Annotated in this window: 219 protein-coding genes, 5 tRNA genes, 1 pseudogene and 1 riboswitch (1 of these 226 cut by a window edge); of the genes and pseudogenes, 100 read left to right on the forward strand and 125 right to left on the reverse strand. The window is 60.0% G+C overall.

Features of this window, described 5'->3' with window-relative positions; genetic code table 11:
* Nucleotides 1-66: 66 nt before the first annotated feature.
* Nucleotides 67-975: a flagellin gene (locus FHT92_RS05590; RefSeq protein ID WP_183823083.1), complete on the reverse strand. Its 909-nt coding sequence runs from the start codon at nt 973-975 to the stop codon at nt 67-69.
* 405 nt (nt 976-1380) lie between these two features.
* On the opposite strand from FHT92_RS05590, the gene FHT92_RS05595 reads away from it, so the two are divergent.
* Nucleotides 1381-3300 (forward strand): glycosyl transferase, encoded by a 1920-nt coding sequence (locus FHT92_RS05595; RefSeq protein WP_183823085.1) that lies wholly within the window; start codon nt 1381-1383, stop codon nt 3298-3300.
* A gap of 102 nt (nt 3301-3402) precedes the next feature.
* Here the strand turns inward: FHT92_RS05595 and fliP are convergent, their stop codons facing one another.
* The 13 genes from fliP to flgF form a co-directional block, all read right to left on the reverse strand.
* On the reverse strand, nt 3403-4140 hold the full coding sequence (fliP, locus tag FHT92_RS05600) for a flagellar type III secretion system pore protein FliP (RefSeq protein WP_183748970.1): 738 nt from the start codon (nt 4138-4140) through the stop codon (nt 3403-3405).
* Nucleotides 4137-4640, reverse strand: coding sequence for a flagellar basal body-associated FliL family protein (locus FHT92_RS05605; RefSeq protein ID WP_183823087.1), 504 nt, complete (start codon nt 4638-4640; stop codon nt 4137-4139). Before FHT92_RS05605 ends, fliP begins: the two co-directional genes overlap by 4 nt.
* Before the next feature lie 12 nt (nt 4641-4652).
* Nucleotides 4653-5366, reverse strand: a complete 714-nt coding sequence (flgH, locus tag FHT92_RS05610; protein WP_183748968.1) for a flagellar basal body L-ring protein FlgH — start codon at nt 5364-5366, stop codon at nt 4653-4655.
* Nucleotides 5363-5902 (reverse strand): MotE family protein, encoded by a 540-nt coding sequence (locus tag FHT92_RS05615; RefSeq protein WP_183823089.1) that lies wholly within the window; start codon nt 5900-5902, stop codon nt 5363-5365. The genes flgH and FHT92_RS05615 overlap by 4 nt, the downstream gene beginning before the upstream one ends.
* Complete coding sequence (locus FHT92_RS05620) at nt 5899-7020, reverse strand: flagellar basal body P-ring protein FlgI (RefSeq protein WP_183748966.1); 1122 nt, start codon at nt 7018-7020, stop codon at nt 5899-5901. Before FHT92_RS05620 ends, FHT92_RS05615 begins: the two co-directional genes overlap by 4 nt.
* Nucleotides 7017-7499: a flagellar basal body P-ring formation chaperone FlgA gene (gene flgA, locus FHT92_RS05625; RefSeq protein ID WP_183748965.1), complete on the reverse strand. Its 483-nt coding sequence runs from the start codon at nt 7497-7499 to the stop codon at nt 7017-7019. The genes FHT92_RS05620 and flgA overlap by 4 nt, the downstream gene beginning before the upstream one ends.
* A 15-nt stretch (nt 7500-7514) precedes the next feature.
* A complete protein-coding gene (gene flgG, locus FHT92_RS05630) occupies nt 7515-8303 on the reverse strand; it encodes a flagellar basal-body rod protein FlgG (RefSeq protein WP_183748964.1) in 789 nt (262 codons plus the stop codon).
* Between the two features lie 19 nt (nt 8304-8322).
* A complete protein-coding gene (locus FHT92_RS05635) occupies nt 8323-8664 on the reverse strand; it encodes a flagellar hook-basal body complex protein FliE (RefSeq protein ID WP_183823090.1) in 342 nt (113 codons plus the stop codon).
* A complete protein-coding gene (gene flgC, locus FHT92_RS05640) occupies nt 8664-9083 on the reverse strand; it encodes a flagellar basal body rod protein FlgC (protein WP_183748962.1) in 420 nt (139 codons plus the stop codon). The genes FHT92_RS05635 and flgC overlap by 1 nt, the downstream gene beginning before the upstream one ends.
* Nucleotides 9084-9087: 4 nt before the next feature.
* Entirely contained in the window at nt 9088-9480 is a 393-nt protein-coding gene (gene flgB, locus FHT92_RS05645) for a flagellar basal body rod protein FlgB (protein ID WP_007816099.1), read from the reverse strand.
* A 169-nt stretch (nt 9481-9649) separates the two neighbouring features.
* Nucleotides 9650-10192: a flagellar protein gene (locus FHT92_RS05650; RefSeq protein WP_183748961.1), complete on the reverse strand. Its 543-nt coding sequence runs from the start codon at nt 10190-10192 to the stop codon at nt 9650-9652.
* 2 nt (nt 10193-10194) lie between these two features.
* Entirely contained in the window at nt 10195-11595 is a 1401-nt protein-coding gene (gene fliI, locus FHT92_RS05655; protein ID WP_183823092.1) for a flagellar protein export ATPase FliI, read from the reverse strand.
* 15 nt (nt 11596-11610) lie between these two features.
* Entirely contained in the window at nt 11611-12345 is a 735-nt protein-coding gene (flgF, locus tag FHT92_RS05660) for a flagellar basal-body rod protein FlgF (RefSeq protein ID WP_183748959.1), read from the reverse strand.
* 248 nt (nt 12346-12593) lie between these two features.
* Between flgF and motA the strand changes: the two genes are divergently transcribed.
* From motA to FHT92_RS05690, 6 genes are all read left to right on the forward strand, one after another.
* Nucleotides 12594-13466 carry a flagellar motor stator protein MotA gene (gene motA / locus FHT92_RS05665; RefSeq protein ID WP_183823094.1) on the forward strand — a complete coding sequence of 291 codons (873 nt, stop codon included), beginning with the start codon at nt 12594-12596 and terminating at the stop codon, nt 13464-13466.
* Complete coding sequence (locus tag FHT92_RS05670) at nt 13467-14414, forward strand: FliM/FliN family flagellar motor switch protein (protein ID WP_183823095.1); 948 nt, start codon at nt 13467-13469, stop codon at nt 14412-14414.
* Nucleotides 14415-14480: 66 nt separating this feature from the next.
* A complete protein-coding gene (gene fliN, locus FHT92_RS05675) occupies nt 14481-15104 on the forward strand; it encodes a flagellar motor switch protein FliN (RefSeq protein WP_183748956.1) in 624 nt (207 codons plus the stop codon).
* A gap of 28 nt (nt 15105-15132) precedes the next feature.
* Nucleotides 15133-16170: a flagellar motor switch protein FliG gene (gene fliG, locus FHT92_RS05680; RefSeq protein ID WP_183748955.1), complete on the forward strand. Its 1038-nt coding sequence runs from the start codon at nt 15133-15135 to the stop codon at nt 16168-16170.
* Nucleotides 16171-16301: 131 nt separating this feature from the next.
* Nucleotides 16302-17381 (forward strand): flagellar biosynthesis protein FlhB, encoded by a 1080-nt coding sequence (gene flhB / locus FHT92_RS05685; protein ID WP_183823096.1) that lies wholly within the window; start codon nt 16302-16304, stop codon nt 17379-17381.
* A gap of 5 nt (nt 17382-17386) precedes the next feature.
* Nucleotides 17387-17827 carry a hypothetical protein gene (locus FHT92_RS05690; protein WP_183748953.1) on the forward strand — a complete coding sequence of 147 codons (441 nt, stop codon included), beginning with the start codon at nt 17387-17389 and terminating at the stop codon, nt 17825-17827.
* Nucleotides 17828-17917: 90 nt separating this feature from the next.
* Here FHT92_RS05690 and visR read toward each other — a convergent pair whose 3' ends face one another.
* The 13 genes from visR to FHT92_RS05755 all read right to left on the reverse strand — a co-directional run bounded on the left by visR (nt 17918) and on the right by FHT92_RS05755 (nt 30250).
* Nucleotides 17918-18664 (reverse strand): transcriptional regulator VisR, encoded by a 747-nt coding sequence (gene visR / locus FHT92_RS05695; protein ID WP_183823097.1) that lies wholly within the window; start codon nt 18662-18664, stop codon nt 17918-17920.
* A gap of 8 nt (nt 18665-18672) precedes the next feature.
* Nucleotides 18673-19410: a transcriptional regulator VisN gene (gene visN / locus FHT92_RS05700; RefSeq protein ID WP_183823098.1), complete on the reverse strand. Its 738-nt coding sequence runs from the start codon at nt 19408-19410 to the stop codon at nt 18673-18675.
* A 593-nt stretch (nt 19411-20003) separates the two neighbouring features.
* Complete coding sequence (fliF, locus tag FHT92_RS05705) at nt 20004-21701, reverse strand: flagellar basal-body MS-ring/collar protein FliF (RefSeq protein WP_183748950.1); 1698 nt, start codon at nt 21699-21701, stop codon at nt 20004-20006.
* Between the two features lie 114 nt (nt 21702-21815).
* A complete protein-coding gene (locus FHT92_RS05710) occupies nt 21816-22205 on the reverse strand; it encodes a hypothetical protein (RefSeq protein ID WP_183748949.1) in 390 nt (129 codons plus the stop codon).
* 16 nt (nt 22206-22221) lie between these two features.
* Complete coding sequence (gene cheD / locus FHT92_RS05715; RefSeq protein ID WP_183823099.1) at nt 22222-22776, reverse strand: chemoreceptor glutamine deamidase CheD; 555 nt, start codon at nt 22774-22776, stop codon at nt 22222-22224.
* Complete coding sequence (locus tag FHT92_RS05720; protein WP_183748948.1) at nt 22773-23162, reverse strand: response regulator; 390 nt, start codon at nt 23160-23162, stop codon at nt 22773-22775. The genes cheD and FHT92_RS05720 overlap by 4 nt, the downstream gene beginning before the upstream one ends.
* Nucleotides 23162-24208, reverse strand: coding sequence for a protein-glutamate O-methylesterase CheB (gene cheB, locus FHT92_RS05725; RefSeq protein WP_183748947.1), 1047 nt, complete (start codon nt 24206-24208; stop codon nt 23162-23164). Before cheB ends, FHT92_RS05720 begins: the two co-directional genes overlap by 1 nt.
* Nucleotides 24205-25116, reverse strand: a complete 912-nt coding sequence (cheR, locus tag FHT92_RS05730; protein ID WP_183748946.1) for a protein-glutamate O-methyltransferase CheR — start codon at nt 25114-25116, stop codon at nt 24205-24207. The genes cheB and cheR overlap by 4 nt, the downstream gene beginning before the upstream one ends.
* Nucleotides 25113-25580, reverse strand: coding sequence for a chemotaxis protein CheW (locus FHT92_RS05735; RefSeq protein WP_183748945.1), 468 nt, complete (start codon nt 25578-25580; stop codon nt 25113-25115). Before FHT92_RS05735 ends, cheR begins: the two co-directional genes overlap by 4 nt.
* Before the next feature lie 6 nt (nt 25581-25586).
* Nucleotides 25587-27881, reverse strand: coding sequence for a chemotaxis protein CheA (locus FHT92_RS05740; RefSeq protein ID WP_183823100.1), 2295 nt, complete (start codon nt 27879-27881; stop codon nt 25587-25589).
* A gap of 18 nt (nt 27882-27899) precedes the next feature.
* Nucleotides 27900-28265, reverse strand: a complete 366-nt coding sequence (gene cheY1 / locus FHT92_RS05745) for a chemotaxis response regulator CheY1 (RefSeq protein WP_003570362.1) — start codon at nt 28263-28265, stop codon at nt 27900-27902.
* Nucleotides 28262-28558, reverse strand: coding sequence for an STAS domain-containing protein (locus FHT92_RS05750; RefSeq protein ID WP_183748943.1), 297 nt, complete (start codon nt 28556-28558; stop codon nt 28262-28264). Before FHT92_RS05750 ends, cheY1 begins: the two co-directional genes overlap by 4 nt.
* Before the next feature lie 63 nt (nt 28559-28621).
* The gene (locus FHT92_RS05755; protein WP_183823101.1) at nt 28622-30250 is read right to left on the reverse strand and encodes a globin-coupled sensor protein; all 1629 of its coding nucleotides are present in this window, start codon (nt 30248-30250) and stop codon (nt 28622-28624) included.
* 652 nt (nt 30251-30902) lie between these two features.
* Here FHT92_RS05755 and FHT92_RS05760 point away from each other — a divergent pair.
* Nucleotides 30903-32327 carry a glycosyltransferase family 39 protein gene (locus FHT92_RS05760; RefSeq protein WP_183823103.1) on the forward strand — a complete coding sequence of 475 codons (1425 nt, stop codon included), beginning with the start codon at nt 30903-30905 and terminating at the stop codon, nt 32325-32327.
* A 6-nt stretch (nt 32328-32333) separates the two neighbouring features.
* Here FHT92_RS05760 and FHT92_RS05765 read toward each other — a convergent pair whose 3' ends face one another.
* Entirely contained in the window at nt 32334-32594 is a 261-nt protein-coding gene (locus FHT92_RS05765; RefSeq protein ID WP_183748940.1) for a DNA-binding transcriptional regulator, read from the reverse strand.
* 78 nt (nt 32595-32672) lie between these two features.
* On the opposite strand from FHT92_RS05765, the gene ybaL reads away from it, so the two are divergent.
* The 4 genes from ybaL to FHT92_RS05785 all read left to right on the forward strand — a co-directional run bounded on the left by ybaL (nt 32673) and on the right by FHT92_RS05785 (nt 38385).
* A complete protein-coding gene (gene ybaL / locus FHT92_RS05770) occupies nt 32673-34496 on the forward strand; it encodes a YbaL family putative K(+) efflux transporter (RefSeq protein WP_183823105.1) in 1824 nt (607 codons plus the stop codon).
* A 13-nt stretch (nt 34497-34509) separates the two neighbouring features.
* Complete coding sequence (locus FHT92_RS05775; RefSeq protein WP_183823107.1) at nt 34510-34929, forward strand: hypothetical protein; 420 nt, start codon at nt 34510-34512, stop codon at nt 34927-34929.
* 93 nt (nt 34930-35022) lie between these two features.
* Nucleotides 35023-37572: a protein translocase subunit SecD gene (gene secD / locus FHT92_RS05780; RefSeq protein ID WP_183823108.1), complete on the forward strand. Its 2550-nt coding sequence runs from the start codon at nt 35023-35025 to the stop codon at nt 37570-37572.
* A 96-nt stretch (nt 37573-37668) separates the two neighbouring features.
* Nucleotides 37669-38385 (forward strand): ATP-binding protein, encoded by a 717-nt coding sequence (locus FHT92_RS05785; protein ID WP_183823111.1) that lies wholly within the window; start codon nt 37669-37671, stop codon nt 38383-38385.
* 10 nt (nt 38386-38395) lie between these two features.
* Here FHT92_RS05785 and FHT92_RS05790 read toward each other — a convergent pair whose 3' ends face one another.
* The 3 genes from FHT92_RS05790 to FHT92_RS05800 form a co-directional block, all read right to left on the reverse strand.
* Nucleotides 38396-38833 carry a response regulator gene (locus tag FHT92_RS05790; protein ID WP_183823113.1) on the reverse strand — a complete coding sequence of 146 codons (438 nt, stop codon included), beginning with the start codon at nt 38831-38833 and terminating at the stop codon, nt 38396-38398.
* A 31-nt stretch (nt 38834-38864) separates the two neighbouring features.
* Complete coding sequence (locus FHT92_RS05795; protein ID WP_183823115.1) at nt 38865-39569, reverse strand: helix-turn-helix domain-containing protein; 705 nt, start codon at nt 39567-39569, stop codon at nt 38865-38867.
* Nucleotides 39570-40022: 453 nt separating this feature from the next.
* On the reverse strand, nt 40023-40394 hold the full coding sequence (locus tag FHT92_RS05800) for a response regulator (protein ID WP_183823117.1): 372 nt from the start codon (nt 40392-40394) through the stop codon (nt 40023-40025).
* A 255-nt stretch (nt 40395-40649) separates the two neighbouring features.
* On the opposite strand from FHT92_RS05800, the gene FHT92_RS05805 reads away from it, so the two are divergent.
* From FHT92_RS05805 to FHT92_RS05820, 4 genes are read left to right on the forward strand one after another with little or no spacing between them, the layout of a single operon-like run.
* On the forward strand, nt 40650-42737 hold the full coding sequence (locus FHT92_RS05805; protein WP_409527144.1) for a sensor histidine kinase: 2088 nt from the start codon (nt 40650-40652) through the stop codon (nt 42735-42737).
* Nucleotides 42724-43149, forward strand: coding sequence for a response regulator (locus FHT92_RS05810; protein WP_183823838.1), 426 nt, complete (start codon nt 42724-42726; stop codon nt 43147-43149). Before FHT92_RS05805 ends, FHT92_RS05810 begins: the two co-directional genes overlap by 14 nt.
* A 3-nt stretch (nt 43150-43152) precedes the next feature.
* Nucleotides 43153-44748, forward strand: a complete 1596-nt coding sequence (locus FHT92_RS05815) for a response regulator (protein WP_183823119.1) — start codon at nt 43153-43155, stop codon at nt 44746-44748.
* Between the two features lie 25 nt (nt 44749-44773).
* Entirely contained in the window at nt 44774-46411 is a 1638-nt protein-coding gene (locus tag FHT92_RS05820; RefSeq protein ID WP_409527133.1) for a VOC family protein, read from the forward strand.
* A gap of 157 nt (nt 46412-46568) precedes the next feature.
* On the opposite strand, the gene FHT92_RS05825 is transcribed toward FHT92_RS05820, so the two are convergent.
* From FHT92_RS05825 to FHT92_RS05835, 3 genes are all read right to left on the reverse strand, one after another.
* The gene (locus FHT92_RS05825) at nt 46569-47465 is read right to left on the reverse strand and encodes a DMT family transporter (protein WP_183749151.1); all 897 of its coding nucleotides are present in this window, start codon (nt 47463-47465) and stop codon (nt 46569-46571) included.
* A gap of 116 nt (nt 47466-47581) precedes the next feature.
* Nucleotides 47582-49033, reverse strand: coding sequence for an FAD/NAD(P)-binding protein (locus tag FHT92_RS05830; protein WP_183823123.1), 1452 nt, complete (start codon nt 49031-49033; stop codon nt 47582-47584).
* Nucleotides 49034-49126: 93 nt separating this feature from the next.
* The gene (locus tag FHT92_RS05835; RefSeq protein WP_183823125.1) at nt 49127-49555 is read right to left on the reverse strand and encodes an OsmC family protein; all 429 of its coding nucleotides are present in this window, start codon (nt 49553-49555) and stop codon (nt 49127-49129) included.
* A gap of 154 nt (nt 49556-49709) precedes the next feature.
* Here FHT92_RS05835 and FHT92_RS05840 point away from each other — a divergent pair, with 154 nt between their 5' ends.
* From FHT92_RS05840 to ligD, 4 genes are read left to right on the forward strand one after another with little or no spacing between them, the layout of a single operon-like run.
* The gene (locus FHT92_RS05840; RefSeq protein WP_183823127.1) at nt 49710-49973 is read left to right on the forward strand and encodes a hypothetical protein; all 264 of its coding nucleotides are present in this window, start codon (nt 49710-49712) and stop codon (nt 49971-49973) included.
* Between the two features lie 32 nt (nt 49974-50005).
* A complete protein-coding gene (locus FHT92_RS05845; RefSeq protein WP_183823129.1) occupies nt 50006-50239 on the forward strand; it encodes a DUF2188 domain-containing protein in 234 nt (77 codons plus the stop codon).
* A gap of 12 nt (nt 50240-50251) precedes the next feature.
* Nucleotides 50252-51094, forward strand: a complete 843-nt coding sequence (locus FHT92_RS05850; RefSeq protein WP_183823131.1) for a Ku protein — start codon at nt 50252-50254, stop codon at nt 51092-51094.
* A gap of 2 nt (nt 51095-51096) precedes the next feature.
* Nucleotides 51097-53616 carry a DNA ligase D gene (gene ligD, locus FHT92_RS05855; RefSeq protein WP_183823133.1) on the forward strand — a complete coding sequence of 840 codons (2520 nt, stop codon included), beginning with the start codon at nt 51097-51099 and terminating at the stop codon, nt 53614-53616.
* 42 nt (nt 53617-53658) lie between these two features.
* On the opposite strand, the gene FHT92_RS05860 is transcribed toward ligD, so the two are convergent.
* The 11 genes from FHT92_RS05860 to FHT92_RS05910 all read right to left on the reverse strand — a co-directional run bounded on the left by FHT92_RS05860 (nt 53659) and on the right by FHT92_RS05910 (nt 60808).
* Nucleotides 53659-54465 (reverse strand): Ku protein, encoded by an 807-nt coding sequence (locus FHT92_RS05860; protein WP_183748924.1) that lies wholly within the window; start codon nt 54463-54465, stop codon nt 53659-53661.
* A 377-nt stretch (nt 54466-54842) separates the two neighbouring features.
* Nucleotides 54843-54918 (reverse strand) — tRNA-Phe (locus FHT92_RS05865).
* 176 nt (nt 54919-55094) lie between these two features.
* On the reverse strand, nt 55095-55307 hold the full coding sequence (yacG, locus tag FHT92_RS05870; protein WP_113298516.1) for a DNA gyrase inhibitor YacG: 213 nt from the start codon (nt 55305-55307) through the stop codon (nt 55095-55097).
* A 20-nt stretch (nt 55308-55327) separates the two neighbouring features.
* A complete protein-coding gene (locus FHT92_RS05875) occupies nt 55328-55948 on the reverse strand; it encodes a Maf-like protein (RefSeq protein WP_183748923.1) in 621 nt (206 codons plus the stop codon).
* Between the two features lie 58 nt (nt 55949-56006).
* Entirely contained in the window at nt 56007-56225 is a 219-nt protein-coding gene (gene infA / locus FHT92_RS05880) for a translation initiation factor IF-1 (protein ID WP_003545338.1), read from the reverse strand.
* 119 nt (nt 56226-56344) lie between these two features.
* Nucleotides 56345-56830 carry a low molecular weight phosphatase family protein gene (locus FHT92_RS05885; protein WP_183748922.1) on the reverse strand — a complete coding sequence of 162 codons (486 nt, stop codon included), beginning with the start codon at nt 56828-56830 and terminating at the stop codon, nt 56345-56347.
* A complete protein-coding gene (locus FHT92_RS05890) occupies nt 56827-57300 on the reverse strand; it encodes a UPF0262 family protein (protein ID WP_183748921.1) in 474 nt (157 codons plus the stop codon). Before FHT92_RS05890 ends, FHT92_RS05885 begins: the two co-directional genes overlap by 4 nt.
* A 4-nt stretch (nt 57301-57304) precedes the next feature.
* Nucleotides 57305-58603 carry a histidinol dehydrogenase gene (hisD, locus tag FHT92_RS05895; protein WP_183823135.1) on the reverse strand — a complete coding sequence of 433 codons (1299 nt, stop codon included), beginning with the start codon at nt 58601-58603 and terminating at the stop codon, nt 57305-57307.
* A gap of 35 nt (nt 58604-58638) precedes the next feature.
* Complete coding sequence (locus tag FHT92_RS05900) at nt 58639-59076, reverse strand: DUF2948 family protein (RefSeq protein WP_183823137.1); 438 nt, start codon at nt 59074-59076, stop codon at nt 58639-58641.
* Nucleotides 59077-59190: 114 nt separating this feature from the next.
* Nucleotides 59191-60483 carry a UDP-N-acetylglucosamine 1-carboxyvinyltransferase gene (gene murA / locus FHT92_RS05905; RefSeq protein ID WP_183748918.1) on the reverse strand — a complete coding sequence of 431 codons (1293 nt, stop codon included), beginning with the start codon at nt 60481-60483 and terminating at the stop codon, nt 59191-59193.
* Nucleotides 60484-60598: 115 nt separating this feature from the next.
* A complete protein-coding gene (locus tag FHT92_RS05910; RefSeq protein ID WP_183748917.1) occupies nt 60599-60808 on the reverse strand; it encodes a hypothetical protein in 210 nt (69 codons plus the stop codon).
* Between the two features lie 154 nt (nt 60809-60962).
* On the opposite strand from FHT92_RS05910, the gene FHT92_RS05915 reads away from it, so the two are divergent.
* The 4 genes from FHT92_RS05915 (at nt 60963) to FHT92_RS05930 (ending at nt 63846) form a co-directional block, all read left to right on the forward strand.
* Nucleotides 60963-61037, forward strand: a tRNA-Thr gene (locus FHT92_RS05915).
* A 188-nt stretch (nt 61038-61225) separates the two neighbouring features.
* Nucleotides 61226-61927 carry an Abi-alpha family protein gene (locus tag FHT92_RS05920; RefSeq protein WP_183823139.1) on the forward strand — a complete coding sequence of 234 codons (702 nt, stop codon included), beginning with the start codon at nt 61226-61228 and terminating at the stop codon, nt 61925-61927.
* Nucleotides 61928-62050: 123 nt separating this feature from the next.
* On the forward strand, nt 62051-63151 hold the full coding sequence (locus FHT92_RS05925; protein WP_183823141.1) for a hypothetical protein: 1101 nt from the start codon (nt 62051-62053) through the stop codon (nt 63149-63151).
* A gap of 452 nt (nt 63152-63603) precedes the next feature.
* Nucleotides 63604-63846 carry a DUF982 domain-containing protein gene (locus FHT92_RS05930; protein WP_183823143.1) on the forward strand — a complete coding sequence of 81 codons (243 nt, stop codon included), beginning with the start codon at nt 63604-63606 and terminating at the stop codon, nt 63844-63846.
* A 234-nt stretch (nt 63847-64080) separates the two neighbouring features.
* On the opposite strand, the gene FHT92_RS05935 is transcribed toward FHT92_RS05930, so the two are convergent.
* Together FHT92_RS05935 and FHT92_RS05940 are read right to left on the reverse strand one after the other, a co-directional pair.
* Entirely contained in the window at nt 64081-64344 is a 264-nt protein-coding gene (locus FHT92_RS05935) for a hypothetical protein (protein ID WP_183823145.1), read from the reverse strand.
* A gap of 85 nt (nt 64345-64429) precedes the next feature.
* A complete protein-coding gene (locus tag FHT92_RS05940; RefSeq protein WP_183823147.1) occupies nt 64430-64693 on the reverse strand; it encodes a BON domain-containing protein in 264 nt (87 codons plus the stop codon).
* A 167-nt stretch (nt 64694-64860) separates the two neighbouring features.
* Here FHT92_RS05940 and FHT92_RS05945 point away from each other — a divergent pair, with 167 nt between their 5' ends.
* Both FHT92_RS05945 and FHT92_RS05950 read left to right on the forward strand, forming a co-directional pair.
* Complete coding sequence (locus FHT92_RS05945) at nt 64861-65142, forward strand: hypothetical protein (RefSeq protein WP_183823149.1); 282 nt, start codon at nt 64861-64863, stop codon at nt 65140-65142.
* Between the two features lie 111 nt (nt 65143-65253).
* Nucleotides 65254-67314 carry an ATP-dependent helicase gene (locus tag FHT92_RS05950; protein WP_183823151.1) on the forward strand — a complete coding sequence of 687 codons (2061 nt, stop codon included), beginning with the start codon at nt 65254-65256 and terminating at the stop codon, nt 67312-67314.
* A 20-nt stretch (nt 67315-67334) separates the two neighbouring features.
* On the opposite strand, the gene FHT92_RS05955 is transcribed toward FHT92_RS05950, so the two are convergent.
* The 3 genes from FHT92_RS05955 to galE form a co-directional block, all read right to left on the reverse strand.
* The gene (locus FHT92_RS05955) at nt 67335-68396 is read right to left on the reverse strand and encodes an enoyl-CoA hydratase/isomerase family protein (RefSeq protein WP_183823153.1); all 1062 of its coding nucleotides are present in this window, start codon (nt 68394-68396) and stop codon (nt 67335-67337) included.
* A 338-nt stretch (nt 68397-68734) separates the two neighbouring features.
* Nucleotides 68735-70690 (reverse strand): bifunctional diguanylate cyclase/phosphodiesterase, encoded by a 1956-nt coding sequence (locus FHT92_RS05960; RefSeq protein WP_183823155.1) that lies wholly within the window; start codon nt 70688-70690, stop codon nt 68735-68737.
* 109 nt (nt 70691-70799) lie between these two features.
* Nucleotides 70800-71834, reverse strand: a complete 1035-nt coding sequence (gene galE / locus FHT92_RS05965; RefSeq protein WP_183823157.1) for a UDP-glucose 4-epimerase GalE — start codon at nt 71832-71834, stop codon at nt 70800-70802.
* A 466-nt stretch (nt 71835-72300) separates the two neighbouring features.
* Here galE and FHT92_RS05970 point away from each other — a divergent pair, with 466 nt between their 5' ends.
* Complete coding sequence (locus tag FHT92_RS05970; RefSeq protein WP_183823159.1) at nt 72301-72981, forward strand: Type 1 glutamine amidotransferase-like domain-containing protein; 681 nt, start codon at nt 72301-72303, stop codon at nt 72979-72981.
* Here FHT92_RS05970 and FHT92_RS05975 read toward each other — a convergent pair.
* Nucleotides 72978-74144: a pyridoxal phosphate-dependent aminotransferase gene (locus FHT92_RS05975; RefSeq protein WP_183748907.1), complete on the reverse strand. Its 1167-nt coding sequence runs from the start codon at nt 74142-74144 to the stop codon at nt 72978-72980. The genes FHT92_RS05970 and FHT92_RS05975 overlap by 4 nt on opposite strands.
* Nucleotides 74145-74263: 119 nt before the next feature.
* A complete protein-coding gene (gene mscL, locus FHT92_RS05980; RefSeq protein ID WP_183748906.1) occupies nt 74264-74701 on the reverse strand; it encodes a large conductance mechanosensitive channel protein MscL in 438 nt (145 codons plus the stop codon).
* A 219-nt stretch (nt 74702-74920) separates the two neighbouring features.
* Between mscL and FHT92_RS05985 the strand changes: the two genes are divergently transcribed.
* The gene (locus FHT92_RS05985) at nt 74921-78421 is read left to right on the forward strand and encodes a PAS domain-containing hybrid sensor histidine kinase/response regulator (protein ID WP_183823161.1); all 3501 of its coding nucleotides are present in this window, start codon (nt 74921-74923) and stop codon (nt 78419-78421) included.
* Nucleotides 78422-78424: 3 nt separating this feature from the next.
* Here the strand turns inward: FHT92_RS05985 and FHT92_RS05990 are convergent, their stop codons facing one another.
* Nucleotides 78425-78988: a TetR/AcrR family transcriptional regulator gene (locus FHT92_RS05990; protein ID WP_183823163.1), complete on the reverse strand. Its 564-nt coding sequence runs from the start codon at nt 78986-78988 to the stop codon at nt 78425-78427.
* Nucleotides 78989-79292: 304 nt separating this feature from the next.
* On the opposite strand from FHT92_RS05990, the gene FHT92_RS05995 reads away from it, so the two are divergent.
* The gene (locus FHT92_RS05995) at nt 79293-80480 is read left to right on the forward strand and encodes an MFS transporter (protein WP_183823165.1); all 1188 of its coding nucleotides are present in this window, start codon (nt 79293-79295) and stop codon (nt 80478-80480) included.
* 18 nt (nt 80481-80498) lie between these two features.
* On the opposite strand, the gene FHT92_RS06000 is transcribed toward FHT92_RS05995, so the two are convergent.
* The 4 genes from FHT92_RS06000 to FHT92_RS06015 form a co-directional block, all read right to left on the reverse strand.
* Nucleotides 80499-81521, reverse strand: a complete 1023-nt coding sequence (locus tag FHT92_RS06000) for an LLM class flavin-dependent oxidoreductase (RefSeq protein WP_183823166.1) — start codon at nt 81519-81521, stop codon at nt 80499-80501.
* Between the two features lie 382 nt (nt 81522-81903).
* The gene (locus FHT92_RS06005; RefSeq protein WP_183823168.1) at nt 81904-84117 is read right to left on the reverse strand and encodes a 3-hydroxyacyl-CoA dehydrogenase NAD-binding domain-containing protein; all 2214 of its coding nucleotides are present in this window, start codon (nt 84115-84117) and stop codon (nt 81904-81906) included.
* Between the two features lie 12 nt (nt 84118-84129).
* A complete protein-coding gene (locus FHT92_RS06010) occupies nt 84130-85338 on the reverse strand; it encodes an acetyl-CoA C-acetyltransferase (protein WP_183823170.1) in 1209 nt (402 codons plus the stop codon).
* 137 nt (nt 85339-85475) lie between these two features.
* Nucleotides 85476-87266, reverse strand: a complete 1791-nt coding sequence (locus FHT92_RS06015; RefSeq protein ID WP_183823172.1) for an acyl-CoA dehydrogenase C-terminal domain-containing protein — start codon at nt 87264-87266, stop codon at nt 85476-85478.
* A 205-nt stretch (nt 87267-87471) separates the two neighbouring features.
* Between FHT92_RS06015 and FHT92_RS06020 the strand changes: the two genes are divergently transcribed.
* The 8 genes from FHT92_RS06020 to FHT92_RS06055 all read left to right on the forward strand — a co-directional run bounded on the left by FHT92_RS06020 (nt 87472) and on the right by FHT92_RS06055 (nt 96631).
* Nucleotides 87472-87861, forward strand: coding sequence for a hypothetical protein (locus FHT92_RS06020; RefSeq protein WP_183823174.1), 390 nt, complete (start codon nt 87472-87474; stop codon nt 87859-87861).
* Nucleotides 87862-87938: 77 nt separating this feature from the next.
* The gene (locus FHT92_RS06025; protein ID WP_183823176.1) at nt 87939-88622 is read left to right on the forward strand and encodes a DNA-3-methyladenine glycosylase I; all 684 of its coding nucleotides are present in this window, start codon (nt 87939-87941) and stop codon (nt 88620-88622) included.
* A gap of 76 nt (nt 88623-88698) precedes the next feature.
* Nucleotides 88699-89400, forward strand: a complete 702-nt coding sequence (locus FHT92_RS06030; RefSeq protein ID WP_183823178.1) for an SDR family NAD(P)-dependent oxidoreductase — start codon at nt 88699-88701, stop codon at nt 89398-89400.
* A gap of 88 nt (nt 89401-89488) precedes the next feature.
* Nucleotides 89489-89854 carry a VOC family protein gene (locus FHT92_RS06035; RefSeq protein WP_183823180.1) on the forward strand — a complete coding sequence of 122 codons (366 nt, stop codon included), beginning with the start codon at nt 89489-89491 and terminating at the stop codon, nt 89852-89854.
* A gap of 284 nt (nt 89855-90138) precedes the next feature.
* A complete protein-coding gene (locus FHT92_RS06040; protein WP_183823182.1) occupies nt 90139-93891 on the forward strand; it encodes an SEL1-like repeat protein in 3753 nt (1250 codons plus the stop codon).
* 224 nt (nt 93892-94115) lie between these two features.
* The gene (locus tag FHT92_RS06045; RefSeq protein ID WP_183748893.1) at nt 94116-95039 is read left to right on the forward strand and encodes a sulfite exporter TauE/SafE family protein; all 924 of its coding nucleotides are present in this window, start codon (nt 94116-94118) and stop codon (nt 95037-95039) included.
* Nucleotides 95039-95842 carry a TIGR02186 family protein gene (locus tag FHT92_RS06050; RefSeq protein ID WP_183823184.1) on the forward strand — a complete coding sequence of 268 codons (804 nt, stop codon included), beginning with the start codon at nt 95039-95041 and terminating at the stop codon, nt 95840-95842. The genes FHT92_RS06045 and FHT92_RS06050 overlap by 1 nt, the downstream gene beginning before the upstream one ends.
* A gap of 228 nt (nt 95843-96070) precedes the next feature.
* Nucleotides 96071-96631 (forward strand): dihydrofolate reductase family protein, encoded by a 561-nt coding sequence (locus FHT92_RS06055; protein WP_183748892.1) that lies wholly within the window; start codon nt 96071-96073, stop codon nt 96629-96631.
* Here FHT92_RS06055 and FHT92_RS06060 read toward each other — a convergent pair whose 3' ends face one another.
* Nucleotides 96632-97213 carry a TetR/AcrR family transcriptional regulator gene (locus FHT92_RS06060; protein WP_183823186.1) on the reverse strand — a complete coding sequence of 194 codons (582 nt, stop codon included), beginning with the start codon at nt 97211-97213 and terminating at the stop codon, nt 96632-96634. It abuts the gene before it with no gap.
* An 86-nt stretch (nt 97214-97299) separates the two neighbouring features.
* Here FHT92_RS06060 and FHT92_RS06065 point away from each other — a divergent pair, with 86 nt between their 5' ends.
* Both FHT92_RS06065 and FHT92_RS06070 read left to right on the forward strand, forming a co-directional pair.
* A complete protein-coding gene (locus FHT92_RS06065; RefSeq protein WP_183823188.1) occupies nt 97300-98247 on the forward strand; it encodes an alpha/beta fold hydrolase in 948 nt (315 codons plus the stop codon).
* Between the two features lie 57 nt (nt 98248-98304).
* Nucleotides 98305-98886, forward strand: coding sequence for a transglycosylase SLT domain-containing protein (locus FHT92_RS06070; protein WP_183748889.1), 582 nt, complete (start codon nt 98305-98307; stop codon nt 98884-98886).
* Nucleotides 98887-98916: 30 nt separating this feature from the next.
* Here the strand turns inward: FHT92_RS06070 and pdeM are convergent, their stop codons facing one another.
* The gene (pdeM, locus tag FHT92_RS06075; protein WP_246715402.1) at nt 98917-99654 is read right to left on the reverse strand and encodes a ligase-associated DNA damage response endonuclease PdeM; all 738 of its coding nucleotides are present in this window, start codon (nt 99652-99654) and stop codon (nt 98917-98919) included.
* A 37-nt stretch (nt 99655-99691) separates the two neighbouring features.
* Entirely contained in the window at nt 99692-102202 is a 2511-nt protein-coding gene (locus FHT92_RS06080) for a ligase-associated DNA damage response DEXH box helicase (RefSeq protein ID WP_183823190.1), read from the reverse strand.
* A 96-nt stretch (nt 102203-102298) separates the two neighbouring features.
* On the opposite strand from FHT92_RS06080, the gene FHT92_RS06085 reads away from it, so the two are divergent.
* Together FHT92_RS06085 and FHT92_RS06090 are read left to right on the forward strand one after the other, a co-directional pair.
* Nucleotides 102299-102799 (forward strand): Rrf2 family transcriptional regulator, encoded by a 501-nt coding sequence (locus FHT92_RS06085; RefSeq protein WP_183823192.1) that lies wholly within the window; start codon nt 102299-102301, stop codon nt 102797-102799.
* A 46-nt stretch (nt 102800-102845) separates the two neighbouring features.
* Nucleotides 102846-103307, forward strand: coding sequence for a carboxymuconolactone decarboxylase family protein (locus FHT92_RS06090; protein WP_113322942.1), 462 nt, complete (start codon nt 102846-102848; stop codon nt 103305-103307).
* Nucleotides 103308-103375: 68 nt separating this feature from the next.
* Here the strand turns inward: FHT92_RS06090 and FHT92_RS06095 are convergent, their stop codons facing one another.
* From FHT92_RS06095 to FHT92_RS06105, 3 genes are all read right to left on the reverse strand, one after another.
* Nucleotides 103376-103543 (reverse strand): hypothetical protein, encoded by a 168-nt coding sequence (locus FHT92_RS06095; RefSeq protein WP_183823870.1) that lies wholly within the window; start codon nt 103541-103543, stop codon nt 103376-103378.
* 107 nt (nt 103544-103650) lie between these two features.
* Nucleotides 103651-104286 carry a YitT family protein gene (locus tag FHT92_RS06100; RefSeq protein ID WP_183823194.1) on the reverse strand — a complete coding sequence of 212 codons (636 nt, stop codon included), beginning with the start codon at nt 104284-104286 and terminating at the stop codon, nt 103651-103653.
* A gap of 193 nt (nt 104287-104479) precedes the next feature.
* Nucleotides 104480-105412, reverse strand: a complete 933-nt coding sequence (locus tag FHT92_RS06105; protein WP_183823196.1) for a class I SAM-dependent methyltransferase — start codon at nt 105410-105412, stop codon at nt 104480-104482.
* Nucleotides 105413-105552: 140 nt separating this feature from the next.
* On the opposite strand from FHT92_RS06105, the gene FHT92_RS06110 reads away from it, so the two are divergent.
* The 3 genes from FHT92_RS06110 to FHT92_RS06120 are packed head-to-tail and all read left to right on the forward strand — an operon-like array spanning nt 105553 to nt 107697.
* The gene (locus FHT92_RS06110) at nt 105553-105819 is read left to right on the forward strand and encodes a DUF6460 domain-containing protein (RefSeq protein ID WP_007821228.1); all 267 of its coding nucleotides are present in this window, start codon (nt 105553-105555) and stop codon (nt 105817-105819) included.
* A gap of 1 nt (nt 105820) precedes the next feature.
* On the forward strand, nt 105821-106318 hold the full coding sequence (locus tag FHT92_RS06115; protein WP_183823198.1) for a CAP domain-containing protein: 498 nt from the start codon (nt 105821-105823) through the stop codon (nt 106316-106318).
* A 32-nt stretch (nt 106319-106350) separates the two neighbouring features.
* Nucleotides 106351-107697: an MATE family efflux transporter gene (locus FHT92_RS06120; RefSeq protein ID WP_183823199.1), complete on the forward strand. Its 1347-nt coding sequence runs from the start codon at nt 106351-106353 to the stop codon at nt 107695-107697.
* On the opposite strand, the gene FHT92_RS06125 is transcribed toward FHT92_RS06120, so the two are convergent.
* Nucleotides 107673-108761, reverse strand: a complete 1089-nt coding sequence (locus tag FHT92_RS06125; protein ID WP_183823201.1) for a quinone-dependent dihydroorotate dehydrogenase — start codon at nt 108759-108761, stop codon at nt 107673-107675. The genes FHT92_RS06120 and FHT92_RS06125 overlap by 25 nt on opposite strands.
* Nucleotides 108758-109111 carry a DUF952 domain-containing protein gene (locus FHT92_RS06130; protein WP_183823203.1) on the reverse strand — a complete coding sequence of 118 codons (354 nt, stop codon included), beginning with the start codon at nt 109109-109111 and terminating at the stop codon, nt 108758-108760. Before FHT92_RS06130 ends, FHT92_RS06125 begins: the two co-directional genes overlap by 4 nt.
* A gap of 133 nt (nt 109112-109244) precedes the next feature.
* Between FHT92_RS06130 and FHT92_RS06135 the strand changes: the two genes are divergently transcribed.
* The 5 genes from FHT92_RS06135 (at nt 109245) to FHT92_RS06155 (ending at nt 112405) form a co-directional block, all read left to right on the forward strand.
* Nucleotides 109245-109643, forward strand: coding sequence for a hypothetical protein (locus FHT92_RS06135; RefSeq protein ID WP_183823205.1), 399 nt, complete (start codon nt 109245-109247; stop codon nt 109641-109643).
* An 88-nt stretch (nt 109644-109731) separates the two neighbouring features.
* Entirely contained in the window at nt 109732-110379 is a 648-nt protein-coding gene (locus tag FHT92_RS06140; RefSeq protein ID WP_183748879.1) for a response regulator transcription factor, read from the forward strand.
* A 114-nt stretch (nt 110380-110493) separates the two neighbouring features.
* Nucleotides 110494-111159, forward strand: a complete 666-nt coding sequence (locus FHT92_RS06145; RefSeq protein ID WP_183748878.1) for a helix-turn-helix transcriptional regulator — start codon at nt 110494-110496, stop codon at nt 111157-111159.
* Nucleotides 111160-111169: 10 nt separating this feature from the next.
* Complete coding sequence (locus FHT92_RS06150) at nt 111170-111943, forward strand: thermonuclease family protein (protein WP_183823207.1); 774 nt, start codon at nt 111170-111172, stop codon at nt 111941-111943.
* Between the two features lie 48 nt (nt 111944-111991).
* Nucleotides 111992-112405: a tellurite resistance TerB family protein gene (locus FHT92_RS06155; RefSeq protein ID WP_132652752.1), complete on the forward strand. Its 414-nt coding sequence runs from the start codon at nt 111992-111994 to the stop codon at nt 112403-112405.
* A gap of 62 nt (nt 112406-112467) precedes the next feature.
* Here FHT92_RS06155 and FHT92_RS06160 read toward each other — a convergent pair whose 3' ends face one another.
* Nucleotides 112468-113343, reverse strand: a complete 876-nt coding sequence (locus FHT92_RS06160) for a transporter substrate-binding domain-containing protein (RefSeq protein WP_183823209.1) — start codon at nt 113341-113343, stop codon at nt 112468-112470.
* Nucleotides 113344-113793: 450 nt separating this feature from the next.
* Between FHT92_RS06160 and FHT92_RS06165 the strand changes: the two genes are divergently transcribed.
* The gene (locus tag FHT92_RS06165; RefSeq protein ID WP_183823211.1) at nt 113794-115794 is read left to right on the forward strand and encodes a methyl-accepting chemotaxis protein; all 2001 of its coding nucleotides are present in this window, start codon (nt 113794-113796) and stop codon (nt 115792-115794) included.
* A gap of 64 nt (nt 115795-115858) precedes the next feature.
* Here FHT92_RS06165 and FHT92_RS06170 read toward each other — a convergent pair whose 3' ends face one another.
* The gene (locus FHT92_RS06170) at nt 115859-116242 is read right to left on the reverse strand and encodes a VOC family protein (protein ID WP_183823213.1); all 384 of its coding nucleotides are present in this window, start codon (nt 116240-116242) and stop codon (nt 115859-115861) included.
* A 360-nt stretch (nt 116243-116602) separates the two neighbouring features.
* Here FHT92_RS06170 and FHT92_RS06175 point away from each other — a divergent pair, with 360 nt between their 5' ends.
* Nucleotides 116603-116884 carry a hypothetical protein gene (locus tag FHT92_RS06175; RefSeq protein WP_183823215.1) on the forward strand — a complete coding sequence of 94 codons (282 nt, stop codon included), beginning with the start codon at nt 116603-116605 and terminating at the stop codon, nt 116882-116884.
* A 166-nt stretch (nt 116885-117050) separates the two neighbouring features.
* Here FHT92_RS06175 and FHT92_RS06180 read toward each other — a convergent pair whose 3' ends face one another.
* Entirely contained in the window at nt 117051-118139 is a 1089-nt protein-coding gene (locus FHT92_RS06180) for an ImmA/IrrE family metallo-endopeptidase (RefSeq protein WP_183823216.1), read from the reverse strand.
* Nucleotides 118140-118141: 2 nt separating this feature from the next.
* Nucleotides 118142-118765, reverse strand: a complete 624-nt coding sequence (locus FHT92_RS06185) for a hypothetical protein (protein ID WP_183823218.1) — start codon at nt 118763-118765, stop codon at nt 118142-118144.
* A 201-nt stretch (nt 118766-118966) separates the two neighbouring features.
* On the opposite strand from FHT92_RS06185, the gene FHT92_RS06190 reads away from it, so the two are divergent.
* Together FHT92_RS06190 and FHT92_RS06195 are read left to right on the forward strand one after the other, a co-directional pair.
* The gene (locus FHT92_RS06190) at nt 118967-119554 is read left to right on the forward strand and encodes a ComF family protein (protein ID WP_183823220.1); all 588 of its coding nucleotides are present in this window, start codon (nt 118967-118969) and stop codon (nt 119552-119554) included.
* A 2-nt stretch (nt 119555-119556) separates the two neighbouring features.
* The gene (locus tag FHT92_RS06195; protein ID WP_183823222.1) at nt 119557-120114 is read left to right on the forward strand and encodes a hypothetical protein; all 558 of its coding nucleotides are present in this window, start codon (nt 119557-119559) and stop codon (nt 120112-120114) included.
* A gap of 140 nt (nt 120115-120254) precedes the next feature.
* Here FHT92_RS06195 and FHT92_RS06200 read toward each other — a convergent pair.
* Both FHT92_RS06200 and FHT92_RS06205 read right to left on the reverse strand, forming a co-directional pair.
* Nucleotides 120255-120328: transfer RNA gene (locus FHT92_RS06200), tRNA-Gly, on the reverse strand.
* A 59-nt stretch (nt 120329-120387) separates the two neighbouring features.
* Nucleotides 120388-121482 (reverse strand): 2'-deoxycytidine 5'-triphosphate deaminase, encoded by a 1095-nt coding sequence (locus tag FHT92_RS06205; protein WP_183746469.1) that lies wholly within the window; start codon nt 121480-121482, stop codon nt 120388-120390.
* 73 nt (nt 121483-121555) lie between these two features.
* Nucleotides 121556-121634, forward strand: a riboswitch (SAM riboswitch).
* Between the two features lie 46 nt (nt 121635-121680).
* Here FHT92_RS06205 and FHT92_RS06210 point away from each other — a divergent pair.
* A complete protein-coding gene (locus FHT92_RS06210; protein ID WP_183746467.1) occupies nt 121681-122865 on the forward strand; it encodes an O-succinylhomoserine sulfhydrylase in 1185 nt (394 codons plus the stop codon).
* Between the two features lie 245 nt (nt 122866-123110).
* Nucleotides 123111-123503 (forward strand): Co2+/Mg2+ efflux protein ApaG, encoded by a 393-nt coding sequence (gene apaG, locus FHT92_RS06215; protein ID WP_183746465.1) that lies wholly within the window; start codon nt 123111-123113, stop codon nt 123501-123503.
* A gap of 8 nt (nt 123504-123511) precedes the next feature.
* On the opposite strand, the gene FHT92_RS06220 is transcribed toward apaG, so the two are convergent.
* The 3 genes from FHT92_RS06220 to FHT92_RS06230 all read right to left on the reverse strand — a co-directional run bounded on the left by FHT92_RS06220 (nt 123512) and on the right by FHT92_RS06230 (nt 126758).
* The gene (locus FHT92_RS06220) at nt 123512-124504 is read right to left on the reverse strand and encodes an Hsp33 family molecular chaperone (RefSeq protein WP_183823224.1); all 993 of its coding nucleotides are present in this window, start codon (nt 124502-124504) and stop codon (nt 123512-123514) included.
* Between the two features lie 91 nt (nt 124505-124595).
* Complete coding sequence (argF, locus tag FHT92_RS06225) at nt 124596-125513, reverse strand: ornithine carbamoyltransferase (protein WP_183746459.1); 918 nt, start codon at nt 125511-125513, stop codon at nt 124596-124598.
* A 45-nt stretch (nt 125514-125558) separates the two neighbouring features.
* Nucleotides 125559-126758, reverse strand: a complete 1200-nt coding sequence (locus FHT92_RS06230) for an aspartate aminotransferase family protein (RefSeq protein WP_183746456.1) — start codon at nt 126756-126758, stop codon at nt 125559-125561.
* A gap of 425 nt (nt 126759-127183) precedes the next feature.
* Between FHT92_RS06230 and FHT92_RS06235 the strand changes: the two genes are divergently transcribed.
* Nucleotides 127184-127714 (forward strand): GcrA family cell cycle regulator, encoded by a 531-nt coding sequence (locus FHT92_RS06235; protein ID WP_183823226.1) that lies wholly within the window; start codon nt 127184-127186, stop codon nt 127712-127714.
* A 298-nt stretch (nt 127715-128012) separates the two neighbouring features.
* Nucleotides 128013-128804, forward strand: coding sequence for a pyrroline-5-carboxylate reductase (locus FHT92_RS06240; RefSeq protein ID WP_183823227.1), 792 nt, complete (start codon nt 128013-128015; stop codon nt 128802-128804).
* Nucleotides 128805-129002: 198 nt separating this feature from the next.
* Here the strand turns inward: FHT92_RS06240 and phoB are convergent, their stop codons facing one another.
* The 7 genes from phoB to phoR all read right to left on the reverse strand — a co-directional run bounded on the left by phoB (nt 129003) and on the right by phoR (nt 136825).
* The gene (gene phoB / locus FHT92_RS06245) at nt 129003-129686 is read right to left on the reverse strand and encodes a phosphate regulon transcriptional regulator PhoB (protein WP_183746447.1); all 684 of its coding nucleotides are present in this window, start codon (nt 129684-129686) and stop codon (nt 129003-129005) included.
* Between the two features lie 130 nt (nt 129687-129816).
* A complete protein-coding gene (gene phoU, locus FHT92_RS06250) occupies nt 129817-130530 on the reverse strand; it encodes a phosphate signaling complex protein PhoU (protein ID WP_183746444.1) in 714 nt (237 codons plus the stop codon).
* 44 nt (nt 130531-130574) lie between these two features.
* Nucleotides 130575-131390 (reverse strand): phosphate ABC transporter ATP-binding protein PstB, encoded by an 816-nt coding sequence (pstB, locus tag FHT92_RS06255; RefSeq protein WP_183746441.1) that lies wholly within the window; start codon nt 131388-131390, stop codon nt 130575-130577.
* Nucleotides 131391-131404: 14 nt separating this feature from the next.
* Entirely contained in the window at nt 131405-132727 is a 1323-nt protein-coding gene (pstA, locus tag FHT92_RS06260) for a phosphate ABC transporter permease PstA (protein WP_183823229.1), read from the reverse strand.
* On the reverse strand, nt 132724-134205 hold the full coding sequence (gene pstC, locus FHT92_RS06265; RefSeq protein WP_183746435.1) for a phosphate ABC transporter permease subunit PstC: 1482 nt from the start codon (nt 134203-134205) through the stop codon (nt 132724-132726). Before pstC ends, pstA begins: the two co-directional genes overlap by 4 nt.
* A 163-nt stretch (nt 134206-134368) precedes the next feature.
* A complete protein-coding gene (locus tag FHT92_RS06270) occupies nt 134369-135403 on the reverse strand; it encodes a substrate-binding domain-containing protein (protein ID WP_183746432.1) in 1035 nt (344 codons plus the stop codon).
* 198 nt (nt 135404-135601) lie between these two features.
* The gene (gene phoR / locus FHT92_RS06275) at nt 135602-136825 is read right to left on the reverse strand and encodes a phosphate regulon sensor histidine kinase PhoR (RefSeq protein WP_183823840.1); all 1224 of its coding nucleotides are present in this window, start codon (nt 136823-136825) and stop codon (nt 135602-135604) included.
* 246 nt (nt 136826-137071) lie between these two features.
* Here phoR and ppk2 point away from each other — a divergent pair, with 246 nt between their 5' ends.
* A complete protein-coding gene (gene ppk2 / locus FHT92_RS06280) occupies nt 137072-137953 on the forward strand; it encodes a polyphosphate kinase 2 (RefSeq protein ID WP_183823232.1) in 882 nt (293 codons plus the stop codon).
* A 22-nt stretch (nt 137954-137975) separates the two neighbouring features.
* Here the strand turns inward: ppk2 and FHT92_RS06285 are convergent, their stop codons facing one another.
* Nucleotides 137976-139220: a hypothetical protein gene (locus FHT92_RS06285; RefSeq protein WP_183823234.1), complete on the reverse strand. Its 1245-nt coding sequence runs from the start codon at nt 139218-139220 to the stop codon at nt 137976-137978.
* Between the two features lie 397 nt (nt 139221-139617).
* On the opposite strand from FHT92_RS06285, the gene FHT92_RS06290 reads away from it, so the two are divergent.
* The 4 genes from FHT92_RS06290 to FHT92_RS06305 all read left to right on the forward strand — a co-directional run bounded on the left by FHT92_RS06290 (nt 139618) and on the right by FHT92_RS06305 (nt 141833).
* Nucleotides 139618-140577 (forward strand): nitronate monooxygenase family protein, encoded by a 960-nt coding sequence (locus FHT92_RS06290; protein WP_183823236.1) that lies wholly within the window; start codon nt 139618-139620, stop codon nt 140575-140577.
* Nucleotides 140578-140703: 126 nt separating this feature from the next.
* A tRNA-Thr gene (locus tag FHT92_RS06295) sits at nt 140704-140779 on the forward strand.
* A 143-nt stretch (nt 140780-140922) separates the two neighbouring features.
* The gene (locus FHT92_RS06300) at nt 140923-141291 is read left to right on the forward strand and encodes a hypothetical protein (protein WP_183823238.1); all 369 of its coding nucleotides are present in this window, start codon (nt 140923-140925) and stop codon (nt 141289-141291) included.
* Nucleotides 141288-141833 (forward strand): hypothetical protein, encoded by a 546-nt coding sequence (locus FHT92_RS06305; RefSeq protein ID WP_183823240.1) that lies wholly within the window; start codon nt 141288-141290, stop codon nt 141831-141833. Before FHT92_RS06300 ends, FHT92_RS06305 begins: the two co-directional genes overlap by 4 nt.
* A 1038-nt stretch (nt 141834-142871) precedes the next feature.
* Here FHT92_RS06305 and FHT92_RS06310 read toward each other — a convergent pair.
* From FHT92_RS06310 to FHT92_RS06325, 4 genes are all read right to left on the reverse strand, one after another.
* Nucleotides 142872-143585: a hypothetical protein gene (locus FHT92_RS06310; protein ID WP_183823242.1), complete on the reverse strand. Its 714-nt coding sequence runs from the start codon at nt 143583-143585 to the stop codon at nt 142872-142874.
* A 537-nt stretch (nt 143586-144122) separates the two neighbouring features.
* Nucleotides 144123-146570 carry a VapE domain-containing protein gene (locus FHT92_RS06315; RefSeq protein ID WP_183823244.1) on the reverse strand — a complete coding sequence of 816 codons (2448 nt, stop codon included), beginning with the start codon at nt 146568-146570 and terminating at the stop codon, nt 144123-144125.
* Between the two features lie 30 nt (nt 146571-146600).
* Nucleotides 146601-146834 (reverse strand): helix-turn-helix transcriptional regulator, encoded by a 234-nt coding sequence (locus tag FHT92_RS06320; protein ID WP_183823246.1) that lies wholly within the window; start codon nt 146832-146834, stop codon nt 146601-146603.
* Between the two features lie 173 nt (nt 146835-147007).
* Nucleotides 147008-149014 carry a putative bifunctional diguanylate cyclase/phosphodiesterase gene (locus FHT92_RS06325; protein ID WP_409527134.1) on the reverse strand — a complete coding sequence of 669 codons (2007 nt, stop codon included), beginning with the start codon at nt 149012-149014 and terminating at the stop codon, nt 147008-147010.
* 257 nt (nt 149015-149271) lie between these two features.
* Between FHT92_RS06325 and FHT92_RS29820 the strand changes: the two genes are divergently transcribed.
* Nucleotides 149272-150315: a class I SAM-dependent methyltransferase gene (locus FHT92_RS29820; protein WP_183823247.1), complete on the forward strand. Its 1044-nt coding sequence runs from the start codon at nt 149272-149274 to the stop codon at nt 150313-150315.
* A 72-nt stretch (nt 150316-150387) separates the two neighbouring features.
* Here the strand turns inward: FHT92_RS29820 and FHT92_RS06335 are convergent, their stop codons facing one another.
* Both FHT92_RS06335 and FHT92_RS06340 read right to left on the reverse strand, forming a co-directional pair.
* Nucleotides 150388-150891: a hypothetical protein gene (locus FHT92_RS06335; RefSeq protein WP_183746409.1), complete on the reverse strand. Its 504-nt coding sequence runs from the start codon at nt 150889-150891 to the stop codon at nt 150388-150390.
* A 69-nt stretch (nt 150892-150960) separates the two neighbouring features.
* Nucleotides 150961-151803 carry a glycosyl transferase gene (locus FHT92_RS06340; RefSeq protein ID WP_183823249.1) on the reverse strand — a complete coding sequence of 281 codons (843 nt, stop codon included), beginning with the start codon at nt 151801-151803 and terminating at the stop codon, nt 150961-150963.
* 366 nt (nt 151804-152169) lie between these two features.
* Here FHT92_RS06340 and FHT92_RS06345 point away from each other — a divergent pair, with 366 nt between their 5' ends.
* Complete coding sequence (locus tag FHT92_RS06345; protein ID WP_183823251.1) at nt 152170-153663, forward strand: MDR family MFS transporter; 1494 nt, start codon at nt 152170-152172, stop codon at nt 153661-153663.
* A 55-nt stretch (nt 153664-153718) separates the two neighbouring features.
* On the opposite strand, the gene FHT92_RS06350 is transcribed toward FHT92_RS06345, so the two are convergent.
* Nucleotides 153719-154618, reverse strand: coding sequence for a GntR family transcriptional regulator (locus tag FHT92_RS06350; protein WP_183746400.1), 900 nt, complete (start codon nt 154616-154618; stop codon nt 153719-153721).
* Nucleotides 154619-154869: 251 nt separating this feature from the next.
* Between FHT92_RS06350 and FHT92_RS06355 the strand changes: the two genes are divergently transcribed.
* The 7 genes from FHT92_RS06355 (at nt 154870) to FHT92_RS06385 (ending at nt 162829) form a co-directional block, all read left to right on the forward strand.
* Complete coding sequence (locus FHT92_RS06355) at nt 154870-156372, forward strand: UxaA family hydrolase (RefSeq protein ID WP_183823253.1); 1503 nt, start codon at nt 154870-154872, stop codon at nt 156370-156372.
* A gap of 40 nt (nt 156373-156412) precedes the next feature.
* Nucleotides 156413-157432, forward strand: a complete 1020-nt coding sequence (locus FHT92_RS06360; protein ID WP_183823255.1) for an aldo/keto reductase — start codon at nt 156413-156415, stop codon at nt 157430-157432.
* Between the two features lie 9 nt (nt 157433-157441).
* Nucleotides 157442-157888, forward strand: coding sequence for an RbsD/FucU family protein (locus FHT92_RS06365; RefSeq protein ID WP_183823257.1), 447 nt, complete (start codon nt 157442-157444; stop codon nt 157886-157888).
* 211 nt (nt 157889-158099) lie between these two features.
* Nucleotides 158100-159089 carry an ABC transporter substrate-binding protein gene (locus tag FHT92_RS06370; protein WP_183746388.1) on the forward strand — a complete coding sequence of 330 codons (990 nt, stop codon included), beginning with the start codon at nt 158100-158102 and terminating at the stop codon, nt 159087-159089.
* 99 nt (nt 159090-159188) lie between these two features.
* Entirely contained in the window at nt 159189-160742 is a 1554-nt protein-coding gene (locus FHT92_RS06375) for a sugar ABC transporter ATP-binding protein (protein WP_183823259.1), read from the forward strand.
* 27 nt (nt 160743-160769) lie between these two features.
* Nucleotides 160770-161744 (forward strand): ABC transporter permease, encoded by a 975-nt coding sequence (locus tag FHT92_RS06380; RefSeq protein WP_183746382.1) that lies wholly within the window; start codon nt 160770-160772, stop codon nt 161742-161744.
* Between the two features lie 65 nt (nt 161745-161809).
* Nucleotides 161810-162829: a zinc-binding alcohol dehydrogenase family protein gene (locus FHT92_RS06385; RefSeq protein ID WP_183823261.1), complete on the forward strand. Its 1020-nt coding sequence runs from the start codon at nt 161810-161812 to the stop codon at nt 162827-162829.
* Here the strand turns inward: FHT92_RS06385 and FHT92_RS06390 are convergent.
* Nucleotides 162826-163548, reverse strand: coding sequence for a copper homeostasis protein CutC (locus tag FHT92_RS06390; protein ID WP_183823263.1), 723 nt, complete (start codon nt 163546-163548; stop codon nt 162826-162828). The two genes, FHT92_RS06385 and FHT92_RS06390, sit on opposite strands and share 4 nt — an antisense overlap.
* Nucleotides 163549-163581: 33 nt before the next feature.
* Nucleotides 163582-164796: a LysR family transcriptional regulator gene (locus tag FHT92_RS06395; RefSeq protein ID WP_183823265.1), complete on the reverse strand. Its 1215-nt coding sequence runs from the start codon at nt 164794-164796 to the stop codon at nt 163582-163584.
* 40 nt (nt 164797-164836) lie between these two features.
* Here FHT92_RS06395 and FHT92_RS06400 point away from each other — a divergent pair, with 40 nt between their 5' ends.
* From FHT92_RS06400 to FHT92_RS06430, 7 genes are all read left to right on the forward strand, one after another.
* Nucleotides 164837-165028, forward strand: coding sequence for an acetyltransferase (locus tag FHT92_RS06400; RefSeq protein ID WP_183823267.1), 192 nt, complete (start codon nt 164837-164839; stop codon nt 165026-165028).
* 199 nt (nt 165029-165227) lie between these two features.
* Nucleotides 165228-166136: an ABC transporter substrate-binding protein gene (locus FHT92_RS06405; protein ID WP_183823269.1), complete on the forward strand. Its 909-nt coding sequence runs from the start codon at nt 165228-165230 to the stop codon at nt 166134-166136.
* A 57-nt stretch (nt 166137-166193) separates the two neighbouring features.
* A complete protein-coding gene (locus tag FHT92_RS06410) occupies nt 166194-167360 on the forward strand; it encodes an ABC transporter permease (RefSeq protein WP_183823271.1) in 1167 nt (388 codons plus the stop codon).
* On the forward strand, nt 167357-168301 hold the full coding sequence (locus FHT92_RS06415) for an ABC transporter ATP-binding protein (RefSeq protein WP_183823273.1): 945 nt from the start codon (nt 167357-167359) through the stop codon (nt 168299-168301). Before FHT92_RS06410 ends, FHT92_RS06415 begins: the two co-directional genes overlap by 4 nt.
* Nucleotides 168298-169047: an ABC transporter permease gene (locus FHT92_RS06420; protein ID WP_183823274.1), complete on the forward strand. Its 750-nt coding sequence runs from the start codon at nt 168298-168300 to the stop codon at nt 169045-169047. Before FHT92_RS06415 ends, FHT92_RS06420 begins: the two co-directional genes overlap by 4 nt.
* A 48-nt stretch (nt 169048-169095) precedes the next feature.
* On the forward strand, nt 169096-169491 hold the full coding sequence (locus FHT92_RS06425) for a VOC family protein (protein WP_183823276.1): 396 nt from the start codon (nt 169096-169098) through the stop codon (nt 169489-169491).
* Nucleotides 169492-169507: 16 nt separating this feature from the next.
* A complete protein-coding gene (locus FHT92_RS06430) occupies nt 169508-171958 on the forward strand; it encodes a glycoside hydrolase family 2 protein (RefSeq protein ID WP_183823278.1) in 2451 nt (816 codons plus the stop codon).
* A gap of 49 nt (nt 171959-172007) precedes the next feature.
* Here the strand turns inward: FHT92_RS06430 and FHT92_RS06435 are convergent, their stop codons facing one another.
* On the reverse strand, nt 172008-172400 hold the full coding sequence (locus FHT92_RS06435; protein ID WP_183823280.1) for a PRC-barrel domain-containing protein: 393 nt from the start codon (nt 172398-172400) through the stop codon (nt 172008-172010).
* Nucleotides 172401-172639: 239 nt separating this feature from the next.
* Between FHT92_RS06435 and FHT92_RS06440 the strand changes: the two genes are divergently transcribed.
* From FHT92_RS06440 to FHT92_RS06450, 3 genes are all read left to right on the forward strand, one after another.
* Entirely contained in the window at nt 172640-174340 is a 1701-nt protein-coding gene (locus FHT92_RS06440; RefSeq protein WP_183823282.1) for a long-chain fatty acid--CoA ligase, read from the forward strand.
* Between the two features lie 139 nt (nt 174341-174479).
* Nucleotides 174480-176105: a glucose-6-phosphate isomerase gene (gene pgi / locus FHT92_RS06445; RefSeq protein WP_183823284.1), complete on the forward strand. Its 1626-nt coding sequence runs from the start codon at nt 174480-174482 to the stop codon at nt 176103-176105.
* A 116-nt stretch (nt 176106-176221) separates the two neighbouring features.
* Complete coding sequence (locus FHT92_RS06450) at nt 176222-177025, forward strand: alpha/beta fold hydrolase (protein ID WP_183823286.1); 804 nt, start codon at nt 176222-176224, stop codon at nt 177023-177025.
* A gap of 2 nt (nt 177026-177027) precedes the next feature.
* On the opposite strand, the gene FHT92_RS06455 is transcribed toward FHT92_RS06450, so the two are convergent.
* The 3 genes from FHT92_RS06455 to FHT92_RS06465 all read right to left on the reverse strand — a co-directional run bounded on the left by FHT92_RS06455 (nt 177028) and on the right by FHT92_RS06465 (nt 179441).
* The gene (locus FHT92_RS06455) at nt 177028-177954 is read right to left on the reverse strand and encodes a carbohydrate kinase (RefSeq protein ID WP_183823288.1); all 927 of its coding nucleotides are present in this window, start codon (nt 177952-177954) and stop codon (nt 177028-177030) included.
* A gap of 62 nt (nt 177955-178016) precedes the next feature.
* Nucleotides 178017-178712, reverse strand: a complete 696-nt coding sequence (locus FHT92_RS06460) for an orotate phosphoribosyltransferase (protein ID WP_183823290.1) — start codon at nt 178710-178712, stop codon at nt 178017-178019.
* Nucleotides 178713-178787: 75 nt separating this feature from the next.
* A complete protein-coding gene (locus tag FHT92_RS06465) occupies nt 178788-179441 on the reverse strand; it encodes a TetR/AcrR family transcriptional regulator (RefSeq protein ID WP_183746338.1) in 654 nt (217 codons plus the stop codon).
* A gap of 100 nt (nt 179442-179541) precedes the next feature.
* Between FHT92_RS06465 and FHT92_RS06470 the strand changes: the two genes are divergently transcribed.
* On the forward strand, nt 179542-180024 hold the full coding sequence (locus FHT92_RS06470) for a DUF1772 domain-containing protein (protein ID WP_183823292.1): 483 nt from the start codon (nt 179542-179544) through the stop codon (nt 180022-180024).
* Nucleotides 180025-180123: 99 nt separating this feature from the next.
* Entirely contained in the window at nt 180124-180774 is a 651-nt protein-coding gene (locus FHT92_RS06475) for a glutathione S-transferase family protein (protein WP_183823294.1), read from the forward strand.
* 1 nt (nt 180775) lies between these two features.
* On the opposite strand, the gene FHT92_RS06480 is transcribed toward FHT92_RS06475, so the two are convergent.
* From FHT92_RS06480 to FHT92_RS06510, 7 genes are all read right to left on the reverse strand, one after another.
* Nucleotides 180776-181312, reverse strand: coding sequence for a glyoxalase superfamily protein (locus FHT92_RS06480; RefSeq protein WP_183823296.1), 537 nt, complete (start codon nt 181310-181312; stop codon nt 180776-180778).
* 185 nt (nt 181313-181497) lie between these two features.
* Entirely contained in the window at nt 181498-182676 is a 1179-nt protein-coding gene (locus FHT92_RS06485) for a GGDEF domain-containing protein (RefSeq protein ID WP_183823298.1), read from the reverse strand.
* Between the two features lie 185 nt (nt 182677-182861).
* Complete coding sequence (gene pyrC, locus FHT92_RS06490) at nt 182862-183902, reverse strand: dihydroorotase (RefSeq protein WP_183746327.1); 1041 nt, start codon at nt 183900-183902, stop codon at nt 182862-182864.
* Nucleotides 183903-183966: 64 nt separating this feature from the next.
* The gene (locus tag FHT92_RS06495; protein WP_183823300.1) at nt 183967-184599 is read right to left on the reverse strand and encodes a nucleoside triphosphate hydrolase; all 633 of its coding nucleotides are present in this window, start codon (nt 184597-184599) and stop codon (nt 183967-183969) included.
* Nucleotides 184596-185378 carry an ATP-binding cassette domain-containing protein gene (locus tag FHT92_RS06500; protein ID WP_183823302.1) on the reverse strand — a complete coding sequence of 261 codons (783 nt, stop codon included), beginning with the start codon at nt 185376-185378 and terminating at the stop codon, nt 184596-184598. Before FHT92_RS06500 ends, FHT92_RS06495 begins: the two co-directional genes overlap by 4 nt.
* Nucleotides 185379-185380: 2 nt before the next feature.
* Entirely contained in the window at nt 185381-186445 is a 1065-nt protein-coding gene (locus FHT92_RS06505) for an ABC transporter permease (RefSeq protein ID WP_183746321.1), read from the reverse strand.
* Between the two features lie 150 nt (nt 186446-186595).
* Nucleotides 186596-187615, reverse strand: coding sequence for a sugar ABC transporter substrate-binding protein (locus FHT92_RS06510; protein ID WP_183746318.1), 1020 nt, complete (start codon nt 187613-187615; stop codon nt 186596-186598).
* Nucleotides 187616-187825: 210 nt separating this feature from the next.
* Between FHT92_RS06510 and FHT92_RS06515 the strand changes: the two genes are divergently transcribed.
* Together FHT92_RS06515 and FHT92_RS06520 are read left to right on the forward strand one after the other, a co-directional pair.
* Entirely contained in the window at nt 187826-189073 is a 1248-nt protein-coding gene (locus FHT92_RS06515) for an ROK family transcriptional regulator (RefSeq protein ID WP_183746316.1), read from the forward strand.
* The gene (locus FHT92_RS06520; RefSeq protein WP_183746314.1) at nt 189057-189533 is read left to right on the forward strand and encodes an RbsD/FucU family protein; all 477 of its coding nucleotides are present in this window, start codon (nt 189057-189059) and stop codon (nt 189531-189533) included. Before FHT92_RS06515 ends, FHT92_RS06520 begins: the two co-directional genes overlap by 17 nt.
* Nucleotides 189534-189542: 9 nt before the next feature.
* Here FHT92_RS06520 and FHT92_RS06525 read toward each other — a convergent pair whose 3' ends face one another.
* The 10 genes from FHT92_RS06525 to FHT92_RS06570 form a co-directional block, all read right to left on the reverse strand.
* Nucleotides 189543-190580, reverse strand: coding sequence for a 4-hydroxyproline epimerase (locus tag FHT92_RS06525; protein WP_183823304.1), 1038 nt, complete (start codon nt 190578-190580; stop codon nt 189543-189545).
* A gap of 91 nt (nt 190581-190671) precedes the next feature.
* Nucleotides 190672-191922 (reverse strand): FAD-binding oxidoreductase, encoded by a 1251-nt coding sequence (locus tag FHT92_RS06530; RefSeq protein ID WP_183823306.1) that lies wholly within the window; start codon nt 191920-191922, stop codon nt 190672-190674.
* 77 nt (nt 191923-191999) lie between these two features.
* On the reverse strand, nt 192000-193274 hold the full coding sequence (locus tag FHT92_RS06535; protein ID WP_183746308.1) for an alpha/beta hydrolase: 1275 nt from the start codon (nt 193272-193274) through the stop codon (nt 192000-192002).
* Between the two features lie 516 nt (nt 193275-193790).
* Nucleotides 193791-194672 (reverse strand): aldo/keto reductase, encoded by an 882-nt coding sequence (locus FHT92_RS06540; protein ID WP_183746306.1) that lies wholly within the window; start codon nt 194670-194672, stop codon nt 193791-193793.
* A 290-nt stretch (nt 194673-194962) separates the two neighbouring features.
* On the reverse strand, nt 194963-195628 hold the full coding sequence (locus tag FHT92_RS06545) for a TetR family transcriptional regulator (protein ID WP_183823308.1): 666 nt from the start codon (nt 195626-195628) through the stop codon (nt 194963-194965).
* A 16-nt stretch (nt 195629-195644) separates the two neighbouring features.
* Complete coding sequence (locus FHT92_RS06550; RefSeq protein WP_183746302.1) at nt 195645-196304, reverse strand: class I SAM-dependent methyltransferase; 660 nt, start codon at nt 196302-196304, stop codon at nt 195645-195647.
* A 351-nt stretch (nt 196305-196655) separates the two neighbouring features.
* Entirely contained in the window at nt 196656-196931 is a 276-nt protein-coding gene (locus tag FHT92_RS06555) for a hypothetical protein (protein WP_183823310.1), read from the reverse strand.
* Nucleotides 196932-197086: 155 nt separating this feature from the next.
* The gene (locus tag FHT92_RS06560) at nt 197087-197458 is read right to left on the reverse strand and encodes a cell surface protein (RefSeq protein ID WP_183823312.1); all 372 of its coding nucleotides are present in this window, start codon (nt 197456-197458) and stop codon (nt 197087-197089) included.
* Nucleotides 197459-197659: 201 nt separating this feature from the next.
* On the reverse strand, nt 197660-197974 hold the full coding sequence (locus FHT92_RS06565) for a hypothetical protein (RefSeq protein ID WP_183823314.1): 315 nt from the start codon (nt 197972-197974) through the stop codon (nt 197660-197662).
* Nucleotides 197975-198206: 232 nt separating this feature from the next.
* Entirely contained in the window at nt 198207-198641 is a 435-nt protein-coding gene (locus tag FHT92_RS06570) for a MarR family transcriptional regulator (RefSeq protein ID WP_183823316.1), read from the reverse strand.
* 135 nt (nt 198642-198776) lie between these two features.
* Between FHT92_RS06570 and FHT92_RS06575 the strand changes: the two genes are divergently transcribed.
* Nucleotides 198777-200384 carry an FAD-dependent oxidoreductase gene (locus tag FHT92_RS06575; protein WP_183823318.1) on the forward strand — a complete coding sequence of 536 codons (1608 nt, stop codon included), beginning with the start codon at nt 198777-198779 and terminating at the stop codon, nt 200382-200384.
* A 240-nt stretch (nt 200385-200624) separates the two neighbouring features.
* On the opposite strand, the gene FHT92_RS06580 is transcribed toward FHT92_RS06575, so the two are convergent.
* The 3 genes from FHT92_RS06580 to FHT92_RS06590 form a co-directional block, all read right to left on the reverse strand.
* Nucleotides 200625-200701: transfer RNA gene (locus FHT92_RS06580), tRNA-Arg, on the reverse strand.
* 123 nt (nt 200702-200824) lie between these two features.
* Nucleotides 200825-202345: a HAMP domain-containing sensor histidine kinase gene (locus tag FHT92_RS06585; RefSeq protein ID WP_183823320.1), complete on the reverse strand. Its 1521-nt coding sequence runs from the start codon at nt 202343-202345 to the stop codon at nt 200825-200827.
* Nucleotides 202346-202498: 153 nt separating this feature from the next.
* A complete protein-coding gene (locus tag FHT92_RS06590; RefSeq protein WP_183823322.1) occupies nt 202499-204490 on the reverse strand; it encodes a methyl-accepting chemotaxis protein in 1992 nt (663 codons plus the stop codon).
* 451 nt (nt 204491-204941) lie between these two features.
* Here FHT92_RS06590 and rpmH point away from each other — a divergent pair, with 451 nt between their 5' ends.
* The 4 genes from rpmH (at nt 204942) to yihA (ending at nt 208074) form a co-directional block, all read left to right on the forward strand.
* Nucleotides 204942-205076, forward strand: coding sequence for a 50S ribosomal protein L34 (rpmH, locus tag FHT92_RS06595; RefSeq protein ID WP_016552555.1), 135 nt, complete (start codon nt 204942-204944; stop codon nt 205074-205076).
* Nucleotides 205077-205098: 22 nt separating this feature from the next.
* Complete coding sequence (gene rnpA / locus FHT92_RS06600; RefSeq protein ID WP_183746277.1) at nt 205099-205500, forward strand: ribonuclease P protein component; 402 nt, start codon at nt 205099-205101, stop codon at nt 205498-205500.
* Entirely contained in the window at nt 205500-207290 is a 1791-nt protein-coding gene (gene yidC / locus FHT92_RS06605; protein ID WP_183823324.1) for a membrane protein insertase YidC, read from the forward strand. Before rnpA ends, yidC begins: the two co-directional genes overlap by 1 nt.
* Before the next feature lie 130 nt (nt 207291-207420).
* Complete coding sequence (gene yihA / locus FHT92_RS06610; RefSeq protein WP_183746274.1) at nt 207421-208074, forward strand: ribosome biogenesis GTP-binding protein YihA/YsxC; 654 nt, start codon at nt 207421-207423, stop codon at nt 208072-208074.
* A gap of 83 nt (nt 208075-208157) precedes the next feature.
* Here the strand turns inward: yihA and FHT92_RS06615 are convergent, their stop codons facing one another.
* The gene (locus tag FHT92_RS06615; protein WP_183823326.1) at nt 208158-208877 is read right to left on the reverse strand and encodes an anti-sigma factor domain-containing protein; all 720 of its coding nucleotides are present in this window, start codon (nt 208875-208877) and stop codon (nt 208158-208160) included.
* Nucleotides 208874-209091: pseudogene (locus FHT92_RS29825) on the reverse strand (sigma factor-like helix-turn-helix DNA-binding protein); the annotation flags it as partial. The pseudogene FHT92_RS29825 and the gene FHT92_RS06615, both read right to left, overlap by 4 nt.
* Before the next feature lie 232 nt (nt 209092-209323).
* On the opposite strand from FHT92_RS29825, the gene argB reads away from it, so the two are divergent.
* Nucleotides 209324-210211, forward strand: coding sequence for an acetylglutamate kinase (argB, locus tag FHT92_RS06625; RefSeq protein ID WP_037100983.1), 888 nt, complete (start codon nt 209324-209326; stop codon nt 210209-210211).
* A gap of 29 nt (nt 210212-210240) precedes the next feature.
* Here argB and FHT92_RS06630 read toward each other — a convergent pair whose 3' ends face one another.
* On the reverse strand, nt 210241-211086 hold the full coding sequence (locus FHT92_RS06630) for an oxidoreductase (protein WP_183823328.1): 846 nt from the start codon (nt 211084-211086) through the stop codon (nt 210241-210243).
* 119 nt (nt 211087-211205) lie between these two features.
* On the opposite strand from FHT92_RS06630, the gene FHT92_RS06635 reads away from it, so the two are divergent.
* Entirely contained in the window at nt 211206-212123 is a 918-nt protein-coding gene (locus FHT92_RS06635; RefSeq protein WP_183823330.1) for a LysR family transcriptional regulator, read from the forward strand.
* On the opposite strand, the gene FHT92_RS06640 is transcribed toward FHT92_RS06635, so the two are convergent.
* Together FHT92_RS06640 and FHT92_RS06645 are read right to left on the reverse strand one after the other, a co-directional pair.
* On the reverse strand, nt 212108-212878 hold the full coding sequence (locus tag FHT92_RS06640) for an isocitrate lyase/phosphoenolpyruvate mutase family protein (protein WP_183823332.1): 771 nt from the start codon (nt 212876-212878) through the stop codon (nt 212108-212110). The genes FHT92_RS06635 and FHT92_RS06640 overlap by 16 nt on opposite strands.
* Nucleotides 212875-213945, reverse strand: coding sequence for a bifunctional transcriptional activator/DNA repair enzyme AdaA (locus FHT92_RS06645; RefSeq protein ID WP_183746264.1), 1071 nt, complete (start codon nt 213943-213945; stop codon nt 212875-212877). The genes FHT92_RS06640 and FHT92_RS06645 overlap by 4 nt, the downstream gene beginning before the upstream one ends.
* A 103-nt stretch (nt 213946-214048) precedes the next feature.
* On the opposite strand from FHT92_RS06645, the gene FHT92_RS06650 reads away from it, so the two are divergent.
* Nucleotides 214049-214756, forward strand: a complete 708-nt coding sequence (locus FHT92_RS06650; RefSeq protein WP_183823334.1) for a pyrimidine 5'-nucleotidase — start codon at nt 214049-214051, stop codon at nt 214754-214756.
* A gap of 102 nt (nt 214757-214858) precedes the next feature.
* Nucleotides 214859-215482 (forward strand): EF-hand domain-containing protein, encoded by a 624-nt coding sequence (locus FHT92_RS06655; RefSeq protein WP_183823844.1) that lies wholly within the window; start codon nt 214859-214861, stop codon nt 215480-215482.
* A gap of 102 nt (nt 215483-215584) precedes the next feature.
* Here the strand turns inward: FHT92_RS06655 and FHT92_RS06660 are convergent, their stop codons facing one another.
* Complete coding sequence (locus FHT92_RS06660; protein WP_183746259.1) at nt 215585-216451, reverse strand: LOG family protein; 867 nt, start codon at nt 216449-216451, stop codon at nt 215585-215587.
* Nucleotides 216452-216646: 195 nt separating this feature from the next.
* Between FHT92_RS06660 and dapD the strand changes: the two genes are divergently transcribed.
* From dapD to FHT92_RS06675, 3 genes are all read left to right on the forward strand, one after another.
* On the forward strand, nt 216647-217504 hold the full coding sequence (dapD, locus tag FHT92_RS06665) for a 2,3,4,5-tetrahydropyridine-2,6-dicarboxylate N-succinyltransferase (RefSeq protein WP_183823336.1): 858 nt from the start codon (nt 216647-216649) through the stop codon (nt 217502-217504).
* A gap of 103 nt (nt 217505-217607) precedes the next feature.
* Nucleotides 217608-218801: a succinyl-diaminopimelate desuccinylase gene (gene dapE, locus FHT92_RS06670; protein ID WP_183823338.1), complete on the forward strand. Its 1194-nt coding sequence runs from the start codon at nt 217608-217610 to the stop codon at nt 218799-218801.
* Nucleotides 218788-219384 carry a hypothetical protein gene (locus FHT92_RS06675; RefSeq protein ID WP_183746250.1) on the forward strand — a complete coding sequence of 199 codons (597 nt, stop codon included), beginning with the start codon at nt 218788-218790 and terminating at the stop codon, nt 219382-219384. Before dapE ends, FHT92_RS06675 begins: the two co-directional genes overlap by 14 nt.
* A 103-nt stretch (nt 219385-219487) precedes the next feature.
* Here FHT92_RS06675 and truA read toward each other — a convergent pair whose 3' ends face one another.
* The 4 genes from truA to FHT92_RS06695 form a co-directional block, all read right to left on the reverse strand.
* Nucleotides 219488-220294, reverse strand: coding sequence for a tRNA pseudouridine(38-40) synthase TruA (gene truA / locus FHT92_RS06680; RefSeq protein ID WP_183823340.1), 807 nt, complete (start codon nt 220292-220294; stop codon nt 219488-219490).
* Nucleotides 220294-221229, reverse strand: coding sequence for a methionyl-tRNA formyltransferase (gene fmt, locus FHT92_RS06685; RefSeq protein ID WP_183823342.1), 936 nt, complete (start codon nt 221227-221229; stop codon nt 220294-220296). Before fmt ends, truA begins: the two co-directional genes overlap by 1 nt.
* A 98-nt stretch (nt 221230-221327) precedes the next feature.
* Nucleotides 221328-221843 carry a peptide deformylase gene (def, locus tag FHT92_RS06690; RefSeq protein ID WP_183823344.1) on the reverse strand — a complete coding sequence of 172 codons (516 nt, stop codon included), beginning with the start codon at nt 221841-221843 and terminating at the stop codon, nt 221328-221330.
* Between the two features lie 97 nt (nt 221844-221940).
* A complete protein-coding gene (locus tag FHT92_RS06695; protein WP_183823345.1) occupies nt 221941-223440 on the reverse strand; it encodes a globin-coupled sensor protein in 1500 nt (499 codons plus the stop codon).
* A gap of 192 nt (nt 223441-223632) precedes the next feature.
* Here FHT92_RS06695 and FHT92_RS06700 point away from each other — a divergent pair, with 192 nt between their 5' ends.
* The 3 genes from FHT92_RS06700 to FHT92_RS06710 form a co-directional block, all read left to right on the forward strand.
* Nucleotides 223633-224856: a DNA recombination protein RmuC gene (locus tag FHT92_RS06700; protein WP_183823347.1), complete on the forward strand. Its 1224-nt coding sequence runs from the start codon at nt 223633-223635 to the stop codon at nt 224854-224856.
* Between the two features lie 43 nt (nt 224857-224899).
* Entirely contained in the window at nt 224900-225799 is a 900-nt protein-coding gene (locus tag FHT92_RS06705) for a ribokinase (RefSeq protein ID WP_183746236.1), read from the forward strand.
* 244 nt (nt 225800-226043) lie between these two features.
* Nucleotides 226044-228272: the 5' portion of a methyl-accepting chemotaxis protein gene (locus tag FHT92_RS06710; protein ID WP_183823349.1), read on the forward strand. Its footprint extends 108 nt past the window's final position; only the first 2229 of its 2337 coding nucleotides appear in the window; the start codon lies at nt 226044-226046; its stop codon lies beyond the right edge, outside the window.

The raw sequence follows: 228272 nt of genomic DNA on the forward strand, positions 1-228272 counted from the left end.
TATTAAAGCATTCGAGGCCGGGGATTACCCGGCCTCGACGTTTTTGGCGATGTTGCTGGACCGCTCTTAGCGGAAGAGCGACAGGATGTTCTGCGAAGAGGAGTTGGCGATCGAGAGAGACTGGATCGCGAGCTGCTGCTGCGTCTGCAGAGCAGAGAGCCTGGAGGACTCTTCTTCCATGTTGGCGTCGACGAGGCGGCCGATACCGGAGTCGAGCGAGTCGGACAGAGCGGAAACGAAATCGTCCTGCATCGTGATGCGGGTCGAGATCGAGCCGAGCTTTGCACCGGCAGAGGTCATGGCCTTCAGGGCGTTTTCAACAGTGGTCAGAGCCGTTGCGAGCTGACCCTGGGTAAAGTTGGTGATGTCCATGCCGTAGACAGAACCGGTCGCGCCGTAGGACGTACCGAGGATACCGGTGGAGGTTTCGATCTGACCACCGCTCATGCCGAACAGAACGTTGCCGATTGAGGTGTTGTTCAGAACGTAGTCGGTCATCTTGACGGAAACGCCGTTCGAGCCATCGCGAACGAAGGAGGAGACAACGCTCTTCGTGGTGCCGTTGGCACCAGCAACCCAGTTTTCCCCAGAGAAGGAAGCCGACTGGGCGACGCTGACCAGCTGGTCCTGCAGCTGGTCGATTTCTTCCTGGACCTTCGCCTTGTCGACGCCGTTTTCGGTCGCGGCAACGAGCTTAGCCTTGATTTCGCCGACGACGTCGATGGCGCTGTCCATGGCGGTGTAGGCAGTGTCAACCTTGGCGGCACCCAAGCCGAGAGCGTCGGAAACAGCGCCGAGAGCCTTGTTGTCCGAACGCATGGTCGTCGCAATCGACCAGTAAGCAGCGTTGTCGGCAGCCTTGCCGACGCGGTAACCCGTGGAAACGTGGTTCTGCGTGCTGTTGAGGCCCTGGTTGACGTTGCGAAGCGTCTGGAGAGCGGCCTGGGCGGAAGAGTTCGTGTTAATGCTCGTCATAAGTGTGTCCCCTAGAAAACTAGATACAAAAAAGGAGGACATACCGGACTATAAATACCGGCGATGACGGACCAGCTTCATGCCACTCGGTGCCTTTGTTTCTTGGCCCAAACCCGTCATGTCCAGGGCAATCTCGCAGCCAATACTTGCCAACTTCTTAAAAGCGGGGCTCCCGGCCAGGCCGCTTCAAGTGCATGGTTAACGTTGCTTGAATCAGTCTTCGAAGTCGCAGCTTTCCCGGAGAGCGGGCATTCGGCTGCACCGGTTTCAAGCAAGCTTCGAATGCCAATGTGGCAGAAGCCGGGATAGTATCGTCGGGCAACCCGCATTCTGCGGGAGGGCCTGATTGCGCGCGTCCCGTCGGTCACCATTTCATGCCGGAACATTTCCTCACGGAGTTAGGTTTTGAACAGCAAAGTTTCGTTCTCGGCGGCATCCCGGGATTATCAGGCGGGCCGCTATACACAGTCCCTCGCGACACTCAACCAGCTCATCGATACCCAGAAGGATGCCAAGACTTACGCTCTCCTGGCCAAGAACCTGCTGCAACTCGGCTTCAAATCCGACGCGGCCAAGGCTTTTGGCTTGGCGGCCGACTGCGCTCCCCAAGGCGCCTTCGAATTCCTGAAGACCGCCGCAAAGCTGCATCTGGAGGCCGGCAACGACGACGATGCCCTGCTTATCGCGATGCGCAATCTCGACAAGGCTCAGGAGGATGCGGAACTCGCATTCATTATCGCGACGATCTATGTACACCGGCAGCGGCGGGATCTGCTGCGCCCCTTCAAGAAGATCCTGTCCGAAAGCATGAACCCGGACCATATGCGGCTCGCCGCGCTGCTGCTCAGCGACGACCTCATGGACGAAACTAACCAGCAGCTCGCCCGCAACCTCTTCCGGCGCTTCCCGGGCAACCTCGCCTTCCGTTTTCTGTATCTCGTCTGCGTGCGCGAATTCAACGAATTCGACGAGGCGAACAAACATCAGGCGCCTATCGACGCCGCCCTTGCAAAGGGCGACGTCGATACGCTGAGGAAGGACAACCCGTTCTATCACCTGCATTGGTGCGGCAACGAGGATTTCAATCGCTATGCGACGATTGGCACGCAACCGCTGGACCCCGTGCGCGTGGGTTATCGACGCGGTCTGCCGCATACATGGTCCGACAAGATCCGCATCGGCTATATGTCCTCTGACTTGTGGGACGGTCACGCGACGATGAAGCTGCTGCAGCGGGTTCTCGAGCTTCATGATCGCAACCGGTTCGAAATTACGCTCTTCGATCACACTCAACCCGAGTTTTTGGAGAAGAACGTCGCCGATCGCAGCCGGTGGGGCAAGATCGTCAATATATATGGCCTGTCGGACGTAGCTGTCCTGAATACCGTTCGCGCAGAGAACATCGACATCATGGTCGACCTCAAGGGCCACACCTCGGGAAGCCGCGCCTCGTCCTTCAATCAGCCACTGGCGCCGATCCAGGTCGCCTGGCTTGGCTTCCCCGGCAGCACTGTCAATGTCGACCTCGACTACGTCATTGGCGACCATGCGGTGCTGCCTGACGTTGCCAAGCCCTTCTATCACGAGAAATTCCTGCGCATGCCGGAAAGCTACCAGCCGAACGATCCGGCAAACCGTCCGCGACCGCAGCCGGTCACACGCGAAGAGCTCGGGCTTCCGGAAGACGCCTTTATTTTCGCCTCATTCAACGGTAATCGAAAGATCACCTCGCAGGTCGTCGATAGCTGGTCCAGGATCCTCAAACGCGCGCCCGACAGCGTGCTCTGGCTGATGGCTAATACACCCCGCAACAAGGATAATCTGCTGGCGCGATTCCAAGCCAATGGTATCTCGGCAAAACGGATCATCTTCTGCCCGCGTGCCCCCTATGAACTGCATATCAGCCGCCAGCAAGCAGCCGACCTCGGCATCGATACGTTCCCGGTCAACGGTCACACGACCACCTCGGAACAGCTCTGGGGCGGACTGCCAGTGCTGACGGTTAAAGGTACCAACTTCGCTTCGCGCGTCAGCGAAAGCCTGCTCAGGGCAATCGACCTCCCGGATCTCGTCGCCAAAGATCTCCAGGCTTACGAAGATCTGGCCGTCGAGCTCGCGCTCAACCCCGAACGAGTTGCCGGCTACAAGAAACATCTGCAGGAGAAGCGTTACGTCGCGCCGCTCTTTGACGCCGAGCGCTTCTGCCATCACCTCGAACATGGCTACGAACTGATGGTCGCGCGCGCCAAGCAGGGCCTCGGCCCCGATCACATCGACGTTCCGGCGCTGCCGCCGCGCACCGAGCCCTTCGGTTCGAATGGCTAAGGCTGATCAGGCGCGTTCAGCAACATGAAACCCGCCGGAGCGATCCGGCGGGTTTCATGTTTGCAAGAGAAAGAAGTACGCGACGGCACCGCCTCTTCGCCATCAGCTGAAGGAGCGCACCAGACTGCCGACCAGAAGGTTCCAGCCGTCGATCAGCACGAAGAAGAGGATCTTGAACGGCAGCGAGATCGAGGTCGGCGGCAGCATCATCATACCCATGGCCATGGTGATCGTGGCAACAATCAGGTCGATGACGAGGAATGGCAGAACGATGAGGAAGCCGATTTCGAAGCCGCGCCGGATTTCCGAAATCATGAAGGCCGGGAGCAAGATGCGGTAATCGATGGGCTCGGTCGTCTGGATGTTCTGGCCGCGCTCGCGGGCCAAGTCGGCAAAAAGGGCCAAATCCTTATCGCGCGTATTGGCCGACATGAACGTGCGGAACGGCTCGGCAATTCGCTGGACCGCAGTCGCCTCGTCGATCTGGTTGGCAAGCAGCGGCTGAACGCCGTCCTGCCAGGCCCGGTCGAAGGTCGGCGACATGACATAGAAGGTCATGAACAGCGAGAGCGAGAGAAGGATCATGTTCGAGGGGGTCGAAGAGAGACCCATGCCGGAACGCAGGATCGAAAAGGCAATGATGAAGCGCGGGAAGCTCGTCACCATGATGAGGATGCCCGGTGCGACCGAAAGCACGGTCAAAAGGCCGAATGTCCTGATGATCCAGGCGGCGACGGAGCCGTCGACCGGGATGTTCAACAGGTCGGTCGGCAGCTGCTGGGCCACCGCCAGTTCCGGCACCGCCATCATGGCGGCAAGGAAGACTATGAGTCGAATCATTCGATGACAAAGGTCCTGAACATGACCTTCGATACGCGCCCTTGAGAGCGAAGGTCAACACGTTCCTGAATGTCATCCTTGAGATATTGAAAGCCGCGCGGCCCTTCGATCTGCTGAAGGGAAATGGTCCTGACATAAGCGAGGATATCCTGGTGAATATCCTCGGCGACCTTGACATCCGGCGGCCCGTTGAACATCAGCGCCACCTCGAGTCGGATCCAGTTTTCCGAGGGGTAAGCAAGGTTCGAGGTCACCGGGTCGAGCAGCACGATGTTGTTGGCTTCGTTCGCGATCTTCGGAAGACCGCCCTCGGCCTTCTTCTTTGCCTCGGCCTCTTTCGCCTGTTCGGCCTCCGCGGCGCTGCGGATAGCCGGGGACACCATGTTGCCGACAGCCCAGCCGCCGCCGGCACCGACGAGCGTCAGCACGGCAAGGCCGATAATCGTCATCACCATGCCGCCCGACTTCTTTTTGCCTTCGCCTGTTTCGTTGTCTGCCATCTTGGTTCAGCCTCAAAGCGGCGAGAAGAGATCGACGGCCTGCTGGCCGCGCGGCGGCTGCTGCACTTCCATCAAGCGGCCGCGGCCACCATAGGAAATGCGGGCTTCGGCGATCTTGTCGTAGGAGATCTGGTTGTCGGAATTGACATCCTGCGGACGCACGATGCCGGCGACGTTGAGGATACGCAGTTCCTGGTTCAGGCGAACTTCCTGTGAGCCGCTGATGACCAGGTTGCCGTTTTCGAGAATGCCTGTCACCACCGCGGCGACCAGAAGGTTGAGCTTGTCGGTGCGCTCGATCTTGCCTTTACCGTCGGTGCTCGTGTCAGAGCCGTAAGTCAGATCCGTCTTAGACTGCGGCGTCCAGCCGAAGACCTGCGCATTGACGTCCCAATTCATGCCGCTCGAATTTTTGCGGCTGCGGTTTGTCTCGTTGTCGAAAGAACCCTTGTCGTTGATCTGGATATCGACGGTCAGAATGTCGCCGACGTTGAGCGCACGCGCGTCCTTGAAGAGCGCGGCCTGCGAATCGCTCCACAGCGAATAGCCTTGGGCCACCGCGCGCGGCTGCTTCGGATAGAGCCCCATCTGCGGCGTCTGACCGTAGGCGAGACCGCTGCCGATCGGGCTCATGGCAGGCGCGCGGCCGATCTCGTTGACCGCCGTCGACTGGCAGCCTGCAAGGAGGGCGACGGCGGCGATCACAGCCGGTAAACGCTTATTCATGAAGGATCCTTCGAGGTATTGGGATCAGACGCACTTGCGATGATGCTGGCGATGCTGGCAGCCTTGGTGGAATCCATCTCGTTCAGGATCAGGCTGGACTGGCGCGGCCCGAGCCGCATGATGACGGCCGCGGCGAGTTCGGGCCTGACATCCTGAAGCTGCAGGGCGGCCGCGTCCGGCTTCATCTTCTTGTAGATATCCGTCAGACCGGCCTCGGCCTGCTTGAGGAAATCATCGCGCCGCTTCAGCCAGTCCTGGTATTCGGCCTTCCGCCTGTCCATTTCAGCAACGCGGCTGTCGATATCGGCGCGGAGCTTTTCGAGTTCCTGCTTTTGCAGGAGATAGCGCTGATCTCGCGCCGGATCGGCGATATTGGCGCAGAATTGCTTGACCTCGTCCGTCGAAGTGATGTCGCCTGCCGGCGCCACTTCCTGGGCGAAGGCGCCTGGAATGGACAGCAGCACGAGGCCTGCGGCCGGCAAGGCCAGCCGGCGCAACAGTTCGCTGATCGGGTTCTCGTTCGTGATCTTGCTCATTGCAGCACAAGCTCCGCTTGCAAGGCGCCTGCCGATTTGATGCCCTGGAGAATGGCGATGATGCCATCCGGTTTGACGCCGATATTATTGAGACCCGCAACGAGGGTGCGCAGGTCAGGACCGTCGATGATCGCAACGCGTCCACCTGTTTTCTGCGCCTGGATATCCGTCTGCGGCTGGACTGCGGTCTCACCGCGCGAGAAGGGCTCAGGCTGGATGATCTGCGGCGTTTCGGTTACCTGCACGGTCAATGTGCCGTAGCTGACGGCGACCGGTGAGACGCGGACATCCGAGCCGATGACGATCGTGCCGGTACGCTCGTTGATGACGACCTTGGCCGGAGTGTCGGTTTCGACCACGAGGTTTTCGATGTCCGCCATCAGGCGGGTAAGATCGGCCTCGCGCGGCTTTTCGATGATGACTTCCTGCGAATCCTTGGCTTCCGCCACCGGACCGCCGAAGCGCGCCTTGGCGTAGCCGTTGACGATATCGGCGATACGGATCGCCGTGGAGAAGTCCGGGTTGCGGAGTTGCAGGACGAGATTGACCGAATCCTTGAAGCGGGACGGCAGTTCGCGCTCGATGATGGCGCCACCGGGCACACGGCCGGCCGTCGTCACACCCTCAGTCACGGACGCGGCCTGTCCCTGAGCCTGAAAGCCGGTGACGACGGCGGCACCCTGGGCGACGGCATAGATCTGGCCGTCAGCGCCCGACAGCGAAGTCATAATGAGCGTGCCGCCGCGCAGCGAGGTCGCGTCACCGAGCGAGCTGACCGTGACATCGATTCGGCTGCCGGGGCTTGCGAAGGGCGGCAGGTTGGCGGTGACCATGACGGCTGCCGTGTTCTTGGCATTCGACTGGCTACCCTGCGTCGAGATGCCGAGGTTCTGCAGCATCGCGCGCATGGACTGCTCTGTGAAAGGCGAAGCACGGAAACCGTCACCTGTTCCCTGAAGGCCGACGATAAGGCCGTAGCCGATGAGCTGGTTGTCGCGACCGGCCTGAAGCGAGGCAATGTCCTTGATGCGGGACGTCAGCGCCCATGCAGGCGCGACATCGGTCAGGCTCATCGCCAGAACCGCAACCAGGCTCAGAATACGAAAGAAGAACTTCATTTTGCCCTCACATGGACCGTACCGTCGGCGAGCACGGTGCCGCTGACGATGACGCCGGAATCCATATTGCGTGCACGGATCATCTGGCCGGTCGCACCATCTTCGAGAGGCGAGCCGGCAGCGGAAATGGTCATCTGGCCAAGCTGGAAGACCAGGCGGATGTTGGAGCCGCGCGTGACCGTGTAAGGCTCACGCAGGGCGGAGACCGAAATCGTCCGACCCGGAAGGAGCGTGCGCTTGGAAACCAGCCCCTCGACCTGGGAGATCGACTTTGCATAGTCTCCGGCGAGGTTGGGATTGGTGACCTCGACTTCCTGAAGCTGAGCGCTAGAAATCGTGTCGCCGGGATAGATGATCGTCGTCGGGACGACGGCATAACCCATGCCGGCATCCGCTGCTGCCGGCATGACCATGCCGGCGATTGCGATCGTGGCCGCAGCCACCCATCCTTGGATGTATCCTGCCCGGCGAAACATCATGTTCGGCCTTCCCTCTTACTTCAGGTTCTTGCTGACGATGGATGCCATTTCATCAGCTGTCGTGATCACCTTGGAATTCATTTCATAAGCACGCTGGGCCGATATCAACTCGGTGATTTCCTTGACCGGATCGACGTTTGAGGATTCCAGGTAACCCTGCTTGAGGTAACCCATGTTGTCTTCGCCGGGATTGCCGACGACTGCATCGCCCGATGCCGGCGTTTCCTGGAAGAGGTTGTCGCCGATCGGCTGCAGGCCTGCCTCATTGACGAAGTCGGCGAGCGTAATTTGGCCGAGCGTCGTCGGATCGGTCTGGCCAGGCAGCTTGGCGGTGACTTCGCCGGAACGGCTGATCGTCAGTTCGGTCGAACCCTGCGGGATGGTGATCCCCGGGATGACTTCGTAACCGTCGATGGTGACGAGCTGGCCCTGGTCATTCTTGTTGAGCGCACCGGCGCGGCTATAGAGCGTCGTGCCATCGGTCGACTGGATCTGGAAGAAGCCCTTGCCGACGATCGCGACATCGAGGTCGTTACCGGTCTGGGTCAATTCACCCTGCAGATGCAGATTGCGCACGGCCGACGTCTGGACGCCGAGACCGATGTTGGCGCCTTCGGGAACGACAGCCTGGTTAGCGCGGTTGGCGACACCCTTTGCCCGTTCGGTCTGATAGAGAAGGTCGGTGAACTCGGCGCGGGCGCGCTTGAAACCGGTCGTATTGATATTCGCGATGTTGTTCGCGATGACTTCCAGGTTGGTCTGCTGGGCATCCATGCCCGTTGCTGCGATGGCGAGCGCTCTCATGTGTTCGTCCTCAAATCAATTACATCTGCATCTTAGTGACTTCGAGGAAGGCCGAGACGACCTTGTCGCGAATGGCGATTGCAGTCTGGAGCGTCTGCTCCGCCTGCAGCATGGAATCGACGACTTCGCGCGTGGAAGCCGTACCCTTGATGCCGGCAAAGGACATGTTCTCCGCGCCCTTCAGGCTGCTGACGGCTTGGGTAGCCATGTTGCCCATGACGGACGCAAAGCTCAGCCCGTTGGATGCACCCGCCGCAGCAGATGAAGGCGCGGTTGTGGAGGAGGCGGAATTTTCGCTATCGATGGCGCCGAGCGCGCGGGTCATCGAAAGATTGCTTACATTCTGTACGCTAGTGATCATTATTGTCCGCTCTTCAGGAGATCGATCGTCGAGGAAATAAGGTCGCGGGTCTGCTTGATCGTCTGCAGATTGGCGTCATACGAGCGGTTGGCTTCGCGCATGTCGGCCATCTCGATCAAGATGTTGACGTTCGGCATCTTGACGATGCCCTTCTCGTCCGCAGCCGGATTGCTCGGATCATATTCTTTCGTGAAATCGCCTTCATCGACGCCGATCTTCTTGACGTTGACCGTCTCGACACCGCTGGCGCGATCCAGTTGCTGACCGAAGGTGATGGTTTTACGGCGATAGGGTTCGGCACCGGGCGTGTCGCCGGTCGAGCGGGCGTTGGCGATGTTTTCCGAGACGATACGCAGGCGTGTCGACTGCGATTCGAGCCCGGAACCTGCGATTTTCATTGCTGCTGAAAGCGGATCCATGCGCCTACTTCCTTACCGTCATCAACATCATTCGATGAAAGGAACTGACCAGCGAGGTGTTCAGGTCGTACTGACGCTTGATCTCGCCCGATTTGGAGAGTTCTTCAGCCACACCGACGGTGTTGCCGGATTCCTGCACGCCGATTTCCTGATCGAGTGCTGCATCTTTCACATCGATGTCGCCGCTCGTGCTGAAATCATTGCCGCTCAAATGCATCGGATTGGTGCGCGCCATGGTGACGTCCGACTGGTCGAGCACGGCCTGAAAAGGCGTCACGTCCTTCGCACGGAACTTCGGCGTGTTTGCATTCGCGATGTTGCCGGCAACAACCTCCTGACGAATCGTCAGCCATTCCGCCTGCTTTGAAGCCAAGTCGAAAAGTTGAATCGGTTGCATGAGAACTCTCCGTTTTTACTACACCGAACCTAGGGCGGTAATCTTGCGTGGGACTTACGGTAAATGCGGGCTTCGCAAGCCATTCTTCGAGATTACTGGCAGACAGCGACCAACCGCCGCCCGGCCGTTGTCTCCGACGAGGCCTCACGGCGATTCGTCTTTTCCTGAACTAGTTGTTCTGGTAGATCTCACCCTTGGAAGTCACGATCACCCACTTGCCGTCGCGCTGTTCCAATGTCGCAAGGCGGCTTTCGTCCGGCAGGATCGAGCCGACTCGCACGACATACATGCCCGAGGGATCTTCAATGAGCGCCCGCCCGTTGGCCACGTGCAGCAGACGGAAAGAGCCCTTGCCAGGGAAGGGCTGATCCTCCATCGAGGCGTCGCCGTTGCGCTCCTTGCCGAGCTCGGAAACGGTTGCCGTCGTCATGTTGTCGATCGGTGGAACTTTCTTGTCTTCATCGTTCTTGTTGACCATGGCGAGAGGTGAAACGCTGAAGACGTTGCGCGCCGGCCAATTCGGCAATTCACGAGAGGCATTGCTATCGGCAACGCTAATGCCGAACTTGTCCGCGTTGAAGAAGACGTACCAAGGGAAGAAGGCGGAAGCGCCGGCAAGCGCCAGACCCAAGAAGGTCAACGCGCGATCGAGCAGCGCTCCCTTGTTGCGCTCTTTCAGAGCGGCGATCCGTTCGTCTTCGAAATCGGCCATGATCAGGCCCTCCTTTGGATGGGCGCGCTCGGAGTGGGTACGCCGGCGGCGGCCTTGAGAGCTCCGGCAAGATCCGCGAAGGCATCCAGCGATTCTCGGTCTCCCGGAGACTGTTTCAGGACGTCGTAGATGATCGGCACCTGCTTGACGGCCATGTCGAGATCGGGATCAGCACCCGGACGGTAGCCGCCGATAAGGCGCAGGTCGCGCGTTTCCTCAAAGCGGTGAATCAACACCTTCAGGCGCGAAACCAGTTTCTCCTGGTCCGGAGTCCAGGCTTTGCGGGCAAGGCGCGAGATGGATGCGAGCGGATCGATCGGCGGATAGCGCCCCTCTTCCGCCAGGCTTCGCTGCAGGACGATGTGGCCGTCCAGAATACCGCGCGTGGAGTCGGCGATCGGATCGTTATGATTGTCGCCATCGACGAGGATGGAAATGATCGCGGTGATGGTGCCGGCGCCTTCCGGACCGGGACCGGCGCGCTCCAGAAGACGCGGCAGATCGGTGAAGACGGACGCCGGATAGCCGCGAGCAATCGGCGGCTCGCCGGAAGCGGTCGCCACTTCGCGGATTGCGTGGGCAAAACGCGTAACACTGTCGACGATCAAGAGAACGTTTTCACCCTTGTCGCGAAAGTGCTCGGCGATCGTCACAGCCGTCAGCGGCGCCATCTTGCGCAGCATCGGGCTTTCGTCACTGGTGGCGACGACGGCAATCGCCTTCTTCATGTCGCTGCCGAGCGTATCCTCGATGAATTCGCGGACTTCGCGACCGCGTTCGCCGACCAGCGCGATAACCACCTTATCGAAGGCGTCGGCGCGGGCCAGCATTGACAGCAGCGTCGACTTGCCGACACCCGAGCCGGCAAAAATGCCGAGACGCTGGCCGAGGCAGAGCGGCGAGAAAATATCGATCGCGCGCACGCCGGTTTTGAATCCGCTCTCGACGCGCCGGCGCGTCATCGAAGGCGGCGCAGTGTTCGAGATCGAGCGGCGATCCAGGCCTTCGGCGATCGGACCGAGACCGTCGATCGGCTCGCAGAGGGAATTGATGGTGCGGCCGCACCAGCTGTCCGACGGAGAGATGCGGAATGCACCTTTGCGGATGACGATGTCATGGATGCCGATCGGCTCGCCCGGTTCGATCGGGCAGACGTAAACCAGATCCGGCTCCACCCTGACCACTTCGCCAAGATGGATACCTGTCGCCGATTTATGCGCCACAAACTCGCCAAGCCGCACATGCCGGGAAAGGCCGCGGACGGTATAGTGGCCGGCGGCGATGGTGTGCACGCGACCGCCATGGGTCACGGAGAATTCCGGCGACGCGTAGCGTTTTGCGAGATCGCCGAGATGTGTGAGCTTCGGCGAGAGCGCGTCCTCGGTCAACAGCGTGACGTTCATGCTTTGCACCTTGTCTTAGCGGCTGCCGCCCAGCGTCTGAACCGCTTCCTTGAACGAGTCTTCGCTGTCACGCATCAGCGACGATACGCTTTCGAAGGCACGATTCACCTCGATGAGCTGCGTCATCTCGTGCATTGCGTTGACGTTGGAATTTTCGAGATAGCCCTGCTCGACGCCGACATTAAAGCGGTCGACGACCGCGCGCGGCGGCTCGGTCGTCATGATGCCGCTGTTCTCGTAGCGCAGGTAGCCCTTGCTGATATCGGCTTCGAAGAGGCCGAGTGAACCGACTTGGCGGTCATTCTGATAGATGATGCCATCAGTGCCAACCTTAGGCTCGCCGCCGGCGGTGTTGAGGACGATCGGCGCACCGCCTGCATCGAGAACCGGATAGCCTCGGATGGAAACCAGCTCGCCGGTATCGCGCATCGTGAAGCGGCCGTCCCTCGTCAGAACGCGGCCGGCGGGCGTATCGAGAGAGAACCAGGCATCGCCCTTGACGGCAAAATCGAGCATGTTGCCGGTGTGCTGCAATTCGCCATTGGTGCCGTTCAGGTAGTCATTGCCCTGAGAGACGAAGGCAACCTTGGTGTTCGTCTTGTTCTGGTTGTTCGCCATCATTTCATCGAACTTTACCTCAGTGCCGCGAAAACCGGTCGTATTCACGTTGGCCATGTTGTCGGCGATCGTCGTCAGGCGCTTTTCGAGGGCCATTTGTGACGACAGGGAAACGTAAAGACCGGATTGCATATCGGTAAGCTCCACATTGGCGATAAACGGAACGAAACACCTGACACCTTTTCGTTTGGCCACGGGGTTCCGCTGAGCGGCATCTCAGACATGGGCGCATAGACCCACTCGTCACGTTCAATATGAAGGCAAATGCTTGCGCGAAGCTGGTAGCGCAAATGAGCGCGCAGAAGCCGCTTTCATCAGCCTCACGCAAGGCACAAACCCTATCCGTCGCAAAGAAAAGCAACGTTCAGATTGGGCTGACGATGAATATTATTATCGGATTTATAGTTGTCTGCGGCTGTATCGTCGGTAGCTTTATGGCGATGGGCGGCGAAGTCGATGCTCTTTTTCAGCCCTTCGAATTTCTGATCATCGGCGGCGCCGGCATCGGCAGCTTCATCATGGCGAACCCAATGAAGGTGGTGAAGGACTCCGGCAAGGCGCTCGGCGAGGCCTTCAAGCATTCCGTTCCCAAGGAGCGCAACTACCTCGATACGCTCGGCGTGCTCTATTCGCTGATGCGCGACCTGCGTACGAAATCGCGCAACGAAATCGAAGCACATATCGACAATCCGGCCGAATCAACGATCTTCCAGCAGGCTCCGACGGTTCTGAAGAACAAGGAACTGACGGCCTTCATCTGCGACTACGTGCGCCTGATCATCATCGGCAATGCCCGCTCCCACGAGATCGAGGCGCTGATGGACGAAGAAATCAACACCATTCTTCATGACAAGATGAAGCCTTACCACGCGATCCAGATCATGGGCGATTCGTTCCCCGCCATCGGCATCGTCGCGGCGGTTCTCGGCGTCATCAAGGCCATGGCGCATATCAACGACTCGCCGGAAGTGCTCGGCCACCTCATCGGTTCGGCACTCGTCGGCACGTTCCTCGGCATTCTGCTTTCCTACTGCGTCTGCTCGCCCCTAATCTCGCAAATCAAGGTCGTCCGCTCCAAGCAGCACCGCCTCTACGTCGTCGTCAAGCAGACCCTGCTTGCCTACATGAACGGCTCGGTGCCGCAGGTCGCCCTCGAATATGGACGCAAGACGATCTCGGCGTATGAACGCCCGTCGATCGACGCAGTGGAACAGGAAATGATGAACCCAGGTGGCGAAAACAAGGCAGCTTAAATGACTATGAGCAATGCTTCGCATGACAATCAGACAATGGATCCCGTCCTCCTTGCCAAACTGACCGGCGGCCTCGGCGACAGGGGCAGGGTTGCCAAGCTCTGCAGTTCCTTCGGCGATATCTACAGCGAATTCCTTCCCGACGTGCTGAAGAGCGAAACCGGCCTCGACGTAACGGTCGGCTATCTCGGCTGCGAGATCGGCTACAAGAATCATCTGATCGACGATCTCAGCACCAACATGACGCTGGTCGATGCGACGCTGCGCAATTGGTCTCAGAACATCACCATCGGCTGTGGCAACGGTTTCATCATCACCCTGATGGAACATCTGCTTGGCGCTGCCGCCGAGACGATCGAGGAGCCGGCCGACCGGCTTCTCTCCGTTATCGAACTCGACCTCGCCGGCATGGTATTCGACAAGATTTCCAAGGTGCTGCGTTCGGCCGTCAACGCGCCGGGCGGATTCGAGCCCAACTTGTCGGCTCCCTTCGCTCTCGAAGCACGCATCCGTCCGCCGGAAGATCGCCCGGATGAATTCGCGGCGGCCATCAACATGTCGATCACGCTTGCCGGCATCGTTTCCGAATTCAGCCTGATCGTCCCCCAGGCGGCGCTGCTCAAGACCAAGGTCTCAGCCCCGAAGCCGAAGAAGCAGCCAAGCAAGTCGCCGGAGTGGACGGAGCAGATCGGCGACCAGGTTCGCCGGTCGCAGGTGACCCTCGAAGCGAAGATCCGTCTGCAGGATCTGACGCTCAGGACGATTTCCAAACTGATGGCCGGCGACGTCATTCCTTTCCGCGACAGCGGCGACGTACGCGTCGAAGTTAGCGCCAACAGCCGAGAATTGTATGTGTGCGAATTCGGGCGTTCAGGCGAGAACTACATGGTGCGCGTGAAAGACACCATGAATTCGGATGACGAGCTGATCCGACATTTAATGAATTAATCGGTTCCCTCGCTTTCAGCGCCGGAAAGGCAGTTTGAGGCAAGTTTCAACTGGAATAGTGATTTCATGGCTACGAAGAAGACACAGCAGAATAGTGACCTCTCCCTGGACATGCCGGGCAATGAAGCCGATCTCGATCAGGCTATCGACGATCTGCGCGGCGTGCTGAAGAAAGATTCGGACAGCGACTTTCCCCAGTTCGGTGACGACCTGCAGAATGACGCTTTCGCGGCAGGAACGGACCTTTCGCCGTTCGGTGGCGATGTCGGCGAAACGGCCTTCGGCGACACCAATTTCGCGAGCAGCGATTTCGGGGGCGACGATTTCGGTGGAAATGCTGCGGGCATGGGTGGCGCAGGCACTCCCGGCCTTGGCGACGCAAGCTTCGGCGGCAACTCCTTCCAGTCTGCTCCCGCACCGCTCGGCAGCGCACTGAACTCGAACTTCGACCTGATCATGGACATTCCTATCGATGTCCAGATCGTCCTTGGAACGAGCCGCATGCAGGTTTCCGGCCTGATGAACCTCACAGAGGGTGCCACGATCGCACTCGACAAGAAAATCGGCGAGCCGGTCGAAATAATGGTGAACGGCCGCAAGATTGCACGCGGCGAGATTACGGTTCTTGATAACGATGACACGCGATTCGGTGTAAAACTGACAGAAGTTTTGAGCACGAAAAAAGCCTGATCCCTGTGCGGGACGGAGAGGTTAGACCATGATGGACTTTGACGATTTCGGCGGCGCACTTGCCGGGAAACCGTTGACCCAGGCTGAAAAGGCGGCGGCAGTTCTCCTCGCTATGGGGAAGGGGGTCGCCGGCCGACTGCTGAAATATTTTACGCAGGCCGAATTGCAGACCATTATCGCATCTGCCCAGGCGCTTCGCGCCATCCCGCCGGACGAACTTCTCCAGCTCGTCGGCGAATTCGAAGATCTCTTCACCGAAGGCGCCGGTCTGATGGACAACGCCAAGGCGATCGAAGCCATCCTCGAGGAAGGGCTGACGCCTGACGAGGTCGACAGCCTGCTCGGCCGCCGCACCGCCTTCCAGGCCTACGAGACTTCGATCTGGGATCGTCTCGCCGAGGCGGAACCTGCCTTCGTCGCCCAGTTCCTGCTGCGCGAACATCCTCAGACGGTTGCTTATATCCTGTCCATGATGCCTTCGTCCTTCGGCGCGAAGGTGCTGCTGCAGCTTCCCGACAACCGCCGCGCCGACATCATGAACCGCACGGTCAACATGAAGGGCGTCAGCCCCAAGGCCGCGCAGATCATCGAAAACCAGGTGATGACGCTGCTTGCCGAGGTCGACGCGGAACGCAATGCATCGGGCTCCGCCAAGGTCGCCGACCTGATGAACGAAATGGACAAGCCGCAGGTCGACACACTGCTCACCTCGCTCGAATCGATCAGCCGCGAAGCGGTCAACAAGGTTCGTCCGAAGATCTTCCTCTTCGAAGACCTCATGTTCATGCCGCAGCGCAGCCGCGTCATGCTGCTCAATGATATTTCGTCCGACGTTCTCACCGTCGCCCTACGTGGCGCGTCGGCCGAAATTCGCGAAGCGGTGCTTTCCTCCATCAGTCCGCGCCAACGCCGCATGATCGAATCGGATCTTCAGAGCGGCATGGCCGGGGTCAATCCGCGCGAGATCGCGATTGCGCGGCGCGCCGTCGCGCAGGAAGCGATTCGCCTGGCCAATGCCGGCCAGATCGAGCTCAAGGAAAAGGAAGGCGGCCCGGCTGCCGCTTGAGCCATCGCAGCTGTTGACAAAACCCCTCGCTCACAAGGCGGTGGTTGATCGACAGCACGCACAGGACTACCCTTCTGGCAAATGGGCCGCGCTGCAGTCGCGGCCCTTTTCTTTGACGGAGGGCCGCACACTTGGCCGATGACGACAAGGACAGCAAAACAGAAGCCCCTACCGCGAAAAAGCGGTCTGATGCTGCCGAAAAAGGTAATACCCCCCACTCGCGTGAAATCGCGATCTTCACGACGATTCTGGCGACCTTCATCTATCTCGTCTTCTTCCTTCCGAGCGCAACGTCGCACATGGCCGAAACCCTGCGTGACATCTTCGAGCAGCCAGATCAGTGGAAGATCGAGACAGGGCCGGACGTCATCTCGCTCTTTGCGAAGCTTGGCTGGGCCGTGGCTGCGCTTCTGGCCCCTGCCTTCATCATGTTCATGGTGTTCGGTATTGCCTCGTCCGTCTTTCAGAACCTACCGACGCCGGTTCTCGAACGCATCCGTCCGCAGGCCTCGCGTATTTCACCGATCAAGGGATGGTCGCGGCTCTTCAGCCTTCAGGGTCTCGTGGAATTCGGCAAATCGCTCTTCAAGGTCGTCGTCGTCGGAGTGATTCTTTTCTTCGTCCTCAGAAGCGAATATTTCGGCTCCATCGATGCGATGTTCTCCGATCCGCAAACGATCATGGTTCGCATGATGGCGGCGATGCGCAAGATCATCATCGTCATGCTGATCGCCACCGCGATCGTTGCGATCGCTGACGTCTTCTGGACGCGTCATCATTGGTTCACCGAACTGAAGATGACGAAGCACGAGGTGAAAGAGGAAAATAAGCAGTCGCAGGGCGACCCCTTCGTCAAGAGCAGGCAGCGCTCCGTCATGCGTGACCGCGCCCGCCGGCGTATGATCTCCGGTGTCCAGCGCGCCACCCTCGTCATCGCCAACCCGACCCACTATGCCGTGGCGCTGCGTTACGTACGCGAGGAGAACGATGCGCCTGTCGTCCTTGCCAAGGGCCAAGACCTTATTGCGCTGAAAATCAGAGAGATTGCCGAAGAAAACAACATCCCCGTGTTCGAGGATCCACCTCTCGCGCGCTCCATGTTTGCGCAAGTCTCGGTGGATAGTGTCATACCGTCAGTCTTCTATAAGGCCGTCGCGGAACTCATTCATCGGGTTTACGCCGCGGAGGCCAAGAACAAACGGGTAAGATAAGTCGAATGAAAAAATGCCCCTACTCTGCCCAGCGTGAGAAAATTCTTGCAGAAGCGATCAGCCCGGTCGCAACCGAGCTCAGGCTTCTGGACGCATCCGATCTCATTTCTCTGCTGCGTTTCGAGTATTACGGCAATCTCGCCGACCTCGTCGCTTCCGCAGCGGAACTGTTTTTTCATCCCGGCACTGTCAATTTCGGTTTGGGGGGAAATTATACGCTGGAATGGGGCGGCAAGCCCGAAGTTGTGCTCGATCTCGAAATCAAGCCGCGTGGTGTGACTGTTTATGCGCAGCTGACGCTGGCCGAAGACCATGCCGGCATCGAGATCAACCATATTTCCTTCCAGAACGCCTCCAGCGATCCGGACGCAAACACGGCTTTTCTGCAAAGGAGCCTGCATGACGCGCGCTACATCGTCGCAAAGCCGCAGGCGCTCGCCGGCTAAAGCGCACCAATCCAGACTTTGCGCGACATGATTTAAGGCATCATCCACCCGGCAGTATGGCCCGGCCCGCAGGCACCGGGCCTTTCTGTCTCAGCTGATGTAGCCGAGGCGGATTGCTTTTGCGATCGCCTGGATACGGTTGACGGAATCGAGCTTGATGGTCGCCGAGCCAAGATAGGCGTTCACCGTGTGGACGGACAGGCCGAGCTTGTCGGCGATTTCTTCACTGATACGGCCATCGCCGGCAAGCTGAAGGCAGGCGATCTCACGTTCGCTCAGTGCTTCGGCCGCCGCCGCCCGCCGCTCATCGAGCGACAGCAGGTCCATCATCACATTGCAGCACCGGCCGTGCAGCTCGATAATCGTATCGCTCAGGGGATCCAGATCGTCGCCGGTGAGGACCACGAAGCCGTTGCCGATAGCGCCGAGGCGCACGGGAAAGGCAAGACCGGAGAACGGCACCATGCCATCTTTCAGCCTCACCATGAAAGGTGAGAAGTCGGCAGGACCGGGAGCTGTACGATCATGGCTGCCGGCCCAGAACAACGGCAGCAGCGAGCGATCGATGTGGTCGAGCAAAGCCTCGCCATAGGCATCGATGAAGGCCTTGCCGAAGCCGGCATTCGCGGGAGCCCAATTCTCCAGTTCGCAGATCAGTCGCTGCTTTGCCGGCACGCCGGAGCCGCTGACGCGAAAGACGGCGAAGCCCTGTGCATCAGCAAGCTTCTGCATGGCAATCAAGCGTGGAAAAAGGTCAGACCGGCTGGAAATCCTGTTCACACGTACCATGCGCATCTGGTCCGTGCCGCTTATCGCCCTGCCTGGTTGATGCCCCATAATTCCCCTCAAACGAGATTGTTGCGAACGGCGAAGGCTATCGCCTCGGAACGCGTCTTCGTTGCAGTTTTCCGCATCACGCTGGTAATGTAGTTATTAATGGTATTTCTGGAGATGCCGAGGATCATTGCGATCTCGTCGCTTGTCTTGCCTTCCGCAATCCAGAAGAGACATTCCAGCTCCCGGTCGGTCAGTTCGAAATCGCGGTCGACCTTCGTGCCCCCGCACCGAAGGAAGCTTGCGAAATAGCCTGCAAGGAGGCCTACGTCTCGGAGACGCTCAGGCGAAAGAACGAAGCCTTCTCTGAACAGGAACATCAGCACCAGACGAGAGCGGCCGACATTCAAAGTCAGCGAGCAATATTGCCGGCTTGCTCCGTGCGGTAAATCGGCGCTCTCGGGCAGGAGCGCGAAGCCCGGCTGGAGCACCTGCATGCACTTCTCGAATTCGGTCGAGCGCGCATAACAGGCGACCAGGTCATTGGCGACCTCCTTCACCAGATCGAAGGGCCAATCGGACGAAACGATAAAGTCCAGACCACTTTCCTGGATGAGGTCGCAACGCGCCATCAGATAGTGCATGGCGCCAACGTACTCGGTCAACGCCCGCAAACCGGCCTGCAATTTGCCGGCTTCGGCGATGACGCGAAGGCGATCGATCAGTTCGTCGCGCGGCAAAAGATCCGGCACATTGGCGCCGACGAAGTTCGCCATCTGCTTATTCGCCTGAAATATGTCCATATCCATTGGCGGTGACCTGCGGCTGAGAAACTGTCGGTTCTCGCAAAGAAGTTCTGTTTTGTGAAAGGGATACAAATACATGCCGACACGAATCCCACTTCGAATCACTCAAGGGTAAGCCAACTACCGTAAATCACCATCTCCGACTTCTGGGGATTTACTTTTGCGACCTCCCATGCGGTGATTCGATCACCGCTCCACTCTCGCGACGATATACAAGCTAGGATGATTCTGGCATTGGCCGCAACGTTCCTCGCTCTATGCGCGAGTGATGCTAAGCGGAATTATCGGTCTGAATGACGCAATTATCACAGTTCCGGCTAAGCAAGTGCAGTACCCGGATGCCTCCGGCGAAAGCAAATTTCAAACGTATGAAAGCAACGTTTGTTATCAGACAAGAGACATGCTTGTTCGTCCGTCTTATATAAGACTTGTGCCCTATTCGAACGCTGTCGTCCCGTTGCCTGGTATCTCTGTATCCGCATTTTCTGCAGTCGAATAATCGGCTCCTTACGAGCGATTACTCGATTGCAGGTAATTTTTGCCGGGCTATGTATCCGCAGATGAGAAAGAAAAAGGCCGGTTTCCCGGCCTTTTCATCATGCTGCTTCGTCGATGGCCCATTTCCTGAGGATCTTCGCGGCACGCTCCTCGTTGATCTCCACCATGCGGGCGAGCTTGCGTTCCGGGCCTTCCTTGACGCGGCGGTTGAAGTTGCCGTCGTCGTCGCCGAGACTGAGCAGATCCTCTGTGCTGTCGAAACCGAAGTCGGAGCCGAAGCCATCCATGAGCGCCCCGCCTGCAGAAGCGCCAGCCGGTGCGAAGTCGGGCAGTTCCAGGCCAGCTGATTCCGGAGAGGCATCGCCGAAGACTGCGGCGGAGGATGAACCCGAGCCGTTGACAGTGCGGATGAGAGGACGCACGCCCAACCAGACCACCACGAAGGCGACCGCGACGAAGGCCAGCGAGTTGATGATGCCGGCAAGATTGCGGCTCAGCATGTCCATGACATGAACGCCGTTGTTGGCATCGTCGAGAAGCTGGTTCTCGAGGAAGTCCATTGCGGTGACGGTGACGACGTCGCCGCGGTTGGTATCGAGGCCGGCAGCCGAGGCGACGATATTCTTCATCTCTGCGAGATAGGCGTCGATCTTGGCCTGATCTGCCGGTTCGCCCACCATCTTGGCGATGCGGCCCTTGTTGACGACGACGGCGACCGAGAGCTTTTCGACCCGGTAGCTGTTGCGCGTCGTGGCCGTGGTCTTGCTGTTGATTTCGTAGTTGGTCTGCTCTTCGCGCTTGTCGGATTTGTCCTGCGACTGCGGACCGGTGGCGCCGCCAGCTTGAGGGGCTGCCTGCGGAATGTTTTGCTCGACTGTCGTCGCGTTGTCGGCCTGGTTCTGCTGCGACTGCTGGGCTTCCTTCGTGGAACGGACGGAGCGCTCGACCTTGGATTCCGGATCGTAGGTGGTTTCCTGGATCTGCTGGGCGTCGGTGTTCAGGTTGGCAGTCACGCTGGAACGGAAGTTGTCCATGCCGAGGAAGGGAGCGAGCGCCTTGTCGATGTTCGATTCGATTTCCTGCTGGACGTTCTGGACGATATTGAGCGAGCGGTTCAGCGTACCGTTGGCAGCGTCATCGCCGGAGGCGAGAAGCTGGCCGGCGGAATCGAGGATCGTCACGTCAGCGACATCAAGCCCCGGCACGGCCGAGGCGACGAGGTGGCGGATCGACGTGGCTGCATTTCGCCCCGTCGCGGCACTGGCGCGAATCATGACGGATGCCGTCGGCTTCTGTTCGGCCTTCCGGAAATTGCCGACCTCCGGCATGACGATGTGGACACGTGCGGCGGTGATGCCTGAGATCGATTGAATGGTGCGGGCGATTTCACCTTCGAGGGCGCGGACGCGGGTCACTTCCTGCATGAAGGAGGTGAGGCCGAGCGAACCGACGTTGTCGAACAGCTCGTAGCCGGCATTGGCGCTGTTGGGCAGGCCGCGCTCGGCAAGCAGCAGGCGCGCTTTGCCCGTCATGCCGGCCGGGACGGTGATGCTCGAACCGTCCGCTCCGACCTGAAAATCGACATTGCTTTCGGCAAGCGCCATGCTGATCTGGTTAAGATCGGTCGTCTCCAAGCCGACATACAGCGTTTCCTGAGCCGGTTTGTTGACAAAAATTGCGGCCGCCAGGATGATTGCGATGGAAGCGGCGCCGACCCCACCAAGGATCATCAAACGCGTCCGCCCAAGGGAACCAAAGTTCTTAAAGATCTGAACTAATTGATTTAACAGATTCATTCTGTTCTCGCACGATCCGTCAAAGACAAAGCAGGCTTATTGCCTCATTTGACGAATAGACGCCGAAACTTGTGCGAGCGTTTCGTTCAGCGCGTGCCGGAATGAATTGCGGTATCAGAAGAAATCGAAGTCTCCGGCGGCCTTGCTAAGCGGCTGGGAGTGGCCGTGACGGGTTCCGCCGCCGAGTGCTTTCTGCATTTCGGCAAGCTTGACGAGGCTCAGCGCGGTGGCGACATCGATCGACCAGCTCTGCGGAATTTCACCGGTGATGGTGTCGATGAACTCGGCCAGTCCGCGCGATTTCTGCACGGCGAGGTCGATGCCCTGCATCACCTTCATGCTATCAGGGGAATTCAGGATTTGCGGGCCTCCCAGTTCGATCAACTGGGGCTCGATCCGTTCCATCAGGTAGGCAACGTCGTGAAGCTCGGAGACAATGCGCATCAATATGTCGCTCAGCGCCTCTACCGGCGCCGGCGGCTCGATGATCGGTGTAAAAGTCATATGAAAATCCTCGCCACTAAAAGAATTCGATACTGGTCTCGGCGGGCTTCTGCGGAGCGGCGGGACGCTGCTCGAGAGCGACGGTTCTCTGGGTTTCGGCGCCGGTCAGGGGGTATTGCCGGGCACGGCCGGACACCGGCCAATATTCGATCTTTCGTCCATGCTCGCCGCCCGTGCTTGAACTGACCACCGGAATGCCTTCATCTCGAAGGAACTGCATGGCGAAGGCTGCGTTCTGCTCGCCGACATTCGAGAATGTCGAGATCGTCTTCGCTCCTCCGAAGATCTTGGCCTCCAGCCGGTCGCGCCGCGCGCCCTTTTTCAGAAGGCCGTTTATCAACAGTTCCATGAGATGCACGCCGTAGCGTGTGGCATCGCCGCCGGTCATCGGGGTGTTGCCTGTCCCCGGCAGCAGGAAGTGGTTCATGCCGCCGACACCTGCGACGGGATCTCTGAGGCAGGCTGCCACGCACGAGCCAAGGATGGTCGAAAGCACCGCATCCGGATCGCTCAAGACCTTGTATTCACCCTGAATGATGTGCACGCGGCGGGCCGCACTCTCAGTGATCATTTCAGGGCTCCAAACACAGCTTCGATGGCCGCTTTCATCTTTTCGATGGTGAAGGGCTTTGCCAGAACGTTGTTTGCACCAAGCTGCGCTGCCTTGGTCACCAGCGCACGGTCGCCCTGTGCGGTGAGGATGATGAAGGCTGCCTTCTTGGTGTTCGGATTGCTGCGGACGGCCTGCAGGAAGCCGATGCCATCCATCTTCGGCATGTTGAAGTCGGAGATCACAAGGTGGTGCGGCTGCTCCGACATGATCTTCATGCCCTGCTCGCCGTCACCCGCGGCGGTGATCTGCTTGAAGCCCAGCTGCGTCAGCGCGTCACTGAGCAGCAGACGGCTCGTAACCTGATCGTCAACGATCAGAACTTTAATTTTCTCCGCGATCGACATTATTCGGTCCCTTCCTTTCGGGCGGCTGTCATTTTCAATATTTCTTCGCCGATGGCAGCAAGCGGAAGCTGCTGTTCAACTGCGCCAAGTTCGTAGGCAACTCTTGGCATTCCGTAAACGACGCAGGTTTTTTCGTTCTGACCGAGCGTTCTGGCCCCTGCATGTCGCATTTTTAACAACCCGGCGGCTCCATCGCGCCCCATGCCGGTGAGGATCACGCCGACGGCATTGCGTCCGGCGAGCTCGGCAACAGAATCGAAGAGCACATCGACCGATGGACGATGGCCGTTGACGGGCCCTCGCTCGACCAGCCGGCAGCAGGGTGCCGACGTATTGGACACCTGCAGGTGACGCTCGCCGCCAGGCGCAAGATAGACCTTGCCGATCTCGAGACGGGCGCCGTCTGTCGCTTCTTCCACGACCGGCGCACAGAGGCGGTTCAACCGTTCGGAAAAGCTCTTGGTGAAGGTCGGCGGCATATGCTGGGTGATGACGGTCGGCGGGCAATTCGCCGGGAACTTCTGCAGCACGGCGATCAGCGCTTCCACGCCACCTGTCGAAGAACCGATCGCCACGATCTTACGTCCGACACGGAAATCGGCGACTGCGGGCGGCGTGATGGCGGCAGCCGCGGCCGGCTTGGCGAAATTCCGCTGCGTGCGGGCGGCGGCCTTTACCTTCTCGACGAGGTCGCCGAAGGGGCGTATCTCGCCCGGCTGCGGCTTGCCCACACAATCGAAGGCACCGATTTCAAGGGCTGCGAGCGTCGCTTCCGCACCGCGATGCGTCATGGTCGAGACCATGATGACGGGCATTGGTCGCAGGCGCATGATCTTTTCGAGGAAGTCGAGGCCGTTCATGTTCGGCATCTCGATGTCCAGCGTGACGACATCTGGGTTCAGCCGCTTAATCGCCTCGCGCGCCTCCAGAGCGTCGCCGGCCTGGCCTATGACGTTGACTTCGGGATCGGCACTCAGGACGGCCGCGATCAGCCCGCGCATGGTCGGCGAGTCGTCAACCACGAGAACTCTAGCCGGAGCGCTCATGCCTTCCTCCCGATACCCTTGGTCGTGTAGCGATAGGTGGTGATGCCGATATTGTCGAAGACGTGCTTGGCTTCGCCCGAGACACGCTCCGAGTGACCGATATAAAGATGACCGCCTTCCGGCAGCAACCCGGCAAACCGCTGCCAAATCTTCATCTGTGTCGGCTCATCGAAATAGATCACGACGTTACGACAGAAGATGACGTCGAACTTGCCCTTGAACGGCCATTGGGCCATCAGGTTCAGTTCGTTATAGGTAATGAGACGCTTCACGCGGTCATCGATCTGGAATTTACGGCGACCCTGCATCTCAACCTCTGTGAACCATTGCTTTCGCATGGCAGGCGAAACGGTTTCCAGCGCGCTTTCGTCATAGGCGCCGATCCGGGCGATGGCGAGAATCTTCGGGTCGATGTCGGTTGCGAGAATCTTGAAGTCGTAGTCGGCCACGTTCGGCATCAGCGACAGAACGGTCAGCGCGATCGAGTAGGGTTCCTGCCCATCCGAGGACGCAGCCGACCAGATCCGGACACGGCCACCTGCGCGCGCCCGGTTCAGGAGGTCGGGCAGTACGTGGTCACGCAAATGTTCGAAATGATGGTTTTCGCGGAAAAACCGCGTGAAGTTTGTCGTCAGGTGCGACAGCATCTCACGCCGGGCCGCAGCACCTGCCGGCGAAGCAACAAGCTCGCAATATTCTCGGAAACCTGAAAGGCCGAGATTGCGGATATGCTTCGACAAACGAGAGTAGACCAGCGAGGCCTTCGTCTCATTGAGATAGATTCCCGCATCAGCATAGATCATGGCCGCGATTTCCGAGAGATCGCGGCGCGTCAGCGGGTATTCCCCGCTGGCCAGAACCTCGTCGAAACCAGACTGCCTCTGATCTTTTACGCCAACTGCATTCATGCGGCTTCGCTTTCAGTGTCGGGAAACAGGGCTTCGAGTTCGATCAGGCAGATCATCCGCTTTTCGATGGAGAGAATGCCGCGGGCGAACTGACGCTGAAGGTCCGAAGATATCTCGGGTGTCGGCTGGATGTCATCGTCGGTGACCGTCAGAATGTCAGAAACAGCGTCGACCAGCAGGCCAACCACCTTGCGGCGGACCTGGGCGACGATGATGACGTGACGGGCGGTAGGATCGACCGGCTTCATGCCAAGTCGAGCCGACAGATCGATGATCGGCAGCACTGCACCACGCAGGTTGATGACGCCAATCATATAGGATGGCGAGTGCGGCATCGCGGTCGCCGGGGTCCAGCCCCGGATCTCGCGGACTGCCATGATGTTCACGCAGAATTCCTGATCGCCGATGCGAAACGCGATAAGCTCGTTTCCGCCCAGGGTCAGATTTTTTGCCGTGTACGACATTGTTCCTTACCCTACCGCCGCCAGAGACATTTCCGCCTTGAGGGACTGACCGCGCGAGGCGCCGACGACTGCGTCCACGTCCAGAATGAGGGCCACGCGGCCGTCACCGAGAATGGTTGCAGCGGCGATGCCCGGAACGTGAGTGTAGTTCGCCTCGAGGCTCTTAATGACGACCTGGCGCTGGCCCTGGATCGCGTCGACCATGAGCGCGCGCTGACCGCCGCCTTCGGATTCGACGAGAAGGGCGACACCCTCGACCGGATTGGCCTGGGTGGCGCGGAAGTTCAGGATGCGGCCGACATCGACCAGCGGGCAGAAGGAATTGCGGATCGAGATCAGTCGGTGGTTGGCGCCGAAGGAATGGATCGCGGCGGCTTCCGGCTGGAGGGTTTCGACGATGGCCGTCAGCGGCACAACCAGCGTCTGGCCGGCGACCGTGACCACCATGCCGTCGAGAACGGCGAGCGTCAGCGGCAGGCTCATTGTGAAGACCGAGCCTTGACCCGGCCTCGAGGTGATGTTGATACGGCCGCCGAGCGCCTGGATCGAGCGCTTGACGACGTCCATGCCGACACCACGGCCGGAGATATCGGAGATCTTGTCGGCCGTAGAGAAGCCCGGCAGGAAGATCAGGTTATCGATTTCCTCATCCGACAGATTGGCGTCAGGGGAGATCAGGTCGTTGGCGATCGCCTTCTGGCGAACCTTTTCGCGGTTGATGCCGGCGCCGTCGTCGGCCAGTTCGATCAGGATGCGGCCCGAACGATGTTTTGCCGTCAGGCGGACCGTGCCTTCGGTGTTCTTGCCGGCGGCAGCACGCTTTTCAGGCGTTTCGATCCCGTGATCGACAGCGTTACGGATCATGTGCGTCAGCGGCTCGGCCAGCTTGTCGATGACCGTCTTGTCGACTTCGGTGTTTTCACCCTCGGTGATCAGGCGGATCGACTTGCCGGTCATGTCGGCGATTTCGCGGACGATACGCGACATGCGCTGGAAGACCGGCTTCACGGGCTGAGCGCGGATTGCCATGACCGAGTCCTGGATCTCACGGGTGAGCTGCTGCAGCTCTTCGAGACCCATATTGATCGAGGACGTGCCGGTCGTGTCATTTTCAATGACGCTTTGAGAGAGCATGGCCTGATTGATGACCAGCTCGCCAACGAGGTTGATCAGGCGGTCGACGCGATCGAGATCGACGCGGATCGTCTGGCCGGCAGCGGCATTGTTCTGGGCTGCGGCGTTTGCCGCTGCAGCGGCGGCAGCGGCGGCCGATTCCTTCTTTTCGACACGCGCAGCGGCGGCAGCCATCTGCGTGACGTTGGTCGCCGTTTCAGCGGCCGCAACGGCGGAATTCGCGTCGTTCGCCTTGATCTCGGCAGCGGCCGGCGCTTCGGAAGCATCGCCATCATCCAGGATCGAGAGATCGAACGGAACCGGGATCATCGGCAGTTCTTCGTTGGTCTCACCCGGCTGGCTGTCCTCGGCCGGCTTCACGGTCAGATCGCAATCCCATTCGGCGAATTCGAAGACCGTGCGGATGGCGTCTTCGCCCTTGTCCGTCTTGATCGTGATGTTCCAGAAGAAATAGGCGCCTTCCGGATCGAGCTCATCGAGGCCCGGCAGAGCATCCGCATTGCAATAGATGCTCATCTCGCCGAGGCGGGAAAGATCGCGCAGCAGAAGGGTAGCGTCGTTACCCTTCGAATAGAGTTCAAAGCGCGGTTTGAAGATGACTTCGTAGGCCGGCAGATCGACCGGCTTCTCTTCGCCACCGAAATCGTCGAAGGAGAAGGGGATCGGCTGGAAACCGCTATCATCGGTCGGCACGGGGGCCGGAGCCGCAACGACCGGAGCAGGGGCGGCCTTCGGGGCCGGCTTCGGTGCGGGCGCCTCGGAGACTGCCGAGGGAGACGGCAGCTCGCCGTGGGCAAGCGCCTCCAGCTCCTTGACGAGGCCGCGGCTTCTGCTTTCATCGACGCTGCCGCCGTCACGGGCAGCGTTGGTCAGGTCGGCAAGCACGTCGGCCGACTTCAGCATAACCTTCAAGACATCCTGGGTAGGCTCAAGCTTGTTGGAACGAACGCAATCAAGTGTGGTCTCAAAGACGTGGGCGAAGGCGACGAGGTCATCAAGGCCAAAGGCGCCGGCACCGCCTTTAATCGAATGCACGGCGCGGAAGACCGCGTTGACGGTTTCCGGGTCGCGATCGCCATCATTCATTTTCAGGAGACCGGATTCCAGTTCGGCGAGCTGTTCTTCGCACTCCTGGAAAAAGATCTCTTTGATTTCGTTCATATCCATAGGAGCAAATCCTGGGCTTTAAGCGGTTACACGCTCGATGGCATCGATCAGCTTGGCGGGGTCGAAGGGCTTGACGATCCAGCCGGTGGCACCGGCCTGGCGGGCGCGGTTCTTCTTTTCCGCGTCGCTTTCGGTCGTCAGCACCAGGATCGGGATCGCACGATACTTCTCGTTGCGACGGACACCTTCGATGAAGCCGAAACCGTCGAGGCGCGGCATGTTGATGTCAGTGACGATGACGTCAGGATTGGACTCTTCGAGAACTTCGAGGCCTTCAACGCCGTCTTCAGCCTGGATCGTCTCGAAACCTGCATTGTTCAGCGTTACGAGAAGCATGTTTCGGATGGTGCGGGAATCGTCCACCGTCAATACTTTCTTCTTCATTGCCGGATCTCCTTGGCAAGCAGATGGTCGATATTGACGCCAACCAACTGCATGGTTTTTTGAAATGCGTCGGACACCTGCGAGAAGGTGATCGACTGCTTGTCCTGGTCCCAGGTCTTCTCCGCCGCCATCAGAACCTGAGCGCAAAGAGCGCCGATGCGTTCGACTGCCGAAGCATCGATCGCCAGAGGGTTTCCTCGCATGGAGAGAAGCTTGTCGCGCAATGCGGAAGCCTCATTGAGATCAAGAACCGCTGGCAACTCCAACGTCTTGGCACTCTTCTTTGCTGCCATCAGCTTTTCCTTGTCCCCTTGTCCCCGACCCGCGAAAGCGAGCCGACGTCATAATCCGATAGGTTAGTAAACATTCCGCCCACCTCCGACGCTCGCGAGAGGCTGAAGCATGCTGAAATCGTCATTTTCGTAATCGTCTTCGGCCACTTCGGGGTGCGTTGCGATCGCAACGGTCCGGGAGGCGGAAACACGCACCTGAGGAGGCCGGGTTGCATAGGCATTTTCCCGCGCGACGCGGAAGTCGCGGATCGTCTGACCGAGTTCCAGAATGATCGTGTGAAGATGATCGGCACCTTCGGCCGAACGCCCCGCAAGGCCGGCATTGTCGGCGACTTCGCAGCCGAGGCTCTTAACGTCTGCGGTCACACCTTCGAGACCGGCGGCGTGTTCACTCGTCTCGCCAGCGATGCCGGCGATTGCGGCGTTGATGTCGGTCACCTGGCGGACGATGCTGGCTATCGAATCCTGTGTGCGGCCGACCATCTGCACGCCGGCGTCCACCTGCGTCTTTGTGGTAGTCACCAGCGTCTTGATTTCACGGGCAGCTTCTGCGGAGCGCTGAGCGAGCGCCCGCACTTCCTGCGCAACGACGGCAAAGCCACGTCCAGATTCACCTGCGCGGGCAGCTTCGATGCCGGCGTTCAAAGCGAGCAGGTTCGTCTGGAAGGCAATCTCGTCGATCGAACCGATAATCTGGCCGATCTTCTCGGCCGATTGTTCGATATCAGCCATGGCGCTGATTGCGCGGCCGACGACCTCGCCGCTTTCCTCGACAGCCGCACGTGTCGCGGCAGCGGCGCGTTCGGCGGTGCGGCTGCCGGCTGCCCCTTCGCGGACTCGCTCGGCGATGCCGGCAAGGGCGGCAGCGGAAAGCTGCAGGCGCCCGGCCTGATCGGAAGCATTGCCGGCGAAGTTGCGGGATGCGTCGGCGAGCGACTGCGTTGCGGCTTCCGCCTTCGCATTGCGTTCGGCAATCGCGGCGAATTCCGTCTGGAGATTATCGAGTGCAACGTTCAGCGCGGCAGCAATCTCTGTGTGAGCGCCATCGACGGGTGCGCGCTGCGTCAAGTCGCGGGCCGAGAGGCTTTCGATGACATCGCCAAATATACGAGCGACTTCCGCTTTACCTTCGGCGCGCTGGTCGGCAAGTGCGCGCTGCTGCGCGGTGCGCAGTGCATTGAAGCGGAGCGAGACCGCGATTTCGACATCGACCATGACGATGCGGATGATCGATGTCATCAGGTCGGTGATCTCGCGAGCACGCCGCTTAGCCGACGGCAGTACCGGGCGACCGGTCAGCTCATCAGCCAGACCGGAAATCACATGTTCCAGCATGACGCCGTGGCCGGCCACGTGCCAGCGAGGGTCGAGGCCGATTTTGCTTTCGGTATCGGAGAGAACCTTGACGCGTTCGGCATAGAGGCTGTCGAAACGCGCATCCGTCAGCACATCCCAGTGCGAGGACTGCAGGTCGTGGAGACGCTCGATCTGACGCTCGCTCTCGAAATTGCGCGCGGCATCCGGGAAGGACTGGAAACGATGGAAGAGGTCCCGCAGGCCGGCCTTCAGATGGGCTTCAAGGGAGGACCGGTTGCGGCGGACCGTCTCGCATTGGTCGGCGTCGAGGCCAGCAAAGCGCAGGCGGTCGCGCAGGCTGCCTGCCTGTGCTCCACGAGCCTGATCTGATGGCATGTCCTGCCTCAACGCCTGTCCCCAACCACTTTCCGAGCGAGCCCGGCCAAAAACCCTCGCAGCTTCCGATGATTCCGATACGCGGAGATGCTCTTCGCCACCGGTCGCAACCGGGGGACTGAAGTCTCCTGATCAGCAATTCTGTTTCGGAGCTGCCTGAAGAAGATGGATACCGGATCGACCCGGTACGGCGGTACGGCGTCATGCCTGGTGGGAACGAGTGCATCTTCCCATTCCGACGTGTAACCCAATGTTTATGGTTAATTCCTTGCTTGAAGGTTAATAAGCCATTCCCACCTGCAGCTTTTGAAACAATTGGCGTGAGTTCACATAGTAAATACTGGCGCAGAGTTGCATCGCTGCTACAAGGCACACGCAAGCTTTATGTTATAGACCCATTTTTATAGAGCCTGACATGACGTCAATAAGGAAAGAGAAATGATAGTTCTCGGAATGGGTTCCTGCCTGATCGCCCTCTCGATCGCCGCGGCCGTTGCCCTCCTCGATCTGATCGCGACACACCGCGACAACCGCACGCTTCGCGTCTTCTAACAGGCCACTGCGCCTTAAATCTCGCTTTACCTTTCCCGTTGGCAGCCCGGCACCGTTGGTGTATCGACACGCGCTCCTGTATCAGCGGAAGTAAGGGATTATGTCAGCTCGGACCGGCCTCCTCATCATTCTGGCGTTTACGATCTTCCGCATCGTGACACTGCATTTCGATAGGACGGACCTGTTCGTCGATGAGGCGCAATACTGGTTCTGGTCGCAAAACCTCGATTTCGGCTATTATTCCAAGCCACCGATGATCGCCTGGGTGCTCAGGTTCTTCACCGAGCTTGCCGGCTCCAGCGACATTTACTGGCTGCGGCTTCCCGGCCCCCTCTTCCACATGGCGACCGCGCTGATGCTAATGAAAATGGCGAAGCGCTTCATCGGGCCTGAAATCGAAGGCTGGGTCGGTGCGACTTATATCACGCTGCCGGCGGTTGCGCTTTCTTCGGCCTTCTTCTCCACCGACGTCATCCTGCTCTTCTTCATAGCCATTGCGCTCATCGCCTATTTCGAGCTGACGCAGCGTCGCTCTGTCGGATTTGCACTTCTCATGGGTGTCGGGGTCGGCCTGGCGTTTCTTACCAAATACGCCGTGCTCTTTCTTGTGCCCGGCGGGGCGATTGCCATGCTGCTCATTCCGGCGGCGCGGATTTCGGTGCGCGATCTCATCATTGCCGTCGTCACTTCAGCGGTCGTCGCGTTCCCAAACCTCTGGTGGAATCTTCAGAACAACAATACGACGGTGCGCCACACGCAGGATATCGCCCATTGGAGCGATCTCGGCGTCAATATTCGCGGGGGACTGGAATTCTTCTCCGCGCAGTTCGGCGTCGTCGGCCCGGTCGTTTTCTTCGCCATGCTCTGGGCCGTCTGGAACATGATCCGCGGCCGCAGCGAGCCGCGTGAAAAGATGCTCGCCTGGCTGTCGATCCCGGTCGTGCTGCTCATTACCCTACAGGCGACGATCGCCAAGGCCTATGCCAATTGGGGCGTCACGGCCTACGTGGCAGGCATCGTGCTGGCGGTCTGGCTGCTTCACCGCCTGTGGCCGAAGGGGCTCAGAACCTCGCTCACCATCAATGGCGTTGCCTGCCTGCTCTTTCCCTTTGCAACGATCTTCGCAAATCAACTGGTACTGCCTGGCGGTAAGGAGGTCATGCAGCGCTACCTCGGCAGGGCCGACGTCAGCCGGCAAGCTGCCGATCTTGCCGCACAAGCCGGCACTGGCATTATCGTGACCGACAACCGGGATATGGTCGCCGATCTCTTCCACACGCTGAGAACCGCACCCTACAAGATTTATGCCCGTCCGCCGGTCGATCTACCGGACAGCTATTACGAACAGGAATTCGCCCTGCCTGCCGATACCAGCGGGCAGGTCCTTTTCCTGACCTCCAAGCCGCTGAGTTGTGCAAACGAAACGCCAGAAATGCTGAAAAGCTGGCAACCGGAAAAAGGCAACTACAGAGGCGGTACGATCTATGTCTACAAGGTCGGTGCGGCCTGCCTAATGCAGCGCTAAGGCAGCTCAGTTCACTGGACCGGGCAGGCAGATGCCGGTTCCGCAGCCTTCTATTTCGGTAAATTTTACGCCTCCCTCCTCGAAGGCAAGGCGCAGTTGCGCCTCCGTCGCACGATGGATTTCGTGATGACGGCCTTCATAATCGCGTATCGTGCTACGGGAAACGGCGGCCTTCTGGGCGAGGTCCGTCTGCGTCCAATCAAGCAGACCCCGAGCCGCGCGACACAAAGCGGGCGTCAGAATTGTCTGTTTTGCGCCTTGACCCATAATCCAAACCACCCATATTGGTCAATATAAATCATATATGTCATGTTTGGAACAAGATTTCCAGATCGGGAGAGAGCGATGCCCCACGATACGCCTTTGATTTCGACCATCGTCGGGGGCATCGTGCTGGCGTTCATCCTGGGCGCGATCGCCAATCGCCTACGCCTTCCGCCTCTCGTCGGATATCTTGTCGCAGGCGTTCTCGCCGGCCCTCACACGCCGGGTTTCGTTGCTGATCAAAGCCTCGCGCCCGAGCTTGCCGAAATCGGCGTGATCCTGCTGATGTTCGGCGTCGGCTTGCATTTCTCCCTCAAGGACCTGCTTTCGGTGCGTGGCATCGCGGTGCCGGGCGCGGTCGTCCAGATCGGCTTTGCCACGCTGCTCGGCTGGGGTCTTGGCGCTTTCATGGGATGGCCGACGGGCGGCAGCCTCGTCTTCGGCCTGGCGCTTTCGGTCGCCTCGACGGTCGTGCTGCTGAAAGCCCTGCAGGAGCGGCGTCTCATCGAGACAGAGCGTGGGCGTATCGCCGTCGGCTGGCTGATCGTGGAAGACCTTGCCATGGTGCTCGCGCTGGTCCTCATCCCGGCAGCCGCCAGCATCACCGGCGATGGTCATGGCCCGGTTGAGCCTCTCTCGGCGGGCCTCAACCGGCTTTTCAGCCTCGACCTCGGCGTCGGCGGCATCATCGCCATGACGTTGGTTAAAGTGGCGCTGTTCGTCGTCCTGATGCTGGTCTTCGGCCGTAAGCTCATCCCCTGGACCATGCACCGCATCGCCCATACCGGTTCGCGCGAACTCTTCCGCCTCGGCGTGCTGGCGATCGCGCTCGGTGTTGCCTTCGGAGCGTCCAAGCTCTTCGGCGTGTCTCTGGCGCTCGGCGCCTTCTTTGCCGGCATGGTTCTCGCCGAAAGCGAGCTCAGCCACCGTGCTGCGCAGGAAAGCCTGCCGCTTCGCGATGCCTTCGCGGTGCTCTTCTTCGTCTCTGTCGGAATGCTCTTCGATCCGAACATCCTGATCGAGCGACCGCTGCCGGTGCTTGCAACGGTCTTTATCATCGTGATCGGCAAGTCGATCGTGGCCTTCCTGATCGTGCTGCTTTTCAGGAAGCCGGTCAGTACGGCGCTGACGATCTCGGCGAGCCTCGGGCAGATCGGCGAATTTTCCTTCATTCTTGCCGCCCTCGGCGTCGAGCTCGGCCTGCTGCCAGCGGAAGGGCGCGACCTTATCCTTGCCGGCGCGATCATTTCGATCATCATCAACCCGCTGCTCTTCTTCGTCTGCGACCGTATGCGGCCATTACTGGAACGCCCCAAGCATGAAGAGCCGTCAGCCGAAGCTGCTGCTCCGGCCACGCATGCGCGACCCGCGCATGCGGATGAACAGACTGACATAGACGAGGTTCATCCGACGTCACTCAGCGGCCATGCGATCCTTGTCGGTTATGGTCGTGTCGGCAGCATTGTTGGCCAGAACCTGAAGTCATCAGGCACGCGTTTCCTCGTCATCGAGGATTCCGACAAGCGAATTATCGAACTGCAGAGCCAGGGCATCGAGGTACTCTCAGGCAATGCGGTTGCCCGTGAAACACTCGATCTCGCCAATCTTGCCGGCGCGCGCAGTCTCGTCATCGCGATCCCGAACGCCTTCGAAGCCTGCCGCATCGCCGAGCAGGGCCGTGCGGTCAATCCTTCGATCCTGATCGTCGCGCGTGCCCATTCCGATGCCGAAGTGGAGGAACTGCGGCAATACGGCGCCGATACCGTCATCATGGGCGAACGGGAAATTGCGCTTGGCATGGTTGACCGGCTCGCCCAAGTGCATCATGACAGTGCACCCTATGAAGACGGACCTTCGGCTGGTACAATCCTGCCGCCTGTGGAGCCTCCGCCGGAAAAAGAATGAGAGATTGGCGCCTTTGAGCCGATTTGGGAGTGAAATCGCCGAGACGGAAGAGACGGAGCTGGGTCAGCGCCGTCTGGCAAAGCGTATTGCCGCTTCCGTCGTCGTTGCGATTTTCGCCTATCTCGGTCTGCTCTTCGGCGGCAACATCGTCATCGGCCCTTCATCGGCGCCGAATGGCCTCTCGTCTTCCAATCGAGATTCACAGCAGACGCAGGTCACTGCACGCGACGCCATCCGTGGGCTTTTGATCAGCGACCGAAAGGTTTCACCGAAACAACAGCTCCATGACGCCGGCCCGGCGGCTCTCAACGCCGCGCCGGCGCTGCAATTCACCGACTGGCGCCAAGCCGCGCCGGCTTCTGAATTCCGGGCCCCGCTGCGCCTTGCCGCCAGCCGGGCTCACCAGCCCCGCGCGCCCCCGCTGGCTGCCTGAATCCCGTCGCATCGGGTGCTTCTGATCCCAATAGACATGTAGACATGCCGTAGCGCGTTGCGCCGGCCCAAGCATTATCCAAGGATTTAAAACATGCGTAATTCACCATGGCTGGTGTTCACCTATACGGTGATCATCGTGCTCGGCCTGTTGATCGCCCTGCCGAACGCGCTGCCGCAGAGCGTGCTGCAGCGCGTCCCCTCCTGGTTGCCGCACAATCAGGTTTCTCTTGGTCTCGACCTTCGCGGCGGTTCGCACCTCGTGCTCGAAGTCGATGAAGCCGACCTCACCAAGGAGCGCCTGAATTCGTTGCTGCAGGATGCTCGCCGTGTACTGCGCGAAAAAAACATCCAGCCGAAGTCAGTCGTTCGCAACAATAATAACATCGTTGTTTCGCTCGCCGATCCTCAGCAAAGCGATGCTGCCGTCACGCAGCTTCGCACGCTCGGCAATACCATCGCCAGCGGCATCAGCGCCGGCCAATCGGACCTTTCGGTCACCGCTGACGGCGGCAATATCACCATCGGCTTCTCGCCGGCTGGTATTGCAACCAATGTCGACAATGCGGTTGCGCAGAGCCTTGAAGTCATCCGGCAGCGCGTCGACCAGGTCGGCGTTGCCGAGCCGACGATCCAGCGCATCGGCGCAAACCGCATTCTCGTGCAGCTTCCGGGTGCGCAGGATCCGTCCCGCCTTCGCGAACTTCTGGGCTCTACCGCCAAGATGTCCTTCCATATGCTCGCCCCGAACGGCCAGGCCGGTCCGGGCGTGACGATCATGAAAGACGACGAAGGCAACAGCTACCCGGTTCTCGACCGCGTCGAGATTTCCGGCGACCGCCTCTCGGATGCCCGCGTCAGCTTCGACCAGAGCCAGCAGCCGGTCGTCACCTTCCGCTTCGACAGCGCCGGCGCGACCCGCTTTGCCGATATCACCCGCCAGAACGTCGGCAATCCATTCGCGATCGTGCTTGACGACAAGGTGCTGAGCGCGCCCGTCATCCGCGAGCCGATCACCGGCGGCTCGGGTCAAATCTCCGGCAACTTCTCGACGGATAGCGCAAATACACTCGCGGCTATGCTGCGCGCCGGCGCCCTGCCCGCCAAGCTGACCGTCATCGAAGAACGTACGGTCGGTGCCGACCTCGGCGCGGACGCTATCCGCATGGGTCTCTATGCAGGCGTCGTTGGTTTCGTGCTCGTGGCTGCCTTCATCTTCGTGCTCTACGGCACATGGGGCATCCTCGCGAATATCGCGCTTCTTATCCACACGATCCTGACCTTCTCGGCACTGACGCTCGTCGGTGCGACACTGACGCTGCCCGGCATCGCCGGCGTCGTGCTCGGCATCGGCCTTGCGGTCGATGCGAACGTCCTGATCAACGAACGCATCCGTGAAGAAACCCGCAAGGGCAAGAGCGCCTTTGCTGCTATCGACACCGGCTTCCGCCGTGCTTACTCGACCATTATCGACGGCAACATGACGGCGCTCATTGCAGCGGCGATCCTGTTCTGGTTCGGCTCCGGCCCGGTTCGCGGCTTTGCCGTGACCATGGCGCTCGGTCTCATCATCTCGATGTTCACCTCGGTCGCCTTCGTCCGCGTGACGATGATCGAAATCGCCCGTCGCCGGAAGATGAAGACTATCAACATCAAGCCGCTGATCCCCTTCAGCCCCTACGACAGGCATATCCAGTTCATGAAGGCGCGCTTCTTCGGCGTGACCGTCTCCGCGCTGCTGTCAATCGCTTCGATCGCCCTCTTCATCTATCCGGGCCTCAACTACGGCGTCGACTTCCGTGGTGGCATCCAGATGTCGGTGAAGACGCAGGAGGCCGCCGATCTCGGCCGCTTCCGTGAAGGTCTTAACGGCCTTGGCCTCGGCGAAGTGGCGCTGCAGTCCTTCGGCGACAACAACACCATGCTGGTGCGCGCGCAGCGCCAAGAGGGTGGTGAAGAGGCGCAGACCGCAGCCGTGACCAAGCTCAAGGCGGAGATCGTTAAGATCGATCCGTCGGCGACCGTCACCGGCACCGACGTCATCGGTCCGAAGGTCAGCGGCGAGCTTGCCTGGGCAGGTATCCTGTCCGTCGTGATCGCGAGCCTCGCGATGCTGTTCTACATCTGGTACCGCTTCGAATGGCCGTTCGCGGTCGGCGCTATCGTCACCCTCATACTCGATGTGACCAAAGCGATCGGCTTCTTCGCGCTGACGGGGCTGGACTTCAACCTGACGGCCATCGCGGCGATCCTGACGCTCGTCGGCTACTCGGTGAACGACAAGGTCGTCGTCTACGACCGCATGCGTGAAAACATGCGCCTCTACAAGTCGATGCCGCTGCGCGAAATCATCGACAAGTCGATAAATGAGACGCTGGCCCGAAGCCTCTATACCAACGCCACGGCCTTCCTCTCGTTGCTGCCGATGGCGATCTGGGGTGGCAGCGCGGTCGAAAGCTTCGCTATTCCGATGGCGTTCGGCATTCTTGTTGCGGCTGCATCCTCGGTCTTCATCGCAGCACCGATCTTGCTCTTCCTCGGCGACTGGCGCCGCCGCCACGCCAAGGCAGTCGCGGCTTCGAACGATGCAGCCGTAGAGATCATTCCGCCGGATGCAGGCCAGCCGCGCAAAACGACAGGCTAAACCGCCGACATTTAAGCGGGACTTGGAGAGGGCGCCGGTTGCACAGCCGGCGCCCTCTTTCTATGTTAAGTTCAAAGAGATCGGGAGCACCGCCACATGTCTTCCAACCCGACGGCGAAAAAGCCGGAAACTGGTTCCACTGGCGATCAGGAGGAGCGCATCAAACGCTTCCTCGCGACCGCCTCGCACGACCTGCAATCACCGCTCCGCCATATCGCCATGTATGCGGAAATGCTGCTCGACGATCTGGAGCCGACGCTCGATGGCGAGCAGCTGCAGAGCCTCAGAATGATCATGGAGAAGGCCCAGACGGCACAGCGGCTGACCAAGGCATTGATGAGCCTTGCGGGAACGATACCGCAGATCACGATAAGCGACGCGCGCCTCACCGACCTTGCACGAGAGGCCTGGAAGCAAGCGCTGGACGAATTTCCCGTGAGCGGCGCGACACTTGATGCGGACAATCTGCCCCTCATCCGCAGCGATGCCGCACTTCTGACCATTGTTCTGAAGCACCTCTTCTCGAATGCGCTGACATTTCATGGCTCAGCAGCGCCGCGCGTCAGCGTGACGGCCACACGGGACGGTGCGGACTGGTGCATCATCGTTGCCGACAATGGCTGCGGTATCGAGCCAGACTATCAGGAGAAGATCTTCGATGCCTTCTGGAAGCTGCCGAAATCAGGCACGGCGCAAGGACCGGGGCTTGGCCTGACGACCACGCGGGACCTGCTCGGCACGCTCGGCGGCGATATCAAGCTCGACCATTCCGATGAGAGCGGCAGCCGCTTTGCGATCCGCCTGCCGGCTTAGAGCGTCCTGGTCAGATGCTGTAATCGTCCTTCCAAAAATCCGGGACATCATAGGTCACGTATTCTCGGATAATGTGTTGTAGCGTTTGGACGTCGATCTCATCTTTGCCGATGCGGAAATCGACGCCGTAATCGGGAAATTCCTGGAAATAGTTCCCTGATATATCGGTCGACACCACGCCGATCGGGCCGGTATAGCCGATGCCCCTGAGTTCAGGCACGGTCTCGCGAAAATCGGCATTCGGCAACAAGCGATTGTCGAGAAGGACGAGATCGAAGCGAGCAGCCTTTATCTTGTCCAGCGCGTCACTGATCGATTGAGAATATTCGACATCGACGCGCGGTTCGGAAAGATCGGCGATCTTCTTTTTGAGCAACCGGAATTCGATGAACTCGTCGTCGACGAACAATACCTTCACCGCATTCCTGCGCGTTGCTTCAACACTCATCGTTTCATCTTTCCCCCGACATGAAACCGGCTCACGAAACCAGGCCGTTTCGCAAGGCAATCGCCACCATATGAACGCGGTTGACGGCATCGAGTTTCCGGACTGCGGCCGTGATATGGGAATTGACCGTGTGTTCGGAGAGGCCGAGGATAATGGCGATCTCCGCGGAGGTCTTGCCTTCGCTCGTCCATTTGACGATTTCGGTTTCGCGCTGTGTGAGTCGACCGGACATTTCCTGAGTCAGAATTTCCTCATACAGCTTGTCGAAGATGCGTATGGCATCGAGCAGAATATCCGCCAACTCGCCCTGATCCGGCTCCTGGCGCTGGCCGCTGAGCACCAGGCAGTAGCGACGTCCTTCCGGCGTAAACAGTGGAATGAAGAGGAATGTGCTGCCGCTGAATTCATTGAAGACGAGGTCTGGCGGATAGCCTTCTATCGCCGCACTTTTTCCATGCACCGGCGTCGTCAAGAACTGCGCTGTTCGCGCCTTGACAGTTCCCAAAGCTTCCTTGAGAGTCTTGACGAAGAGGCTCATGCGCCGTTCGGCGACATTGGTTATGACGACATCGCGTTCTCCAAACGGAGCTGCAGCTTCCGAGATGCGCGCCAGGGTAAAATTGTCGAAAGTGTAGTGCTGTGCGGCCGCTTTCAGCAGGCGAAAAAAATCTGTGCGGTTGATGGCCCGGCTGAGTTCCGGACCGGCATGAAAGGGGACTGCGGCAGCACTGGTCATTCCCACTCTTCCTCCTCCCCAATTCTCTTTCCGCCGATCCCGAAATCTTGGGATATACGTCTTAAACGCGAACAGCTACAAAAATTGCGAGACAGTTGATGACCGATACCGAAACGGGGACTTTCGATATCGCAAGCGGAGACATCTCGACTACAGGTGATGCATAGGACAGTTTACTCGAATAGTAGCTCTTACCTAGGTATCCCAATCTCTCCGCAGTCAACATCCATGGATGCGGAAAGACAGTGCCGGAAGTAAGCGCGGGAGAGCCGGTCGGGCCATTCAGCTAAGGGGTTGGCTGACGTTCGTGGCGGCGAACACGGATCGGGCGGCTCTCTCAGCGCCTTTTGGTTTTCCTCTCTTCGGTTGCATTTTGAAATGTGCTACCCCGCTTGTCAATTGCGCTACGCGCTTCCGGCGTATTGCGTATGCAGCTCCGTCGCATTTTCGCAATCACCGATTGCGGAAAAACCCAGTAAAATCCAATGGCTTCTCCAGATAGAAATCGGCACCGGCTGCAAGCGCCCGTTCTCGGTCTTCCACCGCATCCGAACCACTGCAGATGCCGAGCCGCATGGCGGAAAAACGCTCATCCCTCCGCAGCCGCGCGATCAGACTGCTGCCGCTGTCGAGGGGCATATAGAGATCAGCGATAAGTACATCCGGCACACTGTCGCCTCGTTCCAGACGCTCCTCAAGCGCCTCGAACGCAGCCTCTGGGTTGGAAAAGCAGAATAGATCAACATCCACCTGCTGTTTCCTTCGAATATAGTCGAGATAGAAGAGATCATCCTTGCTGTCATCGACGTAAAACAAGATCGGCATTTGGCACCACAATCCGGATATTGTTTCTGATGTTCTGCATTGTTCCTCACTGAGACATTAACGCCACTTTGATAAAATCCGATATCGACCTTTGAGAGTTTGCTGTCGAAAAGCATGTTTTGCCCAACAATCTGCCTATTGAGTATTCGGCGAATTCGGAAAAGATGGCTTGCTACAGGACACGGCGGAGAGGTGGTGCAGGTGCGGGATGCCGTTACATCAGGACGAGACGGGACGGAAAGCGGTCGCTACCGCGTGATCGCGCTCGTCATCGGCTACCTGTTGGTCTTGCTCGGTCTAGCTGCGCTGACCGGGTGGCTGCTGGAGGTTGAAATCATCATCTCTATCGTACCCGGCTTTCCGTCTATGGCGTTCAATACCGCCATTTGCTTCGTGCTGTCGGGTGTCGGGCTAGCCACATCGATGGAGACAGGCAAGCCTAACCGCATCGTACCCGTCATTGCTTGCGGCCTGGCCGCCTTGCTTTCCGGCATGCGCCTGATGGAGATCATCACACTCGGCCGCAGGATACATAATGTCGATATGTTCCTAACGCAGTTTTTCGTCTCTCCAACCTTTGTCGAAAAGGTCGGCGGCGGCATGGGGCCGAACACGGCGCTGATCTTCCTGATCACCAATCTTTCCATTCTCTTTGCGCTCTACGGGAGAAGATCACGCGGCCAGCTCGTGCAGGAACTCAGCAGCTATATCGTCATCACGCTCGGCATGATCGCGCTTGCCGGATACATCACCCATGCCGAACAGGGATATCGCTGGGGTCCCTATGCCGCGATGGCTCTTCCTACGGCCGTCGGTCTGGTAGCTTTCGGGTGCGGGCTTCTTGCCAGATCCTGGTGGATGTTGCCGACCAACAGGGCGCAGATCCCCCTCTGGATACCGGCATCGATCTGTTTTACCAGCCTCATCGTCGATCTCTATACGCCACTTGGCGTGGCAAACGGTATTCTCTATGTCCCGCTCGTGCTGACCGCGCTCTGGTTCGGAAATCGTAACGCGCCGATTTTCTTCGCGTTCGTCTGCACTCTCTTGATCCTGCTTGGCTTTTTCGCCGTCAACCATGCTGAGAACGAATACTGGCGGGAAGCTGCCAATCGTTCAATCACGGCAGCGACGCTCTGGCTGATTGCCATTTTCGTCTTCTATTTCATGCGCAACAGCCAGCATCTGGAAGCCGAGCGCATCCGCTTCAGCGCACTGGTGCGCACTACGCCTGACGCCGTGATCGCCATCGACGAGGCCGGGCGGATCATGAGCTTCAATCCGGCCGCCGAAACCATGTTCGGCTACACACCGCAGGAAGCGATCGGCAGAAACATCAAGATGCTGATGCCGGAACCCTATCATTCCGAACATGACGCCTATCTCAGCAATTACCGGCGCACCGGCGAGGAACGCATCATCGGCACCACGCGCATGGTCTCCGGGCGGCGCAAGAACGGTGTGGTCTTCCCAATCGACCTGTCGGTCAGCGCCGTCGTCGGCGGCTCCAGCAAGACCTTCGTCGGGATAGTACGCGACATCAGCGAGCGCGTGCGCCAGGAGGAGCGGATGAAAACGACGCTGGCTCAACTCGAAGCCTATACAGCTGATCTCGAGCGCTCCAACCACGATCTCGACGAATTTGCCTATATCGCCTCGCACGATCTCAAGGAGCCGTTGCGTGGCCTGCACAATCATTCCCGCTTCCTCCTGGAAGATTATGAAGACAAGCTCGACGAAGACGGTGTGCGCAGGCTCAACCGGCTGGTTAGGCTCAGTCAACGCATGGAAAAACTCGTCAACGATCTTCTCTATTTCTCGCGCATAGGCCGGCAGCAGCTGGCGGTCAAAAGAACCGACATTGGTTCGATCATCCGCGACGTCGCCACCACCATGGAGCTCCTTCTGGAGGAGCGGCATGCGAAGATCGTCATTGATGGCGTGCTGCCGGAGGTTGTCTGCGATGCACCTCGCCTTACCGAGGTGTTCCGCAATCTCATTACCAATGCCATCAAATATAACGACAAGCCCTTGCCTCTCGTCAGCGTCGGCTATCTGGAACGCTATGTCGGCAAGGACGGGATGACAGCCCGCAACGTCTTCTACGTGAAGGACAACGGCAAGGGCATACCCGAAGAATTCTACGAGGATATTTTCCGCATTTTCAAACGGCTTGAAAAATCGCAGGATTCCGAGGACGGCACCGGCGCCGGACTCACCTTCGTGCGCAAGATCATCGGGCGCCACAATGGTGAGATATGGCTGGAGTCACAAGTCGGCATCGGCACGACGTTTTATTTTACCTTAGGAAGGAAGCGTGAGGGCCAGAATGCAGCAGCGTGACATGCAACCGATCCTCATCGTCGAGGATAGCGAGGACGATTTCGAAGCGACGATGCGCGCCTTCAAACGAACCAATCTGCGCAACCCCATCCGTTGGGCCGCCTCCGGCCAGGAGGCGCTTGACGTACTCGCCACCATGACGCCGAAGCCCGGCCTCATCCTGCTTGACCTCAATATGCCCGGCCTCGACGGGCGCAAGACCCTCGAGGCGATCAAGTCCAACGTGCATTGGCGCAAGATCCCCGTCGTGATCCTCACGACATCGGACGACGAGCGCGACATCGAGGGCTGCTATACGCTCGGTGCCAACACCTATGTACAGAAGCCGGTCGATCTCGACGGATTGTTCGCCGCTATCCAGCGGCTCAAGGAATATTGGTTCGAAATCGCAATCCTGCCTTTAGAGGACTGACATTTGGCGGAAAACTGTTGCGTTCTCATCATCGACGACAACATAGACGACCGGGAAGTCTATAGACGCATGCTGGCGCGGGTCCCCGGCACGAACTATACCGTGATCGAGGCCGAGAGCGGTGACGAGGGTCTCGCCCTCAACAGCCAGAGGCACCCTCACTGCATCTTGCTCGACTATTCGCTTCCCGGCCGTGACGGTCTTGGCGTGCTCTCGGAAATCCTCGCCCAAAATGGGGCCGCCAATGTAGTGATGCTGACCGGCCAGGGCAATGAGACCGTCGCCGTGGAAGTGATGAAAAGCGGCGCGCGCGACTATCTCACCAAGGATGCGCTATCGCCGGAGACACTGCATCGCTGCATCCAGAACGCCATGATGCATGGTGCACTGGAAGCAAAGATCGAGCAGAAGCGGCAATCGCTCGAAATCTTCACCCGCGCCATGGCGCATGATCTCAAAGAGCCGCTGCGAACGATCAAATCCTTCAGCCGCATCCTGCACAGCTCAGCCGAACTGCCGGCCGAGGACCGTGAGCTTCTCGATTATATACTGAGCGCCGCCGACCACATGGAAGACCTGATCGTCAAGGTCTCCGGCTTTACGAGACTGGAGGTTTCGAGCGAGCTTGAGCTCAGGCCGGTGCCGCTGTCTGCCGTGCTCGATCGGGTGGAGCACAACCTGCATCAGCAGATCCAAAGTCGGCAGGCGGTCATCACCCGAGGCCCGCTGCCGGAGGTTATGGGCGACGCGACGCTGCTGATTCAGCTTCTACAGAACCTCGTTTCCAACGCGATCCGCTATTGTGAGGATGCCGTTCCCGAAGTACGCATTTCGGCCATAGCAGACAAGGGGATATGCCGTCTGACGGTCGGCGACAACGGGCCGGGCATCGATCCCGATCATCGCGAGCTCATCTTTCAACCCTTCAAACGCCTCGTCGGCCGCGGCATCGAAGGCACAGGGCTCGGGCTTGCCATATGCCGCCGCATCGCGCAGCTGCATGGCGGGTCGATCTGGTGCGAGGCGAAGAACGGAAGGGGTGCGACCTTCCTGCTCGAACTACCGCTCGCTAAAATATCAAGCGATCAGCCGGTCATCCGCGGACAGCCGCAGACGGCAAAAGCATCCGACCATGCGAACGAGAGCCGCGGCAGGCTCGCCGAAGTGTTGCTGGTGGAAGACAGCCCGGCAGATATCCAGCTTCTGAAGATCAAGTTGATGCGGCGCGAGAAGGTGAATTTCAATCTGCATGTGGCGACCAACGGCCGGGAGGCGATGCGGCTTCTGGAGCAGCGTGTCGGCGTCCCGGGCGAGCCGCAGATCGACCTGATGCTGCTCGACATCAACATGCCTATCATGGATGGTTTCGAAGTGCTGAGTGCGCTCTCGGCCGACCGGCGGCTGAACCAGATTCCCGTCTGTGTGCTCAGCACATCCAGCGACGAAAGCGACATGCAACGGGCAAAAGACCTCGGCGCGCTCGCCTATATGGTCAAGCCGGCAACGCTGCAACAACTTGAAGAAGCATTGGAGGAGGTCGAGACGCTGGAACTCGTGCCGCACGGCGACGCACTTGTGCTTTTTGCGGAACAAAATTAGAGAAAAGGCCATTGGCAACGGTATGATGCTAGCAACGACCCTTATCCTCGCGCTCCTGGCCTCGCCTTTTCAATTCGGGCTTTCATCCATGGCTTCAGGCATACACCATATCACGCTGATCACCCGCAAGGTGCAGGCGAACGTAGATTTCTACGCCGGATTCCTCGGCATGCGGCTCGTCAAACAGACGGCCGGTTTCGAGGACGCCACGCAGCTTCATCTCTTCTACGGCGACGCCGAGGGCAATCCGGGCTCGCTCGTCACCTTCCTCGTTTGGGAGGACGGGGCACCCGGCCGGGCTGGCTACGGCCAGATCAGCGAAATGTCTCTGGCGATCGATCCGACCAGTATCGGTTACTGGCTGACGCGTGCGATGCGCTTCGGCTTCCGCTCGGAAGGCCCCGCGGATGAATTCGGCGAACCGGTACTGCGGCTGAAGGACCCCGACAATGTCATCGTCAAGCTTGCCGGCACCAAGGATCTGAAATCGACGGCCGTCTGGAAGGGCGGCGATGTGCCGATCGAACACGCCGTGCAGCGCGTACGTGGCGCGACCATGCTCACCGAAAAGCCCTCCGAAAGCCGCCATTTCATCGAGAGCCATTTCGGCTACAGGTTCCAGGCAAATCGCGGCACGATCGACCGCCTCGTCTCGCAGTCCGGAGACATCATCGATGTGCGCGATGCGCGTGGCTTCTGGTCCGGTGCGCCAGGTACCGGCACGGTAGACCATATCGCCTTCCGCGCAGATGACGACGATGCCGTGCTTGCCGTTCACAGGGCGCTCGAAAAGGAAAATGCCTCGGCAACCAATCTGCACGATCGCAAGTACTTCCGCTCACTCTATGCCCGCGAGCCCGGCGGCACGCTCATAGAACTTGCTACCAACCAGCCGGGCATGCTGGTGGATGAGCCGCAGGCCACACTTGGAAGCAAGCTTTTCATCCCGCCAAAGGATTCGATCACCAATCTCAGCGAATTGAAGGTCGTGCTGCCGCAGTTTTCCATGCCCGGCCAGCCGCGCGTCAATTATCGCGAGCTGCCTTTCGTCCATCGTTTCTATACGCCGCCGGATCCAGACGGCAGCGTCTTTGTACTGCTGCACGGCTCCGGGGGGAACGAAACGACGCTGATGCCGCTGCTGAACAAAGTCGCTCCACGCGCCACCCTTCTCGGCGTGCGTGGCCGCGCGACCGAGGAAGGCTTTCCGCGCTGGTACAAGCGCCTCACGCCTTTCTCCTTCGACCAGGACGACATCAAGAACGAGGCCGAAGCCTTCGCTGCCTTCATCGAAGGCGCGGTCAAATCCTACGGTCTCGATCCAAAGAAGGTCGTCTATGTCGGCTACTCGAATGGCGCTAACTTACTGAATTCACTGCTCTACCTTCACCCAAACCTCATTCATAAGGCGGTGTTGCTGCGCTCCATGCCGGTCCTCAGCACCTATCCGCATGCCGATCTGAAGGGCACGGACCTGCTCGTCATCAGCGGCAAGATGGATGCATATGGCAAATATGCCGGTGAGCTGGAAGAGCGGCTGAAGACGTCGGGGGCAACCGTCGATTCCGACGTCATCCCCGGCGGTCACGATCTGAGCGACGCCGACGTGCCAATCATTCAGAAATGGCTGCTGCAAGAAAGCAAACTGCAAGAAACCCAATAGCCTACCAGTGGAAGCTGTCCGGGCATGACGCCGGGACCGCACCAAGCGTTGGCGGAGCATCGCGATCGATGGCATCGAGCCTTGCAAAACCGGCATCCTGTACAAGACATACTCCGGGACAGTCTAGCAGCCAATGGTCAAGCTTCCTTAAGCGAAGCTATCCCCGTCTTGCGATCATGATGCCGGCAAGAACGATCAGGCCGCCCAAGGCCTGCATTGCCGTGATGGATTCATTGAGCAGCGCCCAGGCGAGAATGGCCGCGACAACCGGCTGGAGAAGCAGCGTCAGCGAGGAGAAGGCGGCCGGCAGATAGGCAAGCGCATAGGCGATCGCCACTTGCCCGCCCGCATGGCTGACGAAGGCAAGGCCTGATACCACCGACCAGCCGTAAAGGCTTGCCGGCAGCATGTGGCCTTCGAAGAAAAACGCGAGCGGGAAGACGCCGACTGCGGCAGAGGCCGTGCTCCATAGCATAATACGGATCGTATCGAAACGGCTGCGCAACGCACCGATCGCCAGGATATAGCAGGCGTAGAAGACGGCGGCGATCATGGCGACGCCATCACCGCGCAGATCGCCATTTCCAAAGGCAGCAGGCCCGCCCTTCAGCACAACCACGCCGGCCAATGCCAGGACGAGGCCGAGCAGGAAGACGCGGGTAACCTTGGCCCCGAAGAACAGAAAGCCGATGGCGGTGACGAAGACCGGTGCAAGGTTTGCGAGCAATGTCGCGTTGGCAACCGAGGTCATGGTGATCGACAGATGCCAGGCTGACAGATCAAGCGCCAGCACGGCGCCAGGCAGGATCAACATCCCATAATCGGCCAGGCTCTTCGGCCTGGGGCCGGTATTATCCTTGCGCAAAAGCGAGAAGATAAAGATCGGGATCAGTGCCAGCGCCACTCGCCAGAAGGCTGTTGCCATCGGCCCGACCTCGGAAAGCCGCACGAAGATCGGCGATCCGCCGATCGCCGCGCCGCCGATAATGAGGGCGACAAGCGGAAGACGGCTGGAAGAAGAGCTTTCGGAAACGGAAGAAGAGGCTTGCGACATGATCTCGAGGCTTTCTGTGCGGCTCACCCTGCAAGCCGCGACACGCTGCGAGTATCAGAAGCGGGGCCTCGATGACAGTCAGAGAACGACAGGCCGATGGAAAATAGAGCCGCGAACTATCTCGTGGCTGCCTCTTTCAGCTTTTCGGCGATCTCGCGAGCAACGAAGACCGTATGTTCCGTGATCTGCGGCAATCCCATCAATTCACCGAAGGTGCCGCGTGCAAGCGGACCGGAAATGAGCAAAGAAGGGATCACCTGACCATTCGCTCCGATTGCTTCGGAGCGCTCGGAGCAAGCAAGTCCGAGACCGGTCGGATCCAGGACGAGATAGCCTTCGCGCCCGAGTTCACCGAGCCAGGGCTGCGTCTGCAAAATACCGCCATGTGCGGGACCGGTTGTGACGACGACGGCATCGAACGTCCGTTCCAATCTTTCGCCGGCATGCCGCGGCTGCAGCATAACGTGGATCGTTTCACCCTCGACCTTGGCATGGGCAACGGACCCCGCAAGCACTTCCAGCCGGCGAGCTTCAATTGCAGCGTCGAGCACTGCCTCCACTTGCGGAGCGATGCGGAAACGATGAACATCCCAATAGGGCCTGAGATGCCGGACGACGCGCCGCCGCTCCGCGACCGGTAAAGTTCGCCAGAGATCGTGTCCCTGGGAGCGCACCTGATCGATGACGGCATGCCAGCTCAAGCCCTGCTCGGCTGCCTGGCGAATGGTCGCCCGAATCTTACGCAACAGCGCGACTGCCGAGGATGCGGGATCGGCGATGAAATCGCCGAAGGGCTCCTGCGGAGCCGCAGCATGGCCGCGAGAGCGCAGGCCGCGGCGGGAAATCGCGACAATCGGACCTTCGTGGCCGTTTCGCGCAAGCGACGCAATCACGTCTGCTGCCGTCAGCCCGTTGCCGATGACCAGAACCCTATCCTGCGGCCGCACGACCTCGAGGGCGCCCGGTTTCGTAGTATCGGCAATGAAGCGCGGATGATCGCCAAGAGTGGCCGCCAGCCTGCCAGGCGCCACCGGCGGCGGATGGCTGGTGGCGACGGCGACGATATCGGCCTCCGTCAGTCCGCCCTTGTCGTCGGAGATCACCCAGCCATCACGCTTGCGACGGATGGCGGTCACCGTGGCGCGGCGATGAGTGATGGCGCCCGACTTCAGGAAGGGCTGCAGAAGCGAGCCGACATAATCGCCGAACACGCGCCGGCGCGGGAAAAGCTGGCCGTTCTCGCGTGCGGCTTCGGGATCGTCGCGCACGGCATTGTTCGCCTCGATCCAGCGTTGGAACTCTTCTACATCATCCGGCTGCAGGCTCATCTTGGCGGCCGGCACATTGATGCGGTGCGCCGGATCCACGGTGTCATAGGCAAGACCACGGCCGAGCATCGGGCGTGGCTCGAAGACCACGATATCTGGTGCATCGTTGCCGGCGAGCTTCAGCAAATGATAGGCGACACCTGCCCCGGAAACGCCGCCTCCGATGATGGCGACAAGCGGCCGCTGCGATTTCTGTTCGGTCGAAGATTCTGTCTGGAACTGCATCTCAGCCGGCGTCATTTCAATCGATGCCGGAGCATAGGTTGAGCATGAGGGCCACGCAATGCTCCGGGCTTATTGTCTATAATTTTTATGCTGAACCGGACAATCCGATCAGCCGGAGATCGTAGTTGCGAATCCCGGGGTGCCTCTGATGGTGTTGCTGACCGTGCAAATCTCGTCTTCGGCCATATGTGCAATCTTGCGTCGCGTTTCCTCGTCGATATCGCCTTTGATGGAGAAGATGATGTTGAATGTCGCGACGCGCGACAGCCCTTCCGCCGCTTTCTCCCCGGTTACATCGGCGGTGATCTCGGTGATCTTGTCGAGAATGCCGAGCTGGCTCGCCGCCATGCGGGCACTCAGCACGAGACAGGCCGAAAGCGAGGAATAAAGCAGATCGAGCGGGTTGAAGCCCGGCTGTGACGGGCTGGTGACGATATCGATCTCGCCGCCGGTGACCGACGTGACATGCGGGAAACCGGTACGGCCAAGAACGGCATTTGCACCGGTGGGACGGAGACGAGCCTTGAGATCGGCCATTTTTAAATCCTCTGTCGAATATAGCTTTCAAATAGTGTCTGCAGCTCAAAGCCGCAATGTGGTGATCTGATTCCGCTGAGCGCTGCCGAACGGAACCTTTCTACCCCTCAGCAGTTTTTTCCAGAAGCGACCTCATGAAGAGGCACGATTTCTCATGCCCAATGTCCGTCACATCGACCGCAAGCACAAAAATATGGATGTTCGCGACCGGCTGATCGTCGCGCTCTATGCGCAGCTCAAGGCCGAGCGGGAGACACGCGAGACGTTGGAATGGGCAATCCGCAACGGTGCAGTGTCCAAAGAAGTACTGGAAGCGATCGCCGCCGATCCGGTTCCTGTCGTGACCAGCGAGAATATCGCATCGCTTGAAAAGATCATCGCGCTCGACGAGCGGCGCAGCCGCTCGCCTCGGCAATGAATGACCAAAACGGCTGACAAGGAGGAAAGCACATGGCCGACATCACTTATCAGATCGTTCCGCATGACAGTGGCTGGGCCTACAAGCTCGGCGACACGTTGTCCGAACCCTACGCCACGGCAGAACAGGCGATGGATCGCGCAAGAAACGCAGCCGCGCGCCAGAAGATCGGTAACGGCGATGCGCTGCTCGCCTATCCGGCGCCGGATGGAAGCGGCTGGAAATTCCAACAGATCGAAACCGACAAAGGCAACAGCAGGCTCTGAACGGAGGAGGCGATGGCGGCACGCGCAAGCTGGAAGGGCCATCTGAAGATCGGCGACCTCGCTTGCGCCGTCGGCCTTTATACGGCCGTCTCCTCTTCCGACCGCGTCTCTTTCAATATCATCAACCGCAGGAGCGGCCATCGTGTCGAGCGGCGGTTCGTCGATAGCGAAACCGGCAAGCCGGTAGAGCGCGACGACCAGGTCAAGGGCTACAGGATGGAGAGCGGCGACTACATCCTCATCGAAGGCGACGAAATTGCCGAGATCACGCCGGAAAGCGACAAGGTGCTGAATGTGCAGGGCTTCATTCCCTGCGATGAGATCGACAAGCTCTATTTCGACCGCCCTTACTATCTGGCGCCGGTCGACGAGCACGATGCGGAAGCCCTCGCGTTGATTGCCAGAGGCATGCTCGATGGTAAAGTCGTAGCCCTTGCCGAAGCCGTGCTTTTCCGACGCAACCGTACATTGCTCATCCGCGCGCATGACGACCACATCATCGCGACCATGCTGAACTTCGACTATGAGGTGCGCTCAGCAGGCTCCGTCTTCAAGGACATTCCCGATATCAAATTCGACAAGGAGATGCTGGAGCTCGCCGGGCATATCATTGCCACCAAACAGGGCAGCTTCGACCCGAGCGGATATCACGACCGGTACGAGGCGGCACTCGTCGAACTGGTGAAAGCCAAGATCGAAGGCCGCGCGCCGCCGAAACGCAAGCGCGAGCCGGAGAACAAGGTGGTCGACCTCATGGAGGCGCTGCGCCAAAGTGCGAAAATGGGCGGAAAGGCACCGGCGAAAAAGCCTGCCCCGCGCAAAACCTCCGATAGAAGCAGCAGAAAGGCGAGCTGATCATGGCGCTCGAGACGTATCAGGCGAAACGCGATTTCAAGATCACGCCGGAGCCGCGCGGTAAGCCAGCCCGAGTGAAGGGCAACAGTTTCGTCATTCAAAAGCACGACGCCACACGGCTGCATTACGATTTTCGGCTGGAGATGGACGGCGTGTTGAAAAGTTGGGCCGTTACAAAAGGCCCAAGCCTCAATCCTGAAGATAAGCGCCTCGCTGTCCACGTCGAAGACCATCCTCTGTCCTATGGCGATTTCGAAGGTATCATTCCGAAGGGCCAGTACGGCGGCGGCACCGTGATCGTCTGGGACCGCGGTACCTGGACGCCGCTTGGTGATCCGCACAGGGCCTACCGCAAGGGGCATATGGAATTCGAACTCGACGGCGAAAAACTGAAGGGGCGTTGGCATCTGGTGCGCATGCACGGAAAGCCGGGCGAGAAGCGCGAGAACTGGCTGCTGATCAAAGGCGATGACGAAGAGGCCCGGCATGAGGGTGCACCGGATATCCTCAAAGAGCGTCCGGAATCAGCCAAAACCGGCCGCGAGCTGGAAGAGGTCGCCGAAAACCCTGACGCAACCTGGCAATCCAAACCTCAGGGCGGCAAGGCCGTTGCCGTAAAGACCAAGGCGCCAGCTCGGAAGGCAAAGGCCCCTGCCTCGCAGCGGGATTGGCCGAAAGGCGCGAAAAAGGCAGCCATGCCCGACTTCATCGAGCCGGAGCTTGCCAAGCTGAAGCCCAAGCCACCGGCCGGCGAACGCTGGATCCACGAGATCAAGTTCGACGGCTACCGGCTGCAGGTGAAGATCGAGGACGGGCGCGTGAGGATGCTGACACGCGGAGGTCTGGACTGGACAGAGAAATTCGGCAAGGACGTCGTTGATGCCTTCGCTTCCTTGCCTGTTGAAACGGCCGTCATCGATGGTGAACTCGTTGTGGAGCGCGATACCGGCGCATCGGATTTCTCCGCCCTGCAGCATGATCTCAGTGAAGGCCGTTACGACCGCTTCGTCTTCTATGCTTTCGACCTCATCCATCTCGATGGATATAGCCTGCTCAACGTAAGTCTTCTCGAACGCAAACATCTGCTGGAGAAGCTAATTCCGGAAAATAGCGACAAACTGCGCTATAGCACGCACTTCAATGAGAACGGCGGTCTCGTGTTGAACCATGCCTGCCGGCTCAGCCTCGAAGGCGTCGTCTCCAAGCTGAGCGACAGCAAATATGTCTCCGGCCGCAACGGCGAATGGATCAAGTCAAAATGCTCGCAGCGGCAGGAATTCGTCATTGGTGGCTACGTACCGTCGACCGCTATGAAGAATGCTATCGGCTCGCTCGCCATGGGTTATTACGAGGACGGCGCGCTGAAGCATGTCGGCCGCGTCGGCACTGGTTACACTGTCGCGACGGCACAGATGCTTTACGAGCGGTTGTCGGCAATGGAGATGAAGCAAAACTCCTTCGACGACAAGCTGACCGCCGAGGAGCGGCGAGGCTTGCGCTATGTCAAGCCGCAGCTCGTTGCCGAAGTGGAGTTCCGCGCATGGTCGGCGGATGGTAATCTGCGCCACGCGGCCTTTCGCGGACTGCGGGAGGACAAGCCGGCAAAGGACGTTGTGCGCGAGATGGAAAAGACAACCGCCAAAAACCTGCCGAAATCGGCAGTCCAGCTGACCCATCCCGACCGCATCTATTGGCCGGACGAGGGCGTCACCAAGGAAGGTCTCGCCAATTACTATGCGCAGGTCTGGCGTTTCATGGCACCTTATGTCGTCAACCGGCCGCTTGCTCTGCTGCGCCTGCCTGATGGGATTTCCGGCCACCAGCGGTTTTTCCAGAAGCACGCCTGGAAAGGCATGAACGAACATATCGAGCAAATCACGGATCCCAAAGACAAGGGCGGCGAGAAGCTGCTGCGCGTTACCGATTTCGATGGCGTCGTAGCGCTGGTGCAATCGGCGGTGCTGGAAATCCATCCCTGGGGCACGACCACAAACAATTGGGAAAAGCCCGACATGATCACCATGGACCTCGACCCCGGCGAGGATGTGCCATGGGAAAATGTGATAGCGGCAGCTTACGAACTGAAGGAGCGTATAGAGGGCGAGGGCCTTGCGGCATTCGTCAAGACTTCCGGCGGCAAAGGCCTGCATGTGGTGACGCCGCTTGAGCCGAAGGCCGGCTGGGTGGATGTGAAAGGCTTTGCGAAGTGGCTGGCCGACAGCATGTCGAAAGATGACCCCGACCGCTATCTTGCAACCGCAACCAAGGCGAAGCGCAGCGGCAAGATCTTCATCGACTACCTCCGGAACGGCCGCGGCAACACTGCTGTTGCTGCCTATTCCACGCGCGCCCGGCCAGGTGCCGCCGTCTCGATGCCGCTGGAATGGAGTGAGCTGACAACCGAAATCGGCCCTGCTTATTTCACCGTCGATAATACGCCGGCGCGCCTCGATGCACTCAGCAAGGATCCATGGGATGGGTTCTTTGCAGCAGCCAAGCCGTTGCAGAAGCGGAAGAGATAGGCTCTTGAAAGACGCTCCCCTTGTAGGGAGAAGCCTTTAGAACTACCGCGACTTCCCGCGACCACTTTCGGCCGCAAGGCTCTTCTTCAGCGCATCCATGATGTTGATGACATTGCCGGTCGATTTTACCGGCGCCGGCTTGCGGGCCGGAGCAGCCTTCTTGAGGCTCTTTTCCTTGCCCCGGATCAAGGCCTTCAGCCGCTTCTGAACCGGATCCTGTACCATCGAAGGGTCCCATTCCTTCGTTTCTTCCTTGACCAGCTTCTTCATCAAAGCCAGCAAATCACTGTCGACCTTTGCCTTCATGTCGAGTTCGGCGGTCGGTTCGCGCACCTCGTCACCGTAGCGCAGGGTCCAGAGAACTATGCCCTTGTCTAACGGTTCCAGCAGCACGGCCCGCTCGCGCCTATAGAGCACCAGCCGGGCGATGCCGACCACATCATTGGCCCGCATGGCTTCCCGGATTACGCAGAATGCTTCCGTGCCGACCTTGTCTTCCGGCGCCAGGAAATGCGGCTTGTCGTACCAGATCCAGTCGATCGAACCACGCGGCACGAAGCTGTCGATATCGATGGTGCGGGTGCTTTCCAGCCCCACCTCTTCGATCTCCTCGTCCTCCAGCAGAACATAATCATCCTCGCCACGCGGATAGCCTTTCACCTGATCCTTCTCGGCAACGGGCTTGTGCGTGACACTATCGACATAGCGGCTTTCGACACGGTTTTTCGTCGCGCGATTCAGCACATGAAACCGCACCTTGCTCGACTCCGTCGTCGCCGGCGTCAGGGAAACGGACGCGGTGACAAGAGAGAGTTTGAGGTAACCTTTCCAGAATGCTTGCCGGGCCATTCGGCATAAACGGTGACGGCGGCGGGAGGTTCCGCCACTGGTATAGATCGAGTGAAAATTTCCGGCTCCACTGGCGAGTTTCTACGGAATGCAACGCCGGAGGATCGCGCTGCGCGGTCATGAGTGCGCGCCTTCACGCCGCTTCATACAAGCGAAAGATTAAGCCCTCTCCCATGTTGCAGAGCCCGAGCCTGACCATTTTGCGGGCCGGATAGACGAATATGTAAGGGACGTGCACGCGTTACTCGCCGCGATCGAGCGGGCCGACTGTTTTCGACCCGTCGCTACCAGATCGCCGCTACCAGTGTGCTACCACACACCCCAATTTCGCGGGCTGGGGAGGTCAAAAGTTTGCTAATTATGGAGTGAAAGCAAAATGGTGCCCAGGACCGGAATCGAACCAGTGACACGCGGATTTTCAATCCGCTGCTCTACCAACTGAGCTACCTGGGCTAACCTGCTTCACGAAAACATTCCCCTTTTAGAATGTCGAGGCCTTGGTGCGCCCCGGAAGCGAGCGGGGTTATAGCATCTTGTTCGCCCATGGCAAGCATCAAATGATAGTTTTTTGACGGTCTTGCTGACTTTGGTGATTTGCGAGGAAAAATAAGGGCTTCGCGGTGGAAAACCTAGCTTTCCTCGTCGGGATAATCCGCCTTCGTCTCATCATCTGCCACGGGAATGGCGTAGGACCCCGTCAGCCAGCGCGACAGGTCCACTTCGCGGCAGCGGTTGGAGCAGAAGGGATAGTGTTCGCGGTTCGACGGTTTGCCGCATTCCGGGCAAGGACGTGTCTTGCGCAACGGCTCAACCTTGCCGCCGGTTTTCATTTCATCAGACATGGTTTGCTCCTTGCGGGAGATCAGCCTTCGGGCCAACGGCTGTGGACATCGAAGCCCTCGCCGGTCAACAGCAGAATGGTTTCGTAAAGCGGCAGCCCTACGACATTCGTGTAGGATCCGACCATTTTCTGTACAAAGGTGCCCGCCAGCCCTTGGACGCCATAGGCACCGGCTTTGCCGCGCCACTGGCCCGAGGCGATGTAGTTTTCGATCTCGAAACTCGACAGACGCTTGAAGCGCACCTTGGTCTCGACAATTTTTTGGCGCACTTTCCGATCAGGCGTGATCAGGCAGATGCCCGTATAGACCATATGGTTGCGGCCGGAGAGCAGGTGCAGGGAGTTCGATGCCTCATCGGCGAATTCCGCTTTGCCGAGGATGCGGCGACCGACAGCGACGACAGTATCGGCGGAGAGGATATAGCTGCCCTTCCAGGTGATGTCGCCCTTGATGGCGGCAAGTGCCGCTTCCGCCTTTTCGCCAGAGAGGCGGCGGGCGAGCGAGCGCGGATGCTCCGATTTCTTCGGCGTCTCGTCGATATCCATCGGCATCAGGCGCGAAGGCTCGATGCCGGCCTGATTTAGCAGATCGACGCGGCGGGGCGAGCCCGAGGCCAGAATGAGCTTGTATTTCAGCGCCATGGAACCTCGACCATCGGCAGGCGGGAGCGGAAGCTCCGGAGAGCTTCCCAGACCAAGCTTACTTGAAGCGGTAGGTGATGCGGCCCTTCGTCAGGTCGTAGGGCGTCATTTCGACCAGAACCTTGTCGCCGGCGAGAACGCGGATGCGGTTCTTGCGCATACGGCCGGCGGTGTGGGCAATGATCTCATGCTCGTTTTCGAGCTTCACACGGAACGTCGCGTTCGGCAGAAGTTCGGTCACGATACCCGGGAATTCGAGGACTTCTTCTTTCGGCATATAAGGGTTTTCTTCCTGTATGTTGGCAAAGCGGCGCTGGGCGCCTCAAAATTTGCGCGGAAACTACACAATCAACGGGGATTTGTGAACCTCGTAGATCGGGCTTTCCATCTTTTGTTTCATGCCGATTGCGCGGCGATGCCATTTCTCTTGAGCAGCCGGCTTTCGATAAGGTCGGTCATATGATCTCGAACCCCGCGATAGCTATCCAGTATCTGCTCGCGCGTTCCGGTCGCCACTGTCGGATCCATCGTCGGCCAATAGACGACATCAACAGCGCTGGACCGTGTCAACTCGAGCGCTGCGTGATGGGCCTGCGGCGAGAGCGTGATGATGAGGTCGAAATAATCGTCCTCGAGCTCGTCCAGCGTCTGCGGCTGTCGGCGGCCGAGCGACAGGCCGATTTCCTCCAGCACGACATCGACGAAAGGATCGCGTTCACCGGCGCGGACGCCCGCGGACCTTATATAGGTATTACCTGGCAGAATGCTACGGGCTATCACTTCCGCCATCGGCGAGCGGATGACATTCAGCCCGCACATGAAGAGGATGGCGCCCGGCCGCTTTCCGTCCTGCGTTTCGATATGCGGCTCCATCGCCGTCATCCGCGCCAATAGAGCACGCAGACCAGCGTGAAGAGACGCCGGGCGGTGTCGAAATCGACATCGATCTTGCCCGAGAGACGATCCTTCAGCGTCTGCGAGCCTTCATTGTGAATGCCGCGTCGCCCCATATCGATTGCCTCGATGCGGCTCGGCGAGGCGGAGCGGATCGCTTCATAGTAGCTCTCGCAGATCATGAAATAGTCCTTCACGATCCGCCGGAAGGGCGTCAGCGACAGGATATGCGTTGCGACATCCTCGCCCTTTTCGGTGGTTATGGAAAAGACCAGCTTGGAATCGACCAGCGAAATGTTCAGTCGGTAAGGCCCGCCGGCATGGCCGACGGGTGTGAAAGAATTCTCCTCGATCAGGTCGAAGATCGCCACCGCCCGCTCATGCTCGACATCAGGCGTCGAACGGCCGATCGTATCGTCAAGGACAACGTCGCAGAGCCGGAAGCCGTCCTTCGCCATTCCCTCACCTTTCGAGGTTCAGGCGGATCGCGACCGATCGCGCATGGGCATCGAGGCCTTCGGAAACGGCCAATGCAATCGCTGCCGGGCCGAGGTCGCGAAGCTGCTGCGGGCCAAGCCGCAGGATCGATGTGCGCTTGACGAAATCGAGAACCGAAAGGCCGGAGGAAAAGCGGGCCGAGCGCGCGGTCGGCAGCACGTGGTTGGAGCCGCCGACATAGTCGCCGATCACTTCGGGCGTATGGGCGCCGATGAAGATGGCACCGGCGTTACGGATCTTGTCCACGAAGAGATCGGGATCGGCGACGGCGAGTTCCAGATGTTCGGCGGCGATACGGTTTGCAAGCGGAATGGCATCCTTGAGATCGGAGACAAGGATGATTGCGCCAAAATCGCGCCAGCTGGCGGCGGCGGTTTCCGCACGATTCAGCGTTTTCAGCTGCCGCTCGACGGCTGCTTCCACAGCCTTGCCGAAGTCCTCGTCGTCGGTGATCAGGATCGCCTGAGAGCTCTCGTCGTGCTCTGCCTGGGCGAGCAGATCGGCGGCGACCCAGTCGGGATTGTTGTCCTTGTCGGCGATGACGAGCACTTCAGAGGGGCCGGCGATCATGTCAATACCGACGGTGCCGAAGACCTGCCGCTTGGCGGCGGCGACATAGGCATTGCCTGGGCCGGTAATCTTGGCAACCGGGGCGATCGTCTCCGTGCCATAGGCAAGGGCAGCAATCGCCTGCGCACCGCCAACGCGGTAGATTTCATTGACGCCGGCAAGTCTGGCCGCGGCCAGCACCGCCGGATTGACCGAACCGCCCGTTGCCGGCACGGCGATAACGATGCGATCGACCCCTGCAACCTTTGCCGGTACGGCATTCATCAAGACCGAACTCGGATAGCTCGCCGTGCCGCCGGGCACATAGAGGCCGACAGCTTCGATTGCCGTCCAGCGCGAGCCGAGCCCAACACCCATGGCGTCCTCGTAGATATCATCCTTCGGGAGCTGTCGGCGGTGGTGGGATTCGATGCGGAGTGCGGCGACCTTCAGCGCGCCGAGGACTTCGGATGGGGTAACCTCGACGGCTTTCTCGATTTCTTCTTCGCTCACGCGCATCGGCACGGTGGCATAATCGATGCTGTCGAACTTCTTAGAATATTCCGCCAGAGCGACATCGCCGCGCGCGCGCACATCATCGATGATGGCGCGCACGACATTGTTGACGTCTTCGGAGATCTCGCGCTTGGTGGTCAGAAATGCCGCGAAGCGCAGCTCGAAATCGTCGGATGTCTGATTGAGCCAGATTGCCAAGGCAGGAATTCCTTCTTTACTCGAAACTGTTGCGCTCAGGTGCCGGGGTGGCGCGGCCTGGAGCCCGTTTCCCAGGCGCCGCCGATATCGGCAAGCTGCACCTCGATACATTCGACATCGAGGACGATCGAGGCCGTGCCTGAGAGCGAAAGCTCGAGCGTGCCTTCCGGCCCGTCGCCCTTCTGCTCGAAACGCAAGGCGAGCAGCGACAGCACATCGTCGCGCCGCGAGCGATCGATGCCGATCGACCGGACAGAAAGCACACGCTTGAAGACGAGGGCAGCACGGCGGCGTTCGAAACCCCTGCGCTTGCGGGCCGCCTCCTCCCAGACGAAACGGTTGGCAGCGAGCGCAAACTGCTTGTCGCGCGGCGACCAGTCGATATCGGCCACCTTGAAGACGCTGTCCTGTACATGCGCGGAAATGACCGCCAGGTCCTCGGCATCGAGCGCAACAAGCTTCAGGTCGGTCATCCAGCCTCTATCCCATGTCTTTCTGCCGCAACTGCGGCGATCCGTCAGACAAGGGAAATAAGGCGCGACGGCCAAATACGCAACCAGGATAAAGGGCGCATAAGTGCGCTTTTCTTACTCGCTGACGCGTTCGACGATGGCGCCGCAGCGGGTCAGCTTTTCTTCCAGCCGCTCAAAGCCGCGATCGAGGTGATAAACACGGGAAACCATGGTTTCGCCTTCGGCGGCAAGGCCAGCAATGACGAGGGAAACGGAGGCACGAAGATCGGTCGCCATGACCGGCGCCCCCTTCAGCCGCTGGACACCTTCGATCTTGGCCGTCTGGCCCGACAGCGAGATCTTCGCGCCGAGGCGGGCAAGTTCCTGCACATGCATGAAGCGATTTTCGAAGATGGTTTCCGTGACGTGCGAGATGCCGGTAGAGCGGGTCATCAGCGCCATGAACTGCGCTTGCAGGTCGGTCGGGAAGCCCGGGAAGGGATCGGTGACGATATCGACCGGCTGAATACCGGCACCATTGCGCTTGATGCGCATGCCGTTGTTGGTCGATGAGATGTCCGCACCGGCGCGGCGCAGGGTTTCCAGCGCCGTTTCCAACAGGGCAATATCGGTATTTTCAAGCACGACATCGCCGCCAGCCATGGCGACGGCCATGGCATATGTGCCGGTCTCGATGCGGTCAGGCAGGACGCGGTGGCGCGCGCCTGAGAGCGAGGTGACGCCTTCGATCGTGATTGTGGAGGTGCCTGCGCCGGAAATTTTCGCGCCCATGGCGTTCAGGCAGTTGGCGAGATCGACGACTTCGGGCTCGCGTGCGGCATTGCCGATTACGGTCGTGCCGCGGGCAAGCGTTGCGGCCATCATAAGCACATGCGTCGCGCCAACCGACACTTTCGGGAACGTATAGTGCGTGCCGATGAGGCCACCCTGCGGTGCCTTGGCGTTGATATAACCGCCATCGATTTCCATCGTCGCACCAAGTGCGGTCAAGCCGTCGATGAAAAGATCGACCGGACGCGTGCCGATGGCGCAGCCGCCGGGCAGCGACACGCGGCAATGGCCTTCACGGGCCAGAAGCGGGCCGATGACCCAGAAGGAGGCGCGCATCTTCGAGACCAACTCATAAGGAGCGGTCGTATCGACGATGGTGCGGCAGGTGAAATGGATCGTGCGGGCGTAGGAATCTTCCTGCCGCTCGCGGCGGCCGTTGACGGCGACGTCGACGCCGTGATTGCCGAGAATGCGCATCAGCAATTCGACATCGGCGAGGTGCGGCACGTTTTCCAGCGTCAGCGTATCGCTCGTCAAAAGCGAGGCGATCATCAGCGGCAGCGCAGCATTCTTCGCGCCGGAAATCGGAATGACGCCATTGAGCTCATTACCGCCGACAATTCTGATACGATCCATGTGCACTTACGGGCGAGGCCCGCCTTTCCTCAAAAGTTTTGCCTGTGGGGGCAAGGCAAGAAGTGGGGTGTTTAGAGCAAATCCCCGCCCGCTTCAATTCGTAGTGGACCGAACATTACGATTCGTCCATTTTTGCGGCAGGCGTTTGTGCAGCGGGCAGCCCGTTCGTCTCGTCTGCCTGGCCGGATCGGCGAGCGCGCACCTGCTGTTTGCGTCTTGAAAGATTTTCTCTCAGTTTTTCGGCAGCCCGTTCGCGGCGCAATGCCGCCTGGGCTTCCATGGCCGCTTTCCGGCTCTGCCTGGCCTTCTCATTCTCTTCGTTCATCCCCCAGAACTAACCGAATTCGCGCCATTCCAAAAGTGGGCGGGACGTTATTCCCAGAGAAGTTGGAATTTGCGGCTTGCACTCCTGTCGAAGCTGTGGCAATAGCCGCCCCGTTCACGCGAATTGAGCGTTTCCGCTTCTCGCGTCTGGTCCTGCTGCCGTAGCTCAGTGGTAGAGCACACCCTTGGTAAGGGTGAGGTCGGTGGTTCAATCCCACTCGGCAGCACCAGTTTTCTCCAGAGAATTCGAAATGATACGGCATAAAGGCACCCCTCGCCCGCCGCATGGTTCCGTTTGAACACGCAGAACAGAACGCGAATTGCACGTAAAATCGGTGCAAAATCCGTGCAGAGCGTTCGGCGAATGTTCTGCGTCTGATAATTTGCCATGAAGAATCTTCGGCAGGCGGGAGAGGTCATGGAAGAAGAGGCGAAAGCTATTCAGGAAAGCGCAAAGGCGGTTCAAGAGGTCGCGAAGACAGCAGCCACATATCAACCTTCAATCCACGAACTTGGCAGTTTCTTCGGAAGGCTGATGACTACCGTTGAGCAGGGATCGGGCCTTATAGCCGACTACATCAAGGGTCGCAGGTTCGAACTAGCTGTAAAGCAAGAGGCGCGAATCAAGGCCCTTATGGAGGAGAGGGGAATTAAGACCATTCGCCCGATGCCACTGTCCACCGCAGTCCCTCTAATTGACGCGGCCACCCTCGAAGACAACGAAGACATCGCCGAGATGTTCGCGAATTTGATCGTCAGTCATATTCACAAAGAGTCGGACACCTACGTTCCAAAGCAGTTCACAGAGACACTGAAGCAGCTTTCGCCGTTTCAGGCGGCGGTGCTCAAAGCCATGGGTGACGCACCCGAAAAATCGCGTAACGCGTCAGGTATGATGTACACGGCACCATTGCCCAATCATTATTGGGATGCTCCGAAACCTTACGATCGAGACGTGCCGGGGCCTGATCGCAATCTTCTCGTCGCGCTCGCATCGCTTCAGCAGGTCGGCTGCATTGAAGGCAGTGCGACAATGGGTGGATACAGAATGCTGACCCAAGCACTAGTTACCGAGTTCGGGAGGGCGTTTCTCGATGCCGTTGCCCCAACGCGCTTGTAACGGTGCCGCTGGGTGCCCTCACCCCGAACAGGGTATGCACTGCTGACCTTTTGAAATCTTCATCCAATCAGCTACCAAGTCGAAATAAAAACGCGATCTGTCGGACCCACAAGGATAGGAAAATTGGGAATACTCGCCTGGTCCTCAAAATTCGAACAAAGAATAGTTTTTCCTTGGCAAATTGTAAGTCTTCTCCTTGCAATGATTTTCGGTGCGATAACGATCTACACCGAGTTCTTTAGAGACCAGTCACCTAGGCTTCAGATTGAGGTTTTGAGCAACGCACCAGTACTAGACGTGCGCGAAAAGTTGCCAGACCTTGAAGTACTCTATCAAGCACAGGACATCGCAAAAAGCGGAAAGACTCTTTCGGTGGTCATCGCCCGCATTGCCAATCGAGGCGGGGCTGATCTTCTAAGCACATTCTACGATCAAAAAGCGCCGATCAGTTTGGGACTGTCAGATGGAACTTTGGTAAGAGCTGACATCACTGAAGCCAGCAATGACTATTTGCGAACTGCCGCTGGCCTTACAAGAGACGGGGATTCTGTCAACCTGAACCCCGTTATATTAGAAACCAATGAGTGGTTCACCGTGAAGATATTGGCTCTCCACGATGTAGAAAAGCAACCCAAGATTACTGTATCGGGCAAAATCGCTGGGCAACATGCCATCGCGATCGTGACTACTGACATTGAGCCAAAGGTAGGGTTCTGGCATTCGGTTGTCGGAGGCGGACTCTGGGTCCAGCTGGCGCGAGTACCGATTTACGTCTTCGGCTTCACATTACTCGCCGCAGGTCTAACCATACCCGCTGCTCTTATCACAGACGAGATTACCGCTCGCAAACGGCGCAACTTGCTGGAAAAGTTCAAAAACAAGACGAGGATGGATATCCAGCCGGCTGATGATTTCGTGTTTGAGGCTTTCGCACGTGACGGGCCAAAAACCGTACAACGCATTATCAATATGGTTGCAGATCCCGATCGATTGAAGAGACGCATCGAAAGCTATCTTGCTAGTCAAAAAGACCAAGATGACACCGAAGCATATTCCGCAGACATTCTAGCCGAGTATCCTGCGAACTATCGCCGTCGGGAAATAAAAGAGATGATGGATCGAGGTTTTATAGAGCACGAAAATGATCAATGGCGCGCGGTTCCTGACCGACTGAAGGTGGCGACGGCGTTCGTTGAGTATCTAGATCTCGTAGGGGCTACGTAGGCCCTGCGCCTTGATCGCGACTGAGGTCGAAACGGCGCGTTCGTCCGCAGAAGCACGAGATGCGTTACATTCGGTAGACCTGAGCGTTGTCGTGCGCCTCTCGTAGCCCCTTATACCGAGCGTGGCGACGCCTCATTTCGGCGAAGAAGAAGACAGAGCAGGTAATCAAGTCGGCGTAGTCCAATCAGGCAAAATCCGTGCAGTGCATTTTCACGTTGGTGGAAAGACAAATGTTGCCATATGGATGCGGAAACCCACATCTACCCTTGGCAAGGGTGAGGTCGGTGGTTCAATCCCACCGGCAGTTTTCTCCTTTAGCATTATACACCGCGCCAATCGGCGCCATTGCTGCCGGCAAAAATCTCGCTAGAATATTAGCATTCTGAAGCCTTTGCGGAGGAACCCGAAGGCGTCATTCAATGTTTCTATCGGGACATGCTGGAGGAGCGTCGATGGCGACTGAACGATGGAATAGTCCGATCAAGGTAGGTTTCGAAGGAGCGGGAGCGCGCACGGTTAACGGACCATTCGATGCTCTGGCATGCCTTGCCGAACATTGGCCTGCCGTGCGCGGATTGAAATATCTGAAGGCACGCAGCGCCTGCCGCGCCGCACTCGATGGAAGAAAGACCGTCGAAGAGGCCCGCGCGGAGTTTATGGCGGCGGCGGAGGAAGCAAAGCTTAAAGTGCATTAAGCTTTCAGCGGCGATATCGGACCTAAAAAGTCCGACCTGTTCCGAAACGAAGCAATGCTTAATTTTCACTTAACCCGGCACGGAGCTGGCGCAGGGCTTTGTCTCGAAAAACATTGCGCCATTCATCTGTTCATCAATAGAACGAGGCCAGCCGTCATGATGATGGTTAGAGGCTCGTCACCCTCTGCGGGAGACTGCAGACGAGCCCCCTCAAAAAAACGTCGGAATATTTGATCAACAATTCGAAGTATTCTCCTCTATGACCTGAATATATCCCACGCCGATGATTGTGCCATCTGCGGCACGGATGAAGGACGGCAGGTAATGCGGTTCAATACGCTTGCAGATGGTGGCGCTGGTATATTCATTCAGCGCAGTTTCGTCTTTCGGCAAGGCCGAATAATTGATGTCGGTTTCGAGCGAGGCATAGGCGGAGCCGGCAAAAGCGCCACACCCAAGAAGAAGGACCGCGGCCCACAGACGGATAAGCGTTTGCATTATTATCTCCTGCATTGAAACCAGCTTTTCAACACGCGAGACGGCGAGTTGGTTCCTTGGAAGTGACTCCGGGGCAGATGGCGATTTATCTCACCAGCAGACGGCAATGCACGTTGCCGCTTCCGACAACGTCCTCGGCGATTGCCAAGGCCCGCTCGCTGTCGCCCCATTGGCGTACGAAACCTTCGAGAATGACGCAGGGGCCGATGGTGGAGACGATGATTTCGGCCGCATCGAGATCGGCTGCGGCATGCAGGGCGCTTTCCGTGGACGCGCGCTTGGCGGCAGCGTTGTGGTCCTGCATCCAGGCTTCCTCGTGAATTGCAGAGCCGTAAAACCGCATCACCATGACCGTTCTTGACGTTGGCTGACAGGAACCTAACGCAAGAGGACGACGTTTGTTGCCCTCCGCAGCCGGCCGGATGCATAGTCGCCGCGATGGCGGTGCTCGGACACTCACGTCCCCGCCGGAGCCATCGGCAGAAGCCCCAGGCAATTGCCGCCGAGGAAATAGTGATGAAAGCGCTGGTGTCTGCCCTTCTTGCCACGATCCTTCTGGCCGCACCTCTGCTGGCCGGCTGTTCAGCCGCGGATGCGCCTGCGCTGGAGCCCATTCCCGGCAGCATCACCTATGGCGGGCAACCAGGCACCAAGCTGACGAAATCGCCGATCGGCAGCGCCGTCCACAATGATTTCTACGATCAGCAGGGTCAGCGCGTCTACGAAACCTATATTCTCCAGCCCGACCGCAGCCTGAAGCTGGTGCGGCGCGAGATCGTGCCGGACTTCCCGCAATAGTGCATGGCAACCCGCGCGTGCTTGACAGCGGCGCCAATCGAGAACATCCAAGGAACATCTGATTTTATTCGCAGGCGCTGATTCTCCCGCGAAGCCCAACCGGACGGCTGGATGTATCTCGAAAGACTCAATCCCCAGCAGCGCATGGCCGTGGAGCACGGCACACTCACAGACGGCAGCCATGTGGCCGGGCCGCTGCTGGTCATCGCCGGCGCCGGCTCCGGCAAGACGAATACGCTTGCCCATCGCGTCGCGCATCTCATCCTCAAGGGCGCCGATCCGCGTCGTATCCTGCTGATGACCTTTTCCCGCCGGGCTGCAGCCGAAATGGGCCGGCGCGTCGAGCGTATCTGCGGCGAGGTGCTCGGAAAGAATTCCGGCATCATGGCCGATGCGCTCGCCTGGAGCGGCACTTTCCACGGTATCGGCGCGCGGCTCTTGCGCGACTATGCCGAACAGATCGGCATAGACCCGGCCTTTTCCATCCATGACCGGGAAGACAGCGCCGATCTGATGAACCTCGTGCGCCACGATCTCGGCTTCTCCAGGACCGAAAGCCGGTTTCCGACGAAGGGCACCTGCCTTGCGATCTATTCGCGGGCGGTGAACTCCGAAACCGAGCTGCCCTTGGTGCTTCGTGACGCCTTTCCCTGGTGCTCCACCTGGGAAAACCAGCTTCGCGAGCTTTTCGCCTGTTATGTCGAGTCGAAACAGAGCCAGAATGTGCTCGATTACGATGACCTGCTGCTCTACTGGGCGCAGATGGTGGCCGAGCCCATGATTGCCGAGGATATCGGCAGCCGCTTCGACCATGTCCTTGTTGACGAGTATCAGGACACCAACAAGCTGCAGTCTTCGATCCTGCTTGCTTTGAAACCGACCGGCCAAGGCCTGACCGTCGTCGGCGACGACGCGCAGTCGATCTATTCGTTCCGCGCGGCGACGGTGCGCAATATCCTTGATTTTCCGGCCTCTTTCAGTCCGGCTGCCAATATCGTCACGCTCGACCGTAACTACCGCTCGACGCAGCCGATCCTTGCCGCCGCCAACGCAGTCATCGATCTTGCCTCCGAGCGTTTCACCAAGAACCTCTGGACGGAGCGGGAATCGCCGGAGCGGCCGCGGCTGGTGACGGTGCGCGACGAAAACGATCAGGCGCGCTATGTGGCCGACAAGATCCTCGACAATCGCGAGGAGGGCGTGAAGCTGAAGAGCCAGGCCGTGCTCTTCCGCGCCTCACATCACAGCGGCCCGCTGGAAGTCGAACTGACGCGCCGCAACATTCCCTTCGTGAAGTTTGGTGGGCTCAAATTCCTCGACAGCGCGCATGTGAAGGACATGTTGGCAGCGCTTCGCTTCGCCCAGAACCCGCGCGACCGGGTGGCGGGTTTCCGGCTGATGCAGATCTTGCCGGGTATTGGGCCTTCCACGGCGCAGAAGGTGCTGGACCATATGGCCGAGGACCCGAGCCCGGTGATGGCTCTCGCCGCCATGCCCGCGCCGCCACGCTCGGGCGAGGACTGGACATCCTTCGTTTCCACCATGCAGGAACTGAAGACCGGCAAGGCCGGCTGGCCTGCCGAGATCGAACTGGTGCGGCAATGGTATGAGCCGCATCTGGAACGACTGCATGAAGATGCGAGCGCAAGGCTTGCCGATCTCATACAGCTCGAACAGATCGCTGGCGGCTATGCCTCGCGCGAGCGCTTTCTGACGGAGCTTACGCTCGATCCGCCGGATGCGACCTCGGACCAGGCAGGAGTGCCGCTGCTCGACGAGGACTATCTCATCCTTTCGACCATCCATTCGGCCAAGGGGCAGGAATGGACCAAGGTCTTCATGCTGAACGTCATCGACGGCTGCATCCCTTCAGATCTCGCCGTCGGCACGACTGCGGAAATCGAAGAAGAGCGCAGGCTGCTCTACGTGGCGATGACACGCGCCAAGGATAGCCTCGATCTCGTCGTACCGCAGCGCTTCTTCACCTATGGTCAGAATTCGCAAGGCGACCGGCATGTCTATGCGTCGCGCAGCCGCTTCATTCCCGCGACACTGCTGCAATTCTTCGAAGTCTGCGGCTGGCCGCAGGCCAAGACCGATACGGCAGCCGCCCAGCAGGCGCGGCAGGTGCGCATCGATGTCGGCGCACGCATGCGGGGCATGTGGCGTTGAGGCCTCTCCGACCAGCAGGGTCAGAGCGCGAGCGGCGGCTTGGCCGGTTCGAAGAAGCGGCCAATCATTTCATCATTGACCAGGGCGATCGTCGGCGGCGACCATTTTGGATTGCGGTCTTTGTCGATGACGGCTGCACGGACGCCCTCGTAGAAATCCGGACCGTGCAGGATGTGCATGCAGGCCCCGAGCTCACGGGCCAGGCATTCGGCAAGCGTGCGACTCTGGCGGCCGGCTCTCAGCAGCCGCAAGGCAAGCTTGAGACTGGTCGGCGAACGTGTGAGCATCACATGGCGGGTTTCGGCAGCGAATTCGCCCTCCTCCTCGCCTAGCGCGGACGCGATGTCCTCCACTCGGTTGAAGTGAAACGCGCGGTCGATCATCGCGGCATTGGCCTGCAACCTGCCTTCATCCACTTGTTCTGAGAGATCGCGCAGCACCGCATCGACATCGTCCGACGAACTTCCCGCAGACAGATTTGTCAGATGACGGACTGCCTCTTCGAGGCGCGAGGAAGGCATATAGACATCGGCAAGGCCGGTATAGATTGCATCGGAGGCATTGATATCCAGCCCGGTCAGAGCCATCCATGTGCCGCTTTCGCCCGGCGTGCGAGGCAACAGCCATGTGGCGCCGATATCGGGAAAATAGCCGATACCGGTTTCCGGCATGGCAAGGCGGGTGCGCTCGGTGACGATGCGATGGCGGCCGTGGGCGGAAAGCCCGACGCCGCCGCCCATGGTAATGCCGTCCATCAGCGCCACATAGGGCTTCGAATAGGTAGCGATTTGGTGATTGAGGCGGAATTCCTCGCGCCAGAAGGTTTCCGCGAGGCCATCGCCGGCACGCCCGCTCAGGTGAATGGCGCGAATATCCCCGCCGGCGCAGAAGCCGCGCTCGCCCTCGCCCATTACGACAACGCTCGCCACGGTTTGATCGACGGCGAACTCATCAAGCGCGGCGCTAATCGCGCGCACCATGGGGGTCGTCAGGCTGTTCAGCGCCTTTGGGCGGTTCAGCCGGATGAGGCCTGCCGTGCCCCGTCGCTCGACAATGACTTCGCTCTGATTGCTGTTGTCCATGATCCACCTCGCTCCTGCCCCCATGAATAAACCGGGTCGGGTCGGGGTTCTAGAGCCTTTCCTGGTTAGCTTGAAGCATTCTGCCGGAGCAGGTTTTCGTCAGGGCAAAGGCGATTGGCGAAGGGCATACCCTAGGTACATCCGAGCCGATCGCCTTTGATCCTGGCGGAAAGATGCCCGGCCCTTCGGGTTGGCTGAAACGGGCCGTCTGATCGACCGGGCGGCTTGGCCGTAGATCTGGGCTACGACGCGCGCCGGCCGGTCGACCATCCAACTCCGTTTGAGCCAACAGAATGCTTCAATCTAACCAGGAAAGGCTCTAGTGGCTGGCTGATCAATCAGGCCGAGAGGGACTGTGAAACGGCGACATCGCGCTGCACCGCGTAATCGATCGCCAGTTCCAGCGGCAGCGGTCGCGAGAAATAATAGCCCTGCGCCAATCTTACGCCGATGCCTTTCAGCGCCTCAGCCACATCCTCGCTCTCGACACCCTCGGCCACGGAGGCGATGCCGAGGTTTTGGCAGAGATTGGCGACGGAGCGGGTGATGCTCATGCAGCGCGCATCACGGTCGAAATTCATCACGAAGGCCTTGTCGATCTTCAGCTTGTCGAAAGACAACCGGTGGATATGGCTCAAGCTCGAATAGCCCGTGCCGAAATCGTCAAGCGCGATCGAGATACCGGCGGCGCGTAGAGTGCCGATCACCTGATCGGCTGTGTCGAAGTCTGACAGCAGCGCCGTCTCGGTGATCTCGAATTCGATGCGTTTGGGATCGACACCGGACCGGTTGATCATGGCGAGCAATGCCATCGAAGTTTCGTGATCGCAGATATCGCGGGCCGATAGATTGAAGGAGACACGCAGATATGTCGGCAGGATCTTCAGGGCATCGAGCGCCTGGCCGAAGAGGATGCGGGTCATGCGACCGATCACGGCGGTGCGTTCGGCAGCGGGAATGAAGGCATCCGGGCTGATACGGCCGAAGCGCGCGCTGTCCCAGCGCGCGAGCGCCTCAAAACCGACAACACGGCCGCTGCGCAATTCGACAATCGGCTGATATTCCAGCTTCAGCTCCTTGGCGAAATTGTCGGCCTGCAGCTCCAGCTCAATGAGATAGCGCTGCGTCAGGATCTTTTCATGCTCAGGTGAGAAGAACTCGACACCGCCGGTACGCTTGCTCTTCATCTGATAGAGCGCGAAATCCGCTTTCTCGTAGAGATCTTCGGCGGTGTACTCGCCCGCATCGGGATAGACGATGCCGCAGGAGCCGGAAACGCGCACCGACCCGTCTGAGATGTCGAAAGGTTCACGTACGGCCGCACATAGCGCCAGGCCGAGGTCAGAGACGGCCCTGAACGTCATGTCAGAGGGGAAGATGATGCCGAATTCATCGCCTCCAAGGCGCGAGACGGTGCCCTCGTCGCCCACCAATGAGACGAAGCGGCGCGCCGTCTCCTTCAATACGAGGTCGCCGGCCGCGTGGCCGAAGACGTCGTTGACCGGCTTGAAGCCATCGAGATCGATGATACCGATGACAGGCGGCGAGGCAGGGTCCTTCGAAAGCATCTTTTCGAGCGACAGGAAAAAGCTGCGGCGATTAGCAAGGCCCGTCAACTGGTCCTGCAACGCATTGCGGCTATTGACGAGGTTCAGCTCCTCTGCTTCGGCCTGCTTCTGCTTCAACTCCTCGGTAAGCCGCACCAAATGGGTGAAATTCTGGAAGTAACTGTTGATGACGCGCAGGAACGGCAGCACGAGAAACAAGCCGCTAACTGCCGTTGCGACGAAGACCGGATTACCGGAAAACAGGAAGGTCACGATCATGGCCGTGAAGGTGATGACCGTGGTGATCGTCGCCGCGAGCGGCAGATGCATCAGGCAGAAGACGCAGGAAATGCCGGTTACGACGAGGAAATACGCGATCTGGCCCTGCTGTGAGGCATCGCCATATTGATAGAGCGCAATAGCCCAACCGCCGAAGCCGATCGTGAGGATAACGGCGCCTGCTAGCGTCACCTTCATCAGCCGCAGCGCACGCTCCGGCGTGACATTTTCCTTGCCTGATATTTCCCACCAGCAGAGGCGGAAGACGCAAACGATGCTGAGACCGACGGGAATGTAGAGCGAAAGCCAAAGAGGCGCCGACTTGATGTGAGTAATGGCCACGGCCAGCGCGTTGATGACAAGAAGAACGTAGAGAATTGGAATCTGCGACGACAAAGCTTTGAACTGTGCCACCAGAAACTTCGGATTATCTTTTTGCAGCCGCAATGAGGCTATGAAGTTCTTCATGATCCCTTTTCCCTTGGCTGAAGCGAGCCAGAGAAAGCTTGATTATTCCTTATTCACGTAACGTCAGGCCCTCGCATCCGCGCGAGGATGGTAAATGCCCGGTTGCAATTCAGAAGGAAGCCGCAGCCAGCGCGCGATGAATGCTGTGCAGATCGTCGACGCTCCTGTTCATCAGGAAAAGTTCCCAATCGAGCGAGTTGCGGACAATGGTTTCCAGCGAATCGTGTTTCGGCGTCCAGTCCAGCACGCGGCGGGCAAGCGTCGCATCGGCGACGACACTTGCCGCGTCGCCCGGCCGACGCGGCGCCATATTGATCTTGAAGGAGTGGCCGTTCAGGCGGGTGACCATGTTCAAGACATCCAGCACGGAATAGCCGTTGCCATAGCCGCAATTGGCGACCAGTGGCCCCCTGCCCTGGCGCAGATACTGGAGCGCCTTCAAATGCGCCGCCGTCAAATCGCTCACATGGATGTAGTCACGCACGCCGGTGCCGTCATGGGTCGGGTAATCGAAGCCATAGACGGCGATGCTGTCGCGCTTTCCGAGGGCCGCCTCACAGGCGACCTTGATGAGATGGGTCGCGCCTGAGGTCGACTGGCCGGTGCGCAACTGCGGATCGGCGCCGGCGACATTGAAGTAGCGCAGCGCCACATAATCGAAATCATAGGCGGCGGCGGCATCGCGCAGCATCATTTCGGTCATCAGCTTCGACTGACCGTAAGGATTTTCCGGATTGAGCGGCGCCGTTTCCTTCACCGGAGCGGAGCTCTTCTGCTGGCCGTAAACGGCTGCCGTCGAGGAGAAGACGAAGTTGCGGATACCGGCCTTGATCGCCGCGCTCAGCAGCGCGCGCGTTTTGCCCGAGTTATTGTCGTAATAGGAGAGCGGATCGGTAACCGACACAGGAACGACGGCGGAGCCGGCGAAATGGATGATCGCCTCGATATCGTTCTCGATGAAGATCTTCTTCAGCACATCCGGGTCGGCGACATCGCCGAGATAGAAGCGCGCGGCCGGCGCCACGGCCCAGCGAAAGCCGGTGGAGAGGTTGTCGAGCACGACGACATCTTCACCGACGTCCAGCAGCGTCCACACCATGTGGCTGCCGATATATCCAGCCCCACCTGTCACCAGAACCGCCATGTCTGCATTCCCTGTTTTATATTTTTCGGGAGCATCAGAACGGCTTTTTCCTTTCCGATTTTATTATCAAACGGCATCGGAAAGCCTTTGCAGCCGGTATGTTTTGACATGTGGTTAGAAGCGCATTTCGGGCTTTGCTACAATTTTATCGGCCAGCCTATTTTGGGACGAAAACGCCTCGCGCCCCCTGCGTCCGTTGACATCAAGTACGCGGCGAGGCAAATTAGCGGGATGAACAACTTCGCGTTCCAGGCTATGACGATGGGCATGACGACCACCCTTTGCGGTGGGGGCGTCGGCTTGTGACCTGAAACTGTTCACTTCACCCGATCCAACCCCGCCGGACACGCGCGGGGTTTTTTGTTTCTGCCCCGATGTCCGCCCCATGCAAAGGACTCCTCGTGGCACAAGATCTTCTCTCAATGCCGGTTCGTGATCTGCCCCTTCAGAACAGGGAGTGGCGTCAATGAGGCTCTACCTGTCATCCTATCGGCTCGGCGCAAGTGCGGCCCGGCTGAAGAAGCTTCTCAGAGGCGCGCGGCGCGCCGCCGTCATCCAGAACGCCTTGGACTTCATTCCGGTCGAGGCACGTCACTCCTACGAGGCGAACATCTACGATCCCAAGGCGGAGCTTGACGACTGGGGAATAGAGGCTGAGGAGTTGGATCTGCGGCGCTATTTTGGAAAGCCTGACGCGTTGGAAAAAGCGCTCGCCGTCTTCGACCTGGTCTGGGCCGTCGGCGGCAATGCCTTTCTTCTGAGGCGCGCCATGCGGGAGAGCGGCTTCGATCGCATCTTACCGGAATTGCTGCGTGCCGATGCGATCGTCTATGGCGGCTTCAGCGCCGGAGCTGTCGTGGCGGCACCCTCGCTTGATGGCATCAACATCATGGACGATCCACGACAGCTCGCGCCAGGCTACGACGAAAGCGTCATCTGGGATGGGCTTGGCCTCGTCGATTTCTCCATCGTTCCGCATTATCGCTCGGCGCATGATGAGGCCGAAGCAGCCGAAAAGACTGTCGGATTCTTTGAGGAAGCGCGTATGCCCTTCCAGCCGCTTCGAGACGGCGAAGTTATCATCGTCGAGGGACGGAATGTGACGCTGCTTCCGGTGCTACCGGAAGCAATGCGCCATTCCGCCTAGCGCTTCAGAATATAGTCGCAAAGCCGTTCGGCCGCGACTGTCACCTGCGCCGGATCGCGCAGGAAGCAGGCGCGCAGAAAAAGCTCGCCGCCCGGTCCGAAGGCCGTGCCGGGAGCAAGGCCGACACCGGTCTTGTCAACTATGTCGATCGCCGCCTTGCGGCTATCGGTGACACCATCGATCTTGAGGAAGGCATAGAGTGCGCCATCCGGCTTCAACGTTTCGACGCGATTGGTGGCGATCAGCGCATCGCAGAGGATATCGCGGGAGCGGGTTGCCTTGTCGATGTTCGACTGCACGAAAGCATCACCCTCATTGAGAGCCGCAACTGCGCCCTTCTGCATGAACTGCGCCACGCCCGAAGTGGAATATTGGATCAGGTTTTCAAGCACCTGCCCGGTTTCCGGAGGAGCAACAATCCAGCCGACACGCCAGCCGGTCATCGACCAGTTCTTGGAGAAGGAGTTGACGAACATCACCTTGTCGCCCGGCCCCATGACGTCGAGGAAGGAGGGCGCGCGACCGCCCGCGTAGAAATAACGCGCATAGATCTCGTCGGCCATGATCCAGAGATCATGCTTGCGCGCCAGCGTCAGAATATCGGCCAGATCCTTCTTCCTCGCGGTCCAGCCTGTCGGGTTCGAAGGTGTGTTGATGAAGAGGCCGCGGGTCTTCGGCGTGATGGCCATCTCGATGCGGTTGAGGTCAACCGCCCAGGTGCCGCCTTCGAACTGCAGCTCTACGCCGACCGATCGGGCGCCGGCGATTTCAAGGGCCGCGGCAATGTTCGGCCAGGCAGGGGTGAGGTAGACGAACTCGTCACCGGACGAAGTCAGCGCCTGGACGGCGATCTGGATCGCCTGCATGCCTGAACCGGTCACATAGAAATGTTCGACAGGCAGGCCGATGCCGAAATGCCTGGCATAATAATCCGACAATGCCTGGCGCAGCTCGGGGATGCCGCGCTGCCAGGTATAGAAGGTCTCGCCGGCGGCGAGCGCCTGCATAGCGGCCTGATTGATGAAATCGGGGGTGGGAAGATCGCCCTCTCCGACCCACAGGGGCAAAAGGCCTTCACGTCCGCGGGCATAATTGACGACTTCGACGATCCCGCTTTCTGGCGCTGCAATGGCGCGCGGGCTAAGGCTGCTTATAATCGACATGCATATCTCCAATTCACGCCTTCATAGCGGATTTGCAGGCGCAAATCCCATGACAATGCGTGATGGCATATCGATTTTCGTGATGATTGAGCCCGGCTGGAGTAGACGGGCTCGTCTGATCAGACGGCCGGGCGCTTGGCGAGAAGATCGCGGATTTCGGTCAGCAGCGCGACGTCTGCCGGCGGCGGCGGAACCTCTTCGGGTGCTGTCTTTTCCTTGCGCTCGACCTGCGCGCGCAGCGTGTTCACACCCTTGACCATCAGGAAAATGATCCAGGCGAGGATCAGGAAGTTGATGAGGACCGTGATGAAGTTGCCGTAGGCGAAAACGGCGCCCTGGGCACGGGCGGCGGCAAGGCTCGTTTCAGTGACCTTGGGAGACAGCGCCAGGAAGTAATTCGAAAAATCGAAACCGCCGAAGATCGCACCGACGATCGGCATGATGATATCGTCGACAAGGGACTTGACGATGCCGCCAAAGGCGCCGCCGATGATCACACCGACTGCGAGGTCCATGACATTGCCGCGGGCGATGAAAGCTTTGAACTCGTTGAGCATCAGATACGTCTCCCCTTGATGCATTTTCAAAGACATGCCGTTGTTTTCATTAGCTACACCTTCGCCTCAATTAATCAATCGGCAATTGGAAATATTCGAACACCATCCCCTTCGGCGTAGAACTTAAGACGAAGACCGCGGGAATTTTCAAACTTGCTGAATTGCCCTAATCTCGAACTGTTCCGGGAGGACGGCGGATTGTCCGCCGGCGGAGGGTCAATGCTTCCAGGCTGGATCATATTTGCGTTTGCCTTGGGTTATCTTCTGCTGCTTTTCGCAGTGGCAAGCTATGGCGACCGCCGGAGCCGGAAATTCGGCGTGCCGGAAGGCGGCCGGCCTGTCGTCTACGCGCTCAGCCTGGCGATCTATTGTACGTCCTGGACCTATTTCGGCGGCGTCGGCCTTGCGGCCCATAATGGGTTGGAATTTGCCGGCATCTATATCGGACCGATCCTCGTCTTCACACTCGGCATGCCGCTCTTGAAACGAATCATCGAACTTGCCAAGGCCGAGAAACTGACGTCGGTCGCCGATTTCGTCGCCGCGCGCTACGGCAAGAATTCCACGGTTGCAACCATCGTGGCGCTGATCTGCCTCATCGGCACCATTCCCTATATCGCGCTGCAGTTGAAATCCATATCAGCGACAGTCACGGCGATGGTCAATCCGTCGGACTACGGCATCGGCAGCGGCAACCTCTACTTCCTCGATCTGCCGCTGATCGTCACGCTGGTGCTTGCCTGCTTCGCCATCATGTTCGGCACCCGCCATACCGACGCGACGGAGCATCAGGACGGGCTCATCCTTGCGGTATCGATGGAATCGATGGTGAAGCTCATTGCCTTCCTTACGGCAGGCGTCTGCGTCATCTGGTTCCTGTTCGACGGGCCAGGCGATCTCTGGCATAGAGGCTCGGAAAACGCCCTGGTCACCGCCGCACTCGACTATCAGACACCGCTCAGCCGATGGATCACGCTGACGTTGCTTTCGGCTTTCGCGATCATCATGCTGCCGCGCCAATTCCATGTCACCGTCGTCGAAAACCGCACGGCAAAGCAGCTTCGGCTCGCGGGCATTCTCTTCCCGCTCTATCTGATCGCCATCAATCTCTTCGTGCTGCCGGTCGCGATCGGCGGACTGCTCATCTTCGGCGGCAACGGCAATGCCGATCTTTATGTCCTTACCCTGCCACTTGCAGGGCAAATGCCTGTTGTCTCGCTGATCACTTTCGTCGGCGGCTTTTCGGCGGCGACCGCCATGGTGATCGTCGATTCCGTGGCGCTTTCCATCATGGTGTCGAACGATATCGTCATGCCGTTCTTCCTGCGCCGGAAGCTCGCGGGCCTTGCGAGCCAGCGTGACGACTTCGCCAAGAGCCTGCTCAATATCCGCCGCAGCGCCATCTTCGCCGTGCTGCTGCTTGGCTATGCCTATTATCGCTCGACTGACAGCACGACGGGCCTTGCTTCGATCGGCCTGCTCTCGTTTGCCGCCATCGCGCAGATCGCTCCCGCCCTCTTCGGCGGTATGATCTGGCGGAGGGCAAATGCGCGCGGCGCCATCCTCGGCCTCGCGTCCGGCGTTATCATCTGGGTCTACCTGCTGTTCCTGCCCTCGCTCGGCGGGCCGGATTATTCCTATGTGGCGAGCAATTTCCTCGGCTTCATCTTTCCCGGCACAACGCTTTTCACGGGGCCGGATGCCGATCCTCTCGTCAATGCGACGGCGATGAGCCTGCTCGTCAATAGCGCCGCCTTCATCGTGGGATCGCTGACGCGCAACGCCAAGCCGCTGGAACGCATTCAGGCCGGCATCTTCGTGAAACGGCATTCACGCTCGCAATTTGCCACGCGCGGCTGGAAGACCCGCATCAGTGTCGGTGATCTCAAGACGGCAATCTCCCGCTATCTCGGCGAGGAGCGCATGCAGCGCTCGCTTGCGACTTATGAGCAAACCTCCGGGCGCAAGCTGGAAGACGACCAGCCGGCCGACATGGCGCTCATCCATTTCACCGAGCAGCTTCTCGGCAGCGCCATCGGCTCTTCCTCGGCGCGACTCGTGCTCTCTCTGATCCTGCAGAAAATTGAAGATGCTTCCTCTGACACCGCCTGGCTGCTCGATCAGGCGAGCGAAGCACTGCAATATAATCAGGACATGCTGCAGACGGCACTCTCGCAGATGGATCAGGGCATCGCCGTTTTCGACAGTTCCAATCGGCTGACGATCTGGAACCGCCGCTTCCGGCAATTGCTGGACCTGCCGGAAAACGCCGGCCAGGTCGGTTTTCCGCTATCGGAAATCGTCAGTATCCTCAGCCGGCGCGGCGATATCGCGCCGGGCGACCAAGGCCAAGCGGTGCGGCATTTTCTGACGCTGGACAAGCCCTTCCCGCTCGTGCTCGGCGGCGGCGAGCGCATCATCGAAGTCCGTTCCAACGCGATGCCGGACAAGGGCATCGTCGCGACCTTCACCGATATTACCCAGCGTGTGGCCGCCGATCAGGCTCTTAAACAGGCAAACGAGACCTTGGAACAGCGCGTGGTGGAGCGCACCGCGGAACTGACCCGCGTCAACAAGGAGCTTGCGGAGGCACGCGCGGCTGCGGATGAGGCCAATATCGGCAAGACCCGCTTCTTTGCCGCCGCGGGCCACGATATTCTGCAGCCGCTCAATGCGGCCCGGCTCTATTCTTCGGCGCTCGTCGAGCGCATGGCGCAATCGGAAAACAGCCCGATCGTGCGCAATATCGATTCCGCGCTGGAATCCGTCGAATCCATTCTCGGCGCCGTGCTCGACATTTCCCGTCTCGATACCGGCGCAATGCGCCCGCGGATGGCATCCGTGCCGTTGTCCGACCTGCTGGAACGCATCGAGACCGATTTTGCGCCGATCGCCCGCGAGAAGAAGCTGAAGTTCAAAGTGATGCCGACATCCCTGCGGGTGCGCTCCGATCCGAACCTGCTGCGCCGTCTGGTGCAGAACCTCGTTTCCAACGCCATCAAATATACTGTCAGCGGCACGGTGCTGGTCGGAGCGAGGCGGCGTGGCAATCAGGTGATGATCCAGGTGATGGATTCGGGCATCGGCATTCCGCCTTCGAAATTCCGGACAGTGTTCAAGGAATTCGCGCGGCTGGATGAGGGTGCCAAGACCGCCTCAGGCCTTGGCCTCGGGCTGTCCATCGTCGACCGCATCGCCCGCGTGCTGAGCCACAAGGTCGAACTTCATTCAACGCATGGCAAGGGCACGGAATTCCGCATCCTCATGCCGCTCGATATTTCGAAGAGCGTGGAAGCCGCGGCAGCCGTCGTTCCCGTCGACCACACGGCCCAGCCGTTGAAGGGGTTGCGTATCCTGTGCATCGACAACGAACCGAAGATTCTCGAAGGCATGCGGCTCCTGATCGACGGATGGGGCTGCGATACGCAGGTGACGGATTCGCTCTCTGCCGTCCAGGCGCTTTCGATGCGCCAGCCGCCGGATCTTGTCATCGCCGACTATCATCTTGCCGATGGGACCGGGGTCGAAGCAATCCTGCATCTCAGGCAGCATTTCGGCATTGAGATTCCGGCCCTGCTCATCACAGCCGACAGGACGCCGGAAGTGCGGGCGGCGGCGGAAAGGAACGTCATCGCCGTGCAGCACAAGCCGGTGCGACCGGCAGCACTGCGCGCCTACATCACTCAGATTTCCAGCCTGAAGCGGGCTGCCGCCGAGTGAAGATCATGGGGCTTTATGCTGCCCGAAAACGTGTCCGACAAGCTCCCGCACGCGGGCAGATGTCGGAACATCGCCGAAGAGAATGCGGTACATAATGGGTGCCACGACGCTGTCCATGACCGCGTCGACATCGGGGAAAGACTCGCCCCTCTCCTTCGCCCGGCCAGCAATCGCCTCGATCTGCTGCCGGGTGAAATTACAGCATTTGGTCGCGTTGTCGCCGGTCTGGGCGGCGAGCACATCCCGGACATACTCACGGCCGGGGCCGGAAGACATTTCCTCGGCGTATTGCTCGGCCCACGCTTCCAGATCGCTGGCGCCGCTGCCGGTATCGATCGGCTCCATATCTGGACGCAGGCGTTCGACGGCGACGTCGGCCAGCAATTGCTGCAGGTCACCCCAGCGGCGGTAAATGGTAGACGGGGTCACACCCGCACGCATCGCGATCAGCGGAACAGTGATCTCTGCACGGCTCATCTCTGCCAGGAGTTCGCGAACTGCGGCATGCACAGAAGCCTGGACACGCGCACTTCTCCCGCCCGGGCGGATATTCTCTTTCACTGCCATCTCGAACCTAATTTTCTCCGCCTCCGAAGCGCAGAGCGATCTTTAGAATTCGCCTACAGCATCGGCCCGAAAATCGGAATCGATTTTCGGAAAGCCTGACGCGTAACTTCAAAGAAGCTTGAGCGCTTCAGGTCTTTTTTAGCATGTCCTGGTCGCAAAACCGGCTGCACGCTTTTGCGCGACCTGCGCCTGCACCAACAGTTCAGAAACTTTCATCAACCTATTAACGCAAATTATTTGCCTTTACCGGTCACCTTGCCTAGATAGAGCTAACGCAACGATTTAGCCTTAAGAGACTTTATAGATGGTCGCCGCTCCTGAATCCATCAAGAATTCGTCACCCATGGGCTTCCATGCTCTGACGCTCGCTATCCTCTTTGGCGCATCGGCTGCGCCGACGCCGCTCTATCGTATCTATCAGGAAGCCTTTACCGTTTCTCCGATCCTCATCACCGTCATCTTCGCCGTCTATGCCTTCGCGCTACTTGCAGCCCTGTTGATTGCGGGGTCCATCTCCGATCATCTCGGACGGCGGCCTGTCATTTTCGGCGCACTGCTGCTCGAAATCATCGCCATGGCGTTATTTTCGGTCGCCAGCGGGCCGGAATGGCTGATCGCAGCACGCATCGTGCAGGGGATCGCCACCGGTATCGCCGGCGCCTCCCTCGGTGCGGCACTTATCGATGTCGATCGGGCCAAAGGCCAGATCGTCAATTCCATTGCGCCGCTCTCCGGCATGGCGATCGGCGCCATCGGCACAAGCGCGCTCATCCAGTACGGACCGGAGCCGCTGCACCTCGTCTACGCCCTGCTGCTTGTGGCCTTTGCGGTACAGGCCGTTGCGCTGTGGCTGACGCGGGAGACAGGCGGCACACGACCCGGCGTCTTCGGATCGCTGAAGCCGACGGTTTTCATTCCGCAGCAAGTAAAGAAGCCGCTGTCGCTAGTGACGCCGATCAATATTGCCAACTGGACGCTCGGCGGTTTCTATCTGTCGCTCGTGCCTTCGCTGGTCGTCTCGACCACCGGCAGCCGCGCGCCGCTGACAGGTGGCGCGGTCGTGGCGACGCTGATGCTGTCGGGCGCAATCGCCGTCTTCCTGCGCCGCAGCCGCAGCCCGAAGGCCAACCTCGTCTTCGGCGTTGCCTCGCAGACGCTTGGCATCGCTACCGTCGTTGCCGGCGTACATCTTGCCAATGTGCCGCTGTTGCTCGTCGGCACGCTTTTCACTGGCGCAGGCTTCGGCACCAATTTCCTCGGCTCGATCGGCACAATCATGCCGCTCGCCAAGCCGGAAGAGCGGGCCGGCCTGCTTTCGGCCTTCTACATCCAGAGCTATCTCGCCTTCAGCCTACCGGCGATTCTTGCCGGTTTCCTCGTCAAATCGATCGGTTACGGCGCGACGACGGATATCTACGCAACTGCCGTCGTGCTTGTCAGCCTTGCGGGGCTGACAGTGATGTGCATGACAAGAGAGACGGCGACGGCGTGACGCCGCCGCCGGAGGTAATCACCGCCAGCCAAGTGCCGGAGCGATATATTTCAGGATCGATTCGATGACGTGAGCATTGTATTCCACGCCGAGCTGGTTGGGGACGGTGAGCAGCAGCGTATCGGCCTCTGCAATCGCCTCATCCTTCTTCAACTCTTCGATGAGAGCATCAGGCTCGGCAGCATAGGAGCGGCCGAAGATCGCCCTGGTGTTCTCGTCGATGAAACCGATCTTATCCTGTCCTTCATTGCCGTAGCCGAAATAGGACCGGTCGCGATCATTCACCAGCGCGAAGATGCTGCGGCTGACGGAAACGCGCGGCTCGCGCTCATGGCCGGCTTCCTTCCAGGCCTCGCGATAGGCGCGGATCTGTTTGGCCTGCTGGATATGGAAGGCTTCGCCCGTCTCATCGTCCTTCAAGGTCGAGCTCTGCAGGTTCATGCCGAGCTTGGCGGCCCAGACGGCCGTAGCGTTCGAGCCGGCACCCCACCAGATGCGCTCACGCAGACCGGCGGAATGCGGTTCGAGCCGCAAGAGGCCGGGCGGATTGGGGAACATCGGCCGCGGGTTGGGCTCCGCGAAACCTTCGCCCTTCAGCACTTCGAGGAAGACCTCGGCGTGGCGACGGCCCATATCGGCATCGCTCTGACCTTCCGGCGGGTTGTAGCCGAAATAGCGCCAGCCATCGATAACCTGCTCCGGCGAGCCTCGGCTGATGCCGAGCTGCAGGCGCCCGCGGGAAATAAGATCGGCCGAGCCGGCATCTTCCGCCATGTAGAGCGGGTTCTCGTAGCGCATGTCGATGACCGCAGTGCCGATCTCGATGCGGCTGGTCCTCGCGCCGACGGCGGCCAGCAGCGGGAAGGGCGAGGCAAGCTGACGGGCGAAGTGGTGGACGCGGAAATAGGCGCCGTCCGCGCCAAGCTCCTCGGCGGCGACCGCGAGGTCGATCGATTGCAGCAGCGTGTCGCCGGCCGAGCGTGTTTGAGATTGCGGCGAGGGCGTCCAGTGCCCGAACGAGAGAAAACCGATCTTCTTCATGATTCCATCGCTTAAAAATGATTGTGCTTGCATGCTCTTGGCATGATTCAGGTTAGGCATATAGGCGTTGTGTGCGAATTTATGAGCCCGGCTCGGCTGGATCCGTTGAAGATGCCGAACGAGTCCCGCCGATGTCAGACGAGGAATCTACGCCGGACTGGCTGATGGACCAATCAATGTATGCTGACGGAGTGAATGGTCATCTCGTGTCCTTAGAGGCTCCGGCCACGTTGGCGCGCGCAACCTTTCCAGGAGTCAACGTACGATATCTGTCGCAATGGCTCAGTTTTTGGTTGACTGCTCTTGCGTTTGCAGGAGGAAGCCTGGCCGGAGATGCGGGCAGTGCGAGGCGACGGCTCTGACGAACTCGCCGCCTCACCAATTACGCCGCCTTATCAGCGGTCGGATAAGGATCGAAACGACCGTAGAAGGTTTCGCCCCTGGAAGCCATGTCCTTCAGCAGCGGCGTCGGCTTGAAATGATCGCCATACCGGGAGGCCAGCTTTTCGGCTGTCTCCACAAAGGCCTTTACACCCATGCCGTCGATGTAGCTCAGCGCACCGCCGGTATAGGGCGCAAAGCCGAAGCCAAGGATGGAGCCGACGTCAGCCTCGCGCGGATCGGTGACAATACCCTCTTCCATGGTGCGGGCGGCTTCGAGCGCGATGGTCACCAGGAAGCGCTGCTTCAGGGTGTTGACGTCGATCTCAGAGGCCGGTTTTTGTGGATAGAGGGTCTTCAGCTCCGGCCAGAGGAATTTTTTGGCGGGCTTGCCCGGATATTCGTAGAAACCCTTGCCGTTCTTGCGGCCACGGCGGTCGAGTTCGTCTACCAGCTTATTGATGAGCGCAAGGTGGCGTTCGTCGACAGCCTTGGGGCCGAGATCGGCGACCGTTGCCTTGAGGATCTTCTGGGAGAGATCGATCGCCACTTCATCGTTCAGTGAGAGCGGGCCGACAGGCATGCCCACCATCTTGGCGGCATTTTCGATCATCGCCGCCGGCACGCCCTCGATCAGCATGTCATAGGCTTCGTGGATATAGCGGAAGACGCAGCGGTTGACGAAGAAGCCTCTGGTATCGTTGACGACGATGGGCGTCTTCTTGATCGCAGCGACATAGTCCAGGGCCACGGCGAGCGCACGGTCACCGGTGTTTTTGCCGAGAATGACCTCGGTCAGCATCATCTTTTCGACCGGCGAAAAGAAATGCACGCCGATAAACTGATCCGGGCGCTTCGAATTTTCCGCAAGCCCCGTAATCGGCAGGGTCGAAGTGTTGGAGGCGAAGATGGTCGTTTCCGGGATGACGCCTTCGACCTGCTCAATGACCGCCTTCTTGACGGCACGGTCTTCAAAGACCGCTTCGATGACGAGATCGGCATCCTTCAAATCCGAATAATCGGCTGACGGTGTGAGGCGGGCAAGAAGCGCAGCGCCCTCTTCCTGTGTAAGACGGCCCTTACCGACAGAGTCCTTGACGAGGCCCTCCCCAACGCCCCTGCCTCTGGTGGCAACCTCGATATCGCGATCAATCAGTACGACCTCAAAGCCGGCAGCGGCCGTGACATAGGCAATGGATGCCCCCATGAAGCCGGCGCCAACGACGCCAACCTTTTTCAACTCGGTCTTCGGCACATTTGCCGGGCGGCGGGCGCCCTTGCCGAGTTCCTGCATGGAGATAAAGAGCGAGCGGATCATCGAGAAGGCTTCGGTGGTCTGCAGCACCTGCGTGAAATAGCGCTGCTCGATCTTCAGCGCGGTGTCGAAGGGAACCTGCAGGCCTTCATAGACGCATTTCAGGATGGCGAGCGCACCGGGATAGTTACCTGATGTTTCGCGGCGCAGGATGGCGGGAGCTGCCGGCCAAAGCTGTGCAGAGGCGGGTGTCCAGATGCCGCCGCCCGGCACCTTGAAGCCCTTGTCGTCCCAGGGCGCGATTGGCTTCAGGCCGTCCTTGATCATCTGCTTGGCGGCCGGGATCAGCTGATCCGGCTCGACCACCTGATGGATGAGGTTCATGGCCTTGGCTCGCGAAGCGTTCAGCGACTGGCCCGTCGTCATCATCTGCAGGGCGGATTGGGCATCGGTCAGGCGCGCAATGCGCTGCGTGCCGCCGGCGCCTGGGAAGATGCCGACCTTGACTTCCGGCAGGGCGATCTTGACGCTCTTGGAACTGGAGGCGACGCGACCATGGCAGGCTAGCGACATTTCCAGTGCGCCGCCCATGCAGGTGCCGTTGATGGCGGAGACCCAGGGCTTGCCGCAGGTTTCGAGCTTGCGGAACAAGCCGGTCATGCGGCCGACGAGATCAAAGAGTTTCTGCGCCGCACCGTCAGGATTTGCCGCTTTCTCCTGCTGGTAGAGAGTGAACATGGACTTGATCATCGAGAGATCGGCGCCGCCCGAGAAGGAGGACTTGCCCGAGGTGATGACCACGCCCTTGACGGTGCTGTCGGCGACGGTCGCATCGATGATGGCGTCGAGTTCGTTCATCACCTCTTCGGTGAAGACGTTCATCGACTTGCCGGGCATGTCCCAGGTAACCAGAGCAATGCCGTCCGCATCGGTTTCGACGGTGAAGTTGGTGTAGCTCATCGTCTCTCTCCCTTAGACGCGTTCGATGACGGTTGCGGTTCCCATGCCGGCGCCGATGCAGAGGGTGACCAGTGCGGTGTTGAGATCGCGGCGTTCGAGCTCGTCCAGCACGGTGCCGAGGATCATGGCGCCGGTCGCACCGAGCGGATGGCCCATGGCGATCGCACCGCCATTGACGTTGATTTGGTCGTGCGGGATGTCGAAAGCCTGCATGTAGCGTAGCACTACGGCGGCGAAGGCTTCGTTCAATTCGAAGAGGTCGATATCGGCAAGCGTCATGCCCGTGCGCTTTAAGAGCTTTTCGGTGACATCGACAGGGCCGGTCAGCATCAGGGCCGGGTCGGAGCCGATGTTGGCGAAAGCCTTGATGCGGGCGCGGGGCTCCAGGCCCATGCTCTCCCCGCCGGCCTTGGAGCCGAGGAGGACGGCCGCGGCGCCATCGACGATGCCCGAGGAATTGCCGGCATGGTGGACATAGTTGACGCGCTCGACTTCCGGGTGGGCCTGGATCGCGACGGCTTCAAAGCCGCCCATTTCGCCCGGCATCTGGAAGGAGGGATTAAGGGAAGCGAGCGCCTGCATGTCCGTGCCAGGGCGCATGTGTTCGTCATGGGCGAGGATGGTCAGGCCGTTCTGGTCCTTGACAGGGATGACGGAATTCTTGAACCAGCCATTGTTCCAGGCATTTGCCGCGCGCTTCTGGCTTTCCACGGCATAGGCATCGACGTCATCGCGGGAGAAGCCATATTTTGTGGCGATGAGATCGGCCGACACACCCTGCGGCATAAAATAGGCGGGGAAGTTCACCGAAGGATCCATGAACCAGGCGCCGCCGGACATGCCGAGGCCGACACGGGACATGCTTTCAACGCCGCCGGCGATGACGATATCGTCGGCGCCCTGGGCGATCTTGCCGGCGCCGAAATTCACGGCGTCGAGGCCGGAGGCGCAGAAGCGAGAGATCTGCATGCCCGGTGCTTTCGTCGAATAACCGGCTTCAAAAGCGGCAGCCTTGGGGATAACGGCGCCGGCATCCATGACCGGATCGACGCAGCCCATGATGATGTCATCAACCATCTCGGTATTGAGACCGTTGCGGTCGCGGATTGCCTCCAGCGTCTTTGCCGCGAGGCGCACGGAGGGCACTTCGTGGAGCGCGCCGTCCTTCTTGCCGCGGCCGCGGGGCGTGCGGACGTGATCGTAAATGAAAACCTCGGTCATTGTCTCATCTCCCTGGCGGCGCAGAGGCGCCGGTGAATTTCCTGTTCCGGCAGGCCGAAGCGGAGAAACCTGCGTCTGCGGCCCCCTAATCCGGCCCCTCGGGCCACCTTCTCCCCCATGGGGAGAAGGGGTCGCGATCAAAATGCCTCGGCGGCGAGTTCCATCATCGTGTCGGCGCCGGTTTCGATGCGGGCCTTGCGCAATGCAGTTTCAGGCATGATGCGCTCCATGAAGAATTTCGCCGTGATCAGCTTGTTCTTCAAATAGTCCTCCCTGGCATCGCCGGCGGCAAGGCGTTCATTGGCGGCTTTGGCCATGCGCGCCCACATATAGCCGAGAACGACGAGGCCGAAGAGGTGCATGTAATCGGTGGAGCCGGCACCGGCATTGTCGGGCTTTGCCATGGCATTCTGCATGAACCACATGGTCGCGCCCTGAACATCGTTCAAGCCTTTCTTCAGGTGCTTGGTGAAAAAGCTGAGCTGCTCCTCATTGCGGTTTTCTTCGCAGAAATCGCCGATTTCCTTGAAGAGCGCCATGACGGCGCGGCCACCGTTCAGCGCCAGCTTGCGGCCGACGAGATCGAGCGCCTGGATGCCGTTCGCGCCTTCGTAGATCATGGCGATGCGGGCATCGCGCACATACTGGCTCATGCCATGCTCTTCGATATAGCCGTGACCGCCGAAGACCTGTTGGGCCATGACGGCGTGGTCGAAACCCTTGTCGGTCATCACGCCCTTCAGGATCGGGGTGACGAGGCCGAGAATATCGTCGGCGGTCTGGCGCTCGTTGCTATCGCTGGCGCGGTGGGCGATATCGGATTTCAGCGCGGTCCAGAGCAGGAAGGCGCGGCCGGCCTCGTTGAAGGCGCGGATGGTCATCAGCGAGCGGCGGATATCGGGATGGACGATGATCGGATCGGCCTTCTTGTCCGGCGCCTTCACGCCGGACAGCGAGCGACCCTGGATGCGATCGCGGGCGTAATTGGCGGCGTTCTGATAGGCGATCTCGGAAATGGCGATGCCCTGCAGGCCGACCATCAGGCGGGCCTCGTTCATCATCACGAACATGGCATTGAGGCCGCGGTTTTCCGCGCCGATCAGATAGCCGGTCGCCTCGTCGTAGTTCATGACGCAGGTGGCGTTGCCGTGGATGCCCATCTTGTGTTCGATGGCACCGCAGGAGACGGCGTTGCGGGCGCCCGGCGCGCCGTCCTTGACGAGGAATTTCGGAACGATGAAGAGCGAGATGCCCTTGGTGCCCTCAGGCGCGCCTTCGATGCGGGCCAGCACCAAGTGAATGATGTTGTCGGCCAGGTCATGCTCGCCGGCGGAGATGAATATCTTCTGACCTGATATCTTGTAGCTGCCATCAGCCTGCGGCACTGCCTTGGTGCGCAGCATGCCGAGATCGGTGCCGCAATGCGGCTCGGTGAGGTTCATGGTGCCGGACCAGCTGCCTTCCACCATCTTCGGCAAGTAGGTGCTCTTCTGCTCGTCAGTGCCGTGGACGAGGATCGCAGCGATAGCCCCCTGCGTCAGACCCGGATACATCATCAACGACATATTAGCCGCCGAGGTATATTCGCCGACGGCAGCGTGCAGCGTGTAGGGCAAGCCCTGGCCGCCGAATTCTTCCGGCACGGCAAGACCGATCCAGCCGCTTTCTCGATAAGCCTGATAGGCTTCTCTGAAACCCTTCGGCGTCGAGACCGTGCCATCGTCGCGGCGCAGGCAGCCTTCCTGATCCCCGGAATAATTGAGGGGGAACAGGACTTCCTCGGCCACCTTCGCCGCCTCGCCCAGGATGGCCTCCACCATATCAGGCGTGGCATCGGCAAAACCCGGAAGATTGTTGTAGCGCTCGAGACCCAGCACGTCGTTCAGCACGAAGAGCGTGTCGTTCACCGGGGCCTTGTAGACTGGCATCGTTCGAATTCCTCCAATTCGGCAACCGGATCGCTCCGGCCTTGAGACTCTCTTACAAAATATTGACGTTTGCGTAAACGTCAAATTCCGCTTGTGTGCGATTTTGTGAACTGGTGCGAAGAGCCTTGGAATAGTCCGTTGCTTCTCCGGCTAAGCGCGCTACACTCCTTATGCGACTTTGAGAAAAGCCTGGGAGGAGCTGTTCATGAAGAGAGCGTGGCCTGCGGAGTTCAATTCCGTTTTCGATACGGCCGAGGAAGTGACCATCGAGCCCATAACAGTCGAGCCGATCAACGGCGAGAGACTGGTTGCGCATGATGAGCCGCCGGCTCCACGCAAAGCTCTGAGGGTGCGCATCCCCATGGAAACCTATGAACGCATCTGGCCACTCGCCGAAATGCGCTTCCGGCCGGCAGAAGGCCCTTATGCCGGCAAAGCGGTAACACTGATCGCCACCAACCCGCACTATCACCCCTGGCACCCTGCCGATGGCGGCAGCGAGGAGAAAGTCAGCGATAGCGGACGGCATTACAAGATCGATTATCTGATCGTGCATTTCCTGCTCGACGACGTGCGCGAATCGGTGGCCGCCTGAGCATCGACCAGACGGCTTGAGACACAACGGCTCCCGGAATAGGCTTGCACCAGCAACGTCCATTCGGGAGCCAAGCTTTGAGCGATTTCGACATCATCCGCCGCCGCGCCGAACAAAGAAAAGGCGGAGCCGATGCGCTGAATGCGATGCTGCCGGCCATGCCTGACCATGAGGCGCTGCGCGCTCTGCCGGACGATCGCATTCTTTCGCAGATGACGCGGCGGATCTTCTACAGTGGCTTCGTACACAAAGTCATCGACAACAAATGGCCGGGTTTCGAAGAGGCGTTCGACGGCTTCGACCCTGCCGCCCTGAATATCGCTCCCGACGAATACTGGCATGATCTGACCAGCGACGACCGCATCGTCAGGAACGGCGCGAAGATCATGTCGGTACGCGCCAATGCCGCCTTCGTGCGGGAGCTTGCGAATGAGGCCGGCAGCGCCGGCGCCTTCTTCGCCGATTGGCCGCCCGAGGACCATATCGGCCTGCTCGAGGTGCTCGCCAAACGCGGCAGCCGGCTGAGCGGCGGCACGGGACAATATTTCCTGCGCGGCATCGGCCGCGACTGCTTCATCATGACGAGGGATGTGCTGGCCTGCCTGAGGGATGCGGGCGTGCCGCTTTCGGCATCCGGCACCGGCAAGAAGGATCAGCAGCTGATCCAGCAGACGTTCAACTGCTGGGCCAAGGAAACGGGACTGCCGCTCGCCTACCTCTCGCGCATCTGCGGGCTTTCGATCGACGCGCCCCAGGAGTGAAATATTTCCGGGCAGCGGTTTTTTGACAGGCTGCGATTGCCTACCTCTCCGGAGGGTTCATCCGAAGGAGAAGATCATGGTCGAGTTTCCCTATCGCAGCGCGCTTATTGTCGGCGCCGGTTCCGGCATCAGCGGCTCGCTTGCCCGCAAGCTTGCAGACCGAGGCGTCAAAGTGAGCCTTGCGGCGCGCAATATCGGCAAGCTCGGGCCTCTGCTCGATCAAACCGGGGCGAAGGCTTTTGCTACCGACGCTTCACAGCCCGCGGCGGTTTCTGCCCTCTTCGAGCGCCTCGATGCCGAAATCGGCGAGCCAGACATCGTCGTCTACAATGCCAGCGGCCGGGTGCGCGGGCCGATTGCCGAACTCGATCCCGCAGAGGTTCAGCAGGCGATCGCCACCAGCGCCTTTGGCGGCTTTCTCGTTACCCAGCAGGCAGCCAAACGCATGATCCCGAAAGGGCGCGGGGCTATTCTGCTGACGGGGGCGACGGCCAGCATCAAGGGCTATGCGCAATCGGCGCCCTTTGCCATGGGAAAATTCGCGCTGCGGGGTTTGGCACAAAGCGCTGCCCGCGAGCTTGGGCCACTTGGGATCCATGTGGCGCATTTCATCATTGATGGTGCCGTGCGCTCCGCCACGAGGCCGGATAGGGAAGACAAGCCAGACGGTACGCTTTCGCCCGATGCGATCGCGCAATCCTATATCGACGTGCTGCTACAGCACCGCAGCGCCTGGTCGCAGGAGGTGGAGTTGCGGCCCTGGACGGAAAACTTCTGATTCAGCCGGTCCCGATAGAGCATACATGTTTCCCGAAAGCGTCGAAACCGGTAGGATCGGACCAGTTTCGACAGCCTGGGAGGGAACGATGCTGCGTCTGGACCATGTGACGATCGATACACGCGATGCGCCTGCCATGATCGCTTTTTTCGAAAACATTCTTGGCGTAAAGGAAGGCTATCGGCCGCCCTTTCCCTCGCGCGGTCACTGGCTTTATCTCGATGACAAGCCGGTGATCCATCTGAGCCTGACGGAGCGGGCTGACGATTTTCCGCCCGGCATCTTCAACCATGTGGCCTTCAGCCGCTTCGAATTCGAACCGGCGCTTGCTCGCATCAAAGCCGGCGGCTATCGGTACGAATATCGCGATATTCCGGATACCGACCTCGGACAGGTATTCATCTACGGGCCTGAGGGCGTGAAGATCGAGCTTCAGTACAAGCGGCCGATCTGAAGATTTGCGCCCCCGAATTGGTAGGAAGAGCGCAAAAGTTAAAAAATTCTCATCCGGGTTAACGAGTTCTTTACCACGTTTCGTAAAAGGTGCGCGGTGAGCACTGGCGATCTGCATTCCTTTTCTTTGTCTCGCGTTTCAGGAATGTCGCCGAAAGACTATCCAGCCTGAGGAAAGTCTAATTGACTATTTCCTTATGGATGGCGCTCTCCGACGTGTGCTCCGGTATGCTTCGGAAAAGGCAATGATCGAGCCCAGACCGGGCAGTCGAAGCGAGCAAGAACATGAACGGATCGCGATCACATTCTTCCCGGCATTCCGACAGGACCTCGCTCGATGCGTTGAACCGCACTATCGAGGGGCTGGAGGCGCGAATCGAGGGCCTGATGGGCAGCGGGCGCGAACAGCGGCCCCGCGATCCGAAGCCCGAACGCGATCCCTATGCCAGTTCCTACGCGCCCCGCACAGCCGATCCGCTGGCGGAAATCCGGCAACGCCAGCGTGCACTCGACGCCACCAGAGAGAACCGCGAACGCGCCTATACGCGTGAAGCTGCACCGGCTCTTCTGCGTGAACCTGCTCTCGCGCCAGCCCCGCAGCGCGCTCCGGCGCCGCAGCCGGCGGCACCTGGCCTGCGCGCCTCCGGCGACACGATGACCGAAATCGCCCAGGCGCTCGTGAACCTACGGCAGGACCTGAAGCGCGACATTTCCGAAGGTGTCACGCGCGAGATGAATGCGCTGCGCACGGAACTGCGGGAGATCAAGGCGAGCGCGCAGGACCGACATTTCGCCGACGACATCCGCGCCGACATGGGGCGTCTGTCGCAGAGCATTGCGCAGCTCACCAGCCGCTCGGCCGGACCGGAAGCAACCGGCCTGCGCAACGAATTCGAAGAGCTGCGCTCGCTGATGGACGGCCTGGCGCGCGAGGATTCGATGCGCCACATGGAACAGCGTTGGGACAGTGTGGAAAACCGCCTGGCGGAGCTCGACACGGCCGGGCTGCAGGAAGAGCTGGTCTCGCTTGCCTACAGGCTTGACGACATCAAGCGGCATCTCGGTGGCATGGGCGAAAGCCCGGCCGTGCAGGCGCTGGAAGACAAGCTCATCACCATCGCCTCCGCTGTCGAGCAGTTCGGCAACCTGATCCAGCCACACGATCGGATCATGTCCGAACAGTTCGCCGCCATGGATACGCGGCTCGACGAGATCAGCCGCGCGATCGCCGCCGGCGGACGCACTGCCACCGGCATCGACCCGGCACTGATGCAGCGGCTGGAAAACCGCCTTTCCGCACTTGGCGATCAGATCGAACTGATGAGCCGTGCCGCCATGAGCCGCCTCAATCCCGCCGACGATATGGCGGACCGGCTGGAAGCGCTGACGGCGCGCGTGGAAGACCTCACCAAAACGGAAGCGACCTCACGGCTCGACGAGCGGCTGGAACACCTTTCCCTTCTGCTCGAGCGTACGCAGAAGACGGCGCCGCAGCAGGACCTGACCGGCGCGCTCTCGGACATCTCCCGCAAGATCGATGCGCTGGAAAACGGTTCGGTCAATGACGCGCTCGCCGAACGGCTCGACCATCTCGCACGCCGCATCGACGAAATGGAAATTCGCCCCGCCCCGGCGCCTGTTATCGACGACAGGGCCTTTCAGCGTCTCGAAGGGCGGCTCAGCGATATCGCCGCGCGGCTGGAGGAAAGTACGGCGGCGCCGCCGACCGACATGCGCGCGCTGAAGAACCTCGAGGAGCAGATTGCAAATCTCTCCGCGCTCCTGAACGCGCCGCGCGAAGTATCAGCAGATCTCGACCGCCGCATGGGCGCAATCGAAGATTATATCGCAACCAACGACGAATATATTATCGAGGCAGCGCGGCAAGCGGCTGAGGCCGTGGTCGATGCCTATTCGCGCAACGGCGGAGCGCAGGGCGCTACGCCCGCAGAGAGCGACATGTCGGCCCTCATCGCGCTCGCCGAAGATCTGCGGAACCTCGAAGATCTGAGCCGCGACAGCGAGGAGCGCACCCACAAGACCTTCCAGGCCCTGCACGAGACGCTGCTGCACATTGCCGACAGGCTGGACACGATGGAAGAGCGAGTGCGCCCGGCCGCCACCCGGATGCCGGCTGCAGACGTCGATTTCGACGTGGATCCCTATGCACTGGTCGACGCAGGCCGGGAGTCGGCTAAAGCTCCTGTGATGCAGGCGCCGAAGGCTTCGCCGGTGCTGCGCCCGGGCGATATGACCGAAGAGGTGCCGAGCCGTAAGCCTGAACCGGCATTGGCCGACGGCACCAGCGCGATCGCCATCGAAGCAAGCCAGCCGGCAAAACCCGCTCTTCCCGCCAAAAGCAGCCTTCTTGCCGGCATTGGCCGGAAGCTGATGCCTTCGCGCAAGACGGAACCGAAGGCTGCTGTCGAACGCACGGTCATCAATCCCGCTCCGTCGATCGATCCCGTCGACGTGGTGCCTACTGAGGCGGCAAACGAGCTCTTGGAACCGGGGTCGGGCGCGCCAGACGTCAAGAAGATTCTGGAGCGCGTGCGCGCCAGCCAGAACGCCCAGCGCGGCAAGCCGGCCACCGAAAACGATCGTGCGGACTACATAGCCGCGGCACGCCGCGCCGCGCAGGCCGCAGCCATGGAGATCGACAGTAACGCAAAGCCGGCGACCCGCGCCGAACGCCGCGCGGCAAAGCCGGAGAAATCCGGCCAGGGCGGGGCGTTTTCACGCTTCCGCCGGCCGATCCTGCTGGCGGTCGGCGCCGTGCTGCTTGCCATCATGGCCTTCCCACTCGCCCGTACGCTGACGACAGGTCAGAAGGCGCCGCCGCCGGCTGAAATCTCGGCTCTGACCGGTGGGACCGAAACGCCGCAGTCAAGCATGGCAGTGTCAGCCCCGGTTGCGCCGGAAACAACGGCACCGGAAACGGCCAGCCAGCTGCCCGCATTGCCACCAGAGCCCGCTCCCGAAACAGCCGCTCCGGGAGAGCCGCAGGCGACAACGCACGATCACCTGACCGACACCACGCCGCTCGACGGCGAAGGTGCCGGGGATTTCAGCCAGGCACCGGCACAGGATGCGTCCGGCGTCGTTCCAAGCGCGCCCTTGGCGCCGGCAGCGGTGCCTGCCGCCCCCCCGGCCGCCTCGATCATCGTTCCCGATACGATCCAGCCGCAGCCGCTTGCCGATGCCGCGCGCAACGGCGACGCGTTGGCTCTCTTCGAAATCGGTGCGCGTTATACCGAAGGCCGCAACGGCCTCGTCGCCGATCAGAAGCAGGCTGCAAACTGGTATCAGCTTTCCGCCGACAAGGGCTTTGCGCCTGCGCAGTACCGTCTCGGCAGCATGTATGAGAAGGGTAACGGCGTCGATCGCGACGTGCAGAAGGCCAAGACCCTCTACGAACGAGCCGCAGGCCAGGGCAATGCCAGCGCCATGCACAATCTCGCCGTACTCTACGCCTCCGGCGCACTCGGCCAGCAGGATTACACGACGGCGGCCTCCTGGTTCCAGAAGGCTGCGGATCTCGGCATCACCGACAGCCAGTTCAACCTCGCCATCCTCTGCGCTCGCGGCAACGGCGTGCCGGCGGATCTGGAAGAGTCCTACAAGTGGTTTGCGATCGCCGCCAAAGCCGGCGACAAGGACGCCGCCCAGAAACGCGACGAAGTGGCGAAAGCCATGAAGCCGGATCAGCTCGAGCGCGCCCGCGCCAAGGCCGATCTCTGGAAACCGCAGCCGCTCGACAACAAGGCGAACGGCATCGAGATCCCGGACGCATGGGCAAGTGGCGCTGCCCCGAAGACGGCAACCATCGACATGAAGAAGGCGATCCGCAACATCCAGGCGATCCTCAACAATAACGGCTTCGACGCCGGTCCGCCGGATGGAGAAATGGGCACAAAGACGGTAAGCGCCATCAAGAACTTCCAGAAGTCGATCGGCCAGGAGCCGACCGGGAAGGTCAATGACGACACGGTGAAGGCGCTTCTGGAGCGTAACAAACCGGGTGCCAAGGCCATCTAAGACAACCCGGCGGCACCCTGCCGCAGGGCTTTGCGCACTTTCGTGCCGACTGTCACAAAACCTGAAAAAAGCCGGATTATGCGGGACATATCGGGACTCGCATCCTGCTGACCATGCTTTTTTCCTTCGAAAGCCTCTGGCAACGTTTTCACAGTAGGATGCGCCATTCGAATGGGGACGTGAGAGAGCAGCTCCGGCGGGAGCGGCGATAATCGGGGTCGGCTGTGACAATCTATCTGCCCATCGCAGAATTGTCGGTGAACATCTTCATCATTCTCGGCATGGGGGCTGCCGTCGGATTCCTGTCCGGCATGTTCGGCGTTGGCGGCGGCTTTCTGATAACGCCCCTCCTGATCTTCTACAACATTCCTCCGGTCGTTGCCGTCGCAACGGGGGCCAACCAGGTTGTAGCTTCCTCGATATCGGGAGCGATCACGCATTTCCGACGCGGCACGCTGGATGTGAAGCTCGGCACTGTGCTGCTTGTCGGCGGTCTTTCGGGCGCGACGGTCGGCATCTGGATTTTCTCGCTGCTGCGCGCCGTTGGCCAGCTCGACCTTTTCATCTCCCTGCTTTACGTCATCTTCCTCGGCACGGTCGGCGGGCTGATGCTTTGGGAAAGCGTCAACGCCATGCGCCGTGCAGCCCGTAACGAAGCGCCCGCCCCTCGCCGGCCCGGCCACCAGCACTGGGTCCACAAGCTGCCGCTCAAGGTGCGGTTCAAGAAATCGAAGATCTATCTTTCGGTGATCCCGATCGTGGCACTCGGCTTTGCGATCGGCATCCTCACCTCTGTCATGGGTGTCGGCGGCGGTTTCATCATGGTGCCGGCGATGATCTACCTGCTGCGCATCCCGACCAACGTGGTCGTCGGGACCTCGCTCTTCCAGATCATCTTCGTCACCGCCTATACGACGATCGTGCAGGCCGCGACCAACTATTCCGTCGATATCGTGCTCGCCTTCTTCCTGATGCTCGCCGGCGTCATCGGTGCACAATACGGGGTGCGCGTCGGCCAGCGGCTGCGCGGCGAGCAGCTGCGCGCGCTGCTCGGCCTTCTCGTTCTTGCCGTCGGCCTGCGCCTCGCTGTCGCGCTAGTCGTGACGCCGGAAGACATCTATTCGGTGGTCATGGGAATGGGGAACTGATGCTTCGGCTCCTGCTGCTCCTCCTTACCCTTCTCATGCCTGTCGTTGCGGCGGCACAGGTGCTGCTGCCCGGACAGGGAACGACGCGGGCCGAGCGCGAGGGGCTGGAAATCGGTACCTCCACCAGCGAGATCGCCATTACCTCCGATTTCCGCGGCGCGGACCTGACGATTTTCGGCGCGGTGACGAATACCGACGACCTGCTGCTTGCCATCGGCCAGTATGACGTCATCGTGGTTCTGGAAGGCCCGCGCGAAGACGCCACGGTGCGCAAAAAGGAGCGGGTCTTCGGCATCTGGATCAATACCTCGTCAATGACCTTTGCCGAGGTGCCGCATTCCTACTCGATGTCGAGTTCGCGCTCGATTGACGACATCACGACGCCGCTCGACCTGACCGGAGAGGGTATCGGCATCGACCATATTCCGCTGCGCCCGATCGATTTTGCCGGCAACTTCAACAGTCTCAACGAATTCCGCACCGCCTTTCGCCGTCTGCAGCAGGTCGGGGGTCTATACGAGCGCGACCCGAGCGGGGTGCGCTTCGTCTCCTCCAATCTCTTCAAGGCAAGCCTGCGGCTGCCGGCCAATATTCCGAACGGCGTGCATACGGTACGCGCCTACCTGTTCAAGAGCGGAAAGTTCGTGACGCAGAAATCGCAGCCGTTGCGGGTCATCAAGACGGGCATCGAGCAGACGATCACCGATGCGGCGCATGAGGAGCCGATTTTCTACGGCTGTTTTGCGGTGCTGCTGGCCGTGCTGACGGGATGGGGCGCCAGCCTGATCTTCCGCAAGGATTGACCGGACCTATTTTTCGTCGCCGACGACCTCTGGAAGTTTCCTTCGAATAGCCAAGCGCAGGTTATGCCCGGCGGCAGAAGCTCACTCCGATGCCAATGACGGGTGAGCGATGACGCTCCGCGATACATCCTTCAAAACCGCTTGCATTTCGATATCAGTCGAGTTAGGTTTAACCAGTTTCTAAACACAACTGGTTTTAATACCGACACAGAGCGAATGGAGGATGAAATGAGAAAGCTTGTTGTCTGGAACCTGATGACGCTGGATGGCTATTTCGAGGGATCGAAACCGTGGGATATCGATTTCCATAATCTGGCCTGGGGGCCGGAGCTCGAAAAATATGCCGAGCAGTTCGGCGAGGAGGGCGATCTTCTGGTCTTCGGCCGCAAGACCTATGAGGGCATGGCCGCCTACTGGCCGACCGCCGAGGGCGAAGAGAAGATCAAGGCTTATATGAACGGCATCGCCAAGATCGCTGTCTCGCGGACCATGGAAAAGGCGGATTGGAACAATACGCGCGTCGTCAATGATCCAGTGTCCGAACTGAAGCGGCTGAAGGAAGAGGATGGCAAGACGATCTTCATCTTCGGCAGCGCCGAGCTCGCCGATACCCTTCTGAAGGCGGGGTTGGTGGATGAAATTCGCATCTGCCTGGTGCCTGTCATTCTCGGCGGCGGTAATCCGCATTTCAAGCCTGCGGATGCACAGCAGCCCCTGAAACTGCTCGACTCGTCTGTGACGAAGAGCGGCGCAGTGATCCTGCGCTACGAGCCTGTCAGAGCTATCTGATCATTTGCCTTTACAGGCTGCAGCCAGCAAGACTGCGGCCGCTTCGCCTGCTGTTCCCATATAGTTGGGATCGCGATGCAGGAGCACGGCGGCAAAGGAGCCGTCGAGCAGCAGAATGACCTGGCGGGCGAGTTTCGGCGCCTCGATAAGATGCTGTTCCTCGAAGAGAGCAGCGAGCCATTGCTCGACATTCTTCTTATGCGCGGCGCCAACCTTGATGGCGGGATGGCCGGGCATATTGGCAAGCTCAGCGGAGGTTCTGAGATAACCGCAGCCCTTCCATTTCGGATGTCGGGCAGAACGGGCGAGATTGTCGAAAATGCCTTTTACCTTCGCCGCGAGATCGCCGTCCGTTTCTGCAAACCAGCGCCTGTAGACAGCGAGATTGGGCTGATCCCGGGTTTCCAGATAGGCGGCGATCAGATCGTCCTTGCTGTCGAAATGATAATAGAGGGTGCGCTTGGTGACACCAGCTTTCTCCGCCACGGCATCGACGCTTACGGCCCGAATGCCTTCGCTGTAGAACAGTTTGGCGGCGGCGGCAACGATGCGTTCGCGTGTGTCGGAAGCAGATTTGACCATGTCGGCAATGTATACCGACTAGTGAGTATCCTCAACATCAACTGTCACTTACTGTTCCCGCCAAAGCGCAGGCAAGGGAGAGACATATGCCGGCTGCAAGCAAGCGGAGGAAGAACGACCTTGCACAGGAGGCGGGAACTGTCGTGATCGGCTGCCGTGATGGCATTAAACTTCGCGCCCATCTCTGGAGTGCCATCAGCGACAACAGCATCGGCAGCGTCGTCATCAATCCGGCGACCGGCGTTGCGGCACGTTATTATCACCATTATGCGCGCTTTCTCGCCGAACACGGCTTTGACGTGCTGACCTATGATTATCGCGGCATCGGCCTGTCGCGCCCAGAACGGTTACGCAACTGCGGCTATCGCTGGCGGGACTGGGGCGAACGGGATTTCGATGCGGCGCTGCTTTTCATGGAAGGCCAGCGGCCTGGCCAGCCGCTTTTCGTCGTCGGACACAGTATCGGCGGCTTTCTGCCCGGCCTTTCGGCCCATGCCGACCGCATCACGCGCATGCTTGCCGTCGGCGCCCAATATGGGAACTGGCGAGACTATGCCCCGGCGCACCGCTGGCGGCTGCTCCTGAAATGGCATCTTTTCATGCCAGCGGCGACCTTGCTGCTCGGCTATTTTCCAGGGCGGCGTCTCGACTGGCTCGAGGATCTGCCGAGGGGCGTTGCGTTCGACTGGGCGTTCCAGCGGGGATGGATCGATCTTCATCCGCCGGCTACCGAAAGGGCCGGCGCCTCGAAGCCCTTCGAAAATTTTCATGCGCCAATCCTGAGCCTCACCGTCACCGATGACGAGATTGCGACCGTCCACGCCATCAGGCGCGGTCTTTCCCATTATCGCAACGCAAAGGTGGAAGAAGTGCTGCTGACGCCTGAAGATCTCGGATTTCCGAAAATCGGGCATTTCGATCTTTTCCACGCGCGTCACGCCGCCGGCTTTTGGCTCGACACTCTGCTCTGGCTGCGGGACGGCACCAATCCCTGGCCCCGGAAAAAACTGCCGGAACATCTCGTATTCGCATAAAAACCGCTCTTTAACGTTTACGAGTTAGTAATCTCTCGGAAACGAGAGGTTTGTATCATGCGTACTCGTATCGTGCTCGCGTTCGTCGGACTGGCCCTGCTTGCCGGCTGCGCGACAGCGCCCCGCCAGACGAAGAATATCTGCGCCGTCTTCGACCAGAAAGACGGGCTCTTCACAAGCTGGCAGGGTGCTGCGGAGCGTGCGGAGAAGAAATATGGCGTGCCGGTGCCGATCCTGATGGCGACCATGTATGTCGAATCCGGCTTCCAGCCCTATGCGCGCCCGCCACGCACGAAACTTTTCGGCTTCATTCCCTGGACGCGGCCGTCGACCGCCTATGGTTATTCGCAGGCACTGAACGGAACCTGGGACCACTACCAGTCGGAAACCGGCAACTGGGCCGCACGACGGACAAATTTTTCCGACGCGATCGATTTCATCGGCTGGTACCACTACAGCAACGCCCAAGCGACCGGCATTCCGCTCAACGACGCCTATAATCTCTACCTCGCCTATTATTCCGGCCCGACCGGCTACAGGCGCGGCGACTGGCGCAACAACGGACAATTGCAGCAGACGGCGCAGAAATTCGCCCGGATGGCCGGGTCCTATCAGCAGCAGTTGCAGGGATGCAATTGACCCCTTCCCTTCGCGGGGAAAGAGAATGCGTCAGCCGCGCAAATTGCCATAGCGGACCGAATAGATCCGGTCGCGGCCGAGAAGATGGGCAATCAGCAAGGCATTGTCGAAGAGGCCTTTCATCGCCTTGTGGCCGAGGTCCAACCCGCCGCTCATGACACCGAAAGCCGGCATCAGCAAGCGGGCGCCGTCTGTCGCGAAGCAGGGACGGCGGACGGATTTTTCGCGGCGGCGGACGGTGGCGGCAGGATGTAGGTGACCGGCGATCTCGCCCTGCTGCAGGCCTTCGCGCGGCTCGTGGCGGAAGATCAGGCCGGCATAGTATAGCTCGTCCGAACAGGCGCCAGGCAGATCGACGGTGCCATCAGGATCATGGTTGCCATTGATCCATATCCATTCGCGGCCGCGGGCCATTTCGACGATCAGCGTGCGGAAGGCATCCGGCAGATGCTCTGAGCCGACGCGGTCGTGGAAATTGTCGCCGAGCGAAATGACGATCTTCGGATCGTAACGGGAGATGACGGCGGCGAGCACTGTGAGCGTCGCCAGCGTATCATAGGGCGGCAGCATCATGCCGCGGCGGGCAAAGGCTGCCCCTTTTTCGAGATGCAGGTCGGAGACGACGAGAATGCCGGCATCCGGCAGATAGAGCGCGCCAAGCGGATCGCAAACGGCAGCAACACCGTGAATGGCGGTTTCGACGCCCGGTATTGCGGCAAGACCAGTCATGTCACGGGCGAGTGCCAAGCGGTTCATCACTCTCGTCATTCCAATCGTTTCCAGCCCGATTTCTCAGGCCCACTCGTCAGCCCATCGCCTCGGCGATCAGATCGTCGGCGGCTTCGGCAAGCAGTGCGTCATGAGCCTGACCCGGCACCGATTCCCTGCCGATTTCCAGCATGACCGGCACGGCGAGCGGCGAGATATGGTCCAGCGGCCGGTGGGTGATGTGGCCCCTGATTCGCTTCAGCATATCGCCAAGGCGGGAAATATCCAAAAGTCCCGACGCCGCATCCTGTCGCGTCGCCTGCAGCAGGATGTGGTCAGGCTCGTGGGTTCTGAGCACATCGTAGATGAGGTCGGCCGAGACAGTGATCTGCCGGCCGGTCTTTTCCTTGCCCGGATGGCGCCGTTCGATCAAGCCTGCAATCACGGCGCAATTGCGGAAGGTGCGCTTCAAAAGGAAGGATTCGTTCAGCCAGGATTCCAGATCGTCTCCCAGCATATCCTCATCGAAGAGATCGGAGAGACTGAGGCGGCCATTGGCAATCATCAGGCCGAGATCCTCGAGGCCCCAGATGCCAAGAGAATAGTCCGTGGCGACGAAGCCGAGGGGTTTTGCCCCTGCCCTGTCCAGACGCCTGGTCAGCAGCATACCGAGCGTCTGATGCGCCAGCCGCCCTTCGAAGGGATAGATGACCATGTAGCCTCGGCTGCCACGCGGGAAGGTCTCGATCAGCAGCTCGTCGTGCTTCGGCAGAAGGGATTTTTCCTTCTGCAGCGAGAGCCAGTCGCGCACCTGATCCGGCAGTCGGTGCCAGTGGTCCGGATCATCCAGCATCGAGCGGACCTGATCGGCGAGATAGGTCGAGAGCGGAAACTTGCCGCCGTTATAAGACGGGATTTTCGGATCGAAGGAATAGGCCGGACTGACCAGCGCCTCGCTCTCCCTGATACCCTCAAAACGCAGTACCTTGCCGGAGAAGATAAAGGTGTCACCCGGTGCGAGCTGTTCGAGGAAATATTCCTCGACCTTGCCAAGCACGGCACCGGGGCGGCCAAGCCTGCCGCCCTCGCCGCGCTTGGCCATGCGGATATTCAGCATCGGATCTTCGACGATGGTGCCAAGGTTCAGACGATATTGCTGGGCGACCTGCGGATTGGAAACGCGCCAGCGGCCCTCCTTTGTCTTGCGGATGCGGGCATAGCGCTCATAGGTACGCAACGCGTAACCGCCGGTCGCGACGAAATCGACGACGCGCTCGAAGGTTTCCCATGAAAGATCGACATAGGGCGAGGCGCTGGTGATCTCGTCATAGAGCTCCAGCATATCGAAAGGTTCGGCGCAGGCCATGCCGAGCACGTGCTGGGCGAGCACATCAAGCCCGCCGCGGCCGACGGGTGGCGTGTCCTGCGCGCCGATGTAATTCGCATCGAGTGCCGCCTGGCACTCCATCACCTCGAAACGGTTGGCGGGAACGAGGATCGCCTTCGACGGCTCGTCCATGCGGTGATTGGCGCGGCCAATGCGCTGGGCAAGACGGGAAGCGCCTTTCGGCGCGCCGACATGGATAACGAGATCGACATCGCCCCAATCGATGCCAAGGTCGAGCGTCGAGGTGGCGACGACGGCCCGCAGCTTGTTGGCTGCCATGGCGGCTTCGACCTTGCGGCGCTGGGCAACATCCAGCGAACCGTGGTGGAGCGCGATCGGCAGGTTCTCCTCGTTGACGGTCCACAGCTCCTGAAACAGCATTTCGGCCTGCGAGCGGGTATTGACGAAGAGCAGTGTGGTCTGATGGTCGATCAGCTGCCGATAGACATCCGGAATAGCATATTTAGCGGAATGGCCCGCCCAGGGAATATGCTCTTCGGTATTGAGGATGGAGATATCGGGCTTTGCGCCGCCGTCAACGAGGACGAGGCTGGCGTGATTTTCCCTTCCCTGCACCTGCGCCACCAGCCATTTCTGCAGATCGAGGGGATCGGCGACGGTCGCCGAAAGACCGATCGTCTTTAGATCGGGTGCAAGCCTGCGCAGCCGGCCAAGGCCGAGCGAGAGCATATGGCCGCGCTTTGAGGTAACGAGCGAGTGGAGTTCGTCGAAGATGACGTATTTCAAATCCTTGAAGAAGCGCTCCGCCTCCCGATTTGCCAGAAGCAGCGCCACCTGCTCCGGCGTCGTCAGGAGTATATCGGGCGGGTTGAGCTTCTGGCGCTGGCGTTTGGCGTTCGGCGTATCGCCGGTGCGGTTCTCGATCGATATCGGCAAGCCCATTTCGGTAACGGGCTTCATGAGATTGCGCTCGATATCGACGGCCAGCGCCTTCAATGGCGAGACGTAAAGCGTGTGGATGCCAGTGAAGGCCGAGCCTGGCGGAATCCTGCCGCGGCGCGTGAGGTCGGTCAGCGACGGCAAGAAGCCGGCAAGCGTCTTGCCGGCGCCGGTCGGAGCAATGAGCAGCGTGCTCTCGCCCGCTTCGGCACGAGCCAGCAATTCAAGCTGGTGGGCGCGCGGGCGCCAGCCCTTTTCCGCGAACCAGCGAAGGAAGGGGGTGGGCAATGCAAGGCTGGTCTCGGCATCGATCTGATCCACGGGGCAAATGTAGTTCAAATGCGGGCGAATAGAAGCGGTATTGACTCCTCGGCATAATCGTGGATAAATAATATCTACGATTAAAGGAGATCGGCTGTGAAGCTTGGTGACGGCGTCGAACAGAGCATTCATTGCACAGCGGCCCTATCAGGGCTTTCCGCGGGCGGCGTGCTATCGGCAGCAGCCCTCGCCGAATTTCACGGTGTCTCGACGAGCTATCTCTTAAAGCATCTGCAGGCGCTTTCGGGGGCCGGGATCCTGGAGACAGTGCCGGGGCCGAAGGGTGGTTATCGGCTGGCGAAGAGGCCGGAGGATATTTCGCTGCTCGATATCGTGCTCGCGGTCGAGGGACCGGCGCCTGCCTTCCGCTGTTCAGAAATCCGCCAGCGGGGGCCGAACCCATTGCCGCAGCGCTATTTCACCAAGCCGTGCCAGATCACGGCGGCGATGCTCAGGGCCGAGCGCGCCTATCGCGCCGAACTCGCAAGCACCAGCATCGCCGATATCCTGGCTGAACTTTCCGCAGATGATGACGGCGGGATCGCCGCCAGAGGCTGCGCTTTCATGGATATGCATGAAAGAAAAGCGGCTCGCTAAGCCTCGATACAAACCAACCCCAATTCCAAACCTAAGGAGAAATACCATGCAAGCACGTTTCAACTTCGGCAAAGCCGCTCCGGATGCCTACAAGGCCGTCGTCGCACTGGAGCAGTATGTACAGGAGTCCGGACTGGATAAGCGCTTCATTCACCTGATCAAGCTTCGTGCCTCGCAGATCAACGGCTGCGCCTATTGCGTCGACATGCATTCGAAGGAAGCGCGCCATCACGGGCTTTCCGAACAGTGGATCAACCTGATGTGCGTATGGCGGGAATCGCCGGTTTACGACGCCCGCGAACGCGCCCTGCTCGGCTGGGTGGATGCGGTGACGAAGATTGCCGAAACCGGTGCACCGGATGCCGATTACGAAGCCCTGAAGGCGCATTTCTCCGAAGAAGAAATGACCAAGATCACGGTTGCGATCGGCACGATCAATATCTGGAACCGGCTTGCCGTCGGCTTCCGCAGCCAGCATCCGATCGATGCCCCGCAGAAGGCAGCCTGATAGATTCTACCTGCAGGGAATTCTTCCCAGCGACCGACCCGAAAATTTCGGGTCGGTTGATTATGCGGTCACCTGTGATCGGTCGTGGCCCGTGCTGCAACGGCTCCAAGCCATTTGGCCGAGAGGTCGGTGCTGTTGAATATGTCGCGAACGACCTTGGCGATTTCCTCTGCAGAAGAACCCTTGGCGTATTCTTCCTGCATGCGGCGTCTGACAAGCTTTTCCAAATCTGACATAGCTTACCTCATCATATCCGGCGCGAGGAAAGTGTCGCGCCTGCGACGATCACAAGCAAGTTACGTTTTGTTTAGAACGGCTTACCGATTTGTAAGGTTGGAACTGCCTAGAGCGCGATGTAGCGGTCGGCCCTGTGATTGATCGCGACGAAGAGATTGAGAACGACCGCACCGAGCACGGAATAGAAGACGACCGGCGGCGTGGTGACGAAGAAGGCGGCCGCCAGCACGCACATGTCGACGACGAGCTGCACGAAGCCGGCGCGGATGCCGAAACGCTCCTGCATATAGATGCCGAGAATGCTGACACCGCCGAGGCTCGCGCGATGACGATAGAGCGCCAGAAGGCCGAAGCCGAGCAGCAGGCCGCCAAGAAGCGCCGCCCAGGCCGGATGGATGGCGGCGATTTCCATGACCTTCGGCTGCAAGCTGGTCAGAGCCGAGGTCAGGCCGATGGCGATGAAGGTCTTGATCGTGAAGGCCGTACCGAGGCGCTTCCACGAGAGATAGAAGAAGGGCAGGTTGAGCAGGAAAAAGGCGAGACCGAAATTCACGCCGAAGGCGTAGTGCAGCAGGAAGGCAATGCCGGCGGTGCTGCCGGTCAGAAGGCCGGCACTGGCAAGAACGTAAAGACCGAGAGCGGAAACGAGGCTGCCGGAGAATATGCCCTGCACATCCTCGATCGGCGTGTGACGCGTCGCAGTGGTATTCCAGAAACCGAGGGCACTGATGAGCTGGCTCATGTCGCGATCTCCGATGGCGGCTGCTCCGGTCAGACCGGAGGTAGAGGGATGTAAGGGTGGATGCGGTGCGTGCTGCGCTTTAGGAGCGCATCGCTTTCTCACGGAATGACCGGATTATCAGGCCTTAAAGGTTGCACGCAAGCGAAATATGTAAGCAATGCTGACCTATTTTAAAATCGCAAGAAACATGCGTTCAGATGGTTTTGCGCGTAAGGAACAGAATACCGGAAACCGGTTTGCCGCCATCTTTGCGAATGGTCGTTTTGACGCTATTGCGGATTTCGAGACCGTGCGCTGCCGCGAGCCCTTTCACATAGATTTCAGAATGGGCATAGCGCAGCGACGGGGCCAGGTAGAAACCCGCTCCATCGCCGCCATCTTCGACTGAAAAGACGAAATCGGCGCCTGGTGCGGCAAGCGTGTCGACGATCGCGAAGACGCTTTCCAGATTGCCGAGATACATCAGCACATCGGCGGCGGTGACAAGATCGGCGCGGTGCCGTGGGCCATCTGTAAAGAGCCCGGAGGCTTCGGGCGCCAGCGACAGATCTGCCTGGGCAAGATGGTCATAGACACGCTTTTCCGCAGCCTTCGCCAGCATGTTCTGCGAGAGGTCGAAGCCTTCGAGCTCTGTGACATGAGCGCGGATTTCCGGACCGAGCAAGCCGGTTCCGCAGCCGAGATCGACGGCACGCTGATAGTGTCGGCCGGTAGACGCGACGAGCGCGACGATCTTCTGCGGGACGGAATAATCCAGCTTCTCCACGAGCGAGGTCTCGAAGCGATCGGCGTAATCATCGAAGAGACGCTCGACATAGCGGCTCGACGGCTGCGCCGGCATTTCGGCATCGCCGAGCAAGGCAAGTTTCAGGCCGGCGCCGAAGATATCGTCGGGGTCAAGCTCCAGCGTGCGGCGATAGGCTTCGACGGCCGTATCGGCCCTGCCCGCCTTTTCGCGGTATGTGGCGAGGCGATACCAGCCTGCTGCCCAGGTGGGTGCCAATTCCAGCGCCTGCTCCATCAATTCGGCTGCCGCTTCCGCTTCGCCGCCCTCGTCGAGCATCTTCGCATAGTCGGCGCGGCGGTCTGCAATGACATCGCCGGAGGAAAGCTGGCTTGGCTGCATGATCGGACCCTTTGGCTGACGGCATTTGGCTTCGGCCACAAAAAAACTCAAGTCCTATTTCAGAGGCGGTGCTGTCTTGGCGGAAAAGGCTTGCGGGCGAATCGCCGCGACCGTATCTCAAGGCAAACAGGAGATGGCGCATGTCCGATCAGGTGAACAGGTTCCTCGGCGATTCCATTGGCCGCACGATCATCAAGCTTTTGGTGGTGTCGCTGATCGTCGGCTTCGTCATGGCCATCTTCGGCCTTACGCCCTGGGAGCTCATCTACAATTTCCGCGATTTCGTGATCCATCTATGGCGGCAGGGCTTCTCTGCGCTCGGCCGCGTCGGCGACTATCTCATCCTCGGCGCCACCATCGTCATCCCGATCTTCATCATCATCCGTCTTTTCAGCTATCGCAAATAACATGAGCTCAATCATCCTTTCACGCCGCGGCTTGCTGCAGTTTTCAGGTCTTGCACTGGTGGCCGGCATTGCCGGCTGCACGACGACCCCGAAATTTGCGACCACGCCTTCCAATGCCGCAGACGAGACCGCCTCGGCACTGCCGCTCGTCAACCAGCTTCGCGCCAGGAACGGCCTGCCGCCGCTCAGCGTCGATCCGCATGCAAGTGCCGCCGCCATCTTCCAGGCCAAGCGTATGGCAAGTGCGGGCAGGATGAAGCATCTGATGGGCATAACGGACAGTTTCGGCGCCCGCGTGAAGGCGAGCGGTGTTGTCCTGCCGGCTGCCGAAAATATCGCTTCCGGTCAGCAGAGCGTCGATGCGGTCGTCACCGCCTGGATCAATTCCCCCCATCATCTGGAAAATATGCTCGGCCGCTATAGCGGTCTCGGCGTTGCCGTTGCACATAATACGTCTTCCAAAAACCTGCCCTATTGGGCCATGGTGCTTTCCAGCTGAGGCGATTCCGCCTCGATCCTCACGAGGCGGATATGGATACCGGCGGCAACAGAAATACATTGGCCTTCGACGTGACGCACCGGCTGGTGCTGTCGATCGCCATTCCGATGACGCTCGGCTTCATGACCACGCCGCTGCTCGGCATCACGAACACCGCCGTCGTCGGCCATATGGGCGATCCGGAAGCGCTGGCGGGGCTCGCCATCGGCGCCATGCTGTTCGATCTCATCATGGGCAGCTTCAATTTCCTGCGCGCCTCGACCACCGGCCTGACGGCGCAGGCGCTCGGGCGGCGCGATGCGCATGAGCAGCAGGCCGTCTTCTGGCGGGCAATCGTCTCCGCGCTCGGCTCCGGTCTGGCCCTTCTGGTGCTGTCACCGCTGCTGATCCTTGTCGGACTGAAGCTGATGGGGGCCGAGGGACAGATTGCCGAGGCGACCAGTACCTATTTCTCGATCCGCATCCTCGCGGCACCGGCAGCGCTTGCCAATTACGCGCTGCTCGGTTTCGTGCTCGGACGCGGGCAGGGTCGAATGGGGCTGCTGCTGCAGGCGCTGATCAACGGCATCAACATCCTGCTTTCCATCTATCTCGGGCTGACGCTCGACTGGGGAGTCTCGGGTGTCGCCTGGGGCACGATGGCGGGCGAAACGGCAGGGGCGGTTGCCGGTCTCTTCATCGTGCTGCGCGGCTTCGACAACGCGCACCGCCCAAACCGTATGGAGATATTTTCGCGCAGCAAACTCGCCGAGCTTTTCGCGCTGAACCGCGACATCCTGATCCGCACTTTCGTGCTGATCGGCTCCTTCGCGATCATGACCCGCATCGGCACCAGCTTCGGCGCTATCACCCTTGCGGCCAACGCGGTGCTTATGAACTTCTTCCTCCTGTCGGGCTATTATCTCGACGGGCTTGCCAATGCCGCCGAACAGATCACCGGGCGGGCGATCGGCGCGCGATACCGGCCGGCCTTCGACCGCGGTTTGAGGCTTACGGCCCTCTGGTCCTTCGGCCTGGCGGCGATCATTTCCGCCTTCTTCTATTTCGCCGGCCCCACTCTGATCTCCGGACTGACCAGTTCGCCTGAGGTCCAGGCAGCGGCCGAGACCTATCTGCCCTGGGCCGCGATAACGGGACTGACGGGCGCGCTTGCCTTCCTGATGGACGGCGTCTTCATCGGGGCGACATGGTCTGTCGACATGCGTAACCGCATGCTGATGTCCTTTGCAGGATATCTTGCGATGCTCGCCGTCTTCGTGCCGCTCTTCGGCAATCATGGCCTATGGCTGGCGATGAATGCCTTCCTGCTGTTTCGCGGCTTCTTCCTGGCGGTGCTGATCAAGCCGCGGGCGGCTCAGACCTTTCGTGCTGCCCAGTAATCGGCGCGGCTGTCCCTGATATCCCGTATCGAGGCAACCTTCTCGCGATCGAGCAGCTTCGACAGACCGCGCACGATCGTGCCGGGAAGGCCGGGACCTTCATAGACCATGCAGGAATAGAGCTGCACGAGATCGGCCCCTGCCCTGACCTTTTCCAGCGCCGTTTCAGCCGAGGAGACGCCGCCGACGCCGATGATCGGGAGAGCTGGCCCCACACGCTTGCGCATCTTGGCAAGCACGGCCGTCGACTTCTCAAACAGCGGCGCGCCGGAGAGACCGCCAGCCTCCTTCGCCTGGAGCTGATCCTTCAAGCCGTCGCGCGAAAGCGTCGTATTGGATACGATGAGACCATCCAGCGCATGCGACAGCGCCTCCGCAGCAATGTCATCCATGCCCTCTTCGGTAAGATCAGGGGCGATCTTCAGGAAGATCGGGATTTTTCGGCCGGCTTTCTCCGCTTCCTCATCACGCGCCGTCAACACAGCCGACAGGAGTGCGGCAAGGCTTTCGCGCGCCTGCAGGTCGCGCAGGCCCGGCGTGTTGGGCGAGGAAATATTGGCGGTGAAGTAGCGGGCGACGGAATAGAAGCGTCGGATGCCGGCGACGTAGTCGGCCATACGGTCTTCGCTATCCTTATTAGCGCCGATATTAACGCCGATAATGCCGGTGCGGCCGATCTGCGAGAGACGGCGGAGGGCGGCTTCGTGACCCTCATTATTGAAGCCGAGGCGGTTGATGACGCCTTCATCCTCCACCAGGCGGAAGATGCGCGGGCGCGGATTGCCCGTCTGCGGCTTCGGGGTGACAGTGCCGATCTCGGTGAAGCCGAAGCCGAGCTTCAGCAATGCCTCCGGCACTTCGGCATTCTTGTCATAGCCTGCCGCCATGCCGAGCGGATTGGGGAAATCGATGTTGGCAACGGTCTGGCGCAGGCGCGGATCGGGCGCGATACGGCAGGCGGGCATGACACCTGATTTCAGTGCGGCAATCGACATGCCGTGCGCGGTTTCCGGATCGAAGAGGAAGAGACCGCGGCGGGCAATGCGCTTGAAAGGATCGATCACTTGGCAAGCTCCGGGAAAATGTGGAGGCCGGCATCGTCGAGCGGCAAAGGCGCTTCCCAGAGCACGGCCGAAAGCGGCAGATCGGCATAAAGATGCGGGAAGAAAGCACCGCCCCGCGAGGGTTCGAAGACCAGCTTGTCACCGAAATTGCGACCGTCGACGGCGACGAGGACAAGGCCAGCCTGGCCGGTAAAATGCAGAGCTGCCGTCTGCTTGACCTGATCTGCCGTCGAGAAATGGATGAAGCCGTCCTTGATATCGATGCCGGCGCCATGAAAAACGCCGGTTTGTCTGGCTTCCTGCCAGAGCGCCTCCGGCACGATCTTGTAAAGGGTCGGTGTCGCGGTCATGATGATCCTGTTGGCTCGCCTTGTTGAGAGGGGGCTGGCCTTCCTGATGAGGGCTTTGCCCCAAAGAGGCGGTGATGTCCACGCCTGCAGGCGCAAAAACGGACAGACACCACGCTTTGCGGAGGATGAGACGATGAAGGCATTTGCAATCACGCTTGCCGCCGGTCTGCTACCGCTTGCGGCATTGGCGGCGGAGCCAGACGCAACCCGCTTCCAGCTCGAGCGCAGCGGCGACCATTTCGTGCGCCTCGACCGGCAGACGGGGGCGATGTCGCTCTGCACCGAAAAGGACGGGGCGCTGGTCTGCCGCATGGCGGCCGATGAACGCGCCGCCTATGAGGACGAACTGGACCGGCTTGCCGACCGGGTGAGTGCGCTGGAGAAGAATACAGCCGCCCGACCCGCCTTGCCGACGGATGCGGAAGTTGACCGCTCGATCGGCATCATGGAGCGGATGATACGCAGTTTCATGGGTATAGTTCGGGAATTCCGGGCTGAGGATGAGGCCAATCCTCTTCCGCAGCGGAGTTGAGCCGGTTATACTCATATAAGTAGAAAGTCATGTTCGTGCGGGGAGCCGGACAGGACTGACGGGATCGAGCTCTTGGGAGGAGTTTTCGATGCAGGAACAGACCATCATCATCGCTGACGACCACCCGCTTTTCCGCGACGCGTTGCGGCAGGCGGTGACCGGCATGGACGGACGGCAGGAGATCGTCGAAGCCGGGGACTTCTCCGCGGCGAGAACGGCCGCGGCCGAGCACCCGGATGCGGACCTGATGCTGCTCGATCTCGCCATGCCTGGAGTCAGCGGTTTTTCCGGGCTGATGGCGCTGCGCTCCGAATTCGTCAGCCTGCCGATCGTCATCATCTCGGCAACCGATGACACCACGACGATCCGCCGGGCACTAGAGCTCGGCGCTTCCGGCTTCATTTCGAAATCCTCGGGCATCGAGGATATCCGCCGCAGTATCCTGACAGTTCTCGCGGGCGACATTGCCACGCCGGAGAGCTATCGCGACGGACAGGAACAAGACCCCGATGTCGCCGACCTCATCCACCGCCTGCATACGCTGACACCGCAGCAGAGCCGGGTGCTGACCATGCTCGGCGAAGGGCTCTTGAACAAGCAGATCGCCTACGAACTCGGCGTTTCCGAAGCGACGATCAAGGCGCATGTCTCGGCCATCCTCTTGAAGCTCAACGTCGACAGCCGTACGCAGGCGGTCATCCAGCTCGGCAAGATCAATATGGCGATGGTCGCCTGAGCCAAACCACGTCAGACAGGATTTTATTCCTCATTTCCGCTTTACTCGGGGAAGTGCCTCGGTTAATCTGCCGGCGATAGAAAGCGGCCGGACGGACCGCGGGACCGGACGCATATGCTGTCACATGACCAGATCTGGGGAGCGATCGACAGGCTTGCCGAAAGGCATGACCTGACGCCGTCTGGTCTTGCGCGACGGGCGGGGCTCGATCCGACCTCCTTCAACAAATCCAAACGGCTTTCGTCGGACGGACGCCTGCGCTGGCCTTCGACGGAATCCATCGCCAAGGTGCTGGAGGCGACGGGGGCGAGCATGGAGCAATTCCTCGGCTTCATGCGGCCGGCGGGCGCGGCCGCCAGCCTGCCGGAGGGTATTTTTGCCTCGCAGGGAAGCTCCATTCCCCTGCTCGGCTTTGCGCAGGCGGGTGCCGGCGGCTTTTTCGACGATGGCGGCTTTCCTGCGGGCCAGGGCTGGGATGTGGTGGAATTTCCGGCCGGCCCCTCGCAGAAGGCCGGCGTCTACGCGCTCGAGGTACAGGGCGAGAGCATGATGCCGCTCTATCGCGACGGCGATGTGCTGATCGTGGAGCCAGGTGCGCAGGTGCGCCGCAACGACCGTGTCGTCGTCAAGACACGCGAGGGCGAGGTCATGGCCAAGGTGCTCCTGCGCCAGAGCCCGCGCTCCATCGAACTTTTGTCGCTCAATCCCGAACATCCCAACCGGACGATCGAGCTTTCCGACGTCGAATGGATTGCCCGCATCATCTGGGCCAGCCAATAGGAAAATAATCATGCGCCCTGCAGCCTTGATCACAGGTATCGCGGGGATGGCGGTTGTGGTCGGCCTGCTCCTGGCCGGGCAAGCGCGGCTTAATGGGGGCGGAGGTCTGTCATCTGACGCCGATGCCGGAAACGTGGCCGCGGCGCTGCCCGATGTGACCCCCGATGTGGCAAATCCGGCTGCATCTTTGACCGAGGAGGATGCGGCACTGATCGCCCGGACAACCGAGCCTGCACCGTCAAACCCGGCAGCGGCTCCGCCTGAAAATGCAAAGGGTTCCGCCGAAAATGCGCCGATGGATAAAACGGCGCAAGACGCTCCCGCGACGGCTGAGACGGTGCCGCCCGCACCGGACGGAAAGGACAGCGTGGAACTGTTGCGGCCGACGGTGGAGAGCGCCGGCATCCTCTCCTTCGGCAAACGCAGGCTGCAGATCGCCAATGTCATCGAGACGCCCACCGACAAGAGTTGCGGATCGGATGGCAAGCAGTGGCCATGCGGCATGATGGCGAAGACGGCGCTGCGGCTTTACCTGCGCAACCGCGCGATCGATTGCGACCTGCCTTCCGACGCATGGGAGGATATGGCAAGTGCTGCCTGCCGGCTGGGGCAGCAGGATATCGGCACATGGCTGGTCGAAAACGGCTGGGTGGAGGCGCAGCCGGGCTCACCGCTTGACGCTGCCAGCGAAAAGGCAAAGCAGGCAAAACAGGGCATTCACGGCGAGGACCCGCGCCGCAGGCCGGCGGCTGCACCCCGGCCCGAAACCGCCGCTCCCTTGTAATAGAGATCGCCAATTCCTAATCTCCGCTCATCGAAGAGGGAATCAGACATGAACAAGCCGCTTTCCGCCCATGACGCGCTGATCTATGTGATGGTGATGGCATCTGCCGTCGACAGCACCATGAATGACCGGGAAATGGAGAGGATCGGCCAGCTCATCGGTTTCCTGCCGGTTTTCCGCGATTTCGACGACGACAATCTGATTTCCGTTGCTCGCGACTGCGCCTCGCTGCTGGCCGGTCCGGAAGGGCTGGATGTGGTGCTGGAGACAGTGCGCGATACGTTGCCTGCCCGGCTCTACGACACGGCCTATGCGCTAGCGGTCGAAGTCGCCTCCGCGGACCTTTCCGTCAAGGCAGAAGAACTGCGGCTGCTCAGCCTGCTGCGTGACCGTCTCGGCCTCGACAAGCTGACCTGCGCTGCCATCGAGCGCAGCGCGATCGCCCGCTTCCGCAAGGGCTAAAGCTTTCTGCTTTTTAACGCAATTCCGGACGCAAAACCGCTGCACATTTTGCTGGAATTGCTCTAGTAGAGCCCGTAAGGGAAATAACGCAGATAGATTTCCTGCAGGCGGCCATTGCGCGAGAGCGTTGCCAGCGCGTGGTCGATCGCTGCCGTCAGCACGCTGTCGTTCTGGCGCAGCATGATCGTCATGCCCTCGCCCAGAAAATGCTCGGACAGATAGGGACCGTCGAACAGGGCGCAGCATTTGTCCGAAGCCGACGAAGCGACCCAGAAGGAAAGCTGCAGCGCATCGGCGAAGGCAGCATCGATCTTACGTCCCTTCAAGGCCGTCAGCAGCGCTTCCTTATTGTCAAAGGCCTGAGCCTTGATGGCGGGGAAAAAGGCAGCAAGCATCGCCTCATGCACCGTGCCCTTGACGACGCCGACGGAATGGCCGGCGAGGCCGGCAGCCGTCGTTCCGGTCACCGAGGCGGCCGTATTGCGGACGAAGCGGGCCGGCAGCATCAGATAAGGGCGGGAGAAGAGGAACTCGCGGCGCAGCTCGGGCGTGACGGCGAGGCCGGCGATGACGGCGTCACCCTGCAAGCCGGCGAGCGCTTTCTGCAGGTCGGCAAAGGGCAGCGCCTGGATCTGGCACTTGTCGGCGATCTCCAGCTCGGTGCAAATCTCGCGGGCGAGATCGACGTTGAAGCCGGAGAGCTTGCCGTTTTGGTCGGTGAAATTGAAGGGCGGGAAGTCCACCGAGGTCAGGAAACGCAGTCGCACGAGCGAGGAGAGATCGGGCTTGGCCAGGCGCTCGCGGGAATCGAAAAGCAGCGGCACGGAGAGGCCCGATTGCTGCGCAAAAACGGAAAAAGCCGAAAACAGCGCAAACGAAAACAGGCAGAGGACAAAAATCCTCCTGAGGGCCGGAAACGCCAGCTTAGATTGCACCATTATAACCTGCCTCGGGGTCAGAAGCGGCGCTTGGCCACAGGCTGAGATGTAACAGAATCATATCCATCGGGGAATATAGTCCGGTTCGGCGGCACCTTGCGACAGGACGGAATCAAAAGCGCATACCGCCGCCTTCAAGACAAGTATTTCGTGAGCTGCGAGGCGAACGCCGGCACACAAAATTTCGCATAAATGTATTTATTTATCCCTGGACGCGAGACAGCCATGCCCCACACATTTGCGGGGAATCACCCGATACCGTTAGCGCGGAATTAAACAATATCCCATCTTATTTGGTGCGACGACATCGACCCCACCGGCCGACCGCATGATGCGCATGTCGAAGCTCCTAAGGTATCCCACCAGCGCCATACCAAAGAATCATTCTGCAACAAGTGATTTCAAGCACACCGGGTCAGCAACATGCCCGGCTCATCGGGTGACATTTCCATGCTGAAACATCTGAAAATCCGTACAAAAATCATCTCTGTCGTCGCGCTTCTCGGGGCGATCGCGATGGGCGGGCTGATTTACATCATTTCCGAATTCCGCGGCGCGGATGCGACCTACAGCGCCTTCATCGATCATGAAGCCGTCGCTGCAATGCAAGGGTCGCGCGCCAGCGCCTCGATTGTCTCCGCCGTGCTGCAGGCGAGCATGCTTGCCAACATCAAACCTGATACCCCGGCCTTCGCAACGGCGATTTCCACGCCCAGCAAGCTGCCGCAGGCTCGAGACCGGTTGAAACAGGCGCTCGAGCTGGTACCGAGCCGCAAGGCGGCGATCGAGGAAATCCTGGCGGGTATCGATGAATTGGCAGTCCTTTCTGACAAGGTGACCGAACAAGCAAGGGCCAAGGACAGCGCCGCCGTTCAACAGACCGTTGCGCAGATGAATTCCAAGTTGAACGTGCTGACGCCGAAGATGACGGCCAATAACGACGCGATGATGAGCACTCTCAACGACGGTGGCGACGCGCTCTCGGCCGCCGTCAACGACCGCATCAACCTCTGCTTCACGCTCATCGGCATTGCCGTCATCGGCGCCATCGGTCTCGGTGTCGTCGTCGCCCAGATCGGCATCACCACCCCCATGGCAAAGCTGCGCGAACGGATGACCGGCCTGGCAGAAGGCGACACAGACAGCGAAATCGCCGGCCTCGACCGCCGCGACGAAGTCGGCAAGATGGCGGAAGCGGTCTCGGTCTTCCGTGACAATGCGATTGAGCGCATCCAGCTTGAAGCCCGCGCCGAAGCCGATCGCAGCCTCAGCGACAACGAGCGCCGCGAACGTGAAGCGCAGAAGACCGCGGAAGCTGCCGAGCTCGAGCGCGCGGTCAGCGCACTCGGCGACGGTCTGCGCCGGCTCTCGGCGGGTGATCTGGTCTCGCGCATCGAAACGCCTTTCGTCGCGCATCTCGAGGCTCTGCGCCAAGACTTCAACAATTCCGTCGAAAAGCTCAACGAGACGATGAACACGGTCGGCTTCAACGCCCGTGCCATTAGCGCCGGCGCCAACGAAATCCGGTCGTCTGCCGACGAGCTTTCGAAGCGCACCGAGCAGCAGGCAGCGTCCGTCGAAGAAACGGCAGCAGCGCTCGAAGAGATCACCACGACGGTGAAGGACGCGGCAAAGCGCGCCGAAGAAGCAAGCCAGCTCGTTGCCCGCACCCGCCTTGGTGCAGAGAAATCCGGCGACGTCGTCCGCAAGGCGGTTGCTGCCATGCAGCAGATCGAGCAGTCTTCCGTCGAGATCGGCAATATCATCGGTGTCATCGACGATATCGCCTTCCAGACGAACCTGCTGGCGTTGAATGCCGGCGTCGAGGCTGCGCGCGCAGGCGATGCCGGCAAGGGCTTTGCCGTCGTCGCCCAGGAAGTGCGCGAACTCGCCCAGCGATCTGCAAACGCCGCCAAGGAAATCAAGGCGCTGATCACCACATCCGGCACGCATGTGCAGACCGGCGTCTCGCTGGTCGGGGAAACGGGCAAGGCGCTCGATGCGATCGTCTCCGAAGTGCAGGAAATCAACCAGCACGTCCATGCGATCGCCGAAGCCGCCCGCGAACAGTCAATCGGCCTTCAGGAGATCAACACCGCCGTCAACACCATGGACCAAGGCACGCAGCAGAATGCGGCCATGGTCGAGGAATCCACCGCGGCAAGCTACAATCTTGCGACTGAAGCAACGGCGCTCAACAACCTGCTCGGCCTGTTCCGCCTGTCGGGCACCGGCGGCTTCGTCGCGCGCGCGTCGATCCCGACGGCACCGCCCGCTCCGCGCGCCGCCGCACGACCGGCCGCAAGAGCCCCGGTCCGCGTTGCCGAAAGCACCGCGCGCCCGGCGGCTTCGCCAGCCCGCGCCCTCGGCCAGAAGATCGCCAACGCCTTTGGTATGAATAGCACAACCGCTCCATCCAACAGCCAGGAAGCCGACTGGACTGAATTCTGAGCTGATGTCGTGATTGAGTGAGGATGGGCGGCTTCCGCCGCCCATTTTCGTTTCGGGTCTCTCTTCAGACTGGTGGACGCCAACCGACTTCGACAAGAATGTTGCCGGGCGCGGTGCAATAGAAGAGCCAGCCGCCGCGAATGGCGGCAGGCGGTCCTGAGACAGCGGCATCATCTGCCAGCAGGCACTCATATAGCCGGTCGACATCCGATCTTTCGGCGAGGATGAAGCCGATATGATAGGTCTGCCGCTGCAATTCCACCTGGTCGGCACCGCCGAATTTCGGCAGCGGGCGGCTCAAGACGATCTCTGTACCCTGCTCGTCATGAAGGACCGCCCGGCCGATCCGCTCGTTCGTCTCCTGTAATGACAGGCCGAAATAACGCACGAAGAAATCCGCCGTAGCGGCGATATCGGGCACGTAGAAATCAAGATGGTTCAAACGCATGAATGTCTCCTTTGAGAGTAAATTCCGGAGGAGTGCGTTTTCTAACGCTCCGCATGCCGCCGGGGCCCCGCATTCGCATGCGGGCCACGTCGCGGGTTCTCGTGTGAAACACGGAGCAGAGCTTCCGATAGTGGAAGGGACCGGGCTTACCTCATCCGGTCCTGCCTTTTTCGACAGCGCCGCTCTAGCAGATCGGGCCGAGAGCGGCAATATGCGCGGCGGGGTCACTTTCGCCAAGCCATAAACTATTGGTCGCAAAGCTCTTCTCGAAGGGTTGAAGACAGCGACGCCGTTTGTGTCGTGAGCTTTCGGCGATTTGCGGTAGAATGGCATCATGCTGCGGAACGAAAGGCATTCGACATGAAACTGATCGCACTTGGCCTCATTGGCGCGCTAGCGCTCGCCGGCTGCACCACCGTCGACTATACCGGCCCCGGCATCGAGCCCATTCCCGGCAGCATCACCTATAACGGCCAGCCGCGTTCGAAACTGACAAAGTCGCCTGTCGGCTCGACCTTCCCGCACAATTTCATCGACCAGTACGGGAGGCAGGTCGAGGAGACCTATATCATTCGCCCGGATCGGACGCTTGCGATCGCACACCGCCAATACCGACCGATCAACATTTTCGGAAGAGATTGAAAAGGGTTAGCTGGAGCGGTGAAGGGAATCGAACCCTCGTATTCAGCTCGGGAAGCTTCGATTCACCGTCTGGCGTAAAACTCGGGTAGTCATTCTCGTGAACTCCCAGGTACTAACGTATTCGCCTTCTCGATCAACCAAAAGTTTATCTTCCATTGCAACACAGCTACTTGATAACCCGCAATACCGGTTTTTCCCGTTCCTTGCGCTCAAGTCCGTACAGAGAGGCAACCTCCTCTTCATCGAACCGGAGCAGCTTCGCGAAGTCTGCTACTGTATAGTTCAGTTCACTTTTATGGAGATCGAGAACATGCACAAAAAGCCGCGTTGGTTCTGGAGGAAATTGGGTCTCTGCGGGCTCGGTTTTGCGCCACCCTCGTGCGCTGAGCTGACGCCAGAGATAGGACGATTGATTGTCGCTTATAAGCTTTGCTGCACCGGCCCTGAACAATAGCGATGCAACCGAGACGCGCCAGTACTTCTTCAACTGAACCAAACGTTCAAGTGTGACACGGCCGCCAATAATATCCGAACGAAGCTGAGCTGCCGGTGCCAACAGTTCGCCCGCGAACAGATCTGCCTCCGCCTCCATTTCTTCTGTAGGCACTGAATGCATGATGAGATGGCCGAGCTCGTGAGCCAACGAATGCCTCATGCGATCTGCTGGCGCCTTGTTATTCAGGAAAATTATTGGCGGAACGTCCCGTAGTCTCATGGTGACGCCGTCGACATTCTCCGCGAAGTTACAAACCACAACCAGGATGCCCGCCCGCTCACAAAGAGCCGTCAGATTTTTTACGGGGCCATCAGGGATCATCCAGGATCGCCTGATAAGCTGAGCCACTTTGTCGGCCCCGCCGAATTCGTCGGCGTCGATGCGCGGGAGAGGCAGATCCGGCTTGATGTCGATCGAAATCAATAGACGCCTGAGGTGCATAACGCGGAGATTGAGTTCCGCATGAAGTCTTTTCATGTCCGTCGCTGTGACAGAGGTTTTCTTCCGCCACGCAACGTCATGGACACTTAAAGGCAAGCCGGACAACTCGTCGTCCTGCGTGAAGAACTCAAGCGGAAACCGGAGCGCGGAAGCAATTGCCTCAATGGTCGCCTGCAACGGCTCTCCATTGAGGAGACCGCGCTCAATTCGAGAATAGTGGCCTTGGTCGAGCCCGGCCTCCTCGGAGACCTCAGCTTGACTCTTTCCTCGATACTGCCTCGCGAGAAGCAGTAGCTCGTGATTGAATGCGCCGGTCATAATCAGCCATTATCTTTCTTCTTCTTGTCTTTATTCTGTTCGGCTTCATCAGATTTGGATTGCTTGAAGCTGGCGATACGCAACGGATCAAACTCGTCGTCATCGAAGAAATCAGGCTCCATCGGGACCGCAACGCCGTCAGATGTCAGCTCGATTTTCCAAAGGAACTCGCCGTTGCTCCGGGCCGATATGCCGACCCAAATAACTTCTGTTTCGAATTCGTTCAAGACATAGCAGAGCTCTACGCGCTGCAATCCCTCATAGCCATAAAGGTCTACGTCGTGGTCATCATAAGCTACGGCTTCCGGCGTGGGAAAGTTGGCCGTGGCCAGACTGACGTTGGCATGCTTAAGTCGAAACAAAACCGCTTTGTCGAGGATGAACGACGCAGTGTCGCGGTGGAAAAGCGGGGCGACGTCAGGATCGCTGGCCGCCAAGGAGTTCAGTTCCCGGACCACGTCCTCCCACACGATACCGCGAAATGTTGTCTTACGGATCCAACGCCCGCGCTCTGGGTAGCGCTCCACCGCACCATCCCACGCACGATGAACCGCGTTGTAGATCTTCGTGGCTCGATCGTTCTTCGCAAGGACTTCATTAACAACAGTTCGGATCGGCAATGGCATTGAGTCGTCTCCGGAATTTGAGGGAGCATCTCACATGGATTTTACAAAAACAACAATTAAATATGCGCGATATTATGCTTTCCCCTGCCAAGGATTATGCCACCTTCAGAAAAAGCGCGCCTCGCTATCTGTGGTTTCAATTTGATTTACTTTCTACTCCTAAAGTCGAATGCTGTTGCCGACTGAAAAGAGGATAGTTCCGTGAAGGTAAATCTGAAGAAGTTAGTAGGACCATGGGATGGGGGCTACGCGCTTGATAAGCACATGTTGTCAAGCGCTTTCCTCGGAAACGATGAATTTGGCCATGCGAGGTTCGATAACATCCGGACAGATGCCGGAGAGGCCGTGTATCAATTGAAGTACAAGAGTGACTTCAATCAAAGTGCAATATTGGCAGCTGCCGTTCACGAGCACATAATACCTCAATTCCCAAAGATCGGCCTGATTGTGCCAGCGCCAGCCTCGACAACGCGTGCTAAGCAACCTGTTGACGCGGTGGCAGCTGAACTAGCGAAACTTATTGGCGTCAAGGTTTTTGCCAACATCATCGTCAAGGCGCCATCGACGACGGGAAAGAAGCTCAAGGATCTTGCAACGAAACAAGAAAAGGAAGCGGAACTGGAGGGCAGATTTTCGATCAATGACGAGATAACGAACGCCGGCCAGTGGAACGCTCTCGTACTCGACGATCTCTTTCATAGCGGCGCGACGATGGAGGCCGCGACAAAAGCTCTTAGAACCTATAAAAAGATATCAGGAGTCTATGTGGCTGCACTTACGTGGAAATGAAAATGGAATCGGTTTTTATCGCAGGCTCAATCACCATAAAGAACCTGCCATCATTATTTGTCGAGAAGCTCGACAGTCTGATCGCTGCGAACCTCGCAGTGGTGGTCGGGGACGCCAATGGCGTTGATAAAGCTGTACAAGAAATATTAGATGACAGAGGAGCAACCAATGTCACCGTGTACTGCTCCGGCAAAGTGCCTCGTAACAACCTCGGAAACTGGCCTGTAAAGGAAATTTACAGTAGCGCCGAGCCAGGTACCAAGGCCTTCTTCACCGCGAAGGACGTCGCCATGGCCGAGATCGCGGAGCTTGGCCTGATGCTCTGGGATGCAAAAAGCACTGGTACATTAAACAATGTTATCGAACTGACGCGAAGAGGCAAAAAATCAGTTGTGTTTGTCAATAAGATGGATGCCTTTACGATTATCAGGGGGCCTAAGGATCTGAAAAACCTCTTGGAGATAATGTCAGATGGAGCCCGAGACCAAGCTGAAAAAAAGATCGGCCTCTCAGCCGCAGTCAGAAAGCTCACTGAACATCAGACGGGCTTCTCATTCTAACGGAAGAGTGGGACCCGCCGGAGTACAGCAAGCGAGTTACAGATTGGTGAGGCACACAACCTCTGACCCGCGCCGAACCTTGCAAGTGAAGCGGCAGTGATACGAGTGAAACGCCGACATACTTAAGTTATTGAAGTTGCTGGAGCGGGTGAAGGGAATCGAACCCTCGTATTCAGCTTGGGAAGCTGCTGCTCTACCATTGAGCTACACCCGCCTGATGTCTCAGACTTTCAACAGATGGCCGCCGCTGTCAAGTCGCGGCATTACCGCACGTCAAATGCGGAAATGCTTCGACAGCTTCAGGCCCTGGGCCTGATAGTTGGAACCGAGGCCTGAGCCGTAGAGGCTCGAGGGCTGCTCCTGCATGTGTTCGTAGATCAGGCGGCCGACGATCTGGCCGTCTTCGAGGATGAAGGGCACTTCGTGGCTGCGGACTTCCAGCACCGCGCGGCTGCCGCGCCCGCCGGCCGGGGCATGGCCGAAGCCCGGGTCGAAGAAACCGGCATAGTGGACACGGAATTCGCCGACGAGCGGATCGAAGGGGGTCATTTCCGCCGCATAGTCGGGCGGGACATGCACGGCCTCGCGCGAGACGAGGATATAGAATTCATCCGGATCGAGGATCAGCTCGTTGCGGCCACGGCTGTAGAGCGGCTCCCAGAAATCGTAGATATCGTGCTGATCCTTCTTATCGACATCGACGACGGCGGTATGGTGCTTGCCGCGGTAGCCGATCAGGCCATCCTTGTCGCCCGTCAGATCGATCGACAGCGCGATGCCGCCGCCGGAGACGTTCGGCTGCTTGGCGGCGACGAGCGTTTCCGTTTCGTGCAGCTTCAGAAGATCCGGCTCGCTCAGAACCGAATGGCCGACGCGGAAGCGTATCTGCGACAGGCGCGAGCCGCGGCGCACGACGATCGGGAAAGTGCGCGGGCTGATTTCGAGATAGAGCGGGCCGGAATAGCCTGCCGGGATCTTATCGAATTCCTGCGCGTAATCGGTGATGACGCGGGTAAAGATATCGAGCCGGCCTGTCGAGCTCTTCGGGTTGGCGGAAGCCGACATATTGGCCGGCAGATCGAGATGCTCCATCAGCGGCACGATGTAGACGCAGCCGGTTTCCAGCACCGCGCCTTCGCTGAGGTCGATGACATGAAGGCTCAGCCGGTCGAGCTTGTCGGAGACGAGATGCGATGGGCCGGGCATGAAGCTCGCGCGCACCCGGAAAGCCTTGGCGCCCAGCCGCAGATCCAGGCTTGCCGGCTGGATCTGGTCGCGATCCAGCTCGCGTTCGCTTTGAAGACGCCCCGTTTCAAACAGCGCGGCTATCGCGCGGTCGGCCAAAATTCCAGTTTCGCGAGCCATCATGCTCCATCCATAATTTGCTGCCGACAAAACCAAAGTCGGGGAATTGACGCAAGCGCAGAACGGCAGTATTGCAAATTTATCCCGTGGTGATTTGGCCGGTCGGCTTGCAGCCACGTTAAACAAGTGGCTAAAAAGACCGGGTTGAAAACCGGTCTGCATTTGCGGCCGGTTTTTTTGTTGTTTGAAAGTGGTGATGGCATGAGCAAGACCTGGCGCCCGGCAACCCAACTCGTCCACGGCGGAACGCTGCGCTCGCAGTACGGCGAGACTTCGGAAGCAATCTATCTCACGCAGGGCTTCGTCTACGAGACGTCGGAAGCCGCCGAAGCGCGCTTCAAGGGCGAGACTGATGGTTTCATCTATGCGCGCTATGGCAGCCCCACCAATGACATGTTCGAAAAGCGCATGTGCATGCTGGAAGGCGCTGAGGACGCCCGCGCCACCGCCTCCGGCATGGCCGCTGTTACCGCTGCGATCCTCTGCCAGTTGAAGGCCGGCGATCATATCGTTGCTGCGCGCGCCCTCTTCGGCTCCTGCCGCTGGGTGGTCGAAACACTGGCGCCGAAATACGGCATCGACTGCACGCTGGTCGACGGCCGCACTCTGGAAAACTGGGAGAAGGCGATCACGCCGAAGACTAAGGTATTCTTCCTGGAAAGCCCGACCAATCCGACGCTGGAAGTGATCGATATCGCCGGTGTCGCCAAGCTCGCCAACCAGATCGGTGCAAAGGTCGTCGTCGACAACGTGTTTGCGACGCCGCTCTTCCAGAAGCCGCTGGAACTCGGCGCCCATATCGTCGTCTATTCCGCGACCAAGCATATTGACGGCCAGGGCCGCTGCCTTGGCGGCGTGGTTCTCTCCGACAAGGAATGGATCGACGAGAACCTGCACGACTATTTCCGTCATACCGGCCCGGCGATGTCGCCGTTCAATGCCTGGACGCTGTTGAAGGGCATCGAGACGCTGCCGCTGCGCGTCAAGCAACAGACGCAGAATGCGGCAAAGATCGCCGATTTCCTGGCCGATCAGGGCAAGGTGGCCAAGGTCATCTATCCCGGCCGCAAGGACCATCCGCAGGCCGATATCATCGCCAAGCAGATGTCGGGCGGTTCGACGCTTGTCTGCTTCGAGCTGAAGGGCGGCAAGGAAGCGGCCTTCGCGCTGCAGAACGCGCTCGATATCGTGAAGATCTCCAACAATCTCGGCGACTCCAAGAGCCTGATCACCCATCCGGCGACGACCACGCACAAGAACCTGACGGACGAGGCGCGCGCCGAACTCGGCATCTCGCCGGGTACGGTACGTTTCTCGGCTGGCATCGAAGACACGGATGATCTCGTCGAGGATTTTGCCCGCGCGCTGTCGAAGGTTTCGGCCTGATCTTCTCAATATCGGCTCTGAAAATCGAGATCGATTTTCAGAGCCGATGCGTGCGCTTCAAGTGTAAAGCGCCAAGGATCACGCCGCGACCGCGGCATTTGCCTTGAAATTAACACCGAGAGTTAGGCTTAATGAACGAAAGGCCGCGCAGCTGGGAGTGGCGGGGCGATGATCACTGTACCATTTCTTGACGGATGGGGCCTCTTATAAGATACGGGTAACTTATCTTGACTAAGGTGTAAGGCATGTATCGCGCCCTCACACGAGACATCGAAGTGGTTGTCGAACCCTTTTATCTGGAGGAGCAATCCGATCCGGACGACGATCGTTATGTCTGGGGTTATCGCGTCGTCATCGCCAACAACTCCGACATAGCCGTGCGTCTCGTCAACCGCTACTGGAATATTACCGACCAGAACGGGCAGATCGACGAGGTCAGCGGCCCGGGTGTCGTCGGCGAGCAGCCGCGGCTGCAGCCGGGAGACACCTACGAATATTCATCGGGCTGCCCGCTGGATACGCCATCCGGCCTGATGTTCGGCCACTACCAGATGGAAACGGACGAAGGCGAGATGTTCGATGTCGAGATACCCGCCTTCTCCTTGGATTCACCCGGCCTGCTGCGCGTACTCAATTAGGGCCTTGATCATTCCGCCGCCGCAACTTCCTGCACCGGGAAACGATAGGTCGTGGAGCAGAATTCGCAGGTCACGGCGATCTCGCCGTTTTCCTGGCTCTCCTCGATCTCCTCGGCGCTGAAACCCTTCAACACGCCGCCGATCTTTTCGCGCGAACAGCTGCAGCGATCGAAGACCGCCCGCGGATCGTAGACACGCACGCCGCGCTCGTGGAAGAGGCGGAAGAGCAGGCGTTCCGTGCCGACCTGCGGATCGGTCAGTTCGTCGGCATCGACCGTTTCAACGAGCGAACGGGCTTCCGTCCAGGCATCATCCTCAACATGCGCGCCTTCACGCGTATCGCCATCGCCGCCGTGAAGATCGGGCTGACGCATGCGCTCCGGCGCTTCCGGCAGGAACTGGGCGACGAGGCCCCCTGCCCGCCAGCGGTGACGGGGCTTGCCGTTCTCGTCGCGGTCGAAGAGTTCGGCGGCGGCAAGGCGCACACGTGTCGGGATCTGCTCCGACTGACGGAAATAGACACCGGCAATATCTTCCAGCGAGGTACCGTCAAGCGCGACAATGCCCTGATAAGGCTGGCTGAACTTGCCCTGATCGATGGTGAAGGCCAGCACGCCCTTGCCGAGAAGCTGTTCCGGCTCGGTTTCGCCTGCCGCAATCGCCCTGTCGAGCAAGGCCTGATCGAAGCGGGCATAGGCCCGGACATTTTCCGGCGTCGAAAAATCGGCGACCAGGAGATCGACGGGACCGTCGCTTTTGGTCTGGACCGTGAATTTGCCCTCGAACTTCAGCGAAGTGCCGAGAAGCACCGTGAGCACGACCACCTCCGCCAGAAGGCGGGCGACGGGCGTGGGGTAATGATGGCGTTCGAGGATTGAATCCAGCATCGGGCCGAGCTGGACGGCGCGACCGCGCACATCCAGCCCTTCCACCTGGAAGGGGACGACGTGATCATCGCCGGCGAAATCGAACTCGCCGAGAGCGGCGGCAGCTTCTGCCATGGCTTTCACTCCTGTTTTGTCAGAGCAGCCGGCCAGCGTACCGGCTGCTTGCGCAGCCGCGAGTTTTGGACTCGCGACATCCGATTATGGTTCAGATCGCGCCCAGGCACCAAGCAAGAATCGACTTCTGCGCATGAAGACGGTTTTCCGCTTCATCGAAGACCACGGACTGCGGGCCATCGATCACCTCGTCCGTCACCTCCTCACCGCGATGAGCGGGAAGGCAATGCATGAACAATGCGTCTTTGCCGGCCTGCGCCATCAAATGCGCATTGACCTGATAAGGCTGGAAGACATTGTGACCGCGAGCCCGATGTTCCTGATTCATGGAGACCCAGGTATCGGTCACCACGCAATCGACGCCGGCGACCGCACGGTCGGCATCATGGTAAAGCATGATTTCGGCGCCCTCATTGCGGGCCCAGTTCAGATAGTGATCCTTCGGCTCGGAACCAAGGGGTACGGCCATGTTCATGCGATAGCCGAAGCGGGCAGCCCCTTCGACCAGCGAATGCAGCACGTTGTTGCCGTCGCCCGTCCAGGCGATCGTCTTGCCCTTGATCGGGCCGCGATGCTCTTCGAAGGTCATGATATCGGCCATGATCTGGCAGGGATGGGTATCGTCCGTCAGCGCATTGATGACAGGCACCGTGGCATGCTCGGCGAGCTCCAGCATCCGGCTGTGCTCGGTCGTGCGGATCATGATCGCATCGACATAGCGGGACAAAACCTTGGCGGTGTCGCCGATCGTCTCGGCGCGCCCGAGCTGCATTTCCGTACCCGACAGGAACAGCGTCTCGCCGCCGAGCTGGCGCATGCCGACATCGAAGGAGACGCGGGTTCGCGTGGACGGCTTCTCGAAGATCATGGCGAGCATCTTGCCGGCGAGCGGCTTGTCGGCGGAACCCGCCTTGAAAGCCTGCTTTCGCAGCTTGGCATCCTCCATGATGGTTCTGAGGTCGGATGCGGTGACTGCGGAGAGATCGAGGAAGTGTTTGGGGGAAGCCATTGTTCGTTACCTGCTACGCCCGCCAGCGGGCGGGGCATTGTCCTATCAAGCGGTCTTCTTGACCTTGGCGGCACGGATGCTTTCGGCGGCGCGTTCGAGACGGGAAATCCCCTCGCGCGCCTCCTCCGCGGTTACGACCAGCGGCGGCAGCAGACGGATGACATTATCGCCTGCCGGGATCGCCAGAAGGTGTGCAGCGCGAATTTCCTTCAGCAGCTCGGCCGAGGGAATGGCAGCCTTGATGCCGAGCAGCAGGCCTTCGCCCCTGATGTCTTCGATCACATCGGGATAGCGATCCTTGAGCGAGGCAAGGCCCTGGCGGAAGACGAGGGTGACATCGCGCACGTGCTGCAGGAAGCCGTCAGCCAGGATGACATCGAGGACCGCGTTGCCGACAGCCATGGCCAGCGGATTGCCGCCATAGGTGGAACCATGCGTGCCGGCCTTCATGCCCGAGGCTGCTTCTGCCGTCGCCAGGCAGGCGCCAAGCGGGAAGCCGCCGCCGATGCCCTTGGCAACGGCCATGATGTCGGGCGTTATACCCGACCATTCATGGGCGAAGAGCTTGCCGGTACGGCCGACGCCGGTCTGGACTTCGTCGAGGATGAGGAGCAGGCCGTGCTCGTCGCAGAGCTGGCGGAGCGCCCTCATGAATTCAGGCGTCGCCGGGCGGACACCGCCCTCACCCTGCACAGGCTCGATGAGGATGCCGGCCGTCTTGTCGGTAATCGCGGCGCGTACGGCCTCGATATCGCCGAAGGGAACCTGATCGAAGCCCGGGGTCTTCGGGCCGAAACCTTCGAGATACTTCTCCTGACCGCCGGCGGCGATGGTTGCAAGCGTGCGGCCGTGGAAGGCGCCTTCGAAAGTAATGATGTGGAAGCGCTCCGGGTGGCCCTTGGAGAACTGGTAGCGGCGCGCAGTCTTGATGGCGCATTCGAGAGCCTCGGCGCCGGAATTGGTGAAAAACACCTTGTCGGCGAAAGTAGCATCCGTCAGGCGCTTGGCAAGCTTCTCCTGGCCAGGCACTTCATAGATATTGGAGAGATGCCAGACCTTGTCGGCCTGATCCTTGAGGGCGGCCACGACATGCGGATTGCCATGCCCCACGGAGGTGACGGCAACGCCTGCGCCGAAATCCAGATATCGCTCGCCGGTTTCGGTGATCAGCCAGACGCCTTCACCTCGCTCGAACCGCAACGGGGCACGAGAATAGGTATCATAAAGCGGCGAGGCTTCAGCCATGGCGCGAACTCCTGCAACAGGTTATGGGGCACCGGACTCCGGCTAAGAAAACCAGGCCCGAAAAATCAAAAATGCCGCCTTTCGGCGGCAGGGAGCACTATTTACTTTTCGCACTGCAATGTCAACAAAACTGAGGATTTAGCGCATGCGTCAAGCCTCAAATCGGACTTTCAGGTCTATCAACAGCTAATGTTGCAGAAATGACTCTCTCGGGAAGCAAGTTGGGGAAAACCCCGAATTCGGATTCATCGGATTCGTGCGACTCTTGTCACAGAGTCAGGCTCACACTAGGTTAAAGTTCAATTACTAGACTGCATGCGGCGGAACTAGTCACCAAAATTGATCAGGCGTTTCTTGCTTCGGAAACTTTCGAGGCAACGGTGAGGGATTCTGCCATCACCAACGCGAAAGGTGGAGACAGGGCAATGAACTGGACAGACGAGCGTGTCGAGAAGCTCAAGAAGCTTTGGTCGGAGGGGCTGAGCGCCAGCCAGATCGCAGCGCAGCTTGGCGGTGTGAGTAGAAACGCCGTTATCGGCAAGGTTCACCGGCTCAGTCTTCCCGGCCGCGCCAAGGCCGGCGGCACGGCAACCGCGGCGCGCGCACCGAAGCGCACGACCTCGGCGCCCCGCGCCCCGAACTATGCATCTCGCATCGCTACCCGCACCGTAACGCGCCAGCAGGGCGCGACGATGCTGAAGGAAGAGATCGAGATCGAAACCGCCGAGGAAATGGAATATGTGCCGGCCAAAAATGTGGTCGTGCCGATTTCGCGCCGCCTCGGCCTGACGGAACTGACGGAGCGCACCTGCAAGTGGCCGGTCGGCGATCCGATGAAGGATGACTTCTATTTTTGCGGTTGCGACTCTACGGACTCGTCGCCCTACTGCAGCTACCATCAGCGCCTCGCCTACCAGCCGGTGAGCGAGCGCCGCAAGGCTGTCCGGGTCGGCTGACCCGCGATTTTCCAACAGTTGCAACGTATCATTGCCCCTCCTCGCCGATGCGCGGAGGGGTGATTTTTTGCCGGCATAGGGCTGGAAACGGCTCGTGGCCACGACTGTCTGCCGGAGGCTGATCCTTGCCGGCCGTACACCATGCCGGAAGATGCGAAAGTTATGCGGCCAACGCCGCCAATGCGTTTCAGCCCTCAACAGGCATGGAATGGTGGTGATGGCACTGTAACGCGATTTTCTGATACAGATGCAGTATTCTCGTCGAGCAGCACGGCGCAACAGTCGGTCAGGGGTGCCAATGGAGATCGATCCAAAGCGGATGACAATCGGGTTCGTCGGGACGGGCACGATTACCGAGGCCGTCGTCACCGGACTGGGCAAGACAGCTTTTTGCGACACGCCGATCGTGCTGTCCCCGCGTGGCGCAAGCGTCGCAGGCCGCCTCGCGGCGGCAAACCGGAATGTGTCGATCGCTTTGGGCAACCAGGATGTTCTCGACCGATCCGATCTCGTATTCATGGCCGTGAGGCCGCAAATTGCCGAGGAGGTCATCCGCTCGCTCCGATTTCGGCCGGACCACCATGTCATCAGCTTTGTCGCGGCCACGCCAATCGATCAACTGCTGGCGTGGATCGATCAGCCCGTTCACCACCTAAGCCTGGCAATTCCACTTCCGTTCGTCGCAGATCTCCAAGGGGCGACCGCGATCTACCCGCCCGACGAGGTTTCCCACACCCTCTTTTCGGCGCTCGGAACGGCGATCCAGGTTGAAGACAAGCAGGAGTTCGAACTTCTCGCGGTGGCCAGCTGCCTGATGGCCACCTATTTCGGCATTCTGGACGCGACGTCGAGCTGGCTGCAGAGCCAGGGGCTCTCGAGACCAGCTGGCGACGCCTACCTCCGTCAATTGTTTTCCGGCCTCGCCCATGCTGCCCGCTTAAAACCTGTCGCGAGTTTCGATGAACTCATCGGCGAGCATTCGACCAAGGGCGGATTGAATGAACAGGTGCTCGAAGACTTTCGCGAGTTCGGCGGCACGGCGGCTCTGCAGAAGGCTCTTGATCGGATTCTTGCACGCATCCGTCTGTAGAAGGCAGATCCTCTCGAAGTTCGCTTTTCCGGCGACTGGTGTCGGCTCTTCATGAGAAGCTGGGCTTCGTCGAGACAGGTCACTTCAAGTTCGACGGACAGGGCGAGCCTACTCATCGCCGTATCTTGAGTAGGCACCAGATAAGCAAACGGGCCGCCCGGCAAGCGAGCGACCCGTCTGGACCTCCGATCACTCGGATTAAGCTTCCATGGAATATCCCGCGCCGCGGACGGTGCGGATGACATCCTGCATGTTGGAGAAGTTCAGCGCCTTGCGCAGGCGACCGACATGGACGTCGACGGTGCGTTCGTCCACGTAGATATCGTGGCCCCAGACGCCGTCGAGCAGCTGCGAGCGGGAAAAGACCCTGCCCGGCGACGACATCAGGAATTCCAGCAGGCGGAACTCGGTCGGGCCGAGGCGGACTTCGCGGCTCTTGCGATGAACGCGATGCGTTTCGCGGTCGAGCTCGATATCGCCACACTTCAGAACCGTGGAGAGAACTTCCGGGCGGGCGCGGCGCAGCATCGCTCTGACGCGGGCAACGAGTTCCGGCGTGGAGAAGGGCTTGACGACATAATCGTCCGCGCCGGTCGAAAGACCGCGAACACGCTCGCTCTCTTCACCGCGCGCCGTCAGCATGATGATCGGCAGACGCTCGGTTTCCGGCCGCATGCGCAGCCGGCGGCAAAGCTCGATACCGGAAACGCCCGGCAGCATCCAATCCAGGATGAGCAGGTCCGGCGTGCGTTCCTGAAGCCGGATTTCGGCCTCGTCGCCACGGAGGATCGTGTCCACCTCGAAACCTTCGGCTTCGAGGTTGTAGCGGAGAAGCACGCTTAGCGCCTCCTCATCTTCAACAACTGCAACTCTTGGGATCATGCGTGTCAGTCTCCTAATGCACGATCCTTAAACCGGGGGTGATTTAAGCAAGGGATCATGCAGGAACTCGGAATGGGCTGCGACCCTCGCGCGCCCCAGCGCGGGGCGCGCAAGCATCGGCAGTTCAGGATTACTCCGTCACCGCACCAACGGTGTTGGAGCTGTCGTCCTTCGGACGCTCGCCCTCCGGCTGGGCGCCGGTCGCCATGTAATAGATCGTCTCGGCGATGTTGGTCGCATGGTCGCCGATACGTTCGATGTTCTTGGCGCAGAAGAGAAGGTGCGTGCAGCTCGTGATGTTGCGCGGATCTTCCATCATGTAGGTCAGGAGTTCGCGGAACAGCGAGGTGTACATGGCGTCGATCTCGTCGTCGCGCTCGCGGATGGACTTGGCCTTGTCAGCGGAGCGCGTCGTATAGACGTCGAGCACTTCCTTGAGCTGGACCAGCGCCAGTTCGGACAGATGCTCGAGACCGCGGGCGAGCTTGCGCGGAACGCCGGTGCTCTGGACCGCGATGACGCGCTTTGCCGTGTTCTTGCCGAGATCGCCGACGCGCTCGAGGTCGGCGGCGATGCGGATCGAGCCCATGATCTCGCGAAGGTCGGAGGCCATCGGCTGACGGCGGGCGATCGTCACGATCGCCTTGTCGTTGATCTCGCGCTCGGTGTGATCGAGGATCACATCGTCGGAAATGACCTTTTGAGCGAGCGCGGTGTCACCGTTGACCAGCGCGCGGACGGCCTCGCCGACCATCTGTTCGGCAAGACCACCCATCTCGGAGATGCGCCGGGACAGGAACTTCAGATCGTCGTCATAGGCGGAAAAAATATGTGTCGATGCCATGGGGCTTTGTCCTCGAAAATCGGAAAGGCTTCACACCGCCAAAATCAGCCGAACCGGCCCATGATATAGTCCTGGGTGCGCGAATCGTCCGGATTGGTGAACATCTTGTCGGTATCGTTTTCCTCGACCAGGTTGCCGAGGTGGAACATGGCCGTGCGCTGCGACACGCGTGCGGCCTGTTGCATGGAATGCGTCACGATGACGATGGTGTAGTTTTCACGCAGCTCGTGGATCAGCTCTTCGACCTTGGCGGTCGCGATAGGGTCGAGTGCCGAGCAGGGCTCGTCCATCAGGATGACTTCGGGGCTGACGGCAACGGCGCGTGCGATGCACAGACGCTGCTGCTGACCGCCGGAAAGGCCGGTGCCGGATTCGTGCACGCGATCCTTGACCTCATTCCAGAGGCCGGCGCGCTGCAGGCTCGACTCGACGATTTGGTCGAGGTCGGCCTTCGACTTGGCCAGGCCATGGATGCGCGGGCCGTAGGAGACGTTTTCATAGATCGACTTCGGGAACGGGTTCGGCTTCTGGAACACCATGCCGACACGGGCGCGGAGCTCGACGACGTCGATGTCAGGATCGTAGATGTCCTCACCGTCGAGCGAGATCTTGCCGGTGACGCGGCAGCCGTCGATCGTGTCGTTCATACGGTTCAGCGACCGCAGGAAGGTGGACTTGCCGCAGCCGGACGGGCCGATCAAGGCAGTCACGGTGTTTTCCCGGATGTTCAGATTGACATCGAAAAGCGCGCGCTTGTCACCGTAATAAACGGAGACATCCTGACCGATCATCTTATACGGGACGTTGCTCATTTTCTGGTCCAGCGCCTTCTCAACTGCTGCTTCCGTCAACATGTTCATGATCTTTACTCCGTTTACCAGCGGCGCTCAAAGCGACGACGCAAGAGGATGGCTCCGATATTCATGACGATGAGGAACAGGAGCAGGACGATAATGGCACCCGAGGTTCTCTCCACGAACGCGCGCTCGGCTTCATTGGCCCACATGTAGACCTGAACCGGAAGTGCGGTGGAAGGATCGAGCGGCGTGGTCGGCGCCTGGGCGACGAAGGCGACCATGCCGATCAGGAGCAGCGGCGCGGTTTCGCCGAGTGCGTGGGCAAGGCCGATGATCGTGCCGGTCAGGATGCCGGGCATGGCGAGCGGCAGCACATGGTGGAACACCATCTGCATCTTCGAAGCGCCGAGGCCCAGCGCTGCCGAGCGGATCGACGGCGGCACGGCGCGCAGAGCAGCGCGGGTGGCGATGATGATCGTCGGCAGCGTCATCAGGGTCAGCACCAGGCCGCCGACCAGCGATGCCGAACGCGGCAGGCCGGCGAAGTTGATGAAGACCGACAGGCCGAGCAGACCGTAGACGATCGACGGGACGGCGGCGAGATTGTTGATGTTGACCTCGATCAGGTCCGTCAACTTGTTCTTCGGCGCGAATTCCTCGAGGTAGATCGAGGCGGCAACGCCGATCGGCAACGAAAGGACGAGAACGATCAGCATCAGATAGAGCGAGCCGATGAGGGCGACGCCGAGGCCTGCAGCTTCCGGACGGCTGGAATTGCCGTTGACGAAGAGGCCGGTGTTGAACTGCTTGTGAAGAGCGCCGCTCGCCTTCAGCTCGTTCATCCAGGTAACCTGCTTGTCATTGACCTTGCGGTTCTTCTCATCGACCGAGAGATCGATCTGGCCTTTGTTGGCGCTGTCGACATTGGCATCGGCAAGTACCGTAACATCGACCGTCTTGCCGATGATGGAGGGGTCGGCCACGACCATGTCGCGCAGCTGGATCGGCGCACTCTTCGAAATCATCGCGGACGCGTCACGCACATCCGGACGGCTCGAAGGGTTGACGCCGAGCTGCTTGACGATCGCGTCACGCAACAGAACCGGATAGTTGGCGGCGACCAGAACCGAAGGATCGGTCGCACGCTTGTTGTCGGGATCGATTGTCTTTTCGGAAAACTCGATCGGCAGCGTGATCGCGGTCTGCTGGAACGCGGTGTAGCCTTTGCCGATCACCGTCCACAGCAGGATGAACAGAAAGATCAGGCCGAATGCGATAGCGGCGATACCATAGGCCTGGAAGCGGCGCTCGGCGGCATAGCGGCGCTTGATGCCGATGTCGCGGCGCGCAGGCGCCTTGGAAACGGCGACGCCGGCTACGGGGGAAACAATATTCGTCATTCGTACTGCTCCCGGTATTTGCGCACGATGTAGAGCGCGTAGATATTGAGGCAAAGCGTGATGAAGAACAGCGTGATGCCGAGCGCGAAGGCAACCAGCGTCTGCGGCGAGGTGAACTCGAGGTCGCCGGTCAGCTGGTTGACGATCTTGACGGTCACGGTCGTCATCGGCTCGAAGGGATTGATCTGGATGCGGGCGGCGACACCGGCCGCCAGAACCACGATCATGGTTTCGCCGATGGCGCGGGAAGCCGTCATCAGCAAGGCGCCGACGATGCCGGGAAGTGCTGCCGGCAGGACGACCTTCTTGATGGTCTCGGAACGGGTGGCGCCAAGGCCGAGGGAGCCATCGCGAAGCGCGCGCGGCACGGCGGTGATAATGTCATCCGAAAGCGAGGAGACGTAAGGGATCAGCATGATGCCCATGACGATACCGGCCGTGATGACGCTCTGCGCCTGGATGAAGTTCGTATAGCTGCCGGTCAGAAGACCGCTGATCTGCGCCGAGAAATCGCGCAGGAACGGACCGACTGTGACGAGGGCGAAGAAGCCGTAGACAATCGTCGGAATGCCGGCGAGCACTTCGAGAAGCGGCTTGGCAACCGAGCGCACCTTGGAGGAAGCGTACTCCGCCATGTAGATAGCGGCAAAGAGGCCGACCGGCACGGCGACCAGCATGGCGACCAGGCCGATATAGAGCGTGCCGAGCAGCAGCGGGATGAGGCCGAACTGGCCGAAGGACGAATTGCCGGCGCCGGCAAAGCGCGGATCCCAGACGGTGCCGAAGAAGAAGTCGGTGAAGGGGACGACCGAAAAGAAGCGAGCCGCTTCCGTCAGCATGGAAAGCACGATGCCGATCGTCGTCAGAATGGCGATGGAGGAGGCGACGAGAAGCGCCCAGAGCATGACCCGCTCGACGCGGTTACGGGCGCGGAAACGCGGGGCAACCGAGCGAAGCGCGTAGAAGGCGCCCGCAACGGAGATAAGCAGGACGACCGCCGTCATGATGACGCGGCTCGTCATGCTCTCGGAGTTGAGCGTCTTTGCGGCATCGATCATGTAAGGCTGCGGTTCGCCGGCAAGCGGTACGCCCTTTTCGCTGAGCTTTGCCTGCAGGGCGGCGGGATCGCTGGAAAGGGACGAAAGCTCGCTCGACGTCAGCATGTTCATGCCGCGCGCAACGGTGGCGACCATGCTGTAGGCGAGATCCTGCTGGACGGCCGGTTGCGCCTTCACGTCGGCAGGAAAGGTGCCGCGAACGGAAGAGGAGACGATGCCGGGGCTGACGGCCAGCCAGACAAACAGAACGATCAAAGACGGCAGGACAGCCCAGATCGCGGCATAGGAGCCGTAATAGGCCGACCGCGAATGCATGGCAGCGGACCTGCCTCCGGAAAGCGCTGCGGCACGGCTGCGCGCGGCCAAATAGGCAACGGCGCCGATCACCAGCAGGCACAAGAGTATGATGGATGTGCTCATTCGTTACGTCCCCAGGCCCACAGCCCCCAAAAAGCCCGGCATCTCCAGGAGCGTGCCGTCGGCTTCGATATCATGGAGAAGAATGATCCGCCCGACGCCAACTGCACCGGGCGGATAAGGCGATGCCGGCGCGGCGCCCGAAAGCGCTGCGCCGGCAAAGTCATTACATGGTCTTGCCAGCCTCTACGTCCTTGCGGATCGCGTCGCGCTCTGCATCCGGAGCGGCAACGAGGCCGTATTCAGCGAGCGGGCCGTCAGGGCCGATCATCTGGTCGGATACGAAGAAGTTGACATATTCCTTCAGGCCCGGAACGGCGCCGAGATGTGCCTTCTTGACGTAGAAGAACAGCGGGCGGGAAACCGGGTAGGTGCCGTTAGCGATCGTTTCCGTCGACGGAACGATGCCGCTCATGGTCGCGACCTTGAGCTTGTCGGCGTTGTTTTCGTAGAAGGAGAGACCGAAGACGCCAACGCCGGTCTTGTTGGCAGCGATACGTGCAAGCGTTTCCGGATAGTCGCCGTCGATGTCGACAGCAGCGCCGTCCTTGCGGACTGCGACGCAGGCCTTGGTCTGGGCAGCCTTGTCGGTGATTTCCTTGGCGATGACGTCAAGAGCGCCGGAGGCCTTGCAGCCGGCGGCGAGAACGTTCTGTTCGAAGACTTCACGCGTGCCGTGCTTTTCGCCCGGGATGTAGGCGGCGATATCAACGGCCGGAAGCTTCGGGTTGACTTCAGACCACTTCTTGTAGGGGTTGGCGACGAGCTTGCCGTCAACGACGACCTGGGCAGCGAGGGCCTTGTAGATGTCGGCCGGAACGTAGGCGACGTCAGGGTTGGAAGAGTCGGTTGCGAAGACGATGCCGTCATAACCGATCTTGACTTCCTGGATGTCGGTTACGCCGGCAGCCTTGCAGGCTTCCAGCTCGCTCTTGTTGATCGGGCGCGAAGCGTTGGCAACGTCGATCGTGTCTTCACCGACGCCCTTGCAGAATTCCTTCAGGCCAGCGCCCGTGCCGCCGGATTCGACGACCGGCGTCTTGAAGTTGCTGAAGGTCTCGCCGAAGGACTCGGCGACGATCTTGGCGTAGGGCAGGACGGTGGACGAACCGGCAACCTGGATCTGGTCGCGGGCGACGGCAACGCCAGCGAAAGCGGCGGTTGCAGCGAGCGCGGCAACAGTGAGTTTAAAGGTGTTCATTAGAAATCTCCCGGGCATTTGGGCTTGTGTGAGTGCGGCCTCGAAGAGGCCCTCGCATGCCTTTTTTCATCGGCAGGACTCTCTTAGCGCCTTAAGCACCGTCCTTTTATGTCAGATCGATGAAACATTTATGACAAGTCAAGACATTGATTTTAAAAGAAAAAATTTAACTGCCTAAATTAGGCGTAACATATGGCGTCAGAAACGCACGGTAAAGTCCGTGCCCTTGCCAACCTCGGATTTGACGATCAGCCTTGCGCGATGGCGCGTCAGGATATGCTTGACGATGGCAAGCCCGAGGCCGGTGCCCTTCTTGGACCGGCTGTCCTCGATGCTGACGCGGTAGAAGCGCTCCGTCAGGCGCGGCACGTGTTCGGCGGGAATGCCGGGGCCGTTGTCGACGACGCTGACCTCTACCGGCTGATCCGGCCCGTTCTTCAGCCAGACATCGACGGTCTTGCCTTCCTGGCCGTATTTGCAGGCATTTTCCATCAGATTCTCGAAGACCTGCACGAGCTCGTCGCGATCGCCCAGCACCTCGACCTTGCCATCGGGCAGATGCAGGTTGATCGAAACGCCGACATCGCGCGCGAGCGGCAGAAGCGAATCTCTCACATGGCCGAGAAGCGGCACCAGATCCACCTTCTCGTCAGGGGCGATATGCGATTTCAGCTCGAGCCTGGAGAGCGACAGGAGGTCGTCGACGAGCCTGCTCATGCGCGTCGCCTGATCGAGCATGATGGCGAGGAAGCGGGCCTGCGCCTTCGGGTCGTTCTTGGCCGGGCCTTGAATCGTTTCGATGAAGCCGCGCAGCGAGGCGAGCGGCGTGCGCAACTCATGGCTGGCATTGGCGACGAAATCCGAGCGCATGCGATCGATGCGGCGCACCTCGGAAATATCCCGGAAGGAGAGGATGTAATAGCGCTCGTCGCGGCCGTCGTCGTCCTTGAATTCGACGGGGGCGCTGCGAACGATGTAGACGCGCTCCGAAGGCAGGCGCTCGGAATGCTCGATCTGGTTCGGGGCGTTAGTGGCGATGGTTTCGCGCACCATGTCGAGCACGCCGGGCGAACGCAGCCTCGCCGATATATGGGAGCCGAGCGCCACCTCGCCGAAAGCCTTTTCGGCAGCACGGTTCTGAAACAGCACCGAGGCATCTTCCGAGAGCACCATGGCCGGGATATCGAGGCCGGCGAGCGTGGCGGAAACTTCCGGCAGGCGGCTCGGCAGCACTTCCGGCTCGGGTTCGGCCGGCTCGACGACATCAGGTGCGATGACCGGCGCTTCGTTGAAGAGAGAGGTCACGATCATGACGAGCAGCAGGGCGAGCACGATCCACTTGTTCATGCCCGCGGCAAGCGCCACCAGCGCGCTCAAGAGCGTCGCCAGCAAGACCGGGCGCTCGCGCCGGATGCGCGCCAGCAGGCTTTTCGTCCACGGCATCTCGTCTTCCAAAGTGCCCTCTCATGGCATCGATTCGTTTTTCTTCATATTTAAACTCTGCCTGATAGCCGCGTTTCATGACAGAAGTTTTCCGTTTCGGAAACTTCCGCGAAAAGCTGGCGCGCCCGACACCGAATTGCGCTTTGCTTCCGCAGAGGATTTGATTTTCAATGATAAATATGTTCGCCTGCTGAAAACGACATTATCCAAGCGCAGGGGGAGACGATGGCCGAGGACGTCGAAAGCAGAGCCGTGGAGCTGGAGGTCAGGGGCAAGAGGCGCGTCTTCGACATCGACGATCCCGTGCTGCCCGATTGGGTGGACGACCATGCCCTGGAATCCGGCGACTATCCCTACAAGAAGAAACTCAAGGAAGACGAATACGCCGAAGAGCTTACGAAGCTGCAGGTCGAGCTCGTAAAAGTGCAGTTCTGGCTGCAGGCGACGGGCAAACGGGTGATGGCGCTCTTCGAAGGGCGCGATGCGGCCGGCAAGGGCGGCGCGATCCAGGCGTCTTCGGCCCATATGAACCCGCGCCTTGCCCGCGTGGTGGCGCTCGCCAAGCCCACCGAGCGGGAACAGGGCCAATGGTACTTCCAGCGGTATATCGCGCAGTTTCCGACATCGGGCGAGTTCGTGCTGTTCGACCGCTCCTGGTACAACCGCGCAGGCGTCGAGCCGGTCATGGGCTTCTGCACGCCGAAGCAATATGAGGATTTCCTGCACCAGGCGCCGCAGCTCGAAAAGATCATCGCTCACGAAGGCATCTTCTTCTTCAAATTCTATCTCGATATCGGCCGGGAAATGCAGATCAAGCGGTTCCACGACCGGCGGCACGATCCGCTCGCCGTCTGGAAGCTCTCCTCCATGGACATCGCCGCCTTGACCAAATGGGACGATTACAGCGAGAAGCGCGACCGCATGCTGAAGGAAACCCACACGGAATTTGCGCCCTGGACGGTGATCCGCGCCAACGACAAACGCCGGGCGCGGCTCAACCTCATCCGCCACATGCTTGACACCATCGACTATGACGGCAAGGACAAGGACGCGATCGGCGCCCGCGACGACAAGATCATCGGCTCCGGTCCCGGCTTCCTGAAATAACCGTGTTGGGATAGCCGGGCGCTTACTGGCCCGGCAGGATGCGCACCGCGAAGAGATTGATGCCGCGGGCCTTGCCGTCGACATCGCTGTTGATCATCAGCTTGCCGGGAGAATTCGGCGCGAGCGAGCGGTCGAAGCGCACCTGCAGCAGCGCGTCCGATTTTTCACGCGTGACGCTGAAACGATGGCGGGCGCAATTGCCGAGCGACTGGAAATCGCACTCGACGGTGATCTGAGTGGGCTCGTCCGTGGTGGACTGCAGGGTCAGCGCGATGGTGGAGGACTTGCCGGCGAGCTGCTGCAGGACGTTGGCCGGAATGCTGACGGAGACATTGCCATCCGTATTGCCGCTCTGCGACGTCAGGCGGACGGCGGGGCCTTCGGTTTCCGTGACATTTTCCGTGCGGGCACGTGGGCCGGCCTGGATCTTGTCGGCATCGGAAGGCTTGAAGATCTCGATCCAGTCTGAAGAGAAGCTGTTTTGCGGGTCGATCGTCACCGGCTGGTCGCCATTGGCGGGCGTGCCGTTCCCGGCGCTATCCTCGCCGTTGAAATCTTCCGGCTGGGTGCTCGCGGGCGGATTGGCGACGCTGGTGTCGCGCTCGGCCGCCGTCATCAGCAGGCCGGAACTATAGACCCACCAGGCACCCGTGCCGATGAAGGCGAGAACCACGCACCAGACGAGCAGGCGCGAGAAGAACTTGCGCGGCTTGCGGCGCACAGCGGCCCGCTCCGGGCGAAAATCCATGCCGCCGCGCTTTTCCGGCGCCCCGCGCACTTCGCCACGCATCTCTCCATCTGACGCAGCCCCCAGCTGGTCGGCGCTGCTGGCCCTGATATCGTCCAGGCTCGCATCGTCCGTGCGCCGGGAGGCGGGCTCATAGCCGCGCGTTTCGCCTGTAACAGACAGGTGGTCATCCCCACCCTCGCGATGAATGCCCTCGCGATGAATGGGCTCTTGCTCAGGATAAGAGGGCTCCGCTCCGTGATGCGCGGGCTCGGGCATCTCCACGACAGGCGGGACGGGAACTTCCGGAGGCCCCTGGCGCGGGTGAAGGCGGGCGCGCTCTTCGCTCTCGATGGTGTGGATCGTGGTTTCGAGGCGATGGCGGTGATGGGCGACCACATCGGCATCAGTGATATCCTGCTTGCGCAGGCCGGCTTCCAGTGCCTGGCGCGCGGACTGATAGATGCGGGCGCGAACTTCCGGATTGTCGCGGTCGGAATTATCGAGCGCAGTTCTGATGGCCGTTTCTAGTCCGCTCACGTCAGGTCCTTCGCGTTTCGTGCCGGCATCGACCCCTAAAGCGCGTCGCGATCTTTCAGATCGCGTGCCACGCTTTAGGCTCTTCTTTTCGCATGTCGTTACCGCAAAACCGCTGCACACTTTTGCGCGACATGCTTTAGAGATTGAACGCCTGTCAAGATTCGGTAACGGCAAGCGCGGCAAACCGCAAGCCTTGCGGCCTTTCGGGAGCGGATCGGCGGGGGATAAGCGATGCCGCGCGGCGCCGTCAAGCTTCATTAGATAATCCGGAAATGGACAGGATCATGGAAAGAGCGCGGCTCTCCGTCTCGCTGTTTTCCTCAAGCTCACTCTTTTCCTCAGGCGACGGCTCTGCTAATCAATTGACGTTTTCGTAAACGTCAAAACTGGTGAAAGCATGGCCCTGCCCGCGATACTCAAGGATAATCTGAGACTGCCGGTCATCGGCTCGCCGCTCTTCATCATCTCCCATCCGGCGCTGACGCTGGCGCAATGCAAGGCCGGCGTGATCGGCGCCTTTCCGGCCTTGAACGCGCGGCCGGAAAGCCAGCTCGACGAGTGGCTGGCGATGATCACCGAAGATCTCGCCGCCCACAATGCCAGGCATCCCGACCGGCCGGCCGCCCCCTTCGCCGTCAACCAGATTGTCCATATGTCGAACAAGCGGCTGGAGCATGATCTGATGCTCTGCGTGAAATACAAGGTGCCAATCGTCATTTCCTCGCTCGGCGCCGTGCCGGAGGTGAATGCAGCGGTGCATTCCTATGGCGGCATCGTGCTGCACGACATCATCAACAACCGCCACGCCAATTCGGCGATCCGCAAGGGGGCGGACGGGCTGATTGCGGTTGCGGCGGGTGCGGGCGGCCATGCGGGCACGCTTTCTCCCTTCGCACTGGTGCAGGAGATCCGCTCCTGGTTCGACGGCCCGCTGCTGCTTGCCGGCTCGATTGCGACCGGCGGCGCCATTCTGGCGGCAGAGGCAATGGGCGCCGACATGGCCTATATCGGCACCCCCTTCATCGCGACCGAGGAGGCGCGCGCCGCCGATGCCTACAAGCAGGCGATCGTCGAAGGTGCCGCCGCCGATATCGTCTACTCGAACTATTTCACCGGCGTGCACGGCAACTACCTGAAACCCTCCATCCGCGCAGCCGGCCTCGACCCGGACGACTTGCCTGAGGCCGACCCCTCGAAGATGGATTTCGAACAGGCGACCGGCGGCGCAAAGGCCTGGAAGGACATCTGGGGCAGCGGCCAGGGCATCGGCGCGATCAAGGCCGTGGAGCCGGTCGCAAAGCTGGTCGACCGGCTGGAAGCGGAATATCGGGCCGCCCGTACCCGGCTGGCGCTGTGACCTGCAAGGCCTTTCCACAGGCTTCAGCTTTTTTGCTACGGGGCATAAGAGGGTGCTTGAAATCTTCAGACAATGCCTGTATCAGCCCCATGCAAATCGCGGGCGACACGCTTCTCCCGCCGGATTGCCGCTTTAGCTCAGTCGGTAGAGCACATCATTCGTAATGATGGGGTCACGTGTTCGAGTCACGTAAGCGGCACCATTTTTCTTTAAAGACTTAGCTGAATAATGATGCCCCGATTGTGACCGGTTGCGGACCGGAGCAACATTATGAGCAAAACGATGCTTTCTAATGGATGTCAGACGAAGCCATGATGCAAGGCTGCTGGACAAGAAACGTCCTGGTTGACGGAATCAAGAAAAAGCTGCCATCTTCCCGCTGAAGTGGGGGCTCCGAAAATGACAATTAAACTAATTGGTGCAGTCGCGCTTGTTTTTTCCGCGGCCAGCGCGGCCGGCGCTTTTGATTTTCAGTGTGCCGACTTTCGCCCGATGCTGCAGGATCGACAGCTGGAAAGGCCTGAAAAGCCAAATTGCGCGACGAGCTATTATGCGTTCACGGATAGCTATGATTTCGACAGCTGCCGGCGAGAGATCGAACACTTCAAGTCGGAGGTGCGGAATTATCTAGCCTGCCTGGAGAGTGAATCGAAGGAAGCGGTCTCGGAGTACAATGATGTTGTCTCCTCCTTTAATCGAAGAGCGCAACAGTGAACGCGGTGCCGGCCTGGATACAAGTGCTTCAGGCCTTGTTGACGCCAGCGATCGCGATCGCTGTTGGTGTGGTGGCTTTCATGAATTGGAGGACCGCTCATCAAAAGGTAATGCTCGATCTCTTCGATCGAAGAGTGAGGATTTATGAAGCGACGATCGATGCGACTCTCGGTTACATTAATGTCGTTGAAGACATGAACGGAAGCAAAGCTCTGTCGGTGTTAAAGAAGGCCCACACCGAAGCACGCTTCCTATTCGGCGACGAGATCGCTGGGACGATTGATCAAATCTCCCGCAATATCTTCGAACATCGCAGGCTAAATAGGAGAAGCGAGTCAAGAAATGTTGGCGACGAAGAGCGAGATGGCCTCCTTGAACGTGCGTCAGAAGTCGAAGACGAAATTAGTCAGATCATGGCGCGGTGGACCGATTTGGTACTTCCGTATCTGAAAATGGATCAGCGACGGGTTCGGACGCCGGCCGAATGGATCACAGAGCGCAACAAGATTCGTCTCAGCTTCGCCGACGAGAAGCAACGCTGACAAGGCGTACCGACGACGCGCGTAAGATGGTTGAGGATCTGCATTGATTTAAAATTGACGCCGTTTAGCGTTCTAAATCACTTAGCGACAATTCGAGCGTTTCTAAATGATTTCGATGCGCGTACAATGCATGTGCAATAAGCTTTATATCGAACACAATCACTTTAACCCACATATACCCGTGCGTGTTCAAGCGAATTAATTTGACGCTTCTGCCATTCTGATCGATATTAAGGGCGTCTCAGAGGCTCAATTTTAGAATTGGTCCTTAAATAAAAAAACCCGGTAGGCCACCACCCTACCGGGTTTTTTGGATTTAGATTAGTTTCCTTCCCGATGTCCGACTAATGGCGGAATCGATCAATAATCTCGATGATCGCCATGGCGGCAATCGGGATGGTCATCATAAGCAAAATCGTCTCATTGCTCATATTTAGAATTAGTCCTTATGTTGTGGCCGATATTGGCCGGTTTACTTCGCCTTCGCCGGTCTCCACCACAGAGCCGATCGAAGCACTTGAGCAATCCTGATTCCAGGAGTGCAATTCCTAATGTCCAGATTCTACTCTCTGGATGAGGTATTGAATAGTCCGCCTCGTTCTAGTTACCAAAAGGTGACGGTCGATTTCTGACACAATGATGCGCGCTGATGTAGCTAAAGATCAAGGTCTTCCTAGACGGAAATAAGACATGGCTGACATTCCGGCATCGCTACACAAAAAAGCGCGCGCAACGCGCCCATTTCCCCACAGAAATTCGACGTGAACGCTAGCCCTATGCAGGCAAACCTTTTAGTATTCGCGACCGTTTTTCTTAGGCATCCCGTTTTGCACGTTTGCGATCAAGCTACACGATCGTGATTCACAGTTGTTGTGAAATTTTCATCTGGGTTGTCAGTCAGACGCCGTTGAAGTGCGTTTCACTCGCATGTCCGACGAAAATTAAAGCGATCTGCCAGCCATAGACGGCCTTGAACGAAACGGCCCAGATCAATGTTTGATCTGGGCGCCCACGTTGGTATCTGAATGATTATCGGCGTTAAAAGCCAAACGCATCCCGCCACTTTTCATTCCAAGCCGCCAAGTCGTTCGAGGCTTTGCCAAAATTGCTGTTGGTCAGCATTGCGGATGCCGTTTTCAACTCATCCGTATTGCTTCCATCCGACCTGCTGATAATCATCCCCGCCTCGATCAGTGAGGACTGGGCCGTCTTCAATCCCGCCGCAAGGGTCTTGCTGGTGCTGTTTCCATTCTTGTCTTCGATGTTCGAGATGATCCCGCCACCGCTTCCAAGCTTGAAGCCGATCACGAATTCGCCGTCACCGAACTTGGATCTGTTGTCCCGGATCAGGCGCTGAATGGCGTTGGCCATCGCATTGTCATCACTGATGCCGGGATTCTTTGCCTTTTCGGCTTTCACGAGCGAGGCGAATTTGTCCCCATCGTCATTGATCAGCTTCTTGATGACGTCGGTAACACCGGCATCGCTGGTTTTGAAGTTGTCCGAATCCAGGAAATCGAGTGCGCTCGAGACAATCCCGTCGTTGCTCTCTTTGACGTCGAGCAGCGCGCTGTTGATTGTCGATGAGGCCTGGGTCTTTACGGCGCTCGTTTGACTGGAAATGCCGTTAGCGATGGCTGCGATAGTGTCGGCAGCCGATTTCCCGGCTTGCTGTTTGTTGGGAAGCAACGATGCGTTCGTCTGCTGCAGGATGAGCAGTGCCGCATTGTTCGCTGAAGAGATAGCGGTCATTTTCGTTCCTCTGGTACCGGAATTTCCTCCATCGGAATTCGCGGCACGGAAGAGCTTGGGGCATCATGCCTGAGCAACCTAAATACGAGACATCAGTTGTCACAACTTTGAATTTTACGCGTTAACAAAACGCTTATTCCGCGTGCTAAATCCTGAATGCGACGTTTGCGGGCACAGGATGAACTTGGCGCAGCCCTAGACCCCCGGCGGAGGTGGCGGAGGTTAAAACGCATTTTCCAAGACTAGCCGTCAGCACCCTGTATTTCGCCCTCTACAGGCCGGCAAAACCCGCTTGCGGCACCTTTCAGCAAACAACCTCCGCCACCTCCTCCAGTAGACGATAACGATTTAGAATCAATAGTTTGATCCGGCGGAGGTTACCTCCTCCATAACCTCCGCCACCGCTATGAACCTCCGCCAAAACCTATCGTTACCGGCGGAGGTTCCATGCCTGGCGGAGGTTGCCTGGCGGAGGTTCGCCATTCCCAGGGAACAAAAAACCCGGCTCGTTGGCCGGGTTGACAGGGTCGGTGCGCGTCAGAAAGGGTCGTCGTCACCATATGCCGGCGCGTGACTGTGAGGGCTCCATTCCCGGGCGTCGTCCGGATCGCCGCGAACATAGGCCGTCTTTCTCTCGCCGTCGTGGAAGCGGACGCCCTTGTCCCTCTTCTCGAACCCAAGGCCGGTCATCGCTGCGCGCATATGGGCGTGATGAGCCTTCGTCAGTTTGTTGATGGTTTCCGATCCATCGAAGCCGACCAGCTTCCAAACATCCGTCGCCTTGATCTTCAGCGGACCTTCCGGAATACGCTCGCCGAGCAATTCGGCCCACGGCCCAAAATCCGACGATTCATGGGCAACACCAGCCGCCGCATTCCGCAATGCCGGGTCATCGAGCCACAGGTTCTCACCCGCCTCCCTCTCCGCAGCCTCCGCCCATAGCTGGTCTCGCGCCGCCGCAATGCCATCGGGATCGGCAGCCGTGGCCCGGACGATCCAGAAGCGGCGGTTGCCGGTGGTGTCGGTCAGGTAGCGGCTTTCGTTGGTGGTGCCGAAGAGGATGAATTGCCGTTGGCGTTTGGTCGCAAAGCGGCCATAGGAGAGCCTGGCGATATCTTTCCGCGCGGGGATGAAGGATTTGACGCGGTTGGTGTCGCGGCGGCTCAGGCCGTCGAGTTCGGGCATTTCCAGGATCCAGTGGCCGGCGGTTTTTTCGATGGTCACCTTGGCATCGGCGCCGATTTCGAGCTGGTCGGTGAACCAGTCGCCGTCATGGCAGAGCGCGAGGATCGCCGAGGACTTGCCGATGCCCTGGGGGCCTTCGACGACGAGCATGGAATCGAATTTACAGCCCGGATTTCTGACGCGGCGAACGGCGGCGCAGAGGATCTTGCGGCCGAAGGCGCGGTTGAGCGGCGTGTCCTCGGCGCCGAAATAATCGACGAGCCAGGTGTCGATGCGCGGCTTTCGATCCCATTGAAGACGGGCGAGATAGTCGTGCACCGGATGATAGGCTCGCCGCTCGCCGATCAGCACCAGGGCATCGAAAATGTTGTCCTTGGACGGCTCCCTGCCCTGCGCGCGGGCGAGTTCGAAGCGAATTTCCGCCAGCCGCGCGTCGCTCATGGCAACGATGCCGCTGTTGCGATGAATCTCCAGCTCGCCCGAAAGCAGGTTGAGCTTGATGAGCCATTGGCGATCGACCAGCCATTGTTCGAGTTCGATATCGAAGCGCGCGATGCCCATCAGGCGCCCGGAATGCCGGGGCGCATCCCCGGCAGGCGTGATCGCCCACGCCGGCTCATCTTCCTGGACGAAGGCATCTGGGCCTTCGAACGCATCCGGGACCGGTTCGGAGATCTGCATGGAAACTGCCCGATTGAACGGCACGACGCGTCCCTCTTCCTTCTCGGCAGCGGGCTCCGGCCTCCAGTCGTAAAGCGTGGCGCTCATGAAGGCGTCGAGCTGGCCTTGCGTCCATCCGGCATCGACGGCATCGGCGCTGTCCCAGCCGCGGCGTGGAAAAAGGCCTGACTGCCAGTCTGCGAAACCGTAGCGCTCGATATCGGATGCGTGCGCCGCATCCGTGAAGCCGACGCATTGGACACGCGCGCCGACCGCGGTCAGGCGGGCGGCGATATCATCGGCAGCCGTCAGGCCCGGGCCGTCGAAATCCGGCCAGATCAGCACGTGCCGACCCGAGAGCGGCGACCAGTCCGTGTGCTTTGCGCCTTGGGTTCCGCCCGGCCAGGAGACGATGGTTCGGCCGCTCGCCTGGCCGAGCCGGTCGCGGCATTTCTCGCCCTCGACAATCACCACTTGGCTCCGGTCGCCGATCGTTTCCAGGCCGTAGAGCGGCCGCGGCTTGGGGAACGGGAAACGCGACCAGGTTTGCGTCCCGTCCGCCAGGCGAACGAACATGACCATCGGCGTTTCCTTAGCCCCGTCGGGCAGGTCCCGGCGCAGGACATAGCCGAAGAGGGAGCCGTCGGCATTGCGATAGGGAAACACCATCGACGGCGTAAACAGGCCCCACTCGGATCGTTCGCCCCTGCGCTTCGGGTTGTAGAGCCGGATGCGGGCGCCGGCCTTAAGCAAACCGGCCGGCGGCGGAACGGGCACGATCCCCTCATAGAGGTTGTGCGCCGGAGGGACGTTCGGCCTGATGTCGCGGCCGCCGAGAATGCGGATCGCTCCCTGAAGATCGACGCCTCTGACCTGCTGCACGAAATCGAGAACATCGCCTTTCCTGCCGCAGCCGAAGCAATGGAAACGCTCGACCCCATCCTGGCCGGCGAAGATCGTGAATGACGGGGTGTCTTCGGCGTGGAAGGGGCAGCAGGCGGAAAACTCCTGCCCGCTGCGGATGAGCCTGCAGCCGTATTGCGCTGCTGTCGAAGACAGGGACACGTCGCGGCGCAGCCGTCCGACATAGCCTGAGACGCCCGCTGCCGGCGATGGCGCGTATTGCGAGATTCTATCCATGGATTTTCCGATGAAACTGGAGGGCCGGCGCTATTTGCGTGCCTGCGAAGGGGCTTTGCGATCCGGCGCGGCGCGCCTCAAGGACATTTCATCCATCCAGGCGCCGACTTCGTCGGACCTCCAGAAATTGTTTTTCGCGACCCTTATCGGCGCAGGAAACTTGCCGTTCCGCACCCAGCGCCAGAGCGTCACGTTGGAAACCGGAGCGATCTTCTGAACGTCGCTCGTGCTTAAAAGTGTGTAGGAGATTGGCTTGCCGGTCATGCTCGTTCCTCTGAACTTCCGATCAGAGGCAGAATGCGCGACGATGGTTGTTTCTAATTCATGCGATGCAGTTCAACACGATACACGCCGGTAACGCGAGCTGTGTTGCCTGCCGCTGCAGATCGATGCGGCACGTCACCGGCAAAGGCGATGCGGGCCGCAGGCGCGCGAACCTATGCGCCATTCCCAAACAGACGTTTTGAATCGTGGTTCCTGACCCTGCTGAACGGCAAGACGTTATCAGCTTCAAGCTGGGCTGCCGGCGCGGGCCGGGCAATGAAATATCCCTGGATCTGATTGATTCCGTACTGCTGCATCAGCCGCTGCTGCTCGATCGTCTCCACACCTTCGATGAGGATCTTCACGCCGCGATTGCGCAACAGGCTGATGATGTCGAGCAACATCCTCTTGCCTCTCTCGGTGTTGCAGTCATGGAGGAAGGACCGGTCGATCTTGACGGTGTCGAATTCTATGAGGCGAAGCCACGAGAGGCCCGCAAAGCCCGTGCCGAAATCGTCGAGCCAGACTTGAGCGCCGAGCTTTCTGAGGTCGCTGATGCAGCGAACCACATCCTGGTCGATTTCCAGCTCCACGCCTTCGGTGATCTCGAACGCGAGCCTCGCGCCCGCCACCCCGAATTCTGCCAGTGTTGCCGCCACATAGGTGGCAAAACCCGGCATCTTCAGTTCGATCGGCGAAACGTTGACACTGGCAACCTGGACCATGTCGGCTGCCAGCAAGTCTCGGCAGACAGTGCGGATTGCCCAGCGGCCAAGTTGGATGATCGACCCTGTCCGTTCCGCAACCGGGATAAATTTGACAGGCGGTACGGGCGTTCCGTCCAGCATGTTCAAACGCATCAGAGCTTCGACGGCGTCCGTCTTGCCCGTCTGAACGTTGCGGATCGGCTGATAGACGAGGGAGACAAGGCCGTGTTCGAGCGCGATCTTCAGGGTCGCGGCAATGTCCTCGCTGTCATCGCTGCTCTCCGGATCATCGGGATCGAAGACCACGAGCGTATTGCGGCCCGCAGCCTTGGCGGCGTAAAGCGCGCGATCGGCTTCGTGAATGATCTTGTCGACCTGCCTGGTCTGGTCACGCGTACGCGACACGCCGACGCTGACGGTGATGATCGCGGTCCCGTCCCGCCTGTGCTCGTGTGGCCAGGCCAGGTCCCTGACAGCGGCACACATGGCTTCTGCGAGTTCGGTCGCCCTTTCCGAATTCGGCATTGGTGTGATGACGATGAATTCCTCACCGCCGTATCGCCCGATCATCGAATCCCAGGATGCGGCCACGCTTTGAAGAAGTTGGGCGACCGCGACGAGGCACCGGTCACCTTCCTGGTGGCCGTAGCAGTCGTTATAGCGCTTGAAATAATCGACATCGATAAGCAGGACGGCAAAAGGCACCCTGTCGTCCTGCCAGCGTTGCCAGCAATCACGCAGGCGTTGATCGATTGCCCGGCGATTTTCCAGGCCGGTCAACGAGTCCGTGTTCGAGAGGTGCAAGAGCGCCCTGCCCCTTTCGTCGGCGGCAGCCTGCTGCAAACTGGCTTCAAATGCGTTGAGGAAGACTTTGTAGCGCTCCCTGTTGAGCTGAAGGTTCACGTAAGAGGTGAAAACAAAGCAGGAAATACAGAAGGCGCCGAGGATGAGCTTGTGAAGAAGCAACATCGGCGCGAACAGAAATAGGGCGCCGATGAAGATGAGCACGTTGGTTGCGGAGGCGGCCAGAGCAACCGGAAACCGGAAACTGAAGAACAGGTTGACGCTCATCATGAAGATCGCGCCAAACACCATATAATAGGAGAACGCCTCCCTGACTGCGGTCATCTGGGCGGTGAGAAGCCAGACAAGATAGGCTGCGAGCACGGACAGTGCGGCGGCCATATCGACCGTATCGGCTTTTGCCTTGCGGTAGAGCAGGAATTCCAGCACGCATAGCGCACTGACGCCAACCGCCAGCCGGCCGGCGACCGTGTATTGGACGACGTCGCCGATAAAAAGATAGTCCGTGAAGGAATATGCAAGGTAAGCTGCGACCGCAGTCCAGAGGCCCTTGCGCGTCGCGCTTTTTCGGCCGCTCTCGCTCTCCTGCTTGTACAGGCCGCGCAGTTGTTCTGGCGACAGCGTCGGCTGCACGGTAGCGGCTGCGGTCTCGGCTAACACGTGCATCATGCCCCTGCTACCAAACTTCTTGCAGCAGCTGCCCTCCGCAGACTGCTAGCTGACGCTGGATAGCCTTACGCCAATTCCACATCAACCAATAACGCTCGAACGATCCCCAAGCGGGCGGAGTATCTGTTGGGTTCACTAATATTTTCTAAAGCTAAGACGTGCATTTCCCCGCCGCCGCCAACCTTAACGCTTGACCTTTATGCGAGTATTGGTGATTTTATACAATGTATTAAGTTTATATTAACCAGTGAGGTTCCGTGGCTCAGCCCCTTTTTGCTCTTGATGGCCAAAGCCTGATCACACCGCAGTCCGTCAGCAATAACTTCCCTTCACCCAACCAGGATAATGAACCAGATCTCCTGCGCACTGCGGAGGCTGAGTTTGCTGTCGTCATCAGCATTGCAATGCAGCGGCTTGCCGCGGGCAGAAACCTGCCTGATGCAGTCAGATGGTTGATCGGTCAGCTCCATGACGTCCGTCACAAATTCGGGGCTGCAGTGTGGCAGAGGCTCATCCCGATTATTCAGGCCCATCCTTCGGCAGAAATTCTGCAGCAGTGCCCGTTCACTCGCTGGTCCTTTGAAAAACCTCGCGGCTATTCCGGGGATGCCAGTCTCATAGACTTTATTTATGGGCATCGGGCGGTGGCCGAAGAAGTGGCCAGATCCACGCCTCTCGGTCTTGATATCTTCGAATACACGATAAACGCCCCCGGCCCGGTCGCCGTGAGGGAACGTCGCGACATCCTGACCCGCTTCGTCGACGAGACCGCGGCGCGAACGGGTTCGGATACCGAGGTGCTGGCCGTCGCCGCCGGCCACCTTCGCGAAGCGGAGGCATCAAAAGCGCTTGCAGAAGGCCGCCTTAAACGTTGGGTTGCTCTCGATCAGGACCCCGAAAGCATTGGCACGATCTCCAGCCAATTCCATGGAACTGCCGTCGAGCCTGTCAATGGATCCGTGCGCGGCCTGCTGGCGCGAAAGCATCAGATTGGCACATTCGATCTGATCTATGCAGCGGGATTGTACGATTACCTCACCGATAAGGTCGCGATCCGGCTCACCCAGATCTGCATGGACATGCTGAAGCCGGGTGGCGTCTTTCTCTTCGCCAACTTCTCCGACGAGATGGCCGATGACGGATACATGGAATCCTACATGAACTGGGAGCTCCTCCAGCGTTCCGAGGCGGACATGTGGCGCATTGCCAACAGCAGTGCCCCTGACGGCACGGACGAAAAGACGGTCTGGTTCGGTGCCAACCGCAACATCATTTACGCCACCATCAGAAAGCGGCCGTAACCCTTCGACGGATCGGGGCATCACAGAATCCGATGTCCCGATCCGGCGATCTCGCCGCTGTTGAGACATCAGTCACTGCCGCTGCAGATCGATACGGCTCGTCACCACCGACCGGCCCGATGCGGGGTCGCGATCGACGGTCTGCAGGCGAAGGCCGTTCTGGCCGACCTTTTCGATCATCATGTTTGCGCTCCGGTCGCCGTTGGTGACGCGCGCCCAGGTGACGTTGAAGGTGAGGGCATCGCCTTTCCGGCTGCCGACGAGCTTGGACGGCTGGCCCGATGGCCCGGTGTAGTTGCCGATGTAACGTTGCCCGGCGGCCTTCACATTTGCCGAAAAGCTTCTCGTGATGACGGCGAGACCGCGACAGCTGCCGTTCATCGCAACGGTCGAGGCGCCCGCGTCGGATTTCAGATTGCAGGAGACGTTGACCTTCGCTCCGCCGATCCTGGTCAGGACCATTCCGCTTCCGCTCCAGTCACCCTCGAGCGAATTGAGGAAATCCGCCTCGGACGCGTTTGCGCCGGCGGCCAGACCTGTGAGCGTGAGCATTGTCGCAAAGAAAAGAGGACGCATGGGAGCACCCCGCAGTTTTCCTCAGCCGACAACAATCGAAGTTGGAAATAGTTCCGCCGCCGCCCGTTCTCACTCGTGCCAATGCTCGGCCACCCAGGGCGTCGGCAATATATAGTGGCGCAGGTAGCGGAAGGGCTGCTTGCCGTCGCGTTTGCTGGCGTCGAAGACGCCCTTGATATGAGCGAGCCTGGTCTCGCCCCGGCCCCGCGGGCCGAATTTGCCTTCGATGGCGTTCTGCGGGTGGAAGCCGCGCGGGAAGAGGACGACGCGGGCGCTGGATGGCAGGCGCGGCGCGAGAAAATAGTTCAGCGGAAAGGCCCAGTGGCAGTCCTGCCGGAAATGCAGAACCCAGTTTCGCGGGAAGAATTTCACGCCGCCGGGCGCCTTGCGGGTGACGAAACGCTGCTCATACTCATATTCATCGGCCACTTTCTGCGGGTTGGCCCTGAACTCTTCCTGCAGCGGCAGGAGCTTGCCGACCGGAAAGCGAAAGAGCGAGCTCTGCCCGAGCCTTTCGAAAGGCGTCGTCTGGTTGCGGGCCATGACGACGTCATCGGGTCCTCCGACTTCGAAAAACGCATCGAGGGAGGCGACGATGACGAGGTCGAGGTCCAGATAGAGGACCGGCCCGCTCAGGCTGCCGAGCTTCGGGCCCCAAAGCCTCGCCTTCGGCCAGATGCCCCTGGTATTGACGGGCATCTCGACATCGAGAGGCGGCAGATCCTCGCACAGGATGGCGGGATGGAGATTGTCCCGGCAGTCGGTGAAGCATGTGAAGGTGAAGGGCGGCGTGATGTTACGCGACACCATCGCGTAGAGCCGGTTGATGAAAGTCGGCCCGTATCTTGTACCCCAATTGATGCAAATTACCTGTTTAACGCCGCCGCTCGCAGCCAAAACATGCGCCATCATCACTCGCCATTTCCGTGCCCGGATCCGAACCTTTCGCATCCGCGATGGAGCGGTTCACAGGCCTGCATCAGGTTTTCAGTTGGGATAACCTGGCGGAAATGCAATCCTGACATCCGAGAGCCCTGGCGTGCCAGATCTCTTTTTCCGGCGGGTACCCGCCGAAACATCCTTCGCAAGATGTGTTGTATTTGAAATTTTCCTGGGCCGGAAGCGGTTTGAAGCGTCGGCATCGGAGAAAGCATCTCACTTACGCTTTACCTGCTATCAGCAGGAGCATAAAAGACTGCCGACACTTCGCGTTGCACTAGCCCACCAGCCGGCAGCGGCTTTTCCGTATCACGGAGAAAGCGCCCCGAGAGGTTCATCATGTCAGCCACCGCCCAGCAATCCAACCGCACGCTCGTCGTCGCCACGATCATGCTCGCGACCTTCATGGTGGCGATCGAGGCCACGATCGTGGCGACCGCGATGCCCCGCATCGTCGGCCAGCTCGGCGGCTTCACCTATTACAGCTGGGTCTTCTCCGCCTTCCTGCTGGCGCAGTCCACGACCACGGTCATCTACGGCAAGCTTTCGGATATTTTCGGGCGCAAGCCGGTGCTGATCGGCGGCATCCTGATTTTCCTCGTCGGCTCGCTCTTCTGCGGCCTTGCCTGGTCGATGGCCTCGCTCATTATCTTCCGGCTGGTGCAGGGCCTTGGCGCCGGGGCGATCCAGCCGGTGACGATGACAATCATCGGCGACCTGTTCAAGCTGGAGGAGCGCGGCAAGGTGCAGGGCGTGATGGCGACCGTCTGGGCGACTTCGGCCGTCGTCGGACCGCTCGCCGGCGGCATCATTGTCGATACGATCTCCTGGGCCTGGATCTTCTGGATCAACCTGCCGATCGGCGTCCTGTCGATCGCCGCCTTTCTGATCTTCCTGAAGGAGGACGTGGCGCACAGGCAAGCCAGGATCGATTATCTCGGCGCCATCCTGTTTTCGATTTCCATCGTCGCGCTCCTGACGATCCTGACGGAAACGACTGCGCCGGCCTGGATTCTCATCTCGCTTGCCATCGTCTTCGTCGTGACCGGCATTCTTTTCGTGCTGCAGGAGAAGCGCACGCCGGAGCCGATCATTTCTATTGCGCTCTGGAGCCGGCGGCTGGTGGCGACCAGCAATGCCTGCATGCTTCTAGCCGGCATGGCGCTGATCGGCCTTTCGACGATCCTGCCGATGTATGTGCAGGGCGTGCTCGGCCGCTCGCCGATCGTTGCCGGTTTCACGCTGACCATGCTGGTGGTCGGCTGGCCGCTGTCGGTGATGCTTTCCAGCCGGTTCTTCAGGGCATTCGGCATCCGCAACACGCTGCGCGTCGGCAGCTTCATGTTCCCCTTCGGCGCGGCCTTCCTGCTGTTCCTCACGCCGGAAAGCCATCCGGCCGTGGCCGGAGCAGGCTCCTTCTTCATGGGCTTCGGCATGGGCCTCATCAATCTCACCAGCATTGCGCTGGTGCAGGACAGCGTAGAGTGGTCGATGCGCGGAAGCGCCACTGCCTCGAACATCTTTTCCCGCAGCCTCGGCAATACGCTCGGCGCCACGGTGCTCGGCGCCGTCCTCAATGCCGGCATCGACCATTATGCGGCGGGTGAGGCGGCCAGCAGCCTGCGCGAGGCGCTGAACCAGCCGACCGGGCTCTCGGCACTCGCCGCCGATCCGGCGACTCGCGCGGTCTTCGATGCGGCACTGCACTGGAGCTTCTGGGGTGTCGTGGTCGTGGCGGTGCTGACCTTTGCGACGACCTGGCTTATTCCGATCGGGCGCGGCGTGAAGACCGGGGGCGCGAGCAGCAGGGCCAGCGAGGCGGCGTCGCATTAGGGTGGCTGAAGGGCCGGATGAGGGGGCCACGCGGCACGCCCTTCATGATGGTAATTCAGACACCTTCCGTGGCGCCCTGCGGCAGCGATTGCAGCAGCGTCTGGCGGGCCGAGCGAAGGTGGATGCGGCAGGCGGCCTCGATCTTTGCCTGATCGCGGGCTTCCAGTGCTGCGATATAATCGAGGTGTTCGTGGATCGCGCGCTCGTTGCGTTCCCGGGCAGCCGTCTTGTTCCACTGATAGTGATAGTGAAAGATGATGGCGATCGCGTCGTAGAAATCGGCGATGAAGCGGTTCTTCGAGGCGCGGTGGATCAAGAGGTGAAAGCGCTCGTCGAGCACCGAGAATTCCTTGAAGCGGTTGTTGATATCGGAAAGCATCGAGAGGTGATCTTCCTTGATAACGGCAAGATCGGCCCAGGCTTGATTTCCGGCAGGAAGCTTGCCGAATTCGGCTGCCGAATGCAGCTCGAACATTTCGCGCACATCGGCGAGCTCCAGGGCGAATTCGCGCGTAAAACCCTTCAGTGTCCAATGGCTGTTCGGCCGTTTTTCGATCAGCCCGAAGCGCGAGAAGCGGATCAGGAATTCGCGCACGCTCGTGGTCCCCGTGCCGATCTCGCGGGCAAGCTCCAGCTCGTTGATCTGCATGCCGGGGGCTGCCTCATCCGACAGGATGCGCTGCATGAAGCTGCGCTCGATGATGTCGTGCAGCGAATCCGTTTCTTCCGAGGGGAAGAAGTCGCGGTCAACAGGCTGGCGCAGCACGATCTTCTGGCGCTTGTTCCAGCGGATGATGCCCTCTTCGCTGAGGCGGGTCAGGATGGCGCGCGCGGTGCTGCGGCTAACGCCGAGCTGGGCGGCAATCTCGGGCTCCGAAGGCAGCGCCGTATCCAGGCGCAACGCTGCCGCATACCGATTATACGCTTCCTTGAAGACCGTATTCTGTCTTGCCATCAGACCCCGCTTTCCGCTCAAACCCGACGGCTCTGGCGACACGGCGATGATGCCCGCCGCTGAGAACGGGCACAGCCGGACCAGGAGCCTCTTCAGGCGACCTTTATCTTATTTTCGGTCGCATGCGGCTGTTCGCCTCCCTCGTCCACAGGATCAATATTCCCGTTGACTTGAAAATGTTTATTGTAGATAAAAAACAAAATCAATGCGCATTTCGCCGATGTAGCGGACGCTTCCCCAGGGAGAAGAAATTGGACAGACAGAATTGGATCATCCTGTCGGCCGGAGACAACGTCGCGGTCGCAACGGCACCGATCGCTGAAGGATCTGATGTCGCCAATGTGAAAACGCGGCAGAAGATCGACGCCGGCCACAAGATCGCCATCACGGACATTCCGCTCGGAACACCGGTCGTCAAATACGGCCAGGCGATCGGCCGCACGACTGCGGACGTAAAAGCCGGCGATCACGTTCACAGCCATAATCTCCATTTCGAAAACGACCGGCTTGCCGCGACGGCCAATTCCGCTCCCGAGGAAGCAAGTGCTGATGACAAGGCGCGCACCTTCATGGGTTATCGCCGTGCCGACGGACGCGCTGCGACGCGCAACTATATCGGCATCATCGCCAGCGTGAACTGTTCCACCACGGTCTGCCGGGCGATTGCCGACGAGGCCAACCGCACCATCCTGCCGCATTATGACGGGATCGACGGCTTCGTGCCGATCGTTCACGACCAGGGTTGCGGCATGAGCTCGACGGGTGACGGCATGAACGTGCTGCACAGGACACTCGCCGGTTATACCCGCCACGTGAATTTCGGCGGCGTGCTGATGATCGGCCTCGGCTGCGAGGTCAACCAGCTGACGCTCTACGGCCAGAGCGGTGCGGGGGCCTCCAAGCGGCATTTCAACATCCAGGATGCCGGCGGTTCGCGCCGCGCGGTCGAACGCGCCATGGGCGTGCTGCGCGAGATCGCTGCCGATGTCGGCCGTGAAAAGCGTGTGCCGATATCCGTCGGCGAGATCATCATCGGCCTGCAATGCGGCGGCTCCGACGGCTTTTCGGGCATTACCGCCAATCCGGCGCTCGGTGTCGCGGCCGATCTGCTGGCTGCAGCCGGCGGCACCGCAATCCTTTCGGAAACCTCCGAGATCTATGGCGCGGAGCATCTGCTGCGCAGCCGCGCCGTCAGCGACGATGTCGCCAGGAAGCTCGATGAGAAGATCGCCTGGTGGGAAGATTATGTCGCCCTGCATGGCGCATCGCTCGATAACAACCCCTCTCCGGGCAACAAGCGCGGCGGCCTGACGACCATTCTGGAAAAGTCGCTCGGCGCCGTCGCCAAGGGCGGCCGCTCGCCGCTGACTGCCGTCTATGGTTATGCCGAGCGCGTCACGGCCCCCGGCCTCGTGTTCATGGATACGCCCGGCTACGATCCAGTGTCGGCGACCGGTCAGGTGGCCGGCGGTGCCAACATGATCGCGTTTACGACCGGCCGCGGCAGCTGCTTCGGCTGTCGCCCTGCCCCTTCACTGAAGCTCGCCAGCAATTCGGCGCTTTACGCTTCGATGGAAGAGGACATGGATATCGATTGCGGCACGATCGTCACCGGTGACGCGACCATCAGCGGCAAGGGCCGCGAGATCTTCGATCTGATCGTGGAAACGGCCTCGGGCAAAAAGACGAAAAGCGAAATTTTCGGCTATGGCGACAACGAGTTCGTTCCGTGGCATCTCGGCGCCACACTCTGAATAGTATTTATCGAATTTCGGGTCTTCACGAGGAGGAATGATGAAGACGAGGAGGATTGGCAAGACGGCGCTGGAAGTCACCGAAATCAGCTTCGGTGCAGCAGCGCTCGGCGGCCTTTATCGCGCCTGCCCGCGCGAGCAGGCGATGGAAACGCTGGAGACGGCGTGGAACCACGGCATCCGCTATTACGATGTGGCGCCGTGGTATGGCCTGGGACTCGGCGAACGAAGGGTCGGCGACTTCCTGCGCGACAAGCCGGAAAACGATTACGTGCTGTCCACCAAGGTCGGCCGCCTGCTGCGCCCGGTGCCGACGGGTGCCGTTCCCGGTTACGGCTATGTGGATGCTCTCTCCTTCGATGCCGACTACGATTATTCTTATGACGGCATCATGCGGTCGGTCGATTTCAGCTATGCGCGTCTCGGCCTCAACCGCATCGATATGCTCTTCGTCCACGATATCGGCTCCTATACGCATGGCGCCGCGAAGAATGCCGTGCACCTGAAGAACTTCCTCGATACCGGCATCAAGGCGCTGGAAAAGCTGAAGTCTTCAGGCGCGATCAAGGCTTTCGGCCTCGGCGTCAACGAGGTGCCTGTCTGCCTCGACGTCATGCGCAATGCCGATATAGACGCGATCCTGCTGGCCGGCCGCTACACACTGCTCGACCGTTCGGCGGTTTCCGAGCTCATGCCCCTCTGCCGGCAAAAGGGCACATCGCTCGTCGTCGGCGGCGTTTTCAATTCCGGCATCCTTGCAACCGGCCCGGTGCCTGGTTCGCATTTCGATTACATGCCCGCGACCGACGAGGTGCTCGGCAAGGTCGGAGCGATGGAAGAGGTGGCCAAGCGCCACGGCCTGCCGCTGGCTGCACCCGCTCTGCAGTTTCCGTTGCGCGACCCCGTCGTCTCGTCGGTGCTGATCGGGACGGCGAAGCCTTCGAGCCTTACGCGCAATATGGAAAATTTCGAGCCGCACATTCCGGCGGATATCTATCCCGAATTCGATCCCTACACACTGGTCGCCGCACCGCTCGGCGAAGAAGCTGTCCGCGTCTGAGGAAACACCATGCTCAAAGGTATTCATCCGCTTCTCGGCCCCGACCTGCTCTATGCACTGAAGAGCATGGGGCATGGCGACGATATCGTCATTGCCGACGCCAATTTCCCGGCAAGCAGCATGGGACCTGATGTCATCCGCGCCGACGGCGTCAGCGCCACAGCCATGGCCGAGGCGATCCTCACGCATATGCCGCTCGATACGTTCGTGCCGCAATCGGCATGGCGGATGGAAGTGGTCGGCGATCCCAAGGCCGTGCCCGAGGTCTGCGCCGAATTCCAGGAGATCGTCACCCGGCGCGCGGGTGATTTTTCCATCGCATCCGTCGAACGCTTCGCCTTCTACGAAATGGCGCGGAAGGCGGCCTATATCGTGGCGACCACCGAATTCCGGCTGTACGGCAACCTCATTTTGAAGAAGGGTGTCGTGCATCCGCATGAGGTGCAATTCAACTAAAGACCTTATTTTAGGTCTTTGTGTATTTAAAATAAAAACAATCGGTTGGGAGGCGATTCAATGAATCATGAAGGCGAGATCAGCGCTCTTGCAATTTGCCTGGACCTCGGCTAGCTTCTCACTGTAAATGTTTTTTATCGATAAAAATCGTCCGCCTGCGTTCAGCGGTCCGGTTTCATTGGAGGAGAACGCACCTGAGAGGAGAACCCTTATGAATATCGTGAAATCCATTCTGTCTCGCCGCGCCTTTACGGCACTGGCAGGCGCTGCCGTCATCGCTACGGCAATGCCGGCCACGTCCTTTGCCGCCGAAGTGACGATCCCGATCATCGTCAAGGACACGACGTCCTTCTACTGGCAGATCGTCCTGGCCGGCGCCCGCAAGGCCGGTAAGGATCTCGGCGTCAAGGTGCCGGAACTCGGCGCCCAGGCTGAATCCGACATCAATGGCCAGATCTCGATCCTGGAAAACGCCGTTGCCGGCAAGCCGGCCGCCATCGTGATCTCGCCGACCGAGTTCAAGGCGCTCGGCAAGCCGATCGATGAAGCCGCCAAGTCGGTTCCGATCATCGGCATCGACTCCGGCGCCGACTCCAAGGCATTCAAGTCGTTCCTGACGACCGACAACGTCCAGGGCGGCCGCATCGCCGCCGATGGTCTTGCCGCCGCGATCAAGGAAGCCACCGGCAAGGAAGAGGGCGACGTCGTCATCCTGACCAACCTTCCCGGCGTCGGCTCGCTGGAACAGCGCCGCGAAGGCTTCCTGGACCAGATCAAGACCAAGCATCCTGGCCTGAAGGTGATCGCCGACAAGTATGGCGACGGCCAGGCAACGACCGGCCTCAATATGATGACCGACCTGATCACGGCAAACCCGAAGCTCGTCGGCGTCTTCGCCTCGAACCTCATCATGGCGCAGGGCGTGGGCCAGGCGATCGCCGAAAACAAGCTCGGCGACAAGATCAAGGTCATCGGCTTCGACAGCGACGACAAGACGGTTGGCTTCCTCAAGGATGGCGCGATTGCCGGCCTCGTCGTTCAGGATCCCTATCGCATGGGTTATGACGGCATCAAGACCGCTCTTGCCGTCTCCAAGGGCGAGAAGGTCCCGGAAAATGTCGACACCGGCGCGAACCTCGTCACCAAGGCGAACATGAAAGAGCCGAAGATCGACGCGCTCCTGAACCCGAAGATCAAGTAAAACGACAGACGGCCGCGCCGGCTTCAAAACCGGCGCGGCTTTTTCCATCCATGGTATGTTTAGGATGGAGAGCAGACGTGACAAAAGGAGGAGAGGTCCATGGTCGGACTGGAAGAGGTCAGTCATCGCCACGATGACAGCGCGACGCTGAAAGAAGCCAATCGAATTCCCGCCGGATCGCCTATCCTCGAACTGAAAGGCCTGCAGAAGAACTATGGTCACGTGCAGGCGCTGAAGCCGGCGACGCTGACCTTCCTGGCCGGTGAAATCCACGCCATCGTCGGCGAAAACGGCGCCGGCAAATCCACCCTCATCAAGTTGCTCACCGGCGTCATCACCCGCACGGCCGGCGAGGTGCTGTGGTGCGGTCATCCGGTGGGACTGTCGACGCCGAACGAGGCGATCGCCCGCGGCATCAACGCCGTCCACCAGGAAGTCGTGCTCTGCCGGCACCTGACCGTGGCTGCCAATCTCTTCCTCGGCGACGAGGTCAACCGTTACGGGCTGATGCGCAGGAAGCAGATGGAGAAGATGGCGCAGTCCGTCCTCGACGATCTCGGCTTCGGCCTGCCGGCCGGTGCGCTTCTGAGCTCGCTGACGATCGGTCAGCAGCAGCTCGTCGCCACCGCGCGCGCGGCCATGCGCGGCACGCAGTTCCTGATCTTCGACGAGCCGACCGCCTATCTCACCCGCCAGGAATCCGCGCAGCTCTTCAAGCTGATCCGCCGCCTGCAGAGCGAAGGCGTCACCATCGTCTATATCAGCCACCGTATGGAAGAAGTCTTCGAGCTTGCCGACCGCGTCTCGGTGCTGCGCGACGGCACGCATGTCGGCACACGTCTGATCGGCGAGACCAACGAGGCGGAGCTGATCGCGCTGATGATCAACCGCTCGATCGAGCAGATCTATCATAAGGAAGACATTCCGATCGGCCAGACGATCCTCGACGTCAGGGGCCTTTCGGGTCCGGGCTTCGAGGACGTGACGCTCTCCGTCAAGGCAGGACAGATCGTCGGGCTCTATGGCCTCATCGGCGCCGGGCGCAGCGAATTCGCGCTCGGTCTCTATGGGCGCCAGCCGACAAGTGCGGGCGAAATCCACTGGATGGGCAAGCGCGTCGATATCAGGAACGAGCGCACCGCAATGGAGCTCGGCATTGCGCTGGCGCCGGAAAGCCGGCGCGACCAGGGGCTTTGCCTCAACCTGCCGATCGGCCTCAACATCAACCTGCCGGTGTTCGGGCGTCTCAGCCACGGACCGGTTATCAACCATGCGCGCGAATCGGCGAATGCCGACAAGCAGATCCGCGATCTCAGCATCAAGACGCCGAGCCGGCGTGTTCCGGCCTCCAGCATGTCGGGCGGCAATCAGCAGAAGATCGTTATCGGCAAGTGGCTGAGCCATGGCGCCCGGCTTTTCATTTTCGATGAGCCGACCGTCGGTGTCGACGTCGGCACCAAGGCAGAAATCTACCGGCTCTTCGCCAAGCTGCTGAAAGAGGGGGCAGGCATCATCCTGATCTCCTCCTACCTGCCCGAGGTCTACGAACTGGCCGACCGGCTGCACGTCTTCCGCAGCGGCAGGCTCGTTGCAAGCCATGATTTCCACGCGGCGACGCATGAAGAAGTGCTCAGCGAAGCGATCGGCGTCTGAGCCAAAAGAATAAGAGGGAGAAAATTCATGACTGTCACCCCCACCGAAATCGTCGCGCCGCCGCCGCGCCGGAAGATGAACATCCTGTTCGGCCTGACGCTGATCGGCTTGCTGATCTTCCTCTGGATCGTGCTCGGCTTCGTCACCGAGAGCTTCTGGACGCCGCTGAATATTTCCAACCTGCTGCGCCAAGGCGCGATGACGGCGATCCTGGCACTCGGCCAGACCTTCGTCATCATCACCGCCGGCATCGACCTGTCGGTCGGCGCGATCGTCGGCTTCTGCACCGTCATCATCGCCTGGCTCTTGCAGACGGGCGTGCCGCTCTGGGCAGCGATCGTGCTGACGCTCGCCATCGGCATTGCGATCGGCGCCTTCCATGGCTTCGGCATCGTGCATATGGGCCTGCCGCCCTTCATCATCACGCTGGCGACGCTGACATCGCTGCGCGGCATCGGCCTCTTGATCACCAACGGCTCGACGATCAGCATCACCGACGAGAGCTTCAGCAATTTCGCCCGCGCTGATTTCCTTGGCGTTCCAAGCCTGTTCTGGATGGTCATCCTCGTGGCGATCCCCTCCTTCGTCTTCCTGCATCTGAGCCGCTGGGGCCGCTATCTCTTCGCCGTCGGTTCGAATGCGGAGGCCGCGCGCCTTTCCGGCGTCAACGTCAAGAAGATGATCTATCTGGCCTATATTCTTTCGGCTTCGTTTGCAGCTTTCGTCGGCGTGCTGCTTGCCTCGCGTATCGCAATCGGCAACGCGACACAGGCAGACGGCTGGGAACTGCAGGCAATCGCCTCCTCGGTCATCGGCGGCACGTCTCTCTTCGGAGCCGTCGGCTCCGTGCATGGCCCGCTGATTGGTGCGTTCATTCTGGCGACCATCAATAACGGCGCCAATCTCCTGAACGTCAACTCGTTCTGGCAGCGCATCATCACCGGCCTGCTGATCATCGTCATCGTCTACTTCGACCAGCTTCGCCGGCGCCGGGCGGGCTGAGCCAAGAGCAAAGCGAAGCCGGCCCAAAGGCCGGCTTTCTCCATTCCAGAAATGCGAGAACCATCATGAAAGCAGTCCTCTGCCGCGAACCGGGTGTCCTCGATCTCGTCGAGCGCCCCTCCCCCGAAAAACCAGCACCCGGCTGGGTACGGCTTGCCGTCAGCCATGTCGGCATCTGCGGCACGGATTATCACATCTTCGAAGGCAAGCACCCGTTTCTCGAATATCCGCGCGTCATGGGACATGAGATCTCGGCGACCGTGATCGAAGCAGGCGACGGCGTGGCGATGGCGACGGGCACGCCTGTGATCGTCAATCCTTACCTTTCCTGCGGCAGTTGTGTTGCCTGCCGGCAGGGCAAGCCGAACTGCTGCACCAATATTAGGGTACTCGGGGTTCATACCGACGGCGCCTTTTGCGAGGAGATCGTGGTGCCCGCAGGCAATCTCTACGCCGCCAAGGGTCTCAGCCTGGAAGCTGCCGCGACCGTCGAATTCCTGGCCATTGGGGCGCATGCGGTGCGCCGATCCATGGCGCCTGCAGGCTCCCGCTCGCTCGTCATCGGGGCAGGCCCGATCGGCCTTGGAGCGGCGATCTTCTCGCGTATTGCCGGTCACGATGTGACGCTGCTCGATACGAGTGCGGAACGGCTGCAGATGGCCTCGGAGCGCTTCGGCTTTATGTCAGGCATTATCGCCAATGATGGGACCGCAGACGCCGTGAAGGCCAGGACAGACGGCGATGGCTTTGATGTCGTCTTTGACGCGACAGGCTTTGGACCGTCCATAGAGAAGGCCTTCAGCTTTGTCGCCCATGGCGGCGCGCTTGTCCTCGTCAGTGTGGTGAAAGACGATATCCGCTTCTCCGATCCGGAGTTCCACAAGCGGGAGATGATGGTCATCGGCAGCCGCAATGCAACGCGTGTCGACTTCGAACATGTCGCGGATTCGATCGCCAAGGGCCTCGTGCCGGTCGACAAGCTGATCACGCATCGCACGACGCTTGCCGATGCGCCGCGCGATCTTGCCCGCTGGGCGCATGAGAAGAGCGGCCTCATCAAGGCCGTGATCAAGGTCGCCGACTAAAGCGTATCGATTGCGGCGCGCATCTGCCTGACGACCTCGACATCCGTGCGGTTCGAGGTCGGCACATCGAAGCCGAAGGTGACGGCGCGCGGATCGGCGCTGGCAACGGATGAGCTGCAGGAGCCGTGAATTTCGTGAGCACCCGTCGCCCGCAGGATTTCGACGGCATTGGTCGGGCGCACGCCGCTGCCAGGCATGATCGAGATGCGACCGACTGCCTTGGCGGAAATGCGCTTCAGCATTTCGAGCCCGTCCATCGCTTTCGGCACACAGCCTGAAGTGAGGATGCGCTCGCAGCCGAGTTCGACCACCTGCTCCAGTGCCACATCCGGATCGGGCACGAGATCGAAAGCGCGATGCAGTGTCGAGCCGAGGCCGGCGGCATGCGCCTTCAAACGATGAATGAGCGGCATGTCGAGCGTGCCGTCCGGGCGATTGGCGCCAATGACGACGCCGGCAAGACCTGCGGCCCTGACAGCATCGATATCGGCCAGCATTGCCTTTTCATCCGTGGCATCAAAGATGAAGGGACCGGCATGCGGGCGGATCATTGCATAGACCGGGATCGGCGCTTGCGCCGCGATCCGCATCAGGCTCGGTAGCGGCGTCAGCCCGCCAAGCTCGAGTGCTGAGCACAGCTCGATGCGGCCAGCGCCGCCTTCGATTGCCGCCGCAAGGCCTTGAGCGCTATCGACGCAGACTTCCAGCAAAACCGTCATCGTGCGAATCCCTCTTCTTCCATCGCAGCTTATTTATGCGAAGGCGGCATCTTTCGCGACAGGAGCCGGGGCAATTTTTGTCACTGTCGCGATCAGCAGGTCGCAAGCGTCAGCCGCGGCTTTCCGATGATTGAAGGCCACGTGATAGGACATCGGCATCGGCTCTTCGAGTTCGACGATGCGCACCCGGTCGGCGATCGGGATGGCGCTGACACGGCCGAGGAAGGAGACGTAACCGTGATTGGCGACGAGATCGACGATGACGGGCAGCGAATCCGCCGCCGTGATATCCCGGTCGCGGAGGCGGCGATGCAGGGTGCGGTCATAGCCGAAGGTCATGGCGGCATGGCCGATCCCGGTGCGCGGACTTGGTGTGCAGATCGGATGGCTGGCGACAAGATCGGCCGCCGTCATTTCCTCACTGTCGAGGGGGGCGATCGCCACCATGTCGGTGCGTAGCAATTCGCGATGGCGGAAGCTGTCCAGGCCAAAGACGGAATCGAGGATCGCGACATCGATGCGCCCGGATTTCAGCGCCTCGCGCAGATCGTCCGCGGTCATCGAGACGAGCGACAGAGCATTCTTGTTGCGCAGGGTATTCCACTCGGCAACGAGGCTTCCCAGGCAGCGCGCCACCCAGCTTTCCGAGCCCGTAGGGATAATGGCACCGATGCGCAGCGAGCGGGCGGTGCGCTGGTAGCGCTCGTCCGCAGCGGATTTCAGTTCGTTCCAGGCGAGGCTGATGGTCGAAAAGACCGTATAAGCGAAGCGGCCTTCTTCGGTCAGCGCCGAGCCTTGAGCCTGCCGCTCCAAGAGCCTGCTCCCGAAGAATTTCTCAAGATTTGCAATCTGCAATGAAAGCTGAGGCTGACCAAGACGCAGACGGCGAGCCGCACGATTGATGCTGCCCTGATCGGCGACCTCCAGATAACGCTCCATGGTGACGAGTTTTACGGGGATGCGCGCGGCCCATCGTCCGTAAGCCTCCGGCTCATGATGGCCGAGCAGGTTGCCAAGCTGCTCCGTCGCAGCAAGAATCGGCGCCAATCCTTCCTGGACCCTGCCGCCGGCGAGCAGAATGACCAGTTCGCCCGAGGACCGTTCGGCGAGCGTCAGGGCAAGCTCCGTCTCCAGATTGTCGATCGCCGCCGACACGGTCGAGACGGAGACGTTGAAGCGGCGCGCTGTCTCGCGCATGGAGCCGGAAGACAGGACATGGCTTGCGACAAAGAGGGCGCCGAGATGCAAGATTTTCTCCCGAAGATACTGAAAAAGCGCAGGATATGACGTGTTCGTGAAAAAAGATATCCCTGCCTGCAAACGTGCGGGCTATCGTTCGCTCAATAAGAAATCCGACGGCGAAAGAACCGATCAAAAGCACCGGAACATCGTGGAAACACGCAAGGGGACAAAAACAAATCGCGCCGGCCTTGGAAAAGGGAATGCAATTCCGCGCAACGGTCTGCATTCGCCGCCATAATCGCGCCGCGACAGCGAATACTGGAGAGGGCTGCTTCGATCATCGGGCATCGATTTTTCGGGCATGCACACTATTTCCATGACGCACGTATTTCCGGCATGATGGCCTTGTGGCTGACCTGCCGGCAGGATTTCATGCGCGCAGGCTTCGCGCCTGGGGCTTTCGCGACATTTAACGGTGTTCAACCAAGGGGACAATCATGCTGAAGAAAATCGCACTTGCCGTTTCGCTTTCCGCCTTTGCGGCTGGCGCGGTCCACGCCGCAGACGTCGTCGTTTCGTCGAAGATCGACACCGAAGGCACATTGCTCGGCAACGTCATCGCGCTCGCGCTGGAAGCCAACGGCATCAAGACGCAGGACCGCATCGCGCTGGGTGCCACACCAGTCGTACGCAAGGCGATCACCGCGGGTGAAATCGACATCTACCCGGAATATACCGGCAATGCCGGCTTCTTCTTCAACAAGGCCGATGACGCCGCCTGGAAGAACCTCGACCAGGGCTACCAGATGGCCAAGAAGCTCGACTATGACGCCAACAAGATCGTCTGGCTGACGCCGTCGCCCGCCAACAACACCTGGGCGCTCGCGGTACGCAATGACGTCGCCGGCCCGAACAAGCTCAAGACCATGTCCGATTTCGGCAAGTGGGTTTCCGGCGGCGGCGCCGCCAAGCTTGCGGCATCCGCCGAATTCGTGAACTCCGCCGGCGCGCTGCCCGCCTTCCAGACGACCTATGGCTTCACGCTGAAGCCGGATCAGGAAGTCGTGCTTTCGGGCGGCGACACGGCGGCGACGATCAAGGCCGCGGCCGACCAGACCAACGGCGTCAATACCGCGATGGTCTACGGCACCGATGGTGCTATCGAAGCGGCCGAGCTGACGGTTCTCGAAGACGACAAGAGCGTGCAGCAGGTCTATGCGCCGACCCCGATCATCCGCGAGGCGGTGCTGCAGGCAAACCCGAAGATCCAGGAAATCCTTGCTCCGATCTTCCAGAGCCTGACGGCAGACGAGTTGCGCAAGCTCAACGCCAAGATTCAGGTCGATGGTGAGCCCGCGAAATCCGTTGCCGAAGGCTACCTGAAGGAAAAAGGCTTCTTGAAGTAATCGCTTGACGCCCCGTCCGGTATCCGGGCGGGGCATTTTCCGGACAGGGTTGGATCGATGGAAGAAACCTTAGCGGTCCGCAAGCTGGACCGGCTCGGCGTGGTACTGGTGGCAGGCGGCATTGCGGCAACGGCCCTTCTGCCTTTCATCTATGTGAAGGCCAACCGGATCGCCGCCGGCAAGCCGATGCTGCTGACGCAGCTTCTTCCCCAGACTTCAATCGTCATCCTGATGATTCTCCTTGTTGCCACTGCCTTGGCAGCGGTCTTCCTACGCAATGCTTTCATCCGGCTCGGGCTCGGCACGCTCTGCCTTGCCGCACTGATTGCTGCAATCGGGCTGGTGGCGACGGCTGCGACACCGCCCGGCAGCACTGTGGCGCGCATGACGCCTGGCGGTAGCTTCTGGGTACTGTTCGGTGTCATTGGCCTCATCATCTCCGACGCGCTGGTGAAGATCCGGCTGACGCCCTGGATGCGGGTCGCGGCCCTTATCGCCTATACGGCCCTGCTTGGCATCTGCCTCTCCTCCGGCCTGCTCGACAGTCTGTCGATCCTCAGGGAATTCTCCACGCGTTCGGCCCAGTTCTGGACCGAAGCCTATTCCCATCTGCTTCTCGCCTTCGGATCGCTTGCCATCGCCATCGTTCTCGGGCTGCCGCTCGGCATCCTGTGTTTCTGGGTGCCAAAGCTGCGCGCGATCGTGCTGCAGACGTTGAGCCTGATCCAGACCATCCCGAGCCTTGCGCTCTTCGGCATATTGATGCTGCCGCTCGGTTATCTCGCGACACATGTGCCGCTTGCGGCCGACATCGGCATTCGCGGCATCGGGACGGCTCCGGCGCTGATTGCGCTCGTGCTCTATTCGCTGCTGCCGATCGTTGCCAATACGGTCGTCGGGCTCGAAGGTGTCGACCCCTCGGTGCGCGATGCGGCGGCCGGCATGGGGCTGACACGCCGGCAGATCCTTGCCGGAATCGACCTGCCGCTCGCCTTCCCGGTCATCCTCACCGGCATCCGCATCGTTCTCGTGCAGGCAATCGGCATGGTGACGATCGCCGCGCTGATCGGCGGTGGCGGTTTCGGCATCTTCATCTTCCAGGGGCTCGGCCAGACGGCCATGGACCTCGTTCTGCTCGGCGCCGTGCCGACCGTTTTCTTCGCCTTCTCCTCGGCCGTCATCCTCGATGCGGTCATCGAAAGCATCCAGGGGCCAGCCGCATGAGCATGATCGAGATCAGGAACGTCACCAAACGCTACGGCTCTGCAACCGTCGTCGACAATGTCTCCATGAGCATCGAGAAGGGCTCGATCACCGTCATCGTCGGCACGTCGGGTTCCGGCAAATCGACACTGATGCGGATGATCAACCGGCTGGTGCCGATCACCGAGGGACAGATCTTCGTCGGCGGACAGGATATCATGGATGTGCCGGCGACCGAGCTTCGCCGCAAGATCGGTTATGCCATCCAAGGGCACGGCCTCTTTCCGCACCGGACGGTGGCGCAGAATATCGCGACCGTGCCGGAACTTCTCGGCTGGGATACGGCCCGCATCGCCAGCCGGGTGACGGAACTGCTCGGCCTCTTCAATCTCGACCCGGCAAGTTTTGCCGAGAAATATCCACACCAGCTTTCGGGCGGCCAGCAGCAGCGCGTCGGCGTTGCCCGGGCACTGGCCGCCGAACCGGAACTGCTGTTGATGGATGAGCCTTTCGGCGCGCTCGATCCTGTCATCCGCGGCAAGGCGCAGGATGATCTCCTGGCGATCCAGAAACAGTTCGGCACGACGGTCGTGCTCGTGACGCATGACATGGACGAGGCCTTCCATCTGGGTAACCAGATCGCGGTCATGAGCGGCGGCAAACTCCTGCAGTGCTCGACGCCGGAGAAGATCCTGACTGAGCCTGCCGATCCCTTCGTGCAGCAATTGACCGGCACGTCGGACCGGGCGCTGAAGCTGATGTCGCTGACGCCGCTGAAGGACAGCATGCAGCCTGCCAAACCCGGCCTGCCCTATTCGCTGGCACAGTCGCTCAGCCTTCGGGATGCACTTGCCGAAATGATCTGGCAGGGCGTCGACGAGGCAGCCGTGCAGGATGCAAACAAGGCGCCAGTCGGTTCGATCTCGATGGAACGGCTGCTCGAACTGGGCCGCAAGGCATGAAATTCATCGTCGCCAATCTCTTTCGCGCGCTGGCATTGGTGGTGCTGCTCATCCTGATCTTCAGGACGGAGTGGCTCTCCTTCATGCTGGTACCGCTGACAAACAACAATGCGCCGCCGGTCTATACGCAGAACAGCCTCGCTTCTCTGGCGCTGGGGCACCTGGAGCTGGTTTTCATTTCGATCATCGGCAGCGCCGTGCTTGCTGTTCTCGGCGGCATTTTCGTTACCCGGCCAAGCGGCGCCGACTTCCTGCCGTTGTCACGCGCCATTGCCAATGCCGGCCAGACCTTTCCCCCTGTCGCGGTGCTGGCGCTTGCCGTTCCCGCCACCGGCTTCGGTGCTGCGCCGACGCTGATTGCGCTCTTTCTCTATGGCCTGTTGCCGATCTTCGAGAATACGGTCGCCGGCCTCAAGCAGGTGTCGCCGCAGGTGCTGGATGCCGCGGACGGAATGGGCATGAACGGAAGGCAGCGCCTTTTCCAGGTGGAGCTGCCGCTGGCACTGCCGCTGATCCTTGAAGGGCTGAAGGTCGCGACCGTCATCAATATCGGCACGGCGACGATCGGCTCGACGGTTGCGGCAAAGGGTCTCGGCGAGGTCATCATTGCCGGCCTGATTTCCGACAATACGGCCTTCATCCTGCAGGGCGGCTTGATCGTCGGCCTGATGGCGGTGCTGATCTATGATGTCGTCGGCATGCTCGAAGGTGCGATCACGCGCAGAATGGGCTTGCGTCCGGCTTGAGAGGACGGCTACCAAGGCAGCGCAGACAGTAGTCATGGGAGACCCGCCTTGGCCAAAATGATCCATTCCATGATCCGCGTGTTGGACGAGGTGCGCTCGGTCGAATTCTACAGCAAGGTCTTCGGGCTCAAGGTTGCCGACCGTGTCGATTTCGAGACCTTCACGCTGATCTATATGAGCAATGACGAGACCGGCTTCGAGCTGGAACTGACGGTCAACAAGGGCCGTATTGAGCCCTATAATCTCGGCGATGCCTATGGGCATCTGGCTGTTTCCGTTCAGGAAGTGCAGGTCGAGCACAAGCGGCTGACCGATCTCGGCCTCAACCCCAGCAAGCTCGTGGAACTCAACCGCGACGGCAAGCTGTTCGGGCTGTTCTTCTTCATCACCGATCCCGATGGCTACAAGATCGAAGTGCTGCAGCGCTACGGCCGTTTTCAATAAAAGATAAGAGGCTGACATGATTGGGAGGAGAGACCTTCATAGCGGCTGGACGCTTTCCTGTAACGATACAGGAAGAACCAGTCTGCCGGCGTCCATTCCGGCAACGGTGCCCGGCTGCGTGCATCTCGACCTGCTTGCCGAAAGGCTGATCCCCGATCCCTATCTCGATATCAACGAGATCACCAATGACTGGATCGGCAAGACGGAATGGGTCTACCGGCTGGATTTCGAGGCCGAGCCTGATGGGACCCAAGTGCAGGAACTGGTCTTCGACGGCGTCGATACAATTGCGACGATCAGCCTGAATGGCGAAGAGATCGGCCGCACCTTCAACATGCACCGCACCTATCGCTTCGATGTATCGTCGCTGCTGCGGGCAGGCGCAAACGAACTGAGCGTCACCTTCCATTCCGCCTACGCTTATGGCGCGGAGATGGAGAAGCATTACGGCTACCGCCCGAACAACTATCCCGGGCCGGGCAATCTGATGCGGAAGATGGCCTGCAATTTCGGCTGGGACTGGGGTCCGACGCTTGTCACGGCAGGGCTCTGGAAGCCGGTGCGGCTGGAGAGCTGGGATCGGTTGCGGGTTGCCGAAACACGTGTTTCGGCCACGCTTGCCGGTGGTGATGGCCTGGTCAAGGTGCAGGTGCGGCTGGCGAGGCATGGCGAGGACCTGCCGGCGAGGCTCACGGCCGAGATCGGTGGCGCGACCCAGACGGTCGTCGTCGAAGCGGATGCAGAGGAGCTTTCATTTGAAGTTCGCGTCCCCTCGCCGCAGCTCTGGTGGCCGCATCATCTCGGGGCGCAGCCACTTTATCCTCTCGACATCCGGCTGGAAGATGCCAACGGCAACTTACTTGACGGCTATTCGAAAGAGATTGGCTTCCGTTCGCTGCGGCTCGATACGTCACCGGATGCGCATGGCTCGGCCTTCACCTTCGTCATCAACGACGTGGCGATCTTTGCCTGCGGTGCAAACTGGATACCGGACGATTGCTTCCCCTCGCGCGTGACTGCGGAGCGCTATGCGGCGCGGATCGACGAGGCGAAGGCTGCCAATATCAATCTGTTGCGCGTCTGGGGCGGCGGTATCTTCGAGCGGGACGAGTTTTACGAGGCCTGCGACCGGGCCGGCATGCTCGTCTGGCAGGATTTCCTTTTTGCCTGCGCCTCCTACCCGGAGGAAGAACCGCTGCGCAGCGAGGTGATCGCCGAGGTTCGCGACAATGTCGTGCGGCTGATGCCGCATGCATCGCTCGTCATCTGGAACGGCAATAACGAGAATATCTGGGGGTTTGACGAATGGGACTGGCGGCCGATCATCAAGGACGGTGTCAGCTGGGGGCTCGGTTATTATCTCGATGTTCTGCCGAAGCTTTGCGCCGAACTCGATCCCATCAGGCCCTACTATCCCGGCAGCCCCTATTCGGGCTCCATGGATATCGAGCCGAATGACGACCGGCATGGCTGCAAGCATATCTGGGACGTGTGGAACGACGTCGGTTACGAGGTCTACCGCAATTACATCCCGCGCTTCTGCTCGGAATTCGGCTGGCAGGCCCCGCCGAACTGGGCGACGCTGCAGGAGAGCGTGCATGACGAGCCGCTGACGCCGGAATCGCGCGGCGTCTTCCATCATCAGAAGGCGACGCAAGGCAATGACAAGCTGATCAAGGGCCTTGCCGGGCATCTGCCCGTGCCGCAGACGATGGATGACTGGCATTTCGCGACACAGCTCAATCAGGCGCGCGCCATCCGCTTTGCCGTCGAGCACATGCGCTCCCATCGCGACATCTGCAAGGGAGCAGTCGTCTGGCAGTTCAACGATTGCTGGCCGGTCACGTCATGGGCAGCGCTTGATTCCGCCGGCCGACGCAAGCCGCTCTGGTACGCGATGCAGCAGGCATTCCACCCTCGTCTGCTGACGATCCAGCCGCGTGGCCAAGGCCTTTCGGCAATCGCCGTGAATGAGCAGACGCTGTTCTGGCGCTCGAAGATCAGCGGCAACCGTCTACGGCTGGATGGAACGGTGCTGGCGGAATTCGAATTCTGGCGGCTGCTCTGCGACCGGTTCGAAGCCAAGGAATTTCCTCTGCCCGAGGAGATCGCGAAAGCCGGCGCGGCAGATGAGGAAGTCATCGTCGTCCAGATGCTCGACAAGCGCGCCTTCCACTATTTTGTGGAGGATATCGACCTGAAACTTCCTGCGCCAGCGCTCGACATTTCGCTGGCAAGAATGGCTGGCGGCTATGAGGTCACGGTCACAGCAAAGAGCTTCCTCAGAGATCTCTGCCTGATGGCGGATCGGCTCGACCCCACGGCGGTGGTGGATTCCATGCTGGTGACACTGCTGCCCGGTGAGAGCCATGTCTTCCGTTTGACGTCCGAGAAGCAGCTTTCTGTTGAGGATATCGTGATCGGCACGGTATTGCGATGCGCCAATGATCTTGTGACCCCACGATGAAAGGCCCCGCTCTCGCGGGGCCTCATCCGGCTCGTCCTCACGGGCGACGTTACATCCAGTAGGGCGGCACGCCGTAGTAGTCATAAACGCGGCGGCCATTCTCATTGTACCAGGTGTCATCATCATCCGCGTAGCTTGGCGCTCCCTCGATCTGCTCCTTGGTGAGATCGATGCGGTAGCCGTCCAGCTGGGTATCGTAGGTCAGCTTTTCCCAAGGCAGCGGGTAGTGATCATGACCGATGCCGAGGAAGCCGCCAAAACTCAGAACGGCGTACGCGACACGGCCGTCCTGCTTCCCGAGGATGAGGCGCTCGATGGAGCCGATGTGTTTGCCATCGGCGCCATAGACGCGGGTGCCTTCGACGCGGTCGCTGGCGATCAGCGTCGGCGTATCCTTCACATTCGGGTCACGGCGGGTGGCGTCAGTATCCTGATTGAGCATGTGCACCTCCTTTGTCGTTTCCTCGTGGTTCTTCCACACTGAGAAAACGTGCCCTATGCCTCAAAGTTCCGTGCCATTCATATGCGGTACGCGCGATATTGACGTTTACGTTAAGGTTATTGTAGCCTCAATCCGCTTGAACCGCTCAAGCAATGGCATAAGCTGCCCTGACGGAGGATGGAGGATCTTCCGATCGACCGGTGTATCCGGTTTCGGCGGCCGAATGGGAGAGAGACACGATGAACAGCATTTCCGTGCACCCCGGTGGTGCGAAACCGGAAAAACCATGGTTTGCCACCTATCCGGACGTCGTTCCGGCCCAGATTCCGCCGCTGGAATTCGCTTCGCTTCCCGACCTCCTGGAACAGAACTGCGCCCGTTTTGCCGATCGCAAAGCCTTTTCCAGCATGGGCAAGGTCATGACCTATCGCGAGCTCGAGGTGCAAACACGCAAGGTGGCTGCCTGGCTGCAGAGCGTCGGCCTGCAGAAGGGCGACCGCGTCGCCGTGATGATGCCGAACGTGTTGCAGAACCCGATCGCGGTCTACGGCATCCTGCGCGCCGGGCTCGTCGTCGTGAACGTCAACCCACTCTACACGCCGCGCGAACTCGAGCACCAGCTCAATGATTCCGGCGCCAAGGCGATCTTCGTTCTGGAAAATTTCGCACGCACGGTCGAACAGGTCATCAACAAAACGGACCTGCGCCATGTCGTCGTCAGCTCTCTCGGTGAAATGCTCGGCCCAAAGGGGCATATCGTCAATTTCGTCGTCCGCCGGGTGAAGAAGCTCGTCCCGTCCTGGTCCATCCCGCGACACAAGAGCTTCCGGCAAGTGCTGTCCGAGGGGGCAAACAGGACGCTTGCGCCGGTCGCGCTGACCCGTAGCGACATTGCCTTCCTGCAATATACAGGTGGAACCACGGGAATCGCCAAGGGCGCGATGCTGACGCATCAGAACCTGCTTGCCAATAAGACGCAGCTGCAGCTCTGGCTGAAATCCGCCTTCGACAAGAAGAAGCAGCCTGATGTCCTGAACTTCCTCTGTGCGCTGCCGCTCTATCACATCTTCGCTTTGACCGTGAACTCGCTGATGGGCATGTCGCTCGGCGCCCATAATGTGCTGATTGCCAATCCGCGCGACATTCCAGGGCTGGTGAAGGAATTCGAGAAATCGAACATTCATATCTTCCCCGGCCTTAACACGCTGTTCAATGCGCTGCTGAACAATGCCGATTTCGCCAAACTCGATTTCTCCTCTCTCGTCATGTCTCTCGGCGGCGGCATGGCCGTGCAGCGGCCGGTGGCGGAACGCTGGCTGAAGGTGACCGGCTCGCATGTCACCGAGGGCTATGGTCTCTCCGAGACGTCACCCGTTGCGACCGCCAACCGCTTCGATTCACCCGAATTCACGGGCTCGATAGGCCTTCCCATTCCCTCGACGGAACTCGATATCAGGGACGAGGCCGGCAATTCGCTGCCGCTTGGAGAGATCGGCGAGATCTGCATTCGTGGCCCGCAGGTCATGGCCGGATACTGGAACAAGCCGGAGGAGACGGCCCGGGTCATGACGCCGGATGGCTATTTCCGCACCGGCGACATGGGCTTCATGGACGAGCGCGGTTACACCAAGATCGTCGACCGCAAGAAGGACATGATCCTCGTCTCCGGCTTCAACGTCTATGCCAACGAAATCGAGGAAGTGGCCGCCATGCATCCCGGCATCCTGGAAGCGGCGGCGGTCGGCGTGCCGGACGGGCATTCCGGGGAGGCTGTGAAACTCTTTATCGTGCGCAAGGATCCGAACCTGGCCGAAGCCGATGTGAGAGCCCATTGTGCGGCCAATCTCACCAATTACAAACGCCCGCGTTTCATCGAGTTCCGCACCGAGCTGCCGAAGAGCCCTGTCGGCAAGATCCTGCGCAAGGACCTGCGCGGCTAAATTTGACGGTCTCGTGAAATTGAGAGCCATCCGCTTGTCGCGGGTGGCTTTTTTCATATTTCGTCAGATGGCCGAACTTGATTTGGCTGCGGGAAAGGGAATAGTTTCCGCGACCCCTCCGCCTCCAAAGGAGCCTTCCATGAATGCCATCGTCGAACAACTGAAGAGCACTGCGGCTGCCACCAATGCCACCGATCTGCGCGCCGCATTCGCTGATGATCCGCAGCGCTTTTCGCGCTTTTCCGTATCGCTTGACGACCTGCTGATGGATTTTTCCAAGACGGCCGTGAACGATGACATCCTGAAGCTTCTGGTCAAGCTCGCCGAAGAAGGCGGCGTCGAGAAAAAACGCGAGGAGATGTTTTCCGGCAAGGCGATCAACTTCACCGAAGATCGCGCCGTGCTGCACACGGCGCTGCGCAACCGTCCCAATACGCCTGTGCTGGTCGATGGCAAGGATGTCATGCCTGACGTCAACGCCGTGCTCGCCGCCATGGGCAAGTTTGCCGACGGCGTGCGCTCCGGCGCGCTGAAGGGCGCGACCGGCAAGAAGATCACCGATGTCATCAATATCGGCATCGGAGGCTCGGATCTTGGCCCGGTCATGGCGACGCTGGCGCTCGCCCCGTTCCACGACGGCCCGCGCGCCCATTTCGTCTCCAATATCGACGGCGCCCATATTGCCGATATCCTGAAGCTGGTGCAGCCCGAGACGACGCTGTTCATCGTCGCTTCCAAGACGTTCACCACCGTCGAGACGATGACCAATGCGCAGACGGCGCGCAAGTTCATCGCCGGCGCGCTTGGCGAAGCGGCCGTTCAGCACCACTTCGCCGCCGTTTCGACGGCGCTCGACAAGGTCGCCGCCTTCGGAATCGAAAGCGAACGTGTCTTCGGCTTCTGGGATTGGGTCGGCGGCCGTTATTCGATCTGGTCGGCGATTGGCCTGCCGCTGATGATCGCTGTCGGCCCTGACAATTTCGGCAAGTTCCTCGATGGCGCCCATGCCGTCGATAACCATTTCCGTAAGGCGCCGATTACCGAAAACCTGCCGATGCTGCTCGGCCTGATCGGCTTCTATCACCGCAATGTACTGGGTTATCCGACGCGCGCCGTGCTGCCCTATGACCAGCGCCTGTCGCGCTTCCCGGCCTATCTGCAGCAGCTCGACATGGAATCGAACGGCAAGGGCGTGACGATCGACGGCACGCCGGTCGAAGGCAATTCCGGCCCTGTCGTCTGGGGCGAGCCCGGCACCAACGGCCAGCATGCCTTCTACCAGCTCATCCATCAGGGCACGAGCATCATCCCGGCCGAGTTCATGATCGCCGCCAACGGCTTCGAGCCGGAACTGCGCCACCAGCACCAGCTCTTGATGTCCAACGTTCTCGCCCAGTCGGAAGCCCTGATGAAGGGCCGCACCTTCGCGGAAGCCAAGAAGCAGCTGACCGACAAGGGCATGGAAGACAAGCAGGCCGATTTCATCGCTCCGCACCGCGTCTTCACCGGCAACCGCCCGTCGATCACCTTCGTCTATGACAAGCTGACGCCTTACGCTCTCGGCCGCCTGATCGCGCTCTACGAGCACCGCGTCTTCGTTGAAGGCGTGCTCTTCCGCATCAACTCCTTCGATCAGTGGGGTGTGGAACTCGGCAAGGAACTGGCGACCGGGCTGCTGCCCGTCGTCGAAGGCAAGGAAAGTGCTGCCGGGCACGATTCTTCTACGCAGGGGTTGGTCGCTGCGCTGGCAAAACTCGCCAAGTAATCCTGGCGAACGCTGTTATCGAAGCCCATCCGCCATGCGGGTGGGCTTTTTTATTTGACCCTGTCGAATTGCAGTGCATCTCGTCGTCTATAGAGAGAGTGACAGAGGAGAAGCCCATGACTGCAACGGATGATGAGCTGCTGAAATTCGAAGCGGAGGGGGCGCTGCCATTACAGCTCTCGAACGAAGAGGGCTTCATCGAGAATGAAGGCGCGCGCATTTGGTATGCGAGTTACGGCGCCGGTCCGGCCGTCATCCTTCTGCATGGCGGGCTCGGCAATAGCGGCAACTGGGGTTATCAGGTTCCCGATCTCGTCGAGGCCGGCCACCGGGTCGTGGTGATCGACAGCCGCGGTCATGGCCGCAGCACGCGTGACGACCGTCCCTATACCTATCACCTGATGGCATCAGATGTGCTGGCCGTGATGGATCATGCCGGGATCGAGGAAGCGGCCTTCGTCGGCTGGAGCGACGGCGCCTGCACGTCGCTGATCCTTGCCGACCGTCACCCGGACCGCGTCTGCGGCGTCTTCTTCTTCGCCTGCAACATGGACCCCGGCGGCACCAAGGAATTCAAGGCGACGCCGGTCATCGACCGCTGCTTCAACCGTCACAAGAAAGACTATCAGGCGCTATCGGCAACGCCCGACCATTTCGAGGCCTTCGTCGCCGATGTCTCGAAGATGATGGCGACGGAGCCCAATTATTCGGCGGAGCAGCTGGCCGGCATCAAGGTGCCGGTTTCCATCGTGCTCGGCGAGCATGACGAATTCATCAAGCCTGAGCATGCCGATTATCTGGCAAGGACGATTCCGGATGCGGAATTCGTGCTCATGCCCGGTGTCAGCCATTTCGCACCGCTGCAGCAGCCGGACCTCTTCAATCACGAGGTCAGGGCTTTTCTTGATCGGATCGAATAAGCTCAGAGCCCGATTTCGTGCGCCCAGGGCGGGTTTGCGCCGGCGCGGGAGACGGTGACAGCCGCAGCCTTGGCGCCGAGGGCCAGCGCATTGCGCAGGGCCTGCTCGTCGAGATTGGCGACCTGCGCCTTGGTCAGCAGGTTGTCCATCTTCAGCGAGGCGACGACACCGGCATCGAACGTGTCGCCTGCGCCGACCGTATCGACGACGGTGACGCGCTCGCTCGGCACGGTGACCTTGCGCGCATTGGTGTAGCCGGTGGCGCCTTCCGCACCCTTGGTGATGACGACGAGCTTGACGCCGTGGTTCAGCCAGTGGGCGGCCAGCGCATCATGGTCGCCTTCCAGGCCGAACCATTCGAGATCTTCGTCGGAGAATTTCACGATATCGGACTTGGCCGCCATGCGCTTGATGCGGGCCATATGCGCGGCCTTGTCCTTGATGAAGCCGGGACGGATGTTCGGGTCGAGTGAGATGACGCGCTTTGCAGCTTCGCGGTCGAGCAGCGCTTCGTAGGTTTCGCCGCAGGGGCTCGGGATCAGGCTGATTGCGCCGAAATGCAGGGCTTCGCAATCATCACCGAGGGTGGGCAGATCATCTGTGGTGATCATGCGGCCGGCCGTGCCCTCGTCGTAAAAGGCATAGGTCGCCTGGCCGTTGACGAGCTTGACGAAAGCGATCGTCGAGGGGCGCTGCGTGATGGCGCAAGGGCTGTAATCGACATTGCTCGCCTTCAGCGTATCGAGCAGGATTTCGCCCATCATGTCATCGGCAATGCCAGTGAAGAAGGCTGTCGGGATACCGAGACGACCGAGCGCAATCGCCGTGTTGAAGATCGCGCCGCCGGCATAGGGCGCAAAGCCCTTTTCGCCAAGGGTCGTATCCCTCGGCAGCATGTCGATCAGGGCCTCGCCGCAGCACAAAATCATCGAATTCCTCCCAACAGAACTTGCACGTTCTTCAATCGATTAAGCGAGCTTTTGTCAAAAGGCTAGAGCGAAAGCTCACTCACGCCCCCATTCCTTGCCGACCACGCGAGCGGCGCATCGAGGAAGGACTCGACCTCCTGCAGCGTCCTGTCGTCGAAGAGCTTCTGCTGCCTGGCGATTGCCAGAACCTCGCGCCAGGTGGCGATATAATGGAGCTGGACCTTGCCATTGGCAAAGCGCTGATGTGCCTCCGGGAAGATGCCGTAGAAAAAGAGCGCAATGCCATGATCGACGACACCGCCGGCGGCTCTGACAGCATCGATGAAGGTGAACATGCTGCCGCCGGCCGTCGTCAGATCCTCGATGACGAGCACGCGGGCGCCTTCCTTCATCTCGCCTTCGATCTGCGCATTACGGCCATGACCCTTCGGCTTCTTGCGGACATAGATCATCGGCAGGCCGAGACGATCGGCAAGCAGTGCGGCAAAGGGAATGCCCGCGGTCTCGCCGCCGGCGATGCAATCGAACTGCTCGAAACCGGCATCGCGCAACAGGGTGCTGGCGGCAAAATCCATCACGGTCGAGCGGACACGCGGGAAGGACAGGAGCTTGCGGCAATCGATATAGACGGGGCTCATGATGCCCGAGGCGTACTTATAGGGCGTCTCGGCATTGAAATGCACAGCCTTGATCTCCCAGAGCATCTTTGCCAGCAGCTCTGCCATCACGGCGCGATCGGGGAATGTGGTCTGGATCATGCGGCTCTCTCCTTCGGCTGACGTTCCAGCGGCAATAGCAGTAAGAGCGGCCGGTTTCCAGACGGAAGAAGACCGTCAGCCAAGCAGCCGGCCGATATCCGCAACCTGCATCTTCTTGAAGAGAGCGATCGCCTGCGCACCCTCTTCCTCATCCAGCGAAACCGCATAACGGACGGCAGCAGCAAGAAGCTGCATCGTCAGCCGGGCGATGGCGAGAAGCTCGGCCTCGGGCCGCGCCGGCCACAGGTGTTGTAACACTGAAAGCAAGGCCTGCGCATGGAATTCCATGTCTTCGGCATCGACTTCCTGAAGAAGCTTGTCCGTGTGGGTTGCATGCCAGATATCGCGCATGACCGGCTCGCGGCGGAAGAAGGCGTAATATTCATCGGCGATGACTGAGAGCGCAATGCGCAGATTGTCCGCATCCGTCACCTTGGCCAGTTCGCCAGCCACGCATCGACGGCCTTCCTCGTTGAAGCGTTCGGCGAGCGTGCGGATGATCGACGTCTTGTCCGGAAAGTATTGGTAGAGGGCACCGAAGGAAAGCCCAGCCTTTTCAACAATTTCGCTCATCTTCAGAGCATCGCTTCCGTTCTTTTCGATGAGCTCGGAGGCAACCGTCAGGATCTTTTCGAAGCGTTCGCGGCCACGCTGCTGGCTCGGGATGCGGCGCGGTTGGCCGATCGGCTCCTGATGGCGCCTGCGTCCTGCAACCATCTCTTCCGCCATTTTTCGATTCCTTCGGTCATTGACAATGAAAATAAGAGAGATTATCTCATTTTGCAAATGAGAGAGTTTCTCTTATTTTAAACGAAGGAGGAGTTTCGACATGCAGATTGTTCTCGTCCTGTCGCTTGTTGCCGCCGCGATTGGCAGCGGCCTTGTCGCCGGTATCTTCTTCGCGTTTTCGACCTTCATCATGACGGCATTCTCGCGCATTCCAGCGGAACAAGGCATCGCGGCGATGAACTCGATCAATGTCACCATCGTACGCTCGCCCTTCATGCTGCTCTTCGTGCCGACCGCGATCCTCTGCGTCGTGATCGCAGTGCTCGCTTTCGTGAACTGGCGCGCCGGCGCTTCCTCGATGATGCTCGCGGGCGCCGCCCTTTATGTCCTCGCATCCTTCGTCTCGACCATCGTTTTCAACGTGCCGATGAACGATGCGCTGGACAAGGTCAGCGGCAACGGGCCGGATGCAATCGAACTCTGGACCGCCTATCTCCGGGACTGGACCTGGTGGAACCACGTGAGGACCATCGCCTCGCTGCTTGCCTCCATCGCCTTCGTGCGCGCACTGATGCTCGTCTGAGTGACTGCTTGCCGAACGATCCAACGCACCGTCAGGAATCGGGTGGCCGGCTTCGAGCCAGTATGCGAACATCAGCCGGTTGGAGCGAAGGGGACCGCCATGCTCACACTTCATGATTATCTGCCGTCGCAAAATGGCTGGAAGGTAAGGGTTTTGCTCGGCCTGCTCGAAATGCCCTACAGCAGCCGGAATGTCTCGATCTTTGAGGGTGAGAGCCGTACCGAGGCGTTCCTGAAGCTCAATCCGGTCGGCGCCATCCCGGTTCTCGAACTCGATGATGGGCGCGCGATCGCCGAATCCAATGCAATCCTCACCTATCTCGCCGAGGGCACACGCTTTCTGCCATCTGACAGCTACGAACGCGCGAAGGGCATGCAATGGCTGTTCTTCGAACAATATCATGTCGAGCCTGTCATCGGCTCGCTGCGATTCTGGACGTTGACGGGACGGCTGGAGTGTAATCAGAGCATGATTACGGGGAAGCGCGAAGCCGCAACCCGCGCACTCGCCGCACTCGCCGCACTCGAACGCGGCCTCGCCGACAGCCGGTTTCTTGTCGGCGAGGAGCTGACCATCGCGGATATTGCCGTCTATGCCTACAGCCATCGGGCCGAGGATTGCGCCTTTTCTCTCGCAGCCTATCCGGCGTTCGCTGCCTGGTGTGATCGCGTTCGAGATGCCATCGGACCCGGCTATCCGGTCCATCCCTATAGCCTCGATCCGCATTCCGGCGCCCGCGCGGAGCTGTAGACTATGTCTGCTGGCAGAATGTGATCCGGTTGCTGAAGGGGTCGATGACGGTCATCTCCAGGCCCCAGGGCGCTTCTTCGACACCCGGCTTCATGTAGCGGTAGTTCCTGGCGGCGAGTTCGGCCTGATAGGCGCGGATATCCTTCACCCGCACGAAGGCCCGGGCGCCGGGGCTTGCATCGCCGGAATGCTCGCTCAAATGCAATTGCATTTTCTCGCGCGAAACCTGGCAATAGAGCGGAAAATTCTCGCCGAAACGATGCTCCCAATCCAAGGCGAAACCCAGAAAGCCGCAATAAAATTCCATGGCTTTCTCGACCGAGAAAATGCGGAAGATCGGTACCGGCGGCTCGATGCCTGCAGCCGATTTCACACCTTCGGCCTCGTCCAGCTTTGCGGAAAGAATGTTCCACTGGTCGAAGCCGAATTGTCTGGCGACGATCTCCAGGGTTTCACTGTGGGTGAGGGAAATATCACGATCGGCAAGCGCCTGCCGAAGTGTTTTTGCCATAAGCTTGGCATCGCGAAAATCGCGCATTGTTCATCCTTCCGTCGGCGGCAAACAGGAAGATCAGTGCCCGCATCTGCTGACCCGTTCGCCATCGATTGCCGAGAGCAAGGATGTGAAGGTGGATTTGGATGCATTCACCATAATGCTTGCGCATCGCGGGGCGGCTGGCTGCATTCGACCGGCTATCAGCTTATGAAAGGTTGAGAGAACGATCAAGAGGCCGATCGCGCGAAGCCTGACGGTACCGAATGCAGGTGGCCGGCGAGTTCGACGCGATTGCGGCCGGCGCGCTTGGCGACGTAGAGCGCCTTGTCGGCGGCACTCAGCATGGCGTCAAAGTCCAGCGGCTTGGCGCGGCAGGGCGCGACGCCGACGCTGACAGTACATTTGAGCACCTCGTCGTCGGTGGGGATCTCGCACGCCTCGAAGGCCTTTCGGATACGCTCGGCCGCGACTTCCGCCCGGCCGGGCATGCTCTCCTTCAGCACCAGCGCAAATTCTTCGCCACCGAGCCGCGCGACGGTATCGTCGGTGTGGCAATTGGCCGAAAGTTCGTCGGCGAAGATCTTGAGCACGCGATCGCCCGTGGCATGGCCATAACGGTCGTTGACGGATTTGAAATGATCTATATCGAAGACGATGACGGCGGTGGTCGGGTCCATGGGACGCGTGCCGTATTGATCGAACAGCGCGCGGCGGTTCAGCAAACCGGTCAGCGGGTCGGTAATCGCCTCGAGCCGATGACGGGCGGCGAGCCGCCACTGATGCAATGCCAGCGACAGCGCGCCAATCCCTGTCATGCCCGCGATGCAGACGGCGAGGCTCAGATCTTCCGCCCAATTGCTGGGCGCCTTTCCGAGCACGAGCTTTCCTTCGGAGATCAGCACGGCGGCGCAGAGAACGAAGGAGATGGCCGTCAGCGTATAGAGCGCAGCAATCCCGAGGAGCGGCGCCGGCGCTTCGGCGCGCGCGAGCCAATATTGCCTGGCGGTAGCAAAGAGCAGCAGGGCGATGGCAAGATTGTCGGCGATGAAGGCCAGACCGTCATAACCTAATAGCATCGGCACAGTGGAGAAGACCATCGCCGCCAAAGCCCGGACTGCGATGGCCGATATCACCAGGCGCCCAGTAAGAAACTGCTTGCCTGCACCCCATATGGTGGCAAACCCGGCATGAAACAGCACGAAATTGGCGATGCCGAACGATAGCTCCGGCTTACTCACATAGGCGCTGTAAGCAAAAATGCCGCTGACGACGAGGACGAGACCGATGGTGGCAGTGAGCAGCACGGTTTCGGCCCGACGGACGAGCCAACTGCCCATCAATGTCACGGCGAGACATGCCGCCGACACACCCAGCGCCAGCAGGAGGGAGTTGTAGTCAAGCATCATGCTTTCAGTCTCCGCAGCTATTGTCGCGCCAGAGGATATTGGCAGCTGATGGGCTTTGCGATGAGGAATGTCTTATGCATCCGTTAACAAATGATGCATCGCACAATAAAAATGTTACGCGTCTAACGTCGCGCCGGAATTTAAAACGAATATTCGATTTAAAATAGAAAATACTGACGTAGCACCTACGCCATCACCTGCCAATGAAGCGGAAACATCGGATCGAAGACGGTCACCGAGCCGGCGCCTGTTTCTACCTTGGCGGGAAAGAAGATTGGCTCGGCATGCCGGGACAGGGTGATGCGTTCCTCGTTCGGCGGCAAGCCGTACCAAGCGGGGCCATTCAGCGACGCGAAAGCTTCGAGGCGTTCCAGAGCACCCTCCTCCTCGAACACATGAGCAAGGCAGCTCATCGTATTGATCGAGGTGTAGATGCCGGCACAGCCGCAGGCGCATTCCTTCAGCGGATCGACATGCGGGGCGGAATCCGTGCCGAGGAAAAAGCGCGGATCGGCCCCGGTGGCGGCCGCGCGCAGGGCCAGCCGGTGGGTCTCGCGTTTGGCGACCGGCAGGCAGTAATAATGAGGCCGGATGCCGCCGACGAGGATGGCATTACGGTTGATGATCAGATGATGCGTAGTGATCGAGCCGGCGAGATTGCCTTTGGCCGCCTTGATGTAGTCGATACCATCAGATGTCGTCACGTGCTCCATCGTCACCTTCAGCTCGGGCAAGCGCCGGCGCAGCGGATCGAGCACGGTCTCGATGAAGACGGCCTCGCGATCGAAGATATCGACATCAGGCGTCGTCACCTCACCATGGACGCAGAGCGGCAGGCCGATCTTCGCCATGCGCTCCAGCACCGGCATCGCCTTTTCCATGTCACGCACGCCGCCATGCGAATTGGTGGTCGCTCCGGCCGGGTAAAGCTTGACGGCGGTGATGAGCCCGCTCTTCTTTCCCTCTTCCACGTCGTCGGGGCTCGTATGCTCGGTCAGATAGAGCGTCATCAGCGGCTGGAAGCGATGGCCAGCCGGAAGCGCCTTCATGATGCGGTCGCGATAGGCGGCCGCATCAGCGGTCGTGACGACGGGCGGCACCAGGTTCGGCATGATGATGGCGCGGGCAAAGGTGCTGCTCGTATCCCCGATCACACCTTCCAGCATGGCGCCGTCGCGCAGATGCAGATGCCAGTCGTCAGGACGGCGGATGGTGATCGATTGCATGGGAGCCTCCGAAGCGAGGTGGGTTTCGCCTCGATAGCATCAAGACCGGTGCGGAAACAACTGTTCAGGCTAGCGCGAGTTCCAATGTGATGTCGGCAGGCCGACGATTTTCGAGGATGAGGCGGCCGTTCGGCAGGTCGTTGCCGTAGACTTTGGCGCTTGCTTCTTCTTCGGTCAGCTTATAGCCGCGCCAGCGATCCCAGAGCCGCTCTTCCAGCACATCGATCGGCGGCGCCAGCATCACCGAAAAATCGAACACGCCTTCGAGTTCGGCCCATTTGCCCAGCGAAAACAGCAGGTAATTGCCTTCGACGATGATGAAGCGATGATCGGGAGAAATGGCGCGGGCCGACGCGATGGCGAGTTCGCGCGAGCGATCAAAGACCGGCACCAGAACCTCCTGGTCGGCCCGCCTGACAGCGCGAATGATATCGAGAAACCCGCGAACATCGAAGGTTTCGGGAATACCTTTGCGCGCCAGGAGGCCGCGTTCGATCAGGATGGCATTGTCCATGTGAAAGCCATCCATCGGCAGCACTTCAGCGCTTTCGCCTCTGGCTTTCAGCGCGACGGCCAGATTGTCGGCCATCGTTGACTTTCCCGCCCCGGGCGGCCCGGCGACGGCGATCAGGAAACGTTTGGCATCGCCGGCGCGGACGAGAACCTCGCCGGCGATGTCATCGATGCGTGTGCTCATGCCGCGACAGGCTCCGTCGGCGCCGCCTTGGCGCCGGTCATGAAAGCGACGGCGTCGGACATTGTATATTCCTTCGGATCGATCACCGTCAGCCGCCGGCCGAGACGGTGGATATGGATCCGGTCGGCCACCTCGAAGACATGCGGCATGTTGTGGGAGATCAGCACGATTGGCAGGCCGCGGGCGCGCACGTCGAGGATCAGCTCCAGCACGCGGCGGCTTTCCTTGACGCCGAGAGCCGCTGTCGGTTCGTCCATGATGATGACCTTCGAGCCGAAGGCGGCGGCGCGGGCGACAGCGACGCCCTGACGCTGGCCGCCGGAGAGCGTCTCGACCGCCTGGTTGATGTTCTGGATCGTCATCAGGCCCAGTTCCGACAGCTTGTTGCGTGCCAGCTTTTCCATCGCCGGCCGGTCGAGCATGCGGAACACCGAGCCGAGCGGGCCGCGTTTACGAATCTCGCGGCCGAGGAACATATTGTCGGCGATCGACAGTGCCGGCGACAGCGCGAGGTTCTGATAGACCGTCTCGATGCCGGCCTCACGCGCCTCCATCGGCGACCTGAACTGCACCTGCCGGCCTTCCAGCGTGATCACCCCCTCATCGGGCGTGACGGCGCCTGAAATCGCCTTGATGAGTGAGGACTTGCCGGCACCGTTATCGCCAATGACGGCGAGGATTTCCCCCGGATACAAGTCGAAATCGGCATTGTCGAGCGCGGTCACGCGTCCATAACGCTTGACGAGACCACGGGCGGTGAGAAGGGGTTCGCGAGCCATGATTACACCGAAACCTTTCTGATCCACTGATCGATGGCGACGGCGGCGATGATCAGCACGCCCGTCAGCAGGACTTTCCATTGCGGATCGGCACCGAGCATGTTGAGCCCCATCGACACGACGCCGACGATCATGGCGCCGAAGAGCGTGCCAAGAATGGAGCCGCGGCCGCCGAACAGCGAGATGCCGCCGATCACAGTCGCGGTGATCGCTTGAAGATTATAATCGGTGACAGCCGAAGACGGTGAGATCGAGCCGTTGCGGCCGATCGACACCCATGCGGCGAAGGCGGCGATGATGCCCGATATCGTATAGACGGTCAGCAGCACCTGCTTGGTTTGGATGCCGGACAGCTTTGAGGCCTCGGGATCGTCGCCGACGGCATAAACATGTCGGCCCCAGGCGGTGTGATTGAGAACATACCAGAGCAGCAGGACGAGCAACACCATGGCGATGACCCCAAGGGTGAGCACGGCACTGCCGAGCCTGAAGCTCGCGGCGAAAAGATGAAGCAGCGGCGCCTGTTCGTCGACGTCGGCGTCGCGGATCGTCTCGTTGGCGGAATAGATGAAATTCGTCGCCATGACGATATTCCAGGTGCCGAGCGTGACGATGAAGGGCGGCAGTTTCATGAAGGCGACAAGGAAGCCGTTCAGCAATCCGCACAGGCCGCCGACAAGGAGGCCGGCTGCGACCGCGATCGGCGTCGGTATGCCGTAGGTAATCGCGACGTTACCCATGATAACAGCCGAGATCACCATGATGACGCCGATCGAAAGATCGATGCCGGCCGTCAGGATGACCAGCGTCTGGGCGGCGCCGAGAATGCCGACGATGGCGATCTGCTGCAGGATCAGCGTCAGCGTATAGGACGAGAAGAACCGTCCCCCGATCGCTATCCCGAAAATCACGATCGCCAGCACCAGCACGATCAGCGGCACGGCGGCCGGCGTCGAGTGCAGAAAATGCTGCGCGCGCTTGATCAGCGAGACATCCTGGTGCTCGAAGGAGGCGACGTTCTTGTCGCTGCCGTCGAGGACGCGTTCGAATTCCTGTGCTCCGGTCATTGTTCCTCCTCCGCGTCCGCGCGCCGAACCGCGCGGAGGCCGTCACTCCTGTTCATCCGTTGTTGCTTAGCCGGTGGAGCGACGGCACATCGTCCGTCCAAAACGGCCGGGGATCAAGCCCCGACCGTTTTCTCTTTCAATAGATCGGGCTTAGCCCCAGCACTTGTCCGTGCCTTCCTTGGTGTCGATCGACTTGACGCCGGAGACCGGCTTGTCGGTGACGAGCGAGACGCCGGTGTCGAAGAAGGACTTGCCTTCGGTCGGCTTCGGCTTTTCACCCGAGTCGGCGAACTTCTTGATCGCCTCGATGCCGAGCGAAGCCATCAACAGCGGATATTGCTGCGAGGTGGCGCCGATGACGCCTTCCTTGACCGACTTGACGCCCGGGCAACCACCGTCGACCGACACGATCAGCACGTTCTTTTCCATACCGACAGCCTTCAGCGCCTGGTAGGCGCCGACAGCGGCCGGCTCGTTGATCGTGTGAATGACGTTGATGCTCGGATCCTTCTGCAGAAGGTTTTCCATGGCCTTGCGGCCGCCTTCCTCGTTGCCGTTGGTCACGTCGTGGCCGACGATGCGCTTGTCGTCTTCGTCGCCGATCTTGTCTGGGTTCTTCGGATCGATGCCAAAGCCCATCATGAAGCCCTGGTCGCGCAGAACGTCGACTGTCGGCTGCGACGGCGTCAGGTCGAGGAAGCCGACCTTGGCGTCCTTGGCCTTGTCGCCGAGCGTTTCCTTGGCCCACTGGCCGATCAGCTTGCCGGCGAGCAGGTTGTCGGTGGCGAAGGTGGCGTCGGCGGCATCGGCCGGTTCCAGCGGCGTGTCGAGCGCGATGACCAGCAGGCCGGCGTCGCGGGCTTTCTTGACCGCAGGCACGATGCCCTTGGTGTCGGAAGCCGTCAGCAGGATGCCCTTTGCGCCGTCGGCGATGCAGCTTTCGATCGCCGCAACCTGGCTTTCGCTGTCACCATCGATCTTGCCGGCATAGGACTTCAGCGAAACGCCAAGTTCCTTGGCCTTGGCGGTCGCACCTTCCTTCATCTTGACGAAGAAGGGGTTGGTGTCGGTCTTGGTGATGAGGCAGGCGGAAACGTCGGCCGCCATGGCCGGAGCGGAAAAGGCGACACCGAGCGCGAGCGCGCTGAAAGCGAGAACGGATTTCTTCATGGACTCCTCCCAGAGTTTGCCGGCGCCGCCCCTGCGGAGCCGGAATTAAAGGCGGCACTCGGAGGCCTCTAAACCTTCCTGTGCCCTTGACGATGGCAATTAAGAGCGAAAGAAATCGGCTTGTCAATAAATAAATCCAATTGAATTATTAATTCGATGTGGCATGCTCGGCGAAAATCGGGCATAGGCCAACGATCGGGAGGAGCGGCCATGTCATCCTTGGATGGACCGGAAAACATGCCGGCCCCGCCACCAATTCTCAATCCGGCCGGGGGTGCGAACCAGGTCAGGGTGCGCGCCTATAACGAACGGCTCGTGCTGTCGCTGGTGCGTCTTTACGGCGCACTGTCGAAGGCCGATATCGCGCGACGCAGCGGGCTCTCGGCGCAGACCGTCTCAGTCATCATGCGGGTCTTGGAAAAGGAAGGCCTGCTTTTGCGCGGGGATCCCGTACGCGGTCGCGTCGGCCAGCCATCGATCCCCATGCATCTCAATCCCGACGCCGTCTATTCCTTCGGCTTGAAGATGGGACGGCGCAGCGCCGATCTGGTGCTGATGGATTTCGTCGGCCGCATCCGCATGCAGCTGCACCGGACCTATGCCTATCCGTTGCCGCACGAAATCCTCGCCTTCGTCACCTCGGGCATCCAGGAGCTCGAAAGCCGGCTCGACGAAAAGCAGCGCAGCCGCATTGCCGGCCTCGGCATCGCCGCACCTTTCGAGCTCTGGAACTGGGCCGAAGAGGTGGGAGCGCCGGCGGGCGCGATGGAGGTGTGGCGCGATGTCGACCTGCAGACCGATATCGCCGCGCGCGTTCCCCATCCGGTATTCCTGCAGAACGATGCGACCAGCGCCTGCGGGGCGGAATTGGTCTTCGGCGTCGGGCCTTCCTATCCGGATTTCGTTTATTTCTTCATCGGCTCCTTCATCGGCGGCGGCATTGTGCTGAACTCGGCGATCTTTTCCGGCCGCACCGGCACGGCGGGCGCGATCGGGCCGCTGCCGGTGCGCGGCAAGAACGGCGAGACGAAGCAGCTGCTCGAAATCGCCTCGATCTTCGTGCTCGAGAATATGCTGCGCGAGCGAGGCATCGATCCCGAGCCGCTCTGGTATTCCGCCGACGATTGGGTGGATTTCGGTGAGCCCATGGAAAGCTGGATCCAGGATACCGCCAAGGCGCTGGCGCAGGCGATCGTCGCTGCCGCTTCGATCGTCGATTTCAGCGCGGCCGTCATCGACGGCGGTTTTCCCGCCTGGGTGCGTAGCCGTGTGGTGCAGGCCACGATCGACGAAGCAGCCAAGCTTGACCTGCAGGGCGTCGTCATGCCCGAAATCATCGAGGGCGCGGTCGGAGCGCAGGCACGCGCCATCGGCGGCGCCAGTCTGCCGATTTTCGCGCGTTACCTCACCGACCAGAACGTTCTCTTCAAGGAGGTAGACCATGCTGAAAGGACTTGATCCGCTATTGAGCCCGGAGTTGCTTTCGACACTTCGGGCCATGGGCCACGGCGATGAAATCGCCATCGTCGACGGCAATTATCCGGGCGTCGAACATGGGCGGCGGCTGATCCGGCTCGACGGACATCATCTCATTCCGGTTCTCGATGCCGTTCTGAGCGTGCTGCCGATCGACGACTTCGTGGAGGAAGCGATCTTCCGTTCGACGGTGAAGACCGAGCGTGACAAGCTCGATCCCGTGCATGAGGAAATGATCGCCTGCTGCGCCCGCCACGAGCCGGAGCGGCAGGTCGTTCCGCTGGTAGGGCAGGATTTTTATGGCCGCGTTCGCGCGGCCCACGCCGTCATCCAGACCAGCGAGCCGAGGCTTTATGCCAATATCATCCTGCGCAAGGGCGTGATCTATCCTTCGGCCGGTGACGAGCCCGCCAAGGCCGAGGTCGATCCCTTCGTCTATTGATGTCGGCCGTCAGATTTCGCCGGCCGATGGTCCCCAAACATCCGTCAGCGCAAAACCGAGGGGATGCGGATCGAAGGGATCGAGTGCGACCTGAGACAGGCCGAAGGTAAAGCCGCGGCCCGATATCGTCGGGATGACGGCCGGTTTTCCGGCCACTTCCGTCACCGCCTGCAGGCCGACTTCGAATTCCGAGCCGATGATCGATTTCGACTTGAAAACATCACCGACCTTTGCCTTTCCGCGCGCATGAAGCGTCGCGAGATTAGCCGAGTTGCCCGTGCCGCAGGGCGAGCGATCGGCGCGCCCCGGCCACATGGTGGTGCAGGTGCGCACGGTGCCATCCGCCTCGGTATCGCGGAACATGACATAGGCCACGCCTGAGATTGCCGGGATTTCCGGATGCACGACTTTGATATTGCGGTTGATCAAGTCTTTGAGGATCATGCCGGCCTGCACCAATCCTGCGGCATTCGCCTTCTCGATCGTCAGATTGATCTGACCGACATCGACCAGCGCGTAGAAGATGCCGCCGTAGCAGATGTCCGCCCTGATCTTTCCCCAATGCGGCGTGTCGATCTCGACATCCAGTTCATGGACGAAGGACGGCACCATGGTCAGTTTCACCTTTTCGCAGCGACCGTCGCAGCAGGTGGCCGTGGCCTTGACCAGTCCGGCTGCGGTTTCCAGCGTAACGACAGTTTCCGGCTCCTTCATCTCGACGATGCCGGATTCCAGAAGAGCGGTCGTCACGCAGATGGAATTCGAGCCCGAACTGGCATGCGCCTGATCAGGCTGCAGGATGATGAAGGCCGCATCTGCGTCCGGATGCTTCGGCGGCAGCAAGAGGTTGACCGAGCCGATCGGTGCGCCGCGCGGCTCGAGGCAGAGGAAGCGACGAAGCTCCTGCCCCTTGGGGTCGGTGTTCAGCCAGTGAAGCTGGGCTGCAACCGTCTCGCCCGGAATCTTCGGCACGCCGCCGATCGCCACCTTGCCGATTTCACCTTCGGCATGAACGTCCAGAAGCTGGATCGTGCGCTTCCATCTCATCCTTCAAACTCCAAATCAGACGTGACGCGCGCGATGCCTCCATCGACGCGGATATTGTTACGGGTGACGAAGGTTCCGGGCATGACCAATCCTAGTACCTGTCGATGCGGAATGGCTTGATATCAACTGATGTTTTGACGCCTGCCACCATATCCGCAATCAACCGTGCTGTCGTCGCCGAATAGGTCAGACCGAGATGGCCGTGGCCAGTGGCATAGAAGACGCCAGGTATTTTCGAAGAGGGCGAGATAATCGGGATCGTATCCGGCAGCGCCGGGCGATGGCCCATCCATTCGCTGGTGTCCTGAACCCTGAGATCGGGCAGGATACGCTGCGCATGGCGCACGAGCACACGCGGACGGCGGAAGTCGGGGGGAGCCGTCAGACCGGCCAGCTCGACATTGCCTCCAATGCGGATACCGCCGGCCGTCGGCGTGACCATGAAGGCGCGATGCGGCCAGATCACCGAATAGCGCATGGAAATTCCGGGCTGCATGATCTGCGTATGGTAGCCGCGCTCGGTTTCAAGGGGAATCGGCTCGCCGAGGGCCTCGGCGAGGAACCGCGTATGAACGCCGGCCGCCAGGACGACCTTGTCGGCTTCGATGCGGCTACTGTTTTCGAAAAGAACTGCAACCTTGCCGTCACTGCTGCGTTCGACACCTTTTGCCTGGCCGAATACGAAGTCGGCGCCAGCGGCCCTTGCGGCATCAGTGAGCTTGACGACAAGGTCATACGGATCGCGGATCGACTTGTTGTCCGGCAGCAACACTGCCTTGGCGATTTTCGGCGAAAGGGTCGGTTCGTAATACTGGATCGCGCCGTTGCTCAGCACCTCGAATTCCAGGCCATAGCGCCGCATCAATTCGAGATGGCCACGGTCCGCATCGAATTCGGCCTCGGTCTCGTAGATCGCAAGACAGCCCTCCTCGGTCATCAGATCGGGCGCGCGGATGGCATCGAGCATGGTGCGGAAATCGCCGAGAGCGGCCTTGGAAAGGCTCATGCCCGCATCCTCGATCTCCCTGAGACGGGCCGGACGGCCGGCTGCGAGAAACCGCAGGAACCAGGGCAGGATTTTCGGCGCGTAGCCCGGTCGCAGCCAGACCGGGCCTTCCGGATCGATCAGCCAGCGCGGCAGCTTCTTCCAGGTCGACGGACCGGAACCGGCTGCGAAGTCAAGCGCGATGCTCGCCATATTGCCGTAAGAGGTTCCCCTGCCCGGTTCCCCCTTGTCGATCAGCGTTACCTGAAAACCCCGCCGCTGCAATTCGAAAGCAATCGAAGCGCCGATCACACCGGCGCCGACAACGGCTACCGTCCTATTCGTTTCATTCGCCATGTCTTGTCCACCGCACGGCAGAGTCGATTACCGCCGGAGACGTGATATATCACAACGAAGCGGATGCCTATGATTTTTTACTGAGTGTCTTCCGGCAGCCCCGCTCCGACGCTGTCGCCCACTGAACCCACGGTATTGTTCATCGACTGGCCGAGACGGCGCACCTGAGCATCGTAGTTGCGGCGGGTGCGGGGATCGAAGATGGCGATCGGCGTGCTGACTGCGAGGCTGACTGCGCTGCCGGCCGTCTGGGCGGCACCAATGGCGACAGCGCCGACCGCTTCGCCGAGCCCGACTTCGGAATCGGTAATCGTCTGACCGGCAATCAGCCGGTCGCCGATGAGCTTCACCACTTCCGGACTTTCGGCGAATTTGCCATGATTCAGGCGATCGCCGGTTTTCAGCTTGGTGAGGTCGAGCACGGTGATACCGGCCGCCTCCAGCTTGCTGCGATAGGGCTCGGCGGACGGATCGATCTGGCCGAGGCGATCGACATTGCCGGAGATGCGCCGCGAGAGCGCGAGAGCGCGGTCATCCCGGGAAACGAAGATGGTGAAATGCGGCCTGTCCTTGCCGAGACTCTGAAACTGGCGGCCGAACACGTCGACATCGAGATCCGGCGAGGCAAGGATGACATTGTTGATCTTGGAGGCGACGTGGCCGTCGCGGATCGCCATCTGGCGCAGCGCCTCGACCGTCAGCCAGGTCCCCATGGAGTGGGCCATGATGGTGATATCACCCACCGACGGATTGTTGGCCGTGCGCCGCAGCAGCTCTTCCAGCGCATCGCGCGAATAGTTGGTACTCTCTTTGTCGTAGTTGTAATCGAAGATGCTGGCGCGCGATGGCCATGTGAAAACGGCGGGCGCCACGTCGGCATGCGAATCATGGACGATCTGTGCGAAGCGATAGACCGCATCCTCATAACGGTTATTGAAGCCATGTACGAAGATGAGGACACGCTTGCTCTTCGGCATATGCGTTCTCAACCAGTTCTCGCCCGCCTTCTCTCCATTAAGCGGATCGACTGCGACAGTGACGAAATCCTTGAGCGGATCGGCAGGTAGACGGCGGGGCCATTGCACTTGCCCGACCTTCCGATTGGCTTCCGGAGGAATGGAGACATCGACTGCATCGACCATCAACCCGGTGCCGCGCTCTCCGGAGAAGAGTATGGCCGGATTTTCATCGGCAGCGCGCGTGGTCGCTACCAGCAAATCGACGCGCGACGTGCCCGGCGGAACCGTGCCAGCCGCCTGCATGACGCCGATCGGCCGGCCGCAGGAAACAAGGAGGCCCAGGACGAGCAGGGCTGCGAGAGCTTTGCCCAAAACACTGCATCTGCCGATCATGACATCTCCGCAGGTTCAGGCGTCATCGCGCCAAACCACCAACATGCGCTTGCTGCGCGCCTTCAGATAGGCCCAGGCCAAGGGCGGAGTCAATTTTACGAAGGTTTGGGAGAACGATAATCCGGGAAAAAGAAAGAGCCCGACGCGGGAGGAGGTGCGTCGGGCTCTTGATCCTGACTGACAACTGGGAGGAGGAGTGTTGCCAGTCCGATGAAGGAGCGCTGGGAGGAGGAGTGCGCTGCCTTCGTGATTATCAATACTCAATTCACTCGATGGAGAACAGCGAAATTACCGCAATGCAGCAATGCATTGGGCGCAATGCTTGCCTCCCTGGTATCACACGTGCGCCTCATTTTGCGGCATCTTTGATCAACTGATCAAAATATTCCGCACATTGTCCATGCATGAATCCCACAGATTGCGTGCCTTTCCCGATGTCGCATGCGAAACGAGGGCGCGAAACGAAAACGGCCGTGGCTGAAACCGCGGCCGTTTCATCGCTGACTTTATGTTTAATCAAGCGGCCTTGAAGAGCTTCTTGCCTTCGGCATCGAGGGCAGTGAACTCCTCATCGGACAGCGTGATATCAACGGCAGCGACGTTTTCTTCCAGATGCTTGACCTTCGACGTGCCAGGGATCGGCAGCATGACGGGGCTGCGCTTCAGCACCCAGTCCAGCGCGATCTGGCTCGGCGCCGCATTGTGCTTCCTGGCGATGGTATCGAGCAGCGAGCCGGGCTTTGCGAGATCGCCGGCCGCCAGCGGATACCAGGGGATGAAGCCGATATTGTGCTTGGCGCAATAGTCGAGCACATCCTCGCTGGTGCGGTCGACGAGATTGTAACGGTTCTGAACCGTCGCGACCTTGAAGACCTTGGAGGCGGCTTCGATATCGGCGACCGAGACTTCGCTGAGGCCGGCATGTCGGATCAAGCCGGAATCGAGCAGCGACTTGATGGTGTCGAACTGCTCCTTGGCCGGCACTTTCGGGTCGATACGGTGAAGCTGCCAGAGATCGATCTGCTCGACACCGAGGTTGCGCAGGCTCTTATGCACCTGCTGGACCAGATATTCCGGGCGGCCGACCGGCAGCCAGATGTTTGGGCCATGGCGCGTGAGGCCGCCCTTGGTGGCGACGACGAGGCCCTTCTTGTAGGGGTAAAGCGCCTCCTTGATCAGCCATTCGGAAACGTCAGGGCCATAGGAATCGGCCGTATCGATGAAGTTGATGCCGAGTTCCGGCAGACGCTTCAGGGTGCGGATCGATTCATCGCGGTCGGCAGGATTGCCCCAAATACCGTCGCCGGTGACGCGCATGGCGCCGAAGCCGAGACGGTTGACCTCCATATCGCCACCAATCTTGAAGGTACCGGATTTCGCTGCATTGTAATCGCTCATCGTCTCTTCCTCTCTTGGTCAATAAATCATTCAAAATCGGTGGAGCTGGAAACCTGCTCCCAGGCGTCGGATTCGGTCTTGAGAAAGCCGAGCTTCTCGCGAACGGGGCTGATCGCGCCACGCCCAAGCAACAGTGCACATATAGGGCGGGACTACCTCCATGACAGCCGCCGGACCGGAAATGTTGATCTCAAGCTGGCGGCGCAGTTCGTTCATCGTCGATCTTCGACGCGCCTTATCGAGTTCCTACGAAAGTACCGATCGAAAGCACCGCAACAGAAAGTGATCGTCTAGGCGTGGAATTCCCTAGAACCGGGTTTTGCTTCTTCGCCGAATTCGGCCAGCATCTTCCAGAGCTCGTCAAAAATCCCGCGTGCGAAGACTTCCATAGAGGCGCTTTCGGTCGCAGTATCCGGCGCACGCTGCTGCCAGAGCTCCCCGCCAACGCGCAGCGCGCCGATGACAACGGCCGAAAGCAAGCGCATGTGCACTAGTGCATCCGGATCACCGCCCCTGCGGGTGACCAGCGCCTCGGTCAGCTTCTGCTCCAGCTTGGCATATTTGAGCTGATCACGGGCCTTGAGGGTTGGCGTGCGATGGATCAGTTCGCTGAGCGCCAGAGCGCGCTCGTCAGCCGAGGTGGTTACAGTGGCAATAAGGGCTTCTTCAACGGCCTTGATGGGGGATTCGCCGGCCGGACGTGCGGCAATCGCCGTCATCAGGCGATCAGCGAAGGAATCCTGCCAGGCGAAGACAACCTCTTCCTTCGACGGGAAATAATCGAAGAAACTGCGCTTCGAGACATCAGCTGCCTCGGTAATCTCCTCGATGGTGGTCGCGTCGAAGCCGCGCTCCATAAAGAGGGTAATCGCTGCCTGTTCGATGCGCTCGCGGGTCTGACGACGCTTGCGCTCACGCCTGCCCTCGACGGCTTCAGGCTGTCTCTTCTCGGTCATTTCCATCAGCTGTCATTCAGTCGTCCGCTTCAGCGGCGATCTCCATATCCACTCCGCCGCTACGATATTTGAAACGCTCACGCGAGAGCTCAAGCGGCCTGCGGCGTGAAATCCGATAGACGGAGGCCGGCGGCAGGTTGCGAACCGTACCGCCGATACGCGTGGCCTTCAGGCCCAGGCGGTCGAGGATCGGACGCGGCACGGGACAGCGCGGTCCATAGGTGAACTGGTAAAAGGCGCCGCCGGCCCGCATATAGACGAAGGCGCCGGCAAGGATCGAGGCGATCTTGCGCGGCGACATGGAAAGCAGCGGCAGACCGCTGACGACCGCACCAACGGGTTCACCCTCGAAAATATTGGCCTGCGCCAGATGGCTGGCATCCATCTGCAGGATACGCGCGTCGGGGAAGCGCTTCTGAAGCGACCCGATGAACTCAGGACCGTATTCGATGAGCGTCAGGTCGCACTCGCTGATGCCACGCGTAAGCAGCGCGCGAGTAAAGACGCCGGTGCCCGGGCCAAGCTCGATGATCGGACCATCCAGAGCAGCGATCTCGCTGGTCATGATGCGCGCAAGCGAGTCGCCAGAGGGCGCGATGGCGGCCACCCTCAGCGGGTTGCTCAGCCAGGAACGGAAAAAATGCAGGAAATCTGAGAATGCACCGTTTGCGATCATGATTATCCCACCTGTCTGAAATGCGATTGACTATCGATGCGACGATCGTCTGCAGCATGGCGATTTGAAGGCAGCCCCGTCAACCCATCGTCTTGGTGGGTGCCTGTTTCCAACAACATTTCGTATATTTTCATATCTAATGCATATTTGCAGTTAATGCAATAATTCCAAAACCTGAACGCCACTGCCCCCTTTCAGGCGCCGGGGAAGCAGTGGCAGATAGTTGAAGATGTCACCAGTCTTTCCTCCGACACCGTGAGGCTGGAACGAAAAAGGCAGCCGTGAAGGCTGCCCTCTTTCGCTGCAGGGACGTCAGTCCCATTGTCCTGCGCCTTATGCCTGCAAACTGCCTCAGTAGTTGCAGCCCGAGCTGCTGGTCGGGTTGAAGCGAACGCCGCAAGCCATGTTGAGCGGCTTCTTCGGGCTATACTGATAAGGCGCCGAGCCGCTGGATGCGCCGTTGACGGAACCGGTCGTGCGGGGCTCGTTGCGGGCGTTGGTGTTTTTGTGCTGCTTCACGACCTGTTGCTGTTGAGCCGGAGCTGCGTTGGCAGATGCGAATGCCGAAACGCTGATGATTGCGCCAAAGGCCACGGCCACGAAACCATTCTTCACCACATTGATCATTTCATATCTCCTTGGGGGGATCGTTGGAATTTACGCCAAGGAGCTAGGAAGCGGATTTGTCATATTCTACCGCGCTGCAACAGCGATCACGGATACGTGAGATTCGGCAGCGCGCAAGAAAAAGGCGGCTCGCGGCCGCCCTTTCCTTTGCCGGCTCAATAGCCGTTGTCGCACGGCATGCTGCCGGGACCGACGGAGCCACCAAACGTGGGGTTGCACATCGTTTTATGTGTGGATCGGTTCTCGGGGTTACGGACAATCGAACCCGTGGTGCCGGCTTCGACGCCGAACGCAGCAAGCGGATACCAGAAGCCATCTGAATGACGGCGGGTACCAGGGCGTTCCGTAGCGGAGCCGCGATAGCCATGCCAATAAGCGGTATGGGCTTTATATTGCGCCATTTCCACATTCGTCGGGACGGGGATCCGGGTTTGCTGAACGGGCGCCGCCAGCGCGGGAGTTGTAGACGAGAGGGCGAGAAGAGCGCTGAGCGCAAAGGCGGACGGAGCCATATTGAGCATTTCCATGATAAATCCTCCTTACTGGATTTACCTATGAAAAATGCGTTCTGCGCGGGTGGAGTTCCGCCATCACACGCAGTTTCCTGCACTTGTGATTGCAGGCGATCGGGGGTGACTGGAAGACACAAAAAATCAAAAAAGTGCGATTGCAAAAGCCCCGAGAGCAATCGCCGGCGACAATTCATCGGGTGCGTGAATTCACTGTTCTCAATTCGGGTATAAAGGACGGTAGCCTTGGCTTGCGACGCACGAGAGGTATTGCCGATGGGCGGCGCCGCTTGCATTGGTTTGCCGTTCCACGGCATCGCGATGGCCGGTCATCTGCGCACGCAGGTCGTACTGCTTGTTCGCCTCATCATACATGGCATTGGCATCGGACATACACAGGCTGTGAGTGACACCGGGCGGATTGACAGGTGAGGCGACCGGCACGAGCACCGGCGCATTGGCGCGATCGATACAGCCTGCCAGAGCAGCCATCATCGCGACGAGACCAGCCATGCTAACAATTCTCGTCTTCATGCAATCCTCCGCCACTTCGCCTGACATAATCCATCGCTTCCGCAGATAGACGCCGAAGGTTGCGCGAAACTAGGCAGGAGGTGCCACCGTTTCTCGCAGATTTCCTTGCACTGCTGACGTCGTGGTTGAACTCGCGGCTGGAAAGGGCCGTGATGGTCAGGAGCATTTCATGCAGGCAGTCGATTTGCGCCGCCGCATCCTCTTTCTGTCAAGCTAGAAGTGGGCAGTGCGATCAAGCGCCTTCGACATCCAGTTTCCCGAAAATCCTGACGAGTGCGTCCAGATCACTCTCCGACAGGCTTGCCAACTCTGGTGGCGGCTGATGATAGGCAGCCAGCAATTCGGTCTTCGTTTCAGCCCCCTTTCCGGTTGCCCGCACGAGCTTCACACGTCGATCGCTTGACGATGGGATACGATCGGCCAGGCCGGATCGCTCCAGCCGGTCTACCAGCCAGGTTGCGGTCGAGGGGTCGCAGCCCCATTCGCGTGCTAATTCTCCGATCGGCTTGCCGTCCGCTCCAAGCGAAAAAAGAGCGCGGGAATCGTTCGGCGTCAGCCCAAGCCTCTGCTGCGCCGCCAGACGCTGCGGCGCCGAACTCATCAGAAAGCTGAACATCAAGCGCCAGGCTTCATCGGCACGGTTGGACGCATCGCGAGGGGGTGTCATGTCTCGGCTCCAGGGCTGCTATCTTGACATATTTTGATTCATCAAATATTTTTGTCAATCAAACTAATAGATCTCCATTTGCAACCTGGCTTAGCCGGGAACGGACCTGTCGTATCCCAAACATAGGAGAAACGCATGAGCACGCATATCCCGGTTCTGATTATCGGCGGCGGCCTGAACGGCCTTACGGCCGCCGCGCTCCTCGCCCATCAGGGTATGGGCTGCATGGTGGTGGAGCGCCATGCTGACACTTCGATCCAGTACAAGTTCGCCGGCATCTCGCCGCGCAGCATGGAGATATTCCGTTGTCTCGGTCTGGAGAACGAAATTCGCGCTAAACGCACCGGCGACCAGCAAGGGGGCGGCATTGCACGGGCAAGAAACCTTGCCGATCCGGATATTCGATGGGCCGGTCCGGCATGGTCCGACGCCAGCTCCTATAGTCCCACACAACCTGCAACCTGCGACCAGCATGTGCTGGAAGCCATCCTGCGTCATTACGCGGAGAGGGGCGGTGCGGACATTCGCTTCAACACCGACTTTTCGTCCTTGGAGCAGGACCCCGCCACTGTTCACGCCGTCATCCGCAATCGCGAAACAGGAAAGGAGGAAACAGTCGTCGCCGACTATCTGATTGCCGCTGATGGCGCCAACGGCACGCTGCGCGAAAAGCTCGGTATCGACAGGAAAGGACCAGGCGTGTTGCAGCACTGGATGAGCATCATCTTCGACACCGACTTGTCTCCCGAGATCGGCGGCAGACCTTTTACATCCTGCTTCGTCAGCGACCTCAACGCCACTATCACGCCGCGTCCTGGCGGACGTTGGCTGCTGGCGCAGCAATATTTTCCGGAAAGGGGTGAGCAACCGGAGGACTTCGACCGCGACCGTTGCCGGGATCTCGTCGAACAGGCGGCCGGCCGATCGGGCATCAAGGCTGAGCTGGTCGATGCGCGGTCCTGGGAGATGGCGGCATTCGTTGCCGACCGTTTCCGCGCGGGCCGCTGCTTTCTAATCGGTGATGCTGCACATCTCATGCCACCGACCGGGGCATTCGGTGGCAATTCGGGCGTACACGATGCACATAACCTGGCCTGGAAGCTCGCCATGGTCGTTCGCAGTGAGGCGAATGCCAGCTTACTCGACTCTTATGATGCGGAGCGCCGGCCGGTGATCGCCTCGACGCTGGCGCAGGCGCTCGCGCGCTTGCAGCAGTGGTTCAAGGATCCTCCAGGGCGGTTGCCACCTGCCGTCGACATCGTGGATGACTACGATGTCGTGTTCGGGCAACGCTACGATACCGGCGCATTGATGCCTGAAGCCGCTGCTCCCGACCGGTCGTTCGAACCGGTCGCGGAACTCGCCGGCCTTCCCGGCACCCGCGCGCCGCATCTCGTCATCGAGCGCGAGGGCGAAAAGCTCTCGACGCTGGATCTGTTCGGGCGCGACTTCGTGCTGCTTGCAGACGATGCGAACTGGCATGCCGCGGCGGATCGCCTGCGCGAAAGCGCTGGCGTTCCACTTGCTTGCCATGTCTTTGGCTCATCCGGCGATCTCGATGCCCCGGAAGGACGTTGGCCTAGCGCCTACGGCGTGGGCGATGGCGGCGCCGTTCTGATTCGCCCCGACGGCTTCGTGGCGTGGCGTGCACCAAGCGCGGAGACCGGCATCGAAGGTCGGCTCGTCCAAGTTCTGGACGAAATTGGTGTGCGTGTCGGCCATCGCGACGCGGCACGTCGATGACCTGCCGAACCAAATTGGGCCTGTTCGTCGATGCGCGCACTTCATCGGACCAAGAAGTCCGCGGGAAGGCGACGGTCAGACAACTGACTGGCGGCAAAACCGATCAGCCGTTGACCCGTGCCCGGTTTCGCGCCGGACGCCGATATAGCAGGGGAAGGATCGATCGAAATCGACGCGAATCGCCTTTGACGGCGCCACGTAATGGCGTAGCCACTCGCATGAAGTCATAAATTTGGGAGATGGCGCACCCGAAGAGATTCGAACTCCTGACCCCCAGATTCGTAGTCTGGTGCTCTATCCAGCTGAGCTACGGGTGCGTCTGCAGTGGCGGCCATGCCGCTTGCGTGGGCGGTTCTCTAAAGGGTCTTTTCGGGCAATGCAAGAGCAATTCGAAAAAAATCGCGACTTTGGTCCGGCAAGACTCGCTTGCGGAAATTGCATCACTTTTCGGCGTGCGACCGGCTGCGGTAATCTTCCAACGAAACCGGGCGATCCGGAATTTCGATACGGAACTGCGTGCCGACCGAAGGCTTTTCCACAAGTGCGATGGTGCCGCCATGGGCCAGCACCAGCTCGCGGGCGATGGTGAGGCCGAGCCCAGTGCCGCCGGAGCGGGCCGAACCGCGGAAGGCCGCAAACAGATTCTGGCGCGCCTTCAGCGGCATGCCGGGACCTGTATCATCTATGGTGATGCTGACGACGCTGCCGACGCGCTGGGCGGCGACCGTGATGCGCCTGACCATCCCAGGCCCCTGCTCGCCCGGCGAAGTCAGCGCCTGCAGCGCGTTGCGGCAGAGATTGTGGATGATCCGGAACAACTGCTCGCTATCGGCGTCCACTTCCAGATCCGGCCCCATCTGTTCGATAAACTCGACACCGCTCTGCGGCTCGATGGCAAGGATATCCTTCACCTCCTGGATCAGCTCATAAAGGCGGATACGGCGGCGGTGCGGCGGCGATTCGGTCGCCTTGCCGTAAGAGAGGACTTCGGTCGTGTAGCCTACGGCACGATCGATCGTGCGCAGCAGCTTCGGCGCGAAACTCTTCACCATGGGATCGTCGACATCGACGAGGCGGTCGGACATGAGTTGGGCGGACGCCAGGATGTTGCGCATGTCGTGATTGATCTTCGAGACCGCGAGGCCGAGAGCTGCAAGGTTCCTCTGCTGCTTCAGCGTCTTCTGCAGTTCGAGCTGCATGGAGGTGAGATTGCGCCCGGCAACGGCCAGTTCATCACGGCCGCCATCGCCGATATAGACATGCGACGGATTTTCCGGATCGGAGGCGAATTGCTGCATGCTGCCCGTCAGCCTGCGGATCGGGCGGATCAGAATGCGGTTGATGGCGAAGAAGATCAGTGTCGCAGTAAAGAGCGAGATCAGGATCGACAGCAGCAGCACGTTGCGGGCATAGACGAGCATTGCCTTGCGCAACGGCCGGTCTTTCATCACCACTTCAACGCCGGTATTCGTCTCGCCCACCGGTCCGTAGACGCGGATCATGCGATTGCCGCCGAAGATCAAAGTGTCCAGCGCATCGCGCATAGCGGTCAATGGCGGGATATCGGTGAGGTCGTAGGATTCATCGACGGAGGTCGGCATCTCGCTCATAGCGAGCAGGCGGGAAGTGCCCTCCTTGCGCAACACGATCGCCTTGGTGCCGGTCGCTTCCAGCGTCTCTTTCTGCAGCGCGCGCGGCAGCTCCACGGGCTGCAGGCCATCGATGACGATTGCCGCAGCGGCGGCGGTATTCAGCCGATCCTCCAGCCAGCGCACGCGCATGCTCGCGATCGAGGGAAAGAAGATCAGGATTTCCGCCAGCATAATGAAAAAGACGGTTAGCCAGAGCAGCTTGCCCGACAGGCGGCTGAACATGCCGGCACGCGGATAAAAACCCCTGGCAGTTTCGCCGGCCGCTATGTTTTCTGCTTTGGAACTCTCGCCCTGGTCTTGAACAGGCATCTCGTCTTGTCCGTGCGGCGAAAGGCCGCCATCCGAATGAGCTCTTATATAGACGAGAATAGTCCGCTTTCAAATCTTTGCGAGGAGCGGCAAGTCGTCACAAAACGAAGACGCCGCCCGAAAGCGGCGTCCCGATTCCGTTCATGGAGGCTATCAGAACTCTTCCCAGTTCTGCTCGGCAACTGCGGCATTGCCGCTGAAGGCGCGCGCAACGCGGCCAATCGCGCGGCGCGCCGGAGAGGCGACCGGCTGGTGATGCTGCTGGCGGGCAACGGCAACGGGTGCCTCGTTGGAGACCTTGAAGCGGGCGATGAGGCGTACGAGGCCGTCGGCTTCTGCTGACAGCTTGTGGGTCGCAGCCGAGGTCTCTTCCACCATCGCGGCGTTCTGCTGGGTCACCTGATCCATTTGGTTGACGGCAGTATTGACTTCCTTGAGGCCGGTCGACTGTTCCTTCGCCGCGGTCGCGATCGAATGGATATGATCGTTGATGGCGATGACCCGCGTCTCGATCTCCGAGAGAGCTTCGCCCGTCGCCTGAACAAGCTTGACGCCGACCTGCACTTCGTCGCCTGACTTGGTGATGAGCGCCTTGATGTCCTTTGCGGCGGTTGCGGAGCGCTGGGCGAGTTCGCGCACTTCCTGCGCCACCACGGCGAAACCCTTACCGGCTTCTCCGGCGCGGGCGGCCTCGACGCCGGCATTCAACGCCAGCAGGTTGGTCTGGAAGGCGATTTCATCGATGACGTTGATGATCTGACTGATTTCGCGGGAAGCCTGCTCTATACGGCCCATGGCATCGACGGCGTTGCGGACCACGACACCGGAGCGGCCGGCATTGTCCTTCGCCTCCGAAACCATGATCGTCGCTTCATGCGCACGTTCGGTCGAATTCTGAACAACGGCAGTGATCTCATCGAGAGCAGCGGAGGTTTCCTCCAGTGCGGCAGCCTGCTGTTCCGTACGCTTGGAAAGATCGTCGCTGGCGTTCCGGAGTTCGCTGGTATTGCTGTTGATCGCTTCGGTCGTCTCGCGTACCTCGCGCATGGTCGTCTGCAGCGTGACGAACGTGCTGTTGACGTTTTTCTGCAGTTCGGCAAAGGCGCCCTGGAACTGACCGCGCATGGTCTGCGTCAAGTCGCCTTCAGCAAGGCTTGCGATGACACGGCGGGTTTCGTCGACGCCGGCATCGACGCTCGACAGCAGCTTGTTGATATTGCCTGCGAACTGGTTGAGGCTTTCGTCTTCATAGTCCTTATCGATGCGCTGGCTGAAATCACCGGCGGCAGCGGCCGCCACGACGACGGACATGCTGGACTGCAGATCGTCACTCTTTGCACGCATGGCCGCTTCCTGGGCGTTCATGCGCTGGATGACGAGGCCGTTTTCCTTGAAGACGGCGACAGCGGCCGCCATTTCGCCGATCTCGTCCTTGCGGCCGGCAAAAGGCACATCGGCCTGGAAATTGCCGTTTGCGACTTCCTTGATCGCGTGCGTGACTTTCTTGATGGGCCGGCTGAGATGGCTGGTACCGATATAGAAGCCCATACCGACGCCGGCTGCAATGCCGATACCGGTGATGCTCAAGACCAGCATCAGGATCCAGCTGCGGAAGGCCTCGATCTCATCGTTGACCCGCGTCAGCTCTGCCTTATCGGTGTTGACGATGGCGTCGATCTCCGCCTGGAAGGCCTTGCGGTTGGCCCGGTTGGCATCGTTGTTGCCCTGCTCGTTGGCTGCCTGGGGGCTTACCTGCGTGCCGAGGCGAGCTGTTTCCGTGCGGAAAGTGCGGAATTCATTGGCACGGTCCACAAGCTTGGCGAAGGAATCCTTCTGACTGTCAGGCACCAGCGGCGCCCAGCCAGCGATGACCTTGTCGATCTCGTCCAAGTCAGCCATCAGTCCTTTGCCGAAGGCCGGCGTCTGTTCAAGGCTCTTTGCAGCATAAAGACCCCGCGATTCCATGACGACAGCGGTGACAAAGCGGTTAAGGCGTTCTCCGGCATAGGCGCGAGCCGCCGCATGCTCGTAAGCCGTCAAGTTCGCGCTGTACTCGCTCATCGCCGACAGCGCGGTGGCACCGATCAAAAGCGCAACGCCGCCCATAACGGAAACAAGAAGATTGATTTTGCCGCGGATTTTCAACGAACGCTCCCTCACCTTACACAGCGCCTGGAAGCAAATTCCAGCCATGCGCTGAAAGATCGGATAAATTCGTTAATGTTGTATTTCGAATATTAACAATATCGACTACAAGAAATTACCTACACTTACCGTTGTGCGGATTATCCAGCGTCCATAATCGAATAAATTCAACGCAGAAACGCTGCGCCTGGAAGTTTTCCGGTGTTTCAAGCCGAATATACAACTATATAGTGAGCCACCGCATTGGTTAATACCGTAGTGCGAAATCTTGCTATCCGCCGAACGCATTCAGAGAATCCGCCTGGATAATTGACTTTGGCGGACTTCATCCGTATAAGCCGCCGCACGTCCGGTCATTTAAAGGTCTTTCATGACCTCGCCCGTTCGAAAAACCACGCTCCTTGCATTATGCAAATCCAAGAAGGGCCGCACTCCGCGGTGTTTTAAATAAATGAAGCGTACCTATCAGCCCTCGAAGCTTGTTCGCAAGCGCCGCCACGGTTTCCGTGCGCGTATGGCCACTAAGGGCGGCCGCAAGGTCATCGTTGCTCGCCGCGCTCGCGGCCGCAAGCGTCTTTCGGCCTAAGGCCGGATTTGCCCGATAGAACATGGCGGGCGACTTGAAGACCAAAGAAAACAAAAAGATTGTCGGGCGGCTCAAGAGCCGCCCGCAATTTCTTGCGGTCCGCGAGGGCGAAAAGCGCCGCGGCGGTCTCTTCCTTCTCGAGGTCCTGAACCGCAAGGAAGAAGACAGCGAAGCCCGTGTCGGCTTCACAGTCACCAAAAAACATGGCAACTCGGTTGAACGAAACCGCATGCGGCGACGCCTGAAAGAGGCGGTGCGGCTTCATGCAGGGTTTGCAATGCAGGCCGGACACGACTATGTGGTTGTCGCCCGCAGGGACGTATTGACGGCGTCCTTTCATGAACTGGCCGCGGAACTGAAAGCCCGCGTGGAAACCAGGCCGAAACACCGGCGCCCGAAAGACGAGCGCCCCAGGAACGTATGATGCAAAACAACCGCAATTACTTCATTGCGATCGCTCTCTCGGTGCTGATCGTCCTTGGCTGGCAGTTCCTCTATATGAACCCGCGCATCGAAGCTCAGCGCAAGGCTCAGGAAGCCCAGAAGGCACAACAGCAGACCGAGCAGACGCAGCAACCGGCAGCAACCGGCCAGGGCGCCCAGACGAACGGTGCCGCCCCGTCGGGTCAGGCCGCAGCGACCGCGACCCGCGAAGAAGCACTTGCAAAGACCCCGCGTGTCGTCATCGACACCGCGGCGCTCTCCGGCTCCATCAACCTCGCCGGGGCCCGCCTCGACGATCTGAAACTCAAGGGCTATCACGAGACGGTAGACGACTCGAGCCCGATCATCACGCTTTTCTCGCCGGCCGACACCAAGGACGGCTACTTCACCGAACTCGGTTATATCGGCAGCGACACGACAGGCGCCGTTCCCGGCCCAGCCACCGTCTGGACCGCACCGGAGGGCGCCAAGCTTACCGAAAAGACTCCTGTCACGCTGACCTACACCAATGACAAGGGCATTACCTTTGCCCGCACGATCTCCGTCGACGAGCGCTATATGTTCACGGTCACGGACAAGATCCAGAATGCCGGCCAGGCGCCTGTCTCGCTCTCCTCCTATGGTCGCGTGACGCGCTACAACAAGCCGACGACGCCGTCCGTCTACGTTCTGCATGAAGGCTTCATCGGCGTCATCGGTGACGACGGTCTGATCGAGAGCAAATATACGGCGGTTGAGAAGGAAGCCGTTACTCCGGCAAAATCCACCGGCGGCTGGCTCGGTATTACTGACAAATATTGGGCCGCGACAATCGTCCCGCCGCAGCAGGCAGCCTATGACGCACGCTTCTCACATTTCACCGACGGGCAGCCGCGCTACCAGGCGGACTATAAGCAAGACGCCGTCACGGTGGCGCCCGGCCAGTCGGTCGAGCTCAAGAACCTGGTGTTTGCCGGTGCGAAGGAAGTTCCGGTCATCGACGGTTACGAAGCGAGCTACAACATCCCGCGCTTCGACCGCCTGATCGACTGGGGCTGGTTCTATTTCATCACCAAGCCGATGTTCAAGCTGATGGACTTCTTCTTCCGCTACTTCGGCAATTTCGGTGTCGCAATCCTCTGCACGACCATCGTCGTCAAGGCGTTGTTCTTCCCGCTCGCCAGCAAGCAGTATGCTTCGATGGCGAACATGAAGCGCATGCAGCCGAAGATGGAAGAGCTGAAGGCGAAATTCGGCGACGACCGCATGGGCCTGCAGCAGGCGACGATGCAGCTCTACAAGGAAGAGAAGATCAATCCGATCGCCGGCTGCTGGCCGGTGGCCCTGCAGATCCCGATCTTCTTCTCGCTCTACAAGGTGATTTACATCACCATCGAAATGCGCCACGCGCCGTTCTTCGGCTGGATCAAGGATCTTTCAGCGCCGGATCCGACGACGATCGTCAATCTTTTCGGCCTGCTGCCGTTCGAAGCTCCGACCTTCCTCCATCTCGGCGTCTGGCCGCTGATCATGGGTGTCACCATGTTCTTCCAGATGCGCATGAACCCGACCCCGCCCGATCCGACGCAGGCCATGATCTTCAACTGGATGCCGCTTGTCTTCACGTTCATGCTAGCAAGCTTCCCGGCGGGCCTCGTGATCTACTGGGCCTGGAACAACACGCTTTCGGTCATCCAGCAGTCGGTCATCATGAAGCGTCACGGCGTGAAAGTAGAGCTCTTCGCCAATCTGAAGAGCCTGTTCAAGCGAAAACCGGCACCATCCAAATAGTCGAGAAGCCCCGCTCCGGCGGGGCTTTTTGTTTCGGGCTGCGAGAAGGCCGAGCCAGACGAAACCTTGACAACCCACCTCAAAAACACGAAGCCGGTTTCATTCCTGACCCGGAGATTGCAGAACTCGCATGACTGAAATCGCAAAGCCGCTCTTCGGCCACCCCTGGATCTTCATCCGCGGCGTGCCTTCCATGAAGTTCCTTCCGCCGGAAGGCCCCTTGGAAGTCGCTTTCGCCGGCCGTTCGAACGTCGGCAAATCATCGCTGATCAATGCGCTCGTCGGCCAGAAAGGTCTGGCGCGCACCTCCAATACGCCGGGCCGGACGCAAGAGCTCAACTACTTCGTTCCCGACGGCTATTCCGGCGAGGGCGACGACCTGCCGCCGATGGCGCTGGTCGACATGCCTGGCTATGGCTATGCACAGGCGCCGAAGGAACAGGTGGACAACTGGACGAAGCTCGTCTTCGACTATCTGCGCGGCCGCTCGACGCTTAAGCGCGTCTATGTGCTGATCGACAGCCGCCACGGCATCAAGAAGAATGATGACGACGTGCTGACGCTGCTCGACAAGGCGGCCGTCTCCTACCAAATCGTGCTGACGAAGACGGACAAGATCAAGGCGCCTGCGGTGCCGAAGCTGGTTGCCGAAACATCGGAGAAGATCCGCAAGCGCCCTGCCGCCTATCCGGCCGTGCTTTCCACCTCCTCGGAGAAGAACGAAGGATTGGACGAACTGCGGCAGGCGATTGCCGAAACAGTCGGCGTCAGCAACTGGAAGTAAAGAGGCGCTTCGAAGCCGCTGGTCTGCCCGAATATCGGCAATCGCGGAGACGCTGCAGAAGAGTTTTAGGAACAGATCTTCGTTTACGGCCTGTGGATCGGCCCGCTGGCGATAATCGGGCCTGACGGCTGGTGTGTGAGCGAGCCACCGAACGGCTCCAGGCTGACGGCCAGCGTCGCGCCATCGGAAATCTGGCTGCGCATACCGGTCGGGATGATCAGTTCACCATTCATGCCCGGTTGGAAAACGCCGAGAGAATGGGGCGTTCCGCTACCCGGCACGAGCCAGAGCTCCAGGGATTTCTCCTCCGGCTTGCCGGCCGCAACCGGCACGATCTTCAATCGGCCACTCTGGATTTCGTAGAAAGCCGTCAGGTTGACCTGACTGTTCTGTCCAGACAGGTTCGCCACCAGCGGCGGCGATGCCGGAGGCTGGGGCACGAGACCGGAAGCAAAGGCGATGACGCCCAGGGTGACCGCGAGCGAGGCAAATGTCAGCGAGCGCCAGAAAACGGCGGAATTCCATAGCCCGTACGAAAGGCGCGGCCCACTTTCTGCATCGGCGAAGAGGCGCGCCTCGATCTGCTTGAAGGTCTCGCGGTTCGAAGCAGCCGTGCCATATTCGTCGTTGAAGCTGGAGAGGTTGACCTCCCAGCGACTGACGATGGCGGCAAACGGCCGGTCACGGCGCATGCGCTCCTCAACGATCCTGCGATCCTGAAGGGAGAGGACGCCCAGCACATATTCGCCGGCAAGAACCTCATCCCGGGAGCGGTCTCCCTTGCTTTTGTCGGGCGATGTCATCGTTCCATGCACTCTCTCAGTTTCAGCAGGCTGCTCTTAGCCATGTCCGCATCGTATTCAGCGGGACACCAAACTGATCGGCCGGTTCCTGAGAGCTTAGTCCTTCGACATAAGCCCGTTTCACCGCGACCGCACGACCAGCTTCCAACTCTTCCATGCAGGTGTCAATCCGCCTTTCCTCATCATTAATCACGACTTGCGCTTCAGGATCGGAACCGTCATTGGAAAAATCGAGCGCCTTGCGGTCGCCGCGCACCACGCGGCCGGTTAAATCTGCAAATCGCCAGTCATGTCGCCTCAAGTGAACGATTTCGAGCTCAAACGTTTCAATATGAACTGGCAGGTTCCCAGGTCGGCCTTAGATACGAAAAACTATTGCGTGCCGGATTATTCCATCTGTCAAAAACTTGAGATAAAAGGCCGCGATCAATTCCGCGGGGTCCCCCATGAACGAGTCCGAAAGCGAAATCCAGGCACGTCTTCTCGCACAGGCGCTGCCCTTCATGCAGCGCTACGAAAACAAGACGATCGTCGTGAAGTATGGCGGCCATGCCATGGGCAATCCCGAGCTCGGCAAGGCCTTCGCCAGCGATATCGCACTATTGAAGCAGTCCGGCGTCAACCCGATCGTCGTCCATGGCGGCGGCCCGCAGATCGGCGCGATGCTGACGAAGATGGGTATCGAATCCAAATTCGAAGGCGGGTTGCGCGTTACCGACCAGAAGACGGTCGAGATCGTCGAGATGGTACTCGCCGGCTCGATCAACAAGGAAATCGTCGCGCTGATCAACCAGACCGGCGAATGGGCGATCGGCCTCTGCGGCAAGGACGGTAACATGGTCTTCGCCGAAAAGGCGCGCAAGACCGTCAAGGATCCGGATTCCAACATCGAGCGCGTTCTCGATCTCGGTTTCGTGGGCGAAGTGGTCGAAGTCGACCGTACGCTGCTCGACCTTCTTGCCCGCTCCGAGATGATCCCGGTCATTGCGCCGGTCGCTCCGGGCCGCGACGGCGCGACCTACAACATCAACGCCGACACCTTCGCTGGCGCGATCGCCGGCGCGCTGAACGCCACGCGCCTGCTATTTCTGACGGATGTGCCCGGCGTTCTCGATAAGCAGGGCAAGCTCATAAAGGAGCTTTCTGTTGCCGAAGCGCATGCGCTGATTGCCGATGGCACGATTTCCGGCGGCATGATCCCGAAGGTCGAGACCTGCATCGATGCCATCAAGGCCGGCGTGCAGGGTGTTGTTATCCTCAACGGCAAGACGGCCCATTCGGTGTTGCTCGAAATCTTCACCGAGCACGGCGTCGGCACACTGATCGTTCCCTGATCGAAAAGGCGCCCTTGCGGGCGCCTTTCTTATGTTTCGACAAAGTTTGTCGAGAGCGTCAGATCTTCCCAGGCATCAATTTCCGAATTCAGGCTCTTCAGCTTGTCGCGAACAAGCGCCAGCGCATCGGCGCCGAGCAAGAGATGGACCGGCGGATCTTCAGCCTCGACCAGTGCCAGCACGGCGGCGGCTGCCTTGCGAGGATCACCTGCCTGTTTGCCGCTCTTTTCCTGGCGTGCCCTACGGATGGGATCGAAGATCGCATCATAGTCGGAAATGCTCCTGTCGGAGCGGATCATCGATCGTCCCGCCCAGTCGGTGCGGAATGAGCCAGGAGCCACCGCGGTGACTGCGATGCCAAACGCCTTCACTTCCTTTGCCAGAACCTCGCTGATGCCTTCGAGCGCAAATTTGCTGCCGCAATAATAGGCGATGCCCGGCATGGTGATGAACCCGCCCATCGATGTGATGTTGATGATGTGGCCGGCCCGCCGCCGGCGCATGAACGGCAGAACGGCCTTCATCATTCCAACGGCGCCAAAGACATTGACCTCGAATTGCCGGCGCATTTCCTCAATCGGCGATTCCTCCAAAGTCCCTTCATGCCCATAACCGGCATTGTTGATGAGGACGTCCACCGAACCGATTGTTCTTTCGATACCAGCAACGGCCGGTCCGATTGCCTCGATATCGGTAACGTCGAGGCGAACCGCCGTTGTGCGACCGGGCGCCAGGCTCTCGAACAGAGCTGCGGCTTCCGCATTCCTCACGGTTCCCACCACGCGGTGGCCCTTTTCCAACGCAGCCTGCGCAAAGGCACGACCAAAGCCTGAATTGACACCGGTAATGAGAAACTGCTTTTCCATCGAACTCATCGTGAACTCCCGTCCTGATGCCGCTGCAACATGCAAAACGGCTCTCCTCGTCATGTGGCGGCCAGAAGCGATAGTTCCAATATATTGCGCAGGTGAAGGCGATATCTTAAAAGTATCACATGGAGCTTCGTCATCTTCGTTATTTCATGGCCGTCGCAGAAGAGCTCAATTTCACGCGCGCCGCACGGAAAGTTGGCATCGGCCAGCCGCCGCTCAGCAATCAGATACGTGATCTTGAAAACGAGATTGGTGCGGCCCTTTTCCGCCGCCTGTCGAACGGTGCGGAACTGACGGAGGCAGGCAAGGCTTTTCTGCCGGAGGCCCGGGCGATTTTGCTTCAGGCGGAACAGGCCAAGCAATCCGCTATCCGCGCGGCGCGCGGCCAGAGCGGGCGGATCCGGGTCGGCTACACCAGCTCAGCAGTCTTCAATCCGGTCGTACCAGCCATCGTGAATGCCTTCCGCGAGAAATATGCGGCCGTCGAATTCAGCCTTGAGGAAGCGCCCACTGCGCAACTGCTGGAGAGGCTCGAAAGGGACGAACTCGACGCAGTCTTTATCCGTCCGGGCAGCGGCGATGGGCTTCAGGTTCGATGTCGGCTGCTGGCCGAAGATCCGATGATCATCGTGCTGCCGGAAAGACATCCGCTGTCGGAGGCGCAGACATTGCGCCTCGACGCGCTGGCCGGCGAGAGCTTCGTCCTTTTTCCACGCGAGGCAGGTGCCGGCTTCTTCGACGACATCATCGCCGCATGCCGGCGAGCGGGATTTGAACCGCAGCTGGCCCAGTCGGCGCCGCAGATCACCTCGATCGCGAGCTTTGTCGCAGTCGGTCTCGGCGTCTCGATCGTGCCGGCGGAAATGGCGAAGATCAATGTCCCCGGCGTTCGCTACATTGCAATTGCGGGCGAAGCACCTGCGGCACGGCTGGCGCTCGCCACCCGACGCGACGAGCGCTCTTCCATCATTCGAAATTTCACAGCTCAGGCCATCGCCACGCAGAAAAGCTTGGCCAACAACAATCAGACCGCCGAATAGATCGCGGCCGCGGCTTCCTTCAGCTTTTCCATCATGACCCGATAGGGTCCGGGACCATAGCTGATGCGCGAGACGCCGAGCCTTGCAAGAGCCGCCGGATCCGGCGCACCAGTCTTCATCATGATGTTGACCGGCAGCGTGGATGCCGCGCAGACCTTCTCGATCAAAGCCGGCTCGATGAGGCCGGGGACGAAGAAGCCACTGGCGCCTGCTGCCGCATAGGCCCTGCCGCGTTCGATCGCTGCATCGACCAGCCCTGCATGCTTAGAGCCGTCGCCTTCCTGCAGGAAGAGGTCAGTGCGGGCATTGATGAAGAAGTTGATGCCCTTTCCCTCCGCCATTTCCCTGATGGCGCGGATGCGTGCTGCCTGCGCTTCGATGGGATGGAGGCCAGCTTCGCCTACCTTTTGATCCTCGAAATTGATCCCGACAGCGCCTGCATCGATCAGCTTTGCGACATTGGCCGCGGCACCGGACGGTTCCGTCGAATAGCCGCCTTCGAAATCCACCGAAAGCGGCAAGTCGTTGACTGCGGTGATCGAGCGGGCGATCTCGATCAGCACGTCCATCGGCAGCTTTTGGCCATCGCCATAACCATGGGCGGCCGCGACGGACCAACTTCCGGTCGCAAGGGCTTTTGCTCCGGCCTCCGTCACAGCCCTGGCCGTTCCGGCATCCCAGATATTGTACAGAATGACAGGTGTGCCCTTGCGATGCAGCTTGCCGAAAAGCTCGGCTTTCTCAATCTGGTTCATGCTGTCCTCTCCATCTTCTGTGCACTCATCTTTTCCTCGTGCCGAAGCAGCCATTGCTTGCGCCAAAGCCCGCCCCCGTAACCCGTCAGCGACCCGTCCGCGCCGAGGATGCGATGGCAGGGCACGATGATCGCGAGTTGATTGGCGCCGTTGGCGCGGCCGACGGCACGCACCACCTCCGGCCTTTCCATCTCTCTTGCGAGATCGCCATAGGCGCGCGTCTGGCCAATCGGAATGTCAACGAGCTTTGCCCAGACATGTTTTTCGAAAGGCGTGCCGCCAAGCGCCAGCGGCGTCTTGAAGGTGGTTAGCCGCCCTTCGAAATAGTCCCTGATTTCCGCCTCGATCTGGTCGATAACCGGCGTGCGGCCGATCGCGACCGAGGAACGGACACGCTTCTGCAGGGCTTCGAGTTCGGTCGGCAAAGCCTTGCGGTCGTGAAATTCGAGGAGATGCAGATGCGCCTTGTCGGCGACTGCCACCATCGGCCCGAGCGGCGTATCGAACCAATCGGCAAAGAGCAGTTCGCGGTTCTGAGAGAGCGCCGGCGCTTTGCCGACCAGCCGCTGGAAGGCCGCCCGGAAACCGCTTGGCGATTCATATCCCGCGTCGAGCTGCGCATCGATGACACGCGCACCATCGGCGATCTGTCGCGCGGCCTCGCCAAGCCGGCGATAGCGGACGATATCGTGGAAGGTCATGCCGAGCGCTCGTTTGAAAGCGCGGCGGACGGTCGATGGATCATATCCCCGGCGCACAAGTTCATCTTCGGTCCAACGGACTTCCGGTTCGCTGTCGAGCCGCGCCAGCAACATGTCGACGATTGGTTCGCGACCGGGCTGCTCCAGCGGCTTGCAGCGCTGGCACGGTCGGAAACCGGAATGCATGCAAGCGGCGATCGTATCGAAGAAGATGGTGTTTTCACGCTTCGGTTTACGCGCCGGACAGGTCAGACGGCAGAAGATGCCCGTCGTCTTTACGCATACATAGGCCTGGCCCTCATAATCCGCACTGCGCGCGATCAGAGCATCGTAGAGCGTGTCGTCGTTGGGGCGTTCGAAAAACATGTCCGCTTTCTAGCACCTCGCGCATCAGCCGTCCGCCGAAAATCGGGCGTCTATTTTCTCTTGGTGATTTTCTCGACGCCGCGACCATGCCATAAGGGCTGCTATGACAAAGATCGACCGCACGCCTACCAAAAACGATTTCGAGCATGTGACCGAGTGGGTCTTCGACCTCGACAACACGCTCTACCCGCATCACGTCAATCTCTTCGCGCAGATCGACAAGAACATGACGGCCTATGTCTCGACGCTCCTGCAGATGGAGCATGACGAGGCCCGCAAGCTGCAGAAGCAATATTATCTCGATCACGGCACGACGCTGCAGGGGCTGATGATCCATCATGGGGTGGATCCCAACGACTTCCTCGAAAAGGCGCATGCGATCGACTATTCGGCGCTGACCCCGCAGCCGGAACTCGCGGAAGCCATCAAGACCCTTCCTGGGCGCAAGTTCATCTTCACCAACGGCAGCGTCCGGCATGCACAGGCGACGGCAGGCGCACTCGGCATTCTCGACCATTTCGACGACATTTTCGATATTGTTGCGGCCGATTACCTGCCGAAGCCGGCGCAGGCGACCTATGACAAGTTCACGGCGCTGAAGCAGGTCGAGACAGGCAAGGCTGCGATGTTCGAGGACCTGCCGCGTAATCTCACCGTGCCGAAGGCTCTCGGCATGCAGACGGTTCTGCTCGTCCCGCGCAATCTGGAAGAGACGGTCGTGGAATGGTGGGAGAAAACGAGCGGCGAGGACGATCACATCGATTTCGTCACCGACGATCTTGCTGATTTCCTGAAGAAGATTACCGGCTAACTTACCAAAGTTTCATCTGTCTTACAGATGTTTAACTGGGCCGCAGCGCGGTTCGGTCCTACCTTTCGTAGCAAGGGACATCCTATGAAAGGACACACTGATATGTACCGCAACAAGCTTATCCTGACGGCGCTTTCCTCTGTTCTTCTTCTCGGCGCAGCCGCCGGGGCGAGCTTCGCAGCACCTAGCGACCGGCCCGATCGTCCGGACCACCACGGAAAAATGGGGCATGGCATGATGGGCGGTCCGCGTGGCGCAGCCTTCCGCGAAATCGCTTTTGTGCGTATGCTGAAGCAGTTCGACGCCAACAAGGACGGACAGGTTTCCAAGCAAGAAGCGACCGACGGCATGGAAAAGATCTTCGCCGCTATTGATACCAACCATGACGGCTCTTTGACCCCCGGCGAAATCCGCGAATACCGCGAGGCACAGTTCAAGGCCCGCCGTGAAACCGCCTCGGCCAAACAGGACGACGCGAATGACAATGCCGCGCCTGACATGGCCGACAACAATGATCATCGCCGCCCCGACCGCGACGGTCGTCACGGGATGCGCGCCCGCATCATGGGCGCCTCGCTGATGATGCACCGCATCGATACCGATCAGAACGGCCAGATCAGCAAGCAGGAGGCGGAGAACGCTTTCAGCAAATTCTTCGATCGTATGGACAGCAACAAGGACGGCGTGATCTCGATCGACGACATGCCGGACCGGCCCTTCCTTTAAGAGGGGACGACTGTTCTTTCCAAGATATCGCGAGGGGTGCCTCTCACCCGGAACCCTCTTCCCGCTTGCGGGGAGAGGGTTTTTGCTGCCGCGTTGGAGTTGCTATTCGCGGTGTTCGTAGAAGTCCTGTACGATCTTCCAGGCCTCGTCTGCGGTATCGACGAAGCTGATCAGGTTGACGTCTTCGGGCGCGATCGTGCCGAATTCGGCCAGTGCATCGAAATTGACGATGCTGTGCCAGAACTTCGAACCGAAGAGCAGCAGCGGGATACGTTCCATGCGGCCGGTCTGGATCAGTGTCAGGCATTCGAAGAATTCGTCGAGCGTGCCGAAGCCGCCGGGGAAGACGGCGACGGCCTTGGCGCGCACCATGAAATGCATCTTGCGGATTGCGAAATAGTGGAAATTGAAGCTGAGCTCGGGCGTTACATAGGCATTGGGCGCCTGCTCATGCGGCAGCACGATGTTGAGACCGATCGAAGGAGCTCCCTCATCCGCCGCACCGCGGTTTCCTGCTTCCATGACGCCAGGTCCGCCGCCGGTGACGACGACATATTCGTGGAAGTCGAAGCCGGCCGCATAACGCGAGCAGAGGCGGGCGAATTTGCGGGCTTCATCGTAATAGACCGATGCGGCTTCGAGGTTTGCACGCTGCGTTTCGTTGCGGGCGGCCCAAGCGCTCTGGCCTGGCGCCGGAATACGGGCGCCGCCGAACATGACGACGGTCGACGCGATGCCGCGCTCGGCCATCATCATCTCGACCTTCAGGAGTTCGAGCTGCAGGCGGATCGGGCGCAACTCCTCGCGGCAGAGGAAATCCTCGTCCACATAGGCAAGGCGATAGGCCGGCGAGAGCGTCTGAGGCGTCTTCGGAACCGCTTCCGCGCGCTGCCTGTCGCTCGAACTGCTCTTTAACGGATCCCAGACCCCGTCCCTGCGCCGTCCGCCGCCGTTTCTTGCCTTTGCCATTTCGAAATGCCTTTCAGTATCACCGGTCACAAGTGACCGGATATGTCGCTATAACGCCTTGAATCCAGATATGATCTTGTCCGAAAAATCATTCCATTTTACGGGTGCATGCTGTAGATCGGGTGACAACCCGCCAACCGCAATTCCGGAGACTCCGCTGTCTCCACGATAATGATCGAAGTTTAAGGAATTCCCATGAGCGCCATCGACCTCGCATCCCTCGAAAAGACCGTCGAAACTGCCTTCGACAATCGCGATAATGTGAACACGTCGACGAAGGGTGAAGTGCGCGATGCGGTCGAGGCGGCTCTGAACCTGCTCGATGAAGGCAAGGCACGTGTGGCCGAACGCGGCGCCGATGGCGCCTGGAAGGTCAATCAGTGGCTTAAGAAGGCCGTGCTGCTGTCTTTCCGCCTCAACGACATGGAAGTCGTCAAAGGCGGTCCCGGTCAGGCAACCTGGTGGGATAAGGTGCCTTCGAAGTTCGAAGGCTGGGGCGAGAACCAATTCCGCGCTGCCGGCTTCCGTGCCGTGCCGAGCGCTGTCGTGCGCCGCTCAGCCTATATTGCTCCGAATGCCATTCTGATGCCGTCCTTCGTCAATCTCGGGGCCTATGTCGGCGAAGGCACGATGGTCGACACCTGGGCGACCGTCGGTTCCTGTGCGCAAATCGGCAAGCATGTGCACCTCTCCGGCGGCGTCGGCATCGGCGGCGTTCTGGAGCCGATGCAGGCCGGTCCGACGATCATCGAGGACAATTGCTTCATCGGTGCGCGTTCGGAAGTTGTCGAAGGCTGCATCGTGCGTGAAGGCTCGGTGCTCGGCATGGGCGTCTTCATCGGCAAGTCGACCAAGATCGTCGACCGCGCCACCGGCGAGATCAGCTATGGCGAAGTACCGCCCTATTCGGTCGTCGTTGCGGGTTCGCTGCCATCCGACAAGACGATGGCAAACGGCCAGCAGGCGCCGAACCTCTATTGCGCCGTGATCGTCAAGCGCGTCGACGAGCAGACCCGTTCCAAGACGGGCATCAACGAACTGCTCCGAGATTGATGACAGCTCAGCGTTGATTCGGTAAACAATCGGCGTCTTTTTCGGCAAGGGGGTATCGCGCCTTGCCACGTCTTTGCCATTCCCACCGGATAATTCGACCGCTATGACCGTCACGAATCCTGTTGCCAATCTTCAGACGTTGATCCGCTGCCCATCCGTGACGCCGGCAGAAGGCGGCGCGCTTTCCGCGTTGGAAGCCATGCTTTCGCCGCTCGGATTCAAGGTCGATCGAATGATTGCGAAAGAAACCGGCACGCCCGATGTCGAAAACCTCTATGCCCGTCTCGGCACCGAGGGGCCGCATCTGATGTTTGCAGGCCATACCGATGTCGTGCCTGTCGGTGACGCCGACGCCTGGACTCACCCGCCCTTTGCAGCTGACATCGCCAATGGCGAGCTTTTCGGCCGCGGCGCAGTCGACATGAAGGGCGGCATTGCCTGTTTTGCCGCTGCCGTTGCCAGGCATGTCGAAAAGCATGGCGCACCGAAGGGCTCGATCTCCTTCTTGATCACCGGTGATGAGGAAGGCCCGTCAATCAACGGGACGATCAAGCTGTTGCGGTGGGCGACGGAGCGCGGAGAGACATGGGATGCCTGCGTCGTCGGCGAGCCAACCAATCCGAACAAGCTCGGCGACATGATCAAGATCGGCAGGCGCGGTTCGCTGTCCGGCAAGATCGTCGTGCATGGTGTGCAGGGGCATGCGGCCTATCCGCATCTTGCCGACAATCCGGTGCGCGGCATCCTGCAACTCACCCAGGCGCTGATGGAGCCGCCCTTTGACGGCGGAACGGACAATTTCCAACCGTCCAATCTCGAAGTGACGACTGTCGATGTCGGCAATCCGGCGACGAACGTCATTCCGGCAAAGGCTTCTGCGAGCTTCAACATCCGCTTCAACGACATCTGGACGGCAGATACGGTGCGGGCTGAAATCATCCGGCGCCTCGATGCGGCAGCGGCGGAAGGGGTGTTGCGGCCGGGCCGCACGCCAGTGAAATACGAGATCATCTGGGCCGACCGCCCGAGCCATGTTTTTCTGACCCGCAACAATGCGCTGATCGCCTCGCTGTCCTCGGCGGTCGAAAGCGTCACCGGCGCACCGCCGGCGCTGTCGACCACGGGCGGCACGTCGGATGCCCGGTTCATCAAGGATTATTGCCCGGTCGTGGAATTCGGCCTTGTCGGCCAGACCATGCACATGGTCGACGAACGGGTCGCGGTTGCCGATCTGGAGACACTGACGGCGATCTACGAGACCTTCATCGAACGTTGGTTTGAGAATGCCGGGGTTTAGAGAGGTTCAATATTATCTCGCCGGCATCTGGCTGCTGATCAAGCTCGACCCGCGCGGTTTCCGGTTCCTGGATCTATCGGATCGCGGCGTCAACCGCTCCTTCTGGGCGATCCTCTGGTGCCTGCCGCCGACGGGTATTTCCTGGCTTACGTTGCGCAACGGCTATCTCAGATCGATGCCACCGGAAGCTGATGTCGGCTATCCCTTCTATTTCCGGTTGGGGCTCGTCGAGCTTAGCAACTGGATCGTTCCGCTGATCTTTGCTGGCCTTGTCCTGCTTGCCTTGCGCATGGGCGAGCGTTTCGCGCCTGTTGTCGTCGGCGTCAACTGGCTCAATGTGCCGCTCGCCTACATCAACGGATTGTTGCTGTCGCTTGTCTTCTTCCTGCCGGGTTCTATCGACATCGTACGATTGCTGCTGCTCGTTTTTGTGCTGGCGCAAATTTTCGTGCTGGCGCGCGTTCTGCGGATGATCTGCCACGGGCACCTCCTTATGGTCAGCGCCCTGACTCTGGCGCTGATGGTGCCGCCGATGATGGTGTCGGACTATCTATTCAACTTCCTCGGCATTTCTCCGGCGTGATCAGCTCGGCTTTGACGACTTCACCATCTTCCTTGGCAAAGGTGCTGGGGGGAATTCCCGGACGGACATGGCCAGCGTGTTGCTTGGCGTGCCGCAGGCTGGATTAGGACAGATCCTCACCATCATCGTTTTCATCCGCTTGTTTGCGGCGATCGGCGATCACCTCGGGATAATCCACCTGCATGAAATAGAGCCCGTCCGGCGGCGCCACGGGACCGCAGGCCTTGCGGTCATGCGCGTCCAACGCTGCACGCACATCTTCAGGCGTCCACTTGCCCTCACCTGCAAGCTTCAGAGTTCCCGCGAAGGAGCGGATCTGATTGTGCAGGAAGCTCTGGGCAGTAGCGCGGATTTCGATCAGCTCGCCATTGCGGGTCACATCCAGCCGGTCGAGTGTGCGCACCGGGCTGTTTGCCTGGCAGTGAGCCGAACGGAAAGTCGAGAAATCGTGCCTGCCGACGAGCGTCTGGGCTGCGGCATGCATGACTTCATGATCGAGCGTCTTCGGCACCCACCATGCCTTGCCCGCCTCCAGCGCCAGCGGCGCACGGCGGCTGATGATGCGGTAGAGATAATGCCGGCGGAGTGCCGAAAAGCGCGCGTCGAAGAATTCGTTCGCCACCTCGACATCAAGGATCGCCACTTTCTCACCCGCAAGTTTCAGATGGGCATTCAGCGCGTTCTGCAGCTTGAAGGGAGACCAGTCCTTCGAAAGATCGGCATGGATGACCTGCCCCATGGCGTGGACGCCGGAATCGGTGCGCCCCGCGCCGCGGACGGACGCGGTGTCGCCGCTTGCCGAGAAGATCGCCCTTTCGATCGCGCCCTGCACCGAAGGTCCGTTATCCTGCCGCTGCCACCCGATGTAGGGCCCGCCGTCATATTCGACGATCATGCGGTATCTCGGCATCAGGCGAGCCTCGTGCCCGCAGCAAGCGGCGTGCCACGCAGGAAGTCGGCAGCGGCGAGCGGTTTGCCGCCGGCTTTCTGAAGCTTCGTAAGTCGAACGGCGGCGGTGCCGCAGGCAACCACGAGGTCATCGGTCAGGAGCGTGCCTTCTGTGCCCTCACCCGTTGCAAGCTCGGAGCCGAGCACCTTGACGCGCTCCACCTTACCATTGCTCTCAAGCTCGAACCAAGCGCCGGGGAAAGGTGAAAGGCCGCGAATATGATTGTGAACATCCCTGGCATCGCGGCTGAAATCGATACGCGTTTCCGCCTTGTCGATCTTGGCGGCATAGAACACGCCTTCGGCCGCCTGCGGGGTCAGCGGCAGGTCGTTCATTTCCAGTTTGACCATGGCTTCGGCCATCGCCTTGGCCCCAATATGCATCAACCTGTCATGCAGTTCGCCGGCCGTCATGTTGGGGCCGATCTCGACTTCGCGCGTCAGCGCCACGTCGCCGGTATCGAGGCCCTTGTCCATCTTCATGACCATCATGCCGGTCTTTTGGTCACCGGCCATGATCGCCCGCTGGATGGGGGCAGCGCCGCGCCAGCGCGGTAGCAGCGAGGCATGTCCGTTATAGCAGCCGTAGCGCGTGCCGGTCAGGATCGCCTCGGGCAACAGCAGTCCATAGGCGACGACGACGCCGACATCGGCACCGAGCGCGCGAAAGCGCTCACGCTCTTCAGGGTCCTTGAAATTGACCGGCGTAAAGACCGGCAGGCCGAGCAGCTCGGCGGCCTGGTGTACCGGCGATTTCTGAAGATCGAGCCCGCGCCGTCCACCCGGCCGAGGCGGCTGCGTATAGACGGCAACGATCCGGTGGCCGGCGTCGACGAGCAGGCGCAGCGTCGGGACGGAGAAGTCAGGCGTTCCCATGAAAACGATACGAAGAGACATTCTATCTCGCCAATTGAGGATCAACCGTCTTCAAACGGGTTTGCGAGCTCATAAGCAAGCCCGCTCGAAATCTTTCGTATGCGCGGCTGCCAGCCCGTTCAGAGCACCTTGGATTTGGCAGCCTTGGTGAACTTCTTGATCACCATTTCGCGCTTCAGCCGCGAGATATGATCGATGAAGAGAACGCCGTTCAGGTGGTCGATCTCGTGCTGGAGACAGGTCGCCAGAAGTCCGTCGGCCTCGACGCTTTGTTCCTTGCCTTCGCGGTCCAGATATTTGACCGTCACCTTCGCGGGGCGTTCGACTTCTGCATAATAATCCGGAATGGAAAGGCAGCCCTCTTCATAGACAGAACGATCGTCCGAGGAGTTGACGATTTCCGGATTGATGAAGACGAGCGGCTGCTTTTCCTCACCTTCCTTCGACAGATCGATGACAAGCATGCGGCGCGGGACGCCGATCTGGATTGCGGCAAGGCCGATGCCCGGCGCATCGTACATGGTTTCCAGCATGTCATCGGAAAGACGCTGGAGGTCGGCATCAACCCGCTCGAACGGCTTGGAAACCTGACGGAGAACGGGATCGGGAAGAATGATGAGTGGCTTGATGGTCATGGCGTTCCCATAACCCATCTTTTCACGCTAGGGAATTATCCGCCGGGCAGGGATTGCGGTTTTTTGCAACGCCTGCCCGGGTTTTTGCCTCGATTGTTCAGGCCGCGCGGCGGGCGGCACCGGCTGCCTGCCGGCTTTCAGCGCGTGCGCGGAAACGCTGCAGAAGCTCTATGAGGTTTTCAACCTCATCCTTCAGCCTACGGGTTTCGGCGGACGTACGCTCCACCATGCCGGAGTTCTGCTGAGTGATGGTGTCCATATTGCGGATTGCGACGCTGACCTCGTTCACTCCCGTCGCCTGATCGCGGGCGGCTGCGGCGATATCGGCGACGAAGCTGTTGATGATGTCGATGCGGCTGATCATATCGCTCAGCGCTTCACCCGTGCTGCTGACGATGTTGACGCCCTCGTTCACCTGCGTCGAGCTTTGGGAGATCAGATTCTTGATTTCCTTGGCGGCATCGGCGGTGCGCTGGGCAAGCTGACGTACTTCCTGCGCGACGACCGCAAAGCCCTTACCGGCATCGCCGGCGCGCGCAGCTTCGACGCCGGCATTCAGTGCCAGCAGGTTGGTCTGGAAAGCGATCTCGTCGATGACGCCGATGATCTTGGCGATTTCGGTAGAGGACTTCTCGATACCCGCCATGGCCGAAACGGCGCTGGTGACGAGTTCGCCGGAATTCTTGGCCTTCTCCTGCGTTTCCCGCACGGCGCTTGACGCCTTCTCGGCATTGGCAGCGGTCTGGCTGACGCTGACGGAGAGCTGCTGCAGCGCCGCCGAGCTTTCTTCGACGCCAGCTGCCTGCTGCGCGGTGCGCAAGGCGAGATCGTCGGTGGCCTTGGACATCACATCGGCGCCTTCAAGAATGTGGCCGGACGTCGTGCGGACCGACGCAAAGGAATCACGCAGCGCGCCGACCGCCCTGTTGTAGTCCTCTGCCATTCCGCGGAAATCGCCGGGCAGATCGGAGGGTAGCGTTGCTTCCAGGTCACCGCGCGACAATGCTTCGAGGCCGCGGCGCAGATGTTCCAGCGCCAGCGCCTGATCGGCTTCGGCCCGGGCGCGCTCTTCTTCCAGCACGCGGCGCTTTTCATCAAGCGCTTCCAGGTAAACCGAGATGGAATAGTCCATATCGAGCATTGCCGCCTTGATGACGGCGGTCAGCTTTTCGGCGAGCGCCTTTCCCTGCTGGCGGGCAAAGAGCGATGGCCACTGCTTTTCCATCAGGCCACGGACGAGTTCCGACATGACAAGCGCATAACCGCCGATATACCAGCGCGGCTCCAGACCAATGCGGGCATGGGTGCGACCGACGGCCGCAACACCATTCACGTAACTCTCGTCGAAATTGCCGCCCGAAAGATTGCCCCAATGCTCCTGCTGGCGCTTTTTGGCGTGGCCCATATGGGCCTTATTGGAGAAGAAGCCTGCTACCGCCGGCGTCTTTGCAAGTTTGCCGTAGAACTTGTCGAGCGCGTCGCCGAGAAGTTCCGAGATCGCCGGCCGCAGCTCCCGCAGGTTCTTGCGTGCCTCATCGTCAAGCTCAATGAAGTCAAGGCGCTGCCTGAGGGCATTATTGGTCTGCTGGGAAGTCATGGGGATCTCTATCTGGCGCGGATGCGGAGGGAAATTGCAGCGTCAGATTTGGCGAATATGGTTTAGCAATCGTTAAACGTGCGACCAATTTTTCTTCCGCTCCAGTTAATTAGCGTCATTCCCACCGGTGATACGGCGTGGATTGTTCACGTTTTGATCTGGATATTGTCGTTTATTTTGTTATGGTGCAGCATGACCGCGACATCCGACTCACTCACCATTTCCTTGCCGATACTGAGCCCCGGCGTGCTTGCACTTGCTGGAGGCGCACTCGCCGTTCTCATCCTCGTGACAATCGTGTTTGCCTTGCGCAATGCGGGCATCCGGCGCGAGGAAGCGGAAGAGGCCAATCTTCGCGCCGCCGAAAGCGAGGCGCGCATGGCAGAACTTCTGAAAATACAGGCGGAGATGCAGGGACGCATCTCGACCATGACGGAAGTCTTCGGTGCACGGCAGGCCGAGCTCAACCATGCGATCAACCAGCGCCTCGACGGCATGTCACAGCGCATGAATTCGACGCTGACCGAGCAGACCAAATCGACGCATGACAACCTGCAGAAGCTGCAGGAGCGCCTGGCGGTGATCGATATTGCCCAGAATAATATTCAAACGCTCGCCAAGGATGTCGTCGGGCTGCAGGCCATTCTTTCCAACAAGCAGACGCGTGGCGCTTTCGGCCAGTCGCGTATGGAGACGATCGTCGCAGACGGCCTGCCCATGGGCGCCTATGCTTTCCAGCAGACGCTTTCGAATGGCTCGCGACCGGACTGCACGATCAGGATGCCGAACGGTGCACCGCCGCTGGTGATCGACGCGAAGTTTCCGCTCGAGGCGTGGAACGCGATCCGCGATGCAGGCAGTACGGATGCCGGTAAACTTGCCGGTCAGCAGTTTCGCCGTGATATGGAAGTTCACATCAAGGATATTTCAGAGAAATATCTGATCCAGGGCGAGACGCAGGACACGGCTTTTCTCTTCGTTCCCTCGGAATCGATCTTTGCTGAAATTCACGAAAATTTCGAGGCGATCGTGCAGAAGGCTCACCGCGCGCGCGTCGTTATCGTCTCGCCTTCGCTCCTGATGCTGTCGATCCAAGTCATTCAGGCCGTGCTGAAAGACCAGCGCATGCGGGCGCAGGCGCATGTCATCCAAGGCGAAGTCGCCCTCCTGATGGATGATCTCGGCCGGCTGGACGAGCGGGTGCGCAAGTTGCAGGGGCACTTCTCGCAGACGCAGCGCGATGTGGACCAGATCATCACCTCGGCGGACAAACTCACCAAGCGCGGTGCGAAGATCGAGGCACTGGAATTCGAAGCAGGCGGCGACGGCAAGCAAGCGCAGGTGAGCGAGCCGCTGGCGAAGTCAGTCGAAAGCAGGACCGGCCTGCTCAAGCTCAGGGTAGTTGACGAGGAGTGATCGCTTCGGCAGTGTCGCGACCCGAAGCAAGGACAGACATGCCATGATCACAGTTTTCGGCTCCATCAACATGGACCTTATCGCCACCACCGAGCGCCTGCCGAAGCCCGGCGAGACAGTTGCCGGTAACAGCTTTGCAACGGCTGCCGGCGGCAAGGGCGCAAATCAGGCACTCGCCGCCCGGCGGGCAGGCCGTTATGTCCATATGGCAGGCGCTGTCGGCAAGGATACGTTTGCCGAAGGTGCGCTCGAACTGCTCGACGGCGCCGGCACCGATCTTTCCCGCGTCAGCCATGTCGACGGACCGACCGGCACAGCCCTCATTCTCGTCGGCGGCGACGGCGAGAACATGATCGCGGTCATTCCCGGCGCGAACGGCGAGGTGAACGGCGACAATGCCGAGGCTGCCGTCGATGCCATGAACGAGGGCGATATTCTGATGCTGCAGCTCGAGGTTCCGGTCGTGGCGGTCGAGCGGGCGCTTGCCGCCTCTCGCGCCAAGGGCATCACCAGCATTCTCAATCTTGCCCCGCTCATTCCGGATGCGCCGCGCCTCGGCCGGCTGGCCGATATCGTCATTGCCAACGAGACCGAATTCGAGCGGCTGGCGGGACAGGAGAACATGAGTGCTGGCGATCGTGAGGCGGCGTTGGAGCGCCTGCATGCCGAGACCGCCCAGACCCTGATCGTCACGCTCGGCGGCGATGGCGTCATCGCGATCCGGGATGGTCAGATCGCGCGTGCACAGGGCCTCGTCATCGAACCCGTCGACACGGTCGGCGCCGGCGATACGTTCTGCGGCTACTTCGCAGCAAGCCTCGATGAAGGGCTGGATTTCAACTCGGCTCTCCGTCGTGCAGCGGTCGCCGGCTCGCTCGCCTGCCTGAAGGCGGGAGCACAACCCTCCATACCGCTCGCCGCCGAAGTCGCAGACAGACTATAATCTGATCTAACCACGAACAGTCGATGAAACGGCACCCTCATTTTGGGGTGGCGCCCTGGTTTTGCGGCCGAAATACAGCGAATTTCATTCAAATTTAAGAGATTTCTGGCGATCATTCCGGTGATCGAACCTCGTCCATCCGCGATAGTGGTTCGCCCCTATTTATGGCTGCTCCATGATGGAGCGACGCCTTACCCGCTGTGCCGAAGAATGGCCCTTCGGCGCGTCCTTGCCCGAGGAACACATGTTCATTTTCAGAATGAAATCGCTTGCGGCGAAACTTATCGTCATTACCGGTGTTGCCATCGCACTGGTGCTTGTCGCTTCAAACCTCTTCCTCATCGATCAGACTCGCAATCGCGTTCAGACCCTCACGCTCGATCAGGCAAACTCGGAAGCCAAGTCGATCGCCAATGAGATTGCCGCTAATGTCGGCGAGCTGGCGAGCGCTGCCCGTACCATGTCGGGCGTCGTCGGGCGCGGACATGAAGGCAAGATCCTCGACCGCAAGGGCATCATCAGCATTCTGAAATCCAACCTCGAACAGAACGCTTTCGCCTTCGGCAGCTGGTTCTGCGAACAGCTCGGCGCATTCGATGGCAAGACTACGGAAATCGCCAACAACAACGACGAAGGCACCAACAAGGTTGGCGCCTTCACGCCTTACTGGTCGAAGAACAGGACCGGCGACATCCAGTTCTCGACCTTCGAAAACGATTACACTGCCGAATGGTGGAAGCTTGCTGCCGATAGCGGTAAGGGCGCAATCACGGCGCCCTACCTCGCCGAGGGCACCGACGTTCCGACCCTGCTGACCTCGATTGCCTATCCGGTGATGTCCGGCGGCAAGATGATCGGTGTGGAAGGCGTCGATATTTCGCTGAAGTCGCTCACTGACAAGGTGCAGGCACTGCGCCCCTTCGGCTCCGGCCGCGTGACGCTGATCGCCCAGAACGGCAACTGGATCGTTGCTCCGCTGCCCAACCTGATGTCCAAGCCTTATGGCGACAATCCCGGCTCGGCTGACGTAAAGGCTGCGCTTTCGTCCATGAAGGTCGGCCTCGTCAAGAACCTGAGCTTCGACGGCCTCGATCCATTCGACCGCGTTGTCTATCCCTTCGCCGTACCCGGCCTGAACGCCAACTGGGTCGTGCTGGTCGACGTCCCGCACACGGCAATGAATGCGCCGGTTCAGGACCAGACCTTCATGATGGTCATCAACGGCATCATCGTGCTCGGAGCCGTGCTGCTCGCGCTCTATTTCGCCGTCCGCACGCTTGTTCAGCGTCCGCTCGCCGGTCTCGTTTCCAGCGTCAAGGGGCTGAGCGACGGAAAATACGACGAGACGGTCGCCGGCCAGAACCGTGCCGACGAAATCGGCTCGGTCGCCAAGGCTCTCGAAGGCTTCCGCTTCGCGCTTGCGGATACGCGGCGCCTCGAAGCCGAGGCGGACAGCCAGCGCCTTGCGGCCGAAACCGAACGCGGCCGCTCGGAATCGGAACGCCAACAATCGGTCAACCTGCAGCGTCACATCGTCTCGATCGTCGGCGCGGGCCTTTCCGAACTGTCACAGGGCAATCTCGGCCACCGCATCACAGAGGAATTCCCCGGCGAATACGGCAAGCTCAAGCAGGACTTCAATGCCGCTCTTGCAAGCCTTGAGGAAACCATCAACACGATGAACCTCAGCGTCGTCAACATCGGCTCCGGCACAGGTGAAATCAGCAACAGCGCCTCTGATCTTGCCAAGCGTACCGAGCAGCAGGCGGCGAGCCTCGAAGAGACGGCAGCGGCGCTCAACGAGCTGACTGCCCAGGTCAATTCCAGCGCCGAGAATGCCCGTACGGCGGCCGACAATGTCAATCTCGCCTGCGAAGACGCCGAGAAGTCAGGTGAAGTCGTCAAGAAGGCGATTGCCTCCATGCACGGCATCGAACAGTCCTCGACGGAAGTTTCGCGCATCATCGGCGTCATCGACGAGATCGCTTTCCAGACGAATCTCCTGGCTCTGAATGCGGGTGTCGAAGCGGCCCGCGCCGGCGAAGCAGGCAAGGGCTTCGCGGTCGTGGCACAGGAAGTCAGGGAACTCGCTCAGCGTTCGGCAAATGCCGCCAAGGAGATCAAGACACTCATCAACACCTCGGCCGTGCAGGTCAAGGAAGGCGTCGACCTCGTCGGCCGCGCCGGCGATACGCTGCACAAGATCGCCGAACAGGTGATGGGCATCGACGGCCTCATCCGCCAGATCTCGGCATCGGCAAGCGAACAGGCCGTCGGCCTCAAGGAAATCAACCAAGCCGTGAACCAGATGGATCAGGTCACGCAGCAGAATGCCGCGATGGTGGAAGAAACCACCGCAGCCAGCGTGACGCTGAACGACGAGGCTCAGACGCTGAAGGAGCTGGTCACTCGCTTCCGTGTCTCCGGGCAGAGTAATGCAGCGGCACTGCGCTCCACCGCGCAGCAGATGCGT

Source organism: Rhizobium sp. BK377 (assembly GCF_014193935.1).
Classification (GTDB): domain Bacteria; phylum Pseudomonadota; class Alphaproteobacteria; order Rhizobiales; family Rhizobiaceae; genus Rhizobium.

Coding starts and splice junctions, on each gene's coding strand:
- FHT92_RS05920 (WP_183823139.1), top strand. CDS start 61,226: ATGGAAGAAGAGGCGAAAGCTATTCAGGAAAGCGCAAAGGCGGTTCAA.
- FHT92_RS05945 (WP_183823149.1), top strand. CDS start 64,861: ATGAAAGCGCTGGTGTCTGCCCTTCTTGCCACGATCCTTCTGGCCGCA.
- ybaL (WP_183823105.1), top strand. CDS start 32,673: ATGCCCCACGATACGCCTTTGATTTCGACCATCGTCGGGGGCATCGTG.
- FHT92_RS05690 (WP_183748953.1), top strand. CDS start 17,387: ATGAAAAAATGCCCCTACTCTGCCCAGCGTGAGAAAATTCTTGCAGAA.
- FHT92_RS06415 (WP_183823273.1), top strand. CDS start 167,357: ATGAGCATGATCGAGATCAGGAACGTCACCAAACGCTACGGCTCTGCA.
- FHT92_RS05930 (WP_183823143.1), top strand. CDS start 63,604: ATGGCGACTGAACGATGGAATAGTCCGATCAAGGTAGGTTTCGAAGGA.
- FHT92_RS06195 (WP_183823222.1), top strand. CDS start 119,557: ATGGAATCGGTTTTTATCGCAGGCTCAATCACCATAAAGAACCTGCCA.
- FHT92_RS05910 (WP_183748917.1), bottom strand. CDS start 60,808: ATGAACGAAGAGAATGAGAAGGCCAGGCAGAGCCGGAAAGCGGCCATG.
- FHT92_RS05990 (WP_183823163.1), bottom strand. CDS start 78,988: ATGGCAGTGAAAGAGAATATCCGCCCGGGCGGGAGAAGTGCGCGTGTC.
- FHT92_RS05755 (WP_183823101.1), bottom strand. CDS start 30,250: ATGCCATCAGATCAGGCTCGTGGAGCACAGGCAGGCAGCCTGCGCGAC.
- pdeM (WP_246715402.1), bottom strand. CDS start 99,654: ATGACGAGAGTGATGAACCGCTTGGCACTCGCCCGTGACATGACTGGT.
- pstB (WP_183746441.1), bottom strand. CDS start 131,390: ATGAACATGTTGACGGAAGCAGCAGTTGAGAAGGCGCTGGACCAGAAA.
- FHT92_RS06535 (WP_183746308.1), bottom strand. CDS start 193,274: ATGATCGGCAGATGCAGTGTTTTGGGCAAAGCTCTCGCAGCCCTGCTC.
- FHT92_RS06115 (WP_183823198.1), top strand. CDS start 105,821: ATGAGCTCAATCATCCTTTCACGCCGCGGCTTGCTGCAGTTTTCAGGT.
- FHT92_RS05590 (WP_183823083.1), bottom strand. CDS start 975: ATGACGAGCATTAACACGAACTCTTCCGCCCAGGCCGCTCTCCAGACG.
- FHT92_RS05800 (WP_183823117.1), bottom strand. CDS start 40,394: ATGCCGATCTTGTTTTACGTCGATGACAGCAAGGATGATCTCTTCTAT.
- FHT92_RS06390 (WP_183823263.1), bottom strand. CDS start 163,548: ATGACGGTTTTGCTGGAAGTCTGCGTCGATAGCGCTCAAGGCCTTGCG.
- FHT92_RS05950 (WP_183823151.1), top strand. CDS start 65,254: ATGTATCTCGAAAGACTCAATCCCCAGCAGCGCATGGCCGTGGAGCAC.
- FHT92_RS06470 (WP_183823292.1), top strand. CDS start 179,542: ATGCAGATTGTTCTCGTCCTGTCGCTTGTTGCCGCCGCGATTGGCAGC.
- FHT92_RS05740 (WP_183823100.1), bottom strand. CDS start 27,881: ATGGATATGAACGAAATCAAAGAGATCTTTTTCCAGGAGTGCGAAGAA.
- FHT92_RS06315 (WP_183823244.1), bottom strand. CDS start 146,570: ATGGATAGAATCTCGCAATACGCGCCATCGCCGGCAGCGGGCGTCTCA.
- FHT92_RS05830 (WP_183823123.1), bottom strand. CDS start 49,033: ATGACGCCGGCTGAGATGCAGTTCCAGACAGAATCTTCGACCGAACAG.
- FHT92_RS06440 (WP_183823282.1), top strand. CDS start 172,640: ATGAACAGCATTTCCGTGCACCCCGGTGGTGCGAAACCGGAAAAACCA.
- FHT92_RS05840 (WP_183823127.1), top strand. CDS start 49,710: ATGCCCAATGTCCGTCACATCGACCGCAAGCACAAAAATATGGATGTT.
- dapD (WP_183823336.1), top strand. CDS start 216,647: ATGAGCGCCATCGACCTCGCATCCCTCGAAAAGACCGTCGAAACTGCC.
- FHT92_RS06560 (WP_183823312.1), bottom strand. CDS start 197,458: ATGGAAATGCTCAATATGGCTCCGTCCGCCTTTGCGCTCAGCGCTCTT.
- FHT92_RS05885 (WP_183748922.1), bottom strand. CDS start 56,830: ATGACGGCGATGGAGCCGCATATCGAAACGCAGGACGGAAAGCGGCCG.
- FHT92_RS05835 (WP_183823125.1), bottom strand. CDS start 49,555: ATGGCCGATCTCAAGGCTCGTCTCCGTCCCACCGGTGCAAATGCCGTT.
- FHT92_RS05940 (WP_183823147.1), bottom strand. CDS start 64,693: ATGGTGATGCGGTTTTACGGCTCTGCAATTCACGAGGAAGCCTGGATG.
- FHT92_RS05845 (WP_183823129.1), top strand. CDS start 50,006: ATGGCCGACATCACTTATCAGATCGTTCCGCATGACAGTGGCTGGGCC.
- FHT92_RS06495 (WP_183823300.1), bottom strand. CDS start 184,599: ATGAGCACACGCATCGATGACATCGCCGGCGAGGTTCTCGTCCGCGCC.
- FHT92_RS06630 (WP_183823328.1), bottom strand. CDS start 211,086: ATGAGTTCGATGGAAAAGCAGTTTCTCATTACCGGTGTCAATTCAGGC.
- FHT92_RS06505 (WP_183746321.1), bottom strand. CDS start 186,445: ATGACCGGAGCACAGGAATTCGAACGCGTCCTCGACGGCAGCGACAAG.
- FHT92_RS05735 (WP_183748945.1), bottom strand. CDS start 25,580: ATGTCGTACACGGCAAAAAATCTGACCCTGGGCGGAAACGAGCTTATC.
- FHT92_RS06675 (WP_183746250.1), top strand. CDS start 218,788: ATGCCGGGGTTTAGAGAGGTTCAATATTATCTCGCCGGCATCTGGCTG.
- FHT92_RS06030 (WP_183823178.1), top strand. CDS start 88,699: ATGGTCGAGTTTCCCTATCGCAGCGCGCTTATTGTCGGCGCCGGTTCC.
- FHT92_RS06015 (WP_183823172.1), bottom strand. CDS start 87,266: ATGCCAGTCTACAAGGCCCCGGTGAACGACACGCTCTTCGTGCTGAAC.
- FHT92_RS06430 (WP_183823278.1), top strand. CDS start 169,508: ATGATTGGGAGGAGAGACCTTCATAGCGGCTGGACGCTTTCCTGTAAC.
- FHT92_RS05650 (WP_183748961.1), bottom strand. CDS start 10,192: ATGGCCGATTTCGAAGACGAACGGATCGCCGCTCTGAAAGAGCGCAAC.
- def (WP_183823344.1), bottom strand. CDS start 221,843: ATGACCATCAAGCCACTCATCATTCTTCCCGATCCCGTTCTCCGTCAG.
- FHT92_RS05750 (WP_183748943.1), bottom strand. CDS start 28,558: ATGGCAGCAAAGAAGAGTGCCAAGACGTTGGAGTTGCCAGCGGTTCTT.
- FHT92_RS05850 (WP_183823131.1), top strand. CDS start 50,252: ATGGCGGCACGCGCAAGCTGGAAGGGCCATCTGAAGATCGGCGACCTC.
- FHT92_RS06130 (WP_183823203.1), bottom strand. CDS start 109,111: ATGACCGCGACACCGACCCTTTACAAGATCGTGCCGGAGGCGCTCTGG.
- flgG (WP_183748964.1), bottom strand. CDS start 8,303: ATGAGAGCGCTCGCCATCGCAGCAACGGGCATGGATGCCCAGCAGACC.
- FHT92_RS06175 (WP_183823215.1), top strand. CDS start 116,603: ATGAAACTGATCGCACTTGGCCTCATTGGCGCGCTAGCGCTCGCCGGC.
- FHT92_RS06635 (WP_183823330.1), top strand. CDS start 211,206: ATGGAGCTTCGTCATCTTCGTTATTTCATGGCCGTCGCAGAAGAGCTC.
- FHT92_RS06450 (WP_183823286.1), top strand. CDS start 176,222: ATGACTGCAACGGATGATGAGCTGCTGAAATTCGAAGCGGAGGGGGCG.
- FHT92_RS06165 (WP_183823211.1), top strand. CDS start 113,794: ATGCTGAAACATCTGAAAATCCGTACAAAAATCATCTCTGTCGTCGCG.
- cheB (WP_183748947.1), bottom strand. CDS start 24,208: ATGAGCGCTCCGGCTAGAGTTCTCGTGGTTGACGACTCGCCGACCATG.
- FHT92_RS06555 (WP_183823310.1), bottom strand. CDS start 196,931: ATGATCAATGTGGTGAAGAATGGTTTCGTGGCCGTGGCCTTTGGCGCA.
- FHT92_RS05620 (WP_183748966.1), bottom strand. CDS start 7,020: ATGAAGTTCTTCTTTCGTATTCTGAGCCTGGTTGCGGTTCTGGCGATG.
- rnpA (WP_183746277.1), top strand. CDS start 205,099: ATGGCGGGCGACTTGAAGACCAAAGAAAACAAAAAGATTGTCGGGCGG.
- FHT92_RS06365 (WP_183823257.1), top strand. CDS start 157,442: ATGCTCAAAGGTATTCATCCGCTTCTCGGCCCCGACCTGCTCTATGCA.
- fliG (WP_183748955.1), top strand. CDS start 15,133: ATGATGGACTTTGACGATTTCGGCGGCGCACTTGCCGGGAAACCGTTG.
- FHT92_RS06410 (WP_183823271.1), top strand. CDS start 166,194: ATGGAAGAAACCTTAGCGGTCCGCAAGCTGGACCGGCTCGGCGTGGTA.
- FHT92_RS06510 (WP_183746318.1), bottom strand. CDS start 187,615: ATGAAGAAATCCGTTCTCGCTTTCAGCGCGCTCGCGCTCGGTGTCGCC.
- FHT92_RS06150 (WP_183823207.1), top strand. CDS start 111,170: ATGCGCCCTGCAGCCTTGATCACAGGTATCGCGGGGATGGCGGTTGTG.
- FHT92_RS06010 (WP_183823170.1), bottom strand. CDS start 85,338: ATGACCGAGGTTTTCATTTACGATCACGTCCGCACGCCCCGCGGCCGC.
- FHT92_RS06205 (WP_183746469.1), bottom strand. CDS start 121,482: ATGATGGCTCGCGAAACTGGAATTTTGGCCGACCGCGCGATAGCCGCG.
- FHT92_RS06700 (WP_183823347.1), top strand. CDS start 223,633: ATGACCGCGACATCCGACTCACTCACCATTTCCTTGCCGATACTGAGC.
- yihA (WP_183746274.1), top strand. CDS start 207,421: ATGACTGAAATCGCAAAGCCGCTCTTCGGCCACCCCTGGATCTTCATC.
- flgF (WP_183748959.1), bottom strand. CDS start 12,345: ATGCAATCCGGTCTTTACGTTTCCCTGTCGTCACAAATGGCCCTCGAA.
- yidC (WP_183823324.1), top strand. CDS start 205,500: ATGCAAAACAACCGCAATTACTTCATTGCGATCGCTCTCTCGGTGCTG.
- cheD (WP_183823099.1), bottom strand. CDS start 22,776: ATGATCACTGAGAGTGCGGCCCGCCGCGTGCACATCATTCAGGGTGAA.
- flgB (WP_007816099.1), bottom strand. CDS start 9,480: ATGCAACCGATTCAACTTTTCGACTTGGCTTCAAAGCAGGCGGAATGG.
- flgC (WP_183748962.1), bottom strand. CDS start 9,083: ATGGATCCGCTTTCAGCAGCAATGAAAATCGCAGGTTCCGGGCTCGAA.
- FHT92_RS06350 (WP_183746400.1), bottom strand. CDS start 154,618: ATGGCAAGACAGAATACGGTCTTCAAGGAAGCGTATAATCGGTATGCG.
- FHT92_RS06455 (WP_183823288.1), bottom strand. CDS start 177,954: ATGATTTTGTGCTGCGGCGAGGCCCTGATCGACATGCTGCCGAGGGAT.
- truA (WP_183823340.1), bottom strand. CDS start 220,294: ATGCCGAGATACCGCATGATCGTCGAATATGACGGCGGGCCCTACATC.
- FHT92_RS06705 (WP_183746236.1), top strand. CDS start 224,900: ATGATCACAGTTTTCGGCTCCATCAACATGGACCTTATCGCCACCACC.
- FHT92_RS06660 (WP_183746259.1), bottom strand. CDS start 216,451: ATGGCAAAGGCAAGAAACGGCGGCGGACGGCGCAGGGACGGGGTCTGG.
- murA (WP_183748918.1), bottom strand. CDS start 60,483: ATGGATCGTATCAGAATTGTCGGCGGTAATGAGCTCAATGGCGTCATT.
- ligD (WP_183823133.1), top strand. CDS start 51,097: ATGGCGCTCGAGACGTATCAGGCGAAACGCGATTTCAAGATCACGCCG.
- FHT92_RS06220 (WP_183823224.1), bottom strand. CDS start 124,504: ATGGCAGAAGCTGCCGCCGCTCTCGGCGAGTTCGATTTCGCCGGCGAT.
- FHT92_RS05635 (WP_183823090.1), bottom strand. CDS start 8,664: ATGATCACTAGCGTACAGAATGTAAGCAATCTTTCGATGACCCGCGCG.
- FHT92_RS05975 (WP_183748907.1), bottom strand. CDS start 74,144: ATGTCGATTATAAGCAGCCTTAGCCCGCGCGCCATTGCAGCGCCAGAA.
- FHT92_RS06020 (WP_183823174.1), top strand. CDS start 87,472: ATGAAGAGAGCGTGGCCTGCGGAGTTCAATTCCGTTTTCGATACGGCC.
- FHT92_RS06120 (WP_183823199.1), top strand. CDS start 106,351: ATGGATACCGGCGGCAACAGAAATACATTGGCCTTCGACGTGACGCAC.
- FHT92_RS06340 (WP_183823249.1), bottom strand. CDS start 151,803: ATGATGGCGCATGTTTTGGCTGCGAGCGGCGGCGTTAAACAGGTAATT.
- FHT92_RS06615 (WP_183823326.1), bottom strand. CDS start 208,877: ATGACATCGCCCGACAAAAGCAAGGGAGACCGCTCCCGGGATGAGGTT.
- FHT92_RS06550 (WP_183746302.1), bottom strand. CDS start 196,304: ATGATCGCAAACGGTGCATTCTCAGATTTCCTGCATTTTTTCCGTTCC.
- FHT92_RS05670 (WP_183823095.1), top strand. CDS start 13,467: ATGACTATGAGCAATGCTTCGCATGACAATCAGACAATGGATCCCGTC.
- FHT92_RS06160 (WP_183823209.1), bottom strand. CDS start 113,343: ATGGTGCAATCTAAGCTGGCGTTTCCGGCCCTCAGGAGGATTTTTGTC.
- FHT92_RS05785 (WP_183823111.1), top strand. CDS start 37,669: ATGTCTTCCAACCCGACGGCGAAAAAGCCGGAAACTGGTTCCACTGGC.
- fliI (WP_183823092.1), bottom strand. CDS start 11,595: ATGAACGTCACGCTGTTGACCGAGGACGCGCTCTCGCCGAAGCTCACA.
- FHT92_RS06545 (WP_183823308.1), bottom strand. CDS start 195,628: ATGACCGAGAAGAGACAGCCTGAAGCCGTCGAGGGCAGGCGTGAGCGC.
- FHT92_RS05615 (WP_183823089.1), bottom strand. CDS start 5,902: ATGAGCAAGATCACGAACGAGAACCCGATCAGCGAACTGTTGCGCCGG.
- FHT92_RS06070 (WP_183748889.1), top strand. CDS start 98,305: ATGCGTACTCGTATCGTGCTCGCGTTCGTCGGACTGGCCCTGCTTGCC.
- FHT92_RS05720 (WP_183748948.1), bottom strand. CDS start 23,162: ATGTCGATCGCGGAGAAAATTAAAGTTCTGATCGTTGACGATCAGGTT.
- FHT92_RS06320 (WP_183823246.1), bottom strand. CDS start 146,834: ATGACCGGCAAGCCAATCTCCTACACACTTTTAAGCACGAGCGACGTT.
- FHT92_RS06050 (WP_183823184.1), top strand. CDS start 95,039: ATGCTTCGGCTCCTGCTGCTCCTCCTTACCCTTCTCATGCCTGTCGTT.
- FHT92_RS06060 (WP_183823186.1), bottom strand. CDS start 97,213: ATGGTCAAATCTGCTTCCGACACACGCGAACGCATCGTTGCCGCCGCC.
- FHT92_RS05935 (WP_183823145.1), bottom strand. CDS start 64,344: ATGCAAACGCTTATCCGTCTGTGGGCCGCGGTCCTTCTTCTTGGGTGT.
- FHT92_RS06380 (WP_183746382.1), top strand. CDS start 160,770: ATGACTGTCACCCCCACCGAAATCGTCGCGCCGCCGCCGCGCCGGAAG.
- phoU (WP_183746444.1), bottom strand. CDS start 130,530: ATGGCATCGACACATATTTTTTCCGCCTATGACGACGATCTGAAGTTC.
- FHT92_RS06465 (WP_183746338.1), bottom strand. CDS start 179,441: ATGGCGGAAGAGATGGTTGCAGGACGCAGGCGCCATCAGGAGCCGATC.
- fliF (WP_183748950.1), bottom strand. CDS start 21,701: ATGAATCTGTTAAATCAATTAGTTCAGATCTTTAAGAACTTTGGTTCC.
- cheY1 (WP_003570362.1), bottom strand. CDS start 28,265: ATGAAGAAGAAAGTATTGACGGTGGACGATTCCCGCACCATCCGAAAC.
- FHT92_RS06575 (WP_183823318.1), top strand. CDS start 198,777: ATGAGCACGCATATCCCGGTTCTGATTATCGGCGGCGGCCTGAACGGC.
- FHT92_RS06065 (WP_183823188.1), top strand. CDS start 97,300: ATGCCGGCTGCAAGCAAGCGGAGGAAGAACGACCTTGCACAGGAGGCG.
- FHT92_RS06185 (WP_183823218.1), bottom strand. CDS start 118,765: ATGCCATTGCCGATCCGAACTGTTGTTAATGAAGTCCTTGCGAAGAAC.
- FHT92_RS05795 (WP_183823115.1), bottom strand. CDS start 39,569: ATGACCAGTGCTGCCGCAGTCCCCTTTCATGCCGGTCCGGAACTCAGC.
- FHT92_RS06000 (WP_183823166.1), bottom strand. CDS start 81,521: ATGAAGAAGATCGGTTTTCTCTCGTTCGGGCACTGGACGCCCTCGCCG.
- mscL (WP_183748906.1), bottom strand. CDS start 74,701: ATGCTCAACGAGTTCAAAGCTTTCATCGCCCGCGGCAATGTCATGGAC.
- FHT92_RS06460 (WP_183823290.1), bottom strand. CDS start 178,712: ATGATCCAGACCACATTCCCCGATCGCGCCGTGATGGCAGAGCTGCTG.
- FHT92_RS06360 (WP_183823255.1), top strand. CDS start 156,413: ATGAAGACGAGGAGGATTGGCAAGACGGCGCTGGAAGTCACCGAAATC.
- FHT92_RS05825 (WP_183749151.1), bottom strand. CDS start 47,465: ATGTCGCAAGCCTCTTCTTCCGTTTCCGAAAGCTCTTCTTCCAGCCGT.
- yacG (WP_113298516.1), bottom strand. CDS start 55,307: ATGTCTGATGAAATGAAAACCGGCGGCAAGGTTGAGCCGTTGCGCAAG.
- fliN (WP_183748956.1), top strand. CDS start 14,481: ATGGCTACGAAGAAGACACAGCAGAATAGTGACCTCTCCCTGGACATG.
- FHT92_RS06695 (WP_183823345.1), bottom strand. CDS start 223,440: ATGACTTCCCAGCAGACCAATAATGCCCTCAGGCAGCGCCTTGACTTC.
- argB (WP_037100983.1), top strand. CDS start 209,324: ATGAACGAGTCCGAAAGCGAAATCCAGGCACGTCTTCTCGCACAGGCG.
- visR (WP_183823097.1), bottom strand. CDS start 18,664: ATGGGGCATCAACCAGGCAGGGCGATAAGCGGCACGGACCAGATGCGC.
- pstC (WP_183746435.1), bottom strand. CDS start 134,205: ATGAGCACATCCATCATACTCTTGTGCCTGCTGGTGATCGGCGCCGTT.
- FHT92_RS06645 (WP_183746264.1), bottom strand. CDS start 213,945: ATGTTTTTCGAACGCCCCAACGACGACACGCTCTACGATGCTCTGATC.
- FHT92_RS06640 (WP_183823332.1), bottom strand. CDS start 212,878: ATGAACCAGATTGAGAAAGCCGAGCTTTTCGGCAAGCTGCATCGCAAG.
- FHT92_RS06210 (WP_183746467.1), top strand. CDS start 121,681: ATGAGCAAGACCTGGCGCCCGGCAACCCAACTCGTCCACGGCGGAACG.
- pyrC (WP_183746327.1), bottom strand. CDS start 183,902: ATGCAATCGATCACCATCCGCCGTCCTGACGACTGGCATCTGCATCTG.
- FHT92_RS06135 (WP_183823205.1), top strand. CDS start 109,245: ATGAAGGCATTTGCAATCACGCTTGCCGCCGGTCTGCTACCGCTTGCG.
- FHT92_RS06180 (WP_183823216.1), bottom strand. CDS start 118,139: ATGACCGGCGCATTCAATCACGAGCTACTGCTTCTCGCGAGGCAGTAT.
- FHT92_RS06335 (WP_183746409.1), bottom strand. CDS start 150,891: ATGCGTCCTCTTTTCTTTGCGACAATGCTCACGCTCACAGGTCTGGCC.
- fmt (WP_183823342.1), bottom strand. CDS start 221,229: ATGTCTCTTCGTATCGTTTTCATGGGAACGCCTGACTTCTCCGTCCCG.
- ppk2 (WP_183823232.1), top strand. CDS start 137,072: ATGGCCGAGGACGTCGAAAGCAGAGCCGTGGAGCTGGAGGTCAGGGGC.
- FHT92_RS06230 (WP_183746456.1), bottom strand. CDS start 126,758: ATGGCTGAAGCCTCGCCGCTTTATGATACCTATTCTCGTGCCCCGTTG.
- FHT92_RS06040 (WP_183823182.1), top strand. CDS start 90,139: ATGAACGGATCGCGATCACATTCTTCCCGGCATTCCGACAGGACCTCG.
- secD (WP_183823108.1), top strand. CDS start 35,023: ATGCGTAATTCACCATGGCTGGTGTTCACCTATACGGTGATCATCGTG.
- FHT92_RS06515 (WP_183746316.1), top strand. CDS start 187,826: ATGTCATCCTTGGATGGACCGGAAAACATGCCGGCCCCGCCACCAATT.
- FHT92_RS06005 (WP_183823168.1), bottom strand. CDS start 84,117: ATGAGCTACACCAACTTCACCGTCGAAACCGATGCGGACGGCATTGCT.
- rpmH (WP_016552555.1), top strand. CDS start 204,942: ATGAAGCGTACCTATCAGCCCTCGAAGCTTGTTCGCAAGCGCCGCCAC.
- FHT92_RS06475 (WP_183823294.1), top strand. CDS start 180,124: ATGCTCACACTTCATGATTATCTGCCGTCGCAAAATGGCTGGAAGGTA.
- FHT92_RS06570 (WP_183823316.1), bottom strand. CDS start 198,641: ATGACACCCCCTCGCGATGCGTCCAACCGTGCCGATGAAGCCTGGCGC.
- FHT92_RS05860 (WP_183748924.1), bottom strand. CDS start 54,465: ATGGCCCGGCAAGCATTCTGGAAAGGTTACCTCAAACTCTCTCTTGTC.
- FHT92_RS06290 (WP_183823236.1), top strand. CDS start 139,618: ATGGCCCTGCCCGCGATACTCAAGGATAATCTGAGACTGCCGGTCATC.
- FHT92_RS06585 (WP_183823320.1), bottom strand. CDS start 202,345: ATGCCTGTTCAAGACCAGGGCGAGAGTTCCAAAGCAGAAAACATAGCG.
- argF (WP_183746459.1), bottom strand. CDS start 125,513: ATGGCTTCCCCCAAACACTTCCTCGATCTCTCCGCAGTCACCGCATCC.
- FHT92_RS06485 (WP_183823298.1), bottom strand. CDS start 182,676: ATGATGCTTGACTACAACTCCCTCCTGCTGGCGCTGGGTGTGTCGGCG.
- FHT92_RS05760 (WP_183823103.1), top strand. CDS start 30,903: ATGTCAGCTCGGACCGGCCTCCTCATCATTCTGGCGTTTACGATCTTC.
- FHT92_RS06525 (WP_183823304.1), bottom strand. CDS start 190,580: ATGAGATGGAAGCGCACGATCCAGCTTCTGGACGTTCATGCCGAAGGT.
- FHT92_RS06405 (WP_183823269.1), top strand. CDS start 165,228: ATGCTGAAGAAAATCGCACTTGCCGTTTCGCTTTCCGCCTTTGCGGCT.
- dapE (WP_183823338.1), top strand. CDS start 217,608: ATGACCGTCACGAATCCTGTTGCCAATCTTCAGACGTTGATCCGCTGC.
- FHT92_RS05890 (WP_183748921.1), bottom strand. CDS start 57,300: ATGGCGAAGGACGGCTTCCGGCTCTGCGACGTTGTCCTTGACGATACG.
- FHT92_RS05995 (WP_183823165.1), top strand. CDS start 79,293: ATGGTCGCCGCTCCTGAATCCATCAAGAATTCGTCACCCATGGGCTTC.
- FHT92_RS06240 (WP_183823227.1), top strand. CDS start 128,013: ATGGAGATCGATCCAAAGCGGATGACAATCGGGTTCGTCGGGACGGGC.
- FHT92_RS06375 (WP_183823259.1), top strand. CDS start 159,189: ATGGTCGGACTGGAAGAGGTCAGTCATCGCCACGATGACAGCGCGACG.
- pgi (WP_183823284.1), top strand. CDS start 174,480: ATGAATGCCATCGTCGAACAACTGAAGAGCACTGCGGCTGCCACCAAT.
- visN (WP_183823098.1), bottom strand. CDS start 19,410: ATGGATATGGACATATTTCAGGCGAATAAGCAGATGGCGAACTTCGTC.
- FHT92_RS06270 (WP_183746432.1), bottom strand. CDS start 135,403: ATGAACACCTTTAAACTCACTGTTGCCGCGCTCGCTGCAACCGCCGCT.
- apaG (WP_183746465.1), top strand. CDS start 123,111: ATGTATCGCGCCCTCACACGAGACATCGAAGTGGTTGTCGAACCCTTT.
- FHT92_RS05820 (WP_409527133.1), top strand. CDS start 44,774: ATGCTAGCAACGACCCTTATCCTCGCGCTCCTGGCCTCGCCTTTTCAA.
- FHT92_RS06420 (WP_183823274.1), top strand. CDS start 168,298: ATGAAATTCATCGTCGCCAATCTCTTTCGCGCGCTGGCATTGGTGGTG.
- FHT92_RS05810 (WP_183823838.1), top strand. CDS start 42,724: ATGCAGCAGCGTGACATGCAACCGATCCTCATCGTCGAGGATAGCGAG.
- FHT92_RS05960 (WP_183823155.1), bottom strand. CDS start 70,690: ATGAAGAACTTCATAGCCTCATTGCGGCTGCAAAAAGATAATCCGAAG.
- FHT92_RS06090 (WP_113322942.1), top strand. CDS start 102,846: ATGCAAGCACGTTTCAACTTCGGCAAAGCCGCTCCGGATGCCTACAAG.
- FHT92_RS05765 (WP_183748940.1), bottom strand. CDS start 32,594: ATGGGTCAAGGCGCAAAACAGACAATTCTGACGCCCGCTTTGTGTCGC.
- phoB (WP_183746447.1), bottom strand. CDS start 129,686: ATGATCCCAAGAGTTGCAGTTGTTGAAGATGAGGAGGCGCTAAGCGTG.
- FHT92_RS06325 (WP_409527134.1), bottom strand. CDS start 149,014: ATGATGCACGTGTTAGCCGAGACCGCAGCCGCTACCGTGCAGCCGACG.
- FHT92_RS06500 (WP_183823302.1), bottom strand. CDS start 185,378: ATGGCTCGCGAACCCCTTCTCACCGCCCGTGGTCTCGTCAAGCGTTAT.
- FHT92_RS06170 (WP_183823213.1), bottom strand. CDS start 116,242: ATGCGTTTGAACCATCTTGATTTCTACGTGCCCGATATCGCCGCTACG.
- FHT92_RS06650 (WP_183823334.1), top strand. CDS start 214,049: ATGACAAAGATCGACCGCACGCCTACCAAAAACGATTTCGAGCATGTG.
- FHT92_RS06105 (WP_183823196.1), bottom strand. CDS start 105,412: ATGCAGCCAAGCCAGCTTTCCTCCGGCGATGTCATTGCAGACCGCCGC.
- FHT92_RS06655 (WP_183823844.1), top strand. CDS start 214,859: ATGTACCGCAACAAGCTTATCCTGACGGCGCTTTCCTCTGTTCTTCTT.
- FHT92_RS06140 (WP_183748879.1), top strand. CDS start 109,732: ATGCAGGAACAGACCATCATCATCGCTGACGACCACCCGCTTTTCCGC.
- FHT92_RS06100 (WP_183823194.1), bottom strand. CDS start 104,286: ATGAGCCAGCTCATCAGTGCCCTCGGTTTCTGGAATACCACTGCGACG.
- FHT92_RS06565 (WP_183823314.1), bottom strand. CDS start 197,974: ATGAAGACGAGAATTGTTAGCATGGCTGGTCTCGTCGCGATGATGGCT.
- FHT92_RS05790 (WP_183823113.1), bottom strand. CDS start 38,833: ATGAGTGTTGAAGCAACGCGCAGGAATGCGGTGAAGGTATTGTTCGTC.
- FHT92_RS05710 (WP_183748949.1), bottom strand. CDS start 22,205: ATGACTTTTACACCGATCATCGAGCCGCCGGCGCCGGTAGAGGCGCTG.
- FHT92_RS06155 (WP_132652752.1), top strand. CDS start 111,992: ATGAACAAGCCGCTTTCCGCCCATGACGCGCTGATCTATGTGATGGTG.
- galE (WP_183823157.1), bottom strand. CDS start 71,834: ATGGCGGTTCTGGTGACAGGTGGGGCTGGATATATCGGCAGCCACATG.
- FHT92_RS05955 (WP_183823153.1), bottom strand. CDS start 68,396: ATGGACAACAGCAATCAGAGCGAAGTCATTGTCGAGCGACGGGGCACG.
- FHT92_RS06110 (WP_007821228.1), top strand. CDS start 105,553: ATGTCCGATCAGGTGAACAGGTTCCTCGGCGATTCCATTGGCCGCACG.
- FHT92_RS06235 (WP_183823226.1), top strand. CDS start 127,184: ATGAACTGGACAGACGAGCGTGTCGAGAAGCTCAAGAAGCTTTGGTCG.
- fliP (WP_183748970.1), bottom strand. CDS start 4,140: ATGATTCGACTCATAGTCTTCCTTGCCGCCATGATGGCGGTGCCGGAA.
- FHT92_RS05605 (WP_183823087.1), bottom strand. CDS start 4,640: ATGGCAGACAACGAAACAGGCGAAGGCAAAAAGAAGTCGGGCGGCATG.
- FHT92_RS05875 (WP_183748923.1), bottom strand. CDS start 55,948: ATGGCGCTGAAATACAAGCTCATTCTGGCCTCGGGCTCGCCCCGCCGC.
- FHT92_RS06530 (WP_183823306.1), bottom strand. CDS start 191,922: ATGGCGAATGAAACGAATAGGACGGTAGCCGTTGTCGGCGCCGGTGTG.
- FHT92_RS06385 (WP_183823261.1), top strand. CDS start 161,810: ATGAAAGCAGTCCTCTGCCGCGAACCGGGTGTCCTCGATCTCGTCGAG.
- FHT92_RS06095 (WP_183823870.1), bottom strand. CDS start 103,543: ATGTCAGATTTGGAAAAGCTTGTCAGACGCCGCATGCAGGAAGAATAC.
- pstA (WP_183823229.1), bottom strand. CDS start 132,727: ATGACGAATATTGTTTCCCCCGTAGCCGGCGTCGCCGTTTCCAAGGCG.
- flgH (WP_183748968.1), bottom strand. CDS start 5,366: ATGAATAAGCGTTTACCGGCTGTGATCGCCGCCGTCGCCCTCCTTGCA.
- FHT92_RS06435 (WP_183823280.1), bottom strand. CDS start 172,400: ATGCTCAATCAGGATACTGACGCCACCCGCCGTGACCCGAATGTGAAG.
- FHT92_RS06145 (WP_183748878.1), top strand. CDS start 110,494: ATGCTGTCACATGACCAGATCTGGGGAGCGATCGACAGGCTTGCCGAA.
- FHT92_RS05970 (WP_183823159.1), top strand. CDS start 72,301: ATGAGGCTCTACCTGTCATCCTATCGGCTCGGCGCAAGTGCGGCCCGG.
- FHT92_RS06035 (WP_183823180.1), top strand. CDS start 89,489: ATGCTGCGTCTGGACCATGTGACGATCGATACACGCGATGCGCCTGCC.
- FHT92_RS06370 (WP_183746388.1), top strand. CDS start 158,100: ATGAATATCGTGAAATCCATTCTGTCTCGCCGCGCCTTTACGGCACTG.
- infA (WP_003545338.1), bottom strand. CDS start 56,225: ATGCCGAAAGAAGAAGTCCTCGAATTCCCGGGTATCGTGACCGAACTT.
- FHT92_RS06540 (WP_183746306.1), bottom strand. CDS start 194,672: ATGAGCGATTACAATGCAGCGAAATCCGGTACCTTCAAGATTGGTGGC.
- motA (WP_183823094.1), top strand. CDS start 12,594: ATGAATATTATTATCGGATTTATAGTTGTCTGCGGCTGTATCGTCGGT.
- FHT92_RS06310 (WP_183823242.1), bottom strand. CDS start 143,585: ATGACCGCTATCTCTTCAGCGAACAATGCGGCACTGCTCATCCTGCAG.
- FHT92_RS05985 (WP_183823161.1), top strand. CDS start 74,921: ATGCTTCCAGGCTGGATCATATTTGCGTTTGCCTTGGGTTATCTTCTG.
- FHT92_RS05900 (WP_183823137.1), bottom strand. CDS start 59,076: ATGACCGACCTGAAGCTTGTTGCGCTCGATGCCGAGGACCTGGCGGTC.
- FHT92_RS06345 (WP_183823251.1), top strand. CDS start 152,170: ATGTCAGCCACCGCCCAGCAATCCAACCGCACGCTCGTCGTCGCCACG.
- FHT92_RS06480 (WP_183823296.1), bottom strand. CDS start 181,312: ATGCGCGATTTTCGCGATGCCAAGCTTATGGCAAAAACACTTCGGCAG.
- FHT92_RS06055 (WP_183748892.1), top strand. CDS start 96,071: ATGAGAAAGCTTGTTGTCTGGAACCTGATGACGCTGGATGGCTATTTC.
- flgA (WP_183748965.1), bottom strand. CDS start 7,499: ATGATGTTTCGCCGGGCAGGATACATCCAAGGATGGGTGGCTGCGGCC.
- cheR (WP_183748946.1), bottom strand. CDS start 25,116: ATGAATGCAGTTGGCGTAAAAGATCAGAGGCAGTCTGGTTTCGACGAG.
- FHT92_RS06520 (WP_183746314.1), top strand. CDS start 189,057: ATGCTGAAAGGACTTGATCCGCTATTGAGCCCGGAGTTGCTTTCGACA.